The 230686-nt window shown below is 30.8% G+C and carries 233 protein-coding genes, 3 tRNA genes, 3 rRNA genes, 1 pseudogene, 1 CRISPR repeat array and 3 riboswitches (1 of these 244 cut by a window edge); of the genes and pseudogenes, 50 read left to right on the forward strand and 190 right to left on the reverse strand.

Going from position 1 to position 230686, the window contains the following annotated elements; translation table 11 throughout:
* Nucleotides 1-43: 43 nt before the first annotated feature.
* Genes C4N20_RS14610 through C4N20_RS14635 form a run of 6 tightly spaced genes read right to left on the reverse strand, consistent with a single transcriptional unit; the run spans nt 44 to nt 5967 of the window.
* Entirely contained in the window at nt 44-1330 is a 1287-nt protein-coding gene (locus tag C4N20_RS14610; RefSeq protein ID WP_005977283.1) for an opine metallophore biosynthesis dehydrogenase, read from the reverse strand.
* Nucleotide 1331: 1 nt separating this feature from the next.
* Nucleotides 1332-2102 (reverse strand): nicotianamine synthase family protein, encoded by a 771-nt coding sequence (locus C4N20_RS14615; RefSeq protein ID WP_005977281.1) that lies wholly within the window; start codon nt 2100-2102, stop codon nt 1332-1334.
* A 43-nt stretch (nt 2103-2145) separates the two neighbouring features.
* Nucleotides 2146-2991, reverse strand: a complete 846-nt coding sequence (locus C4N20_RS14620) for a DMT family transporter (RefSeq protein WP_005977279.1) — start codon at nt 2989-2991, stop codon at nt 2146-2148.
* Nucleotides 2992-3004: 13 nt separating this feature from the next.
* The gene (locus C4N20_RS14625) at nt 3005-3763 is read right to left on the reverse strand and encodes an ABC transporter ATP-binding protein (protein WP_005977277.1); all 759 of its coding nucleotides are present in this window, start codon (nt 3761-3763) and stop codon (nt 3005-3007) included.
* Between the two features lie 3 nt (nt 3764-3766).
* Nucleotides 3767-4804 carry a FecCD family ABC transporter permease gene (locus C4N20_RS14630; protein ID WP_005977275.1) on the reverse strand — a complete coding sequence of 346 codons (1038 nt, stop codon included), beginning with the start codon at nt 4802-4804 and terminating at the stop codon, nt 3767-3769.
* Nucleotides 4805-4827: 23 nt separating this feature from the next.
* Nucleotides 4828-5967 (reverse strand): ABC transporter substrate-binding protein, encoded by a 1140-nt coding sequence (locus C4N20_RS14635; protein WP_005977272.1) that lies wholly within the window; start codon nt 5965-5967, stop codon nt 4828-4830.
* 908 nt (nt 5968-6875) lie between these two features.
* Between C4N20_RS14635 and C4N20_RS14645 the strand changes: the two genes are divergently transcribed.
* Complete coding sequence (locus C4N20_RS14645; protein WP_005977270.1) at nt 6876-7322, forward strand: C39 family peptidase; 447 nt, start codon at nt 6876-6878, stop codon at nt 7320-7322.
* Between the two features lie 108 nt (nt 7323-7430).
* Here the strand turns inward: C4N20_RS14645 and C4N20_RS14650 are convergent, their stop codons facing one another.
* From C4N20_RS14650 to C4N20_RS14715, 14 genes and pseudogenes are all read right to left on the reverse strand, one after another.
* Nucleotides 7431-7697, reverse strand: coding sequence for an HU family DNA-binding protein (locus C4N20_RS14650; protein ID WP_005977268.1), 267 nt, complete (start codon nt 7695-7697; stop codon nt 7431-7433).
* Nucleotides 7690-7980 carry an HU family DNA-binding protein gene (locus tag C4N20_RS14655; protein WP_005977267.1) on the reverse strand — a complete coding sequence of 97 codons (291 nt, stop codon included), beginning with the start codon at nt 7978-7980 and terminating at the stop codon, nt 7690-7692. Before C4N20_RS14655 ends, C4N20_RS14650 begins: the two co-directional genes overlap by 8 nt.
* 64 nt (nt 7981-8044) lie before the next feature.
* Nucleotides 8045-11415 (reverse strand): annotated as a pseudogene (locus tag C4N20_RS14660) (autotransporter domain-containing protein).
* A 406-nt stretch (nt 11416-11821) separates the two neighbouring features.
* Nucleotides 11822-12067, reverse strand: coding sequence for a hypothetical protein (locus C4N20_RS14665; protein WP_005976994.1), 246 nt, complete (start codon nt 12065-12067; stop codon nt 11822-11824).
* The gene (locus C4N20_RS14670) at nt 12060-12239 is read right to left on the reverse strand and encodes a hypothetical protein (RefSeq protein ID WP_005976992.1); all 180 of its coding nucleotides are present in this window, start codon (nt 12237-12239) and stop codon (nt 12060-12062) included. Before C4N20_RS14670 ends, C4N20_RS14665 begins: the two co-directional genes overlap by 8 nt.
* Before the next feature lie 60 nt (nt 12240-12299).
* On the reverse strand, nt 12300-12617 hold the full coding sequence (locus C4N20_RS14675) for a hypothetical protein (protein ID WP_005976990.1): 318 nt from the start codon (nt 12615-12617) through the stop codon (nt 12300-12302).
* 112 nt (nt 12618-12729) lie between these two features.
* Nucleotides 12730-12969 carry a helix-turn-helix domain-containing protein gene (locus C4N20_RS14680; protein WP_005976987.1) on the reverse strand — a complete coding sequence of 80 codons (240 nt, stop codon included), beginning with the start codon at nt 12967-12969 and terminating at the stop codon, nt 12730-12732.
* A gap of 49 nt (nt 12970-13018) precedes the next feature.
* Nucleotides 13019-13825: an ATP-binding protein gene (locus C4N20_RS14685; protein WP_005976985.1), complete on the reverse strand. Its 807-nt coding sequence runs from the start codon at nt 13823-13825 to the stop codon at nt 13019-13021.
* Complete coding sequence (locus C4N20_RS14690) at nt 13812-14687, reverse strand: helix-turn-helix domain-containing protein (protein WP_005976983.1); 876 nt, start codon at nt 14685-14687, stop codon at nt 13812-13814. Before C4N20_RS14690 ends, C4N20_RS14685 begins: the two co-directional genes overlap by 14 nt.
* 504 nt (nt 14688-15191) lie before the next feature.
* A complete protein-coding gene (locus tag C4N20_RS14695; protein WP_005977261.1) occupies nt 15192-15548 on the reverse strand; it encodes a hypothetical protein in 357 nt (118 codons plus the stop codon).
* Nucleotides 15549-15693: 145 nt separating this feature from the next.
* Nucleotides 15694-16140 carry a hypothetical protein gene (locus tag C4N20_RS14700; protein WP_005977259.1) on the reverse strand — a complete coding sequence of 149 codons (447 nt, stop codon included), beginning with the start codon at nt 16138-16140 and terminating at the stop codon, nt 15694-15696.
* A 389-nt stretch (nt 16141-16529) separates the two neighbouring features.
* Complete coding sequence (locus C4N20_RS14705; protein ID WP_005977257.1) at nt 16530-17048, reverse strand: hypothetical protein; 519 nt, start codon at nt 17046-17048, stop codon at nt 16530-16532.
* Between the two features lie 291 nt (nt 17049-17339).
* A complete protein-coding gene (locus C4N20_RS14710) occupies nt 17340-18143 on the reverse strand; it encodes a glucosaminidase domain-containing protein (RefSeq protein WP_005977255.1) in 804 nt (267 codons plus the stop codon).
* Nucleotides 18144-18222: 79 nt separating this feature from the next.
* Nucleotides 18223-20079 (reverse strand): leucine-rich repeat domain-containing protein, encoded by a 1857-nt coding sequence (locus C4N20_RS14715; RefSeq protein ID WP_005977253.1) that lies wholly within the window; start codon nt 20077-20079, stop codon nt 18223-18225.
* 259 nt (nt 20080-20338) lie between these two features.
* Between C4N20_RS14715 and C4N20_RS14720 the strand changes: the two genes are divergently transcribed.
* Both C4N20_RS14720 and C4N20_RS14725 read left to right on the forward strand, forming a co-directional pair.
* A complete protein-coding gene (locus C4N20_RS14720; protein ID WP_005977251.1) occupies nt 20339-21049 on the forward strand; it encodes a pirin family protein in 711 nt (236 codons plus the stop codon).
* A 98-nt stretch (nt 21050-21147) separates the two neighbouring features.
* On the forward strand, nt 21148-22554 hold the full coding sequence (locus C4N20_RS14725) for an MATE family efflux transporter (protein ID WP_005977249.1): 1407 nt from the start codon (nt 21148-21150) through the stop codon (nt 22552-22554).
* A gap of 202 nt (nt 22555-22756) precedes the next feature.
* Here C4N20_RS14725 and C4N20_RS14730 read toward each other — a convergent pair whose 3' ends face one another.
* The 4 genes from C4N20_RS14730 to C4N20_RS14745 all read right to left on the reverse strand — a co-directional run bounded on the left by C4N20_RS14730 (nt 22757) and on the right by C4N20_RS14745 (nt 25469).
* A complete protein-coding gene (locus tag C4N20_RS14730) occupies nt 22757-23446 on the reverse strand; it encodes a nucleotidyltransferase family protein (protein WP_005977248.1) in 690 nt (229 codons plus the stop codon).
* Between the two features lie 90 nt (nt 23447-23536).
* On the reverse strand, nt 23537-24343 hold the full coding sequence (gene thiD, locus C4N20_RS14735; protein ID WP_005977246.1) for a bifunctional hydroxymethylpyrimidine kinase/phosphomethylpyrimidine kinase: 807 nt from the start codon (nt 24341-24343) through the stop codon (nt 23537-23539).
* A 104-nt stretch (nt 24344-24447) separates the two neighbouring features.
* Nucleotides 24448-24699, reverse strand: a complete 252-nt coding sequence (locus C4N20_RS14740; RefSeq protein ID WP_005977244.1) for a hypothetical protein — start codon at nt 24697-24699, stop codon at nt 24448-24450.
* An 8-nt stretch (nt 24700-24707) separates the two neighbouring features.
* Nucleotides 24708-25469: an exodeoxyribonuclease III gene (locus tag C4N20_RS14745; protein WP_005977242.1), complete on the reverse strand. Its 762-nt coding sequence runs from the start codon at nt 25467-25469 to the stop codon at nt 24708-24710.
* Between the two features lie 162 nt (nt 25470-25631).
* On the opposite strand from C4N20_RS14745, the gene C4N20_RS14750 reads away from it, so the two are divergent.
* The 4 genes from C4N20_RS14750 to C4N20_RS14765 all read left to right on the forward strand — a co-directional run bounded on the left by C4N20_RS14750 (nt 25632) and on the right by C4N20_RS14765 (nt 28406).
* The gene (locus tag C4N20_RS14750) at nt 25632-26279 is read left to right on the forward strand and encodes a hypothetical protein (protein ID WP_005977240.1); all 648 of its coding nucleotides are present in this window, start codon (nt 25632-25634) and stop codon (nt 26277-26279) included.
* A 145-nt stretch (nt 26280-26424) separates the two neighbouring features.
* Nucleotides 26425-27477, forward strand: a complete 1053-nt coding sequence (gene dinB, locus C4N20_RS14755; protein WP_005977238.1) for a DNA polymerase IV — start codon at nt 26425-26427, stop codon at nt 27475-27477.
* A 50-nt stretch (nt 27478-27527) separates the two neighbouring features.
* On the forward strand, nt 27528-27884 hold the full coding sequence (locus C4N20_RS14760; protein WP_005977236.1) for a hypothetical protein: 357 nt from the start codon (nt 27528-27530) through the stop codon (nt 27882-27884).
* A gap of 258 nt (nt 27885-28142) precedes the next feature.
* The gene (locus C4N20_RS14765; protein ID WP_005977234.1) at nt 28143-28406 is read left to right on the forward strand and encodes a hypothetical protein; all 264 of its coding nucleotides are present in this window, start codon (nt 28143-28145) and stop codon (nt 28404-28406) included.
* Between the two features lie 168 nt (nt 28407-28574).
* Here C4N20_RS14765 and C4N20_RS14770 read toward each other — a convergent pair whose 3' ends face one another.
* From C4N20_RS14770 to C4N20_RS14790, 5 genes are all read right to left on the reverse strand, one after another.
* Nucleotides 28575-29639 (reverse strand): ABC transporter ATP-binding protein, encoded by a 1065-nt coding sequence (locus C4N20_RS14770; protein WP_005977231.1) that lies wholly within the window; start codon nt 29637-29639, stop codon nt 28575-28577.
* A 13-nt stretch (nt 29640-29652) separates the two neighbouring features.
* On the reverse strand, nt 29653-31335 hold the full coding sequence (locus tag C4N20_RS14775; protein WP_005977229.1) for an ABC transporter permease: 1683 nt from the start codon (nt 31333-31335) through the stop codon (nt 29653-29655).
* 15 nt (nt 31336-31350) lie between these two features.
* Nucleotides 31351-32373, reverse strand: a complete 1023-nt coding sequence (locus C4N20_RS14780; protein WP_005977227.1) for an ABC transporter substrate-binding protein — start codon at nt 32371-32373, stop codon at nt 31351-31353.
* A 153-nt stretch (nt 32374-32526) separates the two neighbouring features.
* The gene (locus C4N20_RS14785; RefSeq protein WP_005977225.1) at nt 32527-33252 is read right to left on the reverse strand and encodes a gamma-glutamyl-gamma-aminobutyrate hydrolase family protein; all 726 of its coding nucleotides are present in this window, start codon (nt 33250-33252) and stop codon (nt 32527-32529) included.
* Nucleotides 33253-33688: 436 nt separating this feature from the next.
* A CRISPR array of direct repeats spans nt 33689-34181; the repeat unit is 30 nt; unit sequence ATTGAATAGTAACCTTTGGGGTTTTTAAAT.
* Between the two features lie 690 nt (nt 34182-34871).
* On the reverse strand, nt 34872-35345 hold the full coding sequence (locus C4N20_RS14790) for an HD domain-containing protein (protein ID WP_005977223.1): 474 nt from the start codon (nt 35343-35345) through the stop codon (nt 34872-34874).
* Nucleotides 35346-35563: 218 nt separating this feature from the next.
* On the opposite strand from C4N20_RS14790, the gene C4N20_RS14795 reads away from it, so the two are divergent.
* The 9 genes from C4N20_RS14795 (at nt 35564) to C4N20_RS14835 (ending at nt 44322) form a co-directional block, all read left to right on the forward strand.
* Nucleotides 35564-35770 (forward strand): hypothetical protein, encoded by a 207-nt coding sequence (locus C4N20_RS14795; RefSeq protein WP_005977221.1) that lies wholly within the window; start codon nt 35564-35566, stop codon nt 35768-35770.
* A gap of 313 nt (nt 35771-36083) precedes the next feature.
* A riboswitch (purine riboswitch) is annotated at nt 36084-36182 on the forward strand.
* 135 nt (nt 36183-36317) lie between these two features.
* Nucleotides 36318-37649, forward strand: coding sequence for a uracil-xanthine permease family protein (locus C4N20_RS14800; RefSeq protein ID WP_005977219.1), 1332 nt, complete (start codon nt 36318-36320; stop codon nt 37647-37649).
* Between the two features lie 124 nt (nt 37650-37773).
* A complete protein-coding gene (locus C4N20_RS14805; protein WP_005977217.1) occupies nt 37774-38568 on the forward strand; it encodes an FAD binding domain-containing protein in 795 nt (264 codons plus the stop codon).
* Nucleotides 38568-39038, forward strand: coding sequence for a (2Fe-2S)-binding protein (locus C4N20_RS14810; RefSeq protein WP_005977215.1), 471 nt, complete (start codon nt 38568-38570; stop codon nt 39036-39038). The genes C4N20_RS14805 and C4N20_RS14810 overlap by 1 nt, the downstream gene beginning before the upstream one ends.
* Nucleotides 39022-41265, forward strand: a complete 2244-nt coding sequence (locus tag C4N20_RS14815) for a xanthine dehydrogenase family protein molybdopterin-binding subunit (RefSeq protein ID WP_005977213.1) — start codon at nt 39022-39024, stop codon at nt 41263-41265. Before C4N20_RS14810 ends, C4N20_RS14815 begins: the two co-directional genes overlap by 17 nt.
* A 93-nt stretch (nt 41266-41358) precedes the next feature.
* Nucleotides 41359-41925, forward strand: a complete 567-nt coding sequence (locus tag C4N20_RS14820) for a xanthine phosphoribosyltransferase (RefSeq protein ID WP_005977211.1) — start codon at nt 41359-41361, stop codon at nt 41923-41925.
* Between the two features lie 327 nt (nt 41926-42252).
* Entirely contained in the window at nt 42253-43023 is a 771-nt protein-coding gene (locus C4N20_RS14825) for an amino acid ABC transporter substrate-binding protein (protein ID WP_005977209.1), read from the forward strand.
* Nucleotides 43024-43040: 17 nt separating this feature from the next.
* Entirely contained in the window at nt 43041-43667 is a 627-nt protein-coding gene (locus tag C4N20_RS14830) for an amino acid ABC transporter permease (RefSeq protein WP_005977207.1), read from the forward strand.
* A gap of 1 nt (nt 43668) precedes the next feature.
* Entirely contained in the window at nt 43669-44322 is a 654-nt protein-coding gene (locus C4N20_RS14835) for an amino acid ABC transporter ATP-binding protein (protein WP_005977205.1), read from the forward strand.
* Between the two features lie 27 nt (nt 44323-44349).
* On the opposite strand, the gene C4N20_RS14840 is transcribed toward C4N20_RS14835, so the two are convergent.
* The 10 genes from C4N20_RS14840 to C4N20_RS14875 all read right to left on the reverse strand — a co-directional run bounded on the left by C4N20_RS14840 (nt 44350) and on the right by C4N20_RS14875 (nt 54575).
* Nucleotides 44350-45351, reverse strand: a complete 1002-nt coding sequence (locus tag C4N20_RS14840) for an ABC transporter ATP-binding protein (protein WP_005977203.1) — start codon at nt 45349-45351, stop codon at nt 44350-44352.
* Nucleotides 45305-45919 carry an ABC-2 family transporter protein gene (locus C4N20_RS14845; RefSeq protein ID WP_005977201.1) on the reverse strand — a complete coding sequence of 205 codons (615 nt, stop codon included), beginning with the start codon at nt 45917-45919 and terminating at the stop codon, nt 45305-45307. The genes C4N20_RS14840 and C4N20_RS14845 overlap by 47 nt, the downstream gene beginning before the upstream one ends.
* The gene (locus C4N20_RS16620) at nt 45876-46136 is read right to left on the reverse strand and encodes a hypothetical protein (protein ID WP_197712115.1); all 261 of its coding nucleotides are present in this window, start codon (nt 46134-46136) and stop codon (nt 45876-45878) included. Before C4N20_RS16620 ends, C4N20_RS14845 begins: the two co-directional genes overlap by 44 nt.
* On the reverse strand, nt 46129-46932 hold the full coding sequence (locus C4N20_RS14850) for a hypothetical protein (RefSeq protein ID WP_005977197.1): 804 nt from the start codon (nt 46930-46932) through the stop codon (nt 46129-46131). Before C4N20_RS14850 ends, C4N20_RS16620 begins: the two co-directional genes overlap by 8 nt.
* Before the next feature lie 100 nt (nt 46933-47032).
* Nucleotides 47033-47185: a hypothetical protein gene (locus C4N20_RS16550; RefSeq protein ID WP_005977195.1), complete on the reverse strand. Its 153-nt coding sequence runs from the start codon at nt 47183-47185 to the stop codon at nt 47033-47035.
* Between the two features lie 70 nt (nt 47186-47255).
* A complete protein-coding gene (locus tag C4N20_RS14855; protein ID WP_005977193.1) occupies nt 47256-49469 on the reverse strand; it encodes a tetratricopeptide repeat protein in 2214 nt (737 codons plus the stop codon).
* Nucleotides 49470-49590: 121 nt separating this feature from the next.
* A complete protein-coding gene (locus tag C4N20_RS14860) occupies nt 49591-50451 on the reverse strand; it encodes a YitT family protein (protein WP_005977191.1) in 861 nt (286 codons plus the stop codon).
* A gap of 7 nt (nt 50452-50458) precedes the next feature.
* Entirely contained in the window at nt 50459-51301 is an 843-nt protein-coding gene (locus tag C4N20_RS14865; RefSeq protein WP_005977189.1) for a mechanosensitive ion channel family protein, read from the reverse strand.
* A gap of 46 nt (nt 51302-51347) precedes the next feature.
* Entirely contained in the window at nt 51348-52109 is a 762-nt protein-coding gene (locus C4N20_RS14870) for a WG repeat-containing protein (RefSeq protein WP_005977187.1), read from the reverse strand.
* A 117-nt stretch (nt 52110-52226) separates the two neighbouring features.
* On the reverse strand, nt 52227-54575 hold the full coding sequence (locus C4N20_RS14875) for an aminotransferase class I/II-fold pyridoxal phosphate-dependent enzyme (protein WP_005977185.1): 2349 nt from the start codon (nt 54573-54575) through the stop codon (nt 52227-52229).
* A gap of 155 nt (nt 54576-54730) precedes the next feature.
* Between C4N20_RS14875 and C4N20_RS14880 the strand changes: the two genes are divergently transcribed.
* From C4N20_RS14880 to C4N20_RS14915, 8 genes are all read left to right on the forward strand, one after another.
* Nucleotides 54731-55318, forward strand: coding sequence for a DJ-1/PfpI family protein (locus C4N20_RS14880; RefSeq protein ID WP_005977182.1), 588 nt, complete (start codon nt 54731-54733; stop codon nt 55316-55318).
* A 215-nt stretch (nt 55319-55533) separates the two neighbouring features.
* Nucleotides 55534-56019, forward strand: a complete 486-nt coding sequence (locus C4N20_RS14885) for an FKBP-type peptidyl-prolyl cis-trans isomerase (protein WP_005977180.1) — start codon at nt 55534-55536, stop codon at nt 56017-56019.
* A 91-nt stretch (nt 56020-56110) separates the two neighbouring features.
* On the forward strand, nt 56111-56542 hold the full coding sequence (gene rpiB / locus C4N20_RS14890; protein WP_005977178.1) for a ribose 5-phosphate isomerase B: 432 nt from the start codon (nt 56111-56113) through the stop codon (nt 56540-56542).
* Nucleotides 56543-56584: 42 nt separating this feature from the next.
* Entirely contained in the window at nt 56585-56926 is a 342-nt protein-coding gene (locus C4N20_RS14895; protein ID WP_005977176.1) for a histidine triad nucleotide-binding protein, read from the forward strand.
* Between the two features lie 253 nt (nt 56927-57179).
* Nucleotides 57180-58781, forward strand: a complete 1602-nt coding sequence (locus C4N20_RS14900; protein WP_005977174.1) for an AbgT family transporter — start codon at nt 57180-57182, stop codon at nt 58779-58781.
* Between the two features lie 25 nt (nt 58782-58806).
* Nucleotides 58807-59967: an amidohydrolase gene (locus C4N20_RS14905; protein WP_005977172.1), complete on the forward strand. Its 1161-nt coding sequence runs from the start codon at nt 58807-58809 to the stop codon at nt 59965-59967.
* A gap of 276 nt (nt 59968-60243) precedes the next feature.
* Complete coding sequence (locus C4N20_RS14910) at nt 60244-61761, forward strand: AbgT family transporter (protein ID WP_005977169.1); 1518 nt, start codon at nt 60244-60246, stop codon at nt 61759-61761.
* 38 nt (nt 61762-61799) lie between these two features.
* Nucleotides 61800-62993 (forward strand): M20 metallopeptidase family protein, encoded by a 1194-nt coding sequence (locus C4N20_RS14915; RefSeq protein WP_005977167.1) that lies wholly within the window; start codon nt 61800-61802, stop codon nt 62991-62993.
* Nucleotides 62994-63056: 63 nt separating this feature from the next.
* On the opposite strand, the gene C4N20_RS14920 is transcribed toward C4N20_RS14915, so the two are convergent.
* From C4N20_RS14920 to C4N20_RS14990, 15 genes are all read right to left on the reverse strand, one after another.
* Nucleotides 63057-63323: an HU family DNA-binding protein gene (locus tag C4N20_RS14920; protein ID WP_005977165.1), complete on the reverse strand. Its 267-nt coding sequence runs from the start codon at nt 63321-63323 to the stop codon at nt 63057-63059.
* Nucleotides 63316-63606 (reverse strand): HU family DNA-binding protein, encoded by a 291-nt coding sequence (locus C4N20_RS14925; protein ID WP_005977163.1) that lies wholly within the window; start codon nt 63604-63606, stop codon nt 63316-63318. Before C4N20_RS14925 ends, C4N20_RS14920 begins: the two co-directional genes overlap by 8 nt.
* 13 nt (nt 63607-63619) lie before the next feature.
* Nucleotides 63620-64156, reverse strand: coding sequence for a hypothetical protein (locus C4N20_RS14930; RefSeq protein ID WP_005977161.1), 537 nt, complete (start codon nt 64154-64156; stop codon nt 63620-63622).
* 72 nt (nt 64157-64228) lie between these two features.
* Complete coding sequence (locus C4N20_RS14935; protein WP_005977159.1) at nt 64229-64501, reverse strand: hypothetical protein; 273 nt, start codon at nt 64499-64501, stop codon at nt 64229-64231.
* A 26-nt stretch (nt 64502-64527) separates the two neighbouring features.
* Nucleotides 64528-65358: a mechanosensitive ion channel family protein gene (locus tag C4N20_RS14940; protein WP_005977157.1), complete on the reverse strand. Its 831-nt coding sequence runs from the start codon at nt 65356-65358 to the stop codon at nt 64528-64530.
* Between the two features lie 18 nt (nt 65359-65376).
* A complete protein-coding gene (locus C4N20_RS14945) occupies nt 65377-65781 on the reverse strand; it encodes a hypothetical protein (RefSeq protein ID WP_005977155.1) in 405 nt (134 codons plus the stop codon).
* A gap of 49 nt (nt 65782-65830) precedes the next feature.
* Nucleotides 65831-66283, reverse strand: coding sequence for a hypothetical protein (locus C4N20_RS14950; protein ID WP_005977153.1), 453 nt, complete (start codon nt 66281-66283; stop codon nt 65831-65833).
* Entirely contained in the window at nt 66284-66736 is a 453-nt protein-coding gene (locus tag C4N20_RS14955; RefSeq protein ID WP_005977151.1) for a hypothetical protein, read from the reverse strand. It abuts the gene before it with no gap.
* Entirely contained in the window at nt 66730-67020 is a 291-nt protein-coding gene (locus C4N20_RS14960) for an HU family DNA-binding protein (protein WP_040490696.1), read from the reverse strand. The genes C4N20_RS14955 and C4N20_RS14960 overlap by 7 nt, the downstream gene beginning before the upstream one ends.
* Complete coding sequence (locus C4N20_RS14965; protein ID WP_005977147.1) at nt 67013-67300, reverse strand: HU family DNA-binding protein; 288 nt, start codon at nt 67298-67300, stop codon at nt 67013-67015. Before C4N20_RS14965 ends, C4N20_RS14960 begins: the two co-directional genes overlap by 8 nt.
* Before the next feature lie 39 nt (nt 67301-67339).
* Complete coding sequence (locus tag C4N20_RS14970; protein ID WP_005977145.1) at nt 67340-70123, reverse strand: autotransporter outer membrane beta-barrel domain-containing protein; 2784 nt, start codon at nt 70121-70123, stop codon at nt 67340-67342.
* 395 nt (nt 70124-70518) lie between these two features.
* Nucleotides 70519-70758, reverse strand: coding sequence for a helix-turn-helix domain-containing protein (locus C4N20_RS14975; protein ID WP_005977143.1), 240 nt, complete (start codon nt 70756-70758; stop codon nt 70519-70521).
* A gap of 22 nt (nt 70759-70780) precedes the next feature.
* Nucleotides 70781-71587, reverse strand: a complete 807-nt coding sequence (locus C4N20_RS14980; protein ID WP_106878535.1) for an ATP-binding protein — start codon at nt 71585-71587, stop codon at nt 70781-70783.
* Nucleotides 71574-72404: a hypothetical protein gene (locus C4N20_RS14985; protein ID WP_106878544.1), complete on the reverse strand. Its 831-nt coding sequence runs from the start codon at nt 72402-72404 to the stop codon at nt 71574-71576. Before C4N20_RS14985 ends, C4N20_RS14980 begins: the two co-directional genes overlap by 14 nt.
* Nucleotides 72405-73061: 657 nt before the next feature.
* Nucleotides 73062-74261, reverse strand: coding sequence for a helix-turn-helix domain-containing protein (locus tag C4N20_RS14990; RefSeq protein WP_005977141.1), 1200 nt, complete (start codon nt 74259-74261; stop codon nt 73062-73064).
* A gap of 149 nt (nt 74262-74410) precedes the next feature.
* Between C4N20_RS14990 and C4N20_RS14995 the strand changes: the two genes are divergently transcribed.
* Complete coding sequence (locus C4N20_RS14995; RefSeq protein ID WP_005977139.1) at nt 74411-75484, forward strand: AbrB family transcriptional regulator; 1074 nt, start codon at nt 74411-74413, stop codon at nt 75482-75484.
* 128 nt (nt 75485-75612) lie between these two features.
* Here C4N20_RS14995 and C4N20_RS15000 read toward each other — a convergent pair whose 3' ends face one another.
* From C4N20_RS15000 to C4N20_RS15020, 5 genes are all read right to left on the reverse strand, one after another.
* Nucleotides 75613-76503 (reverse strand): DMT family transporter, encoded by an 891-nt coding sequence (locus tag C4N20_RS15000; protein WP_005977137.1) that lies wholly within the window; start codon nt 76501-76503, stop codon nt 75613-75615.
* Between the two features lie 82 nt (nt 76504-76585).
* Nucleotides 76586-77446 (reverse strand): MBL fold metallo-hydrolase, encoded by an 861-nt coding sequence (locus C4N20_RS15005; protein ID WP_005977135.1) that lies wholly within the window; start codon nt 77444-77446, stop codon nt 76586-76588.
* A 575-nt stretch (nt 77447-78021) separates the two neighbouring features.
* Nucleotides 78022-78669: a DUF4276 family protein gene (locus C4N20_RS15010; protein WP_005977133.1), complete on the reverse strand. Its 648-nt coding sequence runs from the start codon at nt 78667-78669 to the stop codon at nt 78022-78024.
* Nucleotides 78666-79766 (reverse strand): AAA family ATPase, encoded by a 1101-nt coding sequence (locus C4N20_RS15015; protein ID WP_005977131.1) that lies wholly within the window; start codon nt 79764-79766, stop codon nt 78666-78668. Before C4N20_RS15015 ends, C4N20_RS15010 begins: the two co-directional genes overlap by 4 nt.
* Nucleotides 79767-79905: 139 nt before the next feature.
* The gene (locus C4N20_RS15020) at nt 79906-80598 is read right to left on the reverse strand and encodes a YjjG family noncanonical pyrimidine nucleotidase (protein ID WP_005977129.1); all 693 of its coding nucleotides are present in this window, start codon (nt 80596-80598) and stop codon (nt 79906-79908) included.
* Nucleotides 80599-80740: 142 nt separating this feature from the next.
* On the opposite strand from C4N20_RS15020, the gene C4N20_RS15025 reads away from it, so the two are divergent.
* Nucleotides 80741-81667 carry a homoserine kinase gene (locus C4N20_RS15025; RefSeq protein ID WP_005977127.1) on the forward strand — a complete coding sequence of 309 codons (927 nt, stop codon included), beginning with the start codon at nt 80741-80743 and terminating at the stop codon, nt 81665-81667.
* A gap of 70 nt (nt 81668-81737) precedes the next feature.
* Nucleotides 81738-81812 (forward strand) — tRNA-Glu (locus C4N20_RS15030).
* Between the two features lie 198 nt (nt 81813-82010).
* On the opposite strand, the gene pcp is transcribed toward C4N20_RS15030, so the two are convergent.
* The 4 genes from pcp to C4N20_RS15050 form a co-directional block, all read right to left on the reverse strand.
* Nucleotides 82011-82655, reverse strand: coding sequence for a pyroglutamyl-peptidase I (gene pcp / locus C4N20_RS15035; protein WP_005977125.1), 645 nt, complete (start codon nt 82653-82655; stop codon nt 82011-82013).
* Nucleotides 82656-82700: 45 nt separating this feature from the next.
* Nucleotides 82701-83624 (reverse strand): DUF979 domain-containing protein, encoded by a 924-nt coding sequence (locus C4N20_RS15040; protein ID WP_005977123.1) that lies wholly within the window; start codon nt 83622-83624, stop codon nt 82701-82703.
* A gap of 14 nt (nt 83625-83638) precedes the next feature.
* Nucleotides 83639-84301 carry a DUF969 domain-containing protein gene (locus tag C4N20_RS15045; RefSeq protein ID WP_005977122.1) on the reverse strand — a complete coding sequence of 221 codons (663 nt, stop codon included), beginning with the start codon at nt 84299-84301 and terminating at the stop codon, nt 83639-83641.
* Between the two features lie 344 nt (nt 84302-84645).
* Entirely contained in the window at nt 84646-85002 is a 357-nt protein-coding gene (locus tag C4N20_RS15050) for a toxin-antitoxin system YwqK family antitoxin (protein ID WP_005977120.1), read from the reverse strand.
* Between the two features lie 288 nt (nt 85003-85290).
* Here C4N20_RS15050 and C4N20_RS15055 point away from each other — a divergent pair, with 288 nt between their 5' ends.
* On the forward strand, nt 85291-86280 hold the full coding sequence (locus C4N20_RS15055) for a hypothetical protein (RefSeq protein WP_005977118.1): 990 nt from the start codon (nt 85291-85293) through the stop codon (nt 86278-86280).
* A gap of 198 nt (nt 86281-86478) precedes the next feature.
* Here C4N20_RS15055 and C4N20_RS15060 read toward each other — a convergent pair whose 3' ends face one another.
* The 16 genes from C4N20_RS15060 to C4N20_RS15135 all read right to left on the reverse strand — a co-directional run bounded on the left by C4N20_RS15060 (nt 86479) and on the right by C4N20_RS15135 (nt 103378).
* Complete coding sequence (locus C4N20_RS15060; protein WP_005977116.1) at nt 86479-87225, reverse strand: cobalt-precorrin-6A reductase; 747 nt, start codon at nt 87223-87225, stop codon at nt 86479-86481.
* The gene (gene cobJ / locus C4N20_RS15065) at nt 87222-87953 is read right to left on the reverse strand and encodes a precorrin-3B C(17)-methyltransferase (protein ID WP_035960033.1); all 732 of its coding nucleotides are present in this window, start codon (nt 87951-87953) and stop codon (nt 87222-87224) included. Before cobJ ends, C4N20_RS15060 begins: the two co-directional genes overlap by 4 nt.
* Entirely contained in the window at nt 87946-88932 is a 987-nt protein-coding gene (gene cbiG / locus C4N20_RS15070) for a cobalt-precorrin 5A hydrolase (protein ID WP_005977112.1), read from the reverse strand. The genes cobJ and cbiG overlap by 8 nt, the downstream gene beginning before the upstream one ends.
* Nucleotide 88933: 1 nt before the next feature.
* Complete coding sequence (gene cobM, locus C4N20_RS15075) at nt 88934-89692, reverse strand: precorrin-4 C(11)-methyltransferase (protein WP_005977110.1); 759 nt, start codon at nt 89690-89692, stop codon at nt 88934-88936.
* On the reverse strand, nt 89671-90393 hold the full coding sequence (gene cobI, locus C4N20_RS15080; protein ID WP_005977108.1) for a precorrin-2 C(20)-methyltransferase: 723 nt from the start codon (nt 90391-90393) through the stop codon (nt 89671-89673). Before cobI ends, cobM begins: the two co-directional genes overlap by 22 nt.
* Nucleotides 90386-90964 (reverse strand): precorrin-6Y C5,15-methyltransferase (decarboxylating) subunit CbiT, encoded by a 579-nt coding sequence (gene cbiT / locus C4N20_RS15085; protein ID WP_005977106.1) that lies wholly within the window; start codon nt 90962-90964, stop codon nt 90386-90388. The genes cobI and cbiT overlap by 8 nt, the downstream gene beginning before the upstream one ends.
* The gene (gene cbiE / locus C4N20_RS15090) at nt 90951-91595 is read right to left on the reverse strand and encodes a precorrin-6y C5,15-methyltransferase (decarboxylating) subunit CbiE (RefSeq protein WP_040490690.1); all 645 of its coding nucleotides are present in this window, start codon (nt 91593-91595) and stop codon (nt 90951-90953) included. Before cbiE ends, cbiT begins: the two co-directional genes overlap by 14 nt.
* Nucleotides 91588-92709, reverse strand: a complete 1122-nt coding sequence (cbiD, locus tag C4N20_RS15095; protein WP_005977103.1) for a cobalt-precorrin-5B (C(1))-methyltransferase CbiD — start codon at nt 92707-92709, stop codon at nt 91588-91590. The genes cbiE and cbiD overlap by 8 nt, the downstream gene beginning before the upstream one ends.
* Nucleotides 92709-93356 carry a precorrin-8X methylmutase gene (locus tag C4N20_RS15100; RefSeq protein ID WP_005977101.1) on the reverse strand — a complete coding sequence of 216 codons (648 nt, stop codon included), beginning with the start codon at nt 93354-93356 and terminating at the stop codon, nt 92709-92711. Before C4N20_RS15100 ends, cbiD begins: the two co-directional genes overlap by 1 nt.
* The gene (locus C4N20_RS15105) at nt 93357-94682 is read right to left on the reverse strand and encodes a cobyrinic acid a,c-diamide synthase CobB (RefSeq protein ID WP_005977099.1); all 1326 of its coding nucleotides are present in this window, start codon (nt 94680-94682) and stop codon (nt 93357-93359) included. It lies immediately after the preceding gene.
* Nucleotides 94679-95737 (reverse strand): pyridoxal phosphate-dependent aminotransferase, encoded by a 1059-nt coding sequence (locus tag C4N20_RS15110; protein ID WP_005977097.1) that lies wholly within the window; start codon nt 95735-95737, stop codon nt 94679-94681. Before C4N20_RS15110 ends, C4N20_RS15105 begins: the two co-directional genes overlap by 4 nt.
* Before the next feature lie 12 nt (nt 95738-95749).
* Entirely contained in the window at nt 95750-96718 is a 969-nt protein-coding gene (gene cbiB, locus C4N20_RS15115; RefSeq protein ID WP_005977095.1) for an adenosylcobinamide-phosphate synthase CbiB, read from the reverse strand.
* A 3-nt stretch (nt 96719-96721) separates the two neighbouring features.
* The gene (locus C4N20_RS15120) at nt 96722-98200 is read right to left on the reverse strand and encodes a cobyric acid synthase (RefSeq protein WP_005977093.1); all 1479 of its coding nucleotides are present in this window, start codon (nt 98198-98200) and stop codon (nt 96722-96724) included.
* 401 nt (nt 98201-98601) lie between these two features.
* A riboswitch (cobalamin riboswitch) is annotated at nt 98602-98779 on the reverse strand.
* 120 nt (nt 98780-98899) lie between these two features.
* Nucleotides 98900-100753, reverse strand: coding sequence for an ATP-dependent helicase (locus C4N20_RS15125; RefSeq protein WP_005977091.1), 1854 nt, complete (start codon nt 100751-100753; stop codon nt 98900-98902).
* Nucleotides 100754-100870: 117 nt separating this feature from the next.
* Nucleotides 100871-101830: a Gfo/Idh/MocA family protein gene (locus C4N20_RS15130; protein ID WP_005977089.1), complete on the reverse strand. Its 960-nt coding sequence runs from the start codon at nt 101828-101830 to the stop codon at nt 100871-100873.
* A gap of 30 nt (nt 101831-101860) precedes the next feature.
* Nucleotides 101861-103378 carry an ABC transporter permease gene (locus tag C4N20_RS15135; protein WP_005977087.1) on the reverse strand — a complete coding sequence of 506 codons (1518 nt, stop codon included), beginning with the start codon at nt 103376-103378 and terminating at the stop codon, nt 101861-101863.
* Nucleotides 103379-103535: 157 nt separating this feature from the next.
* On the opposite strand from C4N20_RS15135, the gene C4N20_RS15140 reads away from it, so the two are divergent.
* A complete protein-coding gene (locus tag C4N20_RS15140; protein WP_005977085.1) occupies nt 103536-104528 on the forward strand; it encodes a DNA polymerase III subunit delta in 993 nt (330 codons plus the stop codon).
* Nucleotides 104529-104593: 65 nt separating this feature from the next.
* The gene (locus tag C4N20_RS15145; protein ID WP_005977083.1) at nt 104594-105178 is read left to right on the forward strand and encodes an HdeD family acid-resistance protein; all 585 of its coding nucleotides are present in this window, start codon (nt 104594-104596) and stop codon (nt 105176-105178) included.
* A gap of 130 nt (nt 105179-105308) precedes the next feature.
* Here the strand turns inward: C4N20_RS15145 and C4N20_RS15150 are convergent, their stop codons facing one another.
* From C4N20_RS15150 to C4N20_RS15195, 10 genes are all read right to left on the reverse strand, one after another.
* Nucleotides 105309-105593, reverse strand: coding sequence for an HU family DNA-binding protein (locus C4N20_RS15150; protein WP_005950442.1), 285 nt, complete (start codon nt 105591-105593; stop codon nt 105309-105311).
* A 9-nt stretch (nt 105594-105602) separates the two neighbouring features.
* Nucleotides 105603-105884, reverse strand: coding sequence for an HU family DNA-binding protein (locus tag C4N20_RS15155; protein WP_005977081.1), 282 nt, complete (start codon nt 105882-105884; stop codon nt 105603-105605).
* Nucleotides 105884-106312 (reverse strand): hypothetical protein, encoded by a 429-nt coding sequence (locus C4N20_RS15160; protein ID WP_005977079.1) that lies wholly within the window; start codon nt 106310-106312, stop codon nt 105884-105886. Before C4N20_RS15160 ends, C4N20_RS15155 begins: the two co-directional genes overlap by 1 nt.
* Nucleotides 106313-106423: 111 nt before the next feature.
* On the reverse strand, nt 106424-106819 hold the full coding sequence (locus C4N20_RS15165) for an adhesion protein FadA (RefSeq protein WP_005977077.1): 396 nt from the start codon (nt 106817-106819) through the stop codon (nt 106424-106426).
* A 49-nt stretch (nt 106820-106868) separates the two neighbouring features.
* Nucleotides 106869-107258, reverse strand: a complete 390-nt coding sequence (locus C4N20_RS15170) for an adhesion protein FadA (RefSeq protein WP_005977075.1) — start codon at nt 107256-107258, stop codon at nt 106869-106871.
* A gap of 53 nt (nt 107259-107311) precedes the next feature.
* Nucleotides 107312-107845 carry a hypothetical protein gene (locus C4N20_RS15175; protein WP_005977073.1) on the reverse strand — a complete coding sequence of 178 codons (534 nt, stop codon included), beginning with the start codon at nt 107843-107845 and terminating at the stop codon, nt 107312-107314.
* Entirely contained in the window at nt 107842-108375 is a 534-nt protein-coding gene (locus tag C4N20_RS15180; protein WP_005977071.1) for a hypothetical protein, read from the reverse strand. Before C4N20_RS15180 ends, C4N20_RS15175 begins: the two co-directional genes overlap by 4 nt.
* Nucleotides 108376-108411: 36 nt before the next feature.
* Nucleotides 108412-108654 carry a hypothetical protein gene (locus C4N20_RS15185; RefSeq protein WP_005977069.1) on the reverse strand — a complete coding sequence of 81 codons (243 nt, stop codon included), beginning with the start codon at nt 108652-108654 and terminating at the stop codon, nt 108412-108414.
* 209 nt (nt 108655-108863) lie between these two features.
* Nucleotides 108864-109460 carry a tyrosine-type recombinase/integrase gene (locus tag C4N20_RS15190; protein WP_005977066.1) on the reverse strand — a complete coding sequence of 199 codons (597 nt, stop codon included), beginning with the start codon at nt 109458-109460 and terminating at the stop codon, nt 108864-108866.
* 400 nt (nt 109461-109860) lie between these two features.
* Entirely contained in the window at nt 109861-110289 is a 429-nt protein-coding gene (locus tag C4N20_RS15195) for a hypothetical protein (RefSeq protein ID WP_005977064.1), read from the reverse strand.
* 589 nt (nt 110290-110878) lie between these two features.
* On the opposite strand from C4N20_RS15195, the gene C4N20_RS15200 reads away from it, so the two are divergent.
* A complete protein-coding gene (locus tag C4N20_RS15200; protein WP_005977062.1) occupies nt 110879-111244 on the forward strand; it encodes a hypothetical protein in 366 nt (121 codons plus the stop codon).
* Between the two features lie 39 nt (nt 111245-111283).
* Here the strand turns inward: C4N20_RS15200 and C4N20_RS15205 are convergent, their stop codons facing one another.
* The 19 genes from C4N20_RS15205 to C4N20_RS15295 all read right to left on the reverse strand — a co-directional run bounded on the left by C4N20_RS15205 (nt 111284) and on the right by C4N20_RS15295 (nt 129760).
* Nucleotides 111284-111991, reverse strand: a complete 708-nt coding sequence (locus C4N20_RS15205) for a queuosine precursor transporter (RefSeq protein ID WP_005977060.1) — start codon at nt 111989-111991, stop codon at nt 111284-111286.
* A gap of 20 nt (nt 111992-112011) precedes the next feature.
* On the reverse strand, nt 112012-112716 hold the full coding sequence (locus tag C4N20_RS15210; protein ID WP_005977058.1) for a hypothetical protein: 705 nt from the start codon (nt 112714-112716) through the stop codon (nt 112012-112014).
* Between the two features lie 541 nt (nt 112717-113257).
* The gene (gene rnmV / locus C4N20_RS15215) at nt 113258-113803 is read right to left on the reverse strand and encodes a ribonuclease M5 (protein WP_005977056.1); all 546 of its coding nucleotides are present in this window, start codon (nt 113801-113803) and stop codon (nt 113258-113260) included.
* A 131-nt stretch (nt 113804-113934) separates the two neighbouring features.
* The gene (locus tag C4N20_RS15220; RefSeq protein ID WP_005977054.1) at nt 113935-114963 is read right to left on the reverse strand and encodes an alpha/beta hydrolase; all 1029 of its coding nucleotides are present in this window, start codon (nt 114961-114963) and stop codon (nt 113935-113937) included.
* A 27-nt stretch (nt 114964-114990) separates the two neighbouring features.
* Entirely contained in the window at nt 114991-116382 is a 1392-nt protein-coding gene (gene asnS / locus C4N20_RS15225) for an asparagine--tRNA ligase (protein WP_005977052.1), read from the reverse strand.
* Nucleotides 116383-116400: 18 nt separating this feature from the next.
* Nucleotides 116401-116601, reverse strand: a complete 201-nt coding sequence (locus tag C4N20_RS15230) for a DUF896 domain-containing protein (RefSeq protein ID WP_005977049.1) — start codon at nt 116599-116601, stop codon at nt 116401-116403.
* A 170-nt stretch (nt 116602-116771) separates the two neighbouring features.
* Nucleotides 116772-117992 (reverse strand): FtsW/RodA/SpoVE family cell cycle protein, encoded by a 1221-nt coding sequence (locus C4N20_RS15235; RefSeq protein WP_106878600.1) that lies wholly within the window; start codon nt 117990-117992, stop codon nt 116772-116774.
* A 76-nt stretch (nt 117993-118068) separates the two neighbouring features.
* A 5S ribosomal RNA gene (rrf, locus tag C4N20_RS15240) occupies nt 118069-118185 on the reverse strand.
* Nucleotides 118186-118255: 70 nt separating this feature from the next.
* Nucleotides 118256-121166, reverse strand: a 23S ribosomal RNA gene (locus tag C4N20_RS15245).
* A 117-nt stretch (nt 121167-121283) separates the two neighbouring features.
* A tRNA-Ala gene (locus tag C4N20_RS15250) sits at nt 121284-121359 on the reverse strand.
* A gap of 8 nt (nt 121360-121367) precedes the next feature.
* A tRNA-Ile gene (locus C4N20_RS15255) sits at nt 121368-121444 on the reverse strand.
* Between the two features lie 64 nt (nt 121445-121508).
* Nucleotides 121509-123016: ribosomal RNA gene (locus C4N20_RS15260) — 16S ribosomal RNA — on the reverse strand.
* The 16S, 23S and 5S rRNA genes sit together here with 2 tRNA genes alongside, the layout of an rRNA operon.
* A gap of 295 nt (nt 123017-123311) precedes the next feature.
* Nucleotides 123312-123629, reverse strand: a complete 318-nt coding sequence (locus tag C4N20_RS15265; protein WP_005982340.1) for a cell division protein SepF — start codon at nt 123627-123629, stop codon at nt 123312-123314.
* A gap of 67 nt (nt 123630-123696) precedes the next feature.
* Nucleotides 123697-124617, reverse strand: a complete 921-nt coding sequence (locus C4N20_RS15270; RefSeq protein WP_005982338.1) for a CsgG/HfaB family protein — start codon at nt 124615-124617, stop codon at nt 123697-123699.
* 12 nt (nt 124618-124629) lie between these two features.
* Nucleotides 124630-125580, reverse strand: coding sequence for a DHH family phosphoesterase (locus C4N20_RS15275; protein WP_005982336.1), 951 nt, complete (start codon nt 125578-125580; stop codon nt 124630-124632).
* 13 nt (nt 125581-125593) lie between these two features.
* On the reverse strand, nt 125594-127492 hold the full coding sequence (hprK, locus tag C4N20_RS15280) for an HPr(Ser) kinase/phosphatase (RefSeq protein WP_051006491.1): 1899 nt from the start codon (nt 127490-127492) through the stop codon (nt 125594-125596).
* 40 nt (nt 127493-127532) lie between these two features.
* A complete protein-coding gene (locus tag C4N20_RS15285) occupies nt 127533-127814 on the reverse strand; it encodes a hypothetical protein (RefSeq protein WP_005982332.1) in 282 nt (93 codons plus the stop codon).
* On the reverse strand, nt 127807-129042 hold the full coding sequence (locus C4N20_RS15290) for a bifunctional folylpolyglutamate synthase/dihydrofolate synthase (protein WP_005982330.1): 1236 nt from the start codon (nt 129040-129042) through the stop codon (nt 127807-127809). The genes C4N20_RS15285 and C4N20_RS15290 overlap by 8 nt, the downstream gene beginning before the upstream one ends.
* A gap of 22 nt (nt 129043-129064) precedes the next feature.
* Complete coding sequence (locus C4N20_RS15295; protein WP_005982329.1) at nt 129065-129760, reverse strand: 5'-methylthioadenosine/adenosylhomocysteine nucleosidase; 696 nt, start codon at nt 129758-129760, stop codon at nt 129065-129067.
* Between the two features lie 155 nt (nt 129761-129915).
* Between C4N20_RS15295 and C4N20_RS15300 the strand changes: the two genes are divergently transcribed.
* Nucleotides 129916-130800: a lysophospholipid acyltransferase family protein gene (locus C4N20_RS15300; protein WP_005982327.1), complete on the forward strand. Its 885-nt coding sequence runs from the start codon at nt 129916-129918 to the stop codon at nt 130798-130800.
* Between the two features lie 149 nt (nt 130801-130949).
* Here the strand turns inward: C4N20_RS15300 and C4N20_RS15305 are convergent, their stop codons facing one another.
* Nucleotides 130950-132161 carry a M20 family metallo-hydrolase gene (locus tag C4N20_RS15305; RefSeq protein ID WP_005982325.1) on the reverse strand — a complete coding sequence of 404 codons (1212 nt, stop codon included), beginning with the start codon at nt 132159-132161 and terminating at the stop codon, nt 130950-130952.
* 64 nt (nt 132162-132225) lie between these two features.
* Nucleotides 132226-134028 carry a translation elongation factor 4 gene (gene lepA, locus C4N20_RS15310; protein ID WP_005982323.1) on the reverse strand — a complete coding sequence of 601 codons (1803 nt, stop codon included), beginning with the start codon at nt 134026-134028 and terminating at the stop codon, nt 132226-132228.
* Nucleotides 134029-134153: 125 nt separating this feature from the next.
* Between lepA and C4N20_RS15315 the strand changes: the two genes are divergently transcribed.
* Nucleotides 134154-134822, forward strand: coding sequence for a M48 family metallopeptidase (locus C4N20_RS15315; protein ID WP_005982322.1), 669 nt, complete (start codon nt 134154-134156; stop codon nt 134820-134822).
* Between the two features lie 127 nt (nt 134823-134949).
* Nucleotides 134950-138306, forward strand: a complete 3357-nt coding sequence (locus C4N20_RS15320) for an acyl-[ACP]--phospholipid O-acyltransferase (protein WP_005982320.1) — start codon at nt 134950-134952, stop codon at nt 138304-138306.
* A 135-nt stretch (nt 138307-138441) separates the two neighbouring features.
* Here C4N20_RS15320 and dhaM read toward each other — a convergent pair whose 3' ends face one another.
* From dhaM to yqeB, 7 genes are all read right to left on the reverse strand, one after another.
* The gene (gene dhaM / locus C4N20_RS15325) at nt 138442-138837 is read right to left on the reverse strand and encodes a dihydroxyacetone kinase phosphoryl donor subunit DhaM (protein ID WP_035959905.1); all 396 of its coding nucleotides are present in this window, start codon (nt 138835-138837) and stop codon (nt 138442-138444) included.
* An 8-nt stretch (nt 138838-138845) separates the two neighbouring features.
* Complete coding sequence (dhaL, locus tag C4N20_RS15330; RefSeq protein ID WP_005982317.1) at nt 138846-139463, reverse strand: dihydroxyacetone kinase subunit DhaL; 618 nt, start codon at nt 139461-139463, stop codon at nt 138846-138848.
* Between the two features lie 12 nt (nt 139464-139475).
* Complete coding sequence (gene dhaK, locus C4N20_RS15335; RefSeq protein WP_005982315.1) at nt 139476-140471, reverse strand: dihydroxyacetone kinase subunit DhaK; 996 nt, start codon at nt 140469-140471, stop codon at nt 139476-139478.
* 153 nt (nt 140472-140624) lie between these two features.
* On the reverse strand, nt 140625-141392 hold the full coding sequence (locus tag C4N20_RS15340) for a sulfite exporter TauE/SafE family protein (RefSeq protein WP_005982314.1): 768 nt from the start codon (nt 141390-141392) through the stop codon (nt 140625-140627).
* Nucleotides 141393-141531: 139 nt separating this feature from the next.
* Nucleotides 141532-141909, reverse strand: a complete 378-nt coding sequence (locus tag C4N20_RS15345; RefSeq protein ID WP_005982311.1) for a RidA family protein — start codon at nt 141907-141909, stop codon at nt 141532-141534.
* A 59-nt stretch (nt 141910-141968) separates the two neighbouring features.
* The gene (locus tag C4N20_RS15350; RefSeq protein ID WP_005982309.1) at nt 141969-142736 is read right to left on the reverse strand and encodes an XdhC family protein; all 768 of its coding nucleotides are present in this window, start codon (nt 142734-142736) and stop codon (nt 141969-141971) included.
* Nucleotides 142737-142739: 3 nt separating this feature from the next.
* A complete protein-coding gene (gene yqeB / locus C4N20_RS15355; protein WP_035959907.1) occupies nt 142740-143552 on the reverse strand; it encodes a selenium-dependent molybdenum cofactor biosynthesis protein YqeB in 813 nt (270 codons plus the stop codon).
* 157 nt (nt 143553-143709) lie between these two features.
* On the opposite strand from yqeB, the gene moaA reads away from it, so the two are divergent.
* A complete protein-coding gene (moaA, locus tag C4N20_RS15360; RefSeq protein WP_005982305.1) occupies nt 143710-144684 on the forward strand; it encodes a GTP 3',8-cyclase MoaA in 975 nt (324 codons plus the stop codon).
* A gap of 8 nt (nt 144685-144692) precedes the next feature.
* The gene (locus C4N20_RS15365; protein ID WP_005982303.1) at nt 144693-145127 is read left to right on the forward strand and encodes an MOSC domain-containing protein; all 435 of its coding nucleotides are present in this window, start codon (nt 144693-144695) and stop codon (nt 145125-145127) included.
* Between the two features lie 27 nt (nt 145128-145154).
* Here the strand turns inward: C4N20_RS15365 and C4N20_RS15370 are convergent, their stop codons facing one another.
* The 9 genes from C4N20_RS15370 to C4N20_RS15410 form a co-directional block, all read right to left on the reverse strand.
* A complete protein-coding gene (locus C4N20_RS15370) occupies nt 145155-155957 on the reverse strand; it encodes an autotransporter-associated N-terminal domain-containing protein (RefSeq protein WP_106878601.1) in 10803 nt (3600 codons plus the stop codon).
* A 442-nt stretch (nt 155958-156399) separates the two neighbouring features.
* A complete protein-coding gene (locus C4N20_RS15375) occupies nt 156400-156744 on the reverse strand; it encodes a DUF1667 domain-containing protein (RefSeq protein WP_005979895.1) in 345 nt (114 codons plus the stop codon).
* Nucleotides 156744-158003 (reverse strand): NAD(P)/FAD-dependent oxidoreductase, encoded by a 1260-nt coding sequence (locus C4N20_RS15380; RefSeq protein ID WP_005979897.1) that lies wholly within the window; start codon nt 158001-158003, stop codon nt 156744-156746. Before C4N20_RS15380 ends, C4N20_RS15375 begins: the two co-directional genes overlap by 1 nt.
* Before the next feature lie 15 nt (nt 158004-158018).
* The gene (locus tag C4N20_RS15385; RefSeq protein ID WP_005979899.1) at nt 158019-159446 is read right to left on the reverse strand and encodes an NAD(P)/FAD-dependent oxidoreductase; all 1428 of its coding nucleotides are present in this window, start codon (nt 159444-159446) and stop codon (nt 158019-158021) included.
* Between the two features lie 145 nt (nt 159447-159591).
* The gene (glpK, locus tag C4N20_RS15390; protein WP_005979902.1) at nt 159592-161094 is read right to left on the reverse strand and encodes a glycerol kinase GlpK; all 1503 of its coding nucleotides are present in this window, start codon (nt 161092-161094) and stop codon (nt 159592-159594) included.
* Between the two features lie 51 nt (nt 161095-161145).
* Nucleotides 161146-161889 (reverse strand): MIP/aquaporin family protein, encoded by a 744-nt coding sequence (locus tag C4N20_RS15395; RefSeq protein ID WP_005979905.1) that lies wholly within the window; start codon nt 161887-161889, stop codon nt 161146-161148.
* Between the two features lie 193 nt (nt 161890-162082).
* Nucleotides 162083-162643 carry a glycerol-3-phosphate responsive antiterminator gene (locus tag C4N20_RS15400; RefSeq protein ID WP_005979907.1) on the reverse strand — a complete coding sequence of 187 codons (561 nt, stop codon included), beginning with the start codon at nt 162641-162643 and terminating at the stop codon, nt 162083-162085.
* A gap of 200 nt (nt 162644-162843) precedes the next feature.
* Nucleotides 162844-163128: an HU family DNA-binding protein gene (locus C4N20_RS15405; RefSeq protein WP_005979909.1), complete on the reverse strand. Its 285-nt coding sequence runs from the start codon at nt 163126-163128 to the stop codon at nt 162844-162846.
* Nucleotides 163121-163417 carry an HU family DNA-binding protein gene (locus C4N20_RS15410; protein ID WP_008697295.1) on the reverse strand — a complete coding sequence of 99 codons (297 nt, stop codon included), beginning with the start codon at nt 163415-163417 and terminating at the stop codon, nt 163121-163123. The genes C4N20_RS15405 and C4N20_RS15410 overlap by 8 nt, the downstream gene beginning before the upstream one ends.
* Nucleotides 163418-163835: 418 nt before the next feature.
* Here C4N20_RS15410 and C4N20_RS15415 point away from each other — a divergent pair, with 418 nt between their 5' ends.
* Nucleotides 163836-164030, forward strand: a complete 195-nt coding sequence (locus tag C4N20_RS15415; protein WP_005979911.1) for a hypothetical protein — start codon at nt 163836-163838, stop codon at nt 164028-164030.
* 48 nt (nt 164031-164078) lie between these two features.
* Here C4N20_RS15415 and C4N20_RS15420 read toward each other — a convergent pair whose 3' ends face one another.
* The 15 genes from C4N20_RS15420 to kal form a co-directional block, all read right to left on the reverse strand.
* A complete protein-coding gene (locus C4N20_RS15420; RefSeq protein ID WP_005979913.1) occupies nt 164079-164636 on the reverse strand; it encodes a Fe-S-containing hydro-lyase in 558 nt (185 codons plus the stop codon).
* Between the two features lie 52 nt (nt 164637-164688).
* On the reverse strand, nt 164689-165531 hold the full coding sequence (locus C4N20_RS15425; RefSeq protein ID WP_005979915.1) for a fumarate hydratase: 843 nt from the start codon (nt 165529-165531) through the stop codon (nt 164689-164691).
* A 168-nt stretch (nt 165532-165699) separates the two neighbouring features.
* Complete coding sequence (locus C4N20_RS15430) at nt 165700-166950, reverse strand: aminotransferase class I/II-fold pyridoxal phosphate-dependent enzyme (protein ID WP_005979918.1); 1251 nt, start codon at nt 166948-166950, stop codon at nt 165700-165702.
* Nucleotides 166951-166992: 42 nt separating this feature from the next.
* Nucleotides 166993-168165 (reverse strand): hypothetical protein, encoded by a 1173-nt coding sequence (locus C4N20_RS15435; RefSeq protein WP_005979920.1) that lies wholly within the window; start codon nt 168163-168165, stop codon nt 166993-166995.
* 53 nt (nt 168166-168218) lie between these two features.
* Nucleotides 168219-168959 (reverse strand): SDR family NAD(P)-dependent oxidoreductase, encoded by a 741-nt coding sequence (locus C4N20_RS15440; protein WP_106878602.1) that lies wholly within the window; start codon nt 168957-168959, stop codon nt 168219-168221.
* A 226-nt stretch (nt 168960-169185) separates the two neighbouring features.
* Nucleotides 169186-169746, reverse strand: coding sequence for an OmpA family protein (locus C4N20_RS15445; protein ID WP_005979925.1), 561 nt, complete (start codon nt 169744-169746; stop codon nt 169186-169188).
* 20 nt (nt 169747-169766) lie between these two features.
* Nucleotides 169767-170930, reverse strand: coding sequence for a L,D-transpeptidase family protein (locus C4N20_RS15450; protein ID WP_005979927.1), 1164 nt, complete (start codon nt 170928-170930; stop codon nt 169767-169769).
* A gap of 129 nt (nt 170931-171059) precedes the next feature.
* Nucleotides 171060-171854: a lysine 5,6-aminomutase subunit beta gene (kamE, locus tag C4N20_RS15455; RefSeq protein WP_005979929.1), complete on the reverse strand. Its 795-nt coding sequence runs from the start codon at nt 171852-171854 to the stop codon at nt 171060-171062.
* A complete protein-coding gene (gene kamD, locus C4N20_RS15460; protein WP_005979931.1) occupies nt 171854-173410 on the reverse strand; it encodes a lysine 5,6-aminomutase subunit alpha in 1557 nt (518 codons plus the stop codon). The genes kamE and kamD overlap by 1 nt, the downstream gene beginning before the upstream one ends.
* Before the next feature lie 5 nt (nt 173411-173415).
* Nucleotides 173416-174879 carry a lysine 5,6-aminomutase reactivase ATPase KamC gene (gene kamC, locus C4N20_RS15465; RefSeq protein WP_005979933.1) on the reverse strand — a complete coding sequence of 488 codons (1464 nt, stop codon included), beginning with the start codon at nt 174877-174879 and terminating at the stop codon, nt 173416-173418.
* On the reverse strand, nt 174863-175903 hold the full coding sequence (kamB, locus tag C4N20_RS15470) for a lysine 5,6-aminomutase reactivase subunit KamB (RefSeq protein WP_005979935.1): 1041 nt from the start codon (nt 175901-175903) through the stop codon (nt 174863-174865). The genes kamC and kamB overlap by 17 nt, the downstream gene beginning before the upstream one ends.
* Before the next feature lie 21 nt (nt 175904-175924).
* Entirely contained in the window at nt 175925-177172 is a 1248-nt protein-coding gene (kamA, locus tag C4N20_RS15475) for a lysine 2,3-aminomutase (RefSeq protein WP_005979937.1), read from the reverse strand.
* 63 nt (nt 177173-177235) lie between these two features.
* The gene (kdd, locus tag C4N20_RS15480; protein ID WP_005979939.1) at nt 177236-178273 is read right to left on the reverse strand and encodes an L-erythro-3,5-diaminohexanoate dehydrogenase; all 1038 of its coding nucleotides are present in this window, start codon (nt 178271-178273) and stop codon (nt 177236-177238) included.
* Between the two features lie 50 nt (nt 178274-178323).
* On the reverse strand, nt 178324-179139 hold the full coding sequence (gene kce / locus C4N20_RS15485; protein ID WP_005979940.1) for a 3-keto-5-aminohexanoate cleavage enzyme: 816 nt from the start codon (nt 179137-179139) through the stop codon (nt 178324-178326).
* 32 nt (nt 179140-179171) lie between these two features.
* A complete protein-coding gene (gene kal / locus C4N20_RS15490) occupies nt 179172-179555 on the reverse strand; it encodes a 3-aminobutyryl-CoA ammonia lyase (protein WP_005979942.1) in 384 nt (127 codons plus the stop codon).
* A gap of 110 nt (nt 179556-179665) precedes the next feature.
* A riboswitch (Lysine riboswitch) is annotated at nt 179666-179843 on the reverse strand.
* A 322-nt stretch (nt 179844-180165) separates the two neighbouring features.
* On the opposite strand from kal, the gene C4N20_RS15495 reads away from it, so the two are divergent.
* From C4N20_RS15495 to C4N20_RS15505, 3 genes are all read left to right on the forward strand, one after another.
* Entirely contained in the window at nt 180166-180666 is a 501-nt protein-coding gene (locus C4N20_RS15495) for a Crp/Fnr family transcriptional regulator (RefSeq protein ID WP_005979945.1), read from the forward strand.
* 78 nt (nt 180667-180744) lie between these two features.
* Entirely contained in the window at nt 180745-181086 is a 342-nt protein-coding gene (locus tag C4N20_RS16870) for a rubredoxin (RefSeq protein ID WP_005979947.1), read from the forward strand.
* 120 nt (nt 181087-181206) lie between these two features.
* A complete protein-coding gene (locus C4N20_RS15505) occupies nt 181207-182586 on the forward strand; it encodes a peptide MFS transporter (RefSeq protein WP_005979949.1) in 1380 nt (459 codons plus the stop codon).
* 251 nt (nt 182587-182837) lie between these two features.
* Here C4N20_RS15505 and C4N20_RS15510 read toward each other — a convergent pair whose 3' ends face one another.
* From C4N20_RS15510 to C4N20_RS16560, 4 genes are read right to left on the reverse strand one after another with little or no spacing between them, the layout of a single operon-like run.
* On the reverse strand, nt 182838-183731 hold the full coding sequence (locus C4N20_RS15510; protein ID WP_005979951.1) for a PhzF family phenazine biosynthesis protein: 894 nt from the start codon (nt 183729-183731) through the stop codon (nt 182838-182840).
* A gap of 21 nt (nt 183732-183752) precedes the next feature.
* On the reverse strand, nt 183753-184715 hold the full coding sequence (locus tag C4N20_RS15515) for a dipeptidase (RefSeq protein WP_005979953.1): 963 nt from the start codon (nt 184713-184715) through the stop codon (nt 183753-183755).
* A 30-nt stretch (nt 184716-184745) separates the two neighbouring features.
* Complete coding sequence (locus C4N20_RS15520; protein WP_005979956.1) at nt 184746-185030, reverse strand: hypothetical protein; 285 nt, start codon at nt 185028-185030, stop codon at nt 184746-184748.
* Nucleotides 185031-185038: 8 nt separating this feature from the next.
* Complete coding sequence (locus C4N20_RS16560; protein WP_005979958.1) at nt 185039-185185, reverse strand: hypothetical protein; 147 nt, start codon at nt 185183-185185, stop codon at nt 185039-185041.
* A gap of 254 nt (nt 185186-185439) precedes the next feature.
* On the opposite strand from C4N20_RS16560, the gene C4N20_RS15525 reads away from it, so the two are divergent.
* The 7 genes from C4N20_RS15525 (at nt 185440) to C4N20_RS15555 (ending at nt 193734) form a co-directional block, all read left to right on the forward strand.
* The gene (locus C4N20_RS15525; RefSeq protein WP_005979960.1) at nt 185440-185793 is read left to right on the forward strand and encodes a zinc-ribbon domain-containing protein; all 354 of its coding nucleotides are present in this window, start codon (nt 185440-185442) and stop codon (nt 185791-185793) included.
* 24 nt (nt 185794-185817) lie between these two features.
* Nucleotides 185818-186441, forward strand: coding sequence for a LysE family translocator (locus C4N20_RS15530; RefSeq protein WP_005979962.1), 624 nt, complete (start codon nt 185818-185820; stop codon nt 186439-186441).
* 22 nt (nt 186442-186463) lie between these two features.
* The gene (gene mnmA / locus C4N20_RS15535) at nt 186464-187552 is read left to right on the forward strand and encodes a tRNA 2-thiouridine(34) synthase MnmA (RefSeq protein WP_371417997.1); all 1089 of its coding nucleotides are present in this window, start codon (nt 186464-186466) and stop codon (nt 187550-187552) included.
* Between the two features lie 24 nt (nt 187553-187576).
* On the forward strand, nt 187577-188353 hold the full coding sequence (locus tag C4N20_RS15540; RefSeq protein ID WP_005979966.1) for a flavodoxin family protein: 777 nt from the start codon (nt 187577-187579) through the stop codon (nt 188351-188353).
* 208 nt (nt 188354-188561) lie between these two features.
* On the forward strand, nt 188562-190241 hold the full coding sequence (gene hcp / locus C4N20_RS15545) for a hydroxylamine reductase (protein WP_005979967.1): 1680 nt from the start codon (nt 188562-188564) through the stop codon (nt 190239-190241).
* Between the two features lie 184 nt (nt 190242-190425).
* On the forward strand, nt 190426-191832 hold the full coding sequence (locus C4N20_RS15550; RefSeq protein ID WP_005979968.1) for a flavocytochrome c: 1407 nt from the start codon (nt 190426-190428) through the stop codon (nt 191830-191832).
* Nucleotides 191833-192024: 192 nt separating this feature from the next.
* Nucleotides 192025-193734 carry a flavocytochrome c gene (locus C4N20_RS15555; protein ID WP_005979969.1) on the forward strand — a complete coding sequence of 570 codons (1710 nt, stop codon included), beginning with the start codon at nt 192025-192027 and terminating at the stop codon, nt 193732-193734.
* A gap of 74 nt (nt 193735-193808) precedes the next feature.
* Here the strand turns inward: C4N20_RS15555 and clpB are convergent, their stop codons facing one another.
* Nucleotides 193809-196385: an ATP-dependent chaperone ClpB gene (clpB, locus tag C4N20_RS15560; protein WP_040490831.1), complete on the reverse strand. Its 2577-nt coding sequence runs from the start codon at nt 196383-196385 to the stop codon at nt 193809-193811.
* 383 nt (nt 196386-196768) lie between these two features.
* On the opposite strand from clpB, the gene C4N20_RS15565 reads away from it, so the two are divergent.
* Nucleotides 196769-197266, forward strand: coding sequence for a PTS sugar transporter subunit IIA (locus C4N20_RS15565; protein ID WP_005979973.1), 498 nt, complete (start codon nt 196769-196771; stop codon nt 197264-197266).
* 92 nt (nt 197267-197358) lie between these two features.
* Here C4N20_RS15565 and C4N20_RS15570 read toward each other — a convergent pair whose 3' ends face one another.
* The gene (locus C4N20_RS15570; protein WP_005979975.1) at nt 197359-198588 is read right to left on the reverse strand and encodes a tetratricopeptide repeat protein; all 1230 of its coding nucleotides are present in this window, start codon (nt 198586-198588) and stop codon (nt 197359-197361) included.
* 364 nt (nt 198589-198952) lie between these two features.
* On the reverse strand, nt 198953-199558 hold the full coding sequence (locus C4N20_RS15575; protein ID WP_005979978.1) for an HAD family hydrolase: 606 nt from the start codon (nt 199556-199558) through the stop codon (nt 198953-198955).
* Between the two features lie 96 nt (nt 199559-199654).
* Here C4N20_RS15575 and C4N20_RS15580 point away from each other — a divergent pair, with 96 nt between their 5' ends.
* Both C4N20_RS15580 and guaA read left to right on the forward strand, forming a co-directional pair.
* The gene (locus tag C4N20_RS15580) at nt 199655-200449 is read left to right on the forward strand and encodes a Cof-type HAD-IIB family hydrolase (RefSeq protein WP_005979980.1); all 795 of its coding nucleotides are present in this window, start codon (nt 199655-199657) and stop codon (nt 200447-200449) included.
* A gap of 123 nt (nt 200450-200572) precedes the next feature.
* Nucleotides 200573-202111: a glutamine-hydrolyzing GMP synthase gene (guaA, locus tag C4N20_RS15585; protein WP_005979982.1), complete on the forward strand. Its 1539-nt coding sequence runs from the start codon at nt 200573-200575 to the stop codon at nt 202109-202111.
* Nucleotides 202112-202236: 125 nt separating this feature from the next.
* Here guaA and C4N20_RS15590 read toward each other — a convergent pair whose 3' ends face one another.
* The 42 genes from C4N20_RS15590 to C4N20_RS15780 form a co-directional block, all read right to left on the reverse strand.
* Nucleotides 202237-202686 carry a phage holin family protein gene (locus C4N20_RS15590; protein WP_005979984.1) on the reverse strand — a complete coding sequence of 150 codons (450 nt, stop codon included), beginning with the start codon at nt 202684-202686 and terminating at the stop codon, nt 202237-202239.
* A 12-nt stretch (nt 202687-202698) separates the two neighbouring features.
* On the reverse strand, nt 202699-202935 hold the full coding sequence (locus tag C4N20_RS15595; protein ID WP_005979986.1) for a hypothetical protein: 237 nt from the start codon (nt 202933-202935) through the stop codon (nt 202699-202701).
* A gap of 11 nt (nt 202936-202946) precedes the next feature.
* The gene (locus tag C4N20_RS15600; protein ID WP_005979988.1) at nt 202947-203510 is read right to left on the reverse strand and encodes a hypothetical protein; all 564 of its coding nucleotides are present in this window, start codon (nt 203508-203510) and stop codon (nt 202947-202949) included.
* A gap of 14 nt (nt 203511-203524) precedes the next feature.
* Nucleotides 203525-204043, reverse strand: a complete 519-nt coding sequence (locus C4N20_RS15605) for a hypothetical protein (protein ID WP_005979990.1) — start codon at nt 204041-204043, stop codon at nt 203525-203527.
* A 9-nt stretch (nt 204044-204052) separates the two neighbouring features.
* Entirely contained in the window at nt 204053-205027 is a 975-nt protein-coding gene (locus C4N20_RS15610) for a tyrosine-type recombinase/integrase (protein WP_005979991.1), read from the reverse strand.
* A gap of 263 nt (nt 205028-205290) precedes the next feature.
* Nucleotides 205291-205533: a gp53-like domain-containing protein gene (locus tag C4N20_RS16875; protein WP_425319929.1), complete on the reverse strand. Its 243-nt coding sequence runs from the start codon at nt 205531-205533 to the stop codon at nt 205291-205293.
* A 14-nt stretch (nt 205534-205547) separates the two neighbouring features.
* Nucleotides 205548-205778 (reverse strand): hypothetical protein, encoded by a 231-nt coding sequence (locus C4N20_RS15615; protein ID WP_040490632.1) that lies wholly within the window; start codon nt 205776-205778, stop codon nt 205548-205550.
* 36 nt (nt 205779-205814) lie between these two features.
* A complete protein-coding gene (locus tag C4N20_RS15620) occupies nt 205815-206966 on the reverse strand; it encodes a hypothetical protein (RefSeq protein WP_106878603.1) in 1152 nt (383 codons plus the stop codon).
* On the reverse strand, nt 206963-207601 hold the full coding sequence (locus tag C4N20_RS15625) for a phage tail protein I (protein ID WP_005979998.1): 639 nt from the start codon (nt 207599-207601) through the stop codon (nt 206963-206965). The genes C4N20_RS15620 and C4N20_RS15625 overlap by 4 nt, the downstream gene beginning before the upstream one ends.
* Nucleotides 207594-208691 carry a baseplate J/gp47 family protein gene (locus C4N20_RS15630; RefSeq protein ID WP_005980000.1) on the reverse strand — a complete coding sequence of 366 codons (1098 nt, stop codon included), beginning with the start codon at nt 208689-208691 and terminating at the stop codon, nt 207594-207596. The genes C4N20_RS15625 and C4N20_RS15630 overlap by 8 nt, the downstream gene beginning before the upstream one ends.
* The gene (locus C4N20_RS15635) at nt 208684-208989 is read right to left on the reverse strand and encodes a hypothetical protein (protein WP_005980002.1); all 306 of its coding nucleotides are present in this window, start codon (nt 208987-208989) and stop codon (nt 208684-208686) included. The genes C4N20_RS15630 and C4N20_RS15635 overlap by 8 nt, the downstream gene beginning before the upstream one ends.
* Nucleotides 208989-209381, reverse strand: coding sequence for a phage tail protein (locus tag C4N20_RS15640; protein ID WP_005980004.1), 393 nt, complete (start codon nt 209379-209381; stop codon nt 208989-208991). Before C4N20_RS15640 ends, C4N20_RS15635 begins: the two co-directional genes overlap by 1 nt.
* 8 nt (nt 209382-209389) lie before the next feature.
* The gene (locus C4N20_RS15645; RefSeq protein ID WP_005980007.1) at nt 209390-209887 is read right to left on the reverse strand and encodes a phage baseplate assembly protein V; all 498 of its coding nucleotides are present in this window, start codon (nt 209885-209887) and stop codon (nt 209390-209392) included.
* A complete protein-coding gene (locus C4N20_RS15650; RefSeq protein ID WP_005980009.1) occupies nt 209884-210972 on the reverse strand; it encodes a phage late control D family protein in 1089 nt (362 codons plus the stop codon). Before C4N20_RS15650 ends, C4N20_RS15645 begins: the two co-directional genes overlap by 4 nt.
* Nucleotide 210973: 1 nt before the next feature.
* On the reverse strand, nt 210974-211183 hold the full coding sequence (locus C4N20_RS15655; protein ID WP_005980012.1) for a tail protein X: 210 nt from the start codon (nt 211181-211183) through the stop codon (nt 210974-210976).
* A complete protein-coding gene (locus tag C4N20_RS15660; protein WP_005980014.1) occupies nt 211170-214232 on the reverse strand; it encodes a phage tail tape measure protein in 3063 nt (1020 codons plus the stop codon). Before C4N20_RS15660 ends, C4N20_RS15655 begins: the two co-directional genes overlap by 14 nt.
* A 64-nt stretch (nt 214233-214296) precedes the next feature.
* On the reverse strand, nt 214297-214689 hold the full coding sequence (locus C4N20_RS15665) for a hypothetical protein (protein ID WP_005980016.1): 393 nt from the start codon (nt 214687-214689) through the stop codon (nt 214297-214299).
* An 82-nt stretch (nt 214690-214771) separates the two neighbouring features.
* Nucleotides 214772-215590, reverse strand: coding sequence for a phage antirepressor (locus C4N20_RS15670; RefSeq protein ID WP_005980018.1), 819 nt, complete (start codon nt 215588-215590; stop codon nt 214772-214774).
* Nucleotides 215591-215603: 13 nt separating this feature from the next.
* On the reverse strand, nt 215604-215903 hold the full coding sequence (locus C4N20_RS15675; protein ID WP_005980021.1) for a hypothetical protein: 300 nt from the start codon (nt 215901-215903) through the stop codon (nt 215604-215606).
* Nucleotides 215904-216026: 123 nt separating this feature from the next.
* Nucleotides 216027-216200, reverse strand: a complete 174-nt coding sequence (locus C4N20_RS16400) for a hypothetical protein (RefSeq protein WP_005980023.1) — start codon at nt 216198-216200, stop codon at nt 216027-216029.
* Nucleotides 216201-216452: 252 nt separating this feature from the next.
* Complete coding sequence (locus C4N20_RS15680; protein WP_005980025.1) at nt 216453-216782, reverse strand: hypothetical protein; 330 nt, start codon at nt 216780-216782, stop codon at nt 216453-216455.
* An 8-nt stretch (nt 216783-216790) separates the two neighbouring features.
* A complete protein-coding gene (locus C4N20_RS15685) occupies nt 216791-217327 on the reverse strand; it encodes a phage major tail tube protein (protein WP_005980027.1) in 537 nt (178 codons plus the stop codon).
* A 16-nt stretch (nt 217328-217343) separates the two neighbouring features.
* Nucleotides 217344-218759, reverse strand: coding sequence for a phage tail sheath family protein (locus tag C4N20_RS15690; protein WP_005980028.1), 1416 nt, complete (start codon nt 218757-218759; stop codon nt 217344-217346).
* Nucleotides 218759-219031 (reverse strand): hypothetical protein, encoded by a 273-nt coding sequence (locus tag C4N20_RS15695; RefSeq protein WP_005980030.1) that lies wholly within the window; start codon nt 219029-219031, stop codon nt 218759-218761. The genes C4N20_RS15690 and C4N20_RS15695 overlap by 1 nt, the downstream gene beginning before the upstream one ends.
* Before the next feature lie 9 nt (nt 219032-219040).
* Nucleotides 219041-219502 carry a hypothetical protein gene (locus C4N20_RS15700; RefSeq protein WP_005980032.1) on the reverse strand — a complete coding sequence of 154 codons (462 nt, stop codon included), beginning with the start codon at nt 219500-219502 and terminating at the stop codon, nt 219041-219043.
* A complete protein-coding gene (locus tag C4N20_RS15705; protein WP_005980034.1) occupies nt 219499-220065 on the reverse strand; it encodes a phage tail protein in 567 nt (188 codons plus the stop codon). The genes C4N20_RS15700 and C4N20_RS15705 overlap by 4 nt, the downstream gene beginning before the upstream one ends.
* Nucleotides 220065-220415, reverse strand: coding sequence for a hypothetical protein (locus C4N20_RS15710; RefSeq protein ID WP_005980036.1), 351 nt, complete (start codon nt 220413-220415; stop codon nt 220065-220067). The genes C4N20_RS15705 and C4N20_RS15710 overlap by 1 nt, the downstream gene beginning before the upstream one ends.
* The gene (locus tag C4N20_RS15715; RefSeq protein WP_005980038.1) at nt 220390-220620 is read right to left on the reverse strand and encodes a hypothetical protein; all 231 of its coding nucleotides are present in this window, start codon (nt 220618-220620) and stop codon (nt 220390-220392) included. The genes C4N20_RS15710 and C4N20_RS15715 overlap by 26 nt, the downstream gene beginning before the upstream one ends.
* Before the next feature lie 51 nt (nt 220621-220671).
* Nucleotides 220672-221697: a major capsid protein gene (locus C4N20_RS15720; protein ID WP_005980040.1), complete on the reverse strand. Its 1026-nt coding sequence runs from the start codon at nt 221695-221697 to the stop codon at nt 220672-220674.
* Nucleotides 221698-221708: 11 nt separating this feature from the next.
* Nucleotides 221709-222035: a hypothetical protein gene (locus tag C4N20_RS15725; RefSeq protein WP_005980043.1), complete on the reverse strand. Its 327-nt coding sequence runs from the start codon at nt 222033-222035 to the stop codon at nt 221709-221711.
* 14 nt (nt 222036-222049) lie between these two features.
* Entirely contained in the window at nt 222050-223153 is a 1104-nt protein-coding gene (locus tag C4N20_RS15730) for a head maturation protease, ClpP-related (protein ID WP_005980045.1), read from the reverse strand.
* On the reverse strand, nt 223146-224681 hold the full coding sequence (locus C4N20_RS15735; RefSeq protein ID WP_005980047.1) for a phage portal protein: 1536 nt from the start codon (nt 224679-224681) through the stop codon (nt 223146-223148). The genes C4N20_RS15730 and C4N20_RS15735 overlap by 8 nt, the downstream gene beginning before the upstream one ends.
* A 3-nt stretch (nt 224682-224684) precedes the next feature.
* Nucleotides 224685-224903 (reverse strand): DUF6148 family protein, encoded by a 219-nt coding sequence (locus C4N20_RS15740; protein WP_005980049.1) that lies wholly within the window; start codon nt 224901-224903, stop codon nt 224685-224687.
* Entirely contained in the window at nt 224903-226669 is a 1767-nt protein-coding gene (locus C4N20_RS15745) for a phage terminase large subunit family protein (protein WP_051006467.1), read from the reverse strand. Before C4N20_RS15745 ends, C4N20_RS15740 begins: the two co-directional genes overlap by 1 nt.
* Complete coding sequence (locus C4N20_RS15750) at nt 226641-227096, reverse strand: hypothetical protein (RefSeq protein ID WP_005980053.1); 456 nt, start codon at nt 227094-227096, stop codon at nt 226641-226643. The genes C4N20_RS15745 and C4N20_RS15750 overlap by 29 nt, the downstream gene beginning before the upstream one ends.
* Before the next feature lie 111 nt (nt 227097-227207).
* Nucleotides 227208-227720 carry a hypothetical protein gene (locus tag C4N20_RS15755; RefSeq protein WP_005980055.1) on the reverse strand — a complete coding sequence of 171 codons (513 nt, stop codon included), beginning with the start codon at nt 227718-227720 and terminating at the stop codon, nt 227208-227210.
* A 158-nt stretch (nt 227721-227878) separates the two neighbouring features.
* Nucleotides 227879-228901, reverse strand: coding sequence for a hypothetical protein (locus C4N20_RS15760; protein WP_005980057.1), 1023 nt, complete (start codon nt 228899-228901; stop codon nt 227879-227881).
* Entirely contained in the window at nt 228891-229211 is a 321-nt protein-coding gene (locus C4N20_RS15765) for a hypothetical protein (protein WP_005980059.1), read from the reverse strand. Before C4N20_RS15765 ends, C4N20_RS15760 begins: the two co-directional genes overlap by 11 nt.
* A gap of 45 nt (nt 229212-229256) precedes the next feature.
* Nucleotides 229257-229799: an N-acetylmuramoyl-L-alanine amidase gene (locus C4N20_RS15770; RefSeq protein WP_005980061.1), complete on the reverse strand. Its 543-nt coding sequence runs from the start codon at nt 229797-229799 to the stop codon at nt 229257-229259.
* Nucleotides 229800-229807: 8 nt separating this feature from the next.
* Nucleotides 229808-230041, reverse strand: a complete 234-nt coding sequence (locus C4N20_RS15775; RefSeq protein WP_005980063.1) for a hypothetical protein — start codon at nt 230039-230041, stop codon at nt 229808-229810.
* A gap of 87 nt (nt 230042-230128) precedes the next feature.
* Nucleotides 230129-230311 carry a hypothetical protein gene (locus C4N20_RS16565; protein WP_145959523.1) on the reverse strand — a complete coding sequence of 61 codons (183 nt, stop codon included), beginning with the start codon at nt 230309-230311 and terminating at the stop codon, nt 230129-230131.
* A gap of 146 nt (nt 230312-230457) precedes the next feature.
* Nucleotides 230458-230686, reverse strand: partial view of an HNH endonuclease gene (locus tag C4N20_RS15780; RefSeq protein WP_005980067.1) — the end only. It continues 407 nt past the right edge of the window; 229 of the gene's 636 nt are visible here — the last part of the coding sequence; the start codon falls outside the window, past its right edge; the stop codon is at nt 230458-230460.

Raw genomic sequence — 230686 nt, forward strand, 5'->3', positions numbered from 1 at the left:
AACTAAATTGCTTATTACACTTATTGAATAAATTAATTTTTTATTATTTTAAAGATGAATAAATTATTTCAGCTTCATAATTTCTGTCTGTGAATTTACAGCTTTCTTTAATATTTTTTTCACCAACTGTTTTCATAAAATTAAAATAATAATCTTTATAAATTTTTATTAATTCAAAAATCTGATCTGATCTAGTTCTATATAATTTAGTAAGATGCCAGATTAGATTCAATTTATTATAATCTTCTAGAGGTCTTCTTGGAATATTCCATAAATTTTCTTTATCTTTATAAATTCTTGAATAACTGACTCTGGAAAAATCAAAATATCTGCCATCTTCATCTGGAGTAGAAAATGGATCAATGAGAATAGAAGCATATCTCACATACAGCAAATATTCTTTTTTTAATTGAGGAAATCCTAAATAATCTTCTATATCATTTTTTGAAATAGAATTTTCTAGTACAGGATAACTATCATTTAAAAATTTTAAAAGATTAAATTCAGGAAGGTTTACTGCACTATATAATTCTAATATTTCTTGATAGAGATTAACCATTTTATGAATTACAGTCATAGTTATTGGTCCTTCAGGATAAAGTTTATACAAAAATCTCTTTGTTTTATCAATATCAAAAACTTGATCTAAACTTACTTTATTTAATAAAAATGGAGAATGTACAAATAAAGTAATATTTTTTGATTCAGCTTCTAACTGATTTTTACAGCAGATGCTGTTTATTTTAAATTCACCAAGAAAATCTGCTATTTTTCTAACAAACAAACTATTTTCACAGGTACTTCCTATATATACATTTTTTTTAAGAGCATTGGTTATAACTAAACAATGATTATCATCAGAAAAATTACTTGCTCCAAAGTAATTTGAAAAACTTATAAATTCAATTGTTTCATCGTCTTTAAGAAAGCTTTTTAATATTAGACTTGAACCAAATTCAGGAGAAATTAATACTATTTTTTTTATTCGGGTTAATTTTTTTAAGTTTAAATCTTTCAATACTGAAAGGTAGGCATCACAGGGAGTACAAAGAATCAGAACATCCCATTCATTAATGAGTTCTTCAGAATTTATATACAAGTTTTCTAAAAGGCATTTACCACTTATTGAATTAATTTCATTAACTGAAACAGTACTTTCTATAAGATTGTTATTACTTTTTAAATTTTTTAAAAATAATTCACTATTTTTACTATTCCTAATTTTTAACCCTACTTTTTCAGCATATCCTTTATTAAAATTTATATATAAGTTGATTCCTACTGGACCAGAACCTGCAATTAATACATTATCAAAGTAGTTTTTTAACATTTTACATCCTTTCTAGCAGTAAAGTATCATATATAAAGCTTTTATCTCTAATTACAGTCTTGGTAAAATCGTTTATCTCTTTTATACACAACGGAAAATTAAAAGCTTCCTTGATTTCATTGCCATATCTCAAAATGATTTTTGCATCATTATTTATTTTTTGAGATACATAATCTACTAATTCACATTTTTTTTGAACTAAAGAAGCTATAATTATATGAGAAAATTTTTCTATTTCTACAGCCTCTATATCTCCTTCAAAATAAACTCCTTGAATCCCTAATTTGTCTGTAACTTTTTTAGATAAATTAAGAGCTTCTGAATCTATATCAACACATGTAATGTGAGCTGCTGTTTCTTTAAAAATAGTATAAGCTGTTATGGGCATTGCACCAGAACCTATTAATAAAACTTTTGAAGATTTTAAAATTTTGTAATCTTCAATCTCACGTTTTACAGCTAAAGCCAGTTCATCTCCATATTTAAATGCAGTATTTTCTTCATTTAAAATATTTTTTGCCTCTATTTTTTCCAAAATTCCCAAAGCCTCAGCTGCTCTGTCTCTGATATCTCTTATAAGGTTTTTTATTAAATTGTTTTCAGAACTTAAAATAAAATCCATGTAATTTTTTTCATTTAAGATGAAAGAACATAGCTCTTCAATACATTCTTTTAAAAAATTATCTTTCTCTCCAGTCTTTTCATATAATTTTAAGGCCTCTGATATTTTAAATCTTATAACTTTTAATTGAAATATTAAATTATTATTCATGTTCTTTTTTCCTTTCTGTACAATTCTCAAATAATAAAATATATTATTTATCTTTCTGAGTTTTTGATAATAAGATTGTTGATATTACTATAATGGTACCTCCAATAATAGATTGCAGTGTAATTGTTTCTTTAAAAATAATAAATCCCCATAAATTATTTATAAAAATTCCTATATATCTCACAAATTCAACAATAACTGCATTTTGATGTGAGAATGCACCTGTTAAAAATATTTGTGCAATAAAAGAAATACCCCCAATTATGATTAAAATAATAAGTTCTTTGGTATTGGGAATTATAAAATTTGAGTACATCAATGGAATAGCAACTATTGTTGATATAAAGAGGAAAAAAAACATAATTTCATAATTATGGTGCAATCCTGATCTAGCTAAATATCTTATTGTAATAGATGCTGCTCCAGAAAAAGCTGCTGCTAATATGCCAAATATTGCATATTGGGAATATGAAGAAAATTTTAAAGGATTTATAATTATACAGGTTCCAATAATTATAGCAAGAATAAAAATATATGTTTTAGGCTGTAGCTTCTCTTTAAGAAAAATTGAAGAAAAGATTACAACAAAAACTCCAGATAATTGAACTAGTATAGATACATCTCCTAATTTCAATTTTGATATGGCATAGAAGTATGTCAGCATATAAATCCCACCTAGTAATCCCCGTAAATATAATATTTTATTTTCCTTATTGGAAAATTTTACTTTTTGAACTTTCATAAATATTAAGACAAGAATAGTCCCAATTAGACCTCTAAAAAATGTAATTTCAGAAGAGGGAATTCTTGTACTTACTAATTTTACTAAAACATTCATAATACTGAAAGTAAGTGATGACATAACTGCCATTGTTATTCCTTTATTCATTGTATTCCTCCATTCACTTTGTTTTTATTGGGGTTATAGAAATAAACCCTCTGGAGCTTTTGGAAATGTCAAGTTCAACTCCATATATTTCTTCTAACAATTCTTCCTTCAAAACATCTTCAGGAATTCCCTGTTGTATAGAATACCCCTCATGTAAAAGTAGTATTTCATCACTATATCTAGCTGCTAATGCTATATCATGCAAAACAATAACTGTTATAGAGCCTGTTTTTTTTGTATATTTTTTTGCTGTTTCCATAATCTGGAGCTGATGTTTTAAATCCAAGGCACTTGTAGGTTCATCTAATAATAAAATTTTAGGTTTTGAAACCATTGCCTGTGCCATTATAACCATTTGTTTTTGTCCTCCACTTAAACTTGAGAATTTACTGTAGCTTAAATGACTTAAATTTAATTCATCAAGTATTTCAGCTACAGCATTTAAATGAATTTTTTCAATTTTCCATGTTAAATCTCTTACTCTTCCCAATAAAACTATTTCAAAAACAGTTAAATTAATATTATTAACAGACATCTGGGGAACATATGTAAAACTATCTCTAAAATTTTTATAACCAGTTTCCCCAATAACGTTGATATCTCCTTCATATTTTATTAAGTGGGCAATAGCTTTCAGCAATGTAGTTTTTCCAGTTCCATTAGGTCCAATTAGTGAAACTACATTTCCACCATGAAATTCAGCTTTTATATTTTTTATAATATTACTTTTACCATAGCTTATTTTTATGTCTGTAAGATTCATTTTTAGCATATGTCATACCCCTTTCTTTAGAATTAAGAAAATTAAGAATGGAACACCAATAAGAGATGTTACTATTCCAATTGGAATAATTATTCCAGGAATAATTATTTTAGCTAAAATTGAAGCACATGCAATTAATAATACTCCAAAAAGAGAAGCCATAGGGGCTAGATATCTTTGGTCCTCTCCTGCAAAATATCTTGAAAAGTGTGGAGCTACCAGTCCTATAAAACCTATAGTTCCCACAAATGCCACAGCACCAGCTGTAAGCAGTGAACTTAATAAAAATACATGTAACCTTACTTTATCTGTATCTATTCCCAGACTTTTAGCTCTTTCTTCTCCAGCAGCTATTGCAGTCAATTTCCAAGCATATCTGGATAACAATATACTGCAAATTAAAAATATAACTCCACTTACTATGACTCCCGTCCAAGTTGATTTAAGTAGACTTCCAAACATCCAGTAAACAATTTGACCTGCTACCTCAGGAGTAGAACGAAATTGTACTAGAGATAGTAATGCTTGAAAGAAGAAATGTGTAACTATTCCAAAAAGTACCATAGATTGTGCTTTCATACCTTTTAGTTTTCCTAAAAAGTAAATCGCCATTGTACCCAGCAAAGTCATAGCAAATGCCATAAAAGGAGCATTTAGCCATGGTATTCCTTTAAATGGAAATCCAGATATAAAAGCTATCGCTGCTCCAAAACCAGCAGCAGAGGATACTCCTAAAGTATATGGACTTGCCAGCGGATTAGAAAGTATAGTCTGCATCTGTGTACCTGCTAAACCTAATGATGCACCAACTGTCAGACATATAAGAGTCATAGGAAGCCTGATATTCCATATAATAGCAGCTTCTATACTTTCAGAAGACGGACCTGCTAAAAGAGCTTTTATTGTATCTTCTAAAGTCATCCCTGAAGAACCTGTCATGAGGTCAAAGAGCAGCATTATAATTATTGCAGCTAAAGAAATATAAAAGGCCATTTGCCGTTTTTTATTTATTTTTTTATATACTTCTTCTCCATTAATTTTTTTATTCATTTTCATCACTCCTTAGGCAACTGCTATTTTTCATTGTATTTTGTCATAAAAGTTCCTTCTGGAGTGATTGGAAGATATTTTTTATAAAAATTCTTTAAATTTTCTTTAGGTTCAATATCTTTAAACAATTCAGGATATAAGGACTTTGCTATATACTGCACATATACATAATCATAAATAGAACGAAGTCCACCATGATTTACAGCATATATTTCACCATTTTTTATGGCATTTAATTTTTTCCAGCCAGTTCTTTTTGTATATGGAGCAAGCCTTTTCCATGTTTGCTCAGGAGAAATATTAAATCCAATTAAAACCCTGTCACCAGCATCATTAGCCCAGTTTGCTCCAGCAAAGAATATTGCATCAGGGTTAGATGTTAAAATATATTCTGGACTTAATGGACCATAACTGTCAATTTTATTTTCTGCTATATTATTTCCTCCAGCTAATTTTATAAGACTTCCCCATAAATAATTACCATAACTATTACCTATTTGATCAGCACCTAAATTTCCTAATTCTACATATACTCTTTTTCTGTTTTTAATATTTTCTACTCTTTCCTTTACTTCAATTAAAGCATTTTCATAATTTCTTATTAGTTCTTCAGCTCTATTTTCATTTCCAGTAATTTTCCCTAAAATTTTTGTACTTTTTATATGGTTTTCTAAAGTCTGAGAATTATAGTCAATTACAATAACTTTTATTCCTGATTTTTCTAATTTATCTATATTTTCAGCCAGAGTTTCATATTGGAAAGGAGCAACTATAGCCACCTGTGGTTTAGAGTTTAATAAAGTCTCCATACTGAAAGAACCTTTATATATAGAACCTGTATCTATGATTTTATCTAATTCAGGCATCTGTTTTTCATAGGCATTGTACTGGTCATTAAAAAAATCTGCCCATTCTCCTTTAGATATACTTACTACTTTATTAAAATTTTCTGCAACTGCCAAATAAGATTCTTCATAAAAACCTAAAAAAATTCTATTAATAGGGCCATCAATTTCAATTTTCCTATTAGAAAGATCAGTGAAGGTGATCTTGTTATTCTTTTCTTGCTGTTGAAGTTCATTAGAATATGTATTTTTTTCTAAGAAAACCAGGCTAAAAAATAAACATATTATAAATAATCTAAAAAAATTTTTTTTAATCATTGTTTTACCTCCATTAATTATTTTTTTATAAAAGCGCTTTGAGGTTATTATACTCTTTTTAATTTTAAAATCAAAATATTTTTTAATCAAAATTTATTCAAATATTAAATATTTAATATTTAAATTTAATATTTTATAGTAAAGACTTTGGGTTGGTTTTCAGATAAGCTAAAATCAAGGCTTAGCTCAATACTAATAAAGTTTTTTACGCTAGAAGATAATTTTTTCAATCCTAATTTGCAATATTCTACTATTATAGAAAATATGAAGATTAAAAAATATTTATTTATAAATATTAGTTTTCTATTTTTTATTCTTTTATCTATCTTTTTTACATTAAACATTAAAAAGGTTATACTACATATACAATAATAGTAATGATTACTATTGTTGTAATCAAGGAATAAAGAAGGAACGAAAACAAATACTAATATAGAATTACCAATAGAGAACGAATTAGCAAAAGCCTATCCAGAATGTAGATTAGTAGTTGTAAAAAAAGTGGCTACGTGTGAAAATTTAATAGAAGTATTCTATTCTTTATTAAAGGATAAACTTAATATTAAAAAAATGGTATTTGCATCAGGAGATAATTGTGCATCAACTGAATTTTAATATTATAATATAAAATAAAATCCATAAATAATTTTATATAGTTAATTATCTATAAAATAAATGAGATTGAAAGAGTTAAAATCCTTTCAGTCTTTTTTATACTCCAAAAAATTATATACAAATTTGGTATATTATAGAAAAGTGATTATAATATAAATATCTCTAGAGAATTTATAAAAAATACTTAATATTCAAGGGGGGGGAATAAATGAAAGCACTATAATAAATTTGATTCAACAGATACAACGAAAAGATATATCAAAAAATATTGAATTTTATGGAGGATTAAGAATATGACAACAAACAAAATAAGAAATTTTCAATTATTTAAACAACAAAAAAGTGATGACTGCTGGATTGCAAGCTGTAAAATGACAATAGACTACTTGAATAATACTAACTATAATTATGCTAATTTACTAAAAAAAGCTGGAACAATTTCTACAGGAAAGCAAGGAGGATATGATGGAATTTTAGAATTGTTGCATTTGGCAGCTCCCACTTTAAGTTATCAAGGAGAGATAGTAATAGATAAAACTATCGATGATTTTAAGAATCTAATAATAAAAAATATTGATAATAACCGTCCTGTAATAGTAGGACTTCCTGGGCATGCAGTGGTAATTATTGGGTATGATTCTGTAAGTAGGGTATTTATTACAGCTGATCCTTATACAGGAAAAGAAAATCAGATTAAATATGGTTCTGTTATTACAGATATCTGTTATTCTTTGAAGTAATTCTTATTTTTAGGCTATAAGCAATTAAATTTGCTTATAGCTTTTTTATATAAAACAGCTTCTCTCTTTCTCTAAAAAAGACAGAGATTTCTCCCTGCCTTCAACTAACTATTTTATTTTTTTAGATGCTCTGAATTTCACTATTTTCTTTGGATATACTGTCATTCTTTCTCTTGTTGCTGGATTAGATATCACCCTTGGTTTTCTTGAAATCACTTCAAAAGTTCCTCTTTTCACAAACTTTACTTTTCCTTCTATTTGCAGAGCCTCTCTTAGCGTTTCAAGAAAAATATCTACATCTGTTAATACAGTTTCTATTGTCATATCTTCTGAACTTATTTTTCTATAGGTTTTTGCAAACTCTCTTTTATTCATCAGCATCACCTTCAGCCATTTTTATAAGCCCTTTTCCTGCTCTGAATTTTATTACTTCTTTTGGTTTGGTATATCTTGCCCCTTCCAACGTTGGTACTTTTATTTTTCTTGATTTTATTTCTCTTTTTTCAAATACTCCCCAGTCTTTGAATACTACTTTTTTATCTTCTTCCAGTGCTTTCAGCAATGCATCCCAAAACAAGTCTATCTTTTCTTTTACTTCTTTATGACTTCTGCATTTATTTCTTTTTTTATAGAATCTTATAAACTTTCCTTCTGTCATATCTACCCCTTTAATATCAGCTTATTAATAGACTGGCTATATCAGCCAGCCCTTCCCTTGTAATTTAGAACTTGTAACCTAGTCCTGCTCCTACTATCCATTCACCTTTAGTTCTGTTTTTACCAGATTGATTATGTGAATCTCTCTCTACTGAGTAAGTTCCTTTTACATCAAATAGTACTCCATTTTCTAATTCAAGAGCATATTTTGCATTTAAGCCAATGCTATGCTCATTTTTGTGAGCCACTAAGATATCAAAATTGCTTCCACCTTTAAATCTTCCTGTGATATGCTCTTCATCTGCTCCATCAAGTATTTTAGTATAGCTTATCCCTGCTGAAAGAGTACTTTTACCTTTTTCATGAGGAATAACTTTTTTAAGATCTACTCCCACTTTTCCCACTGTGTAGTCAAATGACTTAGAGTCTGTCTCTATAGCTAGAACTTTACTTCCCTCATTAGCTCCATCTTGGTCTATGTATGTATATGATAAAGTTGCATAAGGCTCTAGGAATAAGTTGTCTCCCACTTGGTGTGAATATCTTCCATTTAAATAAATATCATATGTTGTATCATTATAATTATCTGAATATTTCATTACTGTTTCTACTGAATCAGAAGCTACTTTGTTTACTGTCAGTCTATCAGCGTCATAGTCTCCATACTGGAATCCTGCTCCTGCTATTACTTTTAGATTTCCAATATACTTTTTAGCATATCCTCCAAGATACAATGCGCTTCCATCTACTTTCGATCCATTAGACAAGTCAGATTTTAATTTGTTTCCTCCAATTACTACTCCAGAAGTCAATGTATCAGATATTCCATACTCTCCAAGCATATATGCTCCAGTGATTTTTGTATCAGCATCCATGTCAGAACTTCCTATATCATATGTATAATATCCTTTTCCATAGTATGTATCTTTAGTTCCTCCATCTACATGAGTTAATCCACCATATATCATCCATTTTCCAGTGTTGGCTTTAAATTGGTTATCAGTAACTATATCTCTAAACATTCCCACTGACTTTCTTGATAGTTCACCTGAATATGAGTATGGATTTCCTGCATAGATGTCATTTAAATAAGACAGGAATGTTAATAATTTTTCATCATCATCTACATTGAAATTTCCTAATTCATCTACAGAAAGTATTCCATGATATATTTTATTAAGCTGTTTGTATTTAAATATTTCAGGAATGCTCCATCTTACTACAACCTTTACTTCATTTATTCCATCTAGACTTTCTATAGTATGAAGTTTTGATGTTGTATCAAAATTTCCTTTACTTCCTGTTACCAAACTTTCATCTAATTGAGTAGTTCCAAAACTTATTATACTTTCATTTCCTGCTCCATTTAGAGCAAGAAGAAGTTTTCCTCCAGTTGAAGTTATTGTTCCATTATTTTCATAGAGTGCATGACCTATAATTTTATCTGTTCCACTTGAACTATCTACTTTACTTGAATCTATTCTTAAAGTTAGTATTCCATTTGCTCCTATTGTTATATTTTCTGCATCTGTTACTGTTAAATCTCCCACACTTCCATCATCTTTAACAGTTTTTTCAAATAGAGTTACATTTGAATTTACATTTATATTTTCAAATCCAGATAAATTATGAAGAATATTCATTCCACCATCAGCTACAGCTCTTGTTACTGCTGAATTAAAATTAAGAATATCATTATCTGCTCCACCATCAAGAATTCCATTAATTATACTTCCTGCTTCTATTGTAAGGGTATCTGCACCTGTTCCCATATCTATATCTCCATTAACTATTCCCTCAGAAGTAATAGTAAGAATATCATCTCCAGCTGCCATATTTATCTTCCCAGTGATTGCTGCTCCTTTTCCTACTGTGAGAGCATCTGCTCCTGCTCCCATATCTACATTTCCATTAATTATTGCACCTGTATCAACAGTTACAGTATCTGCTCCACCTTCCATAGCTATATTTCCATTTATTACAGTATTTTGAGTTCCAGTACTTCCACCTACATATCCAACTTCTCCAGATTGAAGTATCAAGGTATCTCCTCCACTGCTTCCTGATACTGTTATCTTATTTGTTTCATCTACTCCACCATTTACTATTGTTCCAGATAGTGTAAGTTTTTTATCTACTTCACCAAAGACAACTGCTGTTCCATAGGCATTTATTACAGAACCTTTTACCTCTCCTTCAGTTCCTGTAATCTTTAATGTTTCATTTTTTCCATTTAGTATAGAATTATCAAATTCAGTAGGATTACCTGAAAGCTCAAAACTTTCTGTTGATGTCCCTGTCCCAGAACCACCTGTTATAACAGCATTTTTTATAGTCATTCCCCTTTCAGAATTTCCAAATTTTACAGTTTGACTTCCTCCAATTCCTGCTGTTACTGTTCCAAAGTTTCCTGTAATATATATTCCATAATTTGTTACTTTTAGTCCATCAACTGCTGTATCTCCTGCTAATATCCCATAGTTATTTGCTGAAGTTATCTTTCCACCACTATTATGATTTCTTATAGCATTAGTGTTTCCAAATATAACCCCATTATTTGTTAAGGTTATCACATTAGCATAGTTAACATGAATCCATAACCCCCACTGTATCCACTTGTTCTTATTCCTGCTATTAAACCACTGTTTGTTAAGCTTTCTATACTCTTACCACCAATTTCAATTCCATAAGCTTGATAACTTTTTCCTACTATTAAGCCATTATTTGTTAGAGTTTTTATAGTAGAATTTTTTCCTTGATAAATTCCATATCCGCTTTCATCCCTGTCATCCCCTGCTATTCCTACTATTAATCCACTATTTATTAGGCTTCCTATACTAATACCATAATCAATATAAATTCCATATCCATTAAACCCACCTGTTCCTACTACTAAACCATTATTTATTAAAATTTCTATACTCTTAGTACTATTAATTCCATATCCACTAGAGCTACTTATTCCTACTACTAAACCACTATTTGTTAAAGTTTCCATACTAACAGCACTATTATAAATTCCATATCCATACCTAGTATTTCCTGTTGTTGCTATTAAACCATTATTTATAAAATTAAATTTACTTAAATCTCCACTTAATCTAAAGCCATAACTTATATCGTTATAGCCATTATTCCCATTATTCTTACTTGATGATAATGTCATATTGTTTGTATAAGTTTGAGTAGCTGCATCCCAAGCATTTTCAGTATATGTATTATCTGTTGACCAATTTCCACCATTACCATCAACATCAGTAGTAACTCCTGTATTAAATTTTATTGCTCCTCCATCTTCTTTTATCCATAAATAATTATCATCTGCTCCCATTACTGCTGTACAAGAAAGAAGCATTCCCACTACTGCTCCTACTGTAATATTTCTTCCCCTTTTTTTGTTCCCACTTTTTACAGCCTTCATAATCTTTTCTATCATCTTTCCCTCCATAAAAAAAATATATAAATTTTAATAAATATAAAACATGTCTGCAATTTTTATTTTTACATTTTATAAGACTTTATTGTCAAAATGACCCCCTTTTGCTGTTCGCAATTATATACTTTTGCGAACACCTATCTATTTATTAATTTTAGAGAATATTATTTAAATTTAAAATATTGACTTTTTTGAGAAAATAATATATTATCTATCATGTAAGTATAGTGTATTAAATTATGAGTTAAAGAAATTTTTGGTATAAGCAAAAATGCAAATGTTCGCAAAAGTATATAAAAGAGAACTTTTTTAAAGTACTCTTAAATACAAAAATCCCCAGTAAATTTATACTGAGGACCTTTTTTATTTTTATTCTTTTTTTTATGGGAAGATTTTTTTAGTCTTTTTAGCATTTGTTCTGTTTCATTAATTGTTCTTCTATCCTTGTCATTCTCTCTTCGATTCTTTTGATTCCATCAGTTAGTGTCCTTATATTCTCTCCTCTGAATTTTTCTATGAAGAGTCTTTCTTTTTCACACACTGTTCTATCTACTTTTTTTTCAAAGAGTGAAAATATATACCTGTGATATCCCAAAAGGAAAGTGACTGTTGTTGTTACGATTTTAAAATAGATTTCTATGTTCTCATTCACTTTTCTCCCCTTCCAGTTTTCCAAATACTGCTTCAAATATCCTGTCATCGATTTTGCTTTCTGTTCTTTTCACTAGCTCTCTCATAGCAACTATCAAGATATTTTCTACAGTTTTAGTTCCCAGCCATTTACAGACAAAGTATTTCAGAAATTTTGTTGTTATTTCTTTCATGACCTGCTCCCTTGCAAAATAGGGTAATCTTGAAAGACTACCCTATTTTTTAATTTGTGATTAAGCCTCTGGTATATTGTTTTTCACATAGAAGTGATATGCCGCCAGTAAGCTTCTGTACTTGTCAATAGTTTCCAGTGAAGAGTGATAAGACTTGATCTCTTTTTCTGCACTTGTCTGCCATTCCCCATATGATTCATATGCTGAGTTTTCTGGAAGTGGTGTTCCTGCTTCTATCTGTTCAGCTATGTGTTCAATAGTTGCTGTGATGTCGTCTATATTTTTCAATATAGCTTTTTCTCTTTTGATAGAACTTTCCACCTTTGTAATTTCCTTTTGCACCACTGCTAATATTACTTGATTGTCTTCTGTTGCCATTTTGCTACCTCCTGTGTTTTTGTTTTTTCCATAGGTATATGATACCTTTTTGAGAAAAAATAAACCAGTGATGAATTGTGACGATTTATGACGATTCGTGAAGTACTCAAAATTATTCTAATAAAAAAATCAGGCTTCTAGTGTAAATTAAAATTTTGTTTCCAATTCTTCTGGAAATAACATCTCCTTCCTCAACTCTTTCGTAGATAGTATTTTTATGATTTTTTAAATACTTTGCCGCCTCATTTATTGTCGCCCATTCTCCTATATGCTCCACTATTTCCTCTGCCAGTGCCTTGTCCAGCGCTGAAAGATTTCCTAGTTTTTTGTATATATATTCCTCTCTCTCCATTTGTAATTCTCCCTTTTAATCTATTTTTTATTAAATCCTTTTTTGTTTTTTATGAGATAAATTCTATAAATGCCTCTTGAGTCATTCCTCTTTTGCTCTTCCCTGCTACTTTTACAGGAAAACACATATCTGTTATTCTGTCCCTTATCCTATTTTGTCCATGTACAGAAAACCTCTTAGTTAGTTCACATATTTTTTCATCTCTATCGAAAATCAGATTTGTAGATAATATCAAAGGTTTATTACTTCTGTACCTTGCATCTATGAGATTATATATCTTTTCAGCTCTCCAGCAGGATTGATTCTCATCCAGATCTTTTTCAGTACCAAAGTCATCAATGATTATCAGATCACACTTTTCTACCTGTTCTAAAAATCTTTTTTCAGCTTCTCCCCAATCTCTCCCCACTTTATTGAGATATAGCCCCAGATTTATTACCAATACTGTCTTTCCTCTTTCCATGAGATAGTTTGCTATACAGGCTGTAGTAAAAGTCTTTCCTGTTCCTACTCCCCCATAAAACAACAATCCTATCTGCTTGTCTTTTTTCAGAAAATTCTCTGCATATTTCTTTCCCAACTGCATATATTTACTGCTCATATCTGCATTTTCAAATCTGCTTTCCAAAAATTTATTATCTATGACAGAAATTTCTTCATATTTTTTCACTTTATTTTTTATACATTCATGAACTCTTTTTCTTTCCAATTCCTCCATTTCCCTTTCTTTTTCCTTTTCCAGACAGTCACAGGCTGGAATATATTCCACATTTTTCCTAAGGCTTTCAGGAAATAGTTCCAAATATCTATTTTCATTTCTCACATAATCTTTATTGCAATATTTACATTTCATCATTTTTATTTCCCCCTAATGTTCCATTTAAAGCACCATCTATCAACTTTTCAGTAAAATCTTTATATTCTGGTCTTTTAAATTCTTTTTTGGAGCTGTTCTTCTTTTTGCCCTTGTTTTCTTTATCTTTAAAATTTCCATTCATGGCTTTCTTTAGGTTTTCTATCTTGAAAATACTGTTGACGCTCATGTTGTTTTTTACAAACTCAGACTCCGACATCAGTGTCAGTGCTTCAAAAAGCTTTACAGCTCCTAATTCTCTCCATACTCCCAAGATTACATAGTTATCTGGTCTGTAGTTATACTCTGGCAGTCCCAGCTCTTTATATTTTTTTAATATATCCTGTATCTCCATAGGCGCATCACTTAATTTTTCTTTCTCAATCTCATTTTTATGTTCTGCACTATCATCAGCTTTCTCTTCCACCTCTGTGTGTGTATTATTTATCTTTTTATCTTTTATGTTATTATTATTCTTTTTGTTATTATTAAGACTGTTATTATTAGTGTTCACCTGACCGCGTGCGGTAGGATTCGTATCGGTTTCTACCGTATCCGACGAAACTATACACGGTATAGCATTTACAGTATATAGATTTTGGGCAAACTTCCCTTTTTCTTTATGCTGGACATATCCTCTGTCTTTTAATTCCTTGATATATTTTACCAGTGTACTTTTTCCTATCCCCAGATCTCTGCATATCAAATTTTGCGATGGAAAGGCATCCTTTCCTTTTCCAGTATAACTGCATATATAGGCATAGACAGCTTTTGATAAAATATTTAAAGTTTTGTCCCTCATTACTTTTTTTGCTACAACTCCATATCCTTCTTCGTATATTCCCAGCATTTTAACCTTATCCATTCTCTTTTCCTCTTCTCCAAGTAAGTTTATTTTTTTATAAAATTAAGTAAAAATTTGGTTTCTAAATTTTTGAAGCTGATCCTTTGTACTGGCATATGAATATCCTCAAGACTTTCTTTTTTCTCCAGTAGGATGACAAATCTTTTGTACTTTTTTTCCTGTCCATCTTTTACGCTCCTTCAATTTTATAATAATATATGCGAACTTTTTTATACTTAGTACTCTTTAAAAACCATTTTTTAATTTTTTAAATTATTTTTTTAATGTAACGTTATCTATATTAGCACAACATCCTATCCTTGTATATAAATTATTTTAAAAAAAATTGATTTTTTAGTTTTAAGAACTTTTTTAATAAACATACTCATTTTTTAATTTCTCGCTTATTTTCATTCCAGTTTTACAGTAAAATAGCAACAATAAAAATATTTTTTTACATCATTTCAAATAATATCTTTACAAAAAATAAAAAAACACCAGAATTTATCCTGATGTTCTTCCTTGTTATTTTATTTCATTTTCATTATGCTTATTGATTATCTCTTCCAGTATTTTCATTTCCTTTTTCAGTTCATCAAAAGATATGAATCTTCCTGACCTTTTCTTTAAAAGCTTCTTTACTATTTCTACTCCATTGAGCCATTCTATCTCGTAATATCTGCTGTTATCACTAAATATCTGCTCCATACATTTTTTCAGACTTCTCTCATCTTTCAAATCTACTTTTATCAAATGCTTTCTATTGTTTGGGAACTTGCAGGTTATATACCAATTATATTCCTCTCCCTCTTCAAATTTTATAAAGTATTTCCAATGGTCATCTGTGTAATCTATGAACTCTAGTATTATATGTTCTTCCACTTTTAAAATACCTCCTATTCTCTTAATACTTATATACCTCACATTCTATTTTTTGTCAATACATCAAGTTATTATTTTCTCTTATATATCAAAAAAAGATCAGTCTGCAAACTGATCCTTTCTTTTTATTTATTTTTTTATTATTTTAAAAACTCCATAAATTCATTTCAAGACGTTTTCTCATAGTAAAAGCTGTTATCAATATAAGAAGAACTCCTCCTATAAGCATTATTCCCCCATATGATAGACTTGCCATTTCCATTCCCAAACTTTTCAATAAAGGAATAGGATCATTTTGAAAACTTCTAAACAATTCATTGTCTATATGCTTTACATTACTTACAATAAATATAAGGTCTCTCAAAGCTATAAGCCCTGTAATTGCTGATAGTATTCTCACTATAATTATATACTCCTTATAAAAAAGATAACATGTTGCTATCCCCAATAGCACTAAAATTATCCCATTTAATTCTCCTGTACTCATTGAATAAAAATTTATCTTTTCTAACGATGGTACTCTTACTAATGGACAAAATGTAGCTGTTGCTATCATCAATGCCCCTAGCATCCCTATGATTTTTCTTTCCACAAAATCACTCCCCTGTTTGTTTTTTTATATATACATGTATATTACCTCACATTCTAAAAAAAATCAACATTCTTATATAAAGAAAAACTTATTTCGAATTCATTTATTTTCTATAAACCCATTTTTTAATTCTACTAAATTTCAAAAAAAAATTATTATTTATGTCTTTTTAATATTTTTCTGAAATATTTTTTCTCCATTATTGACATTAAAAATTTAAGTGTATATAAAAAAAGCCCCGAAGGGCTTAGGTAAATTAAAAAATTAATTATTTATTTATTACCATAGTGCATTTTCTTGTTATACAGTCAAATACTGCACAATCAGTCAATAGTTACTTCTCCAGCTGCATATAGATTCTTATGCAATTTATTTTTTTGCTGCCTTATTTATTTAATTACTTCTTCATTGATTTTTATTTCGCTTTCATAGATTTTTATTATACTTGGTTTTCCGTCAACAGGAAATCTGAAAGTGCTTTTTACTGCTGCCTTTCCCGGTATATTAATATTTCCAAATGGTCCTGAAGAAAAAACTGCAAATCCATCTGTGTCTAAAAGCTGTAAAGATTTTTGCTCATGAAGATTAGTCAATCTTATCATTTGCTCAGTATCATTTTTTAATCCAACAGTCACTTTATATTCTGTTTCATCTTTTGTTACTGATAAGACAGATGCCTTTATATACTTTTCAAAAGCTTCTCTATCATAAATTATTACAGCTTCATCCAAACTTCCTCCTTCTTTTCTTCCTGTATCTACACCATCTTTTACCCCTTTCAAGATATTCTTTCCAGTAGATACTGCTCCTGACACTACAGTTGACACTGCTCCAGTCACAGAAGATTTCTCCTCTGAATAAGATGCAATACATGTTAATAAACTTAAAATTAAAACTAATTTTTTCATTTCTTCCTCCCAAATCAACACTGATGTATATTTTAATTCTTAACTTTTTATATCATATTTATCCTTTTATTTCAATGAATTTTATATCTTTGAAAATAATTATAGTTAATCTTTTTAATCTTTGAGAAGATTTGTTGGTAAAAAAATTATATATAAAAATCAGGAAGAAATTAATCTTCCTGACAATTATTTCATACTATTATATTTTTTAAAAATTAAATTTACATCTAAAAGATAAAGTCATTCTAAAATAATCTAAATCTTTTTTACTCTAGTTAACCCAGCAAAAAACTAATTTATATCATATTTCATAAAATCATTTTTAGCCATTGTTGTTCTTACTTTTTTTATATATTCCTCTCCCTCTTCTGAGTACTTTATTAATCCATAAGCTATTTCAGGAGCTGGTTTTTCATTATTTATCAATTCTCTGACTTTTTTATATGCATCATTTCTGGAGATAGTTAATACTATATCTGCTACAGAATCCTTTATTGTATCATATTTTTTCAAGTGGGGTACGAAGCCGTTGTCTCTTACTCCCTTAGCTGCTATTCTTGGTTCATTAGGATTAGTTGACCACATGCCAAATATATTATTTCCCTCTCTGAAAAACCTTGATGTCCCCCAGGCACTTTCCAGTGCTCCCTGAGTCAGAATAAGGGATGTTGGATATATTATCATTTTTGATTCCAATTCCTGCCAGTTTCCATATTTTACCTTATATCTGCTGAAAATATTCTCACTATATTGTTTCTCTTCTTCAGTCAGTTCAGGCTTTTCCTTCAATTTTTTTATTATCTCTTTATCATTCTTTATCTCTTCATGAACGACGGTTATCGCTGGAAGAAGAAGCTGTACAAAGGCATCTTTTCTCTCCTCTGATGAAAGTCCTCTTAAATCTAATTCTGAATTAGAATATACATAGAGTCCTTCCTCATCTCTCTTTTCATATAAGTCAGCTACATCATTTACTTCAATTTTTTTATACTCTACCTTTTTCAGAATATTATCATCATCAATTTTTTTATCACTGTATTTGAATAACACAGCCATGATAATAAATCCTAAAAGTAAATATTTTTTAATCTTCATCAACACTTCCTTTCAATTGTTAAATATTATAAAAAATTATTTGGTATAGTATACTTGATTTTCATAAAAAAGTAAATAATTATTTTTCTCTGGAACTTCTTATATAGTCCTTCCGTCCATCATATTGAAGAATACTCTCTTCTCCAGTTGCCTTTGAAACCATTTTTAAGTCATGAAGATAATATGTTTTTGTGTTGAGTTTTGATATAACAATATTCTTATCTCCTGCTGCTTCTGGAAGAAAAACTTCCTGATATTTTCCATTTATCATTATTATCCCCATTACTGCTTTTCTTCCGCTGTTGCTTTCTAAAATTACTAAATAGTCCTTTTCTCCATTTCCATCCAAATCTACTTTAGAATATTCTCCCCTATACTTTTCTTTTACTGACATTATTTCTTTCAATACAGGATAACTTTTTTCTAAATATTGCCCTCTGCTATAAATTAGTGACAGCATTTCATCAGATGAAATATCCATTTTTCCATTAAAAAGGTCATCTTCCAATACTTCGTTTATAAAATTCCATCTATCTAATTTTTCAATTGAGTAGACTACTTTAGTATTAGGAAGATATTGAACTAAGTAATCTGTATTTTTTTCAAGTTTTAAATTTCTTGATAAAGTTACAGGGCAGACTAGAGAAAAATTCTTTCCTGCTCTCCATCCCTGATGTGGGTATTCTACAGCAGTAAGAGATTTTCTAAACTGACTGTATTTTCCAGTATAGTATATCCCTTCCATTCTTCTATAAGAATTTGCCAACTGAAGAGTTCCATAGTATTTAACCCCGTTCCCTGATTTATATATTTTTAAATCTTCTCTGTTTCTTGATATTATATCAAATATATCTTCTGTACCTAACAGGGCAACACTGAATCCAACTGAGAACACTATACTGATTATTCCCAAAATAGCTAAAGTGAAAATACTTTGTCCATTAAATCCAAGTTTTTCTGACTGGTCATCACTATTTGCAATTCTTATTAACTTTCTGAACCATTTTATATTCCCAGCAATAACTCCTATTGAACCAAGTATAAGCCCTCCTGCCAAAGCTCCATTACAGATAATAGTGGGATATAGTACTGCTTCCACATATCCTACTTTTGAGCTTTTAAAAAATCCGGGGACAATATTAGGCAGTTTCATTATTCCAAGCATAACTATAAAAAATACCATCAGATAAAGTATTGGAGCTAAAATTAAAAATATTCTTTCTTTAAAGCTAATCTTCTGATTGTCATCTGATTTATTTTTCTCATAACGGCCATTTATTTCATAACCATTGCTTTTTTCATTTTCTTCCTCTTCTTCTTCATCCATATATCCATCATCTTTATCATAATACTCTCCATCTACATAATAGCTTAAAAGTGATGGAAGATTTTTCATAACACTGTAATCCTCTATCAGTTCATTATCTTCAAAGTCTGCCTCTTCAAGCTTGTCTAAATATTCCATTGGAGATATATCTCTCACACTTGTTCCCTCTAAAGACAGATATTTAAGCGATGGAAGATTTCTTAAAAATCCAATATCCCTTACACTTGTTCCTGTCAAAATCAAATCAGTCAATTCAGGCATTCCTTTTAAAAAATAAAAATCATCTATCTCAGTATCATAAAAATCCAGCTCCTCTAAATTTTGAAAATAATTAACTAGCATATAAAAAGATTTACATTTAGAAAGCATCAATGATTTTAATTTCCCACATTTATATATAACATCTAAGTCTTTTAGCTCGTAAGTTCCCTCATGTTTATCTATATACAAATCTTCTAAATTAGGCAGCATCTCTAAATCCTTCAATGAAATACTGTCTCCGCTAACCCAAATGGTTAAGCTCTTTATCTTGCTCAAAGATGTTTCACTCATGAAAAATGAGCTCTTATTTTTACAGGCTTTTTTTATATCCTTCTCAATAAATTTCACTATAATCTCCCCCAATAATTAAAAGTTTCTATTTCCCTTATATCATATTTCATATACTTTTTCAATTAAGTTTTCCTTCTCTCCTTTAGCAGCTATGATATATTTATAATTTTAAAGGTAATGTAACTCTTAATATAAATTTTTTTAGTTTTCATAAAAAAAGGAATCCTGTCAACATACAGAATAATATAATATAAGAAAATGAAGATGAAAAGATACATTTTCTATAATTAGTGAAAAATCACAGGAGATGATATATATGATAAAAAAATTACCAGTGGAAAAAATGGGTGAATCTAATCTTGGATGGCTGAGAAGTAAATTCCACTTCTCTTTTGCAGAATATTTTAATGAAGAAAATATAAACTTTGGTGTATTAAGAGTAATTAATGATGACCTTATTTCAGCAAATACAGGTTTTGATACTCACCCTCACAGAGACATGGAGATAATTACTTATGTAGTGCATGGATACCTTACTCATAAAGACAGCATGGGAAATGAATCTACTCTTTCAAGAGGACAGGTACAATACATGAGTGCGGGAACTGGAGTAAGACACTCTGAGTACAATAATCATTCTGAAGAACTTAGACTGCTTCAAATATGGGTGCTTCCTGATAGAAAAGGGCATACTCCCAACTATGGAGAATATAAATTTGGATGGGATGAAAGAAAAAATAAATTTTTACATTTTGTTTCAAGCAAATCTGGAGATGCTCCAATAAAAATTAATCAGGATATTAATTTCTATGCTTTGGAACTTGATGATGGAAAAGAGGAAAAATTTGAAGTAAAACCTAAAAGACAGGCTTATGTTGTACAGATAGAAGGTAAATCTTCTGTAAATGGTTTAGAACTTAATACAAAAGATGGGCTGGAAACTATTGGAGAAAGCTTGAAAATTAAGGCTGTTGGAAAATCTCATATACTTATTATTGAAATGCAGGAAAGAGAAGATTTAAAATAATAATTTCCTTTTTTAAGGCAGTTGAAAGACTGCCTTTTTTAATGTATAATGATACTTAAGATTTATTGATCATCATATTTACAAAGGGGGAGGATTTGATGTTTCAATTATTAAAAAAAATGTTTTGGGTAGAGTATATGCTCAAGCCTGAACAAATACTGGGAGATATACCCACTACCAAAGAAGTTTACAAGACTTCTTTTAATATTTCATGGCCTTGTGCACTGGAAACTGTTCTGGTCAGCCTTGTAGGATCTATCGATATAATGATGGTGGGAGGGCTTGGAGCTCATGCCATTGCTGCTGTCGGTCTTACCAATCAGCCTAAGTTTATACTTCTTGCTATGATTTTCTCATTAAATGTTGGAGTTACTGCTATTGTTGCAAGGAGAAAAGGGGAGCAGGATTATCATGGTGCCAACAGCTGTCTCAGACAGTCAATTATATTATCTCTAGGTATTTCAATGATAATGGCTTTTCTAGGTTACTTTTTCGCTTATGAGATACTGGAATTTGCTGGAGCTGGAGATGATGTAATCCTTGAATCTGTAGCATATTATAAAATTCTCATGGTGAGCATAGTTTTTACAGCTTTAAGTCTTACTATAAATGCTGCTCAAAGGGGAGTGGGAAATACAAGAATATCTATGAAAACCAATGTTACTGCCAACATCTTTAACCTTATATTCAATTATCTCCTTATCAATGGAATATGGATATTTCCTAGATTAGAAGTCAGAGGTGCTGCTATTGCAACTACTATTGGAAGTATAATTGGATGTCTTATGTCTATCCTTTCTCTTTATCATAATACTAATTTTCTTGAAATGAAAGCTAAAGCCAGCTGGAAATTCGATAAAAAAACAATGAAAGCTTTTTTGAATATCAGTGGAAGCTCTGTTGTGGAGCAGGTATTTATGCGGATTGGATTCTTCTCTTTCGCTAAAATAGTTGCAGCTCTTGGAACTATTGCCTTTGCTACCCACCAGATATGTATGAATATTATAAACCTTTCTTTCTGTTTTGGAGACGGATTGGGAGTTGCAGCCTCTTCGCTTGTAGGTCAGAACTTAGGTGCAAGAAGGCCGGATAAAGCTATAATATATGGAAAAACTGGTCAGAGAATGTCATTTATAGTTTCAACAGCACTGTTCCTGTTTTTCTTTTTTGGAAGAAGATTCCTCATTACTTTATTCAATTCAGAAGAACATATAGTTTCTCTTGGAGCAGTAATCATGATAATAATTGCTTTTACAACTCATGTTCAGACTTCACAGACTGTTTATCTCGGGTGTCTTCGTGGAGCTGGAGATACTAAATTTGTTGCTCTGATATCATTTATAAGTGTCGCTGCTGTAAGACCTATCTTAGCATGGGTGTTATGCTTCCCTATGAATATGGGATTGATTGGAGCATGGGTAGCTCTCTTTGCAGATCAGACAATAAGATATATTTTAAGTAAAATGCGTTTTAACAGTGGCTACTGGACAAAAATTGAGATATAATTTTATTAAATTAAATAATAATTTCTAATTAAATAATGATTTCAAACATAAATTTTTAAATTAAAAATAAAGAATCAAAAAAGGGAAACTAAAAACCTAAATTAATTTTAGAAGTTTAGCTGTCCCTTTTTATTTTTCACTATTAAATATCTCAATAAGTTTTTATATAAATTAATACTTCTCTGTATAGTTTTCAATATAATTAATTTTCCTCTTCCATTTTATGCTCTTTAATCAGTACACTTGCCCAATTAAAAAGTTCCTCTGAAAAGTTTAAAAATTTCTCTTTTGTAGTATTTTCCAGCTCTTTTATCTCCATGTATATTTCTAAAATTTTTCTGTCCTGCTCTGATAATTTTGGCAATAAATCTGCTTTTTTCTTAATATATCTTCCTGTTTCATAATAATATTTGGCCTGCAACACAAAAGAAGCTCCTTTATATAGTGAAAATAGTATTTCTAAATCTTTTTCATGAATGATATTATGCCCGCACACATGATATATATTACACGAACCAACTAATATTGCTCTTCTTATATCGCTTTTTTTAATTGTTGGTAAAATAAAATCTAAGTTTCCAACTAAAGGTTCTGTATCATAATAAAATTGAAATACATCAGCTTTTTCCCAACAGCTCAATTCTTCCTTTCCTGAAATAAATCCACAGATTTTTTCTCTGTCCTCCATTTTAGAAATAATTTCATCATATTTTTCCAGATCCTTCATTCCTAATTTATCAAGAATTACAACTACATCTATATCACTTTCTTTAGAAGCTTCCCCTCTTCCATGACTTCCTTGCAGTCCAATAAATTCTATTCTCTCTCCAAATCCCTTCTTTATTTCCTCTACAAAATTTTCCAACCAGCCTTTTTTAATTAAAAATGTCATATTACACTTCCCCTTTCTGACTATTGTGAATCCCTCACCACTTAAAATCACTTCATAATTTTTATTCCAGCTTATTATGTTAAAATGATTTCACTCAAAGTCTATCCCAGTTTTTTTGTATATATCTATAAAATGTCCTAATGGACCAACCCCACTCCCTATAGAAAAAGAATCTTTTATTGCCTGTGTTATATATTCTTTTCCTCCTCTTACACTCTCCTCAATAGAATTCCCTTTAGCCAATAGAGAAGCTATTGCTGATGAAAGAGTACATCCTGTACCATGTGTATTTACTGCATCTATTCTTGTTCCAAAATATTTGATTATTTCTCCGTTTTCCATAAGAAGAATATCAGTACAATTATCTTCCCTATGTCCACCTTTCACAAGAACATTCTTCACTCCAAATTTCTGTATTCTTTTTGCAGCCTCTATTATATCCTCTTCATTGTTTATCTTCATAGAAGCTAATACTTCTGCTTCTGGAATGTTGGGAGTTACCAATGTTCCTATTCCTATAAATCTCTGCATCTCTGTAAAAGCTTCCTCTTTCAATAATTTATATTTATTTTTTGATAGCATCACTGGATCAATAACTATATTTTCTGCCTTGTACTTTTTTAAAGAATCTGTAACAGTTTTTATTATCTCTATACCTGAAAGCATTCCTATTTTTACACTGTCCACTTTTATATCTTCAAATATAGCTTTAAGCTGTTCTTCAACTATATCTTTCGGCATTTCAAATACTCCAGATACACCCAGTGTATTTTGAGCTGTTACGGCAGTTATTACACTCATTCCATAAACTCCCATAGCACTCATGGTTTTAATATCAGCTTGTATTCCAGCTCCGCCGCAGCTGTCTGACCCTGCTATTGTCAATACTTTCTTCATTCTTCCTCCAAAAAAACAATAAAAAATGGTCAGCACTAAATAAGAATAACAAAAGAAATTAAATATAATTTACCTTTAAGTTACCTTGTCTGACCACCTTCTTTTTATTCACCTATTTTTATCATATAATTTCCATTGTAATGAATTTCATCTACAACTATTTCTTCATGTATAGGTCTTTTTTCATCAAAACTTCCATTTTTTTTGAAAAATTCATTAATGTTCTTTACATCTTCTGGTGTTAAGAAAAATATCATAACACAGTTCATTATTTCAAAAAATCTATATCTGTCTTCTGGCACAGGCTGTTCTCTGTCCCATACTTCACAAAATTTTGCAAAATTCTCTGATGCCATTTGTCCTCCTAAAACTCTTTCTTTAATTTTAAAACTACAGGGCAGTGATCTGAACCTAGAGTTTCATTATGAATCTCTGCTCCCTCCATGATATCTTTTAATCTTTCTGAAACAACAAAATAGTCGATTCTCCATCCAGCATTATTTTTTCTGGCATTAAATCTATACGACCACCAAGAGTATGCTCCAGTTAGTTCAGGATAAAAATGTCTGAAACTGTCCACAAATCCATTTTTCAACAGCTCTGTAAATTTCGCTCTTTCTTCATCAGAAAATCCAGCATTTTTTCTATTTGATTTTGGATTCTTCAAATCTATCTCTTGATGAGCTACATTTAAGTCTCCACATATGATAACTGGTTTTAATTTATCCAGCTTCATCACATAATTTCTAAATTCATCTTCCCAGCTCATTCTATAGCTAAGTCTGGCTAATTCTTCCTGAGAGTTGGGAGTATAAACAGTTATCATATAAAAATCATCATATTCAAGAGTTATAACTCTTCCCTCTTTGTCGTGCTCCTCTATTCCCAAACCATAAGATACCTCTATTGGTTTTTTCTTCGTGAATATAGCAGTTCCTGAATAACCTTTTTTCTCAGCATAATTCCAATATTGATGATATCCCTCTAATTCAAGTTCTATCTGTCCTTCTTGTAATTTTGTTTCCTGAACACAAAAAATATCTGCATTTTCATTTTTAAAATAATCTAAGAAACCTTTCTGCACTGCTGCTCTTAAACCATTTACATTCCATGAAATTAATTTCATATCAGTCTCCTTCCAACTTTTTTGCTCTATTTAATTATATCATAAAGTCCGTTTATATTTCAATTTATTAATTTAAATCAATATAAAATGCTCTATTGACAAATGAAGAAGTATATTGTAATAAATTACTAGCATTAATATCATATTTACTGGAGGATTCTTATGAAAAATTTAAAAAGTATCATTGATACTTTGAACTCAGAGGATGAAAATAATGAGGTAATTAAAGAAGTTCTTGAAATTCTTTTAGCCTTTTCCAATTTAAAAATATCTGTTATGGAAAAAGAGATTAAAGAAAATTTAATTTCTGGAACTTTTATAGGTTCTGACTTTAAAGTTCCCATTTCACACATTCTCTCAACATATTCTGGACAGATAGTTAAAAATTCAGAAAATGAAAATACTATTATTGATAATGTTTTTGCCTCTTTAGCTGAGGTATTTTATTGTAATAAAGATATGATAGACAGCATAATGAAAAATGTAGAAAAAAAATTAATCGAATTCATACAGGAAGAAGATAAAGAAATCAAATTTTCTTTTCTAGTTTTAGAAAATATAAATATTGTGAGATATGACTTAACTTTTTATATCAAATCTTTAAAGTCTAAAAAAATCAGAGAGAAAGTTCAAAGCAACTTATCATATTTTGTTGTAAAATCATCTGTTAATGTAAGGCAGCTGCCTTTTAATGATTTTTCTGCTCTCTGTATAGAAGTATTGACAAAATATTTTGGTGAGGATCAAAATAAAATTAGAACTAACTTAGCTGAAATGAGAGATGCTTATTCTATTATTAATTTATCGTAAACCTCTCAACATTTAAAATTACTTTGTCAAAATCTTTATCATTAACCTCTTGATATTTTCTTATCTCTAAAAAAAGATAACTTGATTTTACTATTTTCATAAAATATGATACAATAAAGTTAAATACACTTTTAAGAGGTTATATATGAAAAAAGATAGAGTTGTTCTCCATTATGATATGGATTCTTATTACGCTTCAATTGAAATAAGAGACAATCCCAGATTACTTAATAAACCTTTAGTTGTTGGAGGAAGTATAGTGACAACTGCCAGCTATGAAGCTAGAAAATTCGGCATACACTCTGCCATGAAGGTTTCTGATGCAAAAAAACTTTGTCCTTCTCTTTTGGTTGTTCCACCAAATAAAGAAAAATATAGTGAGATATCAAGAAAGATTCACAGCCTTGTTCTTCGCCTCACTCATAAAATAGAATTTATTGCTTTAGATGAGGGATATATAGATGTGTCTGATATTATAGACCTGTATCCCTCTAAAGAATTTTTTGCTAAAAAATTTAGAGAAAGAATCAAATACCACACTGGACTCACATGTTCCATTGGAATAGGCTTTAATAAGCTCAGTGCAAAACTTGCCAGCAATATAAATAAACCCTCTGGACAATACATTTTTACTTCTCCATTGGATTTTACAAAATATATTTCTGATAAAAATATTGGAATAATTCCTGGAGTAGGAAAAAAACTCTCTGCTCTATTAGCAAAAGATTCTATATTAAAAGTAAAGGATATCTATCCATACTCTTTAGCTTTCCTTTGCTCCTCATATGGAAAATCTCGTGGAGAACTTTTGTATTCAGCTTCCAGAGGTATAGACTACAGAGAAGTTGAGTATAAGAAACCTACTCATTCTATTGGAAATGAAAATACCTTCAAATATCCTTTAAATACAGAGTTAGAAATAAGAAGAGAATTTGATGATCTTTTTGAGCATTCATATAGACGGCTTCTAAAAGATGAATTTATAAGTAAAACTGTTATATTAAAAATTCGTTTTTCTTCCAATGAAACTATTACAAGATCAAAAACTTTAGAAATCCCTACTGACTCACATGAAAAACTAAAAAAAGTTTCAGATGATCTTTTGGAAAATGTTGATTTAAAAGATAGTATAAGGCTTTTAGGCGTTTCTTTTGGAAATTTAACAAAAAAATCTGTCAGACAACTAGCTTTTTTCTAAAAAAATAGGGTATAATAAAAGCATATAAAAAAATATTTTATGGAGGTCTCATGAATATTAACTTTAAACTAGGGAGTAGTACAGGCAAAGCAGGTATTTTAAGTATAGAGTGCCAGAAATTAAATATTCCTTGTGTGATTGTTGTTTTTAGAAATGTGCTTAATTACCCTAACTCTGTTCAAATTTTTAAACTCAAATCTAAACCTAAGGATGAATCTGCTGAAATCAAAGCTGTTGAAGAAATCTGCAAAGTTGCTGATAAATACGCTATAACTCTTGTCATGAAACTTGCTCTTAGAAATAGAAAACACCTCATAGAAACTTTTGCTAAATTTGGTTTTAAAACTAAAAAATCTTGGTTAGGGAATTGTCCTGAATTGATAAGAGAGCATCATTCTTTAGATTAATTTTTTTACTTTCACAATTAATCTTTTTAATCTGCTTTTTTATCTTTTTTATATATATAAACTATTATTTTTGTATATTTTTTATTTGTTTTAAGCTTATATTTTCATACTATTATTTATCCACAAATATTAAAGTTATTTTTTTTGATACTATTATTATTCTTTAAATCTTTTCTTTAATTACACGAAGAAATAAAAGGTTGCATTTTAGGGTAGTTTTTAGTTATAATTAGTTAAACTTGTTTGAGGTGATTAAAAATGTTTAGAAGTCTTATAATATTTGCTTTGACATTTTTACTTGTTGTTTTTGGCTTAGAATATTTAATGCCACCTTTTGGAACGATAGTATATCTTAATCCAGTAGAAATAGTTGGGTCTATTACTTATTCAATAGCTTATGTAACAGGAATGAGTGTAAAGCTCTCAATGTTTTTAGCTATAGCTTTTATCTCTATTATTCCTTTAATTGTAGTAATAGCAGTTAATAGAATTTGCAAAAAAAAGAAAAAAAGAAGATTTTAATACGTTTTTTCCGCCTTTCATTATTTGAAAGGCTATTTTTTTACATAAAAAAAGGGTACTTCATAAGTACCAGTAATTTTAGATTTTTTTTGCTTTATTAATTATACAAAGCTTTTTACATTCAAATTTCTAAAATTTGCTTTAACTTTGAATTACCCTCTTTATTTTTTATAGTATATGTATTGATTCAACATCTAATGAAAAATCAAGTTCTGAATCTAAAGCATAACTTTTTTTACCCCTTGGATTACTTACTGATATTTCCACTTTTAAATCCTGAAACATTACTTCATATTCATGATAAGCTCCCATGAACATACTTTTTGTTACTCTTCCTTTAAAATCATCTTTAGATATGATAATACTTTCAGGTCTTGCTACTATTTTTATCTCATCACCTATATTATGATTTACCTTCTGCGGTACTTCATATCTGACTCCATATACATCTATTGTACATTTATTGTCAGTTTTATATACCAGTTTTCCAGTAAATATATTTGCTCTTCCTATAAAGTTGGCAACAAATTCATTTACAGGGTTTTGATATACTTCAATAGGTGACCCTGCCTGTTGTATTCTTCCTTCTTTCATTATTATAACTTTGTCAGCAAGCCCCATAGCTTCTGCCTGATCATGCGTTACATAGATTGAAGTTATTCCTACCTGCTGCTGAATCTTTCTGATTTCATCTCTCATATGTATTCTCAGCTTAGCATCTAGGTTAGACAGAGGCTCATCAAATAAAAGAACTCCAGGTTCCATTACCAATGCTCTGGCAAGTGAAACTCTCTGCTGCTGTCCTCCAGACATCTGTGAAGGAACTCTTTCAGCAAAATCTTCCATATTCATCATTTTTAATATTCTATGAACTCTTTCATCTACCTCGCTCTTCGGCAGTTTTTGGAGTTTCAATCCATAAGCAATATTATCATATACATTCATATGAGGAAACAGAGCATAGTTTTGGAAAACCATTGCTGTATCTCTTTTGTCTGGAGTGATTCTTTCTACATTTTCATCTCCTATGTAGATATGCCCCTCTGTAGGAACTTCAAATCCTGCCAGCATTCTCAATATAGTAGTCTTTCCACATCCGCTTGGTCCTAAAAGGCAAACGAACTCTCCAGCCTTTATATCAAGATTGAGATCAGCAACTGCCTGAACTCTTCTGTTATCTCCTGTTAAAAATGTTTTATTTATATTTTCAAATTTTACTCTTTTAGCTCCCATAACTCTCTCCTTACTATTCTGAAATACTATCTATTCCCATTTTTTTCAATATGTATGTCATTATTCCTATTACGAAAAATACTATGATGATAAGTATAGTACAATAAGCTGAAGCTACTCCTATCTTACCAACATCTATCTGATTCATGATAGCAACTGTCAATAGATTATACTTAGCAGAAACTAAGAAGATAATCGTACTTACCAAAGTCATACTTCTAACAAAAGCATAAACCAAACCGCTGAAAAAAGCAGGTTTTATCATTGGAAGAGTTACAGAAGTAAATACCTTTTTACTATTTGCTCCTAATACAGTGGCAGCTTCTTCAATAGATGGATCTATCTGCTGAAGGGCAGCTATTCCTGATCTTATTCCTATAGGCATATTTCTCATTATGAATGCTATTATCAAAATAGTTGCTGTACCTGTAAGAACTAAAGGTTTTGTATTAAATGTAATAATATATCCAAGTCCTACAATTGTTCCCGGTATAGCAATAGCCATCATAGTAATAAATTCAATAAATCCTTTTCCTAAGAATTTTTTTCTAACTATAAGGAAGGCTATTATCATAGCTAATATCCCTGTAATAGGTGTAGATATTATAGAAAGGAATGTTGTATCCCATATCGGCTTCATTCCTAAAGCAAATACATATTTATAGTGTTCCAGAGAAAAATCATATTTTACTCCCCAAAGCCTTACGAATGAACCTATTGGTATCATTATATACATAAGAAATACCCAGAAAGTAAGAAATGCCATAACAATAAAAATCGGCATTGTTATATTTTTTTCACTGATTTTTTCTCTTTCTCTTGAAACTTTTCCTGTAACTGTAACATAAGATTTTTTACTGATATAGTATTTTTGTGTTACAAATATTGAAATAGACATAAGTATCAAAACAACTGCAAGAGCTGTTGCACTTCCCATATCATAATTTCCTATCCCTTGAAGATATATCTGAACTGCTACTGTTGTAAAGTTTCCACCTATTACCATTGGATTTCCAAAATCAGCTATTGCCTGTATAAATATTACAAGAATAGCATTTGCCAATCCCGGTATCATTAAAGGAAATGTTATAGTTCTGAAAACATCCCATCTTGAAGCTCCCAAATCTCTTGAAGCCTCTTCTACAGAAGGATCTATTTTTTGCAGTAGTCCTACCAGCATCAGATATGCAACTGGGAAGAATGTCAATACCTGTACTAAAACCAGCCCATGAAATCCATATATTTCAGCATTTCTTATTCCTAGTAAATTTCTAGTTATAAAGCCTCTTCTCCCTAACAAAAGTATAGCTGATAAAGCTATAACAAATGGAGGGGATACTATTGGAAGTATAGCAATAGAACTGAAAAATTTTCTAAATGGCAGCTTCACATAAGTCATTCCATATGCAAAGAAAAATCCAATAGCTGTAGATATTACAGAAGTCACTACTCCTAATTTTAAGGTATTCAATATTATAATAAAGTTTTCCTGCATTGCTTTTATATTCTTATAATGAATTAATGAAAACTCCCCTTTATATGTAAAACTTTCCTTCAAAATATTATACATAGGGAAAAGTATAAACATTATAAGAATAACTAAAATAAATGTTATTGTTGAAAATAGTATTGGATCATTGAATATTTTTTTCATATTCTTTAATTCCGTATTAATTTTAAGTTGTAAATTCGACATATGATTCCACCTTTACTATTTTGTAGGTGCTGTTGTTTTTGTTGCAGTACTGAATTTATCTAATAAATCTTTTCTGTTTTTTCCAGCCCAGTCAAAATTATAGTCTATTAGTTTTGTTCCAGCAATTTCTTTTACATCTTCTGGAGCATTTGCAGTTTGATTAGTCAAGAATTGGTATGAACCAACTGTCTGTCCTAATTCTTGTGCTTTTTTAGAAAGTGCCCAGTCTACAAACTTTTTAGCTGATGCTTGATCTGGACCATTTTTAAGAATTGCAACTCCACCTATTTCAAATCCTGTTCCCTCTTCTGGAGCAGAGATTATAATATCTTCATATCCTTCTTTTCTATATTTTATAGCATCATGAAGGAATGTAATTCCAATAGCTGTTTCTCCTAATCCTACCATTCTTCCTGGTGCAGTTCCAGATTTAGTATATTGTCTTACCTGCTCATTTAATTTCTGCATATAAGCCATTCCATCTTTTTCACCTTTTAATTGAATGATAGTTGCAAGCATTGTAAATGCAGTTCCAGATGATCCTGGGTGAGCTGTAACTATTTCTCCTTTATATTCAGGTTTTAAAAGATCAGCCCAAGATTTAGGCATTTCAGCTCCTATTTCCTCTAGTACTTCTTTGTTTCCTACAAATCCAAGGTATCCTACATATATTCCTGTCCAGATTCCATTTGGATCTTTAAATTTATCAGGAATATCCTTAGCCACTGGCGATATATATGGTTCCACAAGGTTTTCCTCATTAGCTGCAACAAAGGCATCTATCGGACCTCCAAACCACACAGAAGCCGTCATATTATCTTTTTCTGCTCTTATTCTAGCTAATGTTTCTCCACTGCTCATTCTTACAAATTCAGTTTTTATTCCTGTTTCTTTTTCAAATTCTTTTACTGCTGCTATTGCATGATCTTCCATCAATCCAGCATAAATAAGCAGATGACCTGTTTCCTTTTCTCCTGCTGCAAAAATCGTTGTTAAAGAGAGTAAAAAAGTAGCTACTATTGTTGATAATCTTTTCATAAAATTAAACCTCCTCAATGATTTTAGTCTGTTTCTAGTGTATTTTCACTTAATTCCTTTCTGATGTTACCAGAAATAAATTAAAATTTATTTTGAATCGATTTTTCTATAATTTTCAATTTATCTAGAAGCTTTCCTTTAAAATAATTCTTTCTATTTTTCTTTTGCTCTATCTACCAACAGTTTAAAGATTCCTAAGAACTCATTATATCTATTTACAAGGTTCTCTGGATGCCATTGTATTCCCAATACAAATCTTTCATTCATATCCACAGTTTCAAATGCCTCTACTATTCCTTCACAAGAAAAAGCAGTAGCTTTTAACCCTCTTCCTAATTTTTTTACTGCCTGGTGATGAAAAGAGTTCACATATATTTTTTCATCTCCAAAAATATCATGAAGAACACTTTCTTTCTTTATACTTACACTATGGAATAATTCATCTCTGCTAATCTGAGATGGATGATGCCCCATGGCAGACTGCACCTGTGTATCTATATCCTGATAGAGAGTTCCATCAAAAGCTACATTTATCAACTGATGTCCTCTGCATATTCCCAATACTGGTATTTTTCTTTTAACTGCCTCTTCCAGTAATTCAAACTCCATTATATCTCTTTTTGTATCTATTCCCGGAATTTGAAGCCCTGGGTCTTCTCCATAAAATCTAGGCGCTACATCTGCTCCTCCACTGAATATTATTCCATCTAAACGATAATCTTCTAAATACTCTTTTGCTACTCCTTCTGGTACTATTGGAATAAAAAGTGGAAGCCCTCCAGCTGCAAGCACTGCTTCTGCATATCCGTAATTTATAGAATTGTACTCTCCCTTTTCTCTCATCTCTCTAAATGTAGTTATTCCTATTATTGGTCTCAATTATTTTTCCTCCTCAACATCTCTTTGTTCTATTACATTCTACTATATAATATACTCTTTAGCGAAAGTTTTTACAACCTGCAATTATAAATTATCAGAAATCTCTTTTTTTAAAATATCCTGTATTTTTAAAATACTATATTTTTCATAAAAAAACAAACAAATTTTTTTTACCTTTTTAAAATTTCTCTGATATAGTCTGTAAATTACAGCACAATTATTCTGACATATAAAAAATAAATTAATTGTATATTTGGGTAATATATCTTTTTATTTTCCAAGTTAAAAATTGTATTTTATCAAATAATATTCTTTAAGATGTGATACTTTATAACATGGCTTTTTATCTATACTTGGTTGGAAAAAATCCATTAAATATGCTATAATTAGAATGTTAGAAAAGAATAAGGAATTATTAAAGTCTGAATTTATGACCATTGAATAGTAACCTTTGGGGTTTTTAAATTTTAAAACTCCTTTTCAATCTCCTTTTTATCCATTCATTGAATAGTAACCTTTGGGGTTTTTAAATTAAAATACATGGAAAATATTTATGAATTAAAAAATAATTGAATAGTAACCTTTGGGGTTTTTAAATCAAGCAATTAAAAAACAAATTAAATCTTTATTAGGATTGAATAGTAACCTTTGGGGTTTTTAAATCTCAAAGGATAGACTCCACGCTTTTTTTCAACTGTTATTGAATAGTAACCTTTGGGGTTTTTAAATGAAGCTTTATGAATTTAGTATCTACTCCCTTAAATCATTGAATAGTAACCTTTGGGGTTTTTAAATTCAGAGGAGATGCAGGAATTACTAGAAATAGCTTCAGTATTGAATAGTAACCTTTGGGGTTTTTAAATTTGTTATCTTAATACTTCCATCTTCATTATAATGCAATTGAATAGTAACCTGATAAGTTTTTAAATATAGATCAAACTTTGAGAATAAGAGATCAATTTAGAATTGAATATCAACTGATAAGTTTTTAAATGAAGTTGGGATGACCATAGCTGCAAGAGTTAAGCAATTGAATATCAACTGATAAGTTTTTAAATGAAGGAACTAAAATAGTAGGGAGAAATCCTAGAAATTATTGAATATCAACTGATAAGTTTTTAAATAGTTCAAGTTCTCCAGTAAGTATATTGTAGCCTTTATTGAATATCAACTTTTAAATGGAGAAGGGGCAAGGGTGATGATGGATACTAACCCTATTGAATATCAACTGATAAGTTTTTAAATGCATTAGTTGGTAAAACTTTAAAATTAACTTCAGTATTGAATATCAACTCATAAGTTTTTAAACAGATATAGCATGATTCCAAGTTATGTAATAACTCATTGAATATCAACTGATAAGTTTTTAAATACCTTAGAAGAATCAAAAATTTTCTTAGTCTCTTTAAATTGAATATCAACTCATAAGTTTTTAAATGATCAAGAAAGATTAAATAAAGTTGGAATTATGACTAATTGAATATCAACTCATAAGTTTTCTCCCTTTTTCAAATAAAAAAGAGAAGAACTGGATATTAGCTCATGACATTTTGCTATATCTACAACTTCTCTAAAATTTCAAATTCTTATTTTATTACATTCTTAATATTAATTATTAATTACTTATTGAATAAAATATCAAGCTCCATTAATAAGTCATTATATCTTTTTAATTCATGATTTTTTACCAGAATTAATGGGTTATAAATACAATGCTGAAGTACATCTGCATCTTTTAATAATTCATCATATTCTGAATCTATCCTTTCCTTATTACTATGGTTGTGAATAGCTGTACAGATTATATCAATTTCTGTAGAAGTTGCCACCTGTAATTTTTCTAATATTTCACGAGCCATAATTGCTCCTTTTTGTCCATGATCTTTTGAATATTCAAATTTATAAGTATATATATCATGTAACATTCCAGCCATAATTGCAATCTCTTGATTAAGATTACGTTTTTTAGCAAGTATTACACTTAATTGAGCTACGCCATAAAGATGTATATATCCATTTCGCCTTTCCATAATATTTTTATTATTCAGTAATACTTCATCAATATATCCCCTAATCTTTTCAATTCTATCCATAAACAACTCCTTCTTTACTTTTAAGTTTATTATAACATATGAAAGTATTTTGATATTGTTAAGCCAGTTTCAGTTCCTAATGTATAAATCTTAAATTTTTTATTATAAAAGAATATTTACTTAGGAAATTTATATTCTGTTTTTTAAATTTCTTGTATTTAATCTTCCAAAAAGTTATAATATCTTTACAGCAATACATCATCAAAGGAGGAATTAGTATGACTTTATTAAAAAAATTTAAAGATAAAAAAGTTCATATAATCTTAAATACAACTGATAAAATTAGTTTTGATGGAAAAATAATTGATGAATTTGATAATTTTATTGAAGTCATTACTGATTATTCTCAATATGCTAATCATCAACAGCATATTTTAAATAAAAATCTTATTCTTCAAATTTATGAATACAAAGAAGAATATTAATTTTAAGGCGATTTATTCGCCTTTTTTATATATTGTTAAACCCTTTATCTAAAATAACTATACTGCCTATATGCCAATTTATTTATTCTACAGATAGTTATTTTTTAGTTGGAAGCAAGAAAAAAATTTTATAAAACATAAATATGATATTAAACACACATTCCCGCTTTTACTCATATGCAGGTAAAAAAATTGTTGAAATGTTGCAGAAATTATGATATTATTTTTATGCAGATTTTTTAAGAAACATAGAGGGAATATTGCAAAATATTTCAAATGCATAATGAATGCATATATCTCACAAAGTCATTAAATTAATTAAAAATAAATTACTCATATATCCCTGTAATATGGTCAGGAGTCTCTACGGGTTGCCACTTAACAAGCCGCTATGAGTGAATTTAATAGTCCTTCTTTTAGTATTATTATAGGATTATTTTCTTTCACATTATAGTTTTTGAGAAAGGAAATGGTCTTTTTTTATTTCCCTGCCCTTCTTTCCTATTCCAAAGATCTATGAAGTAAAATCTTGGAGGTATTTAAAAAAATGAGAAACACATCACCATACGATCTTGATGGTATCCCTGTTCTAAGAGAGGCAATTCCTCTTGGGCTTCAACACATTCTTGCTATGTTTGTAAGTAACATCACTCCATTAATTATTGTAGCTGGGGCTATGAAAATGCCAAGTGAAACTAAAACTTTCCTTATTCAATGTACTATGCTTGTAGCTGGAGTAAATACTTTGATTCAGGCATATCGTATCGGACCTATAGGAGCAAGACTTCCTATTGTTGTTGGTACAAGCTTTGCTTTTGTTCCTGTTGCACTGTCTATTGGAAGTAAATATGGATATGAAGGTATCCTTGGAGCTGCTTTGGTAGGTGCTGTATTCGAGATATTTATTGGTGCTATTATAAAGAAAATAAGAAGATACTTTCCACCAGTAGTAACTGGAGTAATAGTTCTGTCTATTGGTCTTTCTCTTTTACCAGTTGGAGTAAGCAACTTTGCTGGTGGAGTTGGAGCTGCTGATTTTGGTTCTTTCCCAAATCTTTTCATAGGTATGGTAGTTCTTATAACAGTAATATTCTTTAAGCAGTTTACTAAAGGTATCACAAGTACAGGTTCTATATTTGTAGGAACAGTTGTTGGATTTATTGTTGCATTCTTTATGGGTAAAGTTGATCTTACTCCAGTAAGAAATGCTGCATTTATGAGTTTCCCTAGACCTTTTACTTATGGACTTGCTTTCCATGCTGATGCATGTCTTGCAATGATTATGATGTTTATTGTTTCTGCTGTTGAAACAGTTGGAGATATGTCTGGAGTTACAATGGGTGGAGCTAATAGAGAAGTTACTGATAAAGAGCTTTCTGGTGGTATATTAGCTGATGGATTTGGAAGTGCACTTGCTTCTGTATTCTCTGTACTGCCTACTACATCTTTCAGTCAAAATACAGGTATAGTTGCAATGACTGGTATCATGAGCAGATTTGTTGTTGGTACTGGTGCTGCTTTCTTAGTTGCTGGAGCTTTCTTCCCCAAAATTGGTGCTGTTCTTTCAATAGTTCCTGCTAGTGTTCTTGGTGGAAGTTTAGTAATGATTTTTGCTATGATATCTATAAGTGGTATCAATCTTATTACTAAAGAGCCTCTTGTAGGTAGAAATGCAGTTATTTTATCTGTATCTTTAGGATTAGGTTATGGACTTGGAAGTGTTCCTGCTGCTCTTAAATATTTCCCAGCAAGTATCCAACTTATATTTGGTGGTTCTGGAATTGTTGTTTCTGGTTCTATTGCAGTTCTTCTTAACATCATTCTGCCTTTAGATGAGAAAGTTAAAAAAACATTAAAAGGTGAAAAAGTTTCTCAATAAAACAAATAAATTACCACACAGCAGAGCAGGTGTATAAGCTGTCTTCTTTTGAGGATTTCTTATTGATACTCTGCTGTCTTTTCGTGGTATAATATAAATAATATAATAACACAGGAGGTAAAACTTGTTTAGTTTTTCTAAATATTTTCCTGCTCAATCTTTGCAGGAAGCCTATGACGAACTTTTAAAAAGCAAAAAAAATATTATACTTGGGGGAACTTCTTATCTTAGAATGGAAAATACTTCATATAATACTGCTATAGATCTTTCTTCTCTTTCTCTTGATTACATCAAAGAAGAGGGAGAATATATTCATATTGGAGCTATGGTTTCATTCAGAGAGATAGAAACTAACCCTATTATCTTAAACCTATTTGATGGAATACTTTCAAAATCTGTAGAAAGTATAATAGGTGTTCAATTCAGAAATAATGTTACTGTTGGAGCTACTGTTTTTTCTAAATATGGTTTCTCTGATCTTATCCCTGCACTTTTATCTCTTGATACTGTTGTAGTTCTTTTCAATGGAGGAGAAATTTCTCTGGAGGAATATTTATCAACAGAAGGTAAGACAAGAGATATTTTAGTTGAAATAAAAATAAGAAAAGCTGCTGGAAAAGGAGCTTTCCAAAGCATCAGAAAAAGTAAAACTGACTATGCTATAACTAATACAGCTGTTACAAATGAAAATGGAAATTTTAGAATTGCCATTGGTGTAAGACCAGGAAAAGCTAAACTGGCTCATAAAGCAATGGAATTATTAAATAATTCTGACAATATCACTGATGAAGTTATTGATAGAGCATGCGCCCTTATAACTGAAGAAATTACTTTTGGTTCTAATATGAGAGGAAGCAGTGAATATAGAGCTGCAATATCTAAAGTTATGACTAAGAGAGCTATAAAGGAGGTATTATAATGCTTTTAACTTTAACAGTAAATGGACTAAAAAGAGAATTATTGATATCAGAGGATGAGTACCTTCTTGATACATTGAGAAAAGCTGGATATTTAAGTGTAAAAAGAGGATGTGACACTGGGTCTTGCGGACTTTGTACTGTCCTTGTTGATGATAAGCCCGTTCTTTCATGCAGTACACTAGCTGCCAGAATGAATAATAAAAAAATAACTACTATTGAGGGATGTCAGGAAGAAGCTGCAAAATTTGCTAATTTTATGGCAGATGAAGGAGCAGAGCAATGTGGTTACTGTGCTCCCGGATTTACTTTGACAGTTCTTGCTATGATGAAGGAATATAAAAATCCAACAGATGAAGAGATACTTCATTATTTAAATGGAAATCTATGCAGATGCAGTGGATATGTTTCACAGCTTAGAGCAATAAAAAACTTTATGGAGGCTGAGAAATCTAATGAAAATAGTAAATAAGTCTATAAAGAAAATAGATAGTATTGGAGTTATAACTGGAAGACCTCTATATACAGATGATTTAGTTATAAACAGCAACTCTCTTATTGTAAAACTTTTAAGATCACCTCATGCCTATGCAAAAATAATTGAGATCGATACAAGTATTGCCAAAAAAGTTCCTGGAGTAGAAGCTGTTTACACACACCATGATGTGCCAAATACTATGTTCACTCTTGCTGGGCAGTCTTATCCTGAACCATCTCCATATGACAGAAAAATACTTTCTGAATATGTGAGATATGTGGGAGATCCTGTTGCAATTATTGCTGCTGTTGATGAAAAAACTGCTGAAAAAGCAATGAAACTTATAAAAGTAAAATATGAAGTTCTTGAAGCTGTCGTTGATTATGAAAAAGCTCTAGACTCAGATATATTAGTTCATCCTGAAGATGTACATATAAACTTCCCAATAGGATTTGACAATAAAAGAAACCTTGCTTCTTCATATCTTGAAACTAAGGGAGATGTAGAAAAAGGATTTGAAGAAAGTGATGTAATCATAGAAAAAACTTACTATACTCAGCCTCAAATACATGCAATGATGGAAACTTACAGAACTGCATGCTATTTAGATGCTCATGGAAGATTAACTGTAGTTTCATCTACTCAAATTCCTTTCCATGTGAGAAGACATCTGGCTAGAGCTCTTGAAATGCCAAGCAGCAGAATAAGAGTTATCAAGCCTAAAATAGGTGGAGGTTTTGGAGGAAAGCAGACTTCTGTTTGTGAAATATACCCAGCTTTTGTTACTATGAAAACTGGAAAACCTTCTAAGATAATTTATTCAAGAAAAGAAACTCAAGCATACTCTAATACAAGACATGCTATGAGATTAAAAGTAAAAATTGGTTCAGATAAAGAAGGAAATATAAAAGCTATTGATATAAATGTTTTATCTAATACAGGAGCGTATGGAGAACATGCTCCAACTGTTACTTCTCTTGTAGTATATAAGACTTTCCCTTTATATGCTAAAGTCCCTATGAGATGTAAAGCTGATATAGTTTATTCTAATACTATGGTAGGTGCTGCATTCAGAGGATATGGAGCTACTCAGGGAACTTTTGCTGTGGAGTCTGCTGTCAATGAACTTGCTCACAAACTGGGAATAGACCCTACAGAAATCAGAATGAAAAATCTTGTAGATCACTCTGATAAAGTCAGTGGAGATATTAAAAAATGTATCTCTATTGGTAAGGAAGCTTTTGATTGGGAAAACAGAACTGTGAAAGATATGGGAAATGGAAAAGTAAGAGCCAGTGGAATGGCTGTTACAATGCAGGGATCAGGTATTGCTAATGTAGATACTGCCTCTGCCACTCTAAAACTTCATGACAGTGGAGATTACACACTTTATATGGGAGTTACTGACATGGGACAGGGATGTGATACTGTTCTTGCTCAAATGGCTTCTGAGATACTTGAAGTACCTGTAGAAAAAATTATAGTAAATACTGCTGATACTGATACTTCGCCATATGATCCAGGTGCTTACGCTTCAAGTGGTACTTATGTTACTGGAAACGCTGTAATTTTAGCTGCTGAAAAAATGAAAAAAGAAATTATGGACATGGCTTCTAAGTTAATGAATACTTCTGTTGAGGAATTAGAATATCTTGGAGAATCAGTACAGGATAAAAATGGAAATAAACTTTCTTTAAGAGATATTGGTGAAAGAGCTGTATCTTTTGAAGGTAAAAATCAGATTATTACTACTGCAACTTGGGGTGGAGCTACATCACCTCCTCCATTTATTGCAAGTTTTGCTGAAGTGGAAGTGGACACTCTCACTGGAAATACTGAAGTTATAGACTTTCTTTCTGTAGTGGACTGTGGTACTCCTATCAATCCTGCTCTGGCTCAGGTACAAGTAGAGGGAGGAATTGCTCAGGGTATTGGACTTGCTCTTTATGAAGATATCCAATTTGATGAAAAAGGTAAAGTTAAACATGATACACTTATGCAGTATAAGATTCCTTCAAGAAAAGATTTAGGAAATATAAATGTTATATTCAGTTATTCAAATGAACCTACTGGTCCATTTGGAGCTAAATCTATTGGTGAAGTAGTTATAAATACAGCTTCTCCAGCTATTGCTGATGCTATCTATAACGCAACAAAAGCTAGAGTAAGAAGTCTTCCAATTACAAGTGAAAAACTATTTTGGGAAATTCAATCAAAATAATTAAAATTTTGCTGGTTTTTTCTTGAAAATATGCTATTATATATCTTACTTACTATTAAATAAGCAATCATAATTTGTCGGAGGAATTTTTATATGAAATTATTAAAAGAATATATAGAGAAGAATGGTAAAGCCATTGGAACGAATATTCTAAAAGTAGATAGTTTTTTAAACCATCAAATAGACCCTAACCTAATGATGGCTATGGGAGAAGAATTTAAAAGAAGATTTGAAGATCAGGGAGTTAATAAAATACTTACTATAGAGGCTTCTGGAATTGCAATAGGACTGGCTGCTGCTTATGCCTTTAATGTACCTCTTGTTTTTGCTAAGAAAAAAATTCCTTCTACTATGGGAGATTTCTATACAGCTAATGTATTTTCATTTACAAAAAATAAAGATTATACTATATGTGTAGCTAAAGAGTTTTTAAAACCTACTGACAGAGTTCTTATTGTAGATGACTTTCTAGCTATGGGAAATGCTGTATTAGGTCTTAAATCATTAGTTGAATCTGCTGGTGCTGAAGTTATTGGTGCTGGTATTGCAGTAGAAAAAGGTTTTCAGCAGGGTGAAAAACTATTGATCGATAACGGTGTTAAAGTTGAAGCTCTTGCAGTGGTTGATTCACTTGAAAATGGTGTCATTAAATTCAGATAATTTAATAAAAAAAAGTTTTTATTAAAAAAAGTATTGACATTTTCTTTTTATGAGAGTATTATAGGTTCATAATAAATTTTAGTTAAGAGGAGATAATTATGAAAGTCACTAGCGTTCTTAAAAACACATTACATCACCATCATCATAGATAAGAGTTTGTTTTTGTGAATTTTATTCATAGATGCAGACTCATGTTGTAGTTCAAAAACGGGTCTGTATCTATGGTGGAACTTAATGCTTTCTAATTTAGTTAAAGCCATCTGGATACTTATGTCAGATGGCTTTTTTATTTTAATCTTGATATTAATAATATGGAGGGAGATCTTTATGAAAAAATTATTTATGGCGGTTTTAGTTATCATGATATTGGCTTCTGTCAGCTTATTTGCAGCTGATGGTTCTTTAGAAAAAGTAAAAAAAGATGGATACTTTACAGTTGGACTGGATGCTACATTTGCTCCAATGGGATTCAGAGATGAAAATGAAGAAATAGTTGGATTCGATATCGATCTTGCTAAAGAAGTTGCTAAGAGAATGGGTGTTGAAGCTAAATTCAAACCTTGTGAATGGGACGGAATCATCTTTGATCTTAGAAGCAAAAACATTGATATGGTATGGAATGGAATGACAATCACAGAACAAAGAAGCAAGCAGGCAGCCTTCACTACTCCATATCTTGTAGATGGACAAATCATTTTCTCAAGAAAAGGTAATGAAATAAACAAAGTCAGCGAACTTGAAGGAAAAGTAGTAGGAGTTCAATTAGGAAGCTCTGGATCACAGGCAGTTGAAAGAAATGCCATTGCTCCAAAACTTAAAGAAATTAAAAAATATGCAACAAATGTAGAAGCACTTCTTGATCTTGAAGCTGGAAGAACAGATGCAGTAGTTATGGATGCTATCTCTGGAAAATACTACAATGCTAAGAAAAATACTTTAAGCTTCTCTGAAGAGTCTCTATCTGATGAATACTTTGCAGTAGCTTTAAGAAAAGATGACAAAGCTTTGCTAGATGAAATTAACAGACTATTAGATGAAATGAAAAAAGATGGAACATTTGATCAAATTTCATTAAAATGGCTAGGAACAACTAAATAATAAGGAGAATAAACTTTATGGACGGAAATGTAATATTTATTTTAAAAGGTATGAAATTAACGGTTAACTTATATGTTGTCACAATGCTTTTCTCTCTTCCTCTAGGGATATTATTATCCCTAGGAAGAGTTTCAAAAAATACAACATTGAGCAATATGATTCAAGTATATACATGGGTATTTAGAGGGACGCCCCTTTTACTTCAGCTTTTCTTTGTGTACTATGGTCTTCCAGTAGTTGGTATTACTTTAACACCTTTTGCTGCTGCTTCTCTTACATTTGTTATAAATTACACAGCTTATTTCTGTGAGATATTTAGAGGAAGCATCTTGGGAATCGATCCCGGACAATATGAAGCTGCAAAAGTACTTGGTATGAAGTACTGGCAGACTATGATCAGAATAATAATTCCACAGGCTCTTATTACAGCATTACCACCATTATCTAATGAAGCTATATCACTTATCAAAGATACTTCATTAGTTTCTGCTATTGGAATGGCTGAAATATTAAGAAATTCAAGAGAACTTGTTACTCGTGACTTTTCTATAACACCATTCTTTATATGTGCAGTGGTATATTTAGGGCTTTCTACAATAGTTGTTATATTCTTTAAAAGAATGGAAAAAAAGGTGATGATATAATATGATTATTAAAGTTAATGATTTATCTAAACAATATTTAGAAGGGGATGTGATACTTAAAGGTGTCAATCTCGATATAGAAAAAGGAGAAGTTGTTTCTATTATAGGGCCATCTGGAGGTGGAAAATCTACTCTTCTCAGATGCCTTATCGGCCTCGAAGAAATAGATTCTGGAAATATAGAAGTTCCTGATAAAAAGAAAATGGGAATGGTTTTTCAATCTTTTAATCTTTTCCCTCACAAGACAGCTATCCAAAATATAATGGAATCATTGATAGTAGTAGATAAAATGGACAAAAGCGAAGCAAAGAAAATAGCTTATGACCTTTTAGAAAAAGTTGGGCTTAAAGACAGAGCAGATTTCTATCCTAAAGCTCTTTCAGGAGGGCAGAAACAAAGAGTAGCTATTGCCAGAGCATTAGCTAGAAATCCAGAAGTTCTTCTTTTTGACGAGCCTACATCTGCTCTTGATCCTGATATGGTTAAAGAAGTATTAAATGTTATTGAGCAGCTTAGAGAATCAAGCAATATAACAATGGTAATTGTAAGCCATGAAATAGATTTTGTTAATCAAATTTCTGACAGAATTGTTGTAATGGAAAATGGTAATATAAAAAATATAATTGTTAATAAGAAAAAAAGACAGGTTTCCTAAGAAGGAGCCCTGTCCTTTTTTTAATACTTATTTTTTCCAGCTGTTATATAAATCAGCTATAATATCTTCTATTGGAGCTTTTATTATTTCTATATCAACAATCTCTGTATATTGAGAAAGCTTTTTAAAAATATCATTTATTTTAATTTTTTCCTTATCAAATTTATAGCTGTGCTTTCCATCTTCTGAACCTATAAATTCCATTTCATCTAAGGCTGGTGCTTCTCCAGTTGAAGTTATAATCAACCTTGAGGAATTATTCTGTACTTTTCTCAACTCTTCAAAATTTCCATCAAAAGCTATCTGTCCCTTAGAGAGTAATATTATTCTTTCAGCCATCTCTTCTAAATCATCCATGTCATGACTTGTTACAACTATTGTTGTCCCTTTCTCCCTATTTAATTTCTTTAGGAAGTTTATCATCTTTTTCTTAGCAAGAACATCAAGGCCTAATGTTGGTTCATCTAAAAATATTATCTGTGGATTATGGAGAAGAAGCATTCCTAAATCAGCTCTCATACGCTGCCCCAGACTGAGCTCTCTGGCAAATGTTTTTAGTATATCAGACAAATCCAGAAGTTCAGTTACCATGGCAAGATTCTCATCAAAAATATCCTGTGGTATATTCCAAACTGATTTTTTCCATTCGTAACTTGTTATTACAGGGTGATCCCACCATAATTCTGTTCTCTGACCAAATAGCACCCCTATATTCTTCATAAGTTTTATTCTTTCTTTTCCGGGAGCCATTCCCAAGACGGAAATATTTCCACTTGATGGCTGTAAAATTCCTGAAAGTATCTTTATAGTTGTGCTTTTTCCAGCCCCGTTAGCTCCTGCATAAGCTAAAAATTCCCCTTTAGATACTTTAAAAGATAATCCATCCAAAGCTTTTATCTCTCTTTTTTCTGGTGAAAAAAGATTTTTTACTATATCCTTCATTTTTCCACTTCTCTGCCATTGTACATATATTTTACTCACATTATCTATGGCCAAAGCTGGAATATCTTGGTGACCCATATTTTGCATAATATCTCATCCCCTTCTTAAAAATCAATATGGCTAAAATCAGAAAAGCTGCTGCTGTTCCTACCATAAATATCATAATATCAAATTTTCCTAAAAGTATCCTGCTTGGAAACCACGCTATCATCCCAACTGGTATCAATGAACAGAAAAAAATCTGTATTGATTTATTCATTCCTCCCAGTGGATAATTTTTTAATGATTCAAACATTCCTATTCCAACTGAAGCTATCTCTTCAGCTGCTGCTGGAGCATAAAATGCTGTACATGATAATATATATATTGTACATACCATTATAGTGCATGATGCTGCTAAGTTTATTAAAAGCATTACTATCCATATTCCAGAAAACTTTATTTCAGAGGAAGAAACTGAATAATATATCAGCCCTATTCCACATAGAAGCACTCCATTTCCCGATACTGGAGAAAATCCCTCTGCTGCTAACTGCATCCACACAGGAACTGGCTGTATCATCTTATGATCCATCTGCCCTCTCCCTATTGTTCTGCTTATCTGCCCTGCATTATTGCTTATAAAAAACAGTGCAAACACTCCCTCTACCAGCACAGAGTACCCCCAGCATAAATATTATCTCTTTTTCAGTCATTCCTCCAATACCATCAAATTTCACTGCTAAAAGAAATACTCCCACTACAACTGCCAGTGTAGATATCATATCTGAAAATATATACATTAGGCAGTATTTAGTATCTCTTAAAAACCATAACAAATCCATTTTTCCATATATTTTAAACATTCTTATTAAAGTTCTTATTTTATCCACCAAATGAAATCATCCTCTCTTCACTTTTTATAAAAATTTTTATTCCAGCTGTCCATAAGATAATATTCCAAAGGATTTGTATTCCTATTGTTTTTATAATTTCACTTTCCATCCCTGTATAGATTGTCAATGGAGCATTTCCAATAGAACCAAACGGAAGGAGGGCAAATACCTTTCCAAGTCCCCAAGGGAAGAATACAAAGGGAATAAGAGCTCCTGAGAGCAAAGAATATATACTTTCTCTAGCTCTGGTAGCAGCCCAGCAGCCATTCTTCAATCTTATTGCAAAAGAAGCAAATAATAAGTCTAAGGCAAATCCCAATGATACGCTTAAAAGGAGACTTATAAATGCTGATACTCCATTTATAAATGAAGCAGGAAGTGGATTTACCCCCAGCAATGGAGACAATATCCACAGAGGGAGTCCATAAAAGATAAATACTGGTATCCAGTACCTCCCAATTGTTTCAGCTGCAAGGCTTCCTATGACAGATACAGGTCTTGTATATCTTCCTATGATAGACCCTTCCCAGAGAGCAGAAGTAGCTGGAGTTACAATATCCAGCTGTGGTTTTAAAATTGAAGCCATGAGAGAATATGTCAGTATCTGCGACAATTCTACACCATCAAAACTCTTTCCATCTTTTACAAGAGACTTCCAGATCAGTGTGAGCATAATAAACTGCACAAATTTTATAAAATATTCTCCTCCTATTGTTAATATATTTCCATCAAATACCTGCTTTGCACTCATCATCATAGTTGCACCGCAGGATTTTAAAAATTTATATTTCATAATTTTGATTCCTTTCTTGAAATTTGGACATAAAAAAACCGGGATACGACAAATGCGTTCCCGGATTTAGATACAATTTCAAAAAATCATCATAAAATTTCTATGATTTCTCTATCTTTTTCCTTGGTGAAAGCACACTATTTGCCGTAAACTGGACAGACTTATACACGTAAAGTGTCATTTTGCCATCTTGAGCTGTGATTTCACCAATATTTTTCCAGATTGAGCTATTTTTAAATGTTGAATTTGTCATGTGTTTCACCTCCTTAATTAAAATTTAACTTATATTATCATTAAAAAGTCTATATGTCAATACTTATATTTTATGAAAACATTATTGGCATAGCATTTATTAAAAATTTAACTATATTATAATCTTCTTTTACTGCATCAGAATTTATATCTAAATATTTTTCTACATTTTCAAGATACTCTTTTGCTACTTCTTTCTCATCTATTTCAGCATAATTCCATGCTAATTCCAGATCTGTCCATCCTTCATATCCACCTATTTCAGCTGCTTTTCTTATATGCTCCATAGCTTCAATATATTTCCCACATTTTCTCAGTACTCTTCCAAGATTATATTCTATCCAGCTGTCATATGGATTAAGTTCAACTGCTTTCTTTAAGTTTTCTGCTGCTTCAGCATTTCTTCCTAACTTGGCAAGAATCCACCCTATTTGTGAATAAATCCATTCATCATTTCTTCCCATTCCTATTACTTTCTCAAAATATTTCAATCCCTCTTCATATCTCTCCAAAGTTCCTAGATTCCATCCTATTTCTGAATAAAGCCAAGTATCATCTCTTCCTGCTTTTTCTGCTTTATCTAAATAAATCAAAGCTTCCTCTGCTCTGTCTAATCTTCCATAATTATATGCTATTTCTGAATATAACCAGTCATCTTCTCTTCCTAATTCCTGAGCTTTAAATAATCTGGCTATAGCTTCTTCGCTTTTTTCTGTTCTTCCCAGACAAATAGCAAATTCACAATTCAGCCATATGTCATCTCTTCCTAATTTTTCAGCTGTTTCAAGATATGGAACTGCCTCTTCATATTTTCCAACAACATCATACGACCAAGCTATTTCTGAATTTAGCCATATGTCATTTCTTCCTAATTCTTTTGCTTTTAGATAATATTCTATTCCTTCTTCCACTTTTTCATTTCTTGAAAGACTGTATCCTATTTCAGAATATATCCATGAATCATTTCTTCCCAGTTCAATAGCTTTTTGAAGATATTTTTCTCCTTCTTCAGTTCTTCCTACTGCATCAAGATTCCAACCAGTTTCTGAATATAGCCATATATCATTTCTTCCTAATTCCTCTGCTATTTTCAGATATTTCAAAGCTTCTTCATTTTTATTTAATTGTCCCATATTCCATGCTATTGTAGAATAAAGACGAATACTTTTATCTCCAGCCTCTTCTGCCTTTTTTAATTCAACCAATGCCTCTTCATTTTTTCCTAAATCTCCCAATGCCAATCCCAGTTCCAAATGAATCCATGCATCTTCTCTTCCTAACTCTCTAGCTTTATTTAAGTATTTAATAGCTTCTTCTGGTTTTGACATATTTCTTAAAGTCCATCCTATTTCAGACTCAAGCCATATATCATCTTCTGATATTTTTTTAGACTTATAAAGACTTTCCAGTTCCTCTTCATATCTGCCTAAAACTCCTAGATTCCACCCTAATTGATTGTAAAGCCATGAATCATTTCTTCCTAATTCTTCTGCCTTTTTAAAATATTCCACTGCTTCTTCATGTTTTTCCATTCTTGCCAGCTGCCATCCTATTTCAGAGTTCAACCAGCCATCATTTCTTCCCAGCTCTTCTGCCTTCCTTAAATATTCCATTCCCTCTTCATATCTCTTTAGTGCTCCAAGCGTTACTCCTATTTGCGATATAAGCCATACATTGTCCTCTTCTCCCACAAAAGCCTTCATGTAATATTCTAAGGCCTCTTCATCTCTGTCTAATTGAGTCAGGCACCATCCTATATGAGTAATTACCCAATAATCATCTCTTCCTAGTTCTTCTGCCTTTTTAAAATATTCCAAAGCATCTTCATAATTATCCAGCTTTTCATATATATCCCCAATTTCAGCAAGGGCAAAAGTATTTTCCGAATCTAATTCTACAGCTTTTTTTAAAGCATCCAATGCTTCTTCATTTTTCTCTATTCTTTGAAGATTCCATCCAAGTTCAAAATATGTCCATGCATAGTCAGGATCTAAATTCTTTGATTTTTCAAAATATTCAGCTGCTTTCTCGTAATTTTCCAAACCACTGTAAGCATACCCCATTCTATAGTTCCATAATGAATCTCCTTTCCCTTCATCTTCAACAGAAATAAGTATCTCTATAGCTTTTTCATAATTTCCTAAATTATTCTCTGCTCTTCCCCATTCAGATATAATTTCAAACTCTCTCTCTTCCTCTTTTGTTGCAAGAACTATATCTACAATTTCCTGATATTTCTCTTCATCATTAAGAAGTGCTATTTTCTCTTTTAATCCTTTATTCATCTAAATCCTCCTTGAATGAATTATATTTAGCATATTCTATTTTACCATAAACTATCCTTTATATACAATCAACTATACTTTTCATTATGTCAATTTTCAGGTGCAGATATATTTTTCATCTCTATTCCTTATTAAGTTCCTTAAATCCCTCTCCCAATACTTCTGATACATCAGTTATTGTAAGAAAAGCTTCTGGATCTATATCTCTTACTATTCTTTTTAATTTCACTATCTGGTATTTACTCACAACACAATATATTATATCAAAAGAATCTCTGGTATATCCTCCTGATCCATCTAATATTGTTACTCCTCTTCCTGTTTCATCCATAAGTTTGACTCTCAGATCTTCTGCTTTTCTTGAAATTATTGTTACAGCTTTTGCTTTATCAAGCCCTTCCTGTAAAAAGTCTATAGTTTTAGTCAATACCATGGCTGCTATTAAAGTGTACATAAAAATTTCTTTTCCAAATAGGAATGCTACTGCTGAAAGAACTACCACATCTAAAATGAACATAGCTCTTCCCACTGGTATTCCTCTATATTTTGTCATTATTCTGGCTATAATATCTGTTCCTCCAGTAGAACCTCCTGACATGAATATTATTCCCAGTCCAATTCCTCCTATAAAACCTCCATAAAGAGAAGCTAAAAGAACATCATCTGTAGCCCCGTTCAATCCAGATGTAAAATCCAGAGCAAAGGACATCATAGCTGTTCCATAAAGAGTTTTTACTATAAAATCTTTCCCCAGCATTTTCCAGCCAACTACTAACAAAGGTATATTTATTATAAAATAAGTTGTTCCTACAGGAGTTTTAAACAGATAGTAAATGATAAGAGCTATCCCTGTAACTCCTCCTTCAGCCAAATGATTACTTACATAAAAATAATTTACTGCAAAAGCATATAAAAAACACCCTAATGTTATAAAAAAATAATCTTTTAAGAATCTCAAAGCTTTTTTTTCTATGTTACTCACCTCTATTTTAATTTTTTAAATTTACTTCCAGTTTATTATATGGAATTTCAATATTCTCATCATTGAACACTTTTATAATATGTGCCATGAGTTTACTTCTTACACTGTAATAATGTTCTCTCCTTGTCCATACTATAAAATAAATATTTACTGATGAATCTCCATAGCTCATTATATTTATAAAACTTCTTCTTTCATTTTCCAATCCTTCAAATGTTTCACTTATATTTTTCAGTATTTCTACAGCTTTATTCTGATCACACTCATAAGAAACAGGTACTGTCAGTTTTATTCTTCTATATTCATTGGCATCATGGTTAATTACATTACTGCTTATCATAACATTATTAGGTATTATTACTCGCTTACTGTCCAATGTATTTATATGAGTTGAAAATACATCTATTTTATAGACTTCTCCAAAAGCTCCATTCACTTCAATATATTCTCCCACAGTAAAAGGCCTTGTAAATAAGATTACCACTCCTCCTGCAAAGTTAGAAAGAAATCCTTTGAGTGAAATACCTACCCCAAGACCTACTGCACTTATCATTGTTATAATTGACTGTTCTTTAAATCCAAATACAAGAAGCCCAAAGAGAAAAAATATTATGTATAATCCAAGTTTAATAAAAGATTTACTAAACTGTCTTGCCCCAGGATCAATTCTATCTCTTGAAACTTTATCAATGTATTTTAATACTAACTCTGTAATTTTTTTCCCGATATATATAACAAGTAAAAAAATGAGTAATTTGACTAAAAAAATCAAAGCATCATTTAAAATTACCTTAAATATTTTTTCTCCATCTCTATTCTCTAAAGATGCAATTGCTGCAAAAAAGTTCATTTCAACATCTCCTTCTGTTATTTTTCCCCGAGATATTGCCTCTATTTTATTTTTCTTTTATATTTTCACTCCATAAAGAAGACAGCATATGTTTTATACTATAAAAAAAGTCGCTTATATTCTGTTTTCTATTTCTAAAAAAACTTTTAGCTACTTTTTTATTTCCAAGTTTATTTATATAAAATTCTTTTCCATCTAATCTTACCAGCGCTTCTCCTTTTTGAAAAGAACCAGCTTTTGAATACTTAAAATCTATGACTTTGTCTCCATTTTTATTTATGTATCCCCATTTACCATTGAGTTTAACTGCTGCAAGATCTTCTGAAAAAAAATTTACTTCATCATATATCATAGGTATTTGTACTTTTCCATCAAAATTCAGATATCCATAAAGAAATTTTCTGCCGTCTTTTTTATAAATTATTATGAGATCTCTTTCAGTTTTATCTTTTAACTCACTGTACATTTGCGATTCTTTATCTTTATAATTATATACTCCCATCTCTCCTATCCATTTTCCATCTTTTGTCATCATACCTTCACGATAGTCTATGTCTACAAGATAAATGTAGTTGCTTTTTATAGCTATAAGCATATTATTTGGTTTTGTGATGAAATTATTCTTTGAGTCAACTATTCCATATAACCCAATGGAAGCTTGGTCTCCATCCACTACTCTGACTATTTTATGATTTTCCAATTTTCTTTTTATAGGAACTTCTTCAACAATAAAATTATTTATCTTAATGAAATCTCCTCCAAAAAGTGTTGTCGTCATCATTATCAAAGCAATAAGTAATTTGATCATAGCCTTACCCCCTGTCTAGAAGTGTTCTGCCCTATAATATATTATAACTCTTATTTTCAGAAAAAAAAAGGGGCAATTAAAGTTTATTTTTAATCACCCCGTAAATTTACCAAATTATTAGTCTGGATTTATTACATATTCAGTTAATTCATTTACAAATTTCAATGTCTTATCATTTTTATCATTTACTGGATTAAATTCTACTATATCAACTGATGTTACAAAGTAGTTTTTAAACAAGTATTTAAATGTTTGGAATATTTCATCAGTAGTGAAACCATTTCTTACTGGTGTACTTACTCCAGGAGCCATTTCAGGATTTACTGAGTCAACATCAAAACTTATATGAAGATTATCTATTTTCAAGTAATCTTTTATCTCTTCAAGAATATTTTCCAATCCTTTTTGAAGAACTTCATCATGATATATAACTTTTACTCCAAGCTGATCTATTATCTCTCTTTCTTTGAAGTCCAAATCTCTAGCACCAAGTATAACTACATTTTTGCTGTCGATTTTAGCTCCTTCATAGAAACAGTTTACAAGATCTCTGTCCCCTGCTCCCTGTAAAAGTGCAAGAGGCATTCCATGGATATTTCCTGTGATAGTTGATTCATCAGTATTCATATCTCCATGAGCATCTATCCATATTACTCCTATCTCTTTTTCAAGTGATACTCCAGAAATACTTCCTAGAGCTATAGAGTGGTCTCCACCTATTACTATTGGTCTGTATCCATCTCTTACAGCTTCATTTACAGAAGTTGCAAGTTTCTCACAAGTATTAAGAATAGTATTCTTATATTTAAGATTCCATTCATTGAAGTTTTCTTTTTGTTTTTCAACTTCTATGATTTCCATTTCATCAAATGTATCTGGATAGTATTCACAAAGAGTATCTGGTCCAAATTCGATTCCAGCTTTGTTTGCTCCAAGGTTCATTGGAACTCCAAACATCATGCTCTTCATCTTTTCTGTATATAGATAAATAGCGTCTTCTTCTTCGATTACATTGATATTTATAAGTTCAGGGTCAGCCATTCCTTGTATATGAAGCTTAGCTTCTTTTAAATCTTTTATGTAGTCGATTATTTCATCTGTGATTCTCTCTCCTGGAGTGATAATAGGGATTCCAGGTGGATAAGCCATTATCATTTCTCCACAGATTTTTCCAGCACTTTCTTCAAAAAGTATAGTATTCTTTTCACTGTAGAATGCTTCCCTTGGTATCAGCACTTGCTCTGGAACAGAAGGCATTTTTATAAAGTTTCTCTTTACCTTTGTAACTTTTCCATAGAATCTTTCACTTATTGATTTCAAAGCAGCTATAAACTTATCTATGCTTTCATCTGAATCTCCAATAGTTATAAGTCCTAATACATTGTAAAAATCAGAAAGCTCCACTTGAATATTATAGTCATCTACAAGAAGAGTTTCTAACTCAAATCCTGTAAGCCCTAACTCTTTCGCTGTAACAGTTACTTTAGTAGGATCAAAAGCAAAAATTCCTTCTCTTCCTACTATTTCATCACCAAAGCAGAACATTCCAGGTATTCTGTTTACTTCATTTCTGAATCTCTTAGCTAGTTTTATAGTTCTGTCTAAAAGCTCATACCCTTCTGTTGCTATCTGTCTTCTTGCACAATCCAATGATGCCATCAATGGATATGAAGGTGAAGTTGTATGTAAAAGACTTAGTATCTGCTGTACTCTGTTTGTATCAATTCTATCTGAATTTACATGTAGAAGCGACATTTGAGTCATTGCACCAATTATTTTATGTGTACTCTGAGTACAGATATCTGCTCCTGCATCTACTGCTGATAAAGGAAGTTCATCATGGAAATGAAGATGTGGTCCATGTGCTTCATCTACTATAAGAGGTATATCATAACTGTGAACTATGTCAGCTATTTTCTTTATATCAGTAGCTACTCCATAATATGTAGGGTTTATAATTAGTACTGCTTTTATATCTGGATGCTGTTTCAGCATATTTTCTACAGTCTGAGGTCTGACACCATGGGCTATTCCTAACTCCTCATCAACCTCTGGATTCATATAAATAGGTTCAGAACCACTTAATATGATACCAGCAGAAACTGATTTATGTACATTTCTTGGTACTAATATCTTATCTCCAGCTTTCATTACAGACATAATCATTGCTTGAATAGCACCAGAAGTTCCATTCACTGCAAAAAAGCTTTTCTTAACACCATAAGCATCTGCTGCTAATTCCTGAGCTTCTTTTATACAGCTTTTCGGCTGATGTAGTCCATCTACCATTTTAAAAATAGTTACATCTATGGAGAAAGGTCCATTCCCCATGAAATCATAAAATTCTTTGTCTACTCCTTTTCCTCTCTTGTGACCAGGCACATGAAATGGAAGAATATCCCTTCCAACATATTCGTCTTTCAATACAGAGAATAGTGGAGTCTTATTTTGGTCTAGCTTTGACATCTTACCTCCTTTAATAATTTTTTTGTTATGGATATTTATTTCTTTTTATAATATAATTGAGTAAAATAACATATTTATATAAAAAGTTAAATACGATGTATTGTAAAGCTTTTTATCTAATTAGTCAATAAAATTTATTTTTTTAGGAGAAAATTATGAAAAACATATTGGTGCTCATTTCACAAGGCGTTGAAATCCTTGAAGTATCTCCATTTATCGATGTTTTTGGCTGGAATATGGTTGTAGGAAAAAAGGACACTCTTGTTACCACTTGCAGCTTCCACGATATAATTAATTGTACATGGAATATTAAAATTTTACCAGAAATAAATTTAAAAAATACAAAATTAAATTTAGAAATATACGATGCTTTAGTTATCCCCGGCGGATTCGGCAAAGCAGGATTTTTCAACGATATGAAAACTGAAGAATTTCAAAGTATTATCCAGCACTTTCATAACAACAATAAAATAATACTTGGAGTCTGTACTGGCGTCATCTCTCTAGGAGAAAGCGGCATTCTTAAAAACAAGAGAGCTACTACCTACCTTTTAGATAATGACAGATACTTTAAACAGCTTTCAAATTATGGAGCAATCCCTGTGAGAGAAGAAATTGTAATTGATGATAATATCATTACATCCTCTGCTCCCAAAAATGCTTTGGAAACAGCATTTATTCTGCTCGAAAAATTAACTTCCAAAGAGAATATGGAAAATGTAAAATATAATATGGGATTTTAAATCCTTCATTACTTGTAACCTACTAAATTATAAATAGAAATCCTTTAAATATTTTTTATTTTAATATATTTTTCATGTATTTTTGGTTCTAATACTATTCTGTTCTATATTATTTTATTATTTTAAAAAAAATTGATGAAATTTATCAGAAATTATGGTATTCTTATTTATATGAAGATTTTTAGAAAAAACTATTTTAAAGAGGTGAATTTTTTATGAAAATTGCTGAAAGCAATGTAGTAACATTAGAATTTAAAGTTTATGATAACGATACAAATGAACTTTTAGAGGATACAAAGGAAGTTGGACCATTTTTCTACATCCACGGATTAGGAAACTTTGTTCCAAAAATCGAAGAAACTTTAGAAGGACAAGAAAAAGGGTTTAAAACTGTTATGACTCTTACTCCTGAAGAAGGATATGGAGATTATGATGAAGAGCTTGTTGAAGAAATGGCTAAAGCTGATTTCGAAGAGTTCGAAGATATCTATGAAGGACTTGAGTTCATAGCTGATATGGATGATGGAACTGAGCAGCAATATGTTATTACAGCTATTGAAGATGATGTTGTAACTGCTGATGGAAACCATCCATTTGCTGGTAAAAATATCAGATTTGAAGTTGAAGTAACTGGTGTAAGAGAAGCTACTGAAAAAGAATTAGAGCACGGACACCCTCACTTTGAAGGTTTTGAAGATTAATCAATAGCAATACCACAGGCTGACTAAAAGTGAGATTTTTGCCAGCCTGTTCTTTTGTATTTTAATTTTAAAATTTGGAGGCGTAATAATTATGAAAATTGCTTTAGGTGCAGATCATGGTGGATTTGAGCTAAAAGAAAAAGTAAAAACTCATCTTATTGAAAAAGGATATGAAGTATTGGATTTGGGAACTAATTCAACTGACTCTGTAGATTATCCTGAATTTGGTCATGCAGTAGGACATGCTGTTGCTGATAAAAAAGCTGAATTTGGAATTGTTATCTGTGGAACTGGAATAGGTATCTCTATTGCTGCCAATAAAGTTCCCGGTGTAAGAGCAGCTCTTTGCACAAACACTACTATGGCTAGATTGACTAGAGAACATAACAATGCCAATATTCTTGCAATGGGTGGAAGAATCGTCGGAGACGTTCTTGCTCTTGAAATGGTAGATACTTTCCTTGGTACTGAATTCCAAGGTGGAAGACATGAAAAAAGAATCAACAAAATAGAAAGTATCTAAGTTTTATTTTATAAGACTTATATTTAATTAGGAGATGATTTTATGGCTACTATTTTTACAAAAATAATAAATAGAGAAATTCCAGCAACTATTGTCTATGAAACAGATAATGTTCTAGCTTTCAAAGATATCAATCCTGCTGCACCTATACATATTTTGGTAGTACCTAAAAAAGAAATTCCTACAGTAAATGATATAACTCCTGAAGATAGAGAGATAATAGGAGATATGTATCTGGCTATTGGCAAGATAGCTAAAGACTTAGGAATAGCAGAGGAAGGTTACAGAGTTATAACTAACTGTAACGAATATGGTGGTCAGGAAGTATTCCATCTTCACTTCCATCTTCTTGGAGGAAAAAAATTAGGTCCTCTAGTTTCATAAATATTAATTTTAAATACATTAAGGTTGTTTCCATTTGTGAAACAGCCTTTTTATTTTTAACTTTTTTGGAAAAAAACGTATCATTTATATAAAATTTTATTTTTATTTTTCATATAAATAACATTATGGTTTTTATTTGATATATTTTCTATAAAATTTCCACTTTAGCAATTGACTTTATATATATTTTGTAGTAGTATTATACAAAAGAATTGTATACAATGCAATTTATTCTACAAAAGGGGGAAGTTTTATGGCAACAACTGTAAAAAAAACTGGCATTGCTGCTAAGTGCATTAAATTTATTGAGAGGGCTGGTAACAAATTACCTCATCCTTTTATACTATTTGGAATCTTTATCTTATTTACTCTTTTAGTTTCTTTTGTTTTATCTAAACTAGGTTTTGAAGCTACTTATCTCGATGAAGGTAAAAAAGTCGGAGACGCTGCTAAAATGGTCACTGTAAAGGTAGTAAATCTCCTTACTTTTGATAACATGAGAAAACTTATTGTTAATCTTCCAGATACTTATGTTAGATTTCCATCTTTAAAAATAGTATTAATTGTTATGATGGCAATCGGAGTAGTTGAAGAGACTGGATTCTTTAATGTACTTATGAGAAAATATCTGCTGAAAGCTCCTAAAAGTCTTATTACAGCTGTTCTTATCTTTGTATGTGTAAACTCAAATATAATGTCAGGGGCTGGAGTAATTCTTGCCTTCACTATTGGAGGAGTACTTTATGCTTCTATAGGAAGAAATCCTAAACTAGGTATCATTCTTGGATTTGCTGCTTGCAGTGGAGGATATACTTCAAATATACTTATCTCTGGTACTGATGCTCTTCTTGCTGGAATTACAGAACAGGCTGCTTCAAGTGTTGGAGTAAATATTACTGTTACACCTCTCTGTAATTATTATTTCATGGCTGTGTCTACAATTTTTCTAACTCTGTCACTTACATGGGTAACAGAAAAATTCATGGTAAAAATAACTGGTGGTGAAAATTTTGGTTTAGGTGACACTGAAGCTCTTGACCAATACAAGCTGACTGAAGATGAAGAAAAAGGGTTAAAATATTCATTTTATGGATTCCTGTTTTTCGCAGTGATAATGGCTGCTCTTACTCTTCCGCCAAATGCTTTCTTTAAAAATGCCAATGGAGCTTTTCTTCCTAATTCTCCATTACTTTCTTCTCTTGTACCAATAATCTTTTTCCTGTTTGTTTCAGTTGGAATAGGATTTGGAATAGGAGTTAAAAAAATAACATCATCAAGAGATGTACCTAAATATCTTCAAAAAGGAGTTGCTAAAGCAGTTCCATTACTGGTTACAATTCTAAGTTCATCTCTATTCATTGAACTTCTAAATAAAAGCAACATCTTTAAAATTATGGCTATAAAAGGTTCTTTTGTACTAAAAAATGCAAATGTTGGACCTCTGCCTTTACTTATACTGGTAGCTCTTATTACTGCCTTTATAAATCCTTTCATGGTATCTGGTTCTACTAAATGGGTTCTTCTTTCTCCTATGATAGTTCCAATGCTGGCATTTTTAAATATTTCTCCTGCTTTTGCACAGCTTGCATTCAGAATAGGGGATTCAGCTACTAATATAATTTCACCTTTGAGATCTGACATTCCTGTTATTTTGGGATTGATGGCTCAATATGATGAAGAGAGAAGAAAAAGAGGAATTGTAGTTTCAAAGGAAGAAGAGGCAGGATTTGGTACAATTTTCTCCCTTACACTTCCATATTCAATAGTTATCTTTGTTACACTGGTTGGATTAATGATAATCTGGTATTTCTTAGGTCTTCCTATTGGACCTGGAGAATATCTATTTATAAAATAAAAATTAAATCAAATGGAGGAATAAAATGGAAACTAATGGAATCTTATTAATTAAAAATGCAACTATCTTAGACGTAGAAGAAAAAAGAGAAGTAGAAGCTGATATTTTAGTAAAGGATGGAAAAATAGCTGCAATAGAAACAACTATTGATGTTCCTGCTGATAAAGTTATTGATGCTGGTAAAAGATATGTAACTTCTGGATTAGTAGACTGCCATACACATTTAGGATTAAAAGGAGACAGCCAAGGTTTTGAAGGTATCGACCACAATGAGAAAAATGATCCTGTTACTCCTCAAATGAGAGGTCTAGATGGAATAAATCCTCTTGATGTAACTGTCAACGAAGCTCTTGCTCATGGTGTAACTACTGTTGGAAGTGGTCCCGGTTCTACAAATGTATTCGGTGGAACTTTTGCATGTATCAAAACATATGGAGAATGCGTTGATGATATGCTTTTAAGTGAATCTGTAGCTATGAAGTCTGCCTTTGGAGAGAATGTAAAAAGAACATATAACGATAAAAAGAAAACTCCAATGACAAGAATGGGAATTGCTGCTTTATTCAGAGAATATATTTTTAAAGCAAAAGAATATTTAAGAGATAAAGAAAGCGGAAAGAATCCTAAATTTGATATGAAGCTGGAAGCTCTTATTCCAGTAATTAAAAAAGAAATTCCTGTAAAAGCTCACGTTCACAGAGCTGATGATATTATGACAGCTGTAAGACTTGCTAAGGAATTAGATTTGGATATGACTCTTGATCACTGTACTTGTGCTAAAGATGTATTTAATTCTCTTATGAAAGTTGACTATCCAATGATAATGGGTCCTTCACTTGGACACAGAGGAAAAATTGAATTACAAGGAAAAGGATTTGAATCAGTAGCTTTATTCAGCAATGCTGGAAAGAAAGTAGCTATCACTACTGATGCTCCTGTAGTTCCATTACAATACCTAAATGTTTGTGCTGGGCTTGCAGTGAGAGCTGGGATGGAAAAATGGGAAGCATTAAGAGCAATATCTCTATACCCTGCTTCATTTATGAAGCAAGATCATAGAGTTGGAAGTATTAAAGTCGGAAAAGATGCTGATATAGTTGTATGGAGCGACTATCCTCTATCTAATTTTGCTCTTCCTACTCATGTAGTAGTTAATGGTGATGTTGTAGAAGGAACAGATAAATAATTTTATTGATAAGAGAGTGCAGGAAGTTAAATTAAATTTTCTGTCACTCTCTTTATTTTTTCTTTTTAATTAATTTTATCAAATTTAATCACTCTCTATTCTGCTGAATTTTTGTCTCCATATATATTCAATGAATAAAATTGTAAATTTTTTATATATAGTTTTAATATAAAAAAGTTGCTTTTTTTAAAATAAGATATATAATAAGATATCATATCGATGTCTGAAAAGGCGTCTGAAAATATTGAAACGCTTTTATATAAGGGAGGTTTTATTATGGCAGATGTAAATGCAAAAAAACATGGTTTTCTGGATTGGGTAGAGAGAGTGGGAAACAAAATACCTCATCCATTTATTCTTTTCTGTTGTCTGGCTGCTGCTATTGTTATTATTTCAGCAGTATGTACAATATTTAAGATACAGGTAGTTGACCCTGTTACTAGCAAGGTAGTAGTAGCAAAAAGTCTATTATCAGCAGAAGGAATAAACTTTATGCTTCAAAGCATGGTTAAGAACTTTACTGGGTTCTCTCCATTAGGTCTTGTACTGGTTATGACACTTGGTATTGGACTGGCTGAACATGTTGGACTTGTTTCATCTTTCATGAGAAACAGTATCCTTACATTAAAAGATTATCCTAGAATAATAACTTTCATGATAATGATAATTGGTATATGCGGAAACTTAGCTTCTGATGCTGCTATCGTTGTTATCCCGGTTATATCAGCTTTTATTTTCCTTTCTTTAGGAAAACATCCTCTGGCAGGTATTGCAGTAGGTTATGCTGCCACTACAGCAGGATTTAGCGCTAACCTTTTAGTTGCTGGTACAGATGCACTTTTAGCAGGTATCACTACAGAAGCTGTTAAGATAGTAAATCCTAATTTTCAAGTTTCAGTAGTATGTAACTGGTACTTTATGGCTGTTTCTACTTTCCTTCTTGCAATAGTAGGTACTATTGTCACAGAAAGAATAATTGAACCAAGACTTGGAAAATATACTGGTAAAAAAATAATAACTCAAGAAGAAGTTTCACCTTTAGAGAAAAGAGCATTGAGAAACTCTGGAATAGCTACTGCTATTTATTTAATCATTCTATTTGTAGCAGTTTTCCCTCAAAATAGTTTTCTTAGAAATGCAAAAACTGGTTCTTTACTGGATTCTCCACTTTTAAAAGCTATCATTCCTATACTTTTAATACTTTTCCTAGTAGCTGGTATCACTTATGGTATCACTATGGGAAAAATCAAAGTAGCTGGAGATGTTCCTAAATATATGACTATTGCAATGAGAGATATGTCTTCATATATCGTACTGGTATTTATCATTGGGCAATTCGTTGCATACTTCAACTGGAGTAAACTTGGATATATACTTGCTGTTAATGGAGCTGAAATGCTTACTTCAATGAACTTGAAAGGAATTCCTCTTTTCATAATGTTTATTCTATTAACTGCATTTATCAACCTATTCATAGGAAGTGGATCTGCAAAATGGGCTTTACTTGCTCCTATATTTGTTCCTATGTTCTATATGCTTGGATATGCTCCATCTCTTACTCAAATGCTTTATAGAATAGGAGATTCAACTACTAACATAATCTCTCCTCTATTCCCATATATGCCTATCATTTTAGGATTAGCTCAGGAATATGATGAGGAATATGGAATGGGTACTGTTATCTCTACAATGATTCCATATACAGTAGCAATGCTTATTATGTGGATAATCATGGCTATTATCTGGATATCTTTAGGTATTCCTTTAGGACCAGGAGAAGTACTTTATCTTTAATTAATTCAACAAAAAATTTTTGATTGGAGGCTCATTACATGAAATTTTCTGATATAGAAAATGTAATAGATAAACATATAGATGAAATAATAGCTTTTAGAAGAGATCTTCATGAACATCCTGAACTTGGCGGAAATGAAGTCAGAACTTCTGCTAAAGTTACTGAACAATTAAAAAAGCTACCTGTAAAGATAAGAGAAAATGTGGGAGGACATGGAGTAATAGCTGACCTTACAGGAAGTGAAGAAGGAAAAACTATTTTATTGAGAGGAGATATGGATGCTCTTCCTATCAATGAAATTAATAATCTTTCGTTTTCTTCAAAAGTTCCAGATACAATGCACGCCTGTGGACATGACATGCATACTTCTATAGTTCTTGGTACTGCAATTGTGCTGAGTGAACTAAAAGATAAAATAAAAGGAAACGTAAAATTCATGTTTCAGCCTAATGAAGAGTCTGCTCCTATAGGTGGTTCAAGAGCTATGATGGCTGATGGACTTTTAGAAAATCCTAAGGTCGATGAAGCTTTTGCTCTTCATGTATTTGGAAACCCTACTGGTACTGTTGCTTTCAGACCTGGTGTGGCAAATTCCAGATCAGACAGAATAACTATAGAAATCAAAGGAAAAAGCAGTCATGGTTCTCTCCCAGGAGAAGGAAGAGACGCCATAGTTACAGCTGCAAATATCATTTCTTCAATACAGACAATTATCAGTAGAAATATGGGACCTGGTGAAAATGCTGTGGTTACCATTGGAAAAATAACTGGTGGAAGCAGATACAATGTTGTTTCTGATCATGTAAAATTAGAAGGTACAGTAAGAACTTTTGATACTGGTACTGCTGATCTTATAAAAAAGAGGCTTAACAAGATAGTTACAGATATATCTGAGGCTTATGAGTGTACAGGAATATTAGATTATCAAGATGGATATGATTTTATGTTTAATGATTTAGCTCTTTCTGAAGAAGTTATAAAGTCATTAAATCCTCTATTAGGAAAAGATAATATCATCATTCAGCCCAATCCTTTACCAGCTGGAGAAGATTTCTCATTTGTAACTAAAAAAGTTCCTTCTGTTTTCCTATGGCTTGGAACAGAGACTGATTTTAACAAAGGAAAATGTATTCTTCACAATCCTGAATTTATGGCTGATGAAAATTCAATAAAGATAGGAATAAAAGTTTTATGCAAACTTGTATTAGATAGATTGAACTCTTTGGAATAAGTGATACCTATAAAAAGAAAAGGACTATCCTGTTATGGCAGATAGTCCTTTTTGATATTTTGGCTATTTTATTTTTTTAGATGCTCTGAATTTTATTATTTTCTTGGGATAAATCGTCATCAGCTCTCTTGTTACAGGATTAGATACTTTTCTCGGCTGTCTTGTGAGTATTTCAAATGTTCCTATTTTTGGAAATTTCACCTTGCCATCTATAACTATAGCTTCTTTCAATGTTTCAAAAAATTCTTCTATTTCCTCTTTTGCCTTATTTTGTGAAATAGGGCATAAACTCAATTTAATATATAGTTTTGTCAGTTCTCTCTTATTCATCTGTATCACCATTAGCTATTTCTATGAAACTTTTTCCTGCTCTGAATTTTATTGATTCCTTAGGTTTAATATACTGTGCTTTTTCCCATGTTGGAACTAATACTTTTCTAACTTTCATCTCTCTTTTTTCAAATGCTCCCCAGTTTTTGAATATTACTTTTTTATCTTCTTCCAGTGCTTTCAGCAATACATTCCAGAATAAATCTATCTTTTCTTTTACAACCTTAAGATTTTTACTATTATTTCTTTTCTTATAGAATCTTAAAAACTCTCCCTCTGTCATAATTTTCTCCTTGTTATTTATATTTATACCCTATTTCTTCAAAGAATTCCTTAGGTCTCTCACTCCAAAAATATTCACTAAAAATTACTGTATTATCTACTCTCCAAATAGTTCCAAGAGTTCCATTGTTTCCTACTTGATCATAATATTGAGTATTTCCAAACACCTTACTTTTATTATCCCATTGAAATATATAAGTTCCTCTAGGCATTGTTTCAGGTGCTGAATAGATACTTTTTAAAAGAAAGAAAAAATCATATGCTTGATCATCATTTTCAAATAAAAAATACCATATATATGTCTTTACTTTATCTTTGGTATAAGTTTCACTAGTTTTTATAGCAATAAGTGAGTCTTTTTGACCATGAAATATATCTTCAACTTCTGATCTTAATTTTTTATAGTCATCTACACTATAACCAAGTTTTTCTGCTGCTATTCTAAATTCTTGTGGAGATAATGAAGTATTTTGAGGGACAATCTTACTTATAAAAAAAGATAATCCTCCTAAAATTATTCCAGCTATAAAAATCAGTATAATTTTTTTCATAAATCTCTCCTTAAAGCATAATTTTATTTTTTTACTGCTGTTAGATTTTACCTTACTTTTAATCTATCATTTTTATCCATTAGTAATAGCCATTCCTAAAACAAACATCATAATCAAGAAATAAATAACAATAAATATAAAACCTATTATTACACCTACAAGAGCTCCTATTCCCAATGATTTTGCTGTTTTAGGTTTTTCATCTCTCCATACTAGCCATAATATAAAGCCTACTATTGGAATAAAAAAACCTAAAAATCCCCATGCAAATCCACCTCTATCTAAATTTACTGGTGGTTTATTTTCAACTGATTCAATATTTTTACCTTCTTTCAACTCTTCCATTCTTCCTCCAAATTTATACCAATATACTATTTTGCTTTGTTGTAGATATCTATTTTTTGATAAGGAATCTCTATTCTTTCTCTTTCAAAATATTTTGCTACCTTTTCTGTTAAAGAAAAATATACTTCCCAATAATTTTCTTTTTTTGTCCATACTCTATATACATAATCTAATGAACTTGAATTGTGTTTGTTCATTCTTATTGTATATCCTTTGTCATGAAGAATATTAGAGTTTTCTTCAGCTATTTCAGTCAGTATTTTTTTTATTTTTTCCTCTTGGGTTCCATATGCTACTGATACTGTTAGATCTACTCTTCTTTCATCATTTCTTGATATATTTATTATTGCTGCATTTGCAAGTTGGCTATTAGGTATTATTATTCTTGAATTATCAAGAGTGGTAAGAATCGTATATAGAATATGAATGCTCTCTACTGTTCCTTCTCCTGAATTACTTTTTATATATTCTCCTTTTAAAAAAGGTTTAAAAAACAGTATTAAGACTCCTCCAGCAAGATTTGATAAACTTCCTTGCAATGCTAATCCAACTGCTAACCCTGCTGTTCCTAATAATGTTATTAAGGAAGTAGCTTTTACCCCTAAACCGCCTATTACCAAAAAGAAAAATCCTATATATATTATCGTTTTAGTCAAAGAGAGAATAAAAGATGATAAGAGTTCATCCACATGACTTTTTTCCATTAATAGTTTTAATGCCTGGATAATTATATTAACAACATGTTTCATTATAATTATTAAGAAAATTATCCATATTATTCTTAAAATTGTTCCTGGAAGTACTCTAATTAGATCTTCTCCCCATTTTTTCATTAAATTTTCTATATTACTCTGCATATTATCTGATACCTTCTTTTATTTATTTCCTATTTTTATTTTAATTTTTTCTGGGTGGCTCGAATCATCTAAGATAACTTCTACTCTATCCATTTTAGGAGTTATTTGAGATACTACCTGATACAAGTAAGTTTTTTTATTATATCCAGTATAGCCTAATAAAATAGTTCCTGTTTTCTTAGTATCTATTTTATGTTTATATTTAGACTCTCTTTTTATCTCTCCTACTTCTATTATTTCATTATCATTTGCATATATTATTTTTACATTATTAATTCTTGATGTTGTTTTATTATTTATTGCAAGTACAGATTTTTCAAAATATCTTTCTTTTAATGTTGTTACTCCTAAAATTACCAAACATATTGCTACAAATATTAATCCAAATCCTAAACTTCCTTTACTTTTCTTAATTTTTATCATTTTTCAATTCTCCCTACAAGTTATTTCTGATTATTTATCTGTTTTAAATCTATATATTTTCATCTTCTTCAAAAACAAATTTTTTTTCTTCAGTATTATATTTTAAACTATAACATTTTTTAGCTTCTACTTCTATTTCCAGCTTTTTATGCCCTGTAGATGTATGAACTGTTTTAAATACTTTTTTCCTTGTCCATGAGGCTTCTGCCTCTACCACATGTTTTCCTGGTAAAACTAGTATCCCTCTTTTCATTTTTTCACAAAATATATTTGGCTTTTTCCCATCTACTTTTACTACATCTAAATTATCTGAAAAGTCTCCTAAAAATGTACTTGTAAGAATTATTATTTTAGAAGCAGTTGGATTTTCTTCAAGATATTTCTTTGTTTTATTCTTCATTTTTTTTCTATAAATTAAAGTAAGTGGTAATCCTATTACAAGGTAGATTATCATTATATATTTTACTGGTCCACTAAAAATATTTTCTAATATTTCTCTCATTTAAAATTCCCCTTTTTCTTTCTTTGTAGTTTCTAATACTACTTCATCATTAAATCCTAAGATATTCAATAGTTCTAAGTAATTTTTTTCTCCAAGCATACTACAATCTATATATTCTCCAATTTCATCTTCTGGTGTTTTTACAACAAGGGTGCATGTATCAATTCCACTGCTATATTCAATTGATGAACTGAAGGAACATTGACTTATTGCATAATGATATTTTTTCTTTTTTCCATTATAAAAGATGAGGTCATCTCCATCTATTATGACTTTGATATTATCGCTTACTATTGCAAAATAAGAAAATAATAGAAAAGCTAATATTCCAATTATTAATGCTAGATCACCTCTTAAAAATATGCTGAATACATAAGATAAGAATATTGCTCCAACAAAAGCGTAAATTATTTCTTTAAAAATTCTTGTTTTTTTACTTTTTAATTCTACCATGATTTTCCTTCTTCTTTCCATTTAAGTGGCTTTGAAGTTCTAAATCTAACAGTTCTTCGAGGCTTTATTCTCATAATTTCCCATGTAGAAGGATTAGCTATATTTCTAGCTTTTTTATCTACAACCTCAAAAATTCCTCTTTTAGCAAAAGATACCTTTCCACTTATTTTTAGTCCTTCTTTTATTGTTTCTAATAATACATTTATATCCTTTGCTGCTTCCTTTAAACTTACCTTTGTCCTATCCATTTTTCTATATATTTTTGTAAAATCTCCCTTATTCATTTTCAATCACCATACTTTCCTTTAGTTCTTTTCCTGCCCTGAATTTTATTACAGTTTTAGGAGTGGTATAGATAGTTTTTTTATTTTTAGGTAGGATTACCTTTCTTGAATTCATTTCTTTTTTTCTAAATATTCCCCAGCCTTTAAATGTAACTTTTTCTTCTTCCTCTAAGACAGTAAACAGTGTAGTCCAGAATGTTTCTATTTTTTCTTTTGCTTCTTCTAAATTTTTTAAACCCCTATTATTTTTGTATAATTTTATAAAGTCTTTTTCCTTCATAATTCCCCCTTAATATCTTTTTTTATTTTATAAAAAGTATTAAAGTTCTATTCTCACTCCAACACTTGCCTGCCAGTTTGTTTCAAAATCACTTCCAAATGTTTTCTCTACATCATAATATAAATGTGTAGTTCCTGTTTTACCAACTTTGAACTGTCCACCTATTCCTACTTCTACCCATGTATCTCTTCCGCTATATTTCTTATTTAGACTTGTATCTTCTCCAGTTATTTTAGCGCCATATTCTCCTGCAAATTCATGTAATACACCGGCTTTTACAAAATGGCTGCTCTTTTTAAAGTCATGTCCTGCATATATTCCTGCTCTTCCTATCAAGCTTTTAATATCTCTTTGTTCTACTCTTACTCCACTGTTCATTGAATAATCTGCACCTTTTACATATGTATAATTCATTTGTACATGAGGAGTTACATACCAAGCATTCTTTTCATATTTTTTCCCATGTTCTAAGCTAAGACTTCCTGCCCAAGTATTATAATCTGCTTCCAGTTTTTGATTATTCTCAGTATAACTTTTATAGTCATTATCAAGATGGCTGTATTTAAGAATTATATCAGTATAGCTATTATCATTATATGCAAATGATTTATACATAGAAATTCCTATATTATGGTTTTTTCCATCACCATTTCTAAAGTCTGTTTTCCCATCTCTTTTATGTACTGCAAATCCAGTAAATACACTTCCTTTTTCTGTTTCTTTTCTTTTGTCATATCCTACTTGAAGCATATTATAGTCATTCTTAAATTTTCCAGATGATTTATCATGTTCCATTTCCCCAGATACTATTCTTGCCCATACTCCATCTTCTGAAGTATAATCACGTATTTCTCCAAGTCTTTTATGAATAGTATCTAATTCTAAACGTGATAATGCTGCATTCATATAGTTTAAAGTAAGATCTTCTTCTACTTTCTCAACTACTTCTCCCTCTTTCTTATTTATCCCAGTTACATACCAAATATTTTCTGTCTCTTCCTCACCGTGTACATTTTCTTCAATTGACAGTGTATAATCATACACATTTGATATATCAGAAAATTCCTTTCCTTCAAAAGTTACATTTTTATCAGAAGCACCTATCATGATAGAAGAATTTTCTTTATCTGAAAAATCATGATTTACCAAGCCATTAATAGAAGTTTTTCCTGCTTGTACATAATTATTTTGTGGAACATCAGCTTTTGTTATATATATACCATCTGTTTTAGTCATACTTTGATCTTTATCCTCTGGAGAGATATCCAGAATATATGTTCCTCCACTTCCAGTTGCATTATCTATGAGTACATACTGGCTTTCATCTACAGTTTCTCCTTTATGGTTCTGTGTCATATCTACTATCCCATTTTCCATGTCAAGCTTTGATACTCCACTTGCTGATAATACATACCATACTGCTTTATTTTTTAATCCTAAATCAAATATCCCTCCATTACTTTTATATGTTGCCCCTTCTAAATATGAATCATTAGTATCTAATAGAATACTTGTTACCCCTTTTGAATTTATTGTTCCTTGTATTTTTTTGGTATATCCTTCATCTTGAATTAATACATTTCCACCAGTGTTAAATATTGCATATTTATCTGAATATATATTAGTTCCACCATTAAAAGTAGTATTTCCATTATTTAGATTATATATAGCTATTGTGAAGTTATTGTTTTTTCCAAAAGCATTTATATTACTTCCATTCCCAATAGTAGTCTTTGCATCAGATGTATATATACTACTTGCAGTAGAAATATTATCTCCATCAACCGTTATTGTAGCTCCTTCTCCGATAGTTAAAGTAGAGTTATTTCCATTATAGAGAGTTGTTGTTGTTGCTGAATTTTTTCCTCTTGCCTCTATATAGGCATTATCTCCTATAGTCAATTCAGAATTTTTATTATTTACAATAGCATAATTACTAAATTTTCTAGCTTCAGAAGTAAAATCAGAAGTAATAATTGAACCATTTCCAATTTTAATTTTTCCTCCATTTAAATTATTTATTGCTTCACTAGAAACTTCTTTACTTTCTTTTGTTCCAATTGCAGATACTCCTAATACTAATCCATTTCCAGCAGTTATTGTCTCCCCATTTTGATTATTTATTGCTATTGCCCAGCTCTTACTTGTATGTGTATTATTTACATCTAATAATTCTGCTTTAATTTTTACATTATCTCCTATTGTAATTTTACTTGTATTTTCATACATAGTTGCTGTACCAATACCATTTATTCGCCCCATAGATGAGCTTACATTTATTTCACTATTACTTCCAATTTCAGTATTAGTATTAGCAGATACATTTATTCCATCTAGTGCTAAGGATTCAAAATTTCCTAGAGCTTCTACATTTATTTCTGTTCTTTCCCCTATTTTTAAATCTCCCCTTGTTGTATTATTTATTCCAACTATCCTTCCTGTATTAAAATCTCCTTCTATTTTTGCATTTACTTTTAAACCACTTGATAAATTAGTTTTATTAGCATAATTTGTTAATCCAAATACCGTTGCTCCTTTTTTCGTATCCGTTGTCTCATCAACTTTCACTGTTGTTGTTATAGAATCAATTTTTACTGTTATATTTTCAGAGGTTTCTATTCCTAATCCTAAAGCTACTTGTGAGGATTCTTTTTCTATATTTTCTATTTTTAAAACTGTATCTTTATCCTTACCTGTTATTATTTTCTCATAGTCTTCTCCAAAAGCAAAATTATTTAATAAAAAAGTAATTATTGCTATTAGAGTTATATTTTTTCCCCTTTTTTTATTAGTTCTTTTCACCATTTTCATTAATTTTTCCATTAAATTATCTCCCCTTAATTTTATTTTTATTATATTTTTTAACGCAGAAAAAATAAGTGTTCTTGTTTATGTATAAAAGCGAATAGTAATGGCTTTACTTTAGGCAATTTTTCCAATCTCATTTTTTTAATCTCTATTTTTTTAATCAATTTTTTTCTTGACTTTTTTAAATTTAAAGATTATAATCGTATAAGAGAAAAGTTCGCTTTTATACATAAATGCGAACAATAGTAAGTTGTTTAGTTTTATAGATATTTTTCAGAGCACTTCAAACTATGCTCCTTTGCTATCTTTTATCAGTTGATTTAAAAAAAGATTTTTCTAAATCAGTTTTCAAAATAAAAATCCCCAGCAAATTTATACTGAGGATTTTTTTGTTTTTTGTAGGTTTAAATTTATTCCAGTAAAAAAATCAAGCTCCTTGTGTAGATTAAAATACTTGTTCCCATTCTTCTGTGAAGAATGTCTCCCTCTTCCACTTTGTTGTAAATAGTATTTCTATGCTTTTTAAAATATTTTGCCACCTCGTTTATTGTGGTCCACTCTCCCAGTTCTTTCACTATTTCATCTGCTAAAGTTTTATTCATTGGGGATAGATTTCCAAGTTTTTTAAAAATATATTCCTCTCTCTCCATACATCAGTCTCCCTTTTTAGTTTTAATACATAAATTCAAAAAACTTCTGCTTTGTCATCCCTCTTTTGCTCTTCCCTGTTACCTGTACAGGAAAGCACATGTCAATTATCCTGTCTCTTATTCTGTTCTGTCCATGACTTGAAAACTTCTCGCTTATCTCGCACTTTTCCTCATCTTTGCTGAAATTCAAATTTGTAGATATTATCAAAGGTTTTTCACTTCTGTATCTTGCGTCTATGAGATTATATATTTTTTCTCCTCTCCATCCAGTTTGATTTTTATCCAATCCCTTTTCTCCACCAAAATCATCTATCACCAGAAGATCGCATTTTTCCACCTGCTTCAGAATATCTCTTTCAGCTGCTCCCCACTCTATTGTGAGCTTATTGAGATACAGCCCCAGATTCATTACCAGTACTGTCTTTCCTCTCTCCATGAGGTAGTTTGCTATACAGGCAGTAGTGAAAGTCTTTCCTGTTCCCACCCCTCCATAGAACAACAGCCCTTCCTGCTTCTCTTTTTTCATAAAGCTTTTTACATACTGCTGTGCCAGCTGCATTTGTTCGCACTTTATATCAGCATTTTCAAATCTGCTGTTTTGAAATTTCTTGTCTATTACAGAGATATCCTTGCATTTCTGCATTTTTTTCTCTATATTTTCTCTGGTTCTTTTTCTTTCCAACTCTTCCAGTTCTCTTTCTTTTTTCTTTTCCAGACAGTCGCATGTTGGAAGATACTCTAAATTTTTTCTAAAAGTTTCAGAAAGGTTTTTAAGATAATCACTCTCATTCTTCACATATTCTTTTCCGCAGTATTCACACTTCTTCATCTTCAATTCCATCCTCTTTTGCTATTTTATTTAAAAGCTCCTTGATAAAGTTCCCTGTAGAATCCTCATATACCGGTCTCACGAATTTTTTCTTAGATTCCTTTTTCTCTTTGCTCTTTTGTTCTTTGTCCTTAAAGTTTCCATTCAAGGCTTTCTTTAGGTTCTCTATCTTGAATATGCTGTTGATGCTCATATTGTTTTTAACAAACTCTGACTTTGACATTAGTGTCAGTGCTTCAAAAAGTTTTACAGCGCCAAGTTCTCTCCACACTCCCAAGAGTACATAGTTGTCTGGGCGATAGTTATATTCTGGTAGCCCTAGCTCCTTATATTTTTTTAATATATCCTGTATCTCCATAGGTGCATCGCTGAGTTTTTCTTTTTCCTCTTCTCCTGTGTGTGTATTATTTATATCTTTTACTCTTTTAATATCTTCTAAATAAGAACTATCTTCTGATGGCTCTAAAAATTCAGTAATGGTTTTATCAGGAATGATATTTTCAGGAGTGAATATTAATCTTTTCCCTTTAAACTTTCCCTTGCTTCTTTCCTCCACCAGCTGTATCACTTTTAACTTTTCAAATATTTTTAATCCTTTAGGAATCCAATCCTTGCTTAAACTACTATATTTGGCTATTGTTTGAGTGTAGTATTTGATATCTCTCCCATTAAAATCACTGTAGATTTCAGTAAGAGTTAAATACAGATTTCTAAGCTTGTCATGTTCCTTTCCCTCATACTGACATCTCAATAATCGCAGTATCTTTTTTTCCTGCCAGCAGAATGGTTGATTCTTTGTGTTTCTTTTGTTCTCCATTGTTCACTCCTTTAATTTCATAGTAATATATACTAACTTATTTATATCTAATACCTTTTTTTTAATATTTTTTAAAGCTATTTAAAATTTTTATAAATATAACGATTCATATACTAGCATAACATTCTATTTTTGTATATCAAAAAAATAAAATCTGGAATAAATACACAAATAAAAAAAATTTTGAAATTCTTCTAACATTGCTCTTAATCAATTTATTCTTTTAGTGTTTTTCAAGGCATTTTTTTAATAAAATTTTTTTTGTTTTTTTCATTTCAAAAAGTTCATCATTTTCATCACAATTTCAAGAAATAAACTACCAAAACAAAAAATCACCCACAAGGTAAAATTACCTCACGGGTGATGATTTTTTTATTAAAATAAGTTTTTTATGTGGATTTAGTCTCGTTAAGTTTTTTGTCCTTATTTTTCAATATTTTCTCTACTGATTTTTGTCTACCTTTTATAGTTTTACAACATTATAGGCAGATAATTTCCTATGATAATTATTATATTACATTCAAATAATATAATTATATTATTTCTCTTTATCTTTATAAATGTTTTCTACAAATTTTTTATATATTCAAATTATTAATGATTCTCCCAAAAAAAAGAGATACCTAGTTGTAACAGATATCTCTCTACTTAATTTATTTAAAATTTAAATTTATATACCTTTTTAGGTCGCCCTCTTGTTATCTTTTCAATAGAATAATCTGCCATTTTACTGTCTTCAAGTTTAAGAAGTATTCTGCTTGTTGTTCTTTCAGTAGTATTCAGATATTTTGCCAGTTTATCTATTGTTACTTCTTCCCCTCTTTTGTATAGTTCTATAAGCTCTCTTGCTTTTTCTCCAGATATATTTATTTCTTTTAATCTTTCTATTATATCCAGATCTTTTTTACTCTCTTCTGAAGTACCAGTAAGTATTGTTGTTCCTCCAGCTTCTACCAAGCACAGTACCTCTCCATTAGATTCCACATTTTTTCTATATGATTCATCAGCATAGAATCTAGCTTCACTGATACTAGCTCCCCCACCCCATCCAATATTCACTTTTGATTTATATTCTTTTTTAATTATCTCCTTAGGATTAATATTAATAAACTCTTTCTTCAGCATAAACACTTCTACATAATCCTCTACACTTTGAGTGATGAAATTTTTAAAATCATATCCAAGCCTGTTTTTCAATTCATTTATATTTCCATCGGAAGTTATTTTTCCCATTACTATTTCCTTACTGTCAGCTTTAGAAGCTTTGATATCTCTTATGGCAAATTCAACAGTCTCTTTTATAGTATTTTTAGATGGAAACAGGAATATATGAGGTACATCTAAAGTATCTAAAAACGAAAGCATATTACTTATTCTTGTTAAAATCAAATCAACTTTATTCTCAGCTATTAATCTAAGATATTTTTCTTTAAAATTCTCATATAGTCTTACATCACTGTAGTCCAATGGAAGAAATATCGGCTCTTTTCCTTTGGTAAAAGTGTCTTCCAGCCAGTATTCTTTTTCAGCTTCAGATACAAAATCTATATAGACTCTTGAAAAATCTATTCCCGGATTTTCAGACAGTACCTGAAAAAGACACTTGTATAATTCATATTTAGCAATTTCTATATAGTATACAGGTGTAGTTATTTTTGTATTTTTCCTTATAATCTCAAAACCAATAGGTCCGCTGGTAACTACTCCATCAAATTTATGAGCATTTTCTCTGTATATATCCTTTAATTGATTAAGATTATCATAAAAAATATATTCCTTTTCTCCCTCTACATCTTTCAAAGCATCTCTCACATATGAATAAGAATTTTTGGGAGTTAAAATCGCTATTTTTATCATAAACTTTTCCTTTCATTCGTTTTTTATCATTCACTTTAATTATACCACATTTTTAGAAAATTTATGATTTTGATTTTATTTCTATAAGTTTTGAGCTATAATATGTCTATAAATATTTCAAAATTTCTATCTTAAAGGGGGAGAGTGTTTTGTGGTTTTTTATTACTTTTTTCGTTGGTTTAATAGGAGCTGGTATTGCTTTAAAATGCAAAGTTCCTGCTGGGGCTATGATAGGTTCATTGTTTGCAGTTGCTATTTTCAGTATTGTTACTGGAAAGGCTTATCTTCCACAAAGTTATAAGGTGATAGCTCAAATATCTACTGGGGCATTTATAGGGGCGCGTATTAAATACAATGATATTGTTGAGCTGAAAAAGGTTTTCAAACCTGCTGTTATAATGGTAATTCTTATGGCTCTCATTAATTTTGTAATGGGATATTTCCTCTACAAATCATCTGATATGGATATGAAGACAGCTCTTTTCTGTACTGCTCCTGGGGGAATAATGGACATGACATTGATAGCATATGACTTTGGAGCTGATACATCTAAAGTTGCTGTTATGCAGATGATGCGTCTGGTTTCTGTTATGTGCCTTATCCCTGTTCTAATAAAAGGAGTTATCAGATATTACAAGGCTAAATCTCCTGCTGATAATATTGATACAGCAAAAACAGCTGAAGAGAAAGTTATCAAGAATGAAAAGGAAAAAACTCCTTTTATGGTAAATTTCAAGAAAATAGCTATAACAATGATAATTGGAACTATCTCTGGTTTTATTGGATATTTTGCTGGAATCCCTGCTGGAGCTATGAGTGTGTCTATGGCTGGAGTAGCAGCATATAATATAAAAAGCAATAAAGCTTTTATGCCAATAAAATTAAGACAGTTTATTCAGGTATTAGGAGGAGCTTTAATTGGGGCTAAAATGACAATGGGTGATCTTCTTGGATTAAAAACAATTGCAGTTCCTGTGCTTATAGTTATCAGTGGTTTCTGCCTTATGAATCTTATACTTGGGATAATGGTATACAAGATAAGCGATTTTAATATTCCCACATCTATGTTCTCAGCTGCTCCTGGAGGAATATCAGATATAGCTATAATAGCTGGTGAGTTAGGAGCTGATACTCCTAAGGTTGCTGTTATGCAGTTTATCAGATTAGTATCTGTTATTGCTTTCTATCCTATTTTGATTAAAATTATAATTCAATATTTCTAATATAGTTTACTACTAAAAAATAGCTTTCTATGATAAAATAAATCTTCTCATAGAAAGCTATTATTCTTTTGTACTACACTTTTCTTTTACAGTCTCTTACAGATAAAAACTTCTGACATTTTTATTTTTTAACTTTCTACATATTTTTTATTAAAAAATTTCAATTCTGTTTCTGCTATGACAACTGAAGCAAATATCAGTAATCCTCCCATAACAGTCTTCATTGTCACTGGATCTCCCAAAAGAATAACAGAAGTTATAGCTCCAAAAAGTATCTCTGTTGATAATATAAGGGAAGCTGTTGAGGATTCCACATATTTTTGTGCTGTTGTCTGAACCAAATATGCTATCAAGGTATTAAATATTATCAAAAATCCTACTGCCACTACCTGTACAGTTGTAAGTCTAGTAGTCACAATAGAAAAATTTTCATAAGTTATATTTAGCAAAAGAGTCAGCAGCCCCCCACTAAACATTTGAAAAGCATTTATAACAACTGGGTTCATCTTCCCTATCCTTGCTCCTATAATAGATATTTGAAGAGCAAAGAAAAAAGCACAAATCAATGTCAATACATCTCCGTAATTCATTGACAGATCTCCATCCAGAGATAAAAATCCTATCCCTGTAAAACATATTATAGAGGAAATATAAGTTATCAATTTAGGTCTCTTTTTAGTAAGCATCCACAGCATAAATGGTACGCATACTACATAAGCTCCAGTTATGAAAGCATTCTTAGAAGAAGTTGTATGCATAAGACCTACTGTCTGCAATGAGAAAGCAGTTCCCAATACTAACCCAGCCCCTAATCCGAGTTTCATTTCTTCTTTTGTTATCTTCACTTTTTTTATAAAAAGGAATAAAAATATGAGGAGAGAAGCTATTAAAAATCTTAAACTCATAATAGCATTTGGTGCCATACCACTATCCAAAGCTATTTTAGTTATAGGAAATCCCCCACCCCAAGTTGCTGCTACACATACCAGCGCAATTTTACATACAGTCTTTTTCTGCACAATTATCACTCCTTATATCTATTCTGCTCTTATATAATACTCTATATTTCAAATAAAATCAATTTAAATAATATTATAGCACTTAAAGAGTGATTTTCATTCCATCTTCTGATATCATTATTTCTGATTTTTCCACTTTTTCTCTCAGTTCTTTATTAGTAAATAATAGGTTTGTATGATTAAAATGAGTCAGTATAATTTTTTTATCTTTTAAATTCCAGTTGTTTTCCTCTATAAATTTTATTGTTTCCTCTACAGTAGGATGAGGTATCTCTTTAAAATTTCTTCCTCTTATATTTCCAATTTCTTCCTTTGTATAAAATGTAGCATCTACAGCTAAATAATCACACTGTTTAAAAATGTCATTTAATTGATCTTCAAATCCTTCCCAGCTGTCTATGTCAGGTACAAAGAAAAAACTTTTCTCTCCTTTTATTATAAATCCATGTGTATCAGCAAACTCATTTCTATGAGGAACTTCTACAGGGATTATTTTTATATCATTATCCAATACTAATTCTTTTCCGCTTTCAAATTCTACCAGCTCTATATTTTTAAGTTTTACTAATTGACTCCAAGGAGCATTATTTCTTAAAAATTCTGCCATTTTTTTACTCACATATACTTTTACTTCTTTTGAATTAAGAGCTTCTCTCCCTAAAAACATCAATCCTGTATAGTGTCCCATATGTGCATGAGTTAAAAATATTCCATCTAGTTTACCATTTTCATCTGCTATAAAACTTTGGTATTGTTTGGAAAAGCTAGGTGTTGCCTCTATCATATACCTATTTCCTGTTTCAGTATTTTCTATTCCAATGGCTGCTTGCAATACTTCTTTTCTTTTTCCTGCTCTTATCTCTGTACACATCTCACATTTGCAGCCAATTTGTGGAATCCCTCCATCCTGTGCTGTTCCCAAGAATTTTACTACTACACTCATCATTTCCTCCTGTTTTACATTCTCTATGTATATATTATCTAATAAACTATTTTTATACAAGTTATTTTAATAGCGGAATTATTTTTTCGAATACTTTATATTCATTTCTGGATTATTTTTTAATCATATTTATATAAAAAATCTATTTCATATAAACTATGAATTGATTAAAAGATTGACTATGGTTTTATTGTATGATATTATAAGGAGGTAGAACAATGACAGTTTGTTTCTAATACCCATAGTTCACTCATGTGAACAACCCATATAACCCTGACTTACATAGGTTGGGGTTTCCCTTATTTAATAAATAAAATATATTTCAAATAAATATTTTTGTTTAATTTATGACCAATAAATAAACTTTGTGATTGGGGTTTATTTATTAACCATACAATTTTAGGATATTCCTAGTCCTAAAAAAGACAGAAGCTATAGATAACTCTATTTTCTGTCTTTTTTAATTGCTTGTTTATATTTTAATTAATATAAATATTTTCAATCTTTGAATTTTGAATCATAGTGTAGAAATTCTAATAAAGATCCAAAATAGCTACCAAAAGCTTCTCACATCATTATAACGTTTTTATTTTCTCTATCCAAGAAGAAAAATGTTTGCACTCTTTAAGTATTATATCAATTCCCATTTTTTTTGATACCAATGTTCCATTTGTTATTTTAGCATAATTAGGTATAAGAGATTCTAACCTTTTAGAAGGTGCTGTTTCTGGAGAATTATTTATATGTTCTGGTGATGTAGCTTCATCACGCATATGTTGAATTTTAGCAACTATATTATCATTAGCTATTTCTGAAAATGATGTTGGTGAAGAAAAAAGCAATCCTTCAAATTCATGAAGTATAAAATTGAAAAAGAAGTTATTCTCTCCAATATCTTTGTTAATAGCTTTTTCAATAATATCCATTCTTTTATAAATGTCAACTTCTGTACAATTAATCTCTGGTGTATTTACAGGCATAGCATAATAATCAAACATTGTAGTTATAATCGCATTTTTATGCTGTCTACAAAGAATTTGTACCTCATTTTTAATTTTATTATAGTCGCTGACTCCACCACGATGCTTAATTGAGGCTGTCCTTTTAGTTGTACAAACTATAGGAACAGCAAATATCATAATATTTGCTAAATATGGAGCTAATACTTCATTTATAAAAGATTCTTCTGTTTGTCCTTCGCAATAAATATATACTATTTTCATTTTGAAAGTCTCCCTCCCAAAATATTTTTCTTCCAAAGGTCCCCTAAAGCATAATCACTTTCAAGCCACGCTTCTAAGCCATTGATATCTAATCTTTTAAAAATAGAACCCTCTTCACTACGATTAACAACTATAACATCTTCTACATCAAATTCATTCAACAATTCTACAGATTGAGTAGATATAATTATCTGCTTTTCATCTGGAAGCTGTTTAACCATTTCTGAAAAAATAGTAATTGCATAAGGGTGCAGTCCTAATTCTGGTTCATCCACTACAATTGTTGCTGGCTGTAGTTCAGGCGGCTGCAATAATAAAGCTGCAAGACATATAAATCTTAAAGTTCCATCTGAAAACTGAGAAGCATTAAAAATATCATCACAGCCCCTTTGTTGCCATTTCAAAATAATCAGCTCATTATTTGATTCTTGTGGTTCCAAAATAAAGTCTTTAAAATAAGGAGCTATTAATTGGATTGTACCTACTATTTCATTATAATTTTTTTCATAATTATTTTTTAGACGATATAAAAATGCAGCTAAATTCCCTGCATCATATGATAAAACTTTATTATTAGAAATATTGTGTTCTTGCTTAACTTTTGCACTTTTTCCAGTGTCATGAAAATGATATACCCTCCAATTTTGTTTTGAGAGAATTGGCTTAATATAGTCATCAAGTTTATTATTTGACCCTATTTCCCACAATGATTCAATATGTCCTTTTGAAACAGTGCTTTCATTTTCCCATTGCCCATGGTACCCGAAATATTCTTTTTTAAAAATAATTCTATTATCATCAGTTGGTATCAAATCAAAACCATATGAATTATTCCCAAAAAATACTTCAAATGATATTTCATCTGTTACTTTTCTGCCATTGTAAAATAAAGAATTTAAACCTCTTTGTGCCACTGAAACTTGTAAATTTTTTCCTAAAATATTTTGAAGCAATGCAAAAGCTGAAATAAAATTTGATTTCCCTGCTCCATTACTTCCAATCAAAACATTTATTTTATTAAGTTTTATACTACATTTTTTTATTGATTTATATCCTGAAATATCAATTCTACTAAGTTGACCAGCAGATAGCTCCATTGCATACCTCCATTAATATCATTTACAATTATTAAGTTTATTACATTATATTTTAAAATATAGAAAAACACAAGATTATATTTTCATACGTTTTAACACTATTATTTTGATTACAAAGCATCTATTCACTCTTTTTTTATTAAAGTATTCCTACTAACTTTCTTAATTCCAAAAGATCTTTTATTTCATAATCAGGTTTTATATTTTCTATGCTGCTTTCACCATTTGGATTATACCAGCACGTTATTATTCCAGCATTTTTCCCACCTTGTATATCAGCAGTGAGAGAATCTCCTACCATCATTATTTTCTTTTTTGGTATGTCCTCTATTTTTTGAAATATATGTTCAAAATATTCTTTGTGAGGTTTATTGTAGCCAATCTCTTCTGATACAAACATATAATCAAGATATTTATCCAGCCCTATCTTTTTTATTCTTCTTATTTGAATATCATTTCCTCCATTGGAAGCTACTCCCAGTTTTATCTTATTTTCATGAAGCTCCTGACATATTTCCATAGCATTATCTAAAAGATAAGCACCTTCTTTTAATCTGTTTCTATATTTAAAATTAAATGTATCTATATCAGTTTCTATTCCATATTCTGAAAATAGCTGCTCATATCTTTTGTAAGCCAGCTGTTTTTTATCAACAAGACCTTTCTCCAGCTGCTTCCAATAGAAAATATTTATTTCATGGTATCTATTCAGAATCTCATCATTGCAGATAAAATTATACTCATTTAATGTATCTGCCAATGCATTTTTTTCAGCTAAATCAAAGTCAAGAAGTGTTCCATCTATATCAAATAATATCAAATCAAATTTCATCTTTTCCCCTCACATTATAAGTTTATACTATAATTATATCATATATAAACCCTAAAAATATATTCAAAGTATTTATTTAAGTGGAAAAATCTTATTAAAAATGTTAAAATTTATTGAAATATTTTTTATAATTGGAGGAGAAATGGCTGTTTATACAGTTCTTAATATAGAGGACATCACTACTATTTTAGCTAAATATAATCTTATCCCTCTGCATTACGAAGGTATAAAAGATGGGATACTCAATACTAATTATCTTGTTTTTACTTCAAAAGGGAAATTTGTATTGAGAGTTTTAGAAGGTCACCGCAGCTATGAAGCTGAAAAAGAGGAATTGGATTTTCTTCTGGAATTAAATACAATAATTCCATGTTCTGTTCCATGCAGTACTGTAGATGGTGAAGTATTAATAAAATATAATGGAAGAATGATGAGTCTTTTTTATTTTATTGAGGGAGAAAAACTTACTGAAATAAATGAAAATTTTCTGACTCAAATTGGAAGATTACTTGGAAAAATGCATCTTTTTTCTAAAAACAAGGTACTGAACAGAAAAACAAGAATAGATGAAAAGTACTATTTTTCAAAAATAAATATGGAACAGGTTCCAATAACAGAGGAAGAGAGAAAAAATCTTTTATCTCTCTATGAAAAAATTTCTATGATAGATTTTTCTTCTCTTCCCTGTGGTGTAATTCATAATGATATTTTTCCAGATAATATCTTTGTCAAAGATGGAGTTGTTTCTGGAATTATTGATTTTAATGATTCTACCTTTGCTCCTTTTATCTTCGATCTTGGAATAGTTATCAATTACTGGATAAGAATAAATAATTTCCCTCCAGAGATTGAAAAAAGATATGTTGAGATATTTTTAAATTCTTATGAAAGCGTGAGAAAACTCACTCCAGAGGAAAAATCTCTTTTGGATATGGGAATACTCAAAATGGCCCTTGCCTTTATTTTCCTGAGAATAAACAAATTCTCTGTAGAAGATAATCATAATATTTTAATAGAAGATAAAACTTATTATGAACTTTTGCCACTGCTAAAATACTATCATATATAAGAAATATAGAATTATAGAAAAAAATAATTGACACTTATTATATTTTATGATACCATATCTTAGTTCAAAAGCCCCGTTCGTTCAGTGGTAAGGACATCAGATTTTCACTCTGGCAACAGGGGTTCGATTCCCCTACGGGGTACCATTGTGTACTTTAACTCAAAACTAATTGTTTTGAGTTTTTTTATTTGCCTTCTTTATTTCTATCATTTATCTCAAATATATCTATTAGTTACTAATATCATTTTCATTCTCACAATTAAATAACCAATCATTAGACTTTTTTAATTGAGCGTAATGTAAAAAAGAGACCAGCATAATACTGATCTCTTTCATATTTAAATTAGAATTCTTTTCCACCAGATACAACGATATCTTTCTCATAAGCTTTAACAGCTTTTATTGATACTTCTAAAGCTTTTGTAATTCTAGATAATTCCATGTATGGTGTATTTTTCTTGTCTATTACCTGCTCAGGTATATATGGAACATGGATAAATCCACCTCTGATATTATCTAATTTATTTTTGTTTAGATAATAAAGAAGAGAGTACATGATATGGTTGCATACATATGTTCCTGCTGTATTAGATACTGCTGCTGGTATAGAAGCTTTTTTCAATTCCTCTACCATTCCTTTGATAGGAAGAGAAGTGAAATATGCTGTATCTCCATCTTCAAATACAGGAGTATCCACTGGTTGATATCCGTCATTATCAGGAATTCTTCCATCGTCTAAGTTTATAGCTACTCTTTCTACACAGAATTCATATCTTCCTCCAGCCTGACCTACACATATAACTACATCAGGTTTTACAGAGTCTATATTTTCAAATAATTTCTTTGCTGATTTTTTAAATACAGTTGGTATTTGAAGTTTTATAACTTCTATTCCATCAATATTATCTGGCAACGCTCTTACTGCTTCCCATGCTGGATTTATTTTTTCTCCTCCAAATGGATCAAAACCAGTTATTAATACTTTCATAATATTACCTCCTAAGTTTTTCTTTTATCTATTTAAATTGCCGAATTAGAAAGCAAATAAATACATGATGATGATATGAATTATAAGCATTACTATAGCTATTGGAGCTTGAACAAATATAACACTGTTCTTATTTTCCATTTCCAAAATAGAAGCTGGAACAATATTAAAGTTAGCCGCCATAGGTGTCATTAAAGTTCCGCAATATCCTGCTGTCAATCCAAGTGCTCCAACTAATGCTGGGTTAGCTCCTAAATTAATAACAAATGGAACTCCTATTCCTGCTGTAATAACTGCGAAAGCTGCAAAGGCATTTCCCATTATCATTGTAAATACTGCCATAGCCACACAGTATCCAATTACTCCTAGAAGTCTGTTTCCATCAGGGATAACTCCTCCCATTAATGAAGCAATAACTTCTCCTACTCCAGCTTTAGCAAATACTGATCCTAATGCACCAAGAAGCTGAGGCAGTATAACAGTTGCTCCCATTTGCTGTAATATTCTTGATGACTCATGTGGTATCATAGCAGGTGATTCTTTAGTTACTATTAAAGATATAACAAGAGCAGCTAATGCTCCTCCTCCCAGCCCTACAAGTCCTCCTAACGGAGTAAACTGAGCTATGGCAAAAGCTACTATTCCTATTGATAAAGCAGGAAAGAATATAAGGTTTCCTAATTTAGCAGCTTGCTTTTCTCTAAATTCTTCACTACTGTTAGCAAGTGATCCGATTTTTATATTTTTAGTAGCTGTAATTAATCCCATTACAAGCAAAGAAGCTCCAACTATAACTGGATTGATATATGGTCCTAATATAAATACAAGTCCAAAGATTATCCAGAAAGCAGCACTTCCTATTCTTTTATCATTTTTTTGATCTCTCAAAGCATATATTCCACATAGTATAGAGATTATTCCGCAGATGACATACATTATCTCTAAAATTAAATTTATAGTTTCTTTCATTTAGCTCTCCCCCATTATCTCTTAGTATTTCTTAAACTCTTATCGAACATATAGTTTCTTATAACAGAAACAACTATTGAAATTACTGCAACTGGAATACTGCATTTTGCTACTGCATAAGGTTCAACATTTGTTATTTCAAGTTCTTTTAGAGTTCCAACTATCAACAATACTCCCGATGAAGCTATAAATACATTTTGTCCATAGAAGTTTCCATAGTTTTCCATACTTGTAGCAAGAGCTTTTAATTTTTCATCAGTCTTAGCATCTACTGTTCCTTCTTTTTCAGCTGCTCCCTTTACCATTGGATAAACAAGTGGTCTGATGAACTGTACGTGACCGCTTAATCTAAGTGAAAACGCTGCTGCTATTGTTCTTACAATAACATATATACTTAAAACTTTTCCACAAGTAGCTCCTTTTAATTCAGAGATACATTTTGCTGCTCTTTCTCTAAGTCCGTTTCTCTCCAAAATTCCTACTACTGCTAGTGTTAGAAGAAGAAGTGTCATATATCTTGTACTTACAAATGCTTTCCCCAACACTTCAAGAATCTCAACAAACCCCATATTTGCAACCAATCCTGTTGCTACTCCAGCTATAAGTACAACAGCTATGGTATCAAACTTTAATACAAATCCTAAAAGTATTATCAATACTCCTATTAACTTAATCATAATTTCCTCCTTGAATATTTTAATCTATAAATATCATTATCCTATTTTATAGCATATTTTATTAAAATTTAAAAGGAATTTTTTCATTTAGATTCCTCTTTAATTGCATTTAAAACATTATTTTGCAAAAAGTAAAAAAATGGAAAAAAAATTTCTCAACAATTTATTATTTAAGATATTTTTAAAAGTTTTTTTAACTTATAAGCTAAGAGTTTAATCAAAACCATATTTATATAAAATGATTTATTTATTCATACAAAAACAACAGGTGACTAAAAATTAAAATTAAATTTTAGAAATTCCTAAAATTATATTTTCAATTATCAGCCACCTGGTTTAAAGTTTTAATTATTTTCTATTTTTTCCCCGTTTTCATATTTTTCTATTCTCTCAAGAGAACCATTTTTTGAATAAAATTTCCATTCTCCATCAAGGAGTCCATTTTTGTAAAAACCATCACTGGCAATTGATCCATTTTCATAAAATGATATATAATTACCTTCTAATTTGAAATCATGATAATTTCCTATAGTTGATATTTTGCCATTTTCATAGTAAATTTTAAATTCCCCTTTTCCGCTTAGTTCATGCATATTCTTTAGTTTTATTTTTTCTTTTGGACTGTGCAAAGAAACTTTCTTTTTGAAATTTATTAAATTAAAGACTGCAAAAAAAACTAAAATTGCTAATCCTATTTTCAAATTTGATACCTACTTTCACTTTTATCTTTAAAACTTGTTCTCTCTATTATTTTACATGATAAATTAAATAGCTGCAACTATTTTTATCTTCTCTCTTTCAAAAATTTAAAATATCTTTCTTCGTAGACATTAATATAATAACAATAACTATGTTAAATTTTTATAAAAATATAATTTAAAATTTATATTTTCCATTTTTTGAACAACTATAAATCTACTTCATTGTAATTCATATAAAAAAATGGTAAAATAATTATCATAATTAATTCTAAAAATTGAGGTCACTTTATGGAAAAAAATTCCACTTTTCTTAAACACAAAAAAATAATATTGATAGATAAGACAAATTTCGAGTCTTCTATAGCTCTTATCTTGAGAGAACCAGATATAGATTATTTGATATTCTTAATTTTCAGAAATAATATTGAAGAAAATCTTGAACTCCTTAAAGAGCTTAAAAGATACTTTTTTAATCCTTCTAAAAGTGAATATCTATCTAATACAATAATTTTTACTGAAAGAGAATATCTAGCTAATGATATGGGTGTCAAAGCTGTGCTTACAGCTAAGGATATCCAGAATTTTGATATTGCCTCTTTAAATTCAGTGTATGAAAAATATAATTTTTCAGAAAAAACACTGGAAAATTTCCTTGTGGAAAATTCAGCAGAATTTTCATATAAGATAGATATTTATGATGAACATGATCCCTGGATTACTTCTATTAATGGTATAGGGCTTCTTTTTATCAGTGATACTACATATGACAAAATTATGTGCAATTATCATAAAGTAAAGAATCTTTATCCTGATGTTACTATTGTTACATTCAAAGGAAAAGATGACAGTAAACCTCTTGGCCTCCTTAAATTGATTGGAGCTGATGCTCATATCACTTTGGGGATTACCAGTACAAAACATATTGAATATACTAAACGGATTGATGCTTTGGTATATAATAGAAGTCCTTATTCTGAAAGTAATCTTAAAAAATTTGTGATGGAAATATTAAGAGAGAAAAATTTTAAAAATAATTTATTCTATTTTAGAGATTTTCTTGGAATACCTGAAAAAAATTTCGATGCTGATCTGTTTTATGATGAAGAGGAAGAAATGAATAAAAAGGAAGAAAAGTATTTTAGATTAAAAGTAATTACTGCAAATAAGGAAGATAATCAAAAAACTTATATAGAAAAAGACTGTATATATTTATGCAGAGAAAAAGAAAAAAATAAAAATGAAATATATCATTTTGAAAGAATTGATAAAATAGATTAGTCTTGTATGTTAAAAATCCTCCTAGTTCTTAGGAGGATTTTTTTATAAAACATCTTGGGGAAAGATTTTATATGTTTAATATATCATCTTTTTGTGACAGTTGTGTGTCGAAAATCCTTCATATTTTTATTTTATGAAATTTTTTTATCACAAAAAAACAACTCCTTATTTTTAATTCCACAAGAAGTTGTTTTTAATTTATAATTTTATATTTTTTATTAATTCATCTATATTGTTGTAACAGTTAGGATATTGAATTTTAGGCTTATCTAAAAGTATTACTTCTATTCCTTTTTCATTACAGGCATCTATTTTTTCCTTTTCTCCCCCTGTATCTCCACCTTTTTTAGTCACTAAATATTTTATATTCAGCTGTTCTATCATGGCTTTATTCATATTCAAAGAGAAAGGTCCCTGCATAGCTATTATATTCTTTGGAAGTATTCCGTTATCTTCACATTTTTTTACCATATCCCATTTAGGAAGTATTCTAAAGTAGAATTTTTTCAATTCCTTCACTTCAGCAAAATGCTCTATATTGTTGCTTCCTAATGTTACCAGAATATTTCCTTCCAGCCCATCACAATATTTTACCAGATCATCTATATTTTCAAACTCACTAAATCTGTCAGGAATAATATGTATCTCTTCCCTCTCAAATCTATAGTAAGGAATGGAAAATTCTTCAGCAGCCCTCATAGCATTTTTAGATACTTCAAAGGCATAAGGATGGCTCATATCTACAATTATATCAATAGAATTTTTTTCTATAAACACTCTCATAGTTTCTAAAGGAAGCTTTTCAGATATCACTTTCACAGGAAGTCCTTCTAAAAGTTTTCCTCCATATTCAGTAGCTGTTGAAACAATGATATTTTTATCAGCAGATGCAAATTTTTCTAAGAAATCTCTTGAATCCTTTGTCCCGCCAATAACCCAGATCATAACTTATATCCTCTAGGTGTAATCATTTTATTGTCCTTTACATAAGACTTTGAATTTCCTATTATAACCACTGTAAACATATCTATTTCATGGTCTAGGAAATGCTCAAGGTCAGTCAAAGTATAGTTCTGATCCTCTCTTCCCACATGTCTTAACAATGCTACTGGAGTAGTTGGAGCTTTATGTCTCATCATTATTTCTCTTGCTTCTACAATTTGTGTAGTTCTTCCATTACTTTTTGGATTGTATAGAGAGATTACAAAATCTCCCTCACTTGCTTTGTCTATTCTCTTAGTAATTACATCCCAGTCAGTTAAAAGGTCACTCAAACTAATAACAGCCTGATCGTGCATTATAGGAGCTCCTACAAGGGCTGCTCCTGCTACTGATGCAGTTATTCCTGGTATTACTTCTACTTCTATTCCACTGTCAGCTGCTACTTCTATCATGATTCCTGCCATTCCATATATTCCAGCATCTCCGCTGCTGATTAATGCAACAGTTTTTCCTTCTTTTGCCAGTTCAAGAACTTTTTCACATCTGTCTATCTCTTTTTTCATTCCAGATACATAAAATTCTTTCTCTTTAAATTCATCTCTTACTAAATCCACATAAGTTGTATATCCTGCAATTATATCAACATTTTTAAGAATGTTGTAGGCTCTTACACTGATATCCTCCATATTTCCAGGACCTATTCCCACTACATATATTTTTCCTTTATTCATCATTAAAACTCTCCTCATAAATAGATACTGTCATTCCATTATAAATAAATTTATTTTCAATAAATTTCCCTTTTCCATTTGAAGCTAAAAGTGCACAAGGTTCAGATACACAAGATACCCCAATCTGTCTTTTTACAAATTCCGAGCCTTCAAATCTGTCTTCTACTTTCTTTATATCTTCTCTGGAAACTATGACCAACTCTTTTTTCAATAATTTACTGCTTTCTATGATTCCAGCTTCATCAGCTTTCAAATCAACAGTAGCTATTTTCTTTATGCTTTTAATAGAAAGATTATGAGCCTCCATAGCTTTTCTTATTCCTTCCATTATAATTTCTGTTTCTATCCCTCTTCTGCATCCTATACCTAGAATCAGATTTTTAGGATATATTCTTACAGTCTCTATTTTTTCTCTATTAGAAACTACTATTATTCCCTCTTCATTTGCATCACTGTTAAATTTTACATTTTTAGGAAGAAGAATATTTACCTCTTTTCCATCAACTATAAGGGAAGTAACATTTTTTGCCTTTTCAAGACTTTCCAGTTCCCCCTGCATTTTTTGAGAAAGAGTGTCCACAGCTATCTTTCCTGTTACATCTGAACTGGTAGTAATTATAGGAAGAAGTCCAAGTTTTTCAGCAGCTTCATTAGCAAGGTCATTTGCTCCTCCTAAATGTCCAGAAAGAAGAGAGATAATAAAATTCTCTCCTTCATCTGCAACTAATACTGCTGGGTCTATATCTTTACTTTTTATCAAAGAAGCTATTTTTCTTATAACAATCCCTGTAGCCATAATAAATATATGTCCTTCATATTGGCTGAACTTTTCATTTAAAACACTTGTAAAGTCATCCATTTGGATAGTATCTTCTATCTGAAATTTTTTCAATGTAAAAACATCAGCTTTTAATATCTCTCCATATTTCTTTCCTAAATGACCTGCTCCTCTTGTAACAGTCCACACAGCCAGTTTCATTTTACTCTATCCCTTTTCTGAATTCATGTGTGAAAGTTTTATCATATAGTTTAGATTTTTCATATTCATTTCCTAAGAAATCTCCAACTAATATTTGAGCTGTCTTAGATATTCCAGCTTCTTTCACAAGTTCCTCTATTGTTTCCAATGTTCCCATTACTACTTTTTGATCTTCCCAAGTAGCTCTTTGTACTACTGCAATAGGAGTAGTCATTGGATAAGAAGTAGCAAGTCTTTTTACTACATCTCCTATCATATGTACAGAAAGGAATATTGCCATAGATGCTCTGTGAGCTGCAAGACTTTCCAATGATTCTTTTTCTGGAACTGGTGTTCTTCCTTCTAATCTTGTACAGATTACTGTCTGTGATACAGATGGAAGTGTAAATTCTTTTTTTACTGCTGCTGCTGAAGCAAGGAATGAGCTTACTCCTGGAATAACTTCATATTCTATTCCATTTTCATCTAAGACATCCATTTGCTCTCTATGTGCACCAAATATAGCAGGGTCTCCAGTATGGACTCTGGCAACTTTTTTCCCAGCTTTTATTCCTTTTACAGTTACATCCATAACTTCTTCCAATGTCATAGAAGCTGAGTTATATATCTCTGCTCTCTCTTTATGACATTCTATTACCTCTCTTGGTACTAAAGAACCAGCATATATAATAATATCCGCTTCTTTTACTATTCTTTGCCCTTTTATAGTTATTAGTTCAGGATCTCCAGGTCCTGCTCCTATGAAATAAACTTTTTCCATTGTTCAATTCCTCCTTTTTTTAATAACATTGTAGAGAAATAATGAATATCATCTTTTTCCAAATGAGAAATATCAAAATATACTTCCTGATTTTCTTTTCCACAGTTAGAAACCAGTATTACATTTTCCATATTTCCTGTTTTTTCCAAAGCAGCTTTTAATCTGTCAAAGTTTCTGCTGACTTTCATAAATACAAGGTTATCGCTTCCTTCTATCTCTTTTTCTATATCAGTAGTTTCACTCAGACCGATTATTTTCAATGACTCATCTCCCATTACTATTGGCAGATTAAATCTTGAAGAGATATCAGCAAATGAAGAGATTCCTGGAATAGTTTCCACTTCATATTTTTTATCAAGATGCTCTAATATATATACATAAGTACTGTATGTCATAGTATCTCCTATAGTAAGGAATCCTACATTTTTACCTTCATCAAGTAATTTTTCTACAACTCTTGTATTAGCTTTTCTTCCCTCTACTCTGTCTAAAGGATTTTTCAGCATTGGAAATTCCATAAATACAAGTTCTACATCCTCTTTCAAATATTCTTTAGCTATTGTATAAGCTGTACTCCCCATATCTTTTTTTGCTTCTGGTAATATTACTACATCTAATTTCTTTAACGTCTTTATTGCTTTTAATGTGATTTGGTCAGGGTCTCCTACTCCCACTCCAATCCCATAAAATTTGTTATCCATTTACAATTTCCTCCTTCACAGCTGTTATTATATAGATCGGATTTTCTCCATACATCATAGTATATGGACCGACTTTCTTTCCTCTTGATACTGACATATTTACAACTTCTATATTATTAAAACCTTTTTCTTTCAATATAGTCATAGCACTATTTAGTGTTTCAAGTGTTATTGCATTTATAACCAATCTCGAATCAGGTTTAGAATACTTTATAAAATGTTCCACTATCTCTTTCATTCCACCTGTAGAACCTCCTATGAACATTCTGTCATAGTGTGTCTCTGGAATATCCTGTGGTGCTCTTCCATGTATAAGATAATAATTTTCCAAGTTAAATTTCTTTATATTTTCTCTTATTACTTCAAGCCCTTTTTCTTCCTTTTCTATACCTATTACTTTACCATCTTTTAAATATGTAGCGGCTTCTATTCCAATAGTTCCTGTTCCAGCTCCCACATCTATCAATACAGAATCTTCTTTTAATCTAAGTTTAGCAATTGATACTGCTCTCACTTCCTGTTTAGTCATTGGAAGTTCTCCATGTACAAATTCATCATCATAGATGTGCATAATTTTCTCCTTTTTTCAATATTACAATATTCATCTTAAATTCTCTGTTCAATTCTTCAAATTTTTCTATATTTACTCTTGTTATTATTTCATCAGGATAAGAAAGTCTTTCACCCACTATTATTTCTACCCCTCTTATTCCAGAGTTGTAGACATTTTTTCCAATAGTATAAGGAGTATTTTTTTCATCTGTAAGGAGAACTACTCCATCTTTTTCATCTATTGCCTTTACATAATCAAAATCTCTTCCGTGAGCACTTGCCAGAATAAAATTCTGCCAGCACTCTCCTATTTTTGAAAACATATATTGATAAGAGGAAATTCCAGGAATCACTTCCAGTTCTTCAGTTGAAAAATATTTCTTCAAAAATGGAAGAAGGCTGTAAAATCCAGTATCTCCTGATACAACTACTGTTATTTTCTTTTCTCTGTTATCTTTTATATAATCAATCAACTCCAGAAGTTTTCCTAAAGTATATTTCTCACAATTTTCTGGTAAAAGTACACCTATTTCTTCCAGCTGTCTTTTTCCTCCAATGGCGATTTCACACTCTTTTATAGCTCTCACTCCAGCTCCAGTAAGATAATCTAAATTTCCTGGTCCTAGTCCAACTACTCTTATCTTATTCAGCTACCTCACCTGCCAATTCATAGAATCCATCACTATATCCCAATGTATCTCCTTTGAATGAGAATATCAAAGCTTCACATCTTAAATCATCTGCTCTGCTGTATTCCATAACTTTTTTCTTTACTTTTTCTGCTATTACTGTGAAAAGCTCTCTTTTCTCTACATAGTCGCAAGCTTCTTCCACTGTATTAGCTTCCAGTATTTTTCTTATATTTTCATAGCTTTCTCCAACAAGAAAAGCATTTGCTCCCATTATTTCCATTCTTGCATCTGCTACTCTGCTGTGAGTATTAAATATTCCTCCAGCTATTTTTACAGCTTTTCCTATATGTCCTAGGAGTATTATTCTTTTGAACCCAAGCTTAACAGCAGAATCTACCATAAATCCCACAAAGTTGCTTATAACAATCATCTGTTCTAAGTCTAATCCCAGTCTTTCACAATAGTTTTTCCCATAATTTCCAAAGGCAAAAACTACCCAGTCTCTGTCTTTATCCATTCTTAATACTTTCAATTCAGCATACATTGAATCTTTCAAAGCTTCTTCACTCATAGGTTTTACTATTCCAGTAGACCCAAGTATAGATATTCCACCTTTTATTCCAAGTTTCGGATTAAAAGTTCTCAGGGATTTTGCTTTTCCCTCTGGAACATATATAGTTACTACAGCTTTTATATCTTTATCTTCCAGCAGTTCATTTACTACTTCTGATATCATCTTTTTAGGTCCAGGATTTATTGCTGATTTTCCTAAGGGTACTTGTACCCCTTTTTTTGTTGCTACACCTACTCCTCTTCCACCTACCAAGACAAATTTATCAAAATAATGTCCCTTTTCTATTTGGGGAAGTTCTTTTACTAGCTCCACCTTTGCACATATTCTAATACCATTAGTTACATCTGGATCATCTCCAGCAAATTTTACTATGGCACAAGTTGCAAAATTATTTCTTACTCTTAACTTAAACACAGGAATAGTCAAATCTACTCCATTAAGAGTAGTTATATCTATTTCAGAAGCTTCCTTTCCATAAAGAAGAGCTTCAAGTGCTGCTTTTGTTCCAGCTGCTGCACAAGTTCCAGTAGTATATCCGCTTCTTAATTCTTCTTCCATTAGAATCCCTCTCTTTGATACATCTGATAAAGTATACCATGAAGAATAGAAACTGCTACTGTACTTCCTCCTTTTCTTCCATTTATCGTTATATATGGAACTCCTAATGATTTAAAAGCCTCTTTTGACTCAGCAGCTCCGACAAATCCTACAGGAACTCCAACTACAAGAGCAGGTTTTTCTATTTCATTTCTTTCTATCATCTCTTTTAATTGATACAGAGCAGTAGGAGCATTCCCAATAAGGAATATTTTTGTAGAAGGATCTTTAGCTGCTTTTTCCATTCCTACTATTGATCTTGTAACTCCTCTCTCCTTTGCTTCTTTTGCTACTTCGCTGTCTGCTACAAGACAGTAAGCTTCGCAGTTGAATTTAGAGAGTACCATTTTACTTGCTCCATTAACTATCATATTTGTGTCGCAATATATTTTACACCCATTTTTAAGAGCTTCTTTTCCACTGTTTATTGCATCATTCATAAATTCTATCAAGTCTGCATATTCAAAATCCGCAGTAGTATGTATTACTCTTTTTATAACAGGAAGAGTTGTTTCATCAAATTTATTGATTTTATCTCCTAGTTCCTCTCCGATTATTTCAAAACTTCTTTTTTCTATATCTTGTGGTACTTTTATATAAGTATTCATTTATTTACCTTCCTTTTCTAATATATCTTTCAACAGATCAAAGCTAGTAAAGAAATGGATATGAGGATATCCTCCTTTTAATCCCTTTTCTTCAAATATACAGTTCCACTCTCTTCCATCTTTTTTTACAGCAGTATATTTTCTTGTATCATTTCCTATCTCTTTTATCTTTGAGTAATGAAATTCATGTCCTCTTCCAATAGCTTTATTTTCTTTCAATAGATTTATATAGCCAAATCTTGAGATATCAAGTCTGTTTCCCATTTTTATACTGCAATCTATTAAATTGCACATTGGAAATTTCGCTCCATCTAATGTCTCTATCTCTTTAGATAAAAACATAAATCCTCCGCACTCACCGAATATCTTTCCATTGTTATGATAAAATTCTCTTACAGATTCTATCATGCTTCTATTTTCAGAAAGCTCCTTTGCAAAGTTTTCAGGATACCCTCCGCCAAAGTATATTACAACTGCATTTTCAGGTATCTTTTTATCAGCCATAGGGGAAAAATATTCTATCTCTGCTCCTAAATATTCTAATAATTCTATGTTGTCGTTATAGTAAAAACTAAAGCCTCTGTCCTTTGCTATCCCTATTTTCAATCCTTTGTATCTGTCTTTTTCATTCTTAAAAGGATTTTTTACTGGTTCTATTTCTACTTTAGATGCTATTTCCAGCAAAGCATCTACTTCTATTGTTTCTTTTAATACTTCAGCAAGAGATGATATCTTAGACTTTAGATCTCCAATTTCTTCTGCCTGTAATAGTCCCAAATGTCTGCTATCTATATGAAGAGTTTCATCTTTAGGTACATACCCCAGACATTTTACATCTGTGTACATCTCTATTGCTTCTTTAAATATATCATATGTTTTTTTACTTGAAACTTTATTTATAATAACACCAGCTATATTCACTCTTTTATCTAATAATTGATATCCAAGCACTTGAGCAGCTATACTTGTACTTTTTCCCACTCCATCTACTACTAATATCACAGGAATTCCAAGAACTCTTGACAGATGTGCCGAGCTGTTGTTATCTAAAGAGTTATCTATTCCATCATAAAGCCCCATTACCCCTTCAACTATTGAGATATCTTTTTGGTGGTTATAGAAACTATACTTTACACCCTCTTCTCCCATCATAAATAGATCCAGATTGTAGCTTTTATTTCCTGTTATAAACTGATGAAATCCGGGATCTATATAGTCAGGTCCTGTCTTAAACGGCGATACATTTTCAAAAAGAGACATAAGTCCCATAGAAACTGTCGTTTTTCCTATCCCGCTGCTTATTCCTGCAAGCATAAAGGCTTTCATGCCATCACCTCTTTAAGAGCCTGTAACACTTTTATATTATTTTCTCTATTTTTTATTGCAAGTCTTATATACTGCTCATTTAAAAACATAAAGTTAGAAGCATCTCTTACTACTACACCTTTTTCTATCATTTCATCTCTTACTACAGATGAATTTTTCTTCAAAAGTTTTACTAGGATAAAGTTCACATTAGTTTTGAAAGTTTTTATATTTTCAATTTTACAGCTTTCTTCATAGAACCATTTCTTTTCTTCCTCTATCCAATTTTCAGTTGCTTCTATATATTCCTTGTCCCACAGCATAATTTTACCAGCTATATCAGCAAAACTATTTACACTCCATGGCTCTTTATATTTCTCCATCTTTTTCATTATCTCTTCATCATAAGTTATTCCATACCCTAATCTTACTCCTGGTACAGCAAAAAACTTAGTCAGTGCTCTCATTACAAAAATATTTTTATCCTCTAAAAGTACACTTGTCATATCTTCCCAGCCTCTTATAAATTCTATAAAAGCTTCATCTATAAACAATTTTATTCCCTTTTCAGATAAAACATCATTTATCTTTTTTATATTCTCCAAAGAAATAAAGCTTCCAGTAGGATTATTCGGGTTGCATATAACCACCAGATCACATTGAGGTACTTCTTTTAGAAAACTTTCTATATCTAAATTATAATTATTTTCTTCCAATAGAGGATAGTGAATTATTTCACTTTCCACACTGTCTAAAGCTCTTTTATACTCAGCAAAACTTGGAGATATTATCAATGTTTTTTTAGGCTTCATAGCTTTCATATACAAAAACAAAATTTCTGTTGCACCATTTCCAGCTATTATATTTTTAATATCAACTTTGTTATATCTTCCTATATTTTCTCTTAACTCTACATAGTCAGGGTCTGGATACTTTTCAAGAATATCAAAGTTCTCTATTATTGCTCTTTTGAAAGATTCAGGCACTCCCAGAGGATTTATATTAGAACTGTAATCTAATAATTCTCCCTTTCCCTCTCTTTTCAATCTGTAGATATTTCCTCCATGCAGATCCATCTTTTTCTCCTTCTACATCTTTTTTAGTAATAAATCTAATAAATAAGTAATCACTGTAAATAATACTATTCCCACCCATGAAGATACATAGAGAAGCTTTATAGCTTTCATAATATCTCTCAAATCAAAACTTTTCTTTTTATCTCCAATAGTTGGTTTTTCATATATCTTTCCAAAATAACTTGTCTTTCCTCCAAACTGCACTCCCAATGCTCCAGCAAATGCTGCCTCTGAGTTTCCAGAGTTTGGACTTGAATGATTCAATCTGTCTCTTGAAAATATTTTCCAAGCACCTTTATAATCAAATCTCAATATCATTGCTGCTAGAGGTATGATGAATCCCCCTGCTATTCTTGCAGGAATGAAGTTAACCACATCATCTGTTTTTGCAGAGACCATTCCAAAATCCATATATTTATCATTTTTGTAACCTACCATAGAATCAAGAGTATTTATTGCTTTGTATCCCATAGCAAAAGGAAGGGCAAGAGAAACTCCGTCTATATGTATAAAGCTTCCTAAAAAAGCAAAGAACATTGGCGCTATAACTCCATCTACACTGTTTTCGCTTATTGTTTCAAGAACGCTTCTTGTAATCTGACCAATATCCATATTTCCAGTATCTCTGCTTACAAGATAAGAAAGTTCTTTCTTAGCCTTTTCCAGATCTCCCTCTGTAAGTATTTTACATACTCTGAATCCTTCATCTGCCAGACTTTTTGTAGCAAGAGTAGTGTACAGAAAGAATATCTCCAAAATATATGAAATAGCTGATATATAGTAAGATACAATAAATGTAACTCCCACTACTATTATAGTAAGAAAAGCTCCTGAGATTTTTTTATTAGAAGTTTTATATAATATTTTTTCTAAAAAATTAATAAAGACTCCTATAATTCTCACAGGATGTGGAAACCAGTGGGGATCTCCAAATATTAAATCCATTACATATGCAATTCCATATTTCATTATAAAATTCATTTTCTACTCACCTAGTATTTCATATATTTTTTTCATATCTAAATTCTCTCTGAATATCTTTTCAAGCTTATCAAATTCCTGCTCTCTGTACTCATCAAAAGTTATTCCAGCTTCCATTTTCTCCAAGCCTTTTTTCTCTCTTATCTTATTTAGTATATTTCTTGTTACCTCTTCATTATCAAATATTCCATGAAGATATGTTCCAAATACATTATCTTTTACCACTGCAACTGTATGGTCATCATCAGTCACTGATTTTTCATTTCCAGCAGTAACTCCCTGATGTATCTCATATCCTTTTATTTTTACTCCATCCAGTCCTGAAATGATTCCAGCGGTATTTTTAAGCTCTCCAGAATACTGAGTAGTATTTTTTTCTTTTTCCATTATAGTTTCCATATCCAATATACCAAGTCCCGGTATCTCTTTAATGTCACTTTCGATTCCATATGGATCTTTTACTTTCTCTCCAAGCATTTGGAATCCACCACAGATTCCTATTACTGCTGTTCCTTTTCTTGAAGCTTTTATGATTTCAACAGCTATTCCTCTGTCTTTCAAATCTTTCAAATCATCTATTGTATTTTTAGAACCAGGTATGACGATCATATCCTCATCTCCCAATTCATCTGCTGAAGTCACATAATTTATGCTTACATCTTCCTGTATGCTTAGAGCATCTATATCTGTAAAGTTAGAAATATGTTTTAGTTTTATAACTGAAACTTTTATTCCCTTAGTGTCTTTTGATTTTTTAAATTTATCTGTTAAGCTGTCTTCATCTTCTATATCTACATCACTATATGGAAGTACTCCTACTATTGGGACTCCTGTAAGTTCCTCCAGTTTTTTCAGTCCCGGTTTAAGTATCTCTACATCTCCCCTGAACTTATTTATTATTACACCTTTTACTCTGGCTCTCTCTTCTGGTGCCATAAGCATTATAGTTCCATATACAGAAGCAAATACTCCTCCTCTGTCTATATCTGCAACTAAAATTACTGGTGCATCTGCCATGGCAGCCATTCCCATATTAGCTATATCTTCCTCTTTGATATTGATTTCTACTGGACTTCCTGCCCCTTCTATTACACATATATCAAAGTTTTCTCTGATTTTATTATATGAGTTCATTATTTCTGGCTTCAAAGTAAGTTTGAACTTTCCATACTCCATTCCGCTCATATTTCCAATAGATTTTCCATTTACTATAACTTGTATTTTTCTTGCAGTTGTAGGCTTTAATAAAATTGGATTCATGTAGGCTCTTGGTTCTATTTTTCCAGCCATAGCCTGAACTACCTGAGCTCTTCCCATTTCATCTCCATCTTTTGTTATAAATGAATTTAATGCCATATTCTGTGATTTGAAAGGAGCTACACTATATCCATCATTATAGAAAATTCTGCATAATCCTGTTACAGTTATACTTTTTCCAGCTCCTGATGATGTTCCAACTACCATTAGATTTCTATGCTTCATACCTACTCCCTCATGAATATTTTTATACTAAAAAAAGGTGCCATAAATACAGAAATATAATTTTAGAGTTTTTCCAGTAGAAATATTTATTATTAATTTTGTTCATAAAACGTAAAGAAGATAAGGATTACAACAGTTCCACTGTTGCATCTCAGTAATTATGGCAGTTAAAATTAACTGCTTAATTACTGGAAACTCATTTCTCTCAAACATACTGTTTTCTACATTTTATTCACTTCATTAATTACACAAATCTTTCTAATTTCCAAATCTCTAAAACTTAATCTAGCTTCTTGGTCACCTTTATCATTTTTAATATATTATTTTCAAGCACTTTTTTCTCCTCCAAATTTAATACTGGAGAGAAGTATAGTAAATATACACTTCCCGTCCCCGCAGGATAGTTAAAAGTTTTTAAGGCAGGTCTCCTGACTCAGACTCATTCTACTAACAGCCCTTCCCGAAATATTTCAGTGGTTAATCTGCTTTCGTCATCTTCACAGTGGCGGGACCGTGTAAGTTTTTCACTTAGCTTCCCTTTTAATTGCACATATGCAAACCCTAAAAAATTTATTTTTCACACACCAATTATACAAATTATTAATACTTTAGTCAAGCTTTTTAAATGGCTAAATCAGCAGGAACTATGCAGAAAATAACTGTATCGAAAGATATTAATCTATTTTATTTATAAAGAGGTTACTTTAAAAAAGAAGATTTTTTATCAAAATATCCAACTTTCTCATAAAAATATTCTGGGTGCAAAAGATAGAGATAACTCTTACCTCTGCTGCAAGCTACATAAAATAATCTCTTCTCCTCTTCCAGATTTTTTTCTTCAATATTGCTGGGAAAAACGCCTTCCAAAAGTGTTGGTATAAATACCGCTTCCCATTCCAATCCCTTAGAGGCATGAACAGATAGAACAGAGACTTTATTTTTAGTTATTTTTCCTTCAACAGCTAAAATACCTCTTAGCTCTCTAATATATATTTCTAAGCTTTTCTTTTCTTTTACACTACTCTTTATTGTTTTTAATTTCTCTACCTCTTCATTAGTAAAAATGGTTTTTTCCTTAATTATTTCAAACATTAGTTTTTCACATTTATTTAATATTTCACTTAAAGGGTAATCTGATATTTTATCACTTATCCTTATTATTCGATTTAAAACTTTATTGTCTATATTCTTTCTTTTCATTATATTTAATACAGAATAGGAATAATTCCTTGGCAGTACCTTTACCAATTCCTCCAGTTTTAAAATGTCTTCCTTATCATTCCATACTTCCAATATTTTTAAGTAAATATCTACAGGACTTCCAAAAGAAATCTCACTGTTCTTCTGTAAATTAAAAGGTATATTTTTCTCCTTCATTATTTTTTCCAACTTATTGATTATATATTTATTGCGATAGAGAATTGCCATTTCTTCATAAGGGATTCCTTTTTCTTTTAGCTCTTCTATCTTTCTGCAAATATATTCCCCTTGCTTTTCTTCATTTAGAAAGCCGATAACATGAGGTTTTTCTCCCTTCTTCATAGTTCCTTTTACATTTTTATTGTATTTCAAAAGGAACTTTTTAGATATTTTATTTGTATACTCTATTATTTCATCACTGCTTCTATAGTTTTTTTCCAATTTTATCATCTGACTATTAGGAAAATCCTTTCCAAATCTAAGTATATTTTCAAAGTCTGCACCTCTGAATCCATATATACTTTGGTAGTCATCTCCCACTGCCATTATATTTCCATTTGTTCCAGCCAGCATTTTTAAAAATTCCCTTTGAACAGAATTAGTATCCTGATACTCATCTACTATGATATATTTATATTTTTCTCTTAATAACTCAAGAAAAACTTTATCTGTTTTTAATTTTCTCAATACTTTTTCTATTAAATCTTCAAAGTCATACATTTGAAACTCTTTTTTGAATCTCCTGTACTTTATTTTTAAAAATTCCAGCTCCTCCAAATAACCTTTCTCTTTTTCATTTAAAAATTCTGACATATCTTTTTTTCTGCTTCTTGCAGCTTCAAATATTTCAATTACTCTTTTTTCAGAAAGAAAGTTACCCTTATTTTTATCTTTTAATGAATATTCACGAATAAGGAGGCTTATCACAGTACTATTTCTATTTTCATCTATTATATTTAATTTCTCTATCCCAAATATATTTTTATATTTAATGAGGAGTTCAGCACAAAGGGAATGAAATGTTGAAATTGACACTTTATTTTCTCTATTTTCAGTAAGGTTTTCCAATCTCTCTTTCATTTCCAAAGCAGCTTTTTTAGTAAATGTAAGCATCAAAATATTTTCTTCTGCTAATCCCTTTTCTATCATAAAGGCAGTCCTATATACTATAGTTCTTGTCTTTCCAGAGCCTGCTCCAGCTATCACCAAATATTGTCCTTCTATAAATGTCAGTGCTCTTAGCTGCTCTTCATTTAATTCTTTGGAATAGTTTATCCTATACTGCCCATTTAAAATATTTCTATCAAAGTCTTTTATCTCACGTTTTTCCAGTTTTTTTACAAGATATTTCAATTCCTCTTCAATTTTATTTTTTTCATTATTACTGCTTTTCCTAAAAAATTTTATATCTTCCTTTTCTTTCTCCTTCTGAAATACCTTTAAAAATGTTTCAAATATTTTACTCTCCTCCTAGTTTTTATTAGCCAGATTCTCCATAATTTCAACTACTTTTCTTGAATTTTTATGGCTGTTTACATCAGATTCAAGTTTCTTTCCTTTGATAAGATTTATAAATTCCATTGCTTCATAAACCATATCATTTTTATGAATATCTATTTCTATTTTTTCTTCTCTTCCATCTCTATATACTATTTTTACATCTTTCACAGTGGAAAGTTTTCCAATTATTATTGATCCCTTTTCTCCCTGTATTTCTGAAGGTGTTTTTGAATCAGTTATTTTTGAATATGTAATGCTTGCTATTTTATCACTGTACTTTAAGATTATATTTCCATATCCATCTGCTCCGCTGCTTACCAGATAGTTTCCTCCCATATATTCCTCTGGTATTCCAAACATACCAATAGTAAAATACAATGGATAAACTCCTATATCGTATAACGCCCCACCAGAAAACTTAGGATCAAATATATTTGTAAGCTCCCCTTTTTTCAAATTGTCATATCTTGAAGAATACTGACAATAGCTGGCTGATATACCTCTTACTGGTCCTATTTTCTCCAAGCTCTCTTTTATTACATTAAAATTTGGATTCAGTGTGGGTCTCATAGCTTCCATCAATACCACATTATTTTCTTTTGCTGTTTTTATCATTTCGTCTAATTCTTTTACAGTTGGAGCAATAGCTTTTTCACAAATTACATGCTTTCCATTTTCCATCATTTTTATAGCCTGTGATGGATGAAGTCCATTTGGAGAAGCAATATATACTGCATCTACTTTTTGACTTTCAGCCATTTCCTCCAATGAAAGATATATTGTTTTTATATCATGTTTTGTAGCAAAATAATCCCCTTTTTCTACACTTCTTGAATATACTGCTGTTACTTCACATTTTTTTATAGTTTTCAGTGCCTCTACAAATTTATCACTTATACAGCTTGTTCCTATTATCCCGAATCTTACCATTTTTTCCCTCCATGAATTATATATTTGTTATTAATCTCGATCTTTTAAGTATTCCCCTAAAATAAACAATGAAAATACTATTAAAAGTATCACTGAACTAAAGGCTGCACTTTCCAGATATTTTTTATTGGATACCAGAGAATAGTTTACCAGTGAAGCAACAGGGACTATATCCCCTAACTGCATAGTGTACCCTATTGTAAATTCTCCAAATACAATTGCGAATATCTGTAAAAATGCTGACAAAAAAATATTCTTTAAAATTGGAAACTCTATATATATAAATCTTTCAAATCCATTACTGCAATCCAATAGTGAACTTTCAAGAAGATTTACAGGAAATTTTTTTATATATTGATACATAAAGGAATATCCTATTGGAATACTTACCAAAATATATCCTATTCCTAAAAGCACGAGCAGAGGAATATTAAAAAGTACATTGAGATAAAAAAGTGCCACTGCTAAGAAAGCTCCTGATATTCCAAGATTTGAAAAAATTATTACGTCTGTTATTCTGCTGTAGTTTTTTATTATAAAATAGATGACAATTATTGAAATAAAACTCACTGCTGCTGATATTCCTATAGAATTCATTATCCCTCTTATCACTTCATAATCTTCATTAAAGCTCTTTGAGAATATTCTCATATATGCTTTAATTGAAAATTCTCCAGTATAATAATTATAGAAAGAAAAAAGAAAACTTGAAGCAACAATTAAATATTGTAAGAATAGATAAACTATTGAATATCCTCTAAAAAATATATTCTGTTTTTTATATTCCTCTTCTCCTTCCAGTTCATATTCTTTTACAAATACCCCAGTCAGATTAAGTATTATCAATATAAAAAACTGAATCATTCCAAATATCATTGCTTTTGAAAAATTAAGCTCTCCCATGAGGGTAGATGCTATCTCCACTTCTAAAGTAGAAAATCTTATTCCTCCAAGAGACAGAATTATTCCAAATCCTGTAAAGCAATATGTAAATACTAAAATAAATCCTCGAAATATTTGTGGGAGTATCAAAGGAAGCTGTCCTGAAAAAAATATTCTTATATTTCCTGCCCCTTCCATTTTTAATGCCTCTGTGAGTTCCTTAGGCACTCTTTTCAGCCCTTCGCTGATGTACTTGATAAATATAGGCGAGTTGTAAAATACATTGGCTATTATGATAGCTTTAAGAGAGTACAGTATTCCCAGTCCTTTAAAAAATTCCATATTAAAAATAATCGAAAATATTGTCACTGTAGATATTATTGGAAAAAAGAAGGGGATAAAAAGAAGACCATGAAGAAGCCTGCTTACTATCCCTTTTTCATAAGCTGCAAAATATGCTGGTATGATTGCTATAGCAAGAGCTGCCATTGTTGAATAGAATCCCTGCTTTATTGAAAATAAAACTATATCAAGAGTTTTCCTCTCAAAAAAAATACCTGTATCTTCTATTTTAAAAAAATCTCTCATAAAAAAATATAAAGGTATAAACCATACTAAAGCATAAAGTACATTTATATAAATTTTTGTTTTTTCTCTGTTTTTCATTCTAGAATTCCTTTCAAATTTCACTTTCTAATCTATTATATCATTATATCAAGTTTCTCTCAATCTCTCTTTAATAATCCCTTTATAATCTTTTTTTCTTATGATATACTTAACTATATGATAAATTTTTAATATAACTCATTTTCAAGGAGGAAAAATGCTTTATTTTTTACATGGTGATACTTCCCCTCTTCAAATAAAATATGAAGAGTTGTTAAATAAAATTAAGAATGAATTTTCAAATATCCCTGAAAAATATTTTGATGCTTCACAAAAAGAAGATGAACTGTTTCTTCAGGCTGTTTCTACAAATTCTATTTTCAATCCAAAGGAATTATTGATTTTGAGAAGAGCAGAAGATATAAAGAATATTGAAAGTTTTTTTAAATCTTTAAAGCTTTTCAATCTTTCCCAGAAAGAAATTATTATAGTATATGAAGAATTTCTGAATGACTATGGAAAAATTAAAAATCCATTATCTAAAAAAGCTCTGGACTCTATTGGAGAAATAGCACAGATAATCTGCTATAGAAAAGAAAATGAAAAAAAAGCCATTACTTTTTACTTACAGCATGAATTGAATGTATCTGAATATGAAGCTGAAAAATTTGTAGAGATTATTGGAGATGATTTTTTCAAAATAAAAAACGAAGTTGAAAAAGTTAAAAATTATTTAGATGGAGATATATTTAATTTAACTAAAGTTATGCCTATCCTTTCCATCACTAAAGAATATAATCACAGAACTCTTATAGAAAATTTTCTTTACAATAGAAATGCTGCACCTCTTTTAGAATTTCTTCAAAAGGAAAAAGAATATATGGGATTCCTATATATGACTACAGAAGAACTTCTTCTTAATCTTAAACTTAATTATCTTTCAAAAGAATCAATAATAACTAAAAATACCTCTTACAAAAAATTTAATGATTCTATTTTTGAAAATACAAAAAAATATTTTAAAAAAGATAATGGATTTATGCATCCCTATCAGATATTTTTAAAATTTAAGAATATAGATATATTTAAATCAGAATTTATAGAAAAAAAATTAGAAGAACTTTTACAGGCTGAATATAGTATAAAAAATGGTACCTTAGATGATGAAATAGCAGTGGAAACTCTTATATTAAATTTTTTTACTGATTAAAAAGGAAAATTCTATTAAATTCGAATACCTAAATTAGACAAAAAATTTTACTGGGAGGTAGTCTTATGGCTAATGAAAAGTCTTATATTGATATGTTTGATTTAGGAGGTTCTTTAAAAAAGATATGGTATTACTATCTTATCATTGGTATTCTTCTTGCAATAACTGGATTAATTGGAATAGTTAATCCCCTTGGATTTTCAATTTCACTTATTTATGTTTTAAGCTGGAGTTTCTTATTGATAGGACTTCTTAATATCTATTATGCTTATCAAGGAAGAAAAAATAAATATTTCCATTGGGGAATAGTATTGGTAAGCGGTATAATTGATATCCTTGCTGCTGTCTCAATATTTTACAATCCCTTTGAAAGTGCTGTAATACTTCTTATATATTTAGGTATACTTATGTTGTTCAGAGGTTTCTCTCTTATATTTACTAGAGGAAAAGCTGTTGCAGATGAAATACCAGAAGTACATAGTATCAGATCTATTTTAATTGTAAGAGGCATTCTTGATATCATCTTTGGTATCTTATTAGTTATATGTCCTCTTTTAATGGGATATATTCTTCCTGTAATCATTGGATTCTATCTTTTATTTATGGGAATATTATTTATAATCTACAGTATTCAAGTAAAAAGAGCCTAGAAATAGAAAGAGACAGATTTAAATTTATAAATCTGTCTCTTTTTCAATTACATTACTTGTCTTAGAAATGCAATATACTCTTTATCTTTACCGTTAAACTCATAATTAGAGATAAAAAATATTTAATAGCTTATTTTTTATCTTGAATTTTGTCTTTTAGTTTGAATGAAGCATTAAATTTTACTTTCTTCATTTCAGTTGTCTGCATAAGCTCTCTTGTTTTTGGATTGCTTATAGTTTTAGGTTTTATATTTCCAACAGTAAATACTCCTTTGTTGAAGAATTGTACTTTACCATCTTTTTTTAAACCAGCTTCTATAATTTCCAAGATTGCTTCTACATCTTCTTTTGCTTCTGCAATTGTTAAATTATTTAATTTTTTTCTGTATAGTTTAATAAAATCTTTCTTATTCATAGTACCCCTCTAGTCAACATTGATATTTTCTTTAAGTATTTTTCCCTGTCTGAAAACCAATTTATTTTTAGGTAAAGTTTTCTTAATTTTCTTTATTCTTGGATCACAGTATTCTCTAGCTCTTACAGGTTTTATTTCAAATATTCCCCATCCTTTGAATACTAATTTTTTATCCTCTTGTAATATCTCCTCTACAGTTTCCCAAAAAGTTGAGATTCTATGTTGAGCTTCTTTCAAGTTTTTAAGATTTCTTTCATCTTTATAAACTTTGATAAAATCCTTCTCTTTCATTATTCCCTCCCTAAGTCGTTTTTCTCGCTTTCTTTTGAAAAATTATCTTCTGCTAGTGTTCTAGGAAGAAATTCAATAAACTTTTTAAATCTCTGATCATTTAATTTTAAATTCTTGATTATTACAGTTTTATTTTTAGCTGAGTAAATATTTATAATACTGCTTTCCTCTTTTTTCTCCAACAATATTATTATATTGGAATTCTCTTTATCTTCTACTGCATTTAAATATTTCATTTCCAAATATTTACCCATAAGTATCTGCTCTTTCAACCACTGTATATTACCTAAGAATTTATAATAGAATCTCACTCCAATTTTATTATTCAAATTTCTTATTGCTAAAACAGTTTTTAACTTAATAAAGATAAATACTATTAAAAATATAACTACCAAATACAAAATCAATTTCGAGTCTAAATAATTCATTTTTATATCCCACTTTCTCTATCTCTATTCAATCAATGAGAGAGAATTAAGAGCTAAAGCTCTTAACATCCCACTCATATAACTATACCTAAGAGGATATAGTTAAACAAATTACTCTGCTCTTAAACTTTTCAATTGATTAAATTCGAATATTTTTCTTTCTTCTACTTTTGATTGTTTATCAATTTCTGTAAGGAATCCTTGGTATTGCTTTAATAAGTTTTTCATTTCATTAGAGTAAATGCTTCTTCCTTCCATAGAAGTCATGTAGTTGATTCTTTCTCCACATTTATTTCTAAGATTTGTAAGAGAGTTAAGATTATTTTGAGCTGATTTTGCTATTTGCTCCTCTTCTTTGAATCTCTCATTTTCTTTTTGCTCAAGCATTTTTAATTCTGCTTCTAATTGAGAGAATCTTGAATCCACTCCTGCTGCCGGTGCTGCTAATGATACGCTCGATACTAGTAATAATGCTGCTCCTAATAACATAGTTGTTTTTATTTTCATAATAATACTTTCCTCCTAGTTTTATTTTCTTTAGTAATTTAAACGCTTATTATTTTCCTTCTTTTACAGCTTGTAATTGTTGGAATCTGTTGATGATACTTTCTTGCTCTTTCATTTGTCCTTCTAATTCTCTAAGGGCATCTTGATATTTTTTAGCTAATTCTCCATATTGCTCTTTGTAGAATTTAACATCCTTGATTTGTCCTAATTTTGCTGATTTAGTAGAGATTTGATTATATAATTCTCTTTGTTTAGCTAAAGTTGCTTTTGCAGTTTCAGCTATTTGCTTTTCAGAGTTATATCTCTCATCCTCTTTTTGCATAAGCATTTTATATTCTTGCTCAAGAGTGTTGAAACGACTTTCAAATTCTGCTGTCACCCCTGTAGAAAATGCTGATGCTGATAATAAAATTGTTCCTGCTACTAATAGTTTTTTCATGTTTACCTCCAAGTTTATAATATAGTTTTGTTTAGAAAACTTTTTTAGCGTTATTATTTGTTTAGTTTTTCCAATTCAGCAAGTCTTTTTTGCAATTCAGCAAGTCTTTCCTTACTTACATTTTTTCCATCCAGTTCATTATTTATCTCAATTATTTCTCTAAATATCTCTTCTCTAGACAATCTTTGATCTTTAAGAGCCTGTTCTTTTGCTGCTGCATCTGCTGCTGCTTTTTCTTTAGCCTCTTGAGCTCTTAAAATTTCCTGTCTTTTTGCTTCTTCAGCTTTTTCTTTCATTGCAGCTTCTTTTTCTAAAGCCTTTTGTCTCATTTCAGCTTCTTTGATTGCTGCTTTTTCTTTCATTTCAGCTTCCTTTTGTTTCATCGCTGCTTCTTCTGCTAATGCTTTTTGTCTTAGCTCTTCTTTTTTAGCAGCTTCTTCTTTTTCTTGTCTCTCTATTGCCAATCTAACTAGTCTTTCTCTTTGCATATCTCTTTCAGACATATTAGAAGTATTTGGGTTTCCTGTATTGCTGTTAGAGCAGCTTATTAATAGTAAAGAACTCAAAATTATAAGTAATTTTTTCATATCTTTTCCACTTCCTTCCCATCAATTTTTTCAGCTTGTTCATCTTTAATGATTCCCTCTTTTTTTAAGATATCATTTAACTTATATTTTTCAATTATAGAATTATAGTAATCTACTTGTGCCTGATTATATTTTTCTACAGCTAGACTTTTATATAGTATTGGAAGCATTTCCTCTAAAGGTTTATCATCAAATTGATCTTTATGTCTTTTATAAAAATCTGCTGCTTCTTCATCGTTAATTTGTGTTTTGCTTTTTAATTCTCTTTCAATAAAATAATTTATTTTAAGTTGGTTTTGAGCTATTTGAATATTTTCAAGCTCTTCTGGTGTAAATTCAGCTTTTTTTACCTCTTCTAACAATGCTTTATAAACCAGTATTCTTGCAACTTCATCTTTATCTTTTTGTTTTTCTTTCTCAGATAAAGTTATTTGTGTTGGAGCATTATTATTAGTTTTGTTTGTATCATTACAACCTGTTATCAGTATCCCTGCTGCGATAATAGATACTATCCCGCAAATTTTTTTCATTAAAATCCTCCCAGTATTTTGTTTTAAAGAAAATTATTATTTCATTTCTTTAATTTTTTCTTTAATTCTCTGAATTTCATACTCATTTCTTTCTTTTTCTGTCATTCTAGAGATTTCAGCAGCCTTTCTAGCTTGCTCTGCTTCTTTTTCCCTTTGTCTTTCTTGATATTCTCTTCTTCTCTGATTAAGAATATCTAAAGGGTCATCACTACTCTCTTTAGCATTTGAACAGCTAACAACTAAAATGGCTGATAGAAATAAAAAACTTAATTTCTTCATAATTCCCTCCCAAATCGATCTTATTCGTAATTTATAATGATTAAAAGGATCTGCAAATCCTTTTATTAAATTACGTTTTTTCATTAGGTAATAAAAATATCTTATATTAACCATTTCTTTTTTTTATGATATCGTATTTTTGAAAATAAATCAACTGTTTTTTTTAAATAAATTAACTATTTTCTTTCTATAAACTTAAAAAATTGAACTCATATCTTGAATTTATCGTATACTTTGTTAATCATTTCTTGCTCTATTCCTATATACTTTAATGTTTGTTCGGCAGAAGAGTGATTAAATATAGACATTACCAGAGCTATATCTAAAGTTCCTCTATAAACTGTATGCCCCCAAGTTTTTCTTAGAGAGTGAGTCCCAATAGGATATGCAATGTTCAAATCTGCTTTAGCCTGATTCAAATACTTACTTATTGAAACCGTTGAAATAGGCTTGTCAAACAGTTCTTTTACATATTTTCTATTTAAAGATTTAAATAAAAACCCCTTTTCTTTAGAATAACCCAATGTTTCATAATAGTTCTTTAATTCTTCAATTGACCTCTGACAAACTGTATTTAATTTAATCTCTCTCATCTTTTTAGTTTTCTTTTCTTTTAACTTTACTACATATTCACTGTTTATATCTTCAAATCTAATTTTAGACAAGTCAGAAATTCTTAGTCCAACATTTACCCCTATATTTATCAGTGCTAAAATTACTACTTTATCGTTTAATTTGAAATATTTTCTTAATTTTTTTAAATCTTCCTTACAGATGTATTTTACTTCTTGTCCTCTTTTGTCCATTTTTTTCTCCTTTTTTGATTTTTTTGAAAATTATGATAAATTCATCAATAGATCGTTGTTAATGGTTAATATAAGATATTTATATTAACCATTATTTATTTGTTAATTCTTATATACTAGCTATTATAAAAAAAATACTTTTTTCCTTTTAAAAAAATATTTTTTTTGATAAAATACTATGAAAATTATATAAAACTCGTTTTTAAACATTTTAAAAACTTTTTAAATTTTCTTTATATGTTTAAAAACGTATTATTACACAAAAACCTATTTTTTTATCTATTTTTCTAATCAATAAAAGTTCTGATCTAACAAGAAATCTAAATACTTTAATAAAAAAACCTGACTAATTCTTTAAAGTCAGGTTTTTATTTTATAGTTTTAACCTAAATTTATTATCTTATTCTTTTGTTTCTATTTCCTGATTTTTCTCTTCACCAGTATACTCTTTTAAAATTTCATTTAATTTATGCTTTTCTATTATTTCATTAATTGCTACAAGCTTACCTTCATTAATTTTTTGATTTATTAAAGCTTGTTGAAGTTGAGGATATACTTCCATTATAGTTTTATCTTTTAAAATTTCAGTATTATTTTTATATACTTCTAAAAGTTCATAATCAGATATTGTAATGTTGTTTTGTGCAATAGTAGTCAAATAAAACTCAATTTCCATATTTAATTTTAATTCCTCCAGATGCTTTTCTTCTTCAGCAGTATATTTTTTTTCTTTCATTTCATTTAAAATGGCTTTTCTTACAAGCAGCTGTGCTATTGCATCCTTGTTCTCCCTTACATTTTCTAATTCTTTTTCTGTTAGTTTTATCATCTTCTCTCCTTTAGATATTTTATTGTACAGATAATTTTTCTTTCCCAAAATGTTGTTTTTTTCTTTGATTAATTTAAAATATTATTTTATTTTTTTTAAACCACCACCTCTTTTGTTCATTATTTAGAATTTTATAAATACTTGTTTGTTTTTTGTGTGACAATTTCAGTAACACATAGTTATTATAACATACAAAAAACAAAATAACATTTTTACAAAAAAATAATCAACTAAATAACATTCTATAACTTTAAAAAATATTGAATAAAATTTTTTTTATTTTTTTCCATACAACATTTGCCTAAAAAAACTATCTAAGCTTCTTTTTTATTTTCATTCAAATCAATTATATTTTAAATTCTTTTTTTTATTTCCATTAGAATAGTAATCATAAAAATATAAAAAATTTTTTATTATAGCTTCATTTATGTGAAATTTTTGTCACAGAGATACTAATTTTTTTTATTTATATTTTATAAAAAATAAAATAATGTTTTATGAAGCATAAATATTTAATTAATATGTTTAAATACAGCAATAAAAATGTTATAATTTTATTATAATATATTATAATATTAGAGGTGAGAACATGACAGAATTAGAAAAAAAAGAGTTATGTGAAAAGTTTGATGTAAATACTTTGATAAATTATCTTGAAGATAACAATAACCTTGTAGTAAAGTTTTTGTTTAGTGAAAATGAGCACGACTTTCCTTTGGAAATATTTGATATTCTTCTTAGAGAAGTTCAGCTTTTAAAAAAAGTATGTGACAATATGGAAGAATGGAAAGATTTAATAAAAGTATATACAAAGAATATCATCTCTGTAAAAGAAGATTTAAAACTATTTTTTTTCATTCAAAATGGAGAAATTATGAGTATCCCTGTATCAGATGAAGTAAGAGAAAAACTCGAAAATAAAGTAAGTCTTTGGATTGATGAAAGTTTAATATAACAGCAAAAAAGAGGAAACATAAATTTTCCTCTTTTTAAATTACAATTCTGCTTCTTTTATTTTACCACTTATTTTTAGATAATTAGCAATATATACAAAAGGTGTATCAAAAACTGCTACTATAAATTTCATACAGTAAGTAGTGATGAATATTTCTATTAGCACCTCTCTTGGATAAACTCCCCAGAAAGCTATTAATGTAAAAATTGTATTATCAATAAGCTGGCTTATCATTGTACTCATATTATTTCTGATCCAGATATGTTTTCTTTCACTAAATTTTTTTCTCCACATTTCATAGGCCCATATATCATGACTTTGAGATATCCAATAAGAAACAAGTGAGGCTATTGCTATTCTCGGCATAAAATCAAATATTCTTTTTACACCATTAAAAGTAAGCAGTCCTTCTTCTACATTAGATGGAGTAAAAGCTACAGCTACCTGCATTATTAATGTCATTACCAGCAATGAAAAGAATCCTATTTTTACAGCTTTTTTAGCATGCTCCTTTCCATAATTTTCTGCTAATATATCAGTTACTAAAAATCCTCCAGCATAAAGTATATTTCCCAAAGTAGTTCCGAAACCAAATAAATCAACCAGCATAACTACTTGAATATTAGCCAGTATTGTAGATATTGGTATCCAGATATACAGTCCTATTTTCCCAAATTTAGAATAAGCAAATATTATTGCTAAAAAGTTTATCAGCAGCATTACTGCCCATAAAAATTCATTTCTCATTTTTCCTCCTGTAAGTACATTTATTGTTCAAAAACTCCTAAATCTTTATTATCAAGAAGTAATTCTACTCTGTCATCAGATGTTAAATATGAATATTTTTCAATAAACCATTTTACTAACTCATCATCTCTCTCTATTATTGTTCCATTGTTAATAAAAATATTTATTGTTACTCCTTTAAAATTCTTCAAAGCAATCTCTATATCCTTTTCTATCATTTCTCTAGTCTGCCCCTTTACACATACAAGCAAACATACAGAAAATAATTTTTTACTTACTTCTGCTATTTCATCTTCTTTCATAACAAAATTTTTATTATATACTTTTATTCTAAATTCATTATCAAATGTTTCTACTCCCATTCTAAAGCGTATTTCTACACCTGAAAAATATTTTTTAATTTCCTCAAGCCTTTTTATATATCCATAATAAATTTCAAAATAAAGTACTTTTATATTTTTTTCTATAACTACTCTTTTTATCTTTTCTAAAGTTTTGGGAGTCAACTCAAAAACTGATCCAGAATTTATCACTTCTAAAACTCCATACTCCCCTGTTATCTCTTTTAAAACTTCCATATTTACATTATCTATTTCTTTTTCATCCAAAGAATTATCTTCTATATAGTTACAAAAACTGCATTTCCCATATTTACATGGAAAACTTTTTAGAAGAACTATCTCTCTTTGATGCTTGTCAGTAATTTTATTGTATCTTATTCCCATTTTTGCTCCTTATATAAAATTTTTCAATAAAAAAAGCAGAGCCCAACCTCTGCATAAATAAAAAAAGACTAGTTTTTTATAGATGGTTGGTTCACGCTAGGACATCTCCCTCTTATAGAGGATTTAGTGATTTATTTAATTTAACAACATATTTTATATTTAATTTAATAAAAAGTCAACAATAATTTTATAAAAAAGAATGGCTTTTAAACATAAACTAACTTAAATTTTATATGTAATCATATAATCTAAATATTTTTATTTGTTTTTTTACAATAACATCATATTTAAATATATCATAAAAATTTTATTTAATTTTTAACAGCAACACCATACTTAAATTTAATTTTAAATATATCACAGAAATTTTTATTTAATCTTTTTTTGCAATAACATCATATTTAAATTTAACTGAGAAGCTCTCACTACTTAAAATTACCTCATAATCAGACTATAATTTTCATTTAAAGTGAGAAGCTCCTTCATTAAAAGTTGAATATATTAGAATTTTTATTAAAATTTTCTAAATCTTCTTTTCATCTTAAATACTTTTTAAGGCTTCTTCAAATTCTTCTTTAGATATTCCATATCTATTTAATCTTGATAGGAATTGTTTCCCATTAGAATATCCTATTCCTAATTTTCCTCCAACTTTTTCTCTTCTGACACTAGCATCTCCACTTCCTACGAGCCCGCAATCCATCAGATAATCCATTGTAAAGGTTACAGCCTTATCTTCCAATACACTGCATCTGGCTTTCTCTAATGCCTTTATTATAGCTTCAGGAGAGGCGTTCTCTACTCCTACATCACCATCTTTTGTTCCTTCTATTCTTCTGATATAAGCATCCTTAGCTTCTGGAAAAAATTTATGTATATATTTTCTGATTTCCTCTCCAGCATGATCTGGATCAGTAAGAATTATTATTCCTTTATTTTGATTTGCTACTCTTATTTTTTCAATAGTTCCCTGCTTTCTTACAGCAAATCCATTTACTTGTATAATTTCAGCATCAACAGCAGCTTTTACTGCTGATATATCATCTCTTCCCTCTACAACTATTATTTCTTTTATACTTTTTTTCATCATTACCTCTCAAATATCTCTTTATCTTGATTTATCAACCTATATATTGTATCAGAAATACCAGAAAATTAATAGAGTTTAATAAAAAAACTCCTTGAAGATTTTTAATATCAACAAAGAGTTTTATATATTTACTTATTTATTTTTTCATTGAAAAATTTTAAAAAATTAGACATATCTCTAGCTACATAATCCCATGTATGAGTTTCTCCATCACATAGATAGCCTTTAAAATTATATTTATTTTTTTTCATTCTTCCCATTACATCCAACCATTGCTGAAGCATCAGATGATTTACTCTGTCTTCTATTCCAACACTGGCATAAAAATATTTATCATTTAATTTTTCTGCTTTCATGTATTTTATCATACTGTATGGATCCTCTTTTAATATTTTGTATCCCCATGAACCAAAAACTCTTATAAACTGTTTTTTATCAACACTGCTAAAAAGAAATTTTGGTATGTACATAAATTTAAATAACCTTATAACTCTTCTATTTACACTCATTCTTATAAGATTTATTGCACCAGAAAAACTTCCTATAACTCTAAATATATCTATGTATTTTAATCCTAACTTAAATGCTGCATATCCTCCCATAGAAAAACCAACTATTCCCAATGATGATTTTGGAAGCTGCGTTTTTATCTCTGGAATAAGTTCACCAATTATATAATCTTCATATTGATAACCTTTTTCTGTAGCAAAATTGGAATACCAACTTTGTCCTTCTCCACCAGAACCTGTCAAAATAAATATCATAGGTTTTATATCTCCTTTTTTCAGTAGAGATACATAGTTTTCTAATAATTTTCCTTTCTCTAACCAGTCTTTATTTTCATCTCTCAGCCCATGAAGAAGAAAAAGGCAAGGAATATTATCTTTTATATTATTTTTAGGGGTAATAATAGTATATTTCATTTCTTCATTCACAAAAGAACTTTTTATACTTCTTTCTTCTAAAACTACATATTCATTAATTTCATCTTGTGAAATATCTGAATAGTCTGTAGCTGAATTTTTTATAAATTCAATTTCTTCAAAGCTGTTAACTCTTTTCAATTTTCTGGCAAGTTTTGATTTATATGGATAAGTTATTATATAAAATATACCCAGCATAATCATTATCCAGAGTAAAAAAAACTTTAATACCATCTTTGATCCCCTTAATTAACATTATAATTAAAATTCTGCGTTATTAGGTGTTCTTGGGAACGGAATTACGTCACGGATATTTGTCATTCCAGTTACATACATAATCATTCTTTCAAATCCCAATCCATATCCTGAATGAGGGAAGCTTCCATATTTTCTTAAATCTAAATAGAATCCATAGTCTTCTGTATTCATTCCTAATTCATTTATTCTTCCTTCAAGAATTTCAAGATTATCTTCTCTTTGAGAACCACCGATGATTTCTCCAATTCCAGGAGCTAATAAGTCCATTGCTCTTACAGTTTTTCCATCTTCATTAAGTTTCATATAAAATGCTTTTATATCTTTTGGATAATCAGTAAGGAAAACTGGCTTTTTAAAATATTCCTCAGCTAAGTATCTTTCATGCTCACTTTGAAGATCAATTCCCCATTTTACTGGATAATCAAATTTCTTTCCTGATTTTTCAAGTATTTCAATAGCTTCAGTGTATGTAAGTCTTCCAAAGTCACTATTTAATACATTGTTAAGTTTATCAAATAATCCTTTTTCAATAAATTGATTGAAGAATTCCATTTCTTCTGGACATTGTTCTAAAACATATTTAATTATATATTTTACCATAGCTTCTGCAAGTTCCATATTAGCTTCAAGATCAGCAAAAGCTATTTCTGGCTCTATCATCCAGAACTCTGAAGCATGTCTTGCAGTATTAGAATATTCTGCTCTAAATGTAGGTCCAAATGTATATATATTTCTAAAAGCAGCACAATAAGTTTCTCCACTTAGTTGTCCGCTTACAGTCAAGTTAGTTTCTTTTCCAAAGAAATCTTTAGAAGAGTCTACTTTTCCATCTTCGCCTTTAGGAAGATCATTTAAATCTAAAGTAGTTACTCTGAACATTTCTCCAGCACCTTCAGCATCAGACCCAGTTATTATTGGAGTATGTACATATACAAATCCATTTTCCTGGAAAAATTTATGAATAGCATAGGCTATAACTGATCTTACTCTAAATACAGCTGAAAATGTATTAGTTCTAGGTCTTAAATGAGCTTTTGTTCTCAAGTATTCAAAAGTATGTCTTTTATTTTGTAAAGGATAATCTAAATCAGCCTTTTGATATATTTCTACACCATTTGCTATTATTTCTATATCTTGTCCAGCCCCTTGAGACCTTACTAATTTTCCATTTACTCTTATTGAAGAAATTATAGATAAACGTGAAATTTCATCAAAATTATTTAATTTTGTATCAAATACTATTTGGATTCCTTTAAAAAATGATCCATCATTAATTTCTATAAAACCAAAGTTTTTTTGAACTCTGATTTTCTTTATCCATCCTGATATTTCTATTTCTTGATCAATAAACTTTTCTTTGTCTCTGTATAGAGACTTAACTGTTACTTTTTCCATTTTTACCCCCGTAAAACTTTATATTATTTTTGTACTGTTTTCAACTTCGCCATCTACTATTGTTATATTATCTAAATGCCCTTTTACTTGAGCTCTAAATTGCTCCATATACATTTTTCTAAACAATTCTCTTTCTTTTTTTTCATCAAGAGTCAATTCTCTTTCTCTTGAAAGTTTTGTAAAATAATTTATTTTTTCTATTATTTTATTCATTTCCATATTATTTATCTCCTCATTAATTCTTTTATTTTCTTTCCCTAAAAAATGCTTAATTCTTGAAATAAAAAATTAATAATGTCATTATATCATATATAGGACTGGAATTAAAGCCCCTCTTTTACAAGTTATTCTTTTTTTACAAAAATCTATATCTAAATCTTAATATTTATTTATTCTTCTGAGTTTATGTTTCTTATAATTCCAAAAGCTGAAAATATAGTTATAAGGGAAGTCCCACCATAACTGAATATTGGCATAGGTATTCCGAATACTGGAAGCATACCAAGTGCAACATATATATTTATCAATACCTGTGTTATCAAGTAACCACCAATACCAATTGCCAGATATTTTCCGAAATAACTTTTGCACTCCATAGCAGTTCTTTTTATAAGATTAAAAATCAAAAAGAAAAATATCATTATAATAAACATTCCAATAAAACCAAGTTCTTCTCCATATGAAGCTAAGATAAAGTCTGTTCTTATTTCTGGAAGATAACTGTATTTTTGTACTCCATTTGCATATCCTTTTCCTAAAATACCTCCGCTTCCAAAGGCTAAAAGAGATTGTCCTACTTGATAACCTATAGCATTGTCATATTCATTATTAAGAATTCCATTTAAAAAACTTCCTATTCTTCTCATCTTATATCCCTTACCTGAAACATCTCCTAAATGATGAACATAGAGGCATATTCCAGTCATTCCGACTACTCCTGCTGTTATTACTGACACTATCCATTTAGTGTCTATTCTTGACATAAACAGCATAAAAAGCAGTATAGCTATGTAATGTATCATTGTTCCCAGATCATCTTGAAACATTATAAAAAATCCAAATAAAACCATTATAGGCATAACAGAAAAAACTATTGAAAGATTTTTAGCTCCATCTCTTTCACATCTCTCTAAAATATGAGCAATAAGAATTATAAAAGGAAGTTTTAATAATTCCGCTGGCTGCAAACTAAACCCAAATAAACGTATCCATCCTATAGCTCCATTTATTCTGGGAACTATCCCAGGAAACATTTTGGCTCCTATTAAAATAAATGAAAATAAAGCCACAGTTATTATTAAAAGAAAAAGATTAAATCCATTTTTATTATAATGTTTATAATTTATACTCCCAGTAAATATCAAAGCAAAAAAAGCAAGGAACATATATATAAGATAATTGGTGAAAATTCCTATACCTCTTGTATATATAGTATAAAAACTTGCACTAAGCATATTTAGTACACTAAGTATTATTAAAATAAGAATACAACCCATCATAGTTAAACTTCGTCTTTTTTTTCTTTTTTTGTCTTCTTTTTCTTTTTGTTCCTTTTTGAGAATGTTTATTTTGTGGTAAATATTTTTATCATCTATATTTGTATTAGCCATTTGTCCTCCACTATAAACTCCAAAAAATAAAAAAATATTCCCCGAATGGAGAGTTCTAAAAAATGTTATAAAAAAAGCTTGGCAAGTTCCTATCCTCCCGGGAGGCTTCCCTCCAAGTACTTTCAGCGTTTACGGGCTTAACTTCTGGGTTCGGAATGGGACCAGGTGTACCCCCGCAGCTATTCTTACCAAGCTGTGTGTGTATTATTTCTAATAGACACTTGAAACTATATAGTAGCATACGCTTTCGCGCTTTCAATCTTTAGGTTAAAACTTTGACTTATTAGTATTGGTCAGCTAAAAGCCTCGCAGCTCTTACACCCCCAACCTATCAACCTTCTAGTCTCGAAGGAGTCTTAAAGAATACTTATCTTGAAGCTGGTTTCCCGCTTAGATGCTTTCAGCGGTTATCCGTTCCAAACGTGACTACCCAGCTGTGCCACTGGCGTGACAACTGGTACATCAGAGGTTTGTCCATCCCGGTCCTCTCGTACTAAGGACAGATCTTCTCAATATTCTAACGCCTACAGTGGATAGGGACCGAACTGTCTCACGACGTTCTGAACCCAGCTCACGTACCGCTTTAATGGGCGAACAGCCCAACCCTTGGGACCTTCTCCAGCCCCAGGATGCGATGAGCCGACATCGAGGTGCCAAACTTTGCCGTCGATATGGACTCTCGGGCAAAATCAGCCTGTTATCCCCAGGGTAGCTTTTATCCGTTGAGCGACGACCCTTCCATTCGGAATCGCCGGATCACTATGTCCTGCTTTCGCACCTGCTCGACCCGTCAGTCTCGCAGTTAAGCTCTCTTATGCCATTGCACTCTGCGGTTGATTTCCATCCAACCTGAGAGAACCTTTGAACGCCTCCGTTACTCTTTCGGAGGCGACCGCCCCAGTCAAACTGCCCACCTAGCACTGTTTCCGTGGCTACAAACCACAGATTAGAATTTCGACATTGAATGGTTGGTATTCCACCGACAACTCCAATACAGCTAGCGCCATATCTTCATAGTTTCCCAACTATCCTATACATGCAATGCCAAAACCCAATACCAAGCTACAGTAAAGCTCCATGGGGTCTTTCCGTCCTACTGTAGGTAACCGGTATCTTCACCGGTAGTACAATTTCACCAGGCCTCCCGTCAAGACAGCGCTCAAATCATTACACCATTCGTGCAGGTCGGAACTTACCCGACAAGGAATTTCGCTACCTTAGGACCGTTATAGTTACGGCCGCCGTTCACCGGGGCTTCAATTCGGAGCTCTCACTCCTCCTCTTAACCTTCCGGCACTGGGCAGGTGTCAGCCCATATACATCGCCTTACAGCTTAGCATAGACCTGTGTTTTTGTTAAACAGTTGCTTGAGCCTCTTCACTGCGACCCCCAAATGCTTTACAGCGCGTAGCTGTTAACATCCAGGGGCACCCCTTCTCCCAAAGTTACGGGGCAATTTTGCAGAGTTCCTTAACGAGAGTTAGCCTGTCCGCCTTAGATTTCTCATCCTGACCACCTGTGTCGGTTTCGGGTACGGGCAGTTATACCTTAACGTTAGAAGCTTTTCTCGGCAGCGTGGGATTTGTGCATTCATCTTACGACTATATATCACACCTCAAGTCTAATCTAGCGGATTTTCCTACTAGACCACTCTACATGCTTTTACGGGAACTTCCGTTCTCCCGCGCACATACCCTTCTGCGTCCCTCCATCACAAAATATAACTGGCACAGAAATATTAATCTGTTTTCCATTCGCCTACGCATTTTAGCCTCGGCTTAGGTCCCGGCTTACTCAGGGAAGACAAGCTTTACCCTGAAAACCTTGGTCTTCCGGCGAGGGGGATTCTCGCCCCCTTTCTCGCTACTTATTCCTGCATTCTCACTTCTGATACCTCCAGAGTTGCTTACGCTTCTCCTTCAACGGCCTACAGAACGCTCTCCTACCAATTGCTTACGCAATTCCACAGCTTCGGTTTATAACTTAGCCCCGTTACATTGTCGGCGCAGAGACTCTCGACCAGTGAGCTATTACGCACTCTTTAAAGGTATGGCTGCTTCTAAGCCAACCTCCTGGTTGTTTGTGAATCTCCACCTCCTTTCCCACTTAGTTATAATTAGGGACCTTAGCTGGTGGTCTGGGTTGTTTCCCTTTTGACAATGGAAGTTAATTCCCATAGTCTCACTCCTGAGCTTTGAATTATGGTATTCGGAGTTTGATTGAATTCAGTAAGCAATATGCCCCCTAGTTCATTCAGTGCTCTACCCCCATAATTAAACACTCAAGGCTGCACCTAAATGCATTTCGGAGAGAACGAGCTATCTCCTAGTTCGATTGGCTTTTCACCCCTAAACCTACCTCATCTCCCAACTTTTCAACGGCGGTGAGTTCGGGCCTCCACTGTGTCTTACCACAGCTTCACCCTGGACAGGCTTAGATCACCAGGTTTCGCGTCTACGCCCAGCGACTATGTCGCCCTGTTCAGACTCGGTTTCCCTTCGGCTCCGTTATACTTAACCTCGCCACTGAACGTAACTCGCAGGATCATTCTCCAAAAGGCACGCCATCACTCCGAAGAGCTCTGACCGCTTGTAAGCACACAGTTTCAGGTTCTATTTCACTCCCCTCCCGGGGTTCTTTTCACCTTTCCCTCACGGTACTATACGCTATCGGTTAGTAAGAGTATTTAGCCTTACGAGATATGGTCCTCGCAGATTCACACAGAATTCCTCGTGTTCCATGTTACTTGGGAGAGAACATACATTCTAATGAGTTTACCTGTACAGGATTATCACCTTCTACGATCTAGCTTTCCAACTAGTTCCAGTTCGGTCATTAGATATGTTGAATATCTTACAGTTCTTCAAACGTTCTTCCCACAACCCCATATAAGCAACGGCTGTATCCTTGACACTTATATGGTTTAGGCTCATCCCCGTTCGCTCGCCGCTACTTGGGGAATCGTTTTTACTTTCTTTTCCTCGAGTTACTTAGATGTTTCAGTTCACTCGGTACCCTCTTTCGTGCTAAGACTCCATCTTAGCAGATTGCTCCATTCGGAAATCTTGGGGTTGGCGCTCGTTTGCAGCTAACCCAAGCTTATCGCAGCTTACCACGTCCTTCATCGGCTCTTACTACCTAGGCATTCCCTGTGTGCCCTTAATTATTTTAACCTATTTTGTTTTTGTTTAATTTGATTGACAGCTAACTCTGTTTATATAAACAAGAGTTAAAATTGTATTTAATCTACTATATAGTTTCCAATGTCCATAAAAAAATCGAAAAAAAATTTGGTGGAGATAAGCGGGATCGAACCGCTGACCTACGCAGTGCAAGTGCGTCGCTCTCCCAACTGAGCTATATCCCCATACTTATTGGTGCGTTTGAGTGGACTCGAACCACCGACCTCACGCTTATCAGGCGTGTGCTCTAACCAGCTGAGCTACAAACGCAACTGTGATAAAGTTGCACAAGAACATTATCAATAGAATAGAGAAAGAGAAATGATCTCCTTAGAAAGGAGGTGATCCATCCGCACGTTCCCGTACGGATACCTTGTTACGACTTCACCCCAATCGCTAATCACACCCTCGGAACATCCCTCCTTACGGTTAGGCCTGTTACTTCAGGTGCAACCAACTCTCGTGGTGTGACGGGCGGTGTGTACAAGACCCGAGAACGTATTCACCGCAACATAGCTGATTTGCGATTACTAGCGATTCCAACTTCATGTACTCGAGTTGCAGAGTACAATCCGAACTAAGAATAGTTTTATGAGATTAGCTTACCCTCGCAGGTTTGCAGCTCTCTGTACTACCCATTGTAGCACGTGTGTAGCCCAGCGTATAAGGGGCATGATGACTTGACGTCATCCCCACCTTCCTCCTGCTCATCGCAGGCAGTCTCGCATGAGTCCCCAACTTAATGATGGTAACATACGAAAGGGGTTGCGCTCGTTGCGGGACTTAACCCAACATCTCACGACACGAGCTGACGACAGCCATGCACCACCTGTCACCAAGTTCCTCCGAAGAGGCACGAAAACATCTCTGTTAACTTCTTGGGATGTCAAACGCTGGTAAGGTTCCTCGCGTTGCGTCGAATTAAACCACATGCTCCACCGCTTGTGCGGGTCCCCGTCAATTCCTTTGAGTTTCATACTTGCGTACGTACTCCCCAGGCGGATTACTTATCGCGTTAGCTTGGGCGCTGAGGTTCGACCCCCAACACCTAGTAATCATCGTTTACGGCGTGGACTACCAGGGTATCTAATCCTGTTTGCTACCCACGCTTTCGCGCTTTAGCGTCAGTATCTGTCCAGTAGGCTGGCTTCCCCATCGGCATTCCTACAAATATCTACGAATTTCACCTCTACACTTGTAGTTCCGCCTACCTCTCCAGTACTCTAGTTTAGCAGTTTCCAACGCAATACGGGGTTGAGCCCCGCATTTTCACATCAGACTTACTAAGCCGCCTAGACGCGCTTTACGCCCAATAAATCCGGATAACGCTTGCGACATACGTATTACCGCGGCTGCTGGCACGTATTTAGCCGTCGCTTCTTCTGTTGGTACCGTCACTGACTTCTTCCCAACTGAAAGCACTTTACATTCCGAAAAACTTCATCGTGCACACAGAATTGCTGGATCAGACTTTTGGTCCATTGTCCAATATTCCCCACTGCTGCCTCCCGTAGGAGTAAGGGCCGTGTCTCAGTCCCCTTGTGGCCGTTCACCCTCTCAGGCCGGCTACCCATCATCGTCTTGGTGAGCCGTTACCTCACCAACTAACTAATGGGACGCAAAGCTCTCTCACAGCGCATATAGCTTTCATAACCAGATCATGCGACCCAATCATAATATCCGGTATTAGCATTCGTTTCCAAATGTTGTCCCAGTCTGTAAGGCAAGTTCTTTACGCGTTACTCACCCGTCCGCCACCTTCACCCGAAGGATCAAGTAGACTTGCATGTGTTAAGCATTCTGTCAGCGTTCATCCTGAGCCAGGATCAAACTCTTCGTTCAATCTATTTACTCAGTTATATAACTGATTGTTTACACCTATTTATTGTTTGTTGATTTTTTCATCTCTCTCTATTCTGTTGTTAATGTCCTTTTTATTGTTTTTCTTTTCTGTCCCCTTTTCTCGTGGACAAGGATTATAATACCATAATTAGCAATTCACGTCAACAGTTTTTTTTATTTTTTTAAAAGTATTTTGTAATCTATTATATTACCCTTTGATTTTATTAGAATCTTTAAAATAAAAAAACTGGCTTGAAGTTTTTTATTGCTAAATTCCAAGTCAGTTTTTTATAAATTATTTTTTGTATGATGGAATTATTTCTTCCTCTTCATCATATCTTGAATCCATCACACTATTTCTATCTTTGTATTCAAAGACAAATTTTTTATTTTTAGGAATAGTGCAGAATACTTTTTCTCCCGGATTTACTATCTGTCCCTCTTGAATATATACTGCCCCACTAATATAATCTAGTATTCTTTGAGAATCATTTGCATCTAAGTCAAAAAGATTTATGTGAACTATTCTATCTTTTTTTATATGTTCTATACATTTCATACAATCTTCAAATTTAGTTGGTTTAATAAAAACTATATTGACATCCATATCCATATTTTATCTCCTCTTATCATTTAATACTTATACATTAAGGATACTATTTTATTTATATTTTTTCAACTTATTTATTTTTTATTTTTACAATTCCAGGAACAGTGAAATTTTTTCCATCATATCTTAAAGAGGCAGCCTCTTCTCCAATATAATTTGTCACTACTGCATTTCCTACTCTTTCTTCTTCATATCCTAGAATTTCTCCTCTATACTCTATTGGAGCTCCTATTTTATATACTTCCATTTCAGTTCCTAATTTTAAGTTGCTGTTAGCACCTGAATTTATTATTATTGTATTTCCAGATTTTTTTACAATACTTGCACTCCAAGGCATTGAATCCAGTTTTTTTACTATTTTCTCTACTCCTTGTATTACAGCAGCTCTAAATGCTTCTTCTTCTAAAGAAGTATACGATCCGTATGTTCCAGCTCCAAGTACAGTTCCAAATGTGACACTTGAACTTCCTTCACCTGTTTCTATCCATACTTTTCCATTAGTTACATCTATAACTTTTAACTCAATAACAACTTCTGCTTTCTGTTCCTTGCTTTTTGAAAATAATGATTTATTCCCAGTAGTATTCAACGCATATTTTGTTACACTTCCTATCACTACAAAATCTGTATCTAAAAACTTTTGTCTGGATAACAATGATTTTTCACCTAAAGTATTAGAAAAGGCTAATTCTTCTATAACAGAATCTAAATCACTTCTTTCCAATACATTAAATCTTCCAGAGTTTGAAAATTCAGAGGCAAGAATATCTTTTGTTGTTATGTCTGTTCTTTGTGTTCCAAATCTCGAATAATTTTTTACCTTCCCAATAACTACTCTCCTCTTAGGAAGAGTATTCTCCTTCAAAGTATTATATTCTCTCAAGCTGACTACTTTGTCATCTTTTTTTATATTACTTTCTACTCCTGTTTTTCCACAAGATAAAAGAAGAAGGGATATAAAAATCATTCCTGCAATATTCCTTGATTTCATTTTTCACTCTCCTTATAACTTTTCTAAAATTATTTTAACTATTTCCTCAGCTGAAAGATTGCTTGTAAAACCAGAAGCTTTACGATGTCCTCCACCGCCAAATATCCCAGCTATAACATTTACATCTGTATCATGTTTACTTCTCATACTTCCTTTAATAACACCTATTGCATCTTCTCTCAAAAATAAAGATACTTCTGCTTTTTCATATGATACTAAATTCTCTACTATTTCTTCTGTATCTTCTTTTCTTCCACCATTTTTCATAAAATCCTTATTAGAAAGATAAAAATAAGCCAGTCTCTTTTTTTCATCAAATTTCATTTCATACATAGCCTGACCTAAAAATTTTATTGCTGCCATACTTTTAGTATTTAAAAATTCTCTAACTATTTTAGAATTATTAACTCCTATTTTAACCAGATGTCCTGCCATTTTAAATGTTTCTTCAGTAACATTATCGTGTTTAAAATTTCCTGTATCATTTACAAGTCCAGTGTATAGAGATTCTCCTATATTTATATCTATTTCAACATTTAAAAATTTTAAAAACTTATATATTATTTCACTTGTAGAAGAAATGTTTTCTACATAATTAATATCTCCATATTTTGGATTACTAATATGATGATCTATATTTATTGTAAATATATTTTTTATTGCATTTTCCACATTGCCTATTCTGCTCAAAGCAGCACTGTCTACACATATAGCTAAATCTATATCATATTTTTTATTGGAATCATACATTTCTGCTCTTCTTTCTAATTCCAAAAATTTTACTCTGTCAGGAGTTTTGTCCTGAAGAACAAATCTTACCTCACACTTATTATTAAATTTTTCAATTCCAGCTAAAAGAGCAAGCCCTGCTCCAATCGCATCTCCATCTGGATTTACATGAGAAGTGATAAGTATTTTTTTGCTTTCCATTATCTTATTTTTTATATTTAAAAAACTTTCCAAAATTCCCTCCTGACTATGCTTCCAAAATTTTTCTTTCCTCTTCAGTCATTCTTTTCATTCCTTCTTCATAAAGTTTTTCAGGATCATGACCAAGCATTATTGCCATAAGATTCATAACAGCTATCTCTACCATTGCAGCTGCATTTCTTCCAGAAGATATATATAATATTACTTTAGGTATTTTATTTCCTAATATTTCTGATGAAGTACTCTGATAATCTACTGATGTAAGATAATTATCTCTTTCCTGTTCTTTTAATTCTATTATAATATCTAATTTTTTATTTATTCTTACAGCTCCCAATCCATACAGAGTTTTTATATCAATTATTCCCAATCCTCTTATCTCCATAAAATATGGAAGTTTAGCAGCTTTACCAATTATATCTCCACTTACATCTTTTACAAATTTTACCATATCATCTGCTATCAGTCTATGTCCTCTATGAATAAGTTCAAGTGCAGTCTCACTTTTTCCTATTCCACTTTTCCCTACAAGAAGCACTCCAAATCCATATAACTCTAAGAATACACCATGCAGTGACAAATTAGGAGTAAAATATGTTTCTAAAAATCCATTGAAGTTTGCTATCAGCTGTGAAGATTTTTTATATGGACTTCTGCAAAGTATAAGGTCTTTTTCTTTTATTAAGTCAAAGAAATATTGCGGCATCTCTGCATCAGATGTAAGTACAATTATTGGAAAATGAAATTCTAAATATCTCTTTAAATTCTCTATCCTCTTCTCCTCAGATAAACTTTCCAAATACTTGAATTCTACCTTTGAAAAAAGTTGAACTCCTGTATAACCTTCATCTTCATACATATCAACATACCCTGATAATGCTAGAGATGGTCTGTGTATTCCAGTAGTTTTTACATATGTACTGTCTAATTTATCTTCTCCATGTAAAACTTTTAAGTTAAATTCATTTTTTAATTTTCTAACTGGAAGCAGTTTATCGTTATTCATATCACTATCTCCTTGTTTTACCCTATTTGCAGCTATTATTTTTTTAGATTCCTGCATGAAATATTCTGCTGAATTTACTCCCATCATTTTCAATCTATAATTTAAAGCTGCTGTTTCTAAAATTATTGCAAGATTTCTTCCTTTTCTTACAGGAACTGTAACTTTTGGAATTTTTTCTCCTAAAAACTCTTCATATACCTCATCCAGCCCAAGTCTGTCATAGAATTTTTTTTCATCCCATTCTTCAAGTACTACAAGCATATCTATTCTTTTCATTTTTCTTGTTGCTTTGATTCCAAATTGAGTAGTTACATCTATTTTACTTCCATCTCTATTATTTACTATAAAGAAATGGCTGTCCATTATAGTTTTATCAAAACGATTATATCCTTCCAGGTCATTCTCTGCCATTCTTTTTATAATAAGATTATTGTCAGTTATAAGTTTATGTCCTCTTTCCAGCAGTTCTATAGTTACTCCTAATTTTGCATCTTCATATCCTGTAAGCATTACTCCTACTCCAAGTATTTCAAGAAGCATATATCCATTAATCATCTTTTCTTCTGCCAATTCTTTAGATAAGAAAAATTTCATTTCTCTTATAGTTTTAGATGTTCTCATAGGACTTTTAAGAATAGTTTTATTATTCTTTTTTGCAGCCTCTACCATTTCTTTAGTAACTTTAGTTTCTCCTGTTATAATAAGTGCTGGAAAATTATAAGTGAAATATTTATTCCACATTTCAGATTTTTTTTCTGAAGATAACTTGTCCACATATATAGCTTCTTTTTTACCAAATATATGAAGATACTTATTTAATTCATCTCCATCTTCATCAAAAAATCCTATTAATTCATACCCTATCTGATATAAGCTTGGTGTATTTATTTCAAAGTCAAGATCACCTTCATTTACCAGTTCCATATTAAAATGTTCCATTATATCTCTTACAATAATACTTTCTTTATATTTTCTAACTCTATTCAAAGACTATTCCCCCTTGAAATTCTTCTGGTATTTCATTTTCAGGTACAGTTTTTTTTAGTTTGTCAAAATCTTTTTGATAATCTTTATCTAAATAGAAATTATCTTTTCTCAATAAAAAAGAATCTCTTACTTCCTTATTGATAATTTTCTGACTATATTCAATATTTTTCTTACTTCTCTTATATTCCTCATACATCTTGTGCTCATAAAATATAAAAGCTCCTAACAATGAAACCTTTATTAAAATTCCTAAAGTACTTCTTTTTCTACTCATTTATTTCCTCTTTAAATTTACTTAAAAGATAAAATGATCCACATATAAGAATTATTTTTTTATTCATAGCTAAAGCATTTTTATAAGCTTTCATCAAATCATTTTCTACACTGCATCCTTTTGTATCTGAAAGCTGATTATATATTTCATCTCCAGAAGTTCCTCTTGGATTCTCAGCAAGAGATGTTAATATCAAAGTAGAAGAAACACTTTTTAATATTTCCAGCATACTTTTTACATCTTTATCTTTCAATATAGATACTATAGCTGCTACCTCTTCTGGTTTATATCCTTTTTCAACCACTTTTTTCAGCTCCATCATTCCATCAGGATTATGAGCTCCATCTAATACTACAAGAGGATTAGTGCTGTATCTCTCAAATCTGCACTGCCATATTACTTTTTTACTGGCTTCTTTTATTATTTCTTTAGCTATTCCTAATTCCAACGCTGCTTCATAGGCACAAAGAAAATTTTTAAATTGATAATCTCCAAATAGAGAAAATTCAAAAATATCTTCATCTATTTTTATCTCTGTTATAAATCTTTCAAAGTCAAGTTTCTCTTCAGCATTTTTATATTTTTCTAAAACATTAATCACTTCTACTTTTTCTTCATTTATAGCTTTCAAAAATTCACTATCGCTGTCTGCCACTATTACTTTAGGACACTCTTTTATTATTCCTGCTTTTTCTCTGGCAATTTTATAGATAGTATCTCCTAAATATTCTGTATGGTCTAAAGTTACATTAGTTATTATACATAGCTCTGCTTTTGTAATATTAGTAGCGTCAAATCTTCCTCCCATACCAGTTTCAAGCACTACATAATCTACTTTTTTATCTTGAAAATATTTGAACATCATAGCAGTTGTCACTTCAAAAAATGTAGGTTTCACTCCTGCATTTTCTACAGCTTTCTTCACTTCTTCATAATAATGTGCTATATCTTCATCAGATATATCTTCTCTGTCTGCTCTTATTCTTTCATTAAATTTCAATATATGTGGAGAAGTATATTTTCCTACACTATAACCTGCTTCAAGCAGTATAGTTTCTAAAGTTGTAGCTGTTGACCCTTTTCCATTAGTTCCTGCTATATGAATTATTTTATAAGAATCCTGTGGATTTCCTAATTCTTCACATATTTTTTTTATATTTTCCAAGCCTAATTTTATTCCATGCATTGAGTATGAATAGAGTTCATCTAATAATTCATTTATATCCATTTTCATCTCTCCAATAACTTCATTAAAGTCTATTCAAAATACCTTCTATTATAGTTTTTGAATTTTTAGCTGCCAATTTTACAAATTCAGGGAAATCAACTTTTGCATCATGGTTAGCTTTGTCCGATATTGCTCTTATGATAAGAAAAGGCATATTGAAAACATGACATACATGAGCCACTGCTGCTCCTTCCATCTCTGTACAATCAGCTTTAAATGTATCTCTTAACCATTTAATTCTTTCTACTGATGCAACAAATTCGTCTCCGCTTACTATACGTCCTACACACACTTTAGATTTTCCAAATTCTTTTTCTGCTACATCACAAGCTATATCGATTAACTGCTGATCTGCTTTGAATATATAAGTATCCATTCTTGGTATTTGTCCAAGTTCATATCCAAAAGCTGTACTGTCAAAGTCATGCTCTATGAGATCATTCCCTATAACTATATCTCCTATGTTAATATCTGGATTTACTCCTCCTGCTACTCCTGTAAAAAGTACTTTGTCCACTTTGAAATGATTTATCATAAGTGTAGCACAAATAGCTGCATTTACTTTTCCTATTCCACCTTCAACTAATATTACATCTTTTCCTAAAAGTTTTCCATCAAAAAATTCAAGATTCCCCATATTTTCAGATTTTATGTCACTCATTACTGCTTTTAACTCTACTACTTCCTCATTCATTGCACCAATTATACCTATTTTCATTACTTCACCTCTATGATTTTAATTATTTTTTTATTTCTATTTTCTCTAAAATTATAACATATGAACTTATTCTAAGCAATTATAATACCAAATTTTGATTTTTTGTGTTATAATGTTTCTGCTAAAAGAACAATTTTTATATAGGAGATAACTTTATGATATATAGAATACAATATTGGATAATCATGTTTTTTAGATTTATTCTTCTTCTTTTCCCTGAAAATGCCAGATTTAAATTTGCAGAATTTTTAGGTTGGTTGGGATACCATGTAGTAAAAAAAAGAAGAGAAATCGCTCTTGCTAATCTTAAACTTGCTTTTCCAGAAAAAACTGAAAAAGAGAGAGAGAGAATTGCTCTTGAATCTTTTAAAATAATGCTGAAAGCTTTCTTATGTACTTTATGGTTTGGAAAATATCTTCATGATCCTGGCAGAGTAATTATAGAAAATGTAGAAATTCTGCACAAAGCTGCTGCTGAAAATAAAGGTGTTGTAGTTTCAACACTCCATCTTGGTAATATGGAAGCTACTGTAAAAGCTGGAGAGGGATATGATATTACTACTGTTGCTAAAAAACAGAGAAATCCATATCTTGATAAATTTATAACTGAAAGCAGAAAAAATGATCTGAATCTTACAATTCTAAAAAAGAGCAAAAGAACAAGCAGAGAACTTATAGAAAGACTTAATAATAAAGGAATTATCGCTTTATTTAGCGACCATAGAGATAAAGGAGCTACTGTTACTTTCTTTGGTGAAACCACTAAAGCACCTACTGGAGCAGTTTCTCTTGCACTGAAATATGATATTCCATTTGTCTGGGGATACAATGTTATGCATGAAGATAATTCTTCTACAGTAAAAGTTGTAGAGCAGGTAGAGTTTATTAAAACAGATAATTTTAAAGAAGATGTACAGGTAAATACACAGCTTCTCATAAGTAAAATGGAAGAAGTAATAAGAGAATATCCAGAACAATGGATGTGGTTCCATGATAGATGGAATTTATACAGCAAACTTCATAAAAAAAAGAAAAAATAAAAACTATAAAAAATACAGGTGACCTGCAAGGAGTGCAACAATTTTAATGTTGTAACTCAGTAATTACAGAAGTTAGAATTACTACTTCTTAAGATTACTGGAAATTTAATTCCGCTTTTTAGTCACCTGTATTTTTTATTTGCTAAATTCTAAAAATTATATATATAGTCCATAATTATATTTCCAGCTATATCTAAGTCTTTTTCTCTGACATCCTCCACTGCATTATGGCTTATTCCATCTACACATCTTACAAAAAGCATTCCCATTTCAGCAATATTTGCCATCTCCTGAGCATCATGCCCTGCACCGCTTGGAAGTTTAAAAACAGGAATATTCTGTCTTATAAAACTTTTCTCCAAAGCTTCCATCACTGATGGACTGCAAGCTGTTTCCATTATTTTATTTGTCATTTCAATAGAGTATGACATTCCTCTTCTTTCAACTGTTTCTTTTATAATATTTTCTATTTTTTCCATAGTATCTACTAAAATAGTGTTTTTCATAGCTCTTATATCAATAGTAAATTCTGCTTCTCCTGGTATTACATTTACTGCTCCTGGGAGAACAGATACTTTCCCAAATGTTAACACCATCTCTCCAAGCTCTTCTGCAAGTTTTGTACTTTTATATATTATTTCAGCCATTGCAGTTCCAGCATCTTTTCTCATTTTCATGGGTATAGTACCAGAATGTCCTGCCTGTCCCTTTATATTTACAAGATATCTGTTGCATGATTGAATAGCAGTTACTATCCCTACTACAAGATTTTCAAATTCAAGTACTGGCCCCTGCTCTATATGAATCTCTAAAAAAGTGTCTATCTCTTCTTTTTTCATTTTACATTCATCCATTTTTTCAGGATCAAAACCACATTCCTTCATAGCATCTCTAAGTTTTTTACCTCTGTATTCCAATTCTAAAAGATATTCTTTAAAAGTCCCAGCCACTGCTTTACTTGTTAAACAGGCTGCTCCATATGTAGTTCCTTCTTCATATGCAAATGATATTATTTTTACATTACAGTTTAATTCTCCATGTTCTTTAAGAAGATTTTTTATACATACTATTGGAAGTATTACCCCTAATATTCCATCAAATTTTCCACCATCTTCTACACTATCCTGATGTGATCCCAACACAAGAGTTTTTGCCTTTGGATTTTGGCTTTTATATTCTCCAATAAGATTTCCTACTCCATCTATTTTAGTTGCAAGCCCTGCTTCTTTCATCCAACCTTCTATAATATCTCTAGCCTCTAAATATTCTTTTGTTAAATACAATCTTGTTACCCCTTTAGAAGGCTCACTTATCTTGCTCAATTCATTTAATTTATCCAGTATTTCTTTTCCTGTATTCAAAGTATTCTCCCCCTTTATTTCAAAAAAGAGCCCAGCTGATGCCAGACTCTTTTTATTCAATTAATTAATCATTTAATTTAAGAACTGAAACGAATGCTTCCTGAGGAATTTCAACATTTCCTATACTCTTCATTCTTTTCTTTCCTTCTTTTTGCTTTTCAAGAAGTTTTTTCTTTCTTGTGATATCTCCACCATAACATTTAGCTATAACGTTCTTTCTAAAAGCTTTTATAGTTTCTCTTGCTATAACTTTTGATCCCAATGCTGCCTGGATAGGTATTTCAAACTGCTGTCTTGGAATAACTTCTCTAAGCTTTTCACAGATAGCTCTACCTCTTGAATAAGCTCCATCTCTGTGTGCTATAAATGAGAAGGCATCCACTGGTTTTCCAGATACAAGTATATCAACTTTTACAAGATCAGATTCCTTATATCCTACAAGTTCATATTCAAATGAAGCATAACCTTTAGTTCTTGATTTCAATTTATCATAGAAGTCAATTACAATTTCAGCAAGTGGCAATTCATAAGTAAGAAGCGATCTAGTATCATCTATAAAGTCCATTCCTATAAATATACCCCTCTTCTCCTGACAAAGCTCCATTACATTTCCCACATATTCTTTTGGTACTATTACTTTTCCTCTTATGAAAGGCTCTTCTACAGATAGTCTTCCTTTTCCAGGATCTGGAAATTCACAAGGGTTGTCTATAACAAGAACATTTCCCTTATCCATATTTACTTTATATTCAACTGATGGAGTAGTCGAGATAAGATCTATATCATACTCTCTTCTCAATCTTTCAACAATTATTTCCATATGTAAAAGACCAAGGAATCCACATCTAAATCCAAACCCCAGTGCTAATGAAGTTTCTGGTACATATGTAAGAGAAGCATCATTTAGTTGCAATTTCTCAAGAGCATCTCTCAAATCTTCATAATCATCTGTAAATAATGGATAAATCCCAGCAAAAACCATTGACTGAGCTGGTTTAAATCCTTCAAGTGGGAACATACAAGGCTCTTTAGCATTAGTTACAGTATCCCCTACTCTTGTATCATGAATAGTTTTTACCCCTGTAATAATATATCCAACTGACCCTGAAGTAAGTCCATCTTTTGGTTTCATAGTTGGTGAAAATACTCCAACTTCTAATACATCAAATTCTTTTTCTGTAGACCAGATTTTTATCTTGTCACCTTTTTTGATAGATCCATCTAAAACTTTTACATATGTAATAACTCCTCTATAATCATCAAATTTAGAGTCAAAAATCAAAGCTTTCAATGGAGCTTCTTCATCATATGCTGGAGCTGGTACTTTAGCTACTATTGCTTCAAGTAAGTCATCTATTCCTATTCCAGTTTTTCCAGAACACATTACAGCGTCATCAGCTGGAAGACCTATTATATCTTCTATTTCATGTTTTACTTTTTCTGGATCAGCTGCTGGAAGGTCAATCTTATTAATTACAGGTACTACTTCCAGATTATTTTCTATAGCCAAGTATACATTGGCAAGTGTCTGTGCTTCTACTCCTTGAGCTGCGTCTACTACCAGAAGAGCTCCTTCACAAGCTGCCAGTGATCTAGATACCTCATAAATAAAGTCCACATGTCCCGGAGTATCTATAAGGTTTAATTCATATTCTATTCCATCTTTTGCTTTATAGTATAAAGTAACTGCTTGAGCTTTTATTGTTATTCCCTTTTCTCTTTCCAAATCCATAGAGTCAAGAAGCTGCTCTTTCATTTCTCTTTTAGTTACAGTTCCTGTAAACTCTAACAATCTATCTGCTATTGTTGATTTACCATGATCTATATGAGCAATTATCGAAAAGTTTCTCTTATGCTTTTGCAACATAAATTTCCTCCTAATTATTTTATCGCTTACACAACATTATAAAAGATTATCCAAAAAAAATCAACTAAAAACGAAGCCTCTTATATGGTATAATTAATGAAAACCTATTTTTAGAAAGGAATTTTATGGATTTTAAAGTAACTGTAACAAGAAAAAAGATAAAAAATATAATAATAAAAATAAATTCAAATGGTGAAGTATTGGTATCTGCACCTAAAAGAGTGCCTCAAAAATATATAGAACAGCTCATTATGCAGAAAGAAAAATGGATAATTGAAAAAATTAATTCTATCAGCCAATATTATTCTAATAGAAGACCTATTTCTTATGTAAATGGTGATGAAATTTTCTATCTTGGAAAAAAATATATTTTAGAAATTATTCCTGCTGAGAAAAATTTTGTAGAACAGGATGAGGAAAAAATATATATTTATTGTAAAAAATCTGAATCAGCAGATGAAAAAAAGAAAGTTCTTGAGAAATGGTTTAGGGAAAAAATCTCTTCCATTTTAGAAAAACTTACTGTAGAAACAGGAGAAAAAGTTGGATATCTTCCTAAAGAAATAAAAGTAAGAAGCATGAAAAGCAGATGGGGTTCTTGTAATACTACAAGAAAAATAATTACATACAATCTCCATCTTATAGAAAAGCCTCTTTCAGCTATTGAATATGTAGTTCTACATGAACTTTCACATCTTCCATACCCTCATCATCAAAAAGAGTTTTGGAATTTTGTAGAGAAATATATGCCTGACTGGAAATTAAGAAAAAAGATTCTAAATAATAAGGCGTAATACTTATAAAAGAATACTTTGAAAAAAAGAAAAAATAATGTATACTTAAATAGATATCTATACAGCTTTGCTTTATAAATATTATAATTTCTAATTTTAAAGATAAATTATAACATTCGGAGGATATATGCTATTAAAAAATAAAAGATTTTTACCTTTATTTATAACCCAATTTTTTGGAGCTTTCAATGACAATATGCTGAAAACAGCTATTATGGCTTTTATTACTTATAATCTTACATTAAATAGAGATCATGAAGGAATGCTGCTGAATTTTATTTCTATTCTCTTTATTCTTCCTTTTTTCTTTTTATCTGCCACTGCTGGACAGTTAGCTGATAAATATCATAGAGATAAAATTGCTAAAATTTTAAAATGTGCAGAATTTATACTGATGGTCCTTACTGCTATTGCAGTTTTCTTTAAGTTTTATTCTGGACTTATCATTATATTATTTTTTATGAGCATACAGTCTGCTTTCTTTGGTCCTGTTAAATATTCTATTATTCCTCAGCATCTTGAAGAGTGCGAATTAATAGAAGGAAATGCCATAATAGATGGAGCTACATATTTTTCAATATTACTTGGAACTATTTTAGGAGCTCATATTACTTCCCCAGAGATAACTGTTGGAATACTTGTATTTTGCTCTCTTCTTGGTATGCTCAGCAGTTTTAAGATTCCCTCTGCTCCAGCTCCAAGACCTGATTTAACTATGAGCTTTAATATTTTTAAAACTATAAAATTAACATTAAAGAAAATATCTGAAATAAGAAGTATATACATAACTATTTTAGGACTTTCATGGTTCTGGGCACTTGGTGCAGTTATCCTTACACAGCTCTATCCTATGTGCAGTGATCTGTTAGGGCTTTCAAGAAATGCTGTTGCTGTATTTATGTTTATTTTTTCATTAGGTATGGCTGCTGGGACATTTATTTGTACAAAAGTAATGAGAGGAATTGTTCATCCTACATTTGTTCCCCTTAGTTCTATTGGAATAGGAATTGCCACTTTTTTCCTTTATCTCTTTACTAAGGACTATATCACTCCTGAAAGTCAAATTAGGACAGTTGCATTTTTTAAATCTTTACCTGGAATAAAATTATCTTTTGTTCTATTTTTCCTTGCCTTTTTTGGTGGTATGTATATAGTTCCTTTAAATGCTTTTTTACAAAATAAAGCACCAAAAAAATATCTGGCTACTATCATAGCTGGAAACAATATAATGAATGCTGTTGGAATAGTAATTTTCTCTGCTGTTGTTCTTGGACTGTTTAAAATAGGATTTATTTTATCAGATATATTTTTCCTTATATCAATTATATGTTTATGTGTTTCTCTATACATACTTACTATTATTCCTGACGCTCTTCCAAGATCTATGGCACAAAGCATTCTCTCTCTTATATTTAAGATGGAGGTTACTGGTCTGGAAAACTATGAAAAAGCTGGAAAAAGAGTTCTTATAATAGCAAATCACACTTCTTTGCTGGATGGATTGCTTGTTGCTTCTTTCATGCCGGAAAAATTGATATTTGCAATTAATACAACAATTGTTAAAAAATGGTGGATCAGAATATTTAAGCCAGTAGTAAAGCTTTATCCTATTGATCCTACAAACCCTTTAGCATTAAAAAATCTTATTAATGAATTAAAAAATAATGAAAAATGTATCATATTCCCAGAGGGCAGAATAACTGTAACAGGTTCTCTGATGAAAGTATATGAAGGAGCTGGAGTAGTGGCTTTAAAAGCCAATGCCAACATTCTCCCAATCAGAATAGATGGTGCTCAGTATTCAAAGTTTTCATATTTAAAAACTAAATTTAAAACTAAGTTTTTCCCTAGAATAAAAATTACAATACTTCCTCCTACTAAGATAAAATTATCTGAAGAAGATAAAGGAAGTGCAAAAAGAGAAAAAATAGGAGATCAGCTTTATGAAATTATGACTTCTATGATTTTTAAATCTTCTCCTGTAAAAGAAAATATTTTCAAATCATTGCTGAATGCAGTTAAAATACATGGTAAAAAACATATGATTGCAGAAGATATTTCCAGACAGCCTATGAGTTATAAAAATTTCATATTAAAATCATATGTTATTGGAGAAGCTGTAAAAAGGAATTTTAAAGAAAAAAATATTGGTTTGATTCTTCCAAATTCTGTAATAAATGCTCTGGTATTCTTTGGACTGCAATGTGCTGCCAAGATTCCTGCTATGATTAATTTTACTCAGGGAAAAAGTCAAATATTATCATGTATAAAAACTGCTGAAATATCAACAGTTCTTACAGCTAAAAGAATGATAGAGATGCTCCAATTAGAAGATCTTATTGATACTTTAGAGAAAAATGGGGTAAAAATTATCTATCTTGAGGAATTTCAGTCAAAGATAAATATAGCTACAAAATTATCTGGTTTCTTTAATTATCTTTTAAAGAAAGTTCCTCAAACTAGCTCTAATGACCCTTGTACTATTCTTTTTACATCAGGATCAGAAGGAGTTCCAAAAGCTGTACTTTTAAGCCATGAAAATTTACAGGCTAACAGATTCCAAATGAGTTCATTATTCTCATTTACAAGTCAGGATATTATGTTTAATGCTCTTCCTATGTTCCATTCATTTGGACTTGGAGTTGGAACTATCCTGCCATTGCTTTCAGGGATAAAGGTATTTTTCTATCCTTCTCCTGTACATTACAAAATAGTTCCAGAATTAGTCTATGATTCCAATGCTACAATTTTATGCGGAACAGATACATTCTTCAATGGATATGCTAAACAAGCTAATCCTTATGACTTCTATAATATAAAATATGCTATGGTAGGAGCAGAGAAATTAAAAGATTCTACTTACTATCAATGGATGGAAAGATTTGGTGTAAGAGTTTTAGAAGGATATGGAGTAACAGAAGCCAGTCCTGTTATCGCCGTAAATACTCCTATGTATCAAAAAAGAGGCAGTGTAGGAAGACTTTTACCTGATATAGAATATAAGCTGGAAGCTATTCCGGGAATAGAAAAAGGTGGAAGACTATGGATAAAAGGAAAAAATATCATGCTTGGTTACTTGAAAGATGGAAAAATAGTTCAGCCAGAAGGTGGATGGTATGATACTGGAGATATTGTAGATATTGATGAAAATAAATTTGTTACTATTTTGGGAAGAGCTAAAAGATTTGCTAAAATAGCTGGAGAGATGGTCTCTCTTACTGCTGTAGAAGATATAATAAATGGATATATCAAAGATTTTCCTAGTGCTGTTACTGCTATTCCTGATGAAAAGAAAGGGGAACAATTAGTTTTAGTCACAGAAAAAAATGATATTAACTCAAAAGAAATGTTAAACTATTTTAAAGAAAAACTTTACAGCGAATTATGGGTTCCTAAAAAAATTGTTACAGTAGATAAGCTGCCTTTACTCGGTACTGGAAAAGTAGATTATGTGAAAGTTAAAGAAATAGCTGAAAGTAAATAATTAAAATTTATAAAGCAAAATAAAAATCTCTTTTAGAAATCGAATTAATTCTAAGAGAGATTTTTTATTTTAATATAGTTATTTATATAAAATCATAAATTTTAAAAATATGAATTAATGAAAGTATGAAAAAATTTAAACTTTATTAAAATTCTTTAAGTCTTTTAGTTCTTCTAATATTTCTTCTAAAGAAGTTTTCCCATCATTTATAGCCATTGCTATAAGAGTCCCCTCTACTATAGGGGCATCAGCTATTTTTATTTTAGCTCTGTCATATTCTGCATCCAAAAATTCCATAGCCATTTCACTATTCAAAATTGAACTCCCTATATCACCAAATATTAGAACTCCATCTTCTGAATAGGCATTTTCAATAGCTTCTTTTATAATCATAGGGTCTGATCCTAAATGATCTCCTGTTGTTCCACTTCCATTTATAACAGGAAAATCATATTTTTTCATTTCATTGCATAATTCAATTATTTCATGAGCAAGTTTTTTACTATGAGATACAATTACCATTCCTACCACAATAATCACTATCCTTTCAATTCATCATTTATAGTTTTTATAATTAAATATGATGAGACAGCTCCTGGATCAAGATGTCCTATACTTCTTTCTCCAAGATAGCTTGCTCTTCCTTTAGTAGCAGCTATATCTTTTGTAGATTCCATTCCAGATTTTGCTTTAAGCTCTGCAAATTCAAAACATTCTTTGACATTTGCTCCAGCATCAGCTTTTATTTTAAAAGCTTCATAAGCAGGAATTTGAGTATCAAGCATAGTCTTTTCTCCCAATACAGCCTTTCCTCTCATTTCTATTCCCTTTATCATTTCACTCCATGTTTCAGCTATTACTTCTGGAGTCATTTCTTCTTTAGTTTTAATATAAGCTGCTCCTTTCATTAAAGCGGTTCCATATAGTGCTCCTGATGCTCCTCCCACATTAGATACCAGTAGCATTGCCATTTTATTCAATATTTCAAAAGGCTTTAGAGTTTCCATAGTTGGAAGTTCTTTTTCTACCTTTTCAAATCCTCTGGCAAGATTTACACCATGATCCCCATCACCTATTTCTCTATCCAGCTCTGTAAGGTAATCTTTATTTTCAATTATTTTTTCACTTACTTTTTTTATTATTTTTAATAGTTCCATATTTTCCATCTCCTAAAATCTTTTAAATGCTGGAGTATCAGCTTTAGCTTTTAAAAGTTCTTTCATTTCATTATCTAATTTTGTTAAAGTGATTGAAAAGCCACCCATATCTAAAGATGTCATATAGTTCCCAACAATTGTATCAACTGCTTTAATGTTTTTTTCTTCTAATACTTGAGCTACTCTGTTGTTAATTATAAAAAGTTCCATTAAAGTAGTTTCTCCAAGTCCATTTATTAATACTGCAACTTCATCATTTTCTTTTAAATCAGATTCCTTAAATATTTTCTCTAAAATATGATCTACATGAACATCTGCTGGCTGAATTTTTTCTCTGTGTGTTCCTGGCTCTCCATGAATTCCAAGTCCAATTTCTACCTCATCATCTGCTAATTCAAAGCTTAATTTTCCAGTAGTTGGCACCATGCATGGTTCTAATGCCATTCCCAATGTTTTCGTTCTTCCAATAACCTTGTTCCCTAAAGCTTCCAGCTCTCCCAGAGAATATCCTTTTTCTGCTGCTGCTCCAACCATTTTATGTACTAAAACTGTTCCTGCTATTCCTCTTCTTCCCACAGTATATGTACTATTTTCTACAGCGATATCATCATCAACTACTATTTTTTTTACTTCTATTTCTTCCATTGCAGCCATTTCAGCTGCCATTTCAAAATTCATTACATCTCCACTATAGTTTTTTATTATCAACAAAACTCCAGCTCCACTATTTACAGCTTTTATTGCTTCATAAACTTTGTCAGCACTAGGTGATGTAAATACTTCTCCAGCTACTGCTCCATCCAACATTCCATAACCAACAAATCCAGCATGTGAAGGCTCGTGTCCGCTTCCTCCTCCACTAATTAAAGCTGTTTTTCCCACTTTCTTATCTTTTCTCACTATTACTGGTAAATCTTCTACTCTTTCCAGATATTCTGGATAAGCTTTAAGCATTCCACTAACCATTTCTTCTACAATGTTCTCTGGTTTGTTAATCATTTTTTTCATAAAATTTACCTCCTGAATTTTTATTAAAAAAAGCTCAAAATAATTCCCTCATATTTCTATAAGAAAATTACCCTAAGCCTCTCCATTCACATAGCTTTATTCATTTATTAAATTTTAATCTATTTTGAAATCTTTGTCAACGTATTTAATATTTTAAAACATTTCTTTTAACATTTTTAAAGCAGTCACTGTAGTCACAGTAAGGAACACTGGCTTTATAAATCTGCTTCCTTTACTTATAGCACACCTTGAACCACATTGAGCTCCTAAAAGCATTATTATTGAAATTGGTATCCCATAAAGAAAATATACTTTCCCACTGATTCCAAATACTAAAAGGCTTGTAAAATTTCCTATTAAATTTAAAATTTTAGAGTCTCCGTTAGCTTCTACAAAATCATATCCAAATATTTTCATCATAAAAAAAACTAAAAATGACCCTGTCCCTGGACCTAAAAACCCATTGTAGAATCCTATGACAAAAGCCATTATCATTCCCTTTGTAACATTTGATTTAGTCAGACCTGTGAATGTACTTTCATGACCCATTTTTTTATTAGTCAATGTATAGGCAAGTACCACTATTAAAGCTGTAAATACTATATAATTAATATATTGAGGTTTTGTTCCAATTATAATTTTTACTCCAATAAATGCTCCTACAAAAGAAAATGGAGCCAATTTTTTCATAAGATTCCAATTGACTTTTCCTGACCTTGCATAGTTCACACTGCTTCCTACCCCAGAAAAAAATCCAGATAACTTATTTGTTCCTAAAGCAATATGAGGCGGCAATCCTGATGCTAAGTAAGCTGGCAGTGAAATCAAGCCCCCTCCTCCTGCTACCGAATCAATAAATGCTCCTACAAAACATAAGCAGGCTAAAATAATAAATTGACTGGTTAAAAGCTCTTTTAACATTAAAAATCTCCCCCTTTATTGTATACACTTCATTTTAACACATTTGTATTTTTTATTCTACATAAAACCAAGATTTTTAGACATAAAAAAATGGAGGAAATCCAACTGTTGAATCTCTCCCCATTTTAATTATGTATTACTATTTTACAGCAATAACTTCTATTTCAACTTTTACATCTTTTGGAAGTCTAGCAACTTCTACACATGCTCTTGCAGGTTTTACATCTCCAAGATATTCAGCATAAACTTCGTTTACAGCTGCGAAATCGTTCATATCTTTAATGAACACTCCAGCTCTTACTACATCTTTAAAAGTATATCCAGCAGCTTCAAGTATAGCTTTGATATTTTCTAGAGATTGTTTAGTTTGAGCTTTTACGCAGTCAGAAACTACAGTCATTGTTTCAGGAACAAATGGAATTTGTCCAGATACATAAAGAGTTCCATTAACTTCAATAGCTTGTGAGTATGGTCCTAAAGCAGCAGGTGCTTTTTCAGTGTGAATTATTTTTTTCATTGGTTTTTCCTCCTAAATATTTTTTATTTTAATATGATGACATATTAATGCCCTTTAATTTAAAAAAGTGACCTATGTACTAATTCTCCTCCATTTTTTACCTGCAATATCTCAGCAAGTATCTCAATTGCAATCTCTTCTGGTGTTCCGTTAGAGATTTTTAGTCCTATAGGCGCATATATATTATCTCTGATTTTAGAATTTTTTTCAAGGTTTTCTTTTAAATTTGTTATTTTTCTTTTACTCCCTATTATTCCTATATATTTAGCTCCTCTATTTTTTACTAAATCAAGCACTTTTTCATCAAGTACATGACCTCTTGTAGCTATAACTATATAAGTATTTTCAGTTATTTCTTCATTTGTAAGTATCTCATCAAAATTCCCTAAAGTAAGTTCAGGTACATCTATTTTCAGTTCTTCTCTGTCATCTATTATTTTTATATCAAATTCAAGATTTTTACCTATATTAAAAAGTTTTTGACCAATATGACCTGCCCCGCATATCAATAGTTTAGGAGAAGGGGAAAAAATTTTTATAAATCCTTTCATACTTCCACCACAATTCATACGAAGCTCATCATCAGTTGTCAGATTATATGAAAATTCTTGACTTTCTCCACTCTTCATAAGCTCTCTAGCTGTTTGAATAACTTTATATTCTATACTTCCTCCACCTATAGTCCCTATGATATCCTCTTCAAATACCCCCATTATAGCTCCTGATTTACGAGGAGTCGAACCAATAGCTTCTGTTATCATAACCAATGCTGCTTTTTTCCCCTGAGATGTTCTTTTAGATATTTCATTTAATATTTTATCTTCCATATATTATACTCCCTTTATCTTTCTTAAATAAAGAACAGCTTCTAATACAGCTCCACCTATATTTCTGGCTTTATCCGAAATTGTAAAACAATTTTCTTTTTCCTCTATTCTTGGATCTACATCTGCTATTTTCAAACCTTCTGTTACTTTATATCCATCTCTTATTATTCCTCTTAAAACTCCTGAAATTGGAGAATAAATATAATTTTCCTCTACTACAGCAATTATATCCCCTTTTTCTACAACACTTCCAATTTTTTCTATATTTTTGATGTAGCCATTAAATTCGCTGTAGATTACTCTTTCTTTTCCTATTCCAGCTATTATTCCAGGAATTCCAGTATTGGCACTTGCTGTTCCTTCCATAATAAGCCTCCCCAAATTATGCCCTCTCATAGTCTCTATAACTACATCTACATCTTCTGGAGCAGAGAATCCCGGTCCTAAAGCTACAGTTATTGGTGCCATACTTCTTTTAGTTCCAAAATTTTTCTTGGCAAGTATTCCATCAACAACTGCTATTGGTTTAAATATTTCTATACTTTTCCCTCTTGAATCAATCATTACTGGAATTATATCTTTTTCCCAGCAATTTCTTACCTCTTCCTCTGTTGCTGCACACTGAGCTCTTATACCTTCTATTTCAATATTTTTTTCATAAACAGCTTCACAAAAAGCTACTTTCCTTCTGATTGCTGATGGTTTTTCTATTTCTAAGACAAGAACTCTGAATCCGCTTCTGTGAAGTTTTTGGATAGCTCCACTGGCTATATCTCCTCCACCTCTTACTACAATGATGTCATTTACTTTTTCCATAGTCATTCTCTTCCTTATATTTTTTAAATTCTTTTATTTAAAGGATAATCCAGAATCCAGTTATTGTCAATCAAAATTATTTTTATAAAATTCTCAAAAGTATGTTATGATATAATGAAAATATAACAGTTACTTTTTTAGAAAATGAGGGAATATTATGATAGATAAAATAGGAAGAGAAATAGAATACTTGAGACTTTCCATTACCGACAGATGTAATCTCAGATGCCAATACTGTATGAGTGAAAGAAATATGAACTTTCTTCCAAGAGAAGAACTTCTCACTTTTGAAGAGATAAAAAGAGTAGTAAAGATTTTTAGTAAAATTGGAATAAAAAAAATCCGTCTTACTGGAGGAGAGCCTTTAGTCAGAAGAAATTTCTCTGACATACTAGAAAATATTAGTTCTGTTGAAGGAATTAAAGAAATAAATTTAACAACTAATGGCTTGCTTCTTGGAGAAAATTTTGAATCTCTTTTGAAAAATAAAGTAAAAAAAATAAATATAAGTTTGGATACTTTAAACCCAGTTCTATACAATGAAATTACAAGAGGAGGATCTCTTGATAAAGTTCTTAAAAATATTTTTAAAGCAATAGAATTAGGGATAGAAAGAGTAAAAATAAACATAGTCCTTATAAAAGGTAAAAATGATAATGAAATTATGGATTTTGTCAAATTCAGTGAAACTTATCCAATAGACATTCGTTTTATTGAGCTTATGCCAATTGGAGAAGGGAAAAACTTCGCTCCTATATCTAATGATGAAGTTATTAAAATAATTCAAAAAGAGAGAGAATTATTTCCTGTTAATGAAAAAATTGGTTCTGGCCCTGCTAAATATTTTAAAAGTGGTTTTTCCAAAGGAAATATAGGATTCATTGCTCCATTATCCCATAATTTTTGTGATAAATGCAATAGAATAAGGCTGACTCCTGATGGATTTTTAAAATTATGTCTCCATTGGAACAAAGGAATTGATTTGAAAAATATCATAAGAAATGGTATAACTGATGAAGAATTAGAAAACATTATCTTTAATGCCATATACAGCAAACCTGAACATCATAGTATGGATGAAGATATTGAAGAAAACATAGATAAAAGAAAGATGAATCAAATAGGAGGGTAAATTTTTAAATGGGAAAAATTCTAGCTGTATGTATCAGCGAAAAAAAAGGAACTCAGAAAATAAATATAAAAGAGGGAATATTAATAGAAAATCATGGGCTTAAAAATGATGCTCATGCTGGCAACTGGCATAGACAAGTCAGTCTTCTTTCAAATGAAAAAATATCTGATTTTATAAAAAAAGGTGGAAACGTTGATCAGGGAGATTTTGGTGAAAATCTTATAGTTGAAGGAATTGATTTAGCAAAACTTCCTATTGGAACAAAATTAAAAATCAATGAAGATATCTTACTCGAAGTAACTCAAATAGGTAAGGAATGTCATTCACACTGTGCTATATTCCATGCTGTAGGTGATTGCATCATGCCTAGAGAAGGGATTTTCACTATTGTTTTAAAGGGTGGTACAGTAAAAGTCGGAGATGAAATATCTGTAGTAAAATAGTAACAGGGAGCTTAAGCTCCCTGTTTTTTAGAATCTATACATTAGATTTACTCCATATCTAGTTGCATCTATGCTTCCTTCCTGTCTTGTTACTTCAAAGCCTATGCTGTGTCCTTCTCTTGTCTCATATTTAAGCTCTGCGCCTATTTTTATTATATCTTTTACTTTCTTTGGTTTTTCTAAGTCATAGTATCCTGCATCTGTATTTTTGATTTTCGCCTTGTTTGCTCCATCATATACTTTTCCCAGTTCATACTCTGCTGTTGCTTTTCCTATCAGACTATATTTTCCTGACTGTGCATATTTATTGAAAGCTATATCTGCTCCTACTCCTGGTCTTACTATGTACATATCTCTTGACTCTATATCCAGTTCTATTCCATCTCCACTTTCTTTGAAATCTTCAAACTTTCCATATCCTAAGTTGAATGTTCCAAATACTCCAAGATTTATTTTTTCACTATCCAATGGGATGTCATATCTTAATTTATTTTTCCATTCCACTGTTCCTGACCAGAATTTTCCTGTATTCTCATATGTTCCACTGCTCAAATGTATCTTTCTGTCTGTCTCATGATGATTTACACTTATCTCTCCTCTTGTGTAGTATTTCAAATTTTTACTATCTTTTATATAGTCTTCAAATCCTACTCCTGCATTTAGTGAGTAAACTGTTTCTTTTGATCCAGGGTCAAAATCAAATTTAGTCTGTGTAAATCCTACACTCCAGTTAGATATTCTTCCATATTTCATATGATCATACTCTTTTAATATCATTGTTCCAAGAGATTTAGATTCATAATCTTCCACTCCTGCTCTTTTGCTCTTTGTTTCTCCTCCAGTCATGATAGCTCCTATCTTCAGAGTTTCTCTTGAATAAAGTCTGTTATTTTTTAAATTTTCATATGATGTAGTGAATACTTCGTTAATATCCAACATTCTAGTTTGGATGTTTGCATATACATTTCCTCTAAGTTCATTATCAAATGTTGCTCCAAGTTCATCTTTATCTGATATCATATCCAGCGCATCAAACATTTCAAGTTCTTTATTTGCTGCTCCAGCATATATTTCATCCAATCCTTTTCCAAACTCTATAGCTTCTGTTCCTGAAAGAAGTTTCTTATATGGTATCTTTACCATTACTATTCTTATTAGATTAGGATCAGTATCATCTTTTTGTACATCTGCTATAAATGAAACTGAATGAGATATTGCTGTTATAGATCCATGATTTGGTACATTTGTAATTCCATTTAGATATTGTACTGTATACATATCATGATTGCTTCCTTGAGTTACATTTGGAAGAACTATGAACTGCCCTTTATTAAATGATTCAGCATTTATTGTTCCTATATGTCCTGCTGTACTTCCTAAAGTTATAGTTCCAAAATCAAGCGCTCCATTTACTGTTATTGTTCCTGTATTTGTAATAGTTACTCCATCTATTGAAGCTGTTGGTCCATTGATAGTTATATCTCCAACATTTGTCAGACTTCCACTACCTTCTACTACTCCTTCTCCTCCTGATATGTTTATAGTTCCTTTATTAAGAAGAACTCCATCAGTACCTAAATATATTCCTGTTCTTCCTGCTCCATTTACATTTATTGTTCCATAGTTTTCAACTGTTGCTTTATAGTCTGCATAGATTCCTTCACTGTCTGCTCCATTTACTGTAATAGTTCCTGTAGTATGGTTTCTTACTATTGAATTATCAGTAGCTGCCATTCCTCTTGAATTTGCCCCATCTACTGTAATTAATCCATAGTTTTCCAATGTTGAATACTTAGTTGCCTGCATTCCATAAGCAAGTTTTCCATCTACCTTGATATTTCCTCTATTTATTCCATGGCCTCCATCATTTGCTACCATTCCTACTCCATGGTCATTAGGTACATATATATATCCCAAAGAAGAATTTTCTACAATTCCTGATTCAGCTGCCATTCCTACAGAAATTTTTGGAGGCAGTCCTGATACTACAGTTGATTTTCCTACTGTTATATTAGCATTATTTATCATAGTTCCTGATTTTGTATACATCCCTATACTATGATCGCTTAATGACAGATTAGTATTATTTGTTCCTGTTCCTGAAGCAGAATAGATATATGATGAATCTGTTCCTACATTGATAACAGCCCCATTTGCTACTGTTATATTTCCATTTTCTGTAGCTATTCCAACAGATTCTTTTCCAGCAGTTATTGTTCCGCTGTTATGATCTACTGAAGTAGTTCCTGCTCCATAGATTCCAGCTGAATTAGTATTTCCCACTGTTATATTTCCTGTATTTGTTATCATAGTTCCATTTTTTACAAATATACCATTAGAACTATCTCCTAATCCTATATTTCCAGCATTTGATGCACTTCCCTGAAGTCCATAGATTCCCGTACTCTTTGCTCCTGTACTTTGAATAAAATTGCTGTTTGTTACAACAGTATTTTCTCCAAATATCCCTACTGCATCTTTTCCTATTTCTATATTTCCAGTGTTTGATACAGAAGTTACATTTTTACCATACATAGCCACTGCTGAATTAAGTATCAGTCCTGTATAAGCTCCATTTCCTACTTCTATTGATGAGTTGTTTATCATAGTTCCATTTTCGCTATACATACCTATACTTGAATCTCCCATAAGCTTCATAGTTCCACTATTTACAGTAGTTCCTGTACCTGTATTAATTATTCCTTTATTTTTTACAGTTGATGAGTCTATATTTCCAGAATAGTTTATATTTCCATTATTTGTAGTAAATACTCCTATAGCTTCTGTTCCTGTAAGGTCTATCTTTATTCCTGTATTCAATGCTACATTATTGTCCATAAATATTCCAGTTGATTTATTTGATACATTTAATTTATCAAGGTTTGTCACTTTAGAAATATCTCCTGTTCCTGTAAGAAATATTCCTGTTCCCTCTGTCCCAGTTGTCACTTCTCTGTTGTTGAAATCTACCAAAGAAGCTGAATCTGAAAGTGTAAGAGCTATACTTTTATTGCTCATAACTATATCAGCACCTGTGTAGTTGATTGTTCCTCCAGCGCCAAATAGTAAAGTTGAGTCTTCTCCAACTGAAGCTGTTCCGCTTATATTCATAGTTCCATCAGTTCCAACATAGTATGCTGCTGATTTATCTCCTACTGATACATGTCCTGTTGATGTTCCAACAGCAAAATTTTCAGTATACATTCCTATTGATGTATTCCCAGTAAGATTTATTGTTCCAGCATTTGTAAGAGTAGTTCCCACTCCTGTTCCTACCATAGCTTTTGCATTTATTACATTTCCATTGATAGTTCCAAGGTTAGAGTTAGTTATTGTTGCTCCACTGTCTCCTTGCAGTCCACTTGTTCCTACAGTTATAGCTGTATCATTAAGTATATTTCCTAGTGCCCCTGATACTATTACATTGGCAAAATTAATATTTACAGGAGTTCCAGATGTAAAATGAAGATTTCCATTATCCAAATACGCAAAGATACCTGCTGCTGTATTTGTTACTGTTCCTCCTGATACATTAAGATTAGCTCCATTTTTAACATAGAATCCCATGTTATTTGTTCCGCCTATATCTACTTTTCCTCCAGCACCTAAAGTAAATGTGCTTCCCTGTTCAAGTAAAGCTCCTATTCCTTTGTTTGCTGTACTTGAAGATGTAATGTTAAGTTCTCCATTGTATGTTATATTTGCTGCTACTCCTAAGTTTTCAGCAAGATATATACCTAATGCATCTTCTCCTGTTACATTTATTTTTGCTCCAAGAGTTCCAGTAATAGATGGATCTACATATATACCTATTGTTCTGTTTGCTACTGTAGAATCTCCTGTTACTGACATAGTTCCTGTATAGCTTACAGCATTATTTTTCAGATAGATTCCTATTCCTCCATCAATATCAAAGTTATATGCTGTATTTCCTGTTATATCTCCACTATTTACATAAACTCCTATCTTATTTCCTACAATTGATGGAGTTCCTGTTATAGTTCCCATATTTGTTACTGTAGAACTTGCTCCATCTAAATAGATACCTATTGTATCATCTCCTGATAAAGCCAGTGTTCCCTGATTAGAAACTGCTGCTCCATTGTCTCCATATATTCCTATTCCATCAGTATTGATAGTTTGAGCTGCTGTATTTGTAAGAAATATTCCATCAGCAAATATACTTACAAGATTATCTCCTGTATGGTTTACTGTTATATTATTTGTTACTGGATTTGTTCCCGCGTAATAAATTCCTACTCCCTTGGCAGTATTAGTATAGTTTACATTTAATGTTCCAGAAGACAGCGCTGAATCCTTAGAATACATAGCTATTCCCTGATTTCCCATAGCAATAGTTCCACTGTATCCTGCTAGATTTACTGAACTGTTTTCTGCATATACACCTGTTCCACCTGTTCCTACAGATATATTTCCACTTGTTAATGTTGAACTTCCACTATCTAATACTATACCTACTGTTCCAGAACCAGTCTGAGATATATTTGCTCCATTTAGATTTACTATACCAGTATTTTTTCCAACTACTGATGTAGTATTATTAGCAGTTCCTGTTATAGTTCCTCCATTAAGATTAACTACTGAACTTCCTCCATCAGCAAGTATTCCTACACCACTATTGACAGTCAGTGTTCCAGATGTATAGTTGATAGTTGAAGCATCTTTTCCATATAGTCCAAGATAATGAGAACCTATTGTTCCTGTATTTTCTATTGTAGATCCTTTAGCAAAGGCTCCTATACTTCCTCCTGCAAGAGTAGAATTCAGAGTTCCTGCATTTGTAAATGTAGCTCCATTTTCTGCATACACCCCAATTGATGATGAACCTCCAGAATTTATTATTCCTCCTGTACTATTTGTAAATGAAGAACCTGCCTTAGTTACAATAACCCCTACAGAATTATTTCCTGTTGATGTTATAGTACCTGTTGATGAAGAGTCTCCTCCTTTGAAGTACATTCCATATCCATCAGCTATATTTACTGTTACATTTCCACTATTTGCTACATCTGTATCTATGAAGTACGCTCCTATTCCTTTAGCATTTAATGTTATATTTCCGCTGTTAGTAAACGGCGCCAAAGTTGAACCATACATTCCTATGATTTCATCACTTCCTGATACAATTTCTATATCAGTTTTATTTTGTGCAGAACCTGTTCCATAGTATAGCCCAATAGGTCTTACTGGATCTGATCCACTTAGCGCTGTAGACGTGCTGCTTAGTTTCATTGTTCCTGTATCTGCAAAAGCGCCGCCTTTATAGTAAGCTCCTATCCCCATTTTACCACCTGTATCAGATGAAAGAGAAAGATTCATAAGCCCACTTGTTTTTGAAGTATTATCTCCATCCATATATATTCCAACAGCATTAGGAGCTGCTGTTATATTGCTTGGAGCTATTGAAGATACTGTTATATTATTTCCTGATGCATATATTCCTAATGGAATATTTCCATCAGCAAGACTTGCTGCTGTTACAACTATAGTTCCTCCATTTAATTCAATCATCCCCTGATGAGCTCCTGTTGTTTTAGCAGAGATACCTATATTTGATACTCCATTTACATTTATCGTTCCAGAGTTACTAAATGTAAAGTTTCCATTATCTGTTACATTGTGAACTCCTATATTTTCTGTTCCAGCTTCATTATGTACAACATTTATTGTTCCACTGTTTTTAAGTATAGAATCTTTACTGTAAATACCTATATTATTTTTCCCTACATTTACTATTCCACTTGTTTCATTCAATGTATTTTTAGTATTTGTCATAAATATTCCAAATCTTCTGTCTGCTGTTGATAAAGAATCTCCCAAAGTTATATTTGATGAGTTATTCAATCTTAAAGCTGTTCCAATAGTATCCTCTACATATATTCCTATTCCAGCTTTTCCTGCAACACTCATTGGAGCAGACCCATTAGTAACTTTTATCTCTCTATTTCCTGCAATACTGCTCTTTGCATATATTCCAATAGGATGTACACTTGTTGAACTGTCTCCATTTCCCTCTATTACAATATCTTTTCCAACAGTATCTACAGATGCATCCTTAGCATAAATACCTATTGCTCCACTTACTGGGGCTAAGCTGTCTCCTACTGTTACAACTCCAGTATTTACTACATTTACACCTTCAGAAATTATTCCATAAGATCCTGTAGATTTGGCTGTTATATCTCCAGAGTTTGTAAGTGTTCCTGCTCCTGTTCCGTAGATACCTACTATTGTTTCTGCACCACTAGTATTTAATACTTCCATATTCATATTATTATTAAAAGTATTTCCTGTTGTTCCTTTGAAAGCTATTCCTATAGCTGTATTCCCTGCTCCTGAAGTTCCAGCATAGTCCACTGTAAGTTTATCTGCTGCATTAGTATGAGATATGATTGTATTCCCTTCTGATTGAAGAGCTACTCCTCCCTCTTGGATTTCTATTCCATAATTTCCATTCATTTTTACATCAGAACCTTGAGCATATATTCCAACACCATTTTTACCTACTTTGATATCTCTTCCACTTCCAGAATCTTTAAGAGTAAGAGTTCCTCCAGCTCCAGTGGTATTAGTGCTTCTTATTACAATACCTTTTCCATCATCTCCAAGTGTAATAGGAGCTTCATTATGCATAGTCATCTGACTTTTAGCAGCACTATTATGATTATTTTCCATATAGATACCTATTCCATGAGTTCCAGTTATACCAATAGTTCCCTTATTGATAACCTCTCCCCATAGTCCAGCTTTTCCTGCATTTTTTCCATAAGTATCTGGTGTTCCAGAAGCATTTGTTGCAAGTACAGCTATTCCTATTCCAGAATTTGTACTACTTGAATTTGCAACTTTTATTATTCCATTGTTTATCACTTTACTTCCATTAACTCCATAAGCTCCAATTCCCTCTGAAACTTTAAGTTTTCCTAATGAATCAACATTTATATATCCAAAACTTGTGTATGCTGCTGTTGTTGAACTTCCTGGTGTGTTACTGATATCAACAATTCCTTCAATAGTATATCCAGATTCAGTATTTAATGCTGCTGTTGAATTTGATCCTAAAAGCAGACTGTTTCCATTAGCAGAAGTTATGTTATATCCGGATTTTAAAGTAACTTCTTTTCTTTCCATAATTATATCGTTAAAACCATCCCCAGAAGTTACTCCAGTTGATATATTATCTCTATTTACATTAGTTTGAATTGAAATTTTTCCTCCATCCAAACTGCTTTTATACCAATATGCTCCTGTATTTATAGCTGCAACTTTAGGGATAGTTTTTAATCCATTTACATATGTTGCTGATCCATCCCATGTTACATCAATATTTCTAAATACTCCAAGATTTACTCCATGACCAGCTAAATTTACTATCAGATTTCCCATTCCTGTATATCTTCCTGTTTCTGTTCCAATCTTTCCTGCTGCGGAATAATCATTTGAATCTCCATAGAAAGCTACACCTTTTTTTATATTTAAAATTGTATTATTTGTAAAGTTTATATTGGAAACTTGAGAACCTATTTTCTCAGAGAAAAAAGCAAGTTTATTTTCTACTTCATGCTCTATAGTTCCTCCTCCAAAATTTATTTTCCCACCTTCTTTTGCAACCAAAGCTCCATTATCTCCACTAATAATATTACTTCCTGATCCTGATATAGTAACAGTTGCTTTATCTCCTCTGGCAAAAGCACCTAAACCTGCAACATCTATTTTTCCATTGACTATAACAGAGGTATTTCCTAATCCTTTTGAAGCTCCCTCTCCAGAGATAGCGGCTGCTCCTATATTATTATTTTGATCAGCAGGCAGTGCCCCATTTGCTTTAGCAGTAATATTATCTATTATAATTGTTGTGTCAGGCTGAATGTTTGCACTTGCTCCATTTGAATCTACTATACTTCCAGCAGTATAATTATATACTCCATGTACAAAAGCACCTTTAGAGCTATACCCATCCATAATAATGTCTTTACCTGTTATTTTAGCTCCACTTTTTGCAAATAAAGCTGTACTTTTTATACTATTCATAGTAATATTTTTACCAACTTTTACCTCTGTATTAAAATCAGAAATATATTTTTGCCCTGTTACGCTCTCTCCTCTACCATATGCTTCTTTATCATATGTTCCTCCACTGAAGACCTTTCTTGGATTGAACCATACTCCTTCAGCATAAACCATAATATTGCTTTCAGCTCCACTTACAGCATTATCTGTTATTATTCCTGAAGGATTCAATTCTATAACTGAACCATTTTTTGCAACAAGTCCGATTGAATCTTTTGAATATTTCCCAAAAGTAACTTGAAATTCTGATAAATCAAAGTTTTTTATAGGATCATTGATTGAAGCATTAGTTCCTAATTGAAATGCCCCAATATCATCACCATTTTTAAGCCCCACAATTTTATCTCCATAAGCATTCACATTATCAATAGTAAAAGACAGTGTTGCTGGAAAATATTGTGCAAACCCATTTTTTAAAGTATTCATATCTGTTCTTTGTCCAGACGCTATATATAGAGCAACATTCTTATCAGATTTTACATTAGAGTTTGAACCATCATTTCCAGTTCCTTTTTGAGTTGTTCCTCCAGAAGTTCCATCTAATGTTATTCCTAAATTAGCTTTCACTACAACTTTACCTTGAAAAACAGCATTACCTGCTGGATTAGTTTTATTATCAGTAAAATAATATCCTACATTATTATCTCCTGAAAGATTTATAGTTCCTAAATCAACTATCTGACTTCCAGATGCACCAGTGACTCCACTCAATTTAGTTCTATCAGGAACATAACTAGCAAGCCATGCTCCAGCATTTCCACTTCCAACAAATTCTACAGTTCCTGCATTTTGGAACTTGATATTTCCTGGTGAAGGATAATACATCTGATATCTTCCAGGATTTGTATGATATGTAGCTGCTGGAAGTGAAGGTGGTGTCGAAACAACAGAATCACTTCCAGTCCATCTGTGTACTGACGCTGGCAAAAGATAAAAAATTGCATTGTTGCTCGTTTCAGCTTTAATATTTGTAACCCCCAAATTTATTCCTGTATTATTGCTTGATTTATCTCCACGATAAACTCCCCATTCTAATGTATCTGGTCTGCAATCAATACTGCTTGTATATCTATGCTGATTTGGAGTTACTGAACCCAACGCTAAAATAGTATTATAATTTCCAGCTATATCAATATTAACATTATTAAAATTTACAATATAATCATATTGTGATTCAACATCTGCAATTATAGTCTTTCCTTTTAAATTAATATTTACATTTTGCATTCTTACACCTGTTGTTTGTGCAAAAATTGCTGTTCCATGTTTAGATTTTTCTCCTCCTACAGTTATGTTCATATCTCTGACTAAAGCTGGAGCTCCTTGAAATATCCAAATTTGTTGAAATTTATTTAAATAAAGATTATTTGTATCTCCTGCTGCTGGCACACCTAAAGAACCATTATCAACATATGAGTAATATTGATTAGCATTAATAACTGGAAATCCATATGGGCTTACAGAAACTGTTCCTGGAGAAAACCAAGCATTTGTAGGAACAGCACTTCCTATACCAACATTTGTAGCAATATTTCTATATTCATTAGTCACAGTTCCATCTGGAGCAGTTGTAGCTACAATCTCACTTGTACTTCCATTTCCATAAATTGTATTGCTTATATTAAAAAATGGTGCATCATTTATACTTGTATTTGTATTATTTATTCCTACCCATCTTTTTATTCTTCTATCAAAATTGTTAAACCCTGATGTAGTTCCATTAGCACTAACTCCATACAGCCAATTTCCTCTTTTTCTTACATATACTTCAAAATTTGGTGCTGCTGGAGAATCTGGTGTAGTAACCACTGGATTAGGATCTTCTACTCTAGGAGGAAGATTTATTGGTACTGATATATTTAAAACAGGAGTTGATAAAGTTGGTATGTTTAGTACTCCTGGTCCAGCTACATTTATTGCCCCTATATTTACATTTATATTTGGTTCATTTACTGTTACTCTTATATCTCCTGGTGCTGTTGGTGTTGTTGGCAGTGACACAGTTGGAGTTACAACTGTTGGAGCTGTTACATTTACTGCTCCTACTGTTATTGAAGCTATTGCTGGTGATGTCACTGGTATCACTGTTGGAGCTGTTGGCACTGTAAACGCTACATTTGGAACTGTTGGTTCTATTACTACTGGTGCTTTCACCACTGGCAGAATGAATAACTTTGCCTCTGCATCATATACATTTGTATTTGAATGATAATTTCCATTCATATTTATCCAACCGCTTGAAGCATATCCACTTGTTTTATTGTTATGTGTATATTGGGCTGCTCCTAAAAGTGTTCCTTTTTCTCCTGCTACTGAGGAATTTCCATGCACCTCATTAAATCTTTTTCTTAATTTATCCATAGAAGTGTCTCCTCTTACACTTCCTTTCCAGTCTTTACTTACACTGTCAGCTTTTTTAAAGCCTCCTATCATTGAAAATCCATATGCTGGTGCTGTGGGTTTAGAATAAAAATCAGCTTCTTTCAAAAGGATTCTTGAATCCAAATTTAGTGTTTTCATCTTACTTTGATTTTCTAATAATTTCTGCTTTATAGCTTCTCTTTCTTCTTGAATCTTAATTAATAAATCCCCTTTTGTTTCATGAATCTCTTCTGCTGTTATTCCTGCTCCCAAGGCTATTCCACCTGTTATCATAAAAGCTATTAAAAGTGAAAAAGAATAACTGACTCTTCTCTTCAAAAATCTCTTTAGAGATTTTTCAATATCATTTTTTCTCATAGGTATCCTCCCCAAATTAAATTTCAGTAATTTTTTTCTAGTATTATCAGGGATATATTTGTACTTTAGTTCCTAGATATTACTTATTATAATTTTTTATTTAAATATATTCTTTAATTAAAAATTATATTTATAACAGTATTCTTTTCTCCTTTCTATTAAGATTAATCATAAAATTTAAGACATACGAAAAATCTTTTATATTCTATATTACGAAATTATAACTTCTTTAATCGACAATATAATTCGTTTGATAAAAGAACAAAACGATATTTTTTAAGAAAATTATAACATATAAACACTTTATTTTAAATATACATTTTTTATCAAGTATCCATTTAATACATTTAAAGATATTAAAATGATGTTAATTTTTTATAAATATAAAAAGATCAGCTTATCATTCCATAAACTGATCTTTAATCACCTAATATTATTAATTTTACATATCTCTTGTTACAACTACATCTACACCTGTATCAAATATATTTTTTATAACTACATCTCCTTTTTTTACTGGAGATTTCAATTCAACATCTTTTAAAAATTCCATACATTTAAAATTTAATTCTTTAGGAATAGAGTCATTAGTTTTTACAGGAACTCTGTTATGTATTCCACCTGTTATTTTTACTGTGGAAGTTATTACTCTTTTAGGGGCTGTAAGTTCTTCTTTTCCATATTTTTCTCCCCTTGGGCAGCTGTTTCCAGTTACTTCAAGAGTATCTGTGTTCACTGTAAGATGACATCCCAAAGGACAAACTATACATATCATATTTCTTTCCATTATTGTTCACCACCTGTTATTTCTACAGTCAATATCTTTCCTTCAGCTGTATCAAGTATCTTCTTAGGTATCATTATTTTTTCCATTTCTCCTGGAGCCAGATGCTGTTTTTTCAAGCTCACAAGAGTTTTATTTTCATCCTTTACTTCAAGTTTTACATTTTTATATATATTATTTACTCTCATAAAAAGTTCAAGAGCTTTATCTACATTTTCAGCTCTGAATTTTTGTGGAACTGTATATACTATTCCCTTTCCATTTGTTATCTCTCTATATTCTCCAGTTTTAGCTTCATTTTTTATATATTTTGCTGCTGCTGTTCCAGCTCTTCTAGCTTCTGCACTTACAAAATCCACTAGGTCATGTACATGAACAACATTTCCACAGGCAAATATTCCATCAGCACTTGTTTCCATCATTTCATTTACTACAAGTCCATTTGTTCTTCTGTCAATTTCCAACCCAGTTTTTCTTGAAATATCATTTTCTGGAATAAGTCCTACTGAAAGAAGAAGTGTGTCACATTCATATTCCATTTCAGTTCCAGGTATTGGCCTTCTGTTTTCATCTACTTTTGCTATAATTATCTTTTCTAATCTTTCTTTTCCTATAATATCCACAACTGTATGACTTAAATATAATGGAATATTGTAATCATCCAAGCACTGAACTATATTTCTAGTCAACCCTCCAGAGAAAGGCATAAGTTCAACAACTGCTTTGACCTCTGCTCCTTCCAGTGTAAGTCTTCTAGCCATAATAAGTCCAATATCTCCTGATCCTAAGATAAGTACTTTTTTCCCTACCATATATCCTTCCATATTGATAAATCTTTGAGCTGCTCCTGCTGTAAATATTCCTGATGGTCTGTCTCCTGGTATAGATATAGCTCCTCTTGTTCTCTCTCTGCATCCCATAGCAAGTATCACAGCTTTAGCTTCTATTATCATATATCCATCTTTAGTATTTATAGCATGTATCGTTTTATCTTCTGTAAGATCCAGTACCATTGTATCTAATTTATATTCTATATTCATCTCATAAAGCTTTTCTATAAATCTTTGAGCATATTCAGGTCCTGTAAGTTCTTCTTTAAATTCATGAAGTCCAAATCCATTATGAATACATTGCTGAAGTATTCCTCCAAGCTCTTTGTCTCTCTCTATAACTAATATGCTATCTATTCCATTTTTTCTAGCTTCTACCGCAGCAGCAAGACCTCCTGGTCCTCCACCTATCACAACTAAATCATATTTCATATCTGCATTTCCTCCCTATTTTGTCTTTCCTGTCAGAATATATGCACCTTTTTTATCTAATACTATCTCATCTAATTTTTTTCCAAGTTCTCTAGCCAGTATTTCCTGTACTCTAGGACCGCAGAATCCACCTTGGCATCTTCCTGATCCAGGTCTGCATCTCTTTTTAATACCATCTACTGTCTTAGCTCCTACCATTCTGTGAATTACATCTACTATTTCTCCTTCAGTAATATTTTCACATCTGCATATTATTCTTCCATATCTATGATCTTCAGCTATAATCTTAGCTTTTTCTTCAGGAGCAAGTTCCATAAAATGTATTTGAGGTCTGATTTGTTTGAATATTTCTTTCTTTGTCACATTTCCTAATCTATTTAATACCTGTGAAGCTATTTCTAATGCTATTGCTGGTGCTGATGACAATCCAGGAGATTTTGTTCCTGCTATATTGAAAAATCCCTCTGCATCAGAAGCCTCTCCTATTATAAAATCTCCTCTGTCACTCTCTGCTCTAAGTCCAGCAAAGTTTCTTATATTATCTCTGAAATTTATTTCTGGTATACTCTTTACAGATTGTTTTTTTATAGCGTCCATTTCGATTACGGTATTTGCTACATCTTCCTTATCATCTATATCTAAAGCTGTAGGTCCAGTTATGAGGTTTCCATGAATAGTCTGTGCTACCAGTACACCTTTTCCTAGGGCAGTTGGACACTGAAATATTACACTGTTTGTAAGAGTTCCCTGAACTTTATCCAAAAGGAAATATTCTCCTTTTCTTGGTATTATTTTAAATTGATCTTTACTTACCATTGCATTCAATTCATCAGCAAATACCCCTGATGCATTAATAACAGTTTTAGTAAGAATTTCTCTGTCTTCAAGTTTTACAAGATATCCATTTTCTAATTTTTTTATATCTAAAACTTTGCTGTCTGTCTGTACATCTACACCATTTTCAGCAGCATTTTCCAATAATTTTATAGTAAATTCCCATGGACCTATCACACCTGCTGTTGGAGCATAAAGAGCTGCAACTACTTCTTTATTTATATTAGGTTCTCTTTTTAATACCTCTGCTCCTTCTAATATTTCGATTCCAGGAATCCCATTTTTGATCCCTCTATTATATAGAACTTTCAAATGTTCTCTTTCTTCTTCTGAGAAAGCAAGAACAAATGATCCACATCTTTTAAAAGGTGCATCTATTTCTTTACAAAGGTCATCAAACATAGCATTCCCTAATGCATTATATTTTGCCATAAGTGTTCCATTTTGTGCGTCATATCCAGCATGGATTATGGCTGAGTTTGCCTTTGTTGTTCCATTAGATATGTCATGCTCTTTTTCTAAAACTATTATATCTAAATTATATTTAGATAATTCACGAGCCACTGCTGCTCCCATTATTCCACTTCCTATTACAACAACATCTACCATTGTACCCTCCCGTTCTTTTAAGAAAAAAGGGTCAAGCAAATAAGCAGGAATGATTCCCACTATATGCTTGACCCACTATGATCTCTAGTCAATATTTTCTTTTTTCTTATTATCTCTTATTTTTAGAATTTTGTCAAGCTTTTTGCTATTCTTCTTCCCATTTCATAGCTCTTCCTACAGCTTTCTTCCATCCTTTATATTTATTTTCTCTCTCTTCTTCAGGCATTTTACAAGTAAATTCTTCATCTAGTATCCATTGTTTTTTAATTTCTTCTTTAGATTCCCAGATACCCACTGCAAGTCCTGCAAGATAAGCAGCTCCTAATGCTGTAGTTTCAAGTATTACTGGTCTTCTTACAGATGTACCAAGTATTTCAGCCTGAAACTCCATTAAGAAATTATTAGCAGCAGCTCCTCCATCTACTTTCAGATGATTCAATTTGATTCCTGAATCTTCCTGCATAGCTTCTATTACATCTCTTGTCTGATAAGCTATAGACTCAAGAGTAGCTCTGATTATATGATTTTTATTTGCTCCACGAGTAAGCCCTAATATAGCTCCTCTTGCGTACATATCCCAATATGGAGCTCCCAGTCCAACAAATGCTGGTACTACATACACTCCACCATTATCTTTTACTTTTCTTGCAAAGTATTCTGTATCCTTTGATTCTCCTACAAGTTTCAACTCATCTCTTAGCCATTGAACACTTGCTCCTCCCATAAATATACTTCCTTCAAGAGCATATTCAACTTTTCCTTCAAATCCGATAGCAATAGTAGTTATAAGTCCATTATGACTTTTTACCATTTCTTCTCCTGTATTCATAAGAAGGAAACATCCAGTTCCATATGTATTTTTTGAATCTCCCTTTTCAAAACAAGCCTGTCCAAAAAGAGCTGACTGCTGGTCTCCTGCTACCCCTGCAATAGGTATTCTGTGACCTCCTGCTCCTCCAAGATTTGCATATCCAAATGTACCGCTGCTGTCTTTTACTGTTGGCAGCATTGATTCAGGAATTCCTAAAATATCAAGAAGTTTTTTATCCCATTTCAATTCTTTTATATTGTATATCATAGTTCTAGAGGCATTTGTATAATCAGTAGCATGTACTTTTCCATTAGTTAATTTCCATATAAGCCATGTATCCACTGTTCCAAATAAAAGATCTCCTTTTTCAGCTTTTTCTCTTGCTCCCTCTACATTATCAAGTATCCACTTGATCTTAGTTCCAGAGAAATAAGCATCAAGTACAAGCCCAGTATTTTCTTTAATATATTCTTCTAATCCTTCAATCTTTCTAAGGTCATCACATATTCTTGCAGTTCTTCTGCATTGCCACACTATTGCATTATATACAGGTTTTCCTGTATTTTTATCCCAAACTATTGTAGTTTCTCTTTGATTTGTTATTCCAATACCAATTATGTCATGCTGTGATATCCCTTCTTTGGCTATTACTTCTGCCAGAGTTCCACTTTGGCTTGACCATATTTCCATTGGATCATGCTCTACCCATCCTTCTTTTGGATATATCTGTGTAAACTCTTTTTGGGCTACACCAACTATTTTTTGATCACTATCAAATACTACTGCTCTCGAGCTTGTTGTCCCTTGATCTAAAGCTACAATATATTTTTTTTCCATGAAATAACCTCCTATGATTTATATACCTGAATCAAATTATCTACATCTTTATTATATTATACAAGTTATACATTTGCCAACAAAAGCATCAAAGAATAATACTCCTAAAACTGCTCCTATGATTGGTCCTATAATAGGAACCCAGGCATATTGCCAGTTTGATCCACCTTTTCCTTTTATAGGAAGAAGTGCATGAGCTATTCTAGGTCCAAGATCTCTAGCTGGATTGATAGCAAATCCTGTTGCTCCTCCAGTTGCCATTCCAATTACACAAATAAGCATTCCCACAAGGAAAGGTCCCATTCCTGATCCAACTTCATTGCTACCATATCCTATTGCAAGGATACCTACTACCAGAATAGTTGTCCCAACTATTTCTGTTACTAAATTCCAAGGTTTGTTCTCAATTGCTGGCCCAGTTGCAAATACTCCTAATTTAGTTCCTGCATCTGGTTCATCATCCATCAGGTCTTTATTAGTAAGATAAGCCAATGTAGCTCCTGCCATCGCTCCTAATAATTGAGCTATTATATATCCTGGTAAAAGATTAAGAGCTAATCTTCCACTAAGTGCAAGAGATATAGACAATGCTGGATTTAGATGTGCTCCACTTACCCATCCAGTAAGATATGCTGACATAGATACAGCAAGTCCCCATCCAAAACAAGTTACCATCCAACCTCCGCCTTTTCCAAAACTTTTTCTTAAACTAAGAGTCATATTGATTCCATTCCCTAAAAGCAGTAACGAAGCTGTTCCTATAAATTCTGCCAGATACATTGAACTTGGTGTCATAAAATCCTCCTTGTTATAACTTTATTGTTAATTTAAACCTGTAATAAAAAAAGCTTAAAATACTTACCCTTCTTTTTCAGAAAGATAATTATTTTAAGCTTCTCATTTCTCCAAGCTTTATTAACTTAATATAATGTTACTTCACTTTTAAAACTTTGTCAACTATTTTTTTTCATTAAGTACTATTTCAGCACTAACTTTCCCATAAATTCTTATCTGTAGTAGATATCCCTTCTGCTCCAGCTTTTAAGGCATTAATCACATCTTCTTTTTCATCTATGAGGCCTCCGGCTATTATTGGAACATTTAATATATTTTTTATTTTTTTTATTATTTTTGGCATTATTCCTGGCAGAATTTCTACAGCACTTGGCTTATTTTCACGAATATGAGCTATTGTATTTTTAAATGAAAAAGAATCCAGTATAAAAAATCTTTGTATCACAGGAATCTCATTTTTATTTGCAAGACTCACAACATTATGTTTAGTTGTAATTATTCCATCTAGTCCTGTATTCTTTATTATATATTCTACACCATATGCTGAACTTGATAATCCTTCTATCATATCTACATGAACGAAAACTATTTTTCCTGCCTTTTTCAGCTCTGCAACTATATCTGTTACATTAAGAAGATTGGATATTATAACAAAAACTATTTCACTGCTGCTATTTTTAGCCTCTTCCAAATATGTATCATTTTTAACTGCTGGAATAACAGGATTTCTTTCTAAAACTTCTCTAATTTTCATATCAACCACCTATCTTGTAATTTCTCTCTTATTTAAAATAATACTATATTAACAAGAAATTGACAATAAAAAATATCAAATTTTAATATTTAGAATAAAAAATATTATTTTAATACATTTTTTTACTAAAAATTATTATATTTGCATACAAATAAAAAAGGTATACCATATTTTATTCAATGGCATACCTTGCTTTCTATTTATTTTTTATTATTCATTCCTTCTTTTGTACCTTTAGACATTCTGAACCTTACTGTCTTCTTAGGATAGATTGTTATTAATTCTCTTGTAGAAGGATTAGAAATTACTTTAGGCTTTCTAACTAAAATTTCAAATATTCCATTATCATGAAACTTTACTGTCCCATCTTTTAAAATAGCTTTCTTTAAAGTTTCTATAAAATCATTAATATCTGCCAGGGCATCCCTTGCATTTTCCATTTTTGATTTATCTTTATATATTTTTACAAGATCTTTTTTATTCATTATTTTCACCACTCTCATTTACCATTTTTACCCATCCTTTTCCTGCTCTAAACTTTACTACAGTTTTAGGTTTTGATACTGACATTTTTCCATTTACTGGAATATATATTTTTCTTGGTCTTAATTCCTTTTTTTCAAACATTCCCATATTTAAAAGTGTTAAGCTCCCCTCAGTATCTATAGCTTCATAGATAGATTCCCATATTAATCTTACTTTTTTCTTAGCTACTTTCAGGTTTTTTGATTTGTTCTTTTTTGAATAAAGTCTAATAAACTCTATTTCTTTCATACCCATCCTCCAAAATTTATATTTTGTTTATATTTTCAACAAAGTGTATACAATATTCTATTGTCATTCCCACTTTGTAATATACTAAGATAAAATAAATTATAACACTTCTTAAATTCAAAAAATTTCTTTCATACCTACTAATTAAGGATACCTTTTTTTTTATAAAATGTCAATAGGGATATTGCTTTCTATAGCCTTAAAATCTAAATAATTTAAAAATGCTAAAAAAGAAGGAACAATGTACTAAAAAAACTTTATTTTTTATCTTTATATAAAGAACTTTTGCTATTTTTTAAATACTTTAATAATTTTTCTTTAAATATATTTTTTTATTAATTATTCATTTAACCATAATATATTTTTTATTAAGATTCATGATATAATAAAAACAAAAAATTCTTTGAAGGAGATAAAAGTGGAAAATCTGGAATTTTATATAAAGAAATTAGAAAAATTAGAAGAAAATTGTTGTATATGTAAGGCTAAAATGTGTATGATGTGTCCTAACAACAAAAATAAAAAATATTTAAAAAATGAAATAGCAAAAAGAAGTGAAACTAAAAAAAAGAAAAATTTTATTGAAAAAATTTTAGGGTATATCAAGAACTAAAAAAGACTCCCTTATGCAGAGAGTCTTTAATTTTTAACTTATTTAGAACTATTTATCTAGTTCATTCCATTGTTTTTGTCCTTCTTGGTAAAGATCTCCTCCGTAGATATCATTGATAACTATAGCTGGGAAGTCTACAACTTCTAATCTTCTTAATGCTTCAGCTCCTAAATCTTCATAAGTGATGATTTCAGCTTTTTTGATAGATTTTGCTATAAGAGCTGCTGCTCCTCCTACTGCTGCAAAATATACAGCTTTTTCAGAAACAATAGCATCTTTAACTTCTTTAGATCTAGCTCCTTTACCTACCATTCCTTTTAATCCTTCTTTTATAAGTCTAGGTGCATAGGCATCCATTCTGTAACTTGTAGTTGGCCCAGCACTTCCAATTGGTTTTCCTGGTTTAGCTGGTGTAGGTCCTACATAATATATTATTTGCCCTCTTACATCTATAGGAAGCTCTTTTCCTTCTTCTAGTAATTTTACAAGTCTAGCATGAGCTGCATCTCTTGCTGTATATATAACTCCAGTAATTTTTACTGTATCTCCTGCATTTAATTTTACTATATCTTCTTCTTTTAATGGTGTTGTGATTTTATATTCCATTATTGATCCCTCCTAAAACTTATATTTATTATTGTTCAGCTTAAACTCAAAATTATAGTTCTACTTCTTTATGTCTAGCTGCATGGCAGTTAAGATTAATAGCAACTGGAAGAGCTGCTATGTGACATGGATAAGTTTCAACTTTAACTGCTAAAGCTGTAGTTCTTCCTCCTAGTCCTAGTGGTCCAACTCCAGTTTTATTTATAAGTTCTAGTAATTCTTCTTCTAATTTAGCATTGATAGGACTGCTGCTCTTATCATTGATATCTCTCATTAGTGCTTCTTTAGCAAGAATTGCACATTTTTCGAAGTTTCCTCCTATACCTATTCCTACTATAATAGGTGGGCATGGATTTCCTCCAGCATTTTTTATAGTTTCAATAACTAATTTTTTGATTCCTTCTATTCCATCAGATGGTTTTAGCATTCTTAGAACACTCATGTTTTCAGAACCTCCACCTTTAGGAGCTACTATTATTTTAACTTTATCTGATCCAGGCACAAGAGTAGTATGAATAACAGCAGGTGAGTTGTCTTTAGTATTTACTCTGTCTAAAGGATCTTTTACAACTGATTTTCTCAAATATCCTTTTTCATATCCTCTTCTGATTCCTTCATTAACAGCTTCGTATATATCTCCAGAAATTTTTACTTCCGTTCCTATTTCTAAGAACACTACTACGATTCCTGTATCTTGACACATAGGAACTTGCTCATTTGCTGCTATTTCATCATTTTCAATAATTTGTCCAAGAATATTTTTACCTACTTCTGATTCTTCTTTAGCATAAGCTTCTTTAATTTTGTCTAAAACTTCTTTTCCGATAAAGTAGTTTCCTTCTATACACATTCTTTCTACTTCGTCAGTTACTTTTCTTAAATCTAATTCTTTCATTATCTATCACCCTTCCTTGAGTATTTTAAAAGGTACAAATTTATGTTTCTATAATAAGATAATACCACATATTATCCAATTATTGAATAGTCTTTGTGATAGAAATTTAAAATGTTAACTTCTCTTTAAATATATTTTATAAATACTCCATATAACTTTTATTTAATATTATTTAGAAACCTCGTCTATAGCTCTTTTTATTCTTCCAGCTAAACCAGTTATTTTTTTCTTTGTTACACTACATACTGCAATTCTTATTCCTTCATCCAGTACCACTGTATATATATTTTCTCTTTCTAATACCTCAGCAACTTTATCTGTCAATTTTCCTGTAGGAATTGTTAAGAAGAATCCAGTTTTGTAAGGTAAAAGTTTTAAGTTACATTCTTTTGCTTCTTTAATAAAGATATCTGCTCTTTCTTTTATAAGCAGTCTGTACATTTCTCTTTCTTCTTTCAACAACTTATATTTTTCCTCATTAAGCACAATGTCACTGAACATTTTCATACCTCCTCTAGAGATATTTGACCATGTTGAACGACAAGAATATGAGTTAGCCTTTTCAAACTCTTCTATGACCTTCTTATCACTTGAAAGAGCTAATTGAGCTCCTACTCTCAGTCCATAGCTAGTTAATGATTTTGAAAGACTGAAAGCAAATATAACAAGAATTTTTGATGAAAGATTTTTAAATAGATTTCTGTATTCTTTCTTTTCCTCTTCATTTCTATCATCAAAATCTATATATGCTATATCATTTATTAAAATTATATTAGCTTTTTCTGTTGCTTTTTCAAATATATTCAAAACACTTTTCCATTCATCGATAGTTAATTTATATCCAGTAGGATTTTGACATGGATCATTTATAATAACTACTACATTTTCTTGTTTCTCTGCCAGTTTAAATATTTTTTCTGAAAAATCATTGAGATCAAATTTCCCATTCTCGTCAAATATTGTGTAATATTCACAATCTCCTTTTCTTTCAGAAGCCATAAGAATATATGGACTCCACAGCCATTTTGGAAGAAGAAGTGTGTCTCCTTCATTCAAATAATTTTTTACACTGTTGCTTACTGCTCCAGTCCCTCCAGGAGTTCCTATTACTTCCATGTAATGATTTTTAAACTCTTCTTTATAGTTATCTCCAAGAACAGATCTTTTCACGCTTTCCTTATACTCAGAGCTTCCTGTAAATGCTGATGCATACCCTGCTATTTCTTCAGGTGGCAGTTCTTTATATGTTTCTGTTACCGATTTTAAAACTACTAGTTTTCCATTTTCATCATAAAGAGATCCTATTGTTGCATTTACTACTTTTTCATCTCCATATTTTTCAGCAGCTTCTTTAGCTTTTTTAGCTATACTGAATACCTTGTCTACTAAATTTCTACTCTCCATTCCTTTTGCTAACATAAATTTTCCTCCCCTGTTACATTATTATATTCTTTAAAATTATTACCATCCTATTATTCTATTAGAATCAAGTGCTTTCAATTCTGAATTTATTTGATCTGTTCCTTTTAACATTGCTCTTCTTACAATAGTAGCCTCGTCTAACACATATTTTTCATTTTCACTTATAGGAAATCTACGATATCCACCTTTGATATGTGTTATTGGATAGAATCTCATCCATGCTGCTTCATCAGTATATCTTACTTTATTACTGTTTCTGGCTATTATTCTGCCATCTTTTCTATCCTTTAAAGTATATGCTAATTCATATTCTGCATATGTTGTTTTTATATATTTTTCATATTTATAGAATATTTCAACTTCATATTCTTCATCTACTGGAACATATTTTACTCTTTCTACAACTTTTCCATTTACCATTTCACTAGTAACTACTTTTTTCATTACTCTTCTTACTCTAGTTTCAAAATAACTATCTATCCCACTTATCACCTGTACTGAAGGAGGTGAATAATAAAAATTACTAAGGGATATATCTAAATCAGCATTAACTTTACTTCTGTCATTTACTGTAAATAGAGGATAAGTTCCTATATTACTTATAGTATATCTTTTAAAATCATCACTGAAACTCTTTCTTCCAGATAATACATTCATTACTAGATTAAATCTTACTCTTGCATTTTCCATACTTTCTGAATATTTTTTAGCTATATCTTTTCTATTATCAATGTCATATTTTTTAGCCTCTGAATAGAATCCAAATTTTCTAAGCTTATCTTCTATAGTTTCAGCCTGAAATCCATTTCCCAACTTAAAAAAGCTTTCTGCACTTTCTTGTTTTACTTTATTTCTCTCTTCAGGAGGTGGAGTTATAATAGCTATTGAATTTCTGCTTTCTTCTGGTAAAGAATAATATATTTCCTGTACTCTCAAAAGATTTAAAAGAGCTTTTGTATATCCTACAAGATCTCTATTTCTCGTCATATCAAGCTTATCATAATATTCTTTTTCTCCCATTGGATATATAAGTTCAAACGCATCCAGTGTTCTTCTATCTTCACTATTACTCTTTAATATATCTGCCAGATTATATAAAGATTTTGTATATTCACCCTTATCTGCCTCTTTAAATGCTTCTCTTACTTTGAAGTATGTACATCCTGTGAAAAGAGCCATAATTACAAACAGGTATATAAGTTTTTTCTTCATTCGTATCCCCCTTGTGATAAAAATTATTATACCATTTTTCTACAAAAATGAAACTATTTTTTTATTTTTTTCTCTTGAATTTTTTTTATCGTCTTTAATTGAGACATAATAGGCATCATTTTATTAAAAAAATACAATAATTTATTTATTTTTCCTGGAATTGAAACTCTCTTTCCTTTTAAGTAGTCAGAATAACATTTTTCTGCTACCTCTTCTGGAGTTGTAGTATAAAATTTTGCTGATCCTTTAAGTTTTTTATTTACTCCTTTAAAATTTGTAAGGGTAGGCCCTGGACATAATAACATCATTCTTGTTTTTCCCTTTTCTCCTATCAATCCAAATGTAAAGCTATTTACAAAAGCCTTTGTTGCATAATATCCACTCATTAAAGGACCTCCATATTGAAATCCAGCAGTGGAAGATATATTTATTATCCCTTCTGCCTTTCCATAAAAATATTTTGTAAATTTAAGAAGTGCAGTAATATTTATATCTATCATATTTTTTTCATCTTCATAAGAGATCTCTTCAAAATATCCTAATTCTCCAATTCCAGCTCCATTTATTAAAAGCTCTATACACATTCCATCTAACTCTTTAAATAAAATATCTATATTTTCTTCATTTCCCATATCTGTAGGATATATACTTAATTTTTCTTTATATTTTTCTTTTAACTCTTTAAGAATATTTTCATTTCTTCCTACAGCTAATATTTCCCAGCCGTTTCTATAAAATACTTCTATTAAAGTCCTTCCTATTCCTCCTGTTGCACCAGTTATTAATACTTTCATATTTTTTCCCCTTTTTATGATAGCTTTTCTACAATAATTATACCTTAATTTCTTTTCAAATTATATATCAAAATTTACATATTTGGTATATCAGAAATAATGATATATAATCTTAAATATCTCCCAAGTAATAAAAAAAAGAAAGGATAACAAAAATAAAAAGTTTTTTAACCTTATTTTTGCTATCCTCTCTTATATTTATATAATGTGCAATAATTTTTAATAATTAAAATTTATCTCTTGAAATTATAAATTCAACTCTTCTATTTTTAGCTCTTCCAGTTTCTGTTTGATTAGAAGCAATAGGGTTTTGTTTTCCATATCCTTCAATAGAAATATTAGATGCTTTTACTCCTTTGTTAGTTAGATAGTCTTTTATTGCGTCTGCTCTTTTTACAGAAAGTTCAAGATTATATCCTTCACTTCCTATGAAGTCAGTATATCCGTCTATTTTGATTCTAATATCTGGATTTTCTTCCAATGCTTTTGCCAGTGCATTTAAGCTTCCTTTAATTTTATTTTTTACTTCATATTTATTAAAGTCAAAAAGCACAAGTTCAGGCATAGATAGTACTAAGTTGTTTCCTTCTCTTCTGATTGTAACACCTTTTTCATTAAATACTATGATTTCTTCAAGAGTTTTTTTAGAAACATCTATATCTTCCATTACAAATTGATTTTCAGTTTCTTCAATAACAAGTTCTTTTAGAGGCTGGTTGTCTACTGAAGAACATCCAGTCAGGATAACAAGAAGCGAAGCAGATAATACAAGTAATACTTTTTTCATTTTTCCTCCTCAAAACTATTTTAGAAAATAACAAACATTACATTTTCACTTGGAACCTGTTCATTTCTGCTTTTATTTGGAGCTTTAACCATCCATTCAAAAAGATATTTTGCATGAGGTTCTGTCGTTCTTACACATTTTCTAGTTCCTGTAAATGTCCCTAACGTTTTTTCCTTTTGTCTCATAAAGAACTCTCTATTAGCATCTTCTTCATAGTTTATAGGTGTTCCGTGAAGATATCCTCCACCAGAAAATCTGATAGCATATCTTGCATATCCTTGTTTTTCTCCTACTTCACTATTATATGGCATTATATATTTTGCCATTGGAGCTATAAAAAATCCTTTTGGTGTTTCAAATCCTACTTCACTTTCTATTCCAGTTTTACTATACACATATGATACTACTTCCCACTTATCATCTTCATTCTTTTCAAAGATAATAAGGTTTTGGTTTTCTATATCTATAGCTACAACCTTTCTAAAATCTTTATCTATTTTAGGATTTCTAGATATTCTCTTATTTTCAATAACAAGAGGTTCTTTTATTGAAGCTACATGTACTTTTGAAGTTTTATCACCACGCTCTACAATAGAAAGTACTGATCTGTCTGGAACATATATTTTTTCTTTTCCATACCATCCAACTATGTTTTGATCAAGAGAAGTTCCATATTTATCCTTTTCTCTTTTAAAATCCACATTATTAGGATTAGGTACATATGAATTTGTACTTACTACTTCTCTTCCTTCTTCCATCTCCTTTGTGATGAAATTTTCAAGCTCATTTATCTTATCCAGAGCTTTTTCAAATCTAAACATTCTCTTTCTTACCACCATAGAAGAAATATATCCCGTTTCACCTTTATCTGTTTCTACTTTATACCAGTAGTTTCCGTAGTCATATATTTTTTCTAAAGCTTTTAACTTTGCATCATAATTGAATTTTTTTATGATTTTCCCTTTTGTACTTGGTAAATCTCTTAAATTTGCTGTTCTTGTTCTTACAAAAACATAATCAAGTACTTTTGGATGACCGCCATTGTATTTTTCATTTAAAATAACATTCTCTGGCATCTCATTGTCATATATTGCAACTGTAGTCCAACTTGTATCTCCATCGAAAGAAAAAGCTGCTGTTCCAATCATAAATAATGAAATTAACGCTGTTTTTAAAAGTCTCATTTTCTCCCTCACCCTTTTCATTATTCTCTCATAAATTAAAGAGAGCCCTGAATGATATTTTAGCATTAAATCACTAGTGATTCAAGCAAATTTTCATTCAGAGCTTCTTAAATCTCAAAACTGTTTATTTTATTTCTTAACCATTCCTCTTTGAACCATTTCTTTTACAATGTAAGTTGCAACATCATCAGCATATTTTCCTGGACCAAATCCTGCATCATATCCTAACTCTTTTGCTAATTCATTAGTAATTCTAGCTCCTCCAGCTATTAAGATAACTTTATCTCTCAACCCTTCAGCTTCTAATAATTCAACTAAGTTAGTTAAATTTTGAATGTGAACATCTTTTTGAGTTACAGTTTGTGAAACTATTAAAGCATCAGCTTTTAATTCAATAGCTTTCTGGATAAACTCTTCATTTGTAACCTGACTTCCAAGGTTGTATGCTTCTACTCCCTTATATCTTTCAAGTCCATAATGTCCTGCATATCCTTTCATATTCATGATAGCGTCGATTCCAACTGTATGAGCATCTGTTCCTGTACTAGCTCCTATCATTACTACATTTCTTCCTATATTTTCAGCAATGTATTCTTCACATTCATGCATATCCATTGTATCTATTTCTAAAGCTTGTACTTTTATGTTAGTATAATCTACATTATGAGATGTAATTCCATACACTACATAGAATGAGAATTCTTTATCTAATGCTTCAGAAAAAGCAACAGCTGGATCTATAAATCCCATTTTTTTAGCTAATTGTATAGCAGCTTCCACACCTTTTTCATTATTAGGTACTGGAAGAGTAAAGCTCATTTGAACTTTACCATCATTCATTGTATCTCCATATGGTCTTAATTGTGTAAGATCAAGTGTTTTATCAAATTCTTTTTTATCAGTAGAATATAAACCTCCAGACATTATCTATTACCTCCAAGCATTAATTCTATAAATGGATTAAAGTAACTAGAATCTTTTTCAAATACTCCAGCTAGACCTTTTCCTCCATCTAATGGTCTTTTTATACCAGCAAAAATTCCACCTTCAAGAGTCTTGAATATTCCTATTCCTTCTATAGTTTTTAATAGTTCAGCAGCTTTTTCAAGAACCTCTTTAGCTCTATTTACCATTATACCATCTTTTTTAAATTCAATATCATTTCCAAAATCTTCCATATTATTAAAGATATATTTAGCATTTTCTATAGAAAGTGCTCTATCTGACATAAATGGAGTATGGATAGCTTCTGTAAGCATTCCTAGCAAGTGTACTTTTTGATTAGTCATTATAGTAACCATGTTGAATAAAGCATCTTGTACATGCCCTTTGAAGATATTTCCTGTCATAAATTTTGTAGGCGGCATGTATTTCAATGGTGCCTTAGGGAATATCTCTCTAGCCATTTGAGCTTGAGCTAATTCAAGTAAGAATCCGTTTTTAGTATCTGGATGTATTTCAAATGCATGTCCTAGTCCCATTTGTTCCTCTGGTAATCCAGCAACTAATGCAAACTGTTCATTGATAAATTGAGAAGCTAAAACTGTATGAGCTTCTTCAATAGCATCAGCTGTAGTCAAATAGTTATCTTCTCCTGTATTGATAATAACTCCTGCAAATCCGTTGATAACTCTTGAGAAGAATTGGTCAACTAAAGTTCTCTTCATGTTGATATCTCTGAATAATATTCCATATAATGCATCATTCAGCATCATATCTAGTCTTTCAAGAGCTCCCATTGCAGCTATCTCAGGCATACAAAGTCCTGAACAGTAGTTACAAAGTCTTATGTATCTTTTTAATTCTACTCCAACTTCATCAAGAGCTTTTCTCATGATTCTGAAGTTTTCCTGAGTAGCCATTGTCCCACCAAATCCTTCAGTTGTAGCTCCATATGGAACATAGTCCAATAAAGATTGTCCTGTAGTTCTGATAACAGCTATTACATCTGCACCTTGTCTAGCAGCAGCTACAGCTTGTGTAACGTCTTCATAGATATTTCCAGTAGCAACAATTACATAAATGTAAGGACCTTTTTTATCTCCATATACATTTAAATACTCTTCTCTTTTTGCTCTGTTAGATTTGATTCTTTCTACATTAGCTTCTGCAATTCCTTTAAGAGCTAATTTAATTTCAAAATCATCATGCCATTTCATTTTTGTAACATCTAATTCTTTTCTAGCAATTCTTTCAGCTATTTCTTGTGGCTGCAATCCAGTTTCTAACATTGCATTTCCTAAATACTTAGCAACTCCTAGAGAAATATTTCCATTTTCTTTAATAAAGTCTACTACCACATTTGGTAATGGTACTTCAAATTCATCAATACCATCTATACCTAATAATCTACATATTGTTCTTTCTACAGTAACAGTACTGTGGGCATCAACAAACACTTGTGCATCCGCAGCAATTTTTTTAGCTGACTCACGAGCTTCATCTACTAAATTCCAGTTAAGATTTAGTTTGCTATTCATCTCTTTTAATCCTCCTTAATATACTCTTCAAGTATTATTTCCGTAAATCTTTTATCTATTCCTATTAATTTTGCTATATTCAAAGCATCTTTTGGTACTTCTGCCTTGTCCGCCTTTTCAAGTCTGAAGTCCATGTATTCCTGAATAAGTTCCATAGAATTTTTACTTAGTTCTATTTTTCTTCTCAAGTTTTCAAAATCCACATTTTTTAACCCTACTACTTGATAATGATTCATGTTATCTCCAACTATTCCATCAAAATGTGTAGTCATAAGAGATATTGTAGGTCTATCATTTAGATATTTAGCTAAAGCTTCTACGAACTTTTGTCCCTCTTTTGGATTAGTTCCTCTAGCAAACTCATCAAAAACCACAAAGCCTGTTCCTAAATCTAAAAATATATTTACTTCTTTAAGCTTCATTATTTCAGCTCCAAAAGTACTTAAACCTTTAGAGATATCCTGCATGTCATCTGATATAAAAAATACGAAATCTACAAGCGGGAATTTTGCTTTTTCAGCTATAACAAAGAATCCCATATGGAAAAGTAAAAGGTTTTCTGTTATAGTTTTTAACGCAACACTTTTTCCTCCCATATTTGCTCCTGTTATTATGGTAACTCCTGATCCTAATTTCACATCAATTGGAGTAAAAGCTTTGCTTTTAGCTTCTAACATTTCTCTTACTTCTATATTTACCAGTCCAGCAACATCTATTTCATTATTTATAGATATCTCAGGTCTGATACCTCCATAAGTTTTTGCAAATCTGACCTTAGCCATTAAAAAATCTAGATTCCCTATTTTATCTATATTTTTCAAAAATCCCTCTGCTTTTTTTAATAAGATAGATGTAAGCTGTTTTCTCACTTCCAGCTCTTCTCTCTCTTCTTCTACAAGTATCTCCAATCTCTCTTCTTTTAATTGTGATACTTCTTCAAAGCTTTTCGCAGCGAATATTCTTTTTTCTACATCTTTTTTCTTATCTCTCACCATTTTAAGTCCAAGTGAGTAACTGTCATAAACATAAAAGGTAGGTAATCTGTCTTTATCTGGATCTAGAGCGTCAATCATCTCTTCCATGCTTTCCAGATCAAAATCTTTCAGTTCCTCTGGCAGTTTTTTTAACAAAAGATTTAATTCCTCCATTAAAAGTGCCTGTGCCTTTATTTCAAAAAGGTCTACATCATCTAATATATTTTCCTTTAAGCAATTATTTACAACTGTTTTTATATCTTTTAATCTGTGAATTATCCCTTCGATATCTCTAATCAGATTTTTATTTTCTTCAGAAAAATTCATAAAAACTTCCATTTTTACAAATTCTTCTTCAAGAAGCTGTTCCTCTCCTCTTAAATAGTTCTTCAGCTTTTTCAGCTTAGCTTTCCCATAAGGAGAGAGAGTTTCAACTCTTGTCAAAAGCTTTCTAAATCCTAATCTCTCTAGACTTTTATCATCTATAAATCTCATTCCGCTCACCTACCACATCTACAACTTTATATTTTATTTTTTCTTCTAAAAACTTTTTAAATTTATCCTTTGGAAATTCATATCCAAGAGGAGAACGTGGATTGCATGTTACAAAAAGAAGATTTATAGTATTCATAACCCTTAGCTCTACACTACTGGCTTCTAATTTCTTTTGAGTTAGAAAATCTACGAAAACCTTTGTACCATCTTTTGCTATCAATTTTATATTTTTAAAATTACCTCTATTTTTGATCAGAATCTCAATGAATTTCTTCGTAATAGCTCCCCTAACAGCTATTGCTTGTATTCTGTCATTAAGGTAATTTTTTATTTCATCATTTGACTCAAGAGGTCCCATGCCTTCCAGAGTCTTTACTTCACCGTCATTATATATTATTCCAACTCTAGCATCTTGGAAAATTTTATTAATTTTATCTTTCAGCTCTTTATCTTCAAGACTAGGCAAAGTAAGAAGCGATACAGTATTAGCTGTTTCTTCAATAACTTTTCCCATATCTAAAGATAATGCTGCACCAGTTGCCAATATAGTAGCTTCTGTTACATCACCTACTGCACTTCCTTTTCTGCTTAAAGCTCCATCTACTAAAGATAATTCACTTCCAAAACTTTCCATTATATCTAAAATTTTCTTTATTTGAGCATTATAAGAAGGACCTGCTATGTCTACATAACCTGCTGAAATTGCTCTCATTATTATGATATTCCCCATAGGGGTTGAGAAATCTGTGGTATACAAAATTTCTTTTGTAATATCACAGTTTCTCAAACAATCTCTGGCAGTAGCTACTAATGTTCCTGGAAAAACATATATTCTAGGTTTATGAGTATTAGTCACAACATCTGTATCTTCTCCATCTCTTCCAATAGAAGTAAGTCCAACTATTTTCTTTGTACCTATATCTTCTATCAATTGATTAAGAACAGTTGTTTTTCCTACATTTTTTTCCATTCCTATTATTGACACTCTTTTATAATCTTTCAGTAGATCATAAGTATCCATCATATCGCTACCTCATATAGTCAATTATTTTTCGTTTCTTTTATGTCTGTCAAGTTCTTTTGGTTCTATTGCCATAGCTCCACCACTTAGAAGTTTAGATACTCCAGTGTTTGTTTTGTGAGCTTTACAATCTTCACATTGACACTCTTCATGATATTCTTCAGGCTCAGTATAAGTAGTGATAACTCCTTCGAAGTTTCTCAATACAACTTTATGTGGAGCTTGAGAGATTACATATTGAGGCATTACAGGAGTTTTTCCTCCTCCACCAGGTGCGTCAACTACGAATGTAGGTACAGCATATCCTGATGTATGTCCTCTTAATCCTTCAATAATTTCGATTCCTTTAGAAACAGGAGTTCTGAAATGCTCTAATCCCATTGAAAGGTCACATTGATAAATGTAGTAAGGTCTTACTCTCATTTTTACTAACTCATGAACTAATTTTTTCATTACATGTACACAGTCATTGATTCCTCTTAAAAGAACTGATTGGTTTCCTAGAGGAATTCCTGCGTTAGCTAGTAATTCACAAGCTTTTTTAGATTCTGGTGTTACTTCTTTTGGATGGTTGAAGTGTGTATTTAACCAGATTGGGTGGTATTTTTTCAACATTTCAACTAACTCTGGAGTTATTCTTTGAGGAAGAACAACTGGAGTTCTTGATCCGATTCTTACTATTTCAACGTGAGGAATAGCTCTTAATTTGCTGATGATATATTCTAAAGTTTCATCAGAAACTAATAAAGCGTCTCCTCCTGATAATAATACGTCTCTTACTTGTGGAGTTTTAGCTATATATTCAATAGCTTTGTCTATTCTGTCCATAGGCATTGCATCGTCACTTGCTCCAGCAAATCTTCTACGAGTACAGTGTCTGCAATACATTGAACACATATCAGTTATTAATAGAAGTACTCTGTCTGGATATCTGTGAGTCAATCCAGGAACTGGAGAATCTTCATCTTCATGTAATGGGTCTAAAAGATCTGCTTCTGCTTGATGAATTTCTTTTATTGAAGGAATAGCTTGTTTTCTAACTGGACAGTTAGGGTCATTATTATCCATCAATGAGAAATAGTATGGAGTAACAGCCATTCTTAAAGTCTCAAGAGTTTTCTTAACTCCTTCCTCTTCCTCTGCACTCAAAGTGATATATTTTTTAAGGTCTTCTAAACTTTCTATTCTATTTTTTACTTGCCAATGCCAATCGTTCCATTGCTCATCTGTTACATTTGGGAAAAACTTTGCTCTAGTGTTAACTGTGTTCATTTTATCATCTCCTCTAATTTTAATTTCATGTCTTAGTTTTTAAGTTATTTTTAAGGCAAAAGATTAAACATATAATTCGTTGAATATTTCTCTTAATACAGCACTTTCTCTCAATTCTTCTAAAGTGATTGCAGCATGGTCTTTAGTGTATCCATTTCCTACGATCATAGTAACGTCTTTTCCTACACCTTCAGCACCTAAAGCAGCTTTAGTGAATGAAGTTGCCATAGAGAAGAAGTAAGCTATTCCTAAATCTTTAACTGGTAAAATTGTTGACATTTCTGTATTTTGTACATTTACACAGTTGATAGCGATATCTACTTCTTTACCATCGTTAGCAGCTAATACAGCATTTAATACTTCGATTGGTTTTGTAGCATCAGCAATAACTACTTTTATTTTGTCGCTTACTCTAGCTAATAGAGCAGCTTCTTTTTCATTTCTTACTAATCCAATTACAGTTCCAGTAGGTCCTACTCTTTTTACTGCTTCATAAGCACAAAGCATTCCTGATTTTCCAGCTGATCCAAGGATAACAACTGATTGACAAGGTCTAGCTAATTTAGCAACTTGTGCAGGTGCTCCAGCTACATCTAGAGCTGCAAGAGCTAAAGTTTCAGGCATATCTTTTGGTAATACAGCATAGATTCCACTTTCGAAAAGTATTGCTTTACCTTTGATTTCTACTCTGTCGATATCTGGTTTTACATCAACAATTTCATCTATTTTTAATGGAGTAAGAGATAGAGAAACTAGAGTAGCTATTTTATCTCCAACTTTAAGATCAGTTTTTCCAACTAAATCGTCTCCAATTTTTTCGATAGTTCCAATAAGCATTCCACCTGATCCAGTTACAGGGTTTTGCATTTTTCCTCTTTCACCAACAATTTCTTTTATTTTAGCTTTGATTTTTTCTACATCGTGTCCTGCTTCTTCTTCGATTTGAGTGAATGAAGCTGAGTCAACGTTTAATGCCATTACATCTATTAATATCTCATTTGAGTATATGTTCATGTCGTTATTTATTTTTAAAGCTGGTTGTGGTAAAACTCCTTGTGGTTCTATAACTCTGTGTGTTCCGTATTTACATCCTTTTATCATTTAAAATCTCCTCCTTAAATTATATTTTAGTTTCTATCATTCAAGTTAAATTATTTTTTTAATCCTAAGATTTCTCTAGCTTCATCAGGAGTAGCAACTTCTCTTCCTAATTCTTTAGCTAATCTTACAACTTTTTCTACAAGTTCTCCATTTGATTTAGCAAGTACACCTTTTTCAATGTATACATTGTCTTCAAATCCAACTCTTACATGTCCACCCATAGTGATAGCCATTGCTGCCATTGGGAATTCATGTCTTCCTATTCCAGCTACTGTCCATGTAGAACCTTCTGGGATACTTTCACTGATAAACACAAGGTCTCTTGCACTTGCTGCCATTTGTACTCCTAAAACGAAGTCAAAATGCATAGGTTTTTTGATGAATCCTTGTTTTGCATATCTTATAGCATAATCTACCATTCCTTTGTCGAATACTTCGATTTCAGGTTTTACTCCTCTTTCGATCATTATTTTTCCAAAGTTTTTAATAGTATTTTCTGTATTAGTGAAAACTTCATCTCCACCAAAATTGCAAGTTCCACAATCTAGAGTTGCCATTTCTGGTCCTAATTCAGTAGGTTGTAATCTTTCAAGATCTGTCATTCCAACTGCTCCACCAGTAGATGGCTGGATTATTGCATCTGGACATTTTTCTCTTATTGCATCCATGCATTGTTTAAATCTCTCTTTAGATTGAGTAGGAGTCCCATCATCTTCTCTTACATGTAAGTGAATTATTGAAGCTCCAGCTTTGTATGCTCCATATGCTTCTCTTACTATCTCTTCTACAGTATAAGGAACTGCTGGATTTTGTTCTTTAGTTACTTCAGCTCCGCATATAGCAGCTGTAATTATTAATTTTTCCATTTCCATCTCCTTTCAATTAGATTAAATTATCTTTATTTTTTTCTTTGTTTGTCTTTAGGAGTTACGCAAGTTCCGCTAGCTCTACATACAACTATTGGTTCAGTTAAAACATCTGCTGCTGAATCATTGATATCAGGTCTAGGAACAATAACCTTTCTAGCTTCAAAAACCATTTTTCTTGAGCTGTTTCCAGAACTTACTATTTCACCAACAGCTTCTATAAAATCTCCAGCAAATACAGGAGCCATAAATTCTACACTGTCATAAGCTTTAAATAATCCCTCGTCTCCATCCATTTGGATTAAAAGTTCAGTAGCAACGTCACCAAATAATTGTAACATTCTAGCTCCATCAACTAAATTTCCTCCATAGTGCGCATCATGAGAACTCATTCTTAATCTGATCATTGATTTCATAATTTTTTCCTCCTAATTCCTTAAATTTAAATTTTCAAAAAATTAAAAAAGATGCATGTGATAATAGACATAGTTAAACTGTAAGCATGATTTGATCTTGATTTTACTCAACCCAAAATAGCTCTCCACAATAAATGTGACAGTTGTTGCATATTCCTGCAACCCCCAAGAAAAAAAACCATAAGCAATCTTTTTTCTTTCGGCAACTACGTCCTTCGCATGAAGCATTGAGAGCTTTTTCTCTTAGCATCTCCATACTACCTCCATAAATGCACCTCTATTTTATATATAAATATTCAATTGTCTTATACGCTCGCTATGTCATAGAATTCTTAGATAAGCAACATTTATGATATATATGTATGCTTTTTCTAAAAATATAACACACTTCTTTCAATATAAGTATACTTTGACTTTTTTTAAAAGTCAATAGAAATTCTAATTTTTTTTTAAAAGTTATTGTAATCTCTTTAAGACTTCCCAAAATAATTACCCTTTCACTTACTTTTCTTTTTTTGAAGGATTTTTAAATTTCATTTGGTATATTATAATAATACAATAATATTTTATTGGAAGGTTACCTGAATAAAAAATAAGGAGGGAAATTTTTATGAAAGATCAATTTATGGATGAATACTCTACTATCTTTAAAGTAATTGAAAAGACCCCTCTATTTAGTGCTCTCAGCAAAGAGGAAACCAAAGAAATGCTTTCATTGATGACATTAAAAAATTACAAAAAAGGTGAAATTATATTTGAGCAAGATAGCTCTCCTAACAATATTTATATAATCGAAAATGGGATAGTTAAACTTTTTCATAAAAAAGATGAAGTTGATTTTGATATAGGAACTTTCACTACTGGAAATTGTTTTGGAGAAGTTGCTCTTATTGGTATACTTCCATATGTTGGAACTGCTGTTGCCATGAGTGAACTGTCAGTGTTACAGTTTTCAAAAATGTCATTGCACAAATTATCTAAAACTAATATAGTGCTCTTTAATAAATTTATTCTGAATATATCTCGTGAAGTATGTAGAAGACTTTATCTTATTGACAAGCATCTTGTTAAAGCTTTAGAAGAAAATTCAAAACTCAGCAACTCAATTTAATAATTCATATTTACCCTTTATAAAAATCGTGATATAATTCTTATAGATTATTCTGAAAAATTTATTGGAGGTTTACCTATGAAAAAATATATATGTGAAGTTTGTGGATATGTTTATGATCCTGCTGTTGGTGATGTAGACCATGGTATTAAAGCTGGAACTTCTTTTAATGACTTACCAGAAGATTGGACTTGTCCTCCTTGTGGTGCTGACAAGCATGCTTTTGCTGAAGTAAAGGAACATGATACTAACGAAACTGAAAAATTTATGTGTGAAGTGTGTGGATATGTTTATGATCCTGCTGTTGGTGATGCTGAGCATGGCATTAAAGCTGGAACTTCTTTCAATGATCTGCCAGAAGATTGGACTTGTCCTCCTTGTGGTGCTGATAAGCATGCATTTAGAAAATTCAAATATTAATTAAAATATCTATGGCACAGAATATTTCTGTGCCCTTTTTTTATTTTGCTTTTAATTTGATAGGAAATACTATATAATAGCAGAATAAATGATTGCTATTGAATGTTTTGGAGGATTTTTATGTTGTTGGATTTTATAAATAATCTCAAAAGAAAATATCCCAGTTCCTTTTGGCTTATGTGTTTCACTATTACTTGGGAAAGGTTTTCATATCATGGAATATCCACATTGCTTGTTCTCTACTTTACCACGTCTGTTATTAAAGGCGGCATTGGCCTTTCACCAAAAGAAGCCACTTCACTTTATGGGTTCTATGTAGGAATATTACATCTTACTCCATTGATTGGTGGATGGTTGTCAGATAGGTATCTAGGACAGCAAAAATCTATAATTTTAGGTGGAGCTTTTATATCTCTTGGAAATTTTCTTTTATTTACAAGTTCTAATATTTATCAACTATATTTTGGACTTCTTTCCATCATTATTGGAAATGGATTCTTCAAAGCTAATGGAACTAATCTTGTAGGAAATATTTATTCACATAAAAGTACTCTTGAAAGAGAAGTTGCTTACAGTCTTTTTTATATGTTTATAAATCTAGGTTCTTTCCTTGCTCCTTTTACAGCTGGTCTAGTAGCTGATAAATTCTTTGCTGTAAGAACTATCACTGGAGAAATTACACATTTTGGGTATAAACCTATGTTTCTTATTTGCAGTATTATTGGTATCATTTGGACTGTTTCTTTTTTATGTCTTGCTCCTAAATATCTGAAAGATACTGGAAAATCACCATGTTACACATGCAAAACTGAAAAAAAATCAATTTTCTCTTTTGACTTTACTGAAAATGAAAAGAAAAGAATAAAAGCCATGGGGATAATATCAATATTTGTTATTCTGTTCTGGACATCTTTTTATCAATCATTTAGCTCTATAACTTTGTATGCAAGAGATCATGTTGATAGAAATTTACTTGGATTTATCATTCCTGTTCCTTGGTTTGCTGCTTTAAATGCTATACTTGGAATACTTTTTTCTCCAATACTGGCAATGTTATGGAGCCAGCTTAGAAAAAGAAATATAACTATTCCTGTAAAAATTTCTATCGGTATATTTTCAATGGGAATAGCTTTTGCCTTTATGACTATTTCAGTTCTTACTTCTGGAGGAATGAAAGCAAATATAATTTTCATTATTCTTGCATATGTATTTAATACTCTGTCTGAACTTTGTGTAGCTCCTATTGGTATTGCCATGTTTAACTGCCTCTCTCCTAAAAGATATTCTACATTTTTTATGGGATTATGGTACATGACTATGTTCTTTGCAAGTATTATTTCTGGAAAAGTTGCTGGTTTTACACAAGATATGGGATTTCTTACTATCTTTCTTTCTCTCGCTGTAATACTTTTTACAATGGGAAGCATTTTATATTTTTCCAGAAAACATCTTGATAATCTTATGGTTGTAGAAGATGACTGTGATTGCAGGATAATATAAATTAAAAAATACCATTAAAAAATTTATTATAAAATCTAAATAAAAAAATCTACTGCTATGTTTTCAGAAAAGTTTTAAAAAATTTTTCTTTAATTTTATTCTAGTAGCAGTTTAATTGTTAATCTTAATAGACTTGACATTTTTGAGAGCTATTTTTGCTGAACCAAATTGAAATAGAAAAATAAAAAACAAGAGGCTGTAGAAATTAGTTAATCATCACTAATTTTCAACAACCTCATTTTTTAATTTAATTATATTTCTATTTTTCCCTCTACAAATTTTACTGCTGTTCCTCCAATAAGTACATCTAATTTTTCATCTTTAATTTGAATTTTTCCCATAATTTCACTTTTTCTACCTAATTTTTCTCCTTGAGTAACTACAACAGTTTTTCCAGCTTCTATCTTTTCTATTGTATATAGATAATATATCAATGCTCCATTAGATGTTCCTGTTGCTGCTTCTTCATCTATATCAACTATTGGAGCAAAATTTCTAGCATAAAGCCTTGTTTCATTTTCAGTTTTTTCCATATAAAACGGATGAAGAGATATTATATCTAACTCCTCACTGATTTTTCTAATTTTCTCCATATTTCCTACTATTTCATTTAATATTTCTTTTCTTTTCAAAGGTATCATCAAATCCCAAACACCTGTATACGCCTTTACTATTTCTATACTCTCTTCAAAACTATCAGAAGAGATATTTAATGCTTCTGCTAGTTCAGTTTTATTTACAGTAAAGTTTTTATCTATTTTAGGCGAAGCTTGATACATCATTACATTCTCTATTCTGTTGTTTTTTATTTTTATAACTATAGGAAGAATCCCTAAATTAGTTTCTATATCTATTTTATTTTCTCCCTCAGCAGCTTTTATTATTCCACATTCTACCAAGGCTGTTCCATAAGCTATAGTTGCATGTCCACATAAATCTATCTCTTCTTTTGGAGTAAAAAATCTTACCTTTATTTTTTCAGGGTCATTCAAAAACAAGAACACAGTTTCAGGATACCCAAGTTCTCTAGCTATATTCTGCATTTCTTCATCTTTTAATCCATCTGCCCCTATTAAGACTCCAGCAGGATTTCCTTTAAAAACTTCTGTTGTAAATGAATCATATACCAATAATTTTCTTTCCATATTCCATCCTTTCAATTAAAATTATTTTTCAAAAGTCATTTCTATTACTCTCATAAAGTTTTCATACGCTATTTTTCTTATATCCTCTTCTGAATACTCTCTTTTTCTTAATTCCTCTATGACATTTTGTGCATAGGAAGCATCTTCTAATCCTTTTGGATTCATATCTTTTCCTGTTCTGTCAACATGAAGATATTCACAGAAATCAAAACCTATTCCCACATGTTTAACTCCCACTAGGGATACCATGTGGTCTATATGATCAACATATCTTTCTATTGTTTGTTTTTCTTTGTCTAAATCTACAAATCCTTTATAAGCAACTGCTCCTACTAACCCTCCAGTTTCTGCTATTGCTTTAATCTGTTCATCAGTTAAATTTCTTACATGATCACAAAGACTTCTGGCATTTGAATGAGAAGCAATTATAGGTTTTGTACTTGTCTCATAAATTCCCCAGAAAGTTTTTTCATTGGCATGAGATACATCTACTACCATGCCTAATTCATTCATCTTTCTTATGGCTGCTTTTCCTATTTCTGTTATGCCTCTATTTTCATCCCCCTTTGCTCCTGTTCCAAGATCATTTTCCTCATTCCAAGTAAGTGATGCATGTCTAAAGCCCAACTGATAGAAAGTATCCAGCCAGTCCAGATTTTTCTTTATTGCTCTAAGCCCTTCTATCCCCATAAGAACATTTAACTTTCCACTTACTATCCCTTTGTTAAAATCTCCTGATTTTTTTATTATATTATATAAATCCTCATTCTTTTTAATTTCATGAATAGTTGAATTTACCATCCACATCATTTCTTTTTCTTCATCTGCTACATTTTCATCAAGATAAGCTATAAATATACCACCCATAATATTTCCATCTTTAAATCTGTCAAGATGATGATCTCTTACAATATGTTCTTCTCCATTTTTTCTTTTTGCAGAAACATCAAACCAGATATCTGCATGTCCATCAAATATTTTCATCTCTTGTTCCCCCTTATTCCTTAATTTATTTTAAAAGAATATTATTTCAGCTTCAGCTTCATACCAAGGTCCCTCTTCATCTTCTCCCTCAGTTATAAAAAATTCTATTTGAACATCTTCCAATGTCATTCCTACAGAATGCAGTTCTTTATCTTCATAAAATTCTATTTTTTTATATTTAGTATTCTCTAATCTTTCAGCAATATCTTCTCTCATTTCTGCTAATTCTAATAAATCTTCTTCTAAATTATATCCTAACTTTTCAAATTCTCTTGATATTGTTCCTATTCTTTTTACTAATTTTTCTGATATCATTATTCCCCCTACTTAAATTTAAAAATCATTTTTACTTTCTTTATTCTTTTTATTACTCCAAGAGCAAACTTTATCTTTTTTATCTCAAATGGAATTTTATCTAAAGCTTTTTCCATTTGTAATTCTATTTCTTTTTCATTTAAGACTTTCTTCAATAGTTTCTCCCTTCATTATCAGCTAGTTTTTTCCTTGCTTACAGTATATTATATATTATACCCCATATTGTGCAACTTTGAAATATTTAATACATAAAATTATTTTGTTTTATAAATAGAAATTCAATGTAATATATGATATAATCAATAAGGAAAAGTTGTATATCTGTGAAAACTTTTTCAAAAATAAAAAAGATTTTTTCCTTAGTATTACGAATTACTAAAATATGATCAATCAATGTAAAGGAGCTGCAATGAGTTTTTTTAAAAATTTTGGAGTCAAAAATGCTGACTACAAATTAGGGGAAATAATATTTGAATGTACAGGGTGTACCAGTAAAAAAGTCAACCTTCACAGACTTCAAAATATCTTTGTCCTTTTTTCTTTTCCTATTTACAAATATAAAGTAGATCACGTGATACATTGCCAAAAATGTAATAGTGTTTACGAAATAAAAGCTGATTCTACAATAAAAGTTTATAGAAAAAAAGCTGCTACTTACAATGATATTGAATCTATTTTAATAGAAAGGGGAATATGTCCATATTGTGACACACCTTACAGGCAGACCCCTTCTTGCTGCCCAAACTGCGGCAAAGAACTTTAATATTGACTTATTGGAGGTACTATTTTGGATTTAACATTTTTCAAAGGAATGATTACTGGGCTTATCTTATCACTTCCTTTTGGTCCTGTAGGGATTTATTGTATGGAAAAAACTTTAGTAGAAGGCCAAAAAGAAGGCTATGTTTCTTCTCTTGGAATGGTCACTGTAGATGTTATCTATGGATTGACAGCTCTTCTTTTTATCAATAAAATAGATGATTTCATTATAAAATATGAGTGTTTTCTTGAAATTGGTATAAGTATTTTCCTACTTGTTGTTGGTTTGAAAAAAATGAGCAGAAAAATGAAAGTAAAAAAAATAGAGCTTGATCCTGTTGGAATTATCCAAAATTATTTCACTACATTTGCTGTGGCTTTGGCAAATGTTTCAAGTATCTTCACTATAATGGTTATCTTTACTACTTTGAGGATATTTGAATCTGAAGGACATGCTGTTCCTTTTCAAGTAGCTTGCGGTATATTTTTAGGAGGAGCTGCTGAATGGTTTTTTACTACTTTTCTCCTTTCTCACTGGAGAAGAACTATTACTGAAGAAAATCTGATTAAGATATCAAGAATATCAGGTGGTCTTATATTTATATTTGGAATAATTACTTTATTCCATTCTTTTAACAAAATTTTCTTTTAAACATTAATTTTACAAAATAAAGGTGGTTTTTATGAATACAATAAACAATGAGTTTTCAAAATACCTTCAATATGATGAAAACAACAAAAGTACAACAATAGCAGTAGCTATGAGTGGAGGAGTTGACAGTTCTACTGTTGCTTATCTATTAAAAAAACAAGGTTATAATGTCTTTGGAGTTACAATGAAAACTTGTAAACCTGAAGATTCTGATGCTAAAAAAGTATGTGATGATTTAGGAATTCCATACTATCTTTTAGATGTAACTAAGGAATTTAAAGAAAAGGTAATGGACTATTTTGTAGATGAATATCTTAAAGGTAAAACTCCAAATCCTTGTATGGTATGTAACAAATATATAAAATTAGGATTGCTTATAGATTTTGCTCGTTCAAAAGGTGCTGATTTTATGGCTACTGGTCATTATACTCAAATGAAGGATGGAGTTCTGTCTATGGGTGATGATGCTGGTAAAGATCAAGTATATTTCCTTTCTCAAATGAAAAAAGATAATCTAAAATATCTAAAATTTCCTATTGGAAATCTTGAAAAACCAAAAGTTAGAGAATTGGCTCAGCTTTTAGGAGTGAGAGTTTATGCAAAAAAAGATTCTCAGGAAATATGTTTTGTTGAAGATGGCAAACTTAAAGAATTCCTTATGGAAATGAGTAATGGAAAAGCTGGAAAACCTGGAAATATAATTGATGTAAATGGAAAAGTGCTTGGAAAACATAAAGGTCTTTCGTTTTATACAATTGGACAGAGAAAAGGATTGGGAATAGCTCTGGAAAGTCCTCTTTACGTCATTGAATTAGACAGTAAAAGAAATTGTGTAATAGTAGGTCCAAATGAAATGCTTTTCAAAAACAGCCTTATTGCTGAAAGTGTTAATTTAATATCTGTTGATAATATAGAAGATTTAAATGGAATAGAGTGTTGGGCAAAAACACGTTCAAGAGATCAGCTTCACAAATGTAAACTTGAAGTACTTTCTAGTGGAAATATTAAAGTTAATTTTATAGAAAATCAGGTTAGAGCTGTAACTCCTGGACAGGGAGTGGTTTTTTATGATGAAGATCACAAAGTCCTTGGAAGCGGATTTATAATATAATACATAACTTAGGAGGAAATGCTTATGGTTATCAAAAATGTTCATCTATTTTATTTCAGCCCTACTTATACTACAAAAAAAACTGTAAAAGCTATTGCTGAAGGTTTAGGGGCTGGTTTTGTGGAACATGATCTTACTTTTTCATTTGAGAGTGAAGAAGAATTTTATCTTCAAAAAGATGAGATCGCTATTGTAGGAGTTCCTGTATATGGTGGAAGAACTCCTGTTATTACAAGAAATATGCTGAATAAAATACATGGAGATAACAGTTTAGCAGTAGCTGTAGCTGTTTATGGAAACAGAGATTATGATGATGCTTTGCTGGAATTAAAAGATATCCTTTCAGAAAATGGATTTTCAGTAATTGCAGGTGGAGCATTTATTGGAGAACATTCTTATACTAGAAAAGTAGGTACAAGAAGACCTGATGATGAGGATATTGCAAAGGCTGTAGCTTTTGGTAAAGATATTCGAGCTAAAGTAGATTCTGATACCTATACAAAAAATATAGATGTTAAAGGTAATTTTCCTTATAAAGCTGATATGCCTGTAAGAGTATTTTCTCCTATGGCGAATAAAAATTGCATCTATTGCAGAAAATGCCATATAGTATGCCCTGTAGGAGCTATTGATAAAAAAGATCCTGAAATAGTTGATGTAGAAAAATGTATTCATTGTTATGCATGTGTTAAAATATGTACTTTCAATGGAAGAGAGATTCCTGGCAATCCTCTTAAAGATATTGTTGCTTTCCTTGAAACAAAATGCAGCGAAAGAAAAGAGCCAGAAATATTTATTTAATTTAAAATTCAAAACTGATCTGTTTATCAGGTCAGTTTTTTTTATTAAAAATTTCCTTTTAAAGAAAAAAGGAAATCTGCTTTCTTCTCGTAAAATCATATAAGAGAAATTTTTAAAAATGTAACATATGTTACTGTTTCTCTATGAAAAATATTGTATCATTGACCTATGACAAGAAGTGATTTACTTTAAAAAAGGAGGAATTAATATGTGTAATGAAATGTTTTGTTTTCAATGCCAGGAAACAATGAAAGGAACTGGATGTACAATAGCTGGGGTATGTGGTAAAAAACCTGCCACTGCATCTCTTCAAGATTTATTGGTTTATACTTTAAAAGGTGTTGCAGCTTATAGTTCTCAGCTGAGAAAAGTTTCTAATACAGATCAACTATTAAAAACTACAGATAAATATCTTATAAACTCTTTATTTATAACTATTACAAATGCAAATTTTGATAATGAAGCTATCATCAATGAAATTAAACATGGATTAAAATTAAGAAGTGAAGTAAAAGATGCTCTTATAAAAAAAGGTGCTGCTTTAGATCCAAAATTTGAAAATATTCAGCTTACTACATGGTCTTATACATCAGATAACGAATTAATGGAATTTTCTAAACATCATGATATTGGAGTACTTAGAACAGAAAATGAAGATGTGAGATCTTTAAGAGAATTATTAACTTATGGATTAAAAGGTATGGCTGCTTATGCAGAACATGCAATGAATCTTAATAAGACTAATGAAGAAATATTTATCTTCATGGAAAAAGCTCTTTTAGCAACTTTAGATGATTCTCTTTCTGGAGATGAATTAACATCTCTTGTTCTTGAATGTGGAGCATTTGGAGTAAAAACAATGGCTCTTCTTGATGAAGCTAATACTTCAGCATTTGGAAACCCTGAAATAACAAAAGTAAATATTGGGGTAGGTACTAGACCTGGTATATTAATCAGTGGACATGACCTTAACGATTTGGAACAACTTCTTGAGCAAAGTAAGGACAGTGGAGTAGATATTTATTCTCACTCTGAAATGCTTCCAGGACATTATTATCCAAAATTAAAAAAATATTCTCATTTCTTTGGTAACTATGGAAATGCATGGTGGAAACAAAAAGAGGAATTTGAAACTTTCAATGGACCAGTTGTATTTACAACTAACTGTATAGTTCCTCCATTAGAAAAAGCAACATATAATGATAGAATATTTACTACAAATGCCGCTGGATTCCCAGGTTGGAAAAGAATTCCTGTTGGAACAGATGGAAAGAAAGATTTCTCTGAAGTTATAGCACTTGCTAAAACTTGCAAAGCTCCTACTGAAATAGAAAAAGGTGAAATTGTTGGTGGATTTGCACATAATCAAGTATTTGCTCTAGCTGATAAAGTAGTTGAAGCTGTAAAATCTGGAGCTATCAAAAGATTTATAGTTATGGGTGGATGTGATGGAAGAATGCCTAACAGAAACTACTATACTGATTTTGCAAAAGCTCTTCCTAAAGATACAGTTATCCTAACTGCCGGATGTGCAAAATATAAATATAATAAACTTCCTTTAGGTGATATAAATGGTATTCCTAGAGTACTTGACGCTGGACAATGTAATGACTCTTATTCATTAGCTGTTATAGCTTTGAAATTAAAAGAAATATTTGGACTTGATGATATCAACAAACTTCCAATAGTATATAATATTGCATGGTATGAACAAAAAGCTGTAATTGTACTTCTTGCTCTATTATCTCTTGGAGTAAAAAATATCCATATTGGTCCTACTCTTCCAGCATTCCTTTCTCCTAATGTATTGAATGTATTAGTAAATACTTTTGGACTTGCAGGAATATCTGATGTAGAAAATGATTTAGTAAAATTTGGTCTTAAATAAAATTAAATTATAATTTTTATAAAGAGATTGTGCAAAAGATTCATGCCAATCTCTTTTTTTTATTTCAGATTTTTAGAAAACAATTGACTTCTTTTCTCCTAATAAGATATAATAGATTTGTTAATTTATACGTTCATATTGAACATAAAATAACCAATATATATTAATTTATGAGGGGTGTAGAATGAAGAAAAAACTGTTATGTTTACTTGGTGCTGCTGTTATGAGCTTTACTGCTTATGGTGCTGATGTTACTACTGATGTTGTTGTAGTTGGAGGAGGAGGTGCTGGTCTTTCTGCTGCTATTGCTGCAAAAGAAAAGGGAGCTAATGTTATCCTTCTTGAAAAAATGCTTATGTTAGGTGGAAATACTAACTATGCAACTGCTGGTATCAATGCTGCAAATACTGATCTTCAAAAAAAATTAGGAATAGAAGATTCTGCTGAACTTTTCTATAATGATACTATGAAAGGTGGAAAAAATAAAAATAATCCTGAATTAGTAAAAAAATTAACTGTTGATTCTAGTAATATTATCAACTGGCTTACTGAAAGAGGTGCTGATCTTTCTGAGGTAGTATTCACAGGAGGACAAAGTGCAAAAAGAACTCACAGACCTACTGGTGGGCAAGCTGTAGGACCTGTTATTGTTGATGCTCTTGCTAATACTGCTGAAAAAGATGGTATTGATGTAAGAACTGAAAGTGAAGTTGTAGGAATCATCAAAACTGGAAACAAAATTACTGGTGTTGAAGTTAAACACAAAGGTGAAACATATAAAATAAATGCTAAAGCTGTAGTTATGGCTACTGGTGGATTTGGTGCAAATGCTGCTATGGTAGCTGAATACAGTCCTGCTCTTAAAGGATTTGGTTCTACTAACAGTCCTGCTATCACTGGAGAAGGTATCAAGATGGTAAATTCTGTTGGGGGAGCTCTTGTGGACATGACTGAAATTCAAACTCACCCTACTGTTGTTCATAACAATACTACTATGATTACTGAAGCTGTAAGAGGAGAGGGAGCTATTCTTGTAAACAGAGAAGGTAAAAGATTTATCAGTGAACTTGAAACTAGAGATGTTGTTTCTAAAGCTGAATTAGATCAAACTGGTAAAAGTGCTTTCTTAATATTTGACCAGTCTGTCAGAGAAAATCTTGGAGCTATCAATGGATATGTAAGAAGAAAACTAGCTGTAGAAGGGGCTACTCTTGAAGAATTAGCTCAAAAAGTAGGAATAGATGGAAAAACATTAGTAAAAACTATGGAAACTTATAATGGATATGTAAAAGCTGGAGCAGATAAAGACTTTGGAAAAACTGTTCTTCCTAGAGAACTTGCAAAAGCTCCTTTCTATGCTATTGAAGTTTCTCCTGCTGTTCATCATACTATGGGAGGAGTTCGTATCAATACTGAAGCTCAAGTATTAACTGCTGATGGAAAAGTTATCCCAGGATTATATGCTGCTGGAGAAATTACTGGTGGAGTGCATGGAGCTAACAGAATTGGTGGAAATGCTGTAACTGATATCACAGTTTATGGTAAAACTGCTGGAGAAAATGCTGCTGATTTCGCTAAAAACTCAAAATAATTTTAAATAACTGATAATTAAACCTAAGAGTGACTCTTTCAGTCACTCTTTTTTTATCTTAAAAGCTGAGAAAATATTTCTTAAAAATAAATATTTGACATTCTTTTTATATATAATATATAATATAATGGTAATGGTATGCATCATTTCATGCATAAAAAATACACTATATATTCTAATAAGGGGTGAAATATGAGGAAAAAACTGTTATGTTTATTGTCTGCCTTAACTATCATGATATCTTCTGTAGCTAGTGCAAAAACTATTGAAGGTGTTGGAGCAGGTTATAAGGGAGATATCAAAGTTAATGTTACTTATGAGGGAAATGAAATCAAAGGGGTAGAGATACTTAAACATGAGGAAACTGCTTTCACTAAAAAAGCTATGGAGCAGGTTACTAAAGAAATCGTAGAAAATCAAAGTGTAGAAGTTGATAATGTAGCTGGAGCTACTTACACTTCTGAAGGAATAAAGAAAGCTGTTGGAGCTGCTGTAGCTCAAGCTGGCATCAAATTAGTAAGTAAAGCACCTGCTAAAAAAGCTGATGCAGTTCTTACTGACATCTCTACCGACATTGTTGTAGTTGGAGGAGGAGGAGCTGGACTTACTGCTGCTATTGCTGCAAAAGAAAAGGGAGCTAATGTTATCCTTCTTGAAAAAATGGCTATGTTAGGTGGAAACACTAACTATGCAACTGGTGGTATTAATGCTGCTAATACTTCTCTTCAAAAGAAATTAGGTATTGAAGATTCAGAAGAACTTTTCTATAACGATACTATGAAAGGTGGAAAAAACAAAAATAATCCTGAACTTCTTAAAAAAATGACTGATGAATCTAAACATATTATTGACTGGCTTATTTCAAAAGGAACTGATCTTACAGAAGTTTCTTTCTCTGGTGGTCAAAGTGTAAAAAGAATTCACAGACCTACTGGTGGAAAAGCTGTTGGTCCTGTTGTTGTAGCTGCTCTTAGTGATACTGCTGATAAATTAGGAATTGAAATCAGAACTGAAAGTGAAGTTACTAAATTAATAAAAACTGGTGATAAAGTTACTGGTGTAGAAGTTAAACATAAAGGACAAACTTATGTTATTTCTGCTAAAGCTGTGGTTATGGCTACTGGTGGATTTGGTGCCAACCCTGCTATGATAGAAGAATACAATCCTGCTCTTAAAGGATTTGGTTCTACTAACAGCCCTGCTATTACTGGTGAAGGTATCAAAATGGTTAAAGCTGCTGGTGCTGATCTTGTAGATATGCCTGAAATTCAAACTCACCCTACAGTAGTTCATAATAATACTGCTATGATTACTGAAAGTGTAAGAGGAGAAGGGGCTATCTTAATCAACAGAGATGGTAAGAGATTTATCAACGAACTTGAAACTAGAGATGTTGTTTCTAAAGCTGAACTTGCTCAAAAAGGCGCAAGTGCTTTCCTAGTATTTGATCAAGGTACAAGAGAAAATCTTTCTGCAATAAATGGATATGTTAAACAGGGATTTGCAGTTGAAGCTTCTACTTTAGAAGAGTTAGCTGGAAAAGTAGGAATCGAACCTAAAACTTTTGTTGAAACTATTACAACTTATAATGGATATGTAAAAGCTGGTGAAGATAAAGATTTTGGTAAGAAAGGACTTCCTAGAGAATTAGTGAAAGCTCCATTCTATGCTATTGAAGTATCTCCTGCTATCCATCACACTATGGGAGGAGTTCGTATCAATACTGATACTCAAGTTCTTACTCCTGAAGGAAAAGTTATTCCTGGACTATATGCTGCTGGTGAAATCACTGGTGGAGTACATGGAGGTAACAGAATTGGTGGAAATGCTGTAACTGATATTACTGTTTTTGGTAAAATAGCTGGAGAAAATGCAGCTGATTTTGTTAAAAATTCTAAATAATAAATTTTTATAAATATTAAAAAGAGATTGACCTAAAACTTATTTTAGTTTTTAGTCAATCTCTTTATTTTTTATTATTTCTCTCTTACTTTAAATTCTATCTGTCCATTTACAAGTTCTACATCCACTTTATCTCTTTCTTTAATTCTATTAGAAAGTATCATCTTAGCAAGAGATGTTTCAAGTTGTTTTTGAATATATCTTCTAAGTGGTCTAGCACCATATTGAGGATCATACGCATTAGTTGCCAGATATTCAACAACTGGCTCTGTAAAATGCAGCTCAATATATCTATCTTTTACTTTTTCTTGTACAGACTCAAGTGATAATCTTACAATGTCTTTTATAGAAGCTAAATCTAAAGCTTTAAATATAATAATTTCATCTACCCTGTTTAAGAACTCAGGTCTGAAATTAGCTTTTAATTGATCAAGTACTCTCTCTTTTGTTTCTTCTTTTAAATTGATATCTTCAAGTATTAAGTGACTTCCTATATTAGATGTCATAATTATCAATGTATTTTTAAAGTCTATCATTCTACCTTGTCCATCAGTAAGTCTACCATCATCAAGCACTTGAAGAAGAATATTAAATACATCTGGATGGGCTTTTTCTATTTCATCAAACAGGATTACTGAATAAGGTTTTGTTCTTACAGCCTCTGTCAGCTGTCCTCCCTCTTCATAACCTACATATCCTGGAGGTGCTCCTATCAATCTAGTAGTGGAGAATTTATCCATATATTCACTCATATCTATTCTTATAACATTATCTTCATTGTCAAATAAATTATAAGCTAGAGATTTTGCAAGATAAGTTTTTCCTACTCCTGTTGGTCCTAAAAATATAAATGATCCCATAGGTCTATTTTTATCTTTAAGTCCAGCTCTTGATCTAATCATAGTATCTGCTACTGCTCTTACAGCTTCATCCTGACCTTTTACTCTGTCTTTTAAAGTATTTTCAAGGTTAAGTATTTTTTCTTTTTCAGTTTCAGCTAATTTAGATACTGGAATACCAGTCCATTTAGAAACAATATCAGCTATTTCATCAGCATTAACCTCTTGTTTTAACAGTCCGCTGTTTCCATAAGTTTCATCTAATTTTGCCTGCTGTTCCTGTATTTCTTTTTCAATACCAGCTAATTTTCCATATTTTAATTCTGATAATCTGCTTAAATCATAATTTCTTTCAGCTTGTTCCATTTCAAGTTTAACTTTTTCAGCTTCTTCTTTAAGCTGTTTTACTTTTGTTATATCTCTTTTTTCAAGTTCCCATTGTGATTTCAACAAAGATTTTTTAGAGTTCATTTCTGCAAGTTCTTTTTCAAGTATTTCTAATCTATCTTTTGATCCTTGATCAGTTTCTTTTTTCAAAGCTTCTCTTTCTATTTCCAGCTGCATACTTTTTCTAGTTAATTCATCAAGCTCTGCTGGCATAGAATCTATCTCTGTTCTTATCATAGCTGCTGCTTCGTCTATAAGGTCAATAGCTTTATCTGGAAGCTGTCTGTCTGCTATATATCTGTTACTCAAAGTTGCTGCTGAAACTATTGCAGAGTCAGATATTCTTACTCCATGATACATTTCAAATTTCTCTTTAAGTCCTCTTAAAATAGATATAGTATCTTCAACAGTAGGTTCATCAACCATTACTATCTGGAATCTTCTTTCAAGAGCAGCATCTTTTTCAATATATTTTCTGTACTCATCTATAGTAGTAGCTCCAATTACTCTTACTTCTCCTCTGGCAAGCATAGGTTTTAAAATATTCCCTGCATCCATTGCTCCATCAGTTTTTCCTGCACCAACTATAGTATGTATCTCATCTATAAATAGTATTATATTTCCGTTTGAACTTTCTACTTCTTTTAATACACCTTTAAGTCTTTCTTCAAACTCTCCTCTGAATTTTGCTCCAGCTATCAGTGCACCCATATCCAATGAATAAAGTTTCTTTCCTTTTAATGATTCTGGAACATCACCATTAAGTATTCTTTGAGCAAGTCCTTCAGCTATAGCAGTTTTTCCTACTCCAGGCTCTCCTATTAATATAGGGTTGTTTTTAGTTCTTCTTGATATTATCTGTATAGTTCTTCTTATTTCACTATCTCTTCCTATAATAGGATCTATTTTACCTTGTCTTGCTAATTCAACAAGATCTCTTGCATATTTTTCAAGAACTTCATATGTTGCTTCTGGATTTTGAGAATCTACTTTTTGATTTCCTCTCACCTCTTTTACTGCTGCTTCATATTTTTTTTCATCTATTCCTAATTTTTTCAATAGAGGCATCTCTTTTATCAACGCCCAAAAGATGTGTTCTACACTAACATAAGAATCTCCCATCTTTTCCATAATATTTTCTGCTTCTATTAAAATTCTGTGAGTAGATTGATCTAAAGTAACATCTCCCAAACTGCTTCCTTCTATTCTAGGGAATTTATTCACTTCATTTTCTATCTGCCCAATAATGTAGTTGAGATTCAATTCAAGCTTCTCCATAATTCTTGGAATAAGTCCTTCTGTATTTTTTAAAAGTGCCAATGCCAAAAATTCAGGTTTTATTGTTTGTTGTTTAGCTCTCATAGTCAATGCTTGAGCCTCATTTAAAGCAAGTAATGAATTCTCTGTAAATTTGTTTGGATTCATATAACCAACCTCCTTTTCAATCTCTATATTAAAATTTAATTTATAACAATATTCATCTTTTATATTTTGATTATAGAACACTTTTTTATTTTTGTCAACCATTTTAAAACAATATTTTTTTTTATTCTTTTTTCACTACATTTATTTTATATTTTATTATTCAGTTTAAAAATGATTTTTCTTTTATATTTATATTATACTCTTTCCAAATATTTTTCCTCTTTAATTTATCTTTTTATTATATTATACTGTAGTTTAGAAACATTACTATTTATGGTTCAAAATTTCTCAAATAATAATTTGATTTATTTTGAAAAGTGTGAAATAATATCTTATATACATTGTTTATAATTTCTAAATCTTGAAAAAATAGGGAGGAAAATATGGGATTATTTGACATGTTTAAGAAAAAGAAAGAAGAGGAATGGTTTGATATATATTCTCCACTTAATGGAAAAGTTATAGATTTATCAGAAGTTCCTGATGAAGCTTTTGCTCAAAAAATGGTAGGAGACGGATGTGCTATTGATCCTGCTGAAGGAGTAGTGTGTGCTCCAGTAGATGGTGAAATTGATATTTTTGAAACTAATCATGCTGTAAGTTTTGAAACTCCTAATGGACTTGAAATGATAGTTCACTTTGGAATAGATACTGTTACTTTAAAAGGTGAAGGATTCAAAAGAGTAGCTGCTGGAAATCAAGTTAAAGTTGGAGATAAATTAGTTGAGTATGATCTTGAATTTATAAAAAGCAAAGTACCTTCAGTAAAAACTCCTGTTATCATTAATAATATGGATATGATAGAAAAAATTGATGTTGTAGCTAAAGGTAAAGATGTTAAAATTGGAGATCTTTTAATGAGAGTACAACTAAAAAAATAATTAGTTAATTATTGACCACCGTTTTAGAGCGGTGGTTTTTTATTATATAAAAAGCTCTCTCCTTTTTTCAAAGAAGAGAGCCGTTATTACTCTTAAAATATTTCAAATTTTTTCAAAACTTCACTAGGCATATTTTTTTGATAATATTCCAATATTTTTATAGCTGGTTTATAATCTTTCTTTAGTTCTAATAAGTTGATATATTCATTTTCTATACTTTGTACAGAATAGAAATCGCTCTTTTCAAACATTTTGAATAATTCAGTTATTATATCCATTCTTTCTTCTATTTCACATCCCGAATTCTTTCCTACCATTAATGCTTCCATGTAAAAAGATCTGCTGTCTTTTGTTTTTCCTAATTCCTTTGCTCCCTTTGCTAATAGAACAAGTACATCAAAGTTATCACATTCTTCTTTTATTCCATTTATTTCATAGTTATCTTTACATTTTTCATAGAATTTTTTTAAAAATACTTTATCTTCAGTAATTATTCCTATTTCAATAAGTTTGCTGTATGCTTCTGCCTTTTCTTCAGAACTTCTTCCTTTAGCTAAGGATACATACTCTTTAGACGCTTCCTCATAATCGCCCATATTTTTATAAGTTTTAGCTGTCATTTTTCTTACTTCAAATAAGAAATCTTCATTTTTAGACTTCTTAAATAAGAACTTTAATATATTTAGTGCTTCTGTATACCCTTCTGTCTCTACTAAAGCCTCTGCATATCTGTACTGAAGCATTTCATATTCTTTGCTCCATTTTTCTTTTGAAAGTCTATCTTCAAATTTTCTATAAGTGAATACACTATTTTTATAATCACCTAATATTTTATTAAGTTTCATAATTTCTAATAGTTTTTCTTTAAGGTCAACTATTTTTCTGATACCATGAAGCGATTTTAGAATATAGTCTCTTGCATCTAAATAATTCTCTTCATTTTCAAATCTTGCAAAAAGTTTCATACAATATTCACTTCTATCATTATCATTTAATTCAAAAAGTGCTTCTTCTATTTCCCAAATGTTTTCTTTGAGATCTGAACTTGTATCTTTAGTTATATTTTCTAAGTATTCCAAAGCCTGTACTTCTTTTGTTTTCATAAGATCACTTAGTTTGATGGAATCTTTTATTCCTCTTTCACCTAATATTTTAGTAAAGTTTTTGCAAAGTAATTTAGCTGTTTTTTCTGTCAGCGATCTTTTGCCTATTTCAATCATACCTAAAAAAACTCTAGTAATGTCATCCCCCACTAATTCTCCTTGAGTTATTTTATGTTTCTTTCTAAAGGCTAACAATTTTTCTTCTGGTGACAAAAACATTTTCTTTTCCCCCTTTTGTCTATTTATTGGTTATAAAAAAATTCTTTATCAAAAAACCAACTTTATTCCTGGCTTTTTAATGTTATACGACTTTATCGTATTATACTACAAATTTTCTTATTTGTGTATTGAAAATTTCATTTTTTTAAAAATTTTTTTAGATGTCTCCAATAATAACTTCGACAAAAGATATTTAAGTAATTAAAAAAAGTATTTAATTAATTCATAATGGCATATTTTAAATTATTTCATCCAATTTTTCCTTGTATGTATGCTTTTTTCCTTATTTTTAAGAACCAATCTTTTTTTTATTAATCTTCAAGAAGAGAATCGTTCTCTCTTTAGTTAACAGCGTTTATTAATTTTATAGTTCTATCCCCTTATTTTTTAGGAGTTCCTCTAACATTTCTGGAAAATCAAGGTGAATTCCTGCTATTCCTATTTTTTCTGCTCCTTCTACATTTACTTTAGTATCATCTATAAATAATGTTTCTTCAGGAATGAGTCCATATTTAGCTAACAATAACTCATATATTCTCTGATTTGGTTTTAAAAGATGGCAATAACAAGATATAACTCCTCCATCAAATGCATTAAAAAATTCCCAGTCATTTTGTATCTGCTCAAATGCTGGTCTATGAAAATTAGAAAGAACAAATAAATCATACCCTTTTTCTTTTAATTTTTTTAATACTTTAATATTTTCTTCTATTGGTATTAAACAATCCATTATATTATTTTTAAAAAGTTTTTCTAAATTCTCTCTTTCTTCTGGAATTTTTTCAGCAAATTTTTCTATTGCATCCTCATATGATAAAGTTCCTCTGTCAAGCTCCAACCATTCTTTACTTTTAAAAACAGTCTCTATAAACTTTTCCTGTCTTTCTTTTTTTACATTATTTTCTAAAAAATTCTCTGGAGTGTATTTAATAAGCACATTCCCTAAATCAAATATAATATTTTTTATCATCTTAAACCTCTTTTTTAAATTTGATATTTTCCTCAATCTGTATTATAATCTATGCATATTAGTTTAGCAATATTTTTATTCGATTGAGGTGATAAAATGAAGATAAAAGCAGTTGCTCTGGACTTAGACGGAACACTCTTAACAACTGACAAAAAAATTTCAGATATTAATAGGGATGTTCTTAAAGAATTGGAACAGCAAGGTGTAAAAATATTTATAGTTACAGGAAGAACTTACAATGCTGCTAAGCCTTATGCAGAATATCTGGATCTTGGCGGTGTTGTGATATCATATAATGGAGCTAAGGTCGTTGAATATAAAAGTGATAGAGTTGTATTTGAACTGCCTTTGCAAGAAGAATATGTAAAAGAGGTTATAAGAATAGCTAGAAGAATGGGAGTTCCTCTTAACCTTTATCAGGACAATAAATGGTATGTAGAGGATTCAAGCAGAAAAGAAGTTCTTGAATATGCTAAAGAAAGAGATCTTATCCCTATTGAAAAAGATTTCTATAGCTTTGATAACTACGAAATGACTAAAACTGTGTTCATGGGTGCACCTGATATTCTTGATGAAGTAAATAGAGAAGTAGAAAAAATATTAGGTAATAAAGTGTACAAAGCTAAATCTATGGATACCCTATATGAAGTGTTAAACAGAGAGGTAAATAAAGGTCTTGTACTGGAAAGAACTCTCAGAACTTATGGTATTACTCCTGAAGAATGTGCAGCTTTTGGTGATGCTGTAAATGACATAGAAATGCTTACTTCTGTAAAATATGGAGTAGCTATGGGAAATGCTCCTCATGAAGTAAAATCAAGAGTTAATTATGTCACTGACACGAACGATAATAATGGTGTAGCCAAATTTCTAAAGAAATTTTTCTTTTGACACGATTTCGATTTTATGATAGAATTCTATAATCAAATAAATATCATATAAAGGTTGATATTTGTTTTCAAGTTGTTTAACAAGGAGCATTTCGCTCCTTTTATTTTAAATTTGGAGGTTTTTATGAAAGAAAATAGTATTGTAATACTGGACTTTGGTTCTCAATACAATCAACTGATTGCCAGAAGAGTCAGAGAAATGGGTGTTTATGCTGAAGTTGTTCCATATTTTGAACCTTTAGAAAAAATACTTGCTAGAAAGCCTAAAGGAATAATCCTTTCAGGAGGACCTTCCTCTGTATATGCAGAAGGAGCTCCTACTATAGACAAAGAATTATTCTACAAAGGTATCCCTGTATTAGGTATCTGTTATGGTATGCAGCTTACTACTCACTTAATGGGTGGAGAAGTTGCTAGAGCTGATAAACAGGAATTTGGTAAAGCTGAACTTTTAATTGATTCTGCTGACAGTCCGCTTTTCCAAGGTATTCCTAACAATTCTAAAGTATGGATGAGCCACAATGACCATGTTACTAAAATGGCTCCTGGATTTGTTCAAATTGGTCATACTGATTCATGTGTAGCTGCTGTGCATCTGCCTGAAGTTAATAGTTACTGTATTCAATTCCATGCTGAAGTTACTCACTCAGAATATGGAACTCAAATCCTTAAAAACTTTGTTTTCAATGTTGCTAAATGTGAGCAAAACTGGTCAATGGGTAACTACATTGAAGAAACTGTAAAAAGCATCAAAGAAACTGTTGGAGATAAAAAAGTTCTTCTTGGACTTTCAGGAGGAGTTGACTCATCAGTTGCTGCTACTCTTATCCACAAAGCTATTGGAGATCAACTTACTTGTATTTTCGTAGATACTGGATTATTAAGAAAAGATGAAGCTAAAAAAGTAATGGAAATATATGGAGAAAACTTCCATATGAATATCAAATGTGTTGATGCAGAAGATAGATTCCTTGCTAAATTAGCTGGTGTATCTGACCCTGAAACTAAGAGAAAAATAATTGGAAAAGAATTCATTGAAGTATTTGATGAAGAAGCTAAAAAACTTGAAGATGTAGAATTCCTTGCTCAAGGAACTATATATCCAGATGTTATTGAATCTATGTCAGTAAAAGGACCTTCAATGACTATTAAATCTCACCACAATGTTGGAGGACTTCCAGAAGATATGAAATTTAAACTTCTTGAGCCTTTAAGAGAACTTTTCAAAGATGAAGTAAGAAAAGTAGGAAGAGAACTTGGAATTCCTGATCATATGGTTGACAGACATCCATTCCCAGGTCCAGGACTTGGAATCAGAATCCTTGGTGAAGTAGATAAAGAAAAAGCTGATATTTTAAGAGAAGCTGATGATATATTTATTGAAGAATTAAGAGCTGCTGACCTTTATACTAAAGTAAGTCAAGCATTTGTTGTTCTTCTTCCAGTTAAATCTGTTGGAGTTATGGGAGATGAAAGAACTTATGAATATACTGCTGTATTGAGATCTGCTAATACTATTGACTTCATGACTGCTACTTGGTCACACCTTCCATTTGAGTTCTTAGAAAGAGTTTCTAATAGAATTTTAAATGAAGTTAAAGGAATCAATAGATTAACTTATGATATTTCATCAAAACCACCTGCAACTATCGAGTGGGAGTAGTAGATAAATTTCTCTCAAACCATTATTTAAAGAGAGTTTGAAAGAACTAAAAAACCTTCGTGACAATAAAATGACAATAAAAAATTAAAGGAGAGTTTTCTGGACTCTCCTTTTTTCTTGCCTTTTTATATATTTTCAATGGCCTTTTCTTGCTTCTCATTTTTACATTGTTCTAATATTTTTTTTAATTTAGCAGGAACAGGTACACCTATCAAAGTAGCATTTTCTAAAATAGATAATCCCTCACTTCCAATATAGAAACATATAACTACAAATCTACAATTTAATCCTTTTTCAGTCAAATGAAAAATTATATCAAGTCTATTACTCATAGCTACTATTATAAGAATTACAAATTTTTTAAGTATTCCATAGACAGCTTTTTTACTATTTAAATCTTTATTCTTAATAGCTTTTATCCAACCAGTTATATAATCAAAAATCATAAATAATAATAATCCTGTTAATATATCATCTTTGCCACCTATAAGATAAATCATAGCTCCTATGCTTAGACTATATAAGATATCTCCAATATTAATATTTGTTAAATCAGAAACTAATTTTGCAATCATTTATTCCCCCCTTTAAATTCTTTGCAGTAACCTTTCAAATAAATCAAACCACCAGCCAGTTATAGCAAGACTTGGAAATAATGAAGCAAGAACACACATAAAAAGAGAAACTATAATTATTATTGCTACTACCTTTGAATAAACATCTATTTTTTTTACTTCTATATCTTGTTCCTTTTCAGCATTTTTACTTCTTTTAAAAACAATGTCTAAAATTTTACTCCCAAACTTTATCAATCCCTCTACCATTTGTATCTCCTTTAATAGTTTTTTTCTATATTGTTATATCTTCTGATCACATCAGTTGGATGTTCTATTCCCCATTTAGTTTCAAGTTTAAACTTCAAAATATTTTCGGAAGTTGCGATTTTTAAAGTTTTTAAATATTTGTGCATTTTCCCATTTATTGCAAGATTAAACTGATTATGATAATCAACTAAATGAATAAATACTTTCTCATTCATTTCTGGAAGTCCCTCAAGTCTAACAACATGATTTATCATAGATTTTATATGCTGTAAATCAAGTTCATCAATTTCTTTTTTATGCTCTGATAGCTTTCCATTTAGGTCTAAAACATCTTTGTCAAGCTGTAGTAATCTATTTATATCACTATCACTAAAATCACATTTTTCTTGTAAAAATTTTTTAGCACTATCATTATTTTTAACATCAAACTGACTTCTTCCAAAACTATACCCACTTCTTCCACCTGCATATGAAAATTTATATATAAAATTCTGATTATTGGATATTTCATTTAATGCGATAACTTTCATGACCTTGTTTACATCTATATTTCTTATTATTTCTTTTATATTCATATTTTCATCCTTTTTTATATTTTAAAAGTTTCAATTTTATTTCCCAAGTTATTAATTTCTATTTCTAAATTATTCATTTTTACTACAATGAAACTGATTTCATCAGCAGAAGGAAACTTGCTTGCTTCTAACATATTTTTATTTTCAACTAATTTTTGATATTCAAGTATCTTATTAGCTCTAACTTCTACAATTTCTTCTTTTGTCATAGTTTCATACCATATACGATTTTCTTTATCCCATGCTTTCCTTAAAATGCTCTCTGGACACTCTACAATTAAAATTTCCCCATTTTCAATATATTCTCCATCTTGTAATAATTCAGACATATTTAAATTTAATATTTTTTCTTCTCTTGTCATTTCTCTTAAAGAATTTCCATCTATTATTGGATACTCATATCTTGTATCACTTGCATACCAATTTTCATCCCAGTTTTCATAAAATTTTTCAGGATCTTTCTTAAATTCCTCCAAGTTACAATTTAAAGCTGTTATAAATGTTAGTGCTTCATTATAAATATTAGTTATCATTTTATCCTCCTAAAATTGAGCCAATGCCCTTATTTTTTTTATTTTTTCAGTTTTTTCAATTGCTGTCATTTCTTGAATATAATGATCTCTTGTGACAGTTGTATTTTTATGATATGCTATTAATGCCCCATCATCTATACTCCCTAATTTAGTCACAATATTAACAATTGTTTTTCTTAAAGTGTGTGGATATAAATCCTCAATGTTTAATATTTTTCCTATCTTACGTACTCTTGCTCGTATTGTTTCACGAGACATATTTTTATATTTTCCATTATATTTTGTAATTAAAAAGTCATCTATTTTTATATTATTTTCTTGCCTCCATATGAGATATTTATTTATCAAAACCTTTGTTTCCTCTGATATATAAACTTCTCTCATTTCTCCACCTTTTTGCTTTATATTTATAAATACATCATTTTTTAAATCTAAATTGCTTATTTTTAAACGAGTCATTTCCCCTATTCTAATAGCACTATCAATAAAAATATTAAAAATTATTTTACTTCTGATATCAAATTTTTGTGGCTGTAATTCCATTTGTTGCTTTATAAATTTAATTTGTTCTATTGTTAAAAAATAACTATTTCTTCTTTTGTCCAACTTAGATTTTTGTTGTCTTTCTATGTCTAATACAGGATTAAAAATTATTTTTCTTGTTCTTCTAGCCCAAATATAAAAACTTGAAAGAGCAGTTATTTTATTATTAACAGTAACTTTATTGTTTCCCCTTTCTCTAACACAATACATCATATACCTATCTATTATTTCTGGAAATTCATTTAATGTTTTTTTATCAAGCAGATAATACCCTTTATCTTTTGTATGAAACCATTTTAGAAATAAATTCATATTACTTTTATAAGTTTTGTAGGTTGTGTCTGCTGTGTCAATTGACTTTGAAATTTTACTTTCAAGATACATTTTATAAATTTCATTGTTTTTTTTAAAATTATCTCTAAAAAAAGTTTTCAAAAACATTTGCTTCTCCTTAGTTTCTTGACGTTTTTGATAATTGGTATCATCATTCTTTTTGTTTTCGCAAGCTTGCGAAAACTATATTTTTAAATTATAATTTTTATAAAAATATCTACTCTAATTTCCAAATCTAACAGAAAATTTGATTTTCTTAGAAATTAAAAAGCTAGTATTTTCAAGGCATTCACACTTTTATCTTTAAAGAGGGAAAAGGGAATTTTGTCTATCCCCTATTCATAACCACCTAATTAAATAATTCTCTAAACTTAATACCCTATAGCAAAATACATAAAAAAATCGGCAACAGGTGCTTCAGTTAAAAAAATAAAGCCAGTTTTATCCATAGAATCTGTTTCTATAGCTTGTTTGTTTATTCCACCACTTGTGTAATCTGTAAGGAATACTCCTAGACATTTGTTAGGAAAAGGTTTATCAAATAAAACTCGGGCTTCATGTTTAGCTGCAACATCTTTAATTTTTATTATTATTTTATTGTTTAAATTATTAATTGTAAATAAATTCTCTAATCCTGTTCTATAACAAGATAATTAAATTGGGGAGAATAATCTGAAGAAGATTGAAGAACAATTATTCCAAAACCGGAAGTATTTATACTATAAAGTTTTATTTTAGTTGTAGATAAAGTTGCAACAGAGTAAATTTCTTCTCCCACTATTACTAAAGGAGGTTTTTTATATGTTTTTTTGAAAGAAATAGCTATCTTTTGTCCAGAATAAGCTTTATTTATTCCCAACTTCCCAACTTCAATAATTTTAAATAAATTCTCTAATTATATTCTTAGTACATATACTGATATAACCATAGTATTTGTAGAAAAGCCTGTTTGTCTATCTACCAATATATTATCTGTATTTATATTTAGAGAAAATGAAAATGGTTGTTTAATATCTGCAGAATAAAAACCAGATAATTCCAATCCAGAAATTGCTTTAGAAGTAAATATTTTTGTTCTAGTGTAACTGTAATCACCTAGATAAAATCCCATATTAACAAAAACAATATCATTTTCTATAAGTTTTTTTGTAAAAGTCATAGGAGTTTTAAATTTAAATTCTGTCGGTTCCAATGCCCAAAAACCTTTTAGATTCTCTAATTTGTTTCGATTTTGAAAAACTGATAATTCTTCAAAGTTTGCGTTAGGAGCGGTCAAAGATGAACCACTATAATTTTCTACACATACATAAAACTTATTTGTTGCTGGAAGTAAGTATATTCCTTCTTTTACTGCTGTTGTAAGTGGAAAAGTTCCACTATATCCACCTGCTAGTCCATTTATTTTATTTACTATTGCTGGTCCTTGTCTTGCATCTAAAATTTTCCCTTCATCTACAGTAATTAAATTATTTTCTACATCATCTTTATTTGCTTTTTTAGTAAATAATTCATTTATAGATTCCCATATAGTTTTTGCAGTTGTAAGAAGCCTACTATCAGTCATATCCTGCTTTTTTTCTAATTCTTTTTCCAGATATTCTTTATCTATCCAAAATTCTTTTCCACTCCAATTTACTACCAAACTTTCTAAAGATGTAGCTATTATATTAAAATGATTTTTCAATTTTACTGGAGCAGTACTCTGAGTTGGTAAATAAGAAGCTTCATTCCCATCATTTACATACCAATATAAAACTTCTACTCCTTCATCTTCTACATATATTCCAAATTCTCGTGGAAAATATCCTTCAGTTACTCCATCATTATCCATTTGGATTGTAAGTCTTACTGCATCTTGTATTTGGGTTTTCTCAGATATTCCTACCTCTTTTTTTAAGCTTTTTACATCTATAAACTTTGCTGGATCTTCTGTTTCTTCAAGCAATCCATTACCTATCTTTACTTTAACAAATTTTATAGGAAGTTCATTTGCTTTACACTTAGCTTGATACATACTTCCTGCATTTGTAAATCCATTATATTTCATCTTTCTACCTCCATTTCTATTGTCTTATAAATCCCTTGATATGATTTCAGTTTTATATCTCTATCTTCTAAATTACTAAAATATTCTTTTTCAATTTCGGAAATTACGAAATTTCCAACCCTATACTCTGCATTTTCTCTTTCTCTATCTAAGCAAATAGATTCTAGTATACTTCGACAATTCTTATATTTATTTATTATTTCTAATAAGTCATCCACCCAATGTACTGAAGTATTAATTTTTGTTGTTGTCACTTTAAAAGTAAAAGGTTGTCCATTAAATTCAAACCATTCTGATAACTGAATTGGATAGTTTAATTTTTTTAAATTTTCTTCTATTATTTTTTTAGTTCCTTTTTTACTATGTGCCCAATAAGCTTCTTTTATGAGCCTTATTTTCACTTCTCTATCTAGTTCTTCTTTCCAGTTATCTATTACAAATTGCCAAGCTAAAGCTGATAAGACTTCATCTGATTGTTCTTCTAAGTTTTTAAAAATTGCTAATTTGGGAATCTCTGCAACTACCTCCTCTTTAAAAACTTCTTCAAATTGGAGAGATAAAGCTTGTAAATTTTTATATTTTTTTAAATTTTCTGGAAAAATCTTTTGATAATCTGTAGTTAAAAGATTACTCATCTTCTACCCCCTGATAGTCTATTTGTATGGATTTTTCTTGTGCTATTTTAATTTTATCTATTTTAGTGAAAACTGGACTTGTTATTTCAACTCTCTTTGCTCCTGCTTGAATCAGAAGTTGAATAAGTTTATTTGGATTTATATCTCTTCCAAGTTTCTGTTTTTGCCAGATTTTATATTCTTCCACTGCTTCACTTACTTTAGGAGTTATTAAAAGAATATCATCTTCTTTATTTAGCCACCATTTAAATTGTATATTGTAATTTTCTGCTGTTGGAGGTTCAACCTGAACATTATCAGTAAAAGGTCTTACTCCATTTTCTAATATATTTTTTACAATATTTAATACCTCTTCTCCTGGAATAATTCCATTCTTTAGCAAAGGAATTATCTTAACAACTCCTGGTGTTTCCTCAGGAGTATATATTTCTGCATCAACTATATCCTGATGAGCTGTTAGTACATAGTATTTATACGCTGCAACTGGTCCAGCTGTAGAAAATGATGTAGGTTTTAAATGTATCCTTTCTCTAAGACTTTCATCTTCTTCTCTGTTTGTGCCTCCACTAGAAACCGTTATATTTTCTACAGTATAAAGATAAGGTATATCATCTACTATTGTATTTATTTCTCTCTTTTCAAAATTATTCCCTATTTCTCCAGTTGTTATGCAAGTCACTTCTCCTATAATTTCTCTAGTTCCTATTTTAAGTTCCAAATTTTCATTTAATTCAAAATATAGACTCCCAGCAGCTACTTTATGCCCTTTTGGAATGACTACTACTTCTGTAAATATTTTTGTAAAGGTATATTTTATAGTTGCCTTTGCTCCTTTTTCCTCGTTTCTCTCTACTCCTACTAAAGTTCCAATTGCATCTAAATATTCATCCTTAGCATATTTCAGAAGATTCATTTTTCCAGTAAAATTAATTTCTTCTTTAGAGACACTAAATAAATAAGTTAACCAACCTATAAAATCATTAATTGGATCTCCTTCAGCAATTTTAAGATTCATAATTCTCTCATATCCAGCTTTAAGAATTTTTTCTATATTATTTACATCACTATCCACAAATCTGATATCACTCATTTAATATCTCTCCTTTTATAATTCCTGCAACTTTTTCTTTTTCAGAAACCATATTTATTTCAGTTACTAAAAATCTTTTTTCCTCTCTAGTTAGTTCATCCATTACATCAGCTGCTATTTCAGCTTTTACAATTTCTGTTGGCAAATCTACATTTTCTGAGTTTATTCCCTTTTCTCTTGCTAAAACAACATTTCCTCTTACTCTTCCAACTATATTTTCTATATTTTGAATTACTTCTTCAGAAACATTTCTTTTAAAAATATAATTTCTTTCAATATTTTTTATTTTTACTTCCATTAGTTATACTCCTTTAAAGTTAATGATAACTCTATCTTTGTAACTGTTCCTAATGCAGAAAAAGTCTTATGATTTTCAGAAATACTTGTTATCACATACATCCCTGTTCCTATTACTTTTCCTCCTAAAATAAATTTTAATTTTTTACCTTTTTTCATATATTCTTCTAATTCTTTTGCTACCTTAAGAGGATTCACTTTAAAAGCTGCATTTAAATGAATATCAAACTTTATTTCATCTAAATTAGCACTATCAAATTGCAACTTAGGTTTACTTTCAATTATTTTATGTTCTATCCAGTTTACACTTTTAGAAATAGAAAGATTATTTATAGTTTTAATATAATAAGTATTACAAGCAAATATAACCTTTCCTAAACTTCCTACTATCATTTTTCCTCCTATTCTGGAGGTCCAGAAATATCACTTCCTGCTTTTACTCCAGATGTTTTATGTGTTTTTAAAGATACTCCATCTGCTTTTATATCTCCTTTTGTAAGATTTATATTTCCATCAATTGTTATATCACCAATAATTGAAATTTCAGGACATACAATCTCTATACTTTTTTTACAATTTACATATAATCTTGAAGTTTTTTCATCATATTCAATTCTGGTTCCATCTTTATATAGTTTTATATCTTTTCCTTCATCTGCTCCTACTGGAATTGGATTAACCTCTGAAAAACCGCTTCCAAGATAATAGCCACTATCTCCATTGTCTACTATCAAACAAAGTCCTTTTTCACCTATTACAGGCATTTTATATTCTTTTGTTCCAGTAGTTCTTCCCTGAAATACAATTAATTCTTCTGATTGTATTTCCAAATCTTCAAAAGTAACTTTTACAGTCCCTTTTTTATTATTTACTATAGATACAGTTCCAAATCTTATCATTTTTCTTCCTCTTCTTCTTCTACTTTTCTCAAAGATAGACTTAGATTATAGTTGGAAAAATCTATACTAATATCTGTTATCAGGTATTTTCCAGCAAAATCTCCAAAGCCTTCTATTTTTATAGTTTCACCTGCTGTTAAAAATCTTTCTCTTCCTAATATAGATATATTACCCTTTATAGCTTTTTTATTCTTTTCTCTTAAAGCCTTTTCAGCTATTTTAGCTAAATATGCTCTTTTTTGTGAATCAGTTTCTCCAGGAGGACATTTTTCTTCATTGATAAAAAGAATTCTTTGGGTTCCTCTTTTATAACCTTTTCTTTTTTTTGCCATAAAAGTCCATTCCATTTTTTCTTCTATTTTGGGATCCCAAAATGATATTTTACATCCTGCATATGTATCTGTATCATCTTCCTCAAAAGAATAAGAAATAAGATCTGTTCTTTTAAATGTCATTACAGATTCTTTTTTTTCATAAACTTCCTCTTCAAATAAGATTAACCTATCATTATATAGCTTCACATCTATTCCTGCTTCCTTTGTAATTCTTTTTAGAAAATTAAAATGAGATTCTAATTTTTCTGCTAGTCTAGTATACTTTCTATTAAAATCAGCTTCCCAGATTAATTCTAATCCACATTCTTTAGCTATATCCTGTGCCACTCTCTTTATTGTTACATTTTCCCATACTCTATTTTTTTTACTGTCCATTATATCTTTAGTTATATCTATAGATATTGCTTTTATTTTCACTGTATCAGGAGGTCCAGAAAATTGAATATTATCTACATAAAAGGTCCCTATGTTTATTTCTATCATTCCTTCGTTTTCCCAGTTCCATAAATAAGCTATTGCTTCTATTTTATCCCCCTTCAAAGGTTTCCACCCAGATATCCAAAGTTGCTTTCTATCCTGCAATGTCATTTCGATAGTATCGAATTCATTTAAAGAATCTGACTGAGAAAAATTTAATAAATCATCTTGAATAAATTGTGTAATATCTTTCCCTTCATAACATATGGAAAGAGAAATTCTTCTTGTATCTCCTACTAATTTTTTATAATCTTCTTTTATTTTTTCTATCATTTTATCTTCTCCAAGGAGGAACAGTTTCATCATAAGTTTTAGGAATATCTCTATACTTTATATTTTTTCCTGCTTCAAAAATGACTGTTCCTATAAATTCTTGATTAAGCTCAAATAAAGTATTATACGCTTTAGAATCTCCAAAAATTTTATAAGAAATACTATCCCAAGTATCCCCTGAAATAGTAGTATATATTTTATCTTCCTCCACCTTTTCTGTACACCTCCCTTTGATATCTTTCAAAGTAACTTTTAAATTGATTATAAGAAACTTCTTTATCTTTTCTTAATGCTTCTTCCACTCCAGTTGCATTATTAGCATATATAACTGGTGCATATGTAAAATTAAATTCAGATAATCCGTTATTAAAGTTTTCCCTAGAATCATATGCTCCAAGAAATCTTCCTGTTTTTTCCCACAAACTAAGGCTATTAGCATTTTTAGTTAGTGGAATTATAGACTCTGAATTGCCTCCTTCTCCTATCATGGCAAGAGTAGGACTTGTTACAATACCTCCAGTTGCATATCCAGGGATCGCCTCTTCTCCAAAACCAAAAAATGATTTTGTCTGACTCCATTTATTAGCTCCAAAAGATTTTACTCCTTCCCATTTTTCTCCAACTTTTGTAAAGAATCCATCTATCTTACTGTAAGCTTCTATAAAGAAATCTATTACCTCTGCTCCTGTATCTTTTACAGAAGTCCATTTTTCTTTTATCCAATCAAAACTTGCATCTAGTACATTTTCACTTTTTTCTTTAAATGAATCCCAATTTTCTATCCATCCTGCTACCATATTAATCAGATATTCTTTAAGTTCTCCTCCTTTTTCCATAATAGTATCCCAGTTTTGATAAACAAGCCTTCCTGCTTTTAAAACATATCCTAAAGGTCCCATTAAGAACCAATACTTATCTATTAATTCTCCTATAGCTTTCCTCAATCCTGCTGTTTTTTCTTTCACCTTATCCCAATTTTTATATAATAGGTATCCTGCTGCTACTAAAGCCAATATTCCTGCTATTATCCAAGTAACAGGACTTGCAAGTGCGGTCATTCCTATCTTCCCCAATGTCACCATAGCTTTTCCTGCTGTTTTTCCAAAACCTATTATTCCGCTTCCTACTGTTTTTCCAAAGCTTAATACTCCTTTTTTTAAAAAAACTAAATTGTTAACAACTTTACTTGCTATTTCTTTTTCTGATATATATGCAACAGTTTTTAAGCCCATAGACCATCCTTTCATCCCTAACCCTATTGCTTTAATAGCCAATCCTGCTCCATATAACCCAACAGTTAACTTTACTAAATTCATAACAAGTTTTTTTACTCCTTCAGGATTTTCTTTCATTAATTTAGTTATCTTCTTGGCAAATTCTGTTCCATATTTTGCTAAATCTTGTATTACAGGTAAAAGCTCTGTTCCTAAATCAGCTTTTATAAAATCAAATTGTGTTTTAAGAACTTGTAATTTATTTTCAGTTGTATTATTTTTATTTCTAAATTCTTCTTCTTGAGCTCCATCATAAATTTCTTTATCTCTAACAATTCCTAAATTCTTATTATATTTCTCTTGTGCCTCTAATAAATTAGCTGCTGCAACCTTTCCTTCATCTCCAAAAAGCATTTTTAAAACTGCTGCTCTTTTGGATTCATTTACTTTTCCTAGTCTGCTAAATACTTTTTCCATAGCTTTTTCAGGGTCTTCTTGAGTCTCTTTAGCTAAATATTTGGGATTGATTCCTAAGATATCTAAAGCTTTTCCTACTTCTCCTTTAGCTGCATCTCCTGCTGTCAAAGCATTTAATAGCTTAGTGGCACCTGTTGCTGCTTTTTCAGGAGCCATTCCCATTTCTATTAAAGTTGCTCCTAATGCTGCTGTCTGATTTACTGCCATTCCTGCTATCTTAGGAATGTTTCCCATACGAGTTATAAAATCAGAAATTTGAGTTTCTGTTGCTCCTGTATTGTTTCCCAAAATATTTATTTGATCTCCTAATTCTTTTAATTGAGTTAAGTCCATTCCAAAAGCATTTTTCCATATAAACATATTCTTAGCAGCATCTTCTCTAGACATATCAAAAGCTACTGCCATTTTAGCAGCCTGTTCTACATAAGATATTGCTTCCTCTTGTCCTATTCCTGATTGTCCTGCGGTTGCTGCCATACCATATAAATCTTCTTGTGATATAGCAATTCCTTTTTCAGTTACAATTTTTTGAAGCTCAGTTTTAAATTTTTCTTCCTCATCTTTATCTTTAAAATCAAACTGCTTTTTAACATCTGCGAAAGAGCTTTCAGCTTTTATTGCTGATTTAGCAACATTTACTCCTATTCCTGTTACTGCCCCTCCAATTCCTATAACTCCAGTTCCAAAAGAAGAAACCTTTCCCCCTTTTTCACTTATACTTTTAGCTTTATCATATTTTTTTAATATATTATTATATTTTTCTGACTTTTGATTAAGTTCATCATAAGCTTTAGAAGTATCTTCAATTGATATTCCTTGATTTTTTAGAGCTTCACTTACTGAATTTATCTTATTTTCTTGTGTGCTGTATGAATTTTTTAACTGCTGAGAACGATTCTCTAAATTTTTATAACTCTTTTCAAGTTGATTTCCTTTGGTTGAATTATCTTGTATTTCTTTTGTTACATCTTTCATTTTCTTCTTTAATGGTTCTAGTTCTTCACTAGATGATTTTAATTCTTTACCAAGTTTAGAATACTCTGTTCTCAATTTTAAAGCATTATCTTCATTCTTCAATATATCAGCTCTAAGATCTGTTAATTTATTTTTTAACTTCTCTGCTCCTTCTGTTGAGGTATTTTTCATTTCTTCCTTTAATCTTCGTTCTTCAAGCTTTAATTTATCTGTATTTTCTTTATTCTTCTTTAAGTTTCCATCTAATTCTGACATTTTCAATTTTATTGAAGAGATATTATTTTCTGTTTTTTTCATTTCATTTCCAAGATTATTATATGTCTTCTGCAATTCTTTATTTTTATCAGAATTAACTTTCAATTCTCCATTTAAATCTACTATGGACTTACTTGTTATCTCCATTTCCTTTGCGATATTTTGTAGCCCTGTTTTTAAACTTTCAAAATTTTTAAGACTTTCTTGTGTTTTCTTTAAATCCAATATTCTTTTGTTCACACTATCTACAGTAGCATTTGCACTTTTAAAAGCACTTGCAAAGCCTCCAGCTATTGTAGCCCCTATCCCAAAAGAAATAGCTAATTGTTTAACAGCCATTTTTCCTCCAATAAAAAAACCACCTATCCAATTAATGAATAAGTGGTTTATATTTATTCTTATTTTATTTTAATAATAGTTTCCAAATTACTACAAAGATTATGATAGAAAGAATCATCCAATATATAGCTCCAAAAATTCCTATTACTATACATATTAGAACTGCTAAAACCCATAATATTTTAGGAAGTATATTTATAATGAAGTTTTCAAAGAAAGTTAACTTTGCTGTTTTATCTCCTGAATAATATCTTTCTCTTCTTTTTTCATCTTCTGTTATTTCTATTTTTGCTTTCTCCATATCTTCTTTAAATTCTGTTCCTATCTCTTTCATATCTTCTTTAAATTCTGTTCCTATTTCTTTCATTTCTTTTTTAAAATCAGATAAAGAATAAGCTCTTGCTTCTTTCATATATTGTTTAAAACCAGCCCAAGAATAGGATTTTTTTTCTTTCATAATCTTCACCTCTGATAGAATTATAATCTATAATTCTAATAAAAGCAACCACTTATCTAGTTGTAATAAATCTGAAGAAATTTTACAACTTGTTTTCTTTATCCATATTTGCTTTTATTCCCATACTAGTAAGAATTTCATGTATTTTTAATCTTCCTTTTTGTGTCCATTTAGTATTTACAGCCACTTTATATCCCATTATTATTTGTAATCTATATGTACAGCTTTGAGTATATCCTTTGTTCATATGCTCTTTATATAAAATCCATTGATCATTTACTTTTCTTATAATTCCTTTTTCATTGAGAATTTTATTTAATGCGTGACCACTCAATCCATAGTCAGCTGCTATTTGTGAAATACACATTGTCTCAGCTGATGAAAGTATAAAATCCATATACTCTTTTACAGGTTCAAACTCAGATATAACCTGTTTTTGAATCTCATTTTCTACTTGAAGATTTTCCACTTTAGATTCCAGCTGCTTTCTTTTTTCTCTTTCTTCTTTTAACTTAGTAAAAGCTTTGATAGCCAAATCAGGATCATCTAATAATTTTTCAGTAACATACATTCCATTTTTTCTAATTGTAGGAAGTATTTCATCACATACTAGGTCTTGAAATTTTCTAGCTGTTTGGTTATTAGCCTTCATACATAGTTTGTAGAATATATTTTCTGGTATAAACTCAGGTAAACTCTGCTTTCCCTGACCATCGCCACCTGTGGCGATGACTCTCAAATCAACAAGATAATCTTTTACTCTTCTCCATCTAACCACTTCATTACCACTTTTTGCAGTTTCTGTGAATCCAAGTCCATGTGCAACATCTTCAAGATTTAAAAATGCTGTTTCTTTTTCATCTATATATCCTCTTACATTTTTTATTGTCATTAATTCCATTTTATTTCCTCCGTTATATTGTTCTTACATTCAGAAGTGAAATCATTCCTTGAGGTTCCCAATTTAAATCAATCTCTTCTCCTATAACAGCAGCAAATACTCCATAATCAAAATATTGATATTTTACAAGATCACTATATTTTAAAATGTTATTTTCCATTTCTATTAATTTCTTTCTAGCTTTATCATCTTTTACATTTTCCATAAGATAATTTAAAGTATTTGCTACACTTTTTTCTAATTGTCCAATCTCTGCATTTTCATTGATTTTTTTTACAAACTCCAATAAAATACCCCTTGTTGATTTTTCCATAATAATACCTCCTAAAAAATTTGAATTTTTGGAGTAAGTATAGTACAATATACTTGTCATGGTATGTATTATACTACATGCTAACTCCTGTTGGAACTCATTAGAGAACTGGCAGGAGATTTTTTATTTCTTTCGGATAATAATTTCGCTAGTATCCTCCCTGAACTCTACCTCTACTTTTCTATCATCTAAAGTGATATTCATTTTATCTGTCCACTTTTTTGGTAGTGTTAATTTTGGGGAAAGATTTCCAGCTCCACTTTTACTAAAAGAAATGTTTAAATCTCTCTTTTCCATTTTCTCCTCCTCTAACGGTCCGTATTAATATAATATTACAATACGGTCCGTTTGTCAAGAGTTTTTTAGAAAATATTATTATGGTTTTCTTTCTTCAGATTTATTCTTTTGCCAATGTCCAATTTTACTATCTTTTACTATTTTTCTCTTCTAGTATTTCATTTAAAGATTCTATCCAGTCATTCCATTCATATAAAGGTAAATTAAGCCAATATGTTAATGGAGTATTTGTTTCAGTAGAAATTAGAATTCCTATTTTCCTAATAGAATTTGAGTTAAGTTTTCCAATTCCAAGCCATCGAAAAAACCCTTAATCAAGTTTGTTATTCTTAAATAATCCATTCCTGCTAAGTTTTCAATTTCTTCAAATCTACAACCTATTATTTTACTAGCTACATAACCAAGATATGATCTAGATCCTTCCATATCTCCTTTAGAAAATACACCACCAGTAAGTAAAAATTCTCTTTCTGCCTCTATTAAAGTCTTTGCTGTAAAGTCCTCTTTTTTTATTTCTATTTCCAGTAATTCTTTTTTATTTTCTCCACTTCCTATTGTTAGTGGTTTTGATAGTTTTATCATTTCTCCTCCTACATTCCTAAAGCAGCTCTTACCTCTGCTAATACATCTGATCCATTCACTTCAAAAATCATGTTGATCTTGTCAATCTCTAATAATTTTTTACCATCATATTCTACTTTTAAATAAGTTAAAGAAAATTCCCTTTTAGAATCTGTAGGCTTTCCTACAGATAATTTCCCTAATGTTAATCCTGTTGGAACTCCCTTTGCCATAATAGATAGTTTTCCTACCAGTAATTTCCCATTTACTTGATCGTTTGACTGCATTCCTGCTTTGATTTCCAGAGAATAGCTTTTCTGTTCCAACATAGTAAAATCTTCATCTATCAAACTTCTTACATTCAATCCCAGTATCAAAGAACTTGTATGCCCAAGAGTAGGAGATTCAATTTCTCCAGCTATCCCTGCTCCTGATATAGTTTCTGTAATATATTTAATTTCTGGTAAATCAACATCTACTAATGCTGCTAAAGATGCTGATCCATCTGTGTATAATTTATAATTAATCGCTTTTTCTGGAATTACTCCAGTATTTGGGTTTGCCATTTCTACCTCCTAAAATCTAAAATAAGCTATTATAGTAATTGACATCTATTTCTTTATCAAAACATATTTCTTCTCCTGGTAAAGTAGGAGTATAATATGTTTTAAACTTAATTTTTCCATCTATCAAAGATGTCAGAGGATTATCTTCCTCTCTAAATTCTACTCTTCCTCCCATTATCTTTCCTGATGCTGTTAAGCCATTCATCCAAATATTAGCTGTATCAACAATTGTCTTTATCAAAACTTTGTTAATTGCTTTATCCACTTTTTGCCAGAATGTAAGAACTAAAGTATTGTTTAGATAGTTATACATCATTCTTGAGGCTATAAAACAATCTTTTGGATCTGTATTAGCTGGATAACAAGATGTTCTATTCCCCCAGCTTTTCCATCCTCCTATCCAGTTAATTGCTGTATTTATTCCCTGTCCATTAAGATAGTTTGCTTCATCTACCCCAAGAAATACATCTTTTCCTCCTGTTAGGCAACTTTTATCAGCTTTTAAATTCACATTAGAAGGAGATTGATAAGGAATTCCCTCACTTTCATTAGCTAGTTGAAGCATTATACAGGCTATTTGTGTTGATAAGTGATATTCCTGCTCTCCTAAAGCAACTTTTGGATAGTATACATCTAGAAAAGTAGAATTTAAGTTATTATTATTTTTGGTTTGGGGTGCATCCGAATATTTAATCACGCTTTTAGTATCAATATCTACTAAAGCAATTGCCTGAAAATGTCCATTTATGCTACTTGCCTTAGTTTCCATTACAGCTGCTACAACTGAATCAGTTGAATATTTAGGAGCTAGAATAGGATTTGGAACTACTCTATATTTAGGAAAAACTTTAGAAATACATTCAAGTCCTTTTTTATTGCCTGTATTAGCATCTATTCCTCCAACTATATCATCTTTCTTTACCGCTTCTGGATCTAGAAATTCATATGTTACTTTTATATTATTTCCTGGTGTTACTTCTTCTGACATAGTAATTAAAACTAAATATCCTTCACTATCAAATTCTTTTACAACTTCCATTGCTGGTGTTATTTTTACTGTGTCTGGTAGTACTCCTAGTTTTTTTATTACATATGTCTTTTGCTCTGTTAATGGAAGAGTTTCCTCTTCTGTTATAGCTTTTTTATGTATAGTTGGATCTAATACATTTATTAGTACAATAGGTCCTATTCCAAATTTACTGAAATGCGCATCTATTGCTTCACAAAGAGTATAATTTTCAAAATCTTTTACATATCCAAAATTTTCTACTGCTTCTTCATAGCTATAGCATAAAATTGGTTCATTTATATTTTCTACTTTGCACATATTTATAGGAGCAGTTCCTACATATGTAGGAGTAAGTCCATCTGATACTACTGCTACAATGGATGTAGGTGTTTCTTGTCCAGTTATTCCATGTTTGAAACCCATTATTTTTTACCTCCTATTACTTCTTTTATTTTTTTATAAAGAATATTTTCTTTAGTTCCTGAAATTTTTATATTTCCTTTTTTAGTTGGAAACTTATCATCTATTGTAATGAAAAGTGATTCTATTTCTTTATATTCTTTTATAGCTGCTTTCACATTTTCTGGGTATCCATCATAAATAGTTCCAGAAGCTATTCCAAATTTAGATATATTTGGACCAATGTACATTTTTTTTATAATAGTTTCACCTTTTTTTTGTTCTTTTACTGCCATTTTTCCTCCTTATTTTCCATCTAGCCAATCATTTATATCATTTCTATATTCATTACCATATAAAACATTAAAATTTACTATTCCTATCCAAAATGGATAAGGCTGCTCTTCTGGAATCTCCCAAATGATATCTGGTAGAATTTCATATTTCTCTAAAATTACCCCTGTTTCAATTATTTTTTTTGATATTCTCTCTATCAAATCATTAAGTTTTTCATATCCTTTTTCAGATTCTGTAAAGAAAAGTGCTATTATAATTTTTAAAGTTGTTCTTTTTTCATTAAGATCATTTTTTCCATTTGTAGTCCTAATTGCAATAGCTGGTATAGTGGTTTCTGCTTCTTCTATTGGCAAAAATCCTGTTATAATTTTAGGTGCCCTTTTTCCTTCTTCTTTATATACAGGGAGTTCTTCATTAGCGGTTATTTCAGTAATTATATTTGATATATATTTTTCTAATTCTCTTATCATAGATACCCCTTTAATATTCTTGCTATTTCTCTTTCCATAGACTCTTCTAATACTTCTTTTCCTTCTTTGAATACAAATTCTGATACAGAAGAATAACCAATCATTTGAGGTATTCCTAAAGTATAGTTTTCTTTGATAGGATTAGAAGAATTTAAAATTCTCTGAAATATTCCTCGATGTCCATTTTTCATTGTTGCTATGAAAGGAACTCCTGAATAGTTTGATTTTCCAGTTACTGGTTTTAATCCCTCTGATTTTTTTATTTTTACTATTAGTCTTTTTCCAGTATTTCCAGTTAAAAACTTATAGAGTGTCAGTCTTGTACTTTTTGATTCTATAGTTCCAGAAAGAGTAGAAAAACTAGCTTTCCTTATTTTTAAAGATTTTTCTATTTCTCCACTTTTTATGTTATATTCTTCTGTCACTTTCTTTTTCACTGCTAATTTCATTTTTATCAGAGTTTTATTTATAGATACTGTAGCTGCTCTTTCAGCTCCATTTTCTATCCCAGAAAGCATATTTCTAGCTTTTTCAAAATTTTTCATTTCTATAGAAAGTTCCATTAGAATCCCTCTTTCTCTTCTAACTTAATTATCAACATTCCTTCTTCTACATATGTATTATTTACTATATAAATCTCACCATTTATTTCTAAAGACTTTCCTATTTTTATCTTTTTTAATTCTTTATCTTCAGAATCATATTTTATATAAATAATAAGTGAAATAGCTGAATTTATCCCTTCTGCTTCTTCAGAAAAATCTTTTTCAGGATGTTCTATAACCCCAATATAATCTTTAGAATTTATAGTAATCCTTTCTCCCATTTCTTCAATATTTATGAATATATCTAAATCCTCCTGAAGCATTAATTTAAAAGGTGATAAATTATTTAGTCTTTTTTCTTTTTCCATTTTTATCTTCCTTTGTCACTTCTGGTGTTTCTGGTACTTCTATAACTGGAATATCCTCTGTTGAATTGTTTTTTTCTTCTTCATTTTCTAAAATTAAAATAGTTTTTGTTGAGATCAGATATCCCTTTTCCTTTTCATCAATTGTTATAACTTCTTCAGCTCCAATTTTATATTTTCCATAGTTTCTTAAAAATTTTACTTTCATTCTTCCCTCCTGTTTTTACAATTTCTAAAATTCTGAAAGGGGAATATCCCCCTATTCAGCATCACAAACTATAACATTAAAATATCCTGAAAGATCATCAGGCTGTAGTACTGGTCTTGATTCTGTAGAAATAATTTTTGTTTTCTTATTAGGAGAATCTACATCAGAGAATCTCTTAACCATATGAACATCTGAAGTTCCCATATTGATAACAGGAGCATATAATATTTTTCCTTCTGTTGATCCACCTAAAATCATGTTAGTAGGCATCAACTGAATTTCTGTTCCATCATATCCAATAATTTTTCTTGAATATCTGAAAAGCTCTACCCCATAAGTTTTATAAGTTCCTAACCAAACAACCCCTGGATATTGTCTTATTACTTCTTTTACAAATTCTGTTTGAAGATCTTTACTCAACATTTCCTTTTTAAACTCTGAAGAATTCATAAATTTATCAGCTGCACTCAATCCCATAACAACATTTTTTACAATAACTCCATTTTCTTCTGCTTTAGCTAGAATATTATCAAGAGATGTAATAGGATTTACTCCTGTTTTTCCCCATTTTTCTTCTGTTTGGAGAGTTACCATATTATCAATTCCATAGTCCACTTCATAAGAGGCTTCATCTGTTGTAGAAGTTACTTTTCCTGTAGTTAGGAATTGAGATACCATTAATTCCTCTTTATTTGAAATATATCTTTCTTGATTAGTTAATATTTCAGCTATTCTTTTTCCAACTCTTGTAGCAGGATCATATTCTCCAAAAAAGTTCATTCCTGCCTCTCTTACAAAGTAATCTTTAGGACCTAGAGTTCTTGAAACTGCAATGTTTGGAGCAAGAATAAGGTTTGTTGTAGTTGTTCTGTCCACAACAGGTCTTCCCATCTCAAGAGGAGTAACAAAAGGAGCTACATGTTCTCCTCCTTTTGTAATTTCAAGTACAATTTCTTCTGTTGGAACAGTATCTGAATTCTTAAAAAATAGATCTGTTAAAAAATTCTTTTTAGGTTCCCAAGCATCTCTAATCTTTCTAACTGTTTTTGGTGTGTATAAATCAAATCCGTTTGTCATTTTTACCTCCATTATTTTAAAAATAAGCTAATTTTTCTTAATTCTTGTTTTAGTTTTAATTTTTTATCTGCTGTTTCAGGCAATAATACAAAACTTTCCATCAAGTATGCTGTTAAAATACAAGAACAGCTTTTATCAACTTCTCCTGCTTCATATGCTATTGCATATGGTGTAGTATATGTTACTTCATCATATTTTCCATAATTTCCAGAAGTATCAACCCCAATCACATCTCCTTCTTTTACAGCAGTTTTAACAACCAAAGCTTCTGATATAAGAGGATAATTTCCATAAAAAATTTGTTTTTCTTGGTTTGTAAATTTTACATTGTTTGACATATTGTCCCTCCTTACTATTTATTAATTTTTAATTCCTTTAGTGCTACTTCTACAATATTACTTATCATTTGTTCTTTAGCACTTCCTTCAATGGCTGAAGAAATATTATTGAATCCTGCTGCTGTCTTTTCTCCCTCAATCATTTCTATTTCTTTCCCAGCTTGTTCTGAGTTCATATTATACAGATCTACAATAATATCTTTATAATCACGAGGTTCTTCAAATTTTGCTTTATTTATAATATCTTTTGCTGCTTGACTGTAAGTTTTAATTCCATCTAGACTTTGAATTCTTTTTCTTTCCTCTGTAATTGCTGCTTGTACTGCTTTATTGATTGTATTTTTTACAGTATCAGTGCTTGTCACCGAATTTAATATTTCTCCTTCAAATTGGTTTAATAGTTCTGGATATTGAGCTCTTAATTCTGTTAGTGTCATTTTTTCCTCCTTATTTTCTTTTTTATTTAAAATTTCTGAAAGTTCTTTAGGTATTTTTTTTGAATTTTTTAGATTCATTGAACATACATTTACAATATTTGAAGTAACTGTATTTGTATCATAAGAAGCTATCTCATCTATAAAGCCTGCTTCAAGAGCTTCTTGAGCAGTGAAATATGTTTCTTCATCCATCTTTTTAGCAATATCTTCTCTTGAAAGAGAAGATTTTTCTTCATACAGATCAATCATATTTTCTTTCGTTTTATTTAGATGTTCTATTGCTTCCTGCATTTCTCCAGTATTTGAATATCCCATATATATCATTGGATTATGGATCATAAAGTAACAACCTTTTCCCATTACAGTTTTTTTAGCCGCTATGGCAATAAGTGTGGCTGCTGAACAAGCCATTCCATCAATATATGCTGTGATTTCTTTAGTTTGAGATAATCTTTTAAGTTCGTGATAAATTGCTAAAGTTTCTGAAATATCTCCTCCTGGAGAATTTATCTTTATAGATACTTTTCTAGCATTTTTTATTTTTTCCAGCTGCTTAATGAAAATTAAAGAACTGGTTTGCCCAAATTCTTCCCACGCCCATCTTGTAATTTCTCCTGAAATTCTTATTTCTCCCTCATCATCTGATAAGTTTTTTATTGAAAAAAATAAATTTTTAGACATTTATTTCACCTCCTTTTATCTCTTCTTTAATTTTTTTCTGTATTTCTGCAATCTTTATCTCTTCTTCAAGCCTTGCTTCTAACATTTCATCAAAATCCAAACCGCTTTCAGCTGCAATAATTCCTCTTGTTGTAGTGTAATTATCAAGAGATGTTTTATTAGCATTCGCTTCTTTTAATGGATCTAATGATGATTTTCCACTTCCAACCCAAATGCAACGAGTAAAGGCATATCTTACAACCTCATTTTCAAAAAAATTAGGACAATCAACATCTCCATTTCTTATAAGTTCAAGGATAAATTCTTCATAAATAGGTTGACAAAGAGTTCTTTCAAGAAGTTTTCTACATACAAGGAATCTTTGATGTGCTTCTTCCAGAGATGCTTTAGCTGCTGAATAAGAAGCCTTAAAGGATGACATTAAAACTTCATGAGGTATTTCTAATTGAGCTCCAATTTCTTCATAAACCGCATCAACAAACTCTTTATATGACTTATTAGGTCTTGTTGTAGTGAACTCTTTAATAGTTTCTCCCTCTTTTGCAATTATTCCCATTCCATGTTCTAATGAAATTTTATCTGTCCTTTCTTTTTTAGCTTCTCCATCTGTATCACTATCACTGCTTCCAAAAGCAGACCCATTAATAAAGTTTTCAGGATCTTTGGTTTCTACTATGAATCCTAAAGAAGCATTAATTACTGCCGCTATAAGTTCAGCCTCTTTATATTTTCCAAGATTTTTAATTGGATAGATTATTGATGCAAGAAGTGGAACTCCTCTTCTTTGTCCGATTCTCTCAGGCTCGAAAATATGAAGTATATTTCTTCTTCCTAGATTGTTAAATACTGGATAACCTTTTATTTCAGAATATCCATCTCCTGGATGTCTATCTGCAATATAATATTTGAGTAAATCTCCATTCTCTGAAAACTCTACACCGCCTTTTATCAGCTGATTATAAGTAAATCGAGGATTAACTACTCTATCTGCTTCAATCATTTGTAAACATAGATCTATTTCTACTCCTGCTCTTTTTTTCCGTTTTGGAATTATAAAGGCATCTCCATTCATTATCCAGCTCAGCTGTATAAGAGCTTGTATAGTGAAGAAATCGTGCATTCTGTTAAAATCTGCATTGGTTGATGAAGCCCAAGCATTGAACTTTGCTTTTATAATTTTTTCATATTCCTTTGCTTTTTCTTTAGTTATCCCTGCAATCTGATAATTGATGGTAGGCTTTGGAAGAAGTCCTGTTCCAACAATTTTAGTCCTCATTTTTTTCAGAGCAGCCCCAGCAAGCTCATTATTCATATAAAGATTTCTTGATTTTGCTCTCAAATCATCTAAATCCCATAATATATCATTGTCTGGGCTTTCAGAATAGGTATACCACTTCGAAAGTGAAGGGTCATCTTTATTGTTATAACCTATCCCACTTACCATTTTTATAGTTGTTGAGGTTTTAGAAACTTCCCTAGGAGTGTTTTTTGCCACTTGAACAACTCTTTTTTTTCTTTTTCTACCCATTTTCTACCCCCTTGGAATAAATTGAACAAAGCGAGGACCAGATTTTCCGTTTGCCTGTTCCAATCTTTCTGCCCAAAGTTCAATATTTCTAGCTATTTCACTAACATTAGCTCTAGTTAAAGTTCTTGCTCCTATTGTATAGCTTTGCCCTTGAGCTACTTTTAAATCAGCTTCCAACCAGATATTCAAGTGTTTTTCACACATTTCTTTTGTGAATACCATCATTTACCTCCTTTCGGTTTAAATTTCAAATTATACAAATCAACTGGAAGTAATTCTATTCCTGCTGTAGCATAGTTCATCAAATCCAACGGTTCATTTCTCCTATCTGGAAGAACTTCCCATTCAATTTTCTCTCCTTTTGAAGTCATCTTCTTTACTTTTACTTCTGCTGTAAGACCTTTAAAAAAATCTATTCCACAACCTTTTGTAGAATCTGTTGGAAAATGACAAGTTCCTGCTCCTTCTAAAATAGTTAATCTGGAATAAACCAAATCTTTCAGAGCATTAACTCCTAGACTTAATAAGTTTATACTTGGAACACCCTTCTTAGTAGTTTTTCTAAATCCATTCAGAATATTTATTCCAAATCCACCTTGACCCTTAATTGCAAAGATATTTCTCTTTGCTTTTCCATAGACATATTTATACACATTCCCTGTGTGATGTCCTCCAGAATCTATAAGAGTACAAGCTATAGATAAACTTTTTTTATTTTTAAAAGAAAATTTTCTTTTTAAATATGCATCCAACTGCAACCATACATCTTCTTTTCCAGGTGAACCAGGAAAATCTCTATAAGCTACTACGTAGCTTTCATACTGATAACCCCATCCTACAACCATTAGTTCAAGTCTATTGTCTTGTACATCTACTCCAGCAGTTAAAAATCTTATATTATCGTGCAACTCTGCTCCATAGTCTTCTCTTCTTTCAAATATAGCTTCATAATCGAGCTGTTCTTCTAAATGTAAAATATATGGCTTTCCAAGCATAGTATTAAGAAATACTCTATATTTCATTTCATCATTTTTAGCTAGAAGCCATTCCTCCCACATTTCATCCCATGTTACCCATGGTGATGCCATAGCATTCATATGAAAACTTCTATGTTTTTTATTTTCTGGAAATTTAGCTATCCATTTTCCATTGAGTTGATTTTCTTTTTTCCATTCCTCTTCTGTTCCCTCATAACTACAAGAGCTGCATTCTAAAAATACTGTTCCATTTTCTTCTTTAACATTTTCCCATTCTAAAGGTTGATATATTCCACAATGTGGACAAGGTAAGCACCACTCTTCCTGAGAACCTTCTATATACAATTTTTTTATTTTAGAAGTTGTATCATCAGTTGGAGTAGATACCCTAAGATTTTTTTTATTAAAATATGTAGTAGTTCTTCTTTCTGCAAGGACTACTGGATTCCCTTCATCTTTGGCTGACTGTGGAAATCTATCAACTTCATCGAGAAGAGTTATTCTTATAGGTCTACTAGCTAATCCTGATGGACTGTTAGATCCTACAAATCGCACATACCCTCCTGGAAACATTTTTCCTTGTACTGTTCCTTCTTTTTTCTTATTAGATTTTTTTATCAGTTTTTTCAAAACTTTAGTGTCTCTTATCATTGGTTCTACTCTTTCTTTGCTAAATGCCTTGGCATCATCAACAGTAGGTTGGACAAAAAGAATAGGACAAGGATCTAAGTGCATATACCTTCCTAAAATATTTAATAAAGCTTCTGTTTTTCCTACCTGTGAACTAAACATCATAGTTATTGCCTCTGTATAACTATCTGTTATACATTCATAGATAACTTTCATATAAGGAGTTCTATCTGTCATCCATTTTCCTGAAACTGCTGAACTCTCCTTTGATAGTATTCTGTAATCATCTGCCCATTCTCCTATTGTCAAATCAGGGGCTGGTTCTAATACTTTTAAAATATTTGTAAATAATTTAATCGTTTTCTTCTCCAATTTCAACATCCTCCATCTTTAGGTCCTTATATTCAGATAATTCTAATAATGCTATATTTATTTTTTTTCTAAGAATATCTTCTATTTCTCGCCTATCACTTTTATTTAAAAGTAATAAACTAGCCTCTAATGGAATTCCATTTAACTTGGACTTCATTCTCAACAACATATCTGATACTAACAATGTTATGTCATCTTTATGATGATATTCTTCCCTCATTATTCCAAGTTTTAATTCTTTAGTTTCTTTCTCAACTCTTTTAAGTTCAAGAGATTCGTCTTTTCCTGAAGAACTTTCTACAAACATTTCTACAGCAGCAATAAAATCATATTGTCCTGGAGCAATTCTCACTTCTTTAAATTTTTCTCTGATACTTCTTTCTGACATTTTGAATGTCCTAGCCATTCTACTTTCAGTAGCAATAACTTCAGGCATTTTTACCCTCCTTATTTACTCAAAAAATTTTGGCAGAACCAAAAAAAATTCTAGAATCAACGACTTTCGAGCTCGCCAGCTCCTCAAATCGCCAAAACTTTTTACAGTACCTTAATCTAGTAACTTAGCATGTTGCTTCTCATCTAGCTCTTTCTTTAACTTTTCATATTTCGCTGTTTCCTGCTTCATCTCAAGAAGTTCCTTATCACTATAGATTGAATGTAGGTCTTTATCCAACTTATATAGAACATCTATAGCTGTTACTCTTTTAAGAAAAGCTTCCTCTGTAGATTTATTAACTGGAGAAGTGTATCTATCTCCTGATAATACCTGCCTACCTGTTGCCTTATCTATTGCATAGTTTCTTAAATCTTTAGTAAGAAGCTTGTATTCTTCTTTGATAGCTTCTCTTTCCTTCAAGGTCTTATCAGCTGCTTCAAATATTTCTTTTGCTCTTACAATATCTTTTACTATACCCTTCTCCCATTTTTCATGAGAAGCTAAGTTTCTTAATGTGCCATAGTTGACTTTATACTCTATAGCAAGGTCTATCAAACCTTCTCCATATTCATATCTTTTTCTAATTTCTTTTTTTAAATTAGTAGTAGTAGTTTTCTTTGCCATGCTCCTTCCTTTTGTAACAGTAAAGTAATATTCCATGTCATATTTTTTTAACATAGTTTAATTTAAAGAAAAGCAAGATAAATATTCTTTTTATTTTCTTTTCCTAAGCCTTTTTAAATAGGGATTATAGCAAATATATATCTTCCCCTCTAATTGGATTAGTGGGGAAAAATTAATTCCAGCAAGTAATTCAATTTTTTTAAATTATTATGCTGGATATATTTTTCTAAAATCTTCTTTGTTTCTCTTCCTTTATGCTTGCTATCATATTTTCCTATTATGTCTATTAAGAAAGAATAGTCAAATATCCAGAATTCCTCCAAATATCTATAAATATTTCTTTCCTCTTTTCTTCCAGTGGATCTTGCTAATATATTTGCCTTTTTAAAGGCTAAATATTCTTTTTCTAAAACTGGTTTTATCCTATTTTCAATATAGCTGAAAGCCTTTTTTATAAAGTCCTTCTTTAATCTCTCTCTAAAAATTACCTCTATTAAATCTTTATTTTTGAGTAGAGTTGCCAGTGAATTATCTTTTCCAAATTTTTCACTTATATATTTATAAGAGGATGTCTCAAAAAAGTATTCTAGCCGACTTATACTTGTATTTAGATTCTTTTCTCTATCTTTAGAATAAACTTTAAAAGTAACACTTTTATTTATTCTTGTAAAAAAACTTTCATCTATTTTGAAATTTTTAACTCTCTCAGAATCTGTAATAGCACTTATAGCTTTAGAAAAATTTATTTGTTTAAAAAAAAGCATAAATACTTCTGAATATTCATTAAAATCAACTGGAACATTTAAATTAATTTCTATATCTGCGATCCTTGAATCTGAAAAGTCTATATAAATTTCTTTTTCTTTTAACATCAATGTCAGTTTTTCTATTGCCTCTTTTAAATCTAAAGTTGTTGAATTGCATATGTTATCACCAGTTAAAATTTTATTTGGATTAAAAGTAATTCTATTAAAAAAGCTTTCCTCTACCTCTTTTTCTCCCTGATACACAGTATAAGAATTTACTATGGAAAATAGTTCATCTGTTATAATAGTTTTTTCCTTCAATGAGTTTTCTTTGTAATCAGTTAATTTTTTAAATCTTTTTTCTGTTTCAATTGAAAAATTATAAAGAGAAATCTTATCTATTCCTATTCGAAATATTTTATTTTCACTTAACATTCATATTTCCCTGCTCCTTTTCATCTTCAAAATTTTCTTCTATTACAATGTTATATCTTTCTTCTAATTGCTTTTTTAAAGAAATTTCTTTATTAGATACTAATTGTAATTTTTTATGAATACTTTTATATAGTTTTTCTATATTTTTAGGTGTAGTAATTCCCAGTTTAAATTCTCTTAATCTATATTCATAACTATATGGAAATATTTCTATTTCTTCATTATTTCCTGATACTATCAGCTTAATTTCATTTTTTTCTGCTTCTTTTATCATTTTTTCAAAATCTTTATATTCTTTATTAATAAACAAGCTTATACCTCTCCTATCCCGAACCTTATCAGTTCATCCAAATTTTTATTGATTTGCAATATATAACAATATCTCTAAAATTGATTCTACAGTCTTATCCATTAGGGTATTTAATCTCTCATATGAATGTATTTCATCTAAGAAGAATGGCTCTATTAGTATTGCTATAGGTTTTGTTTTATTTAATATGCTTCCACCTCTTTCAGATGGAGAAACACCTTTTATTCCTCTATCATTCAGACCAAGATTTTTTACTAGAATAGTCTGAGCTTTTTTAGCTAATTTCTCTCCTTTTGAACTTGTATGAGCATAAAGGACTTCTGTCCCTTGTGTTTCTCCATCATAAGCATTAAAATGGCAACTGATTAAATAATTAGCTGGAATTTCATTTACCTCTTTTACTAAATCAGCAAAATCATTTCTTGCTTTTATAACAGTATCAAGATTAATTAATCTTTCTTCTTTAAATACTCTTGCTACTAATTCTGTAGTAAGATCAAACTCTGTTATTCTTTTTCCATCTTCCATTTGAGTGCTACATCCACTTTTTTCAAAATTGTGCCCTGCTAAAATAATTACTCTTTTCATTTCCCCTCCTATACTGAATATTCAATGACCTGCCATTTGTTGTTTTTTCTCTCTTTTATTTGTAAAGAATGATTAGGATAGACTTCTTTTAAAATTTTTAAATTCCTATCTAGTTCTTTTTTACATGTACATAGTCTTTTATCCACCAGCATCAAACATTCTTTCCCATTTATAATGCTAATTTTCTCTATTACTCTTATAGTGTATTTCCATGCTGGATCTGTGTTTATTCCTACTCCCATTTCAATCACCTTTTTTCCAAAAAATAAAAGAGCCAAGATCTCAATTACTTGAAACCTTGACTCAGAAAGCCGTACTTTAAATTCAATTTATTTTAAACTTACTTTTGTGATTTCTCCACATTTACATTCTACTTGGGATAAATCACCACTGATTATAACACTTACACCTCTTGGAAACCTAGTTTTACTTCCTATCTGCTCATAAAGAAAACGACCACATTTGCAATAGGTTTTTGCTATATCATTATATTCTTTTTTCAAAATAATCACCCTCTTGGTTTTATCTTATTTTGATACTACCATAAAAAAAAATAAATTTCAAGAGGGGTTGTACCAAATTTGGTACACTTTTTTATTTTTTGAAAAATTTTTTAAAATAAAAAGAACTCAAATTTTAATTTGAATTCTTTCATCAATCATTTTATAATTTTATTTTTTAGAGATCTTTTTTTTCTTATTCTTCCTTTTAAATCTCCAATTCTAATTTTCAAATCTCCATTTTCTAAACTTTCGTACAGTCCTTCTAAATTTAATAATAAAAAATCTAATTTTCTAAATTCATAATCTAATTTCAATGTTTTATAAAATTTAAGAATTTCACTATCCTCTTCATACTCAGGTTTTATTTTTATTCCATAATCATCT

The organism is Fusobacterium ulcerans (genome assembly GCF_003019675.1).
Classification (GTDB): domain Bacteria; phylum Fusobacteriota; class Fusobacteriia; order Fusobacteriales; family Fusobacteriaceae; genus Fusobacterium_A; species Fusobacterium_A ulcerans.

What these genes read in the sequence shown, in the direction of transcription:
- C4N20_RS14970 (WP_005977145.1), bottom strand. Translation starts at nt 70,123, where the DNA reads ATGGAAAAATTAATGAAAATGGTGAAAAGAACTAATAAAAAAAGGGGA.
- C4N20_RS14800 (WP_005977219.1), top strand. Translation starts at nt 36,318, where the DNA reads ATGAGAAACACATCACCATACGATCTTGATGGTATCCCTGTTCTAAGA.
- C4N20_RS15150 (WP_005950442.1), bottom strand. Translation starts at nt 105,593, where the DNA reads ATGAATAAGAAAGATTTTATTAAACTATACAGAAAAAAATTAAATAAT.
- kamD (WP_005979931.1), bottom strand. Translation starts at nt 173,410, where the DNA reads ATGAATAGCAAACTAAATCTTAACTGGAATTTAGTAGATGAAGCTCGT.
- C4N20_RS14910 (WP_005977169.1), top strand. Translation starts at nt 60,244, where the DNA reads ATGGCAGATGTAAATGCAAAAAAACATGGTTTTCTGGATTGGGTAGAG.
- C4N20_RS15120 (WP_005977093.1), bottom strand. Translation starts at nt 98,200, where the DNA reads ATGAAGCATAGAAATCTAATGGTAGTTGGAACATCATCAGGAGCTGGA.
- clpB (WP_040490831.1), bottom strand. Translation starts at nt 196,385, where the DNA reads ATGAATCCAAACAAATTTACAGAGAATTCATTACTTGCTTTAAATGAG.
- kdd (WP_005979939.1), bottom strand. Translation starts at nt 178,273, where the DNA reads ATGATAAAAGGATGTAAATACGGAACACACAGAGTTATAGAACCACAA.
- rnmV (WP_005977056.1), bottom strand. Translation starts at nt 113,803, where the DNA reads ATGAAAAAAAGTATAAAAGAAATAATAGTTGTAGAGGGAAGAGATGAT.
- C4N20_RS15730 (WP_005980045.1), bottom strand. Translation starts at nt 223,153, where the DNA reads ATGTCTAAAAATTTATTTTTTTCAATAAAAAACTTATCAGATGATGAG.
- C4N20_RS15130 (WP_005977089.1), bottom strand. Translation starts at nt 101,830, where the DNA reads ATGGTAAGATTCGGGATAATAGGAACAAGCTGTATAAGTGATAAATTT.
- C4N20_RS14855 (WP_005977193.1), bottom strand. Translation starts at nt 49,469, where the DNA reads ATGAATAAAGGATTAAAAGAGAAAATAGCACTTCTTAATGATGAAGAG.
- C4N20_RS15550 (WP_005979968.1), top strand. Translation starts at nt 190,426, where the DNA reads ATGAAGAAAAAACTGTTATGTTTACTTGGTGCTGCTGTTATGAGCTTT.
- C4N20_RS15320 (WP_005982320.1), top strand. Translation starts at nt 134,950, where the DNA reads ATGCTATTAAAAAATAAAAGATTTTTACCTTTATTTATAACCCAATTT.
- C4N20_RS15285 (WP_005982332.1), bottom strand. Translation starts at nt 127,814, where the DNA reads ATGAGTAGAAAAAGAAGTACTTTAGGAATTTTAATAAAGGTTTCATTG.
- C4N20_RS15675 (WP_005980021.1), bottom strand. Translation starts at nt 215,903, where the DNA reads ATGGAAAAATCAACAAGGGGTATTTTATTGGAGTTTGTAAAAAAAATC.
- C4N20_RS15200 (WP_005977062.1), top strand. Translation starts at nt 110,879, where the DNA reads ATGACAGAATTAGAAAAAAAAGAGTTATGTGAAAAGTTTGATGTAAAT.
- asnS (WP_005977052.1), bottom strand. Translation starts at nt 116,382, where the DNA reads ATGGAAAAAGTAACAGTTAAGTCTCTATACAGAGACAAAGAAAAGTTT.
- C4N20_RS15005 (WP_005977135.1), bottom strand. Translation starts at nt 77,446, where the DNA reads ATGAGTGTAGTAGTAAAATTCTTGGGAACAGCACAGGATGGAGGGATT.
- lepA (WP_005982323.1), bottom strand. Translation starts at nt 134,028, where the DNA reads ATGTTGCAAAAGCATAAGAGAAACTTTTCGATAATTGCTCATATAGAT.
- C4N20_RS15025 (WP_005977127.1), top strand. Translation starts at nt 80,741, where the DNA reads ATGGCTGTTTATACAGTTCTTAATATAGAGGACATCACTACTATTTTA.
- C4N20_RS15510 (WP_005979951.1), bottom strand. Translation starts at nt 183,731, where the DNA reads ATGGAAAGAAAATTATTGGTATATGATTCATTTACAACAGAAGTTTTT.
- C4N20_RS15210 (WP_005977058.1), bottom strand. Translation starts at nt 112,716, where the DNA reads ATGGGAATAAGATACAATAAAATTACTGACAAGCATCAAAGAGAGATA.
- C4N20_RS15760 (WP_005980057.1), bottom strand. Translation starts at nt 228,901, where the DNA reads ATGTTAAGTGAAAATAAAATATTTCGAATAGGAATAGATAAGATTTCT.
- C4N20_RS15430 (WP_005979918.1), bottom strand. Translation starts at nt 166,950, where the DNA reads ATGTTAGCAAAAGGAATGGAGAGTAGAAATTTAGTAGACAAGGTATTC.
- C4N20_RS14625 (WP_005977277.1), bottom strand. Translation starts at nt 3,763, where the DNA reads ATGCTAAAAATGAATCTTACAGACATAAAAATAAGCTATGGTAAAAGT.
- C4N20_RS15635 (WP_005980002.1), bottom strand. Translation starts at nt 208,989, where the DNA reads ATGGAAGTAAAAATAAAAAATATTGAAAGAAATTATATTTTTAAAAGA.
- C4N20_RS14685 (WP_005976985.1), bottom strand. Translation starts at nt 13,825, where the DNA reads ATGATGAAATGTAAATATTGCAATAAAGATTATGTGAGAAATGAAAAT.
- C4N20_RS14750 (WP_005977240.1), top strand. Translation starts at nt 25,632, where the DNA reads ATGAAAAATTTAAAAAGTATCATTGATACTTTGAACTCAGAGGATGAA.
- C4N20_RS15195 (WP_005977064.1), bottom strand. Translation starts at nt 110,289, where the DNA reads ATGATAAAACTAACAGAAAAAGAATTAGAAAATGTAAGGGAGAACAAG.
- dhaK (WP_005982315.1), bottom strand. Translation starts at nt 140,471, where the DNA reads ATGAAAAAAATGATTAACAAACCAGAGAACATTGTAGAAGAAATGGTT.
- C4N20_RS15570 (WP_005979975.1), bottom strand. Translation starts at nt 198,588, where the DNA reads ATGTTTTTGTCACCAGAAGAAAAATTGTTAGCCTTTAGAAAGAAACAT.
- C4N20_RS15720 (WP_005980040.1), bottom strand. Translation starts at nt 221,697, where the DNA reads ATGACAAACGGATTTGATTTATACACACCAAAAACAGTTAGAAAGATT.
- C4N20_RS14630 (WP_005977275.1), bottom strand. Translation starts at nt 4,804, where the DNA reads ATGAATAAAAAAATTAATGGAGAAGAAGTATATAAAAAAATAAATAAA.
- C4N20_RS15610 (WP_005979991.1), bottom strand. Translation starts at nt 205,027, where the DNA reads ATGTTTTTGAAAACTTTTTTTAGAGATAATTTTAAAAAAAACAATGAA.
- C4N20_RS15625 (WP_005979998.1), bottom strand. Translation starts at nt 207,601, where the DNA reads ATGAGTAATCTTTTAACTACAGATTATCAAAAGATTTTTCCAGAAAAT.
- C4N20_RS14790 (WP_005977223.1), bottom strand. Translation starts at nt 35,345, where the DNA reads ATGGATAGAATTGAAAAGATTAGGGGATATATTGATGAAGTATTACTG.
- C4N20_RS14865 (WP_005977189.1), bottom strand. Translation starts at nt 51,301, where the DNA reads ATGAACTTTTTTGCAGCAATTGCATCTTTAGAGAATAGAGATGGAGAA.
- C4N20_RS15580 (WP_005979980.1), top strand. Translation starts at nt 199,655, where the DNA reads ATGAAGATAAAAGCAGTTGCTCTGGACTTAGACGGAACACTCTTAACA.
- C4N20_RS15105 (WP_005977099.1), bottom strand. Translation starts at nt 94,682, where the DNA reads ATGAAAGCCTTTATGCTTGCAGGAATAAGCAGCGGGATAGGAAAAACG.
- C4N20_RS15710 (WP_005980036.1), bottom strand. Translation starts at nt 220,415, where the DNA reads ATGGAAAAAGAAAAAAGACTAAATAATTTATCACCTTTTAAATTAATG.
- C4N20_RS15690 (WP_005980028.1), bottom strand. Translation starts at nt 218,759, where the DNA reads ATGGGTTTCAAACATGGAATAACTGGACAAGAAACACCTACATCCATT.
- C4N20_RS14830 (WP_005977207.1), top strand. Translation starts at nt 43,041, where the DNA reads ATGGACGGAAATGTAATATTTATTTTAAAAGGTATGAAATTAACGGTT.
- C4N20_RS14960 (WP_040490696.1), bottom strand. Translation starts at nt 67,020, where the DNA reads ATGAATAAGGGAGATTTTACAAAAATATATAGAAAAATGGATAGGACA.
- C4N20_RS15745 (WP_051006467.1), bottom strand. Translation starts at nt 226,669, where the DNA reads ATGTTGAAATTGGAGAAGAAAACGATTAAATTATTTACAAATATTTTA.
- C4N20_RS14905 (WP_005977172.1), top strand. Translation starts at nt 58,807, where the DNA reads ATGGAAACTAATGGAATCTTATTAATTAAAAATGCAACTATCTTAGAC.
- C4N20_RS15010 (WP_005977133.1), bottom strand. Translation starts at nt 78,669, where the DNA reads ATGAAAATAGTATATATTTATTGCGAAGGACAAACAGAAGAATCTTTT.
- hcp (WP_005979967.1), top strand. Translation starts at nt 188,562, where the DNA reads ATGTGTAATGAAATGTTTTGTTTTCAATGCCAGGAAACAATGAAAGGA.
- C4N20_RS14730 (WP_005977248.1), bottom strand. Translation starts at nt 23,446, where the DNA reads ATGACATTTTTAATTAAAAAAGGCTGGTTGGAAAATTTTGTAGAGGAA.
- C4N20_RS14655 (WP_005977267.1), bottom strand. Translation starts at nt 7,980, where the DNA reads ATGACAGAAGGAAAGTTTATAAGATTCTATAAAAAAAGAAATAAATGC.
- C4N20_RS14895 (WP_005977176.1), top strand. Translation starts at nt 56,585, where the DNA reads ATGGCTACTATTTTTACAAAAATAATAAATAGAGAAATTCCAGCAACT.
- C4N20_RS15450 (WP_005979927.1), bottom strand. Translation starts at nt 170,930, where the DNA reads ATGAGACTTTTAAAAACAGCGTTAATTTCATTATTTATGATTGGAACA.
- hprK (WP_051006491.1), bottom strand. Translation starts at nt 127,492, where the DNA reads ATGGAACATTTTAATATGGAACTGGTAAATGAAGGTGATCTTGACTTT.
- cbiB (WP_005977095.1), bottom strand. Translation starts at nt 96,718, where the DNA reads ATGAATTTTATAATGAAATATGGAATTGCATATGTAATGGATTTAATA.
- C4N20_RS14635 (WP_005977272.1), bottom strand. Translation starts at nt 5,967, where the DNA reads ATGATTAAAAAAAATTTTTTTAGATTATTTATAATATGTTTATTTTTT.
- C4N20_RS14835 (WP_005977205.1), top strand. Translation starts at nt 43,669, where the DNA reads ATGATTATTAAAGTTAATGATTTATCTAAACAATATTTAGAAGGGGAT.
- C4N20_RS14705 (WP_005977257.1), bottom strand. Translation starts at nt 17,048, where the DNA reads ATGAAAAAATTAGTTTTAATTTTAAGTTTATTAACATGTATTGCATCT.
- C4N20_RS14975 (WP_005977143.1), bottom strand. Translation starts at nt 70,758, where the DNA reads ATGGAGAGAGAGGAATATATTTTTAAAAAACTTGGAAATCTATCCCCA.
- kamB (WP_005979935.1), bottom strand. Translation starts at nt 175,903, where the DNA reads ATGATGGATACTTATGATCTACTGAAAGATTATAAAAGAGTGTCAATA.
- C4N20_RS15555 (WP_005979969.1), top strand. Translation starts at nt 192,025, where the DNA reads ATGAGGAAAAAACTGTTATGTTTATTGTCTGCCTTAACTATCATGATA.
- C4N20_RS14610 (WP_005977283.1), bottom strand. Translation starts at nt 1,330, where the DNA reads ATGTTAAAAAACTACTTTGATAATGTATTAATTGCAGGTTCTGGTCCA.
- C4N20_RS15405 (WP_005979909.1), bottom strand. Translation starts at nt 163,128, where the DNA reads ATGAATAAAAAAGATCTTGTAAAAATATATAAAGATAAATCAAAAATG.
- yqeB (WP_035959907.1), bottom strand. Translation starts at nt 143,552, where the DNA reads ATGGAAAAAGTAAATGACATCATTGTAGTAAGAGGTGGAGGAGATATA.
- C4N20_RS15230 (WP_005977049.1), bottom strand. Translation starts at nt 116,601, where the DNA reads ATGGAAATGAATAAAATAATAGAAAAAATAAATTATTTTACAAAACTT.
- C4N20_RS14615 (WP_005977281.1), bottom strand. Translation starts at nt 2,102, where the DNA reads ATGAATAATAATTTAATATTTCAATTAAAAGTTATAAGATTTAAAATA.
- C4N20_RS15190 (WP_005977066.1), bottom strand. Translation starts at nt 109,460, where the DNA reads ATGGACAAAAGAGGACAAGAAGTAAAATACATCTGTAAGGAAGATTTA.
- C4N20_RS15380 (WP_005979897.1), bottom strand. Translation starts at nt 158,003, where the DNA reads ATGAAATATGATTTAGTTGTGATAGGTGGAGGACCAGGAGGTCTTGCT.
- C4N20_RS14940 (WP_005977157.1), bottom strand. Translation starts at nt 65,358, where the DNA reads ATGCAGAGTAATATAGAAAATTTAATGAAAAAATGGGGAGAAGATCTA.
- C4N20_RS15220 (WP_005977054.1), bottom strand. Translation starts at nt 114,963, where the DNA reads ATGGTATTAAAGTTTTTTTTACTCTGGATAATGATTATGCTGGGTATA.
- C4N20_RS15665 (WP_005980016.1), bottom strand. Translation starts at nt 214,689, where the DNA reads ATGAAAGAAAAAAAATCCTATTCTTGGGCTGGTTTTAAACAATATATG.
- C4N20_RS15040 (WP_005977123.1), bottom strand. Translation starts at nt 83,624, where the DNA reads ATGAAAGAAACTATAAATTTAATTTTAGAGATAATGTATGTCATCTGC.
- C4N20_RS15015 (WP_005977131.1), bottom strand. Translation starts at nt 79,766, where the DNA reads ATGGAGCTATCTGCTGGTCAACTTAGTAGAATTGATATTTCAGGATAT.
- C4N20_RS14810 (WP_005977215.1), top strand. Translation starts at nt 38,568, where the DNA reads ATGCTTTTAACTTTAACAGTAAATGGACTAAAAAGAGAATTATTGATA.
- C4N20_RS14945 (WP_005977155.1), bottom strand. Translation starts at nt 65,781, where the DNA reads ATGATAAAAATTAAGAAAAGTAAAGGAAGTTTAGGATTTGGATTAATA.
- C4N20_RS15265 (WP_005982340.1), bottom strand. Translation starts at nt 123,629, where the DNA reads ATGGATATGGATGTCAATATAGTTTTTATTAAACCAACTAAATTTGAA.
- C4N20_RS15205 (WP_005977060.1), bottom strand. Translation starts at nt 111,991, where the DNA reads ATGAGAAATGAATTTTTATGGGCAGTAATGCTGCTGATAAACTTTTTA.
- C4N20_RS15650 (WP_005980009.1), bottom strand. Translation starts at nt 210,972, where the DNA reads ATGATAGAAAAAATAAAAGAAGATTATAAAAAATTAGTAGGAGATACA.
- C4N20_RS14675 (WP_005976990.1), bottom strand. Translation starts at nt 12,617, where the DNA reads ATGGCAACAGAAGACAATCAAGTAATATTAGCAGTGGTGCAAAAGGAA.
- cbiG (WP_005977112.1), bottom strand. Translation starts at nt 88,932, where the DNA reads ATGAAACTGGCTGTGTGGACTGTTACAAGAGGAGCAGGTCATTTAGGA.
- C4N20_RS15100 (WP_005977101.1), bottom strand. Translation starts at nt 93,356, where the DNA reads ATGAATACTTATATAAAAGTACCACAAGATATAGAAAAAAGAAGTTTT.
- cbiD (WP_005977103.1), bottom strand. Translation starts at nt 92,709, where the DNA reads ATGGAAGAAGAATTAAGAAGCGGATATACTACTGGAACTTGTGCAGCA.
- C4N20_RS14710 (WP_005977255.1), bottom strand. Translation starts at nt 18,143, where the DNA reads ATGAAGATTAAAAAATATTTACTTTTAGGATTTATTATCATGGCTGTG.
- C4N20_RS15340 (WP_005982314.1), bottom strand. Translation starts at nt 141,392, where the DNA reads ATGTTAAAAGAGCTTTTAACCAGTCAATTTATTATTTTAGCCTGCTTA.
- C4N20_RS16870 (WP_005979947.1), top strand. Translation starts at nt 180,745, where the DNA reads ATGAAAAAATATATATGTGAAGTTTGTGGATATGTTTATGATCCTGCT.
- C4N20_RS14935 (WP_005977159.1), bottom strand. Translation starts at nt 64,501, where the DNA reads ATGGAAGAGTTGAAAGAAGGTAAAAATATTGAATCAGTTGAAAATAAA.
- dinB (WP_005977238.1), top strand. Translation starts at nt 26,425, where the DNA reads ATGAAAAAAGATAGAGTTGTTCTCCATTATGATATGGATTCTTATTAC.
- kamC (WP_005979933.1), bottom strand. Translation starts at nt 174,879, where the DNA reads ATGAGATTTATAGATGATAAAAGTCTAGAGAGATTAGGATTTAGAAAG.
- cobJ (WP_035960033.1), bottom strand. Translation starts at nt 87,953, where the DNA reads ATGAATAAAGGAAAAATATATGTAGTGGGAATAGGTCCTGGAAATATG.
- kal (WP_005979942.1), bottom strand. Translation starts at nt 179,555, where the DNA reads ATGAAATCAATGATCAGATTAAGAATGAGTTCTCATGATGCGCACTAT.
- C4N20_RS14690 (WP_005976983.1), bottom strand. Translation starts at nt 14,687, where the DNA reads ATGGATAAGGTTAAAATGCTGGGAATATACGAAGAAGGATATGGAGTT.
- C4N20_RS15235 (WP_106878600.1), bottom strand. Translation starts at nt 117,992, where the DNA reads ATGGCTAATACAAATATAGATGATAAAAATATTTACCACAAAATAAAC.
- C4N20_RS15365 (WP_005982303.1), top strand. Translation starts at nt 144,693, where the DNA reads ATGGGAAAAATTCTAGCTGTATGTATCAGCGAAAAAAAAGGAACTCAG.
- C4N20_RS15445 (WP_005979925.1), bottom strand. Translation starts at nt 169,746, where the DNA reads ATGAAAAAAGTATTACTTGTATTATCTGCTTCGCTTCTTGTTATCCTG.
- C4N20_RS15620 (WP_106878603.1), bottom strand. Translation starts at nt 206,966, where the DNA reads ATGAAATATAATGGATTTACAAATGCAGGAAGTATGTATCAAGCTAAG.
- C4N20_RS15385 (WP_005979899.1), bottom strand. Translation starts at nt 159,446, where the DNA reads ATGGTAGATGTTGTTGTAATAGGAAGTGGAATAATGGGAGCAGCAGTG.
- C4N20_RS16400 (WP_005980023.1), bottom strand. Translation starts at nt 216,200, where the DNA reads ATGGAAAAGAGAGATTTAAACATTTCTTTTAGTAAAAGTGGAGCTGGA.
- C4N20_RS15775 (WP_005980063.1), bottom strand. Translation starts at nt 230,041, where the DNA reads ATGGGAGTAGGAATAAACACAGATCCAGCATGGAAATACACTATAAGA.
- moaA (WP_005982305.1), top strand. Translation starts at nt 143,710, where the DNA reads ATGATAGATAAAATAGGAAGAGAAATAGAATACTTGAGACTTTCCATT.
- C4N20_RS14760 (WP_005977236.1), top strand. Translation starts at nt 27,528, where the DNA reads ATGAATATTAACTTTAAACTAGGGAGTAGTACAGGCAAAGCAGGTATT.
- C4N20_RS14740 (WP_005977244.1), bottom strand. Translation starts at nt 24,699, where the DNA reads ATGGCATCAGAGAATTTTGCAAAATTTTGTGAAGTATGGGACAGAGAA.
- C4N20_RS14645 (WP_005977270.1), top strand. Translation starts at nt 6,876, where the DNA reads ATGACAACAAACAAAATAAGAAATTTTCAATTATTTAAACAACAAAAA.
- C4N20_RS15660 (WP_005980014.1), bottom strand. Translation starts at nt 214,232, where the DNA reads ATGGCTGTTAAACAATTAGCTATTTCTTTTGGGATAGGGGCTACAATA.
- C4N20_RS15630 (WP_005980000.1), bottom strand. Translation starts at nt 208,691, where the DNA reads ATGAGTGATATCAGATTTGTGGATAGTGATGTAAATAATATAGAAAAA.
- C4N20_RS15270 (WP_005982338.1), bottom strand. Translation starts at nt 124,617, where the DNA reads ATGAAATCAAGGAATATTGCAGGAATGATTTTTATATCCCTTCTTCTT.
- C4N20_RS14840 (WP_005977203.1), bottom strand. Translation starts at nt 45,351, where the DNA reads ATGCAAAATATGGGTCACCAAGATATTCCAGCTTTGGCCATAGATAAT.
- C4N20_RS14920 (WP_005977165.1), bottom strand. Translation starts at nt 63,323, where the DNA reads ATGAATAAGAGAGAACTGACAAAACTATATATTAAATTGAGTTTATGC.
- C4N20_RS15060 (WP_005977116.1), bottom strand. Translation starts at nt 87,225, where the DNA reads ATGATCTGGGTTATTGGCGGGACAAAGGATTCAAGAGATTTCTTAGAA.
- dhaL (WP_005982317.1), bottom strand. Translation starts at nt 139,463, where the DNA reads ATGGAACTATTAAAAATAATAAAAAAAGTAAGTGAAAAAATAATTGAA.
- glpK (WP_005979902.1), bottom strand. Translation starts at nt 161,094, where the DNA reads ATGGAAAAAAAATATATTGTAGCTTTAGATCAAGGGACAACAAGCTCG.
- C4N20_RS15045 (WP_005977122.1), bottom strand. Translation starts at nt 84,301, where the DNA reads ATGATTAAGTTAATAGGAGTATTGATAATACTTTTAGGATTTGTATTA.
- C4N20_RS15680 (WP_005980025.1), bottom strand. Translation starts at nt 216,782, where the DNA reads ATGATAAAACTATCAAAACCACTAACAATAGGAAGTGGAGAAAATAAA.
- C4N20_RS15145 (WP_005977083.1), top strand. Translation starts at nt 104,594, where the DNA reads ATGGCTAATGAAAAGTCTTATATTGATATGTTTGATTTAGGAGGTTCT.
- C4N20_RS15110 (WP_005977097.1), bottom strand. Translation starts at nt 95,737, where the DNA reads ATGGATCTGCATGGAGGAAATATCTACAGATTGAAAAGAGAGGGAAAG.
- C4N20_RS15605 (WP_005979990.1), bottom strand. Translation starts at nt 204,043, where the DNA reads ATGATAACTAATATTTATAATGAAGCACTAACATTTATAACAGCTTTA.
- C4N20_RS15295 (WP_005982329.1), bottom strand. Translation starts at nt 129,760, where the DNA reads ATGAAAATAGGTATAATTGGTGCAATGAATGAGGAAGTAGTAGAGTTA.
- C4N20_RS15055 (WP_005977118.1), top strand. Translation starts at nt 85,291, where the DNA reads ATGGAAAAAAATTCCACTTTTCTTAAACACAAAAAAATAATATTGATA.
- C4N20_RS15400 (WP_005979907.1), bottom strand. Translation starts at nt 162,643, where the DNA reads ATGAAAATTAGAGAAGTTTTAGAAAGAAATCCTGTTATTCCAGCAGTT.
- C4N20_RS14820 (WP_005977211.1), top strand. Translation starts at nt 41,359, where the DNA reads ATGAAATTATTAAAAGAATATATAGAGAAGAATGGTAAAGCCATTGGA.
- C4N20_RS15640 (WP_005980004.1), bottom strand. Translation starts at nt 209,381, where the DNA reads ATGATAGTAGGAAGTTTAGGAAAGGTTATATTTGCTTGTAATACTTAT.
- C4N20_RS15725 (WP_005980043.1), bottom strand. Translation starts at nt 222,035, where the DNA reads ATGTCAAACAATGTAAAATTTACAAACCAAGAAAAACAAATTTTTTAT.
- C4N20_RS15420 (WP_005979913.1), bottom strand. Translation starts at nt 164,636, where the DNA reads ATGGAATATAAAATCACAACACCATTAAAAGAAGAAGATATAGTAAAA.
- C4N20_RS15715 (WP_005980038.1), bottom strand. Translation starts at nt 220,620, where the DNA reads ATGAAAGTAAAATTTTTAAGAAACTATGGAAAATATAAAATTGGAGCT.
- C4N20_RS15590 (WP_005979984.1), bottom strand. Translation starts at nt 202,686, where the DNA reads ATGATTGCAAAATTAGTTTCTGATTTAACAAATATTAATATTGGAGAT.
- C4N20_RS15700 (WP_005980032.1), bottom strand. Translation starts at nt 219,502, where the DNA reads ATGATAAGAGAATTAGAAAAATATATATCAAATATAATTACTGAAATA.
- C4N20_RS14915 (WP_005977167.1), top strand. Translation starts at nt 61,800, where the DNA reads ATGAAATTTTCTGATATAGAAAATGTAATAGATAAACATATAGATGAA.
- C4N20_RS14745 (WP_005977242.1), bottom strand. Translation starts at nt 25,469, where the DNA reads ATGAAATTAATTTCATGGAATGTAAATGGTTTAAGAGCAGCAGTGCAG.
- C4N20_RS15540 (WP_005979966.1), top strand. Translation starts at nt 187,577, where the DNA reads ATGGTTATCAAAAATGTTCATCTATTTTATTTCAGCCCTACTTATACT.
- C4N20_RS15020 (WP_005977129.1), bottom strand. Translation starts at nt 80,598, where the DNA reads ATGAAATTTGATTTGATATTATTTGATATAGATGGAACACTTCTTGAC.
- C4N20_RS15315 (WP_005982322.1), top strand. Translation starts at nt 134,154, where the DNA reads ATGGATTTTAAAGTAACTGTAACAAGAAAAAAGATAAAAAATATAATA.
- C4N20_RS14850 (WP_005977197.1), bottom strand. Translation starts at nt 46,932, where the DNA reads ATGAAATATAAATTTTTAAAATCCTGCGGTGCAACTATGATGATGAGT.
- kamE (WP_005979929.1), bottom strand. Translation starts at nt 171,854, where the DNA reads ATGTCTGGAGGTTTATATTCTACTGATAAAAAAGAATTTGATAAAACA.
- C4N20_RS14900 (WP_005977174.1), top strand. Translation starts at nt 57,180, where the DNA reads ATGGCAACAACTGTAAAAAAAACTGGCATTGCTGCTAAGTGCATTAAA.
- C4N20_RS14650 (WP_005977268.1), bottom strand. Translation starts at nt 7,697, where the DNA reads ATGAATAAAAGAGAGTTTGCAAAAACCTATAGAAAAATAAGTTCAGAA.
- C4N20_RS15735 (WP_005980047.1), bottom strand. Translation starts at nt 224,681, where the DNA reads ATGGGTAGAAAAAGAAAAAAAAGAGTTGTTCAAGTGGCAAAAAACACT.
- C4N20_RS15755 (WP_005980055.1), bottom strand. Translation starts at nt 227,720, where the DNA reads ATGGCAAAGAAAACTACTACTACTAATTTAAAAAAAGAAATTAGAAAA.
- C4N20_RS15695 (WP_005980030.1), bottom strand. Translation starts at nt 219,031, where the DNA reads ATGGCAGTAAAAGAACAAAAAAAAGGTGAAACTATTATAAAAAAAATG.
- C4N20_RS14875 (WP_005977185.1), bottom strand. Translation starts at nt 54,575, where the DNA reads ATGTCAAAGCTAGACCAAAATAAGACTCCACTATTCTCTGTATTGAAA.
- C4N20_RS15670 (WP_005980018.1), bottom strand. Translation starts at nt 215,590, where the DNA reads ATGGAATTAATGACAATAAAAAATGTAAGAGGATATATAGATGAAAAA.
- C4N20_RS15160 (WP_005977079.1), bottom strand. Translation starts at nt 106,312, where the DNA reads ATGAATTATTTAGACTCGAAATTGATTTTGTATTTGGTAGTTATATTT.
- C4N20_RS15375 (WP_005979895.1), bottom strand. Translation starts at nt 156,744, where the DNA reads ATGGAAAGAAATATGATATGTATAGTTTGTCCTTTGGGATGTCATCTT.
- C4N20_RS14950 (WP_005977153.1), bottom strand. Translation starts at nt 66,283, where the DNA reads ATGAGAGAAATATTAGAAAATATTTTTAGTGGACCAGTAAAATATATA.
- C4N20_RS15165 (WP_005977077.1), bottom strand. Translation starts at nt 106,819, where the DNA reads ATGAAAATAAAAACAACTATGTTATTAGGAGCAGCATTATTACTAGTA.
- C4N20_RS15345 (WP_005982311.1), bottom strand. Translation starts at nt 141,909, where the DNA reads ATGAAAAAAATAATTCACACTGAAAAAGCACCTGCTGCTTTAGGACCA.
- C4N20_RS14680 (WP_005976987.1), bottom strand. Translation starts at nt 12,969, where the DNA reads ATGGAGAGAGAGGAATATATATACAAAAAACTAGGAAATCTTTCAGCG.
- C4N20_RS14670 (WP_005976992.1), bottom strand. Translation starts at nt 12,239, where the DNA reads ATGAAAGAAATAACAACAAAATTTCTGAAATACTTTGTCTGTAAATGG.
- C4N20_RS15170 (WP_005977075.1), bottom strand. Translation starts at nt 107,258, where the DNA reads ATGAAAAAACTATTAGTAGCAGGAACAATTTTATTATCAGCATCAGCA.
- C4N20_RS14815 (WP_005977213.1), top strand. Translation starts at nt 39,022, where the DNA reads ATGAAAATAGTAAATAAGTCTATAAAGAAAATAGATAGTATTGGAGTT.
- C4N20_RS14765 (WP_005977234.1), top strand. Translation starts at nt 28,143, where the DNA reads ATGTTTAGAAGTCTTATAATATTTGCTTTGACATTTTTACTTGTTGTT.
- thiD (WP_005977246.1), bottom strand. Translation starts at nt 24,343, where the DNA reads ATGAAGAAAGTATTGACAATAGCAGGGTCAGACAGCTGCGGCGGAGCT.
- C4N20_RS15180 (WP_005977071.1), bottom strand. Translation starts at nt 108,375, where the DNA reads ATGAAAAAAATTTGCGGGATAGTATCTATTATCGCAGCAGGGATACTG.
- C4N20_RS15425 (WP_005979915.1), bottom strand. Translation starts at nt 165,531, where the DNA reads ATGAAAGAATTAGATTTAAGAAAAGTAACTGACGAAGTAGAAAGAATG.
- C4N20_RS14965 (WP_005977147.1), bottom strand. Translation starts at nt 67,300, where the DNA reads ATGAAGGAAAAAGACTTTATAAAATTATACAAAAATAATAGGGGTTTA.
- pcp (WP_005977125.1), bottom strand. Translation starts at nt 82,655, where the DNA reads ATGAAAGTATTAATAACTGGTTTTGATCCATTTGGAGGAGAAAAAATA.
- kamA (WP_005979937.1), bottom strand. Translation starts at nt 177,172, where the DNA reads ATGAACACAGTTAACACTAGAGCAAAGTTTTTCCCAAATGTAACAGAT.
- C4N20_RS14780 (WP_005977227.1), bottom strand. Translation starts at nt 32,373, where the DNA reads ATGAAAAGATTATCAACAATAGTAGCTACTTTTTTACTCTCTTTAACA.
- C4N20_RS15135 (WP_005977087.1), bottom strand. Translation starts at nt 103,378, where the DNA reads ATGAAAAACAGAGAAAAAACAAAAATTTATATAAATGTACTTTATGCT.
- C4N20_RS15520 (WP_005979956.1), bottom strand. Translation starts at nt 185,030, where the DNA reads ATGATATCAGAAAAATTAGTAAAAAGAATAGGAACAATATCAAGAGAA.
- C4N20_RS15495 (WP_005979945.1), top strand. Translation starts at nt 180,166, where the DNA reads ATGAAAGATCAATTTATGGATGAATACTCTACTATCTTTAAAGTAATT.
- C4N20_RS15410 (WP_008697295.1), bottom strand. Translation starts at nt 163,417, where the DNA reads ATGAAAGAAATAGAGTTTATTAGACTTTATTCAAAAAAGAACAAATCA.
- C4N20_RS15185 (WP_005977069.1), bottom strand. Translation starts at nt 108,654, where the DNA reads ATGAAGAAATTAAGTTTTTTATTTCTATCAGCCATTTTAGTTGTTAGC.
- C4N20_RS15770 (WP_005980061.1), bottom strand. Translation starts at nt 229,799, where the DNA reads ATGAAAAGAGTAATTATTTTAGCAGGGCACAATTTTGAAAAAAGTGGA.
- C4N20_RS15395 (WP_005979905.1), bottom strand. Translation starts at nt 161,889, where the DNA reads ATGACACCAAGTTCAATGTATCTGGCAGAATTTATAGGAACAGCTTCG.
- C4N20_RS14925 (WP_005977163.1), bottom strand. Translation starts at nt 63,606, where the DNA reads ATGACAGAGGGAGAGTTTTTAAGATTCTATAAGAAAAGAAATAATAGT.
- rpiB (WP_005977178.1), top strand. Translation starts at nt 56,111, where the DNA reads ATGAAAATTGCTTTAGGTGCAGATCATGGTGGATTTGAGCTAAAAGAA.
- C4N20_RS16550 (WP_005977195.1), bottom strand. Translation starts at nt 47,185, where the DNA reads ATGACAAATTCAACATTTAAAAATAGCTCAATCTGGAAAAATATTGGT.
- C4N20_RS14870 (WP_005977187.1), bottom strand. Translation starts at nt 52,109, where the DNA reads ATGATCAAATTACTTATTGCTTTGATAATGATGACGACAACACTTTTT.
- C4N20_RS15155 (WP_005977081.1), bottom strand. Translation starts at nt 105,884, where the DNA reads ATGAAAGAGAAGGATTTTATCAAAGTTTATAAAGATGAAAGAAATCTT.
- C4N20_RS15515 (WP_005979953.1), bottom strand. Translation starts at nt 184,715, where the DNA reads ATGAAAATATTTGATGGACATGCAGATATCTGGTTTGATGTTTCTGCA.
- C4N20_RS14825 (WP_005977209.1), top strand. Translation starts at nt 42,253, where the DNA reads ATGAAAAAATTATTTATGGCGGTTTTAGTTATCATGATATTGGCTTCT.
- C4N20_RS15505 (WP_005979949.1), top strand. Translation starts at nt 181,207, where the DNA reads ATGTTGTTGGATTTTATAAATAATCTCAAAAGAAAATATCCCAGTTCC.
- C4N20_RS15705 (WP_005980034.1), bottom strand. Translation starts at nt 220,065, where the DNA reads ATGGAACTTTCTATAGAAATGAAAAATTTTGAAAAAGCTAGAAATATG.
- C4N20_RS14775 (WP_005977229.1), bottom strand. Translation starts at nt 31,335, where the DNA reads ATGTCGAATTTACAACTTAAAATTAATACGGAATTAAAGAATATGAAA.
- C4N20_RS15685 (WP_005980027.1), bottom strand. Translation starts at nt 217,327, where the DNA reads ATGGCAAACCCAAATACTGGAGTAATTCCAGAAAAAGCGATTAATTAT.
- C4N20_RS15600 (WP_005979988.1), bottom strand. Translation starts at nt 203,510, where the DNA reads ATGAATATAAAAGAAATAATAAGAAATATAGATGTAAACAAGGTCATG.
- C4N20_RS15370 (WP_106878601.1), bottom strand. Translation starts at nt 155,957, where the DNA reads ATGAGAAAAAATGATATTGAAAAATCTCTAAAGAGATTTTTGAAGAGA.
- C4N20_RS15595 (WP_005979986.1), bottom strand. Translation starts at nt 202,935, where the DNA reads ATGGTAGAGGGATTGATAAAGTTTGGGAGTAAAATTTTAGACATTGTT.
- C4N20_RS14795 (WP_005977221.1), top strand. Translation starts at nt 35,564, where the DNA reads ATGACTTTATTAAAAAAATTTAAAGATAAAAAAGTTCATATAATCTTA.
- C4N20_RS15140 (WP_005977085.1), top strand. Translation starts at nt 103,536, where the DNA reads ATGCTTTATTTTTTACATGGTGATACTTCCCCTCTTCAAATAAAATAT.
- C4N20_RS14930 (WP_005977161.1), bottom strand. Translation starts at nt 64,156, where the DNA reads ATGAAAAAAATTATACTGATTTTTATAGCTGGAATAATTTTAGGAGGA.
- C4N20_RS14720 (WP_005977251.1), top strand. Translation starts at nt 20,339, where the DNA reads ATGATAAAAAAATTACCAGTGGAAAAAATGGGTGAATCTAATCTTGGA.
- C4N20_RS14985 (WP_106878544.1), bottom strand. Translation starts at nt 72,404, where the DNA reads ATGGAGAACAAAAGAAACACAAAGAATCAACCATTCTGCTGGCAGGAA.
- C4N20_RS14990 (WP_005977141.1), bottom strand. Translation starts at nt 74,261, where the DNA reads ATGATAAAAATAGCGATTTTAACTCCCAAAAATTCTTATTCATATGTG.
- C4N20_RS15565 (WP_005979973.1), top strand. Translation starts at nt 196,769, where the DNA reads ATGGGATTATTTGACATGTTTAAGAAAAAGAAAGAAGAGGAATGGTTT.
- cbiT (WP_005977106.1), bottom strand. Translation starts at nt 90,964, where the DNA reads ATGCACATCTATGATGATGAATTTGTACATGGAGAACTTCCAATGACT.
- C4N20_RS14770 (WP_005977231.1), bottom strand. Translation starts at nt 29,639, where the DNA reads ATGGGAGCTAAAAGAGTAAAATTTGAAAATATAAATAAAACATTTTTA.
- C4N20_RS15525 (WP_005979960.1), top strand. Translation starts at nt 185,440, where the DNA reads ATGAGTTTTTTTAAAAATTTTGGAGTCAAAAATGCTGACTACAAATTA.
- C4N20_RS15175 (WP_005977073.1), bottom strand. Translation starts at nt 107,845, where the DNA reads ATGAAAAAATTACTTATAATTTTGAGTTCTTTACTATTAATAAGCTGC.
- cobI (WP_005977108.1), bottom strand. Translation starts at nt 90,393, where the DNA reads ATGGATAACAAATTTTATGGGATTGGAGTGGGAGTAGGAGACCCTGAC.
- C4N20_RS14955 (WP_005977151.1), bottom strand. Translation starts at nt 66,736, where the DNA reads ATGGTAGAATTAAAAAGTAAAAAAACAAGAATTTTTAAAGAAATAATT.
- C4N20_RS15435 (WP_005979920.1), bottom strand. Translation starts at nt 168,165, where the DNA reads ATGAAGAAAAAACTTATATACCTGTTTGTAATTATGGCTCTTTTCACA.
- C4N20_RS14725 (WP_005977249.1), top strand. Translation starts at nt 21,148, where the DNA reads ATGTTTCAATTATTAAAAAAAATGTTTTGGGTAGAGTATATGCTCAAG.
- C4N20_RS15440 (WP_106878602.1), bottom strand. Translation starts at nt 168,959, where the DNA reads ATGAAAGTATTAATAACTGGTGCAACAGGAGGAATAGGAAGGACTTTA.
- C4N20_RS14620 (WP_005977279.1), bottom strand. Translation starts at nt 2,991, where the DNA reads ATGAATAAAGGAATAACAATGGCAGTTATGTCATCACTTACTTTCAGT.
- C4N20_RS14880 (WP_005977182.1), top strand. Translation starts at nt 54,731, where the DNA reads ATGAAAAACATATTGGTGCTCATTTCACAAGGCGTTGAAATCCTTGAA.
- C4N20_RS15300 (WP_005982327.1), top strand. Translation starts at nt 129,916, where the DNA reads ATGATATATAGAATACAATATTGGATAATCATGTTTTTTAGATTTATT.
- C4N20_RS15575 (WP_005979978.1), bottom strand. Translation starts at nt 199,558, where the DNA reads ATGATAAAAAATATTATATTTGATTTAGGGAATGTGCTTATTAAATAC.
- C4N20_RS15350 (WP_005982309.1), bottom strand. Translation starts at nt 142,736, where the DNA reads ATGGAAGATAAAATATTAAATGAAATATCTAAAAGAACATCTCAGGGG.
- C4N20_RS15645 (WP_005980007.1), bottom strand. Translation starts at nt 209,887, where the DNA reads ATGATAAGATTTGGAACTGTATCTATAGTAAATAATAAAAAAGGGACT.
- C4N20_RS14980 (WP_106878535.1), bottom strand. Translation starts at nt 71,587, where the DNA reads ATGAAGAAGTGTGAATACTGCGGAAAAGAATATGTGAAGAATGAGAGT.
- C4N20_RS15290 (WP_005982330.1), bottom strand. Translation starts at nt 129,042, where the DNA reads ATGGATATAAATGAATTATTAGATGAACTCTATTCATACTCAATGCAT.
- C4N20_RS15740 (WP_005980049.1), bottom strand. Translation starts at nt 224,903, where the DNA reads ATGGTATTCACAAAAGAAATGTGTGAAAAACACTTGAATATCTGGTTG.
- C4N20_RS15750 (WP_005980053.1), bottom strand. Translation starts at nt 227,096, where the DNA reads ATGCCTGAAGTTATTGCTACTGAAAGTAGAATGGCTAGGACATTCAAA.
- C4N20_RS14885 (WP_005977180.1), top strand. Translation starts at nt 55,534, where the DNA reads ATGAAAATTGCTGAAAGCAATGTAGTAACATTAGAATTTAAAGTTTAT.
- kce (WP_005979940.1), bottom strand. Translation starts at nt 179,139, where the DNA reads ATGGAAAAATTAATAATTACAGCTGCTATATGCGGAGCTGAAGTAACT.
- guaA (WP_005979982.1), top strand. Translation starts at nt 200,573, where the DNA reads ATGAAAGAAAATAGTATTGTAATACTGGACTTTGGTTCTCAATACAAT.
- cobM (WP_005977110.1), bottom strand. Translation starts at nt 89,692, where the DNA reads ATGGAAAAAGTTTATTTCATAGGAGCAGGACCTGGAGATCCTGAACTA.